217 protein-coding genes, 1 tRNA gene, 1 other RNA gene, 5 pseudogenes and 1 riboswitch (1 of these 225 only partly in view) are annotated in these 230686 nt (G+C 56.3%); of the genes and pseudogenes, 128 read left to right on the forward strand and 96 right to left on the reverse strand.

Annotated features, from left to right (window positions below):
• Positions 1-19: 19 nt before the first annotated feature.
• Positions 20-925: an EamA family transporter RarD gene (gene rarD / locus SJY13_RS17060; protein WP_377192565.1), complete on the forward strand. Its 906-nt coding sequence runs from the start codon at positions 20-22 to the stop codon at positions 923-925.
• On the opposite strand, the gene SJY13_RS17065 is transcribed toward rarD, so the two are convergent.
• Together SJY13_RS17065 and SJY13_RS17070 are read right to left on the reverse strand one after the other, a co-directional pair.
• Entirely contained in the window at positions 916-1620 is a 705-nt protein-coding gene (locus SJY13_RS17065) for an SGNH/GDSL hydrolase family protein (RefSeq protein WP_377192567.1), read from the reverse strand. The genes rarD and SJY13_RS17065 overlap by 10 nt on opposite strands.
• Positions 1621-1622: 2 nt before the next feature.
• Positions 1623-2033, reverse strand: coding sequence for a nuclear transport factor 2 family protein (locus SJY13_RS17070; RefSeq protein ID WP_377192569.1), 411 nt, complete (start codon positions 2031-2033; stop codon positions 1623-1625).
• A 98-nt stretch (positions 2034-2131) separates the two neighbouring features.
• On the opposite strand from SJY13_RS17070, the gene SJY13_RS17075 reads away from it, so the two are divergent.
• Entirely contained in the window at positions 2132-2779 is a 648-nt protein-coding gene (locus tag SJY13_RS17075; RefSeq protein WP_377192571.1) for an RluA family pseudouridine synthase, read from the forward strand.
• Positions 2780-2781: 2 nt separating this feature from the next.
• Here SJY13_RS17075 and SJY13_RS17080 read toward each other — a convergent pair whose 3' ends face one another.
• Positions 2782-2967 (reverse strand): hypothetical protein, encoded by a 186-nt coding sequence (locus SJY13_RS17080; RefSeq protein ID WP_085823484.1) that lies wholly within the window; start codon positions 2965-2967, stop codon positions 2782-2784.
• A gap of 104 nt (positions 2968-3071) precedes the next feature.
• Between SJY13_RS17080 and SJY13_RS17085 the strand changes: the two genes are divergently transcribed.
• The 4 genes from SJY13_RS17085 to SJY13_RS17100 all read left to right on the forward strand — a co-directional run bounded on the left by SJY13_RS17085 (position 3072) and on the right by SJY13_RS17100 (position 6065).
• Positions 3072-3776: a helix-turn-helix transcriptional regulator gene (locus SJY13_RS17085; RefSeq protein WP_377192573.1), complete on the forward strand. Its 705-nt coding sequence runs from the start codon at positions 3072-3074 to the stop codon at positions 3774-3776.
• A gap of 107 nt (positions 3777-3883) precedes the next feature.
• Entirely contained in the window at positions 3884-4549 is a 666-nt protein-coding gene (locus SJY13_RS17090) for an OmpA family protein (RefSeq protein WP_377192575.1), read from the forward strand.
• Between the two features lie 123 nt (positions 4550-4672).
• Positions 4673-5215, forward strand: coding sequence for an NADPH-dependent FMN reductase (locus tag SJY13_RS17095; RefSeq protein WP_377192577.1), 543 nt, complete (start codon positions 4673-4675; stop codon positions 5213-5215).
• A gap of 49 nt (positions 5216-5264) precedes the next feature.
• Positions 5265-6065: an FAS1-like dehydratase domain-containing protein gene (locus SJY13_RS17100; RefSeq protein ID WP_377192579.1), complete on the forward strand. Its 801-nt coding sequence runs from the start codon at positions 5265-5267 to the stop codon at positions 6063-6065.
• Here the strand turns inward: SJY13_RS17100 and SJY13_RS17105 are convergent.
• Positions 6057-7097 (reverse strand): NAD(P)/FAD-dependent oxidoreductase, encoded by a 1041-nt coding sequence (locus SJY13_RS17105; protein ID WP_377192581.1) that lies wholly within the window; start codon positions 7095-7097, stop codon positions 6057-6059. The genes SJY13_RS17100 and SJY13_RS17105 overlap by 9 nt on opposite strands.
• Before the next feature lie 49 nt (positions 7098-7146).
• On the opposite strand from SJY13_RS17105, the gene mnmD reads away from it, so the two are divergent.
• On the forward strand, positions 7147-7812 hold the full coding sequence (gene mnmD / locus SJY13_RS17110; RefSeq protein WP_377192583.1) for a tRNA (5-methylaminomethyl-2-thiouridine)(34)-methyltransferase MnmD: 666 nt from the start codon (positions 7147-7149) through the stop codon (positions 7810-7812).
• Positions 7809-8678 carry a DMT family transporter gene (locus SJY13_RS17115; RefSeq protein ID WP_377192585.1) on the forward strand — a complete coding sequence of 290 codons (870 nt, stop codon included), beginning with the start codon at positions 7809-7811 and terminating at the stop codon, positions 8676-8678. Before mnmD ends, SJY13_RS17115 begins: the two co-directional genes overlap by 4 nt.
• On the opposite strand, the gene SJY13_RS17120 is transcribed toward SJY13_RS17115, so the two are convergent.
• Positions 8652-10616: a lytic transglycosylase domain-containing protein gene (locus SJY13_RS17120; protein WP_377193692.1), complete on the reverse strand. Its 1965-nt coding sequence runs from the start codon at positions 10614-10616 to the stop codon at positions 8652-8654. The genes SJY13_RS17115 and SJY13_RS17120 overlap by 27 nt on opposite strands.
• Before the next feature lie 133 nt (positions 10617-10749).
• Between SJY13_RS17120 and dapA the strand changes: the two genes are divergently transcribed.
• The gene (dapA, locus tag SJY13_RS17125) at positions 10750-11622 is read left to right on the forward strand and encodes a 4-hydroxy-tetrahydrodipicolinate synthase (protein ID WP_377192587.1); all 873 of its coding nucleotides are present in this window, start codon (positions 10750-10752) and stop codon (positions 11620-11622) included.
• A 39-nt stretch (positions 11623-11661) separates the two neighbouring features.
• On the opposite strand, the gene SJY13_RS17130 is transcribed toward dapA, so the two are convergent.
• From SJY13_RS17130 to pdxR, 8 genes are all read right to left on the reverse strand, one after another.
• Positions 11662-12543, reverse strand: coding sequence for a sigma-70 family RNA polymerase sigma factor (locus tag SJY13_RS17130; protein ID WP_377192589.1), 882 nt, complete (start codon positions 12541-12543; stop codon positions 11662-11664).
• On the reverse strand, positions 12540-13001 hold the full coding sequence (locus tag SJY13_RS17135; RefSeq protein ID WP_377192591.1) for a carboxymuconolactone decarboxylase family protein: 462 nt from the start codon (positions 12999-13001) through the stop codon (positions 12540-12542). The genes SJY13_RS17130 and SJY13_RS17135 overlap by 4 nt, the downstream gene beginning before the upstream one ends.
• A gap of 105 nt (positions 13002-13106) precedes the next feature.
• Positions 13107-13979: a dimethyl sulfoxide reductase anchor subunit family protein gene (locus tag SJY13_RS17140; RefSeq protein WP_377192593.1), complete on the reverse strand. Its 873-nt coding sequence runs from the start codon at positions 13977-13979 to the stop codon at positions 13107-13109.
• The gene (locus SJY13_RS17145; RefSeq protein ID WP_377192595.1) at positions 13979-14746 is read right to left on the reverse strand and encodes a 4Fe-4S dicluster domain-containing protein; all 768 of its coding nucleotides are present in this window, start codon (positions 14744-14746) and stop codon (positions 13979-13981) included. The genes SJY13_RS17140 and SJY13_RS17145 overlap by 1 nt, the downstream gene beginning before the upstream one ends.
• A gap of 109 nt (positions 14747-14855) precedes the next feature.
• A complete protein-coding gene (locus SJY13_RS17150; RefSeq protein WP_377192597.1) occupies positions 14856-17669 on the reverse strand; it encodes a molybdopterin oxidoreductase family protein in 2814 nt (937 codons plus the stop codon).
• Positions 17670-17751: 82 nt separating this feature from the next.
• Complete coding sequence (pta, locus tag SJY13_RS17155) at positions 17752-18771, reverse strand: phosphate acetyltransferase (RefSeq protein WP_377192599.1); 1020 nt, start codon at positions 18769-18771, stop codon at positions 17752-17754.
• Between the two features lie 5 nt (positions 18772-18776).
• Positions 18777-20555, reverse strand: coding sequence for a sulfoacetaldehyde acetyltransferase (xsc, locus tag SJY13_RS17160; protein WP_377192601.1), 1779 nt, complete (start codon positions 20553-20555; stop codon positions 18777-18779).
• 126 nt (positions 20556-20681) lie between these two features.
• Entirely contained in the window at positions 20682-22142 is a 1461-nt protein-coding gene (gene pdxR / locus SJY13_RS17165; protein ID WP_377192603.1) for a MocR-like pyridoxine biosynthesis transcription factor PdxR, read from the reverse strand.
• A gap of 134 nt (positions 22143-22276) precedes the next feature.
• Between pdxR and SJY13_RS17170 the strand changes: the two genes are divergently transcribed.
• Positions 22277-22585, forward strand: coding sequence for an ArsR/SmtB family transcription factor (locus SJY13_RS17170; RefSeq protein WP_377192605.1), 309 nt, complete (start codon positions 22277-22279; stop codon positions 22583-22585).
• Entirely contained in the window at positions 22578-23609 is a 1032-nt protein-coding gene (locus SJY13_RS17175) for a permease (RefSeq protein WP_377192607.1), read from the forward strand. Before SJY13_RS17170 ends, SJY13_RS17175 begins: the two co-directional genes overlap by 8 nt.
• Before the next feature lie 43 nt (positions 23610-23652).
• Here the strand turns inward: SJY13_RS17175 and SJY13_RS17180 are convergent, their stop codons facing one another.
• Together SJY13_RS17180 and SJY13_RS17185 are read right to left on the reverse strand one after the other, a co-directional pair.
• Positions 23653-24042 (reverse strand): hypothetical protein, encoded by a 390-nt coding sequence (locus tag SJY13_RS17180; RefSeq protein WP_377192609.1) that lies wholly within the window; start codon positions 24040-24042, stop codon positions 23653-23655.
• 52 nt (positions 24043-24094) lie between these two features.
• Positions 24095-24853 carry a DUF1013 domain-containing protein gene (locus SJY13_RS17185; RefSeq protein WP_377192611.1) on the reverse strand — a complete coding sequence of 253 codons (759 nt, stop codon included), beginning with the start codon at positions 24851-24853 and terminating at the stop codon, positions 24095-24097.
• Positions 24854-24980: 127 nt separating this feature from the next.
• Between SJY13_RS17185 and SJY13_RS17190 the strand changes: the two genes are divergently transcribed.
• Positions 24981-25622: a ribonuclease T2 family protein gene (locus SJY13_RS17190; RefSeq protein ID WP_377192613.1), complete on the forward strand. Its 642-nt coding sequence runs from the start codon at positions 24981-24983 to the stop codon at positions 25620-25622.
• Here the strand turns inward: SJY13_RS17190 and SJY13_RS17195 are convergent.
• Positions 25619-26107, reverse strand: coding sequence for a hypothetical protein (locus SJY13_RS17195; protein WP_377192615.1), 489 nt, complete (start codon positions 26105-26107; stop codon positions 25619-25621). The two genes, SJY13_RS17190 and SJY13_RS17195, sit on opposite strands and share 4 nt — an antisense overlap.
• Positions 26108-26299: 192 nt before the next feature.
• Between SJY13_RS17195 and SJY13_RS17200 the strand changes: the two genes are divergently transcribed.
• Positions 26300-26758: a hypothetical protein gene (locus tag SJY13_RS17200; RefSeq protein WP_377192617.1), complete on the forward strand. Its 459-nt coding sequence runs from the start codon at positions 26300-26302 to the stop codon at positions 26756-26758.
• Between the two features lie 76 nt (positions 26759-26834).
• On the opposite strand, the gene recR is transcribed toward SJY13_RS17200, so the two are convergent.
• From recR to SJY13_RS17215, 3 genes are all read right to left on the reverse strand, one after another.
• Positions 26835-27428: a recombination mediator RecR gene (recR, locus tag SJY13_RS17205; RefSeq protein WP_377192619.1), complete on the reverse strand. Its 594-nt coding sequence runs from the start codon at positions 27426-27428 to the stop codon at positions 26835-26837.
• A 63-nt stretch (positions 27429-27491) separates the two neighbouring features.
• Complete coding sequence (locus tag SJY13_RS17210) at positions 27492-27836, reverse strand: YbaB/EbfC family nucleoid-associated protein (RefSeq protein ID WP_377192621.1); 345 nt, start codon at positions 27834-27836, stop codon at positions 27492-27494.
• 234 nt (positions 27837-28070) lie between these two features.
• The gene (locus tag SJY13_RS17215; RefSeq protein ID WP_377192623.1) at positions 28071-29822 is read right to left on the reverse strand and encodes a DNA polymerase III subunit gamma/tau; all 1752 of its coding nucleotides are present in this window, start codon (positions 29820-29822) and stop codon (positions 28071-28073) included.
• Positions 29823-29981: 159 nt separating this feature from the next.
• On the opposite strand from SJY13_RS17215, the gene SJY13_RS17220 reads away from it, so the two are divergent.
• Positions 29982-30500 (forward strand): protein-tyrosine phosphatase family protein, encoded by a 519-nt coding sequence (locus SJY13_RS17220; protein WP_377192625.1) that lies wholly within the window; start codon positions 29982-29984, stop codon positions 30498-30500.
• Here the strand turns inward: SJY13_RS17220 and SJY13_RS17225 are convergent.
• Positions 30485-31018 carry a hypothetical protein gene (locus SJY13_RS17225; protein ID WP_377192627.1) on the reverse strand — a complete coding sequence of 178 codons (534 nt, stop codon included), beginning with the start codon at positions 31016-31018 and terminating at the stop codon, positions 30485-30487. The genes SJY13_RS17220 and SJY13_RS17225 overlap by 16 nt on opposite strands.
• Positions 30976-31197: riboswitch (cobalamin riboswitch) on the reverse strand. Its footprint overlaps the gene before it by 43 nt.
• Before the next feature lie 141 nt (positions 31198-31338).
• Between SJY13_RS17225 and SJY13_RS17230 the strand changes: the two genes are divergently transcribed.
• Positions 31339-32196 (forward strand): alpha/beta hydrolase family protein, encoded by an 858-nt coding sequence (locus SJY13_RS17230; protein WP_377192629.1) that lies wholly within the window; start codon positions 31339-31341, stop codon positions 32194-32196.
• A gap of 24 nt (positions 32197-32220) precedes the next feature.
• Here the strand turns inward: SJY13_RS17230 and rsgA are convergent, their stop codons facing one another.
• From rsgA to SJY13_RS17245, 3 genes are all read right to left on the reverse strand, one after another.
• Positions 32221-33249, reverse strand: coding sequence for a ribosome small subunit-dependent GTPase A (rsgA, locus tag SJY13_RS17235; protein WP_377192631.1), 1029 nt, complete (start codon positions 33247-33249; stop codon positions 32221-32223).
• Positions 33250-33407: 158 nt separating this feature from the next.
• An RNA gene (gene ffs / locus SJY13_RS17240) (signal recognition particle sRNA small type) lies at positions 33408-33506 on the reverse strand.
• 39 nt (positions 33507-33545) lie between these two features.
• Positions 33546-35387, reverse strand: coding sequence for a bifunctional 2',3'-cyclic-nucleotide 2'-phosphodiesterase/3'-nucleotidase (locus SJY13_RS17245; RefSeq protein ID WP_377192633.1), 1842 nt, complete (start codon positions 35385-35387; stop codon positions 33546-33548).
• Positions 35388-35592: 205 nt separating this feature from the next.
• Here SJY13_RS17245 and nudC point away from each other — a divergent pair, with 205 nt between their 5' ends.
• From nudC to SJY13_RS17260, 3 genes are read left to right on the forward strand one after another with little or no spacing between them, the layout of a single operon-like run.
• Positions 35593-36573 carry an NAD(+) diphosphatase gene (gene nudC, locus SJY13_RS17250; protein ID WP_377192635.1) on the forward strand — a complete coding sequence of 327 codons (981 nt, stop codon included), beginning with the start codon at positions 35593-35595 and terminating at the stop codon, positions 36571-36573.
• Positions 36574-36612: 39 nt separating this feature from the next.
• Entirely contained in the window at positions 36613-37080 is a 468-nt protein-coding gene (locus SJY13_RS17255; RefSeq protein WP_377192637.1) for an SRPBCC family protein, read from the forward strand.
• Between the two features lie 17 nt (positions 37081-37097).
• Positions 37098-37568, forward strand: a complete 471-nt coding sequence (locus tag SJY13_RS17260; protein ID WP_377192639.1) for a GNAT family N-acetyltransferase — start codon at positions 37098-37100, stop codon at positions 37566-37568.
• Position 37569: 1 nt separating this feature from the next.
• Here the strand turns inward: SJY13_RS17260 and SJY13_RS17265 are convergent, their stop codons facing one another.
• A complete protein-coding gene (locus SJY13_RS17265) occupies positions 37570-38403 on the reverse strand; it encodes a prephenate dehydratase (protein ID WP_085823327.1) in 834 nt (277 codons plus the stop codon).
• 119 nt (positions 38404-38522) lie between these two features.
• Between SJY13_RS17265 and SJY13_RS17270 the strand changes: the two genes are divergently transcribed.
• The 5 genes from SJY13_RS17270 (at position 38523) to SJY13_RS17290 (ending at position 44931) form a co-directional block, all read left to right on the forward strand.
• Positions 38523-39032, forward strand: a complete 510-nt coding sequence (locus SJY13_RS17270; RefSeq protein WP_085823481.1) for a c-type cytochrome — start codon at positions 38523-38525, stop codon at positions 39030-39032.
• Between the two features lie 178 nt (positions 39033-39210).
• Positions 39211-41157: an extracellular solute-binding protein gene (locus SJY13_RS17275; protein WP_377192641.1), complete on the forward strand. Its 1947-nt coding sequence runs from the start codon at positions 39211-39213 to the stop codon at positions 41155-41157.
• Positions 41158-41163: 6 nt separating this feature from the next.
• The gene (locus SJY13_RS17280) at positions 41164-42249 is read left to right on the forward strand and encodes a microcin C ABC transporter permease YejB (RefSeq protein WP_085823325.1); all 1086 of its coding nucleotides are present in this window, start codon (positions 41164-41166) and stop codon (positions 42247-42249) included.
• A 1-nt stretch (position 42250) separates the two neighbouring features.
• Positions 42251-43357 carry an ABC transporter permease gene (locus SJY13_RS17285; protein ID WP_085823324.1) on the forward strand — a complete coding sequence of 369 codons (1107 nt, stop codon included), beginning with the start codon at positions 42251-42253 and terminating at the stop codon, positions 43355-43357.
• Entirely contained in the window at positions 43354-44931 is a 1578-nt protein-coding gene (locus tag SJY13_RS17290; RefSeq protein WP_377192643.1) for an ABC transporter ATP-binding protein, read from the forward strand. Before SJY13_RS17285 ends, SJY13_RS17290 begins: the two co-directional genes overlap by 4 nt.
• A gap of 20 nt (positions 44932-44951) precedes the next feature.
• Here the strand turns inward: SJY13_RS17290 and SJY13_RS17295 are convergent, their stop codons facing one another.
• Together SJY13_RS17295 and hemN are read right to left on the reverse strand one after the other, a co-directional pair.
• Positions 44952-46880 carry an elongation factor G gene (locus tag SJY13_RS17295; protein ID WP_377192645.1) on the reverse strand — a complete coding sequence of 643 codons (1929 nt, stop codon included), beginning with the start codon at positions 46878-46880 and terminating at the stop codon, positions 44952-44954.
• 176 nt (positions 46881-47056) lie between these two features.
• Positions 47057-48412 (reverse strand): oxygen-independent coproporphyrinogen III oxidase, encoded by a 1356-nt coding sequence (gene hemN, locus SJY13_RS17300; protein WP_377192647.1) that lies wholly within the window; start codon positions 48410-48412, stop codon positions 47057-47059.
• Between the two features lie 61 nt (positions 48413-48473).
• On the opposite strand from hemN, the gene fnrL reads away from it, so the two are divergent.
• Together fnrL and SJY13_RS17310 are read left to right on the forward strand one after the other, a co-directional pair.
• Positions 48474-49217: a transcriptional regulator FnrL gene (gene fnrL, locus SJY13_RS17305; protein ID WP_377192649.1), complete on the forward strand. Its 744-nt coding sequence runs from the start codon at positions 48474-48476 to the stop codon at positions 49215-49217.
• A gap of 75 nt (positions 49218-49292) precedes the next feature.
• On the forward strand, positions 49293-49544 hold the full coding sequence (locus SJY13_RS17310) for a GlsB/YeaQ/YmgE family stress response membrane protein (RefSeq protein WP_085823319.1): 252 nt from the start codon (positions 49293-49295) through the stop codon (positions 49542-49544).
• Positions 49545-49589: 45 nt separating this feature from the next.
• Here the strand turns inward: SJY13_RS17310 and SJY13_RS17315 are convergent, their stop codons facing one another.
• Positions 49590-50429 (reverse strand): universal stress protein, encoded by an 840-nt coding sequence (locus tag SJY13_RS17315; protein WP_377192651.1) that lies wholly within the window; start codon positions 50427-50429, stop codon positions 49590-49592.
• 196 nt (positions 50430-50625) lie between these two features.
• On the opposite strand from SJY13_RS17315, the gene ccoN reads away from it, so the two are divergent.
• Genes ccoN through ccoP form a run of 4 tightly spaced genes read left to right on the forward strand, consistent with a single transcriptional unit; the run spans position 50626 to position 54033 of the window.
• Positions 50626-52233, forward strand: a complete 1608-nt coding sequence (ccoN, locus tag SJY13_RS17320; protein WP_085823480.1) for a cytochrome-c oxidase, cbb3-type subunit I — start codon at positions 50626-50628, stop codon at positions 52231-52233.
• A 14-nt stretch (positions 52234-52247) separates the two neighbouring features.
• Complete coding sequence (gene ccoO / locus SJY13_RS17325) at positions 52248-52976, forward strand: cytochrome-c oxidase, cbb3-type subunit II (protein ID WP_377192653.1); 729 nt, start codon at positions 52248-52250, stop codon at positions 52974-52976.
• Between the two features lie 11 nt (positions 52977-52987).
• Positions 52988-53173, forward strand: a complete 186-nt coding sequence (locus tag SJY13_RS17330; RefSeq protein ID WP_085823316.1) for a cbb3-type cytochrome oxidase subunit 3 — start codon at positions 52988-52990, stop codon at positions 53171-53173.
• Positions 53170-54033, forward strand: a complete 864-nt coding sequence (ccoP, locus tag SJY13_RS17335; protein WP_377192655.1) for a cytochrome-c oxidase, cbb3-type subunit III — start codon at positions 53170-53172, stop codon at positions 54031-54033. The genes SJY13_RS17330 and ccoP overlap by 4 nt, the downstream gene beginning before the upstream one ends.
• A gap of 104 nt (positions 54034-54137) precedes the next feature.
• On the opposite strand, the gene SJY13_RS17340 is transcribed toward ccoP, so the two are convergent.
• Complete coding sequence (locus SJY13_RS17340; protein ID WP_377192657.1) at positions 54138-54308, reverse strand: hypothetical protein; 171 nt, start codon at positions 54306-54308, stop codon at positions 54138-54140.
• 100 nt (positions 54309-54408) lie between these two features.
• Between SJY13_RS17340 and SJY13_RS17345 the strand changes: the two genes are divergently transcribed.
• From SJY13_RS17345 to nusG, 7 genes are all read left to right on the forward strand, one after another.
• Positions 54409-55284, forward strand: a complete 876-nt coding sequence (locus tag SJY13_RS17345; protein WP_377192659.1) for a LysR family transcriptional regulator — start codon at positions 54409-54411, stop codon at positions 55282-55284.
• A 101-nt stretch (positions 55285-55385) separates the two neighbouring features.
• The gene (ccoG, locus tag SJY13_RS17350; RefSeq protein WP_377192661.1) at positions 55386-56813 is read left to right on the forward strand and encodes a cytochrome c oxidase accessory protein CcoG; all 1428 of its coding nucleotides are present in this window, start codon (positions 55386-55388) and stop codon (positions 56811-56813) included.
• Position 56814: 1 nt separating this feature from the next.
• Positions 56815-57273 (forward strand): FixH family protein, encoded by a 459-nt coding sequence (locus tag SJY13_RS17355; RefSeq protein ID WP_377192663.1) that lies wholly within the window; start codon positions 56815-56817, stop codon positions 57271-57273.
• A gap of 3 nt (positions 57274-57276) precedes the next feature.
• Entirely contained in the window at positions 57277-59454 is a 2178-nt protein-coding gene (locus SJY13_RS17360) for a heavy metal translocating P-type ATPase (RefSeq protein ID WP_377192665.1), read from the forward strand.
• Between the two features lie 5 nt (positions 59455-59459).
• Positions 59460-59618: a cbb3-type cytochrome oxidase assembly protein CcoS gene (ccoS, locus tag SJY13_RS17365; protein ID WP_085823310.1), complete on the forward strand. Its 159-nt coding sequence runs from the start codon at positions 59460-59462 to the stop codon at positions 59616-59618.
• An 81-nt stretch (positions 59619-59699) separates the two neighbouring features.
• Positions 59700-59897, forward strand: coding sequence for a preprotein translocase subunit SecE (secE, locus tag SJY13_RS17370; protein ID WP_085823309.1), 198 nt, complete (start codon positions 59700-59702; stop codon positions 59895-59897).
• A gap of 201 nt (positions 59898-60098) precedes the next feature.
• Positions 60099-60632 (forward strand): transcription termination/antitermination protein NusG, encoded by a 534-nt coding sequence (gene nusG / locus SJY13_RS17375; RefSeq protein WP_085823479.1) that lies wholly within the window; start codon positions 60099-60101, stop codon positions 60630-60632.
• A 100-nt stretch (positions 60633-60732) separates the two neighbouring features.
• On the opposite strand, the gene SJY13_RS17380 is transcribed toward nusG, so the two are convergent.
• On the reverse strand, positions 60733-61980 hold the full coding sequence (locus SJY13_RS17380) for a peptidoglycan-binding domain-containing protein (protein ID WP_377192667.1): 1248 nt from the start codon (positions 61978-61980) through the stop codon (positions 60733-60735).
• Positions 61981-62371: 391 nt separating this feature from the next.
• Here SJY13_RS17380 and rplK point away from each other — a divergent pair, with 391 nt between their 5' ends.
• Together rplK and rplA are read left to right on the forward strand one after the other, a co-directional pair.
• Positions 62372-62821 carry a 50S ribosomal protein L11 gene (gene rplK, locus SJY13_RS17385; RefSeq protein WP_085823307.1) on the forward strand — a complete coding sequence of 150 codons (450 nt, stop codon included), beginning with the start codon at positions 62372-62374 and terminating at the stop codon, positions 62819-62821.
• A gap of 1 nt (position 62822) precedes the next feature.
• A complete protein-coding gene (gene rplA / locus SJY13_RS17390) occupies positions 62823-63521 on the forward strand; it encodes a 50S ribosomal protein L1 (protein ID WP_085823306.1) in 699 nt (232 codons plus the stop codon).
• 175 nt (positions 63522-63696) lie between these two features.
• Here rplA and SJY13_RS17395 read toward each other — a convergent pair whose 3' ends face one another.
• Positions 63697-64722, reverse strand: coding sequence for a Hint domain-containing protein (locus SJY13_RS17395; RefSeq protein ID WP_377192669.1), 1026 nt, complete (start codon positions 64720-64722; stop codon positions 63697-63699).
• Positions 64723-64887: 165 nt separating this feature from the next.
• Complete coding sequence (locus SJY13_RS17400; protein ID WP_377192671.1) at positions 64888-65853, reverse strand: phosphotransferase; 966 nt, start codon at positions 65851-65853, stop codon at positions 64888-64890.
• Positions 65854-66255: 402 nt separating this feature from the next.
• On the opposite strand from SJY13_RS17400, the gene rplJ reads away from it, so the two are divergent.
• The 7 genes from rplJ (at position 66256) to SJY13_RS17435 (ending at position 80687) form a co-directional block, all read left to right on the forward strand.
• Positions 66256-66774, forward strand: a complete 519-nt coding sequence (gene rplJ / locus SJY13_RS17405) for a 50S ribosomal protein L10 (protein ID WP_085823303.1) — start codon at positions 66256-66258, stop codon at positions 66772-66774.
• 79 nt (positions 66775-66853) lie between these two features.
• The gene (rplL, locus tag SJY13_RS17410) at positions 66854-67228 is read left to right on the forward strand and encodes a 50S ribosomal protein L7/L12 (protein WP_037314964.1); all 375 of its coding nucleotides are present in this window, start codon (positions 66854-66856) and stop codon (positions 67226-67228) included.
• A gap of 251 nt (positions 67229-67479) precedes the next feature.
• A complete protein-coding gene (gene rpoB, locus SJY13_RS17415) occupies positions 67480-71619 on the forward strand; it encodes a DNA-directed RNA polymerase subunit beta (protein WP_377192673.1) in 4140 nt (1379 codons plus the stop codon).
• 155 nt (positions 71620-71774) lie between these two features.
• A complete protein-coding gene (locus tag SJY13_RS17420) occupies positions 71775-74342 on the forward strand; it encodes a hypothetical protein (RefSeq protein WP_377192675.1) in 2568 nt (855 codons plus the stop codon).
• Positions 74342-78589 carry a DNA-directed RNA polymerase subunit beta' gene (rpoC, locus tag SJY13_RS17425; RefSeq protein WP_377192677.1) on the forward strand — a complete coding sequence of 1416 codons (4248 nt, stop codon included), beginning with the start codon at positions 74342-74344 and terminating at the stop codon, positions 78587-78589. The genes SJY13_RS17420 and rpoC overlap by 1 nt, the downstream gene beginning before the upstream one ends.
• Positions 78590-78752: 163 nt before the next feature.
• Positions 78753-79283 (forward strand): hypothetical protein, encoded by a 531-nt coding sequence (locus SJY13_RS17430; protein ID WP_377192679.1) that lies wholly within the window; start codon positions 78753-78755, stop codon positions 79281-79283.
• A 534-nt stretch (positions 79284-79817) separates the two neighbouring features.
• Positions 79818-80687: a DMT family transporter gene (locus SJY13_RS17435; RefSeq protein WP_377193694.1), complete on the forward strand. Its 870-nt coding sequence runs from the start codon at positions 79818-79820 to the stop codon at positions 80685-80687.
• Here SJY13_RS17435 and SJY13_RS17440 read toward each other — a convergent pair.
• Positions 80672-81478, reverse strand: coding sequence for a putative rhamnosyl transferase (locus tag SJY13_RS17440; protein WP_377192681.1), 807 nt, complete (start codon positions 81476-81478; stop codon positions 80672-80674). The two genes, SJY13_RS17435 and SJY13_RS17440, sit on opposite strands and share 16 nt — an antisense overlap.
• A 394-nt stretch (positions 81479-81872) precedes the next feature.
• On the opposite strand from SJY13_RS17440, the gene rpsL reads away from it, so the two are divergent.
• From rpsL to SJY13_RS17490, 10 genes and pseudogenes are all read left to right on the forward strand, one after another.
• Positions 81873-82244, forward strand: coding sequence for a 30S ribosomal protein S12 (gene rpsL, locus SJY13_RS17445; RefSeq protein WP_005621086.1), 372 nt, complete (start codon positions 81873-81875; stop codon positions 82242-82244).
• A 15-nt stretch (positions 82245-82259) separates the two neighbouring features.
• Positions 82260-82730 carry a 30S ribosomal protein S7 gene (rpsG, locus tag SJY13_RS17450; protein WP_008756926.1) on the forward strand — a complete coding sequence of 157 codons (471 nt, stop codon included), beginning with the start codon at positions 82260-82262 and terminating at the stop codon, positions 82728-82730.
• A gap of 18 nt (positions 82731-82748) precedes the next feature.
• On the forward strand, positions 82749-84866 hold the full coding sequence (fusA, locus tag SJY13_RS17455; protein WP_377192684.1) for an elongation factor G: 2118 nt from the start codon (positions 82749-82751) through the stop codon (positions 84864-84866).
• Positions 84867-84926: 60 nt separating this feature from the next.
• Complete coding sequence (gene tuf, locus SJY13_RS17460) at positions 84927-86102, forward strand: elongation factor Tu (RefSeq protein ID WP_377192686.1); 1176 nt, start codon at positions 84927-84929, stop codon at positions 86100-86102.
• A 629-nt stretch (positions 86103-86731) separates the two neighbouring features.
• A pseudogene (locus tag SJY13_RS17465) lies at positions 86732-87310 on the forward strand (FkbM family methyltransferase); the annotation flags it as partial.
• A gap of 301 nt (positions 87311-87611) precedes the next feature.
• Positions 87612-87926 carry a 30S ribosomal protein S10 gene (gene rpsJ, locus SJY13_RS17470; RefSeq protein ID WP_008756422.1) on the forward strand — a complete coding sequence of 105 codons (315 nt, stop codon included), beginning with the start codon at positions 87612-87614 and terminating at the stop codon, positions 87924-87926.
• A gap of 18 nt (positions 87927-87944) precedes the next feature.
• Complete coding sequence (rplC, locus tag SJY13_RS17475; protein ID WP_085823277.1) at positions 87945-88670, forward strand: 50S ribosomal protein L3; 726 nt, start codon at positions 87945-87947, stop codon at positions 88668-88670.
• Positions 88667-89284, forward strand: a complete 618-nt coding sequence (gene rplD, locus SJY13_RS17480) for a 50S ribosomal protein L4 (protein WP_377192688.1) — start codon at positions 88667-88669, stop codon at positions 89282-89284. The genes rplC and rplD overlap by 4 nt, the downstream gene beginning before the upstream one ends.
• Positions 89281-89577, forward strand: a complete 297-nt coding sequence (locus tag SJY13_RS17485) for a 50S ribosomal protein L23 (RefSeq protein WP_377192690.1) — start codon at positions 89281-89283, stop codon at positions 89575-89577. The genes rplD and SJY13_RS17485 overlap by 4 nt, the downstream gene beginning before the upstream one ends.
• Before the next feature lie 170 nt (positions 89578-89747).
• The gene (locus SJY13_RS17490; RefSeq protein ID WP_377192692.1) at positions 89748-90782 is read left to right on the forward strand and encodes a fatty acid desaturase; all 1035 of its coding nucleotides are present in this window, start codon (positions 89748-89750) and stop codon (positions 90780-90782) included.
• Between the two features lie 119 nt (positions 90783-90901).
• Here SJY13_RS17490 and SJY13_RS17495 read toward each other — a convergent pair whose 3' ends face one another.
• Positions 90902-91591, reverse strand: a complete 690-nt coding sequence (locus tag SJY13_RS17495) for a hypothetical protein (RefSeq protein WP_377192694.1) — start codon at positions 91589-91591, stop codon at positions 90902-90904.
• 224 nt (positions 91592-91815) lie between these two features.
• Here SJY13_RS17495 and SJY13_RS17500 point away from each other — a divergent pair, with 224 nt between their 5' ends.
• From SJY13_RS17500 to rplQ, 9 genes are all read left to right on the forward strand, one after another.
• Positions 91816-92031: a DUF1127 domain-containing protein gene (locus tag SJY13_RS17500; protein WP_377192696.1), complete on the forward strand. Its 216-nt coding sequence runs from the start codon at positions 91816-91818 to the stop codon at positions 92029-92031.
• A gap of 169 nt (positions 92032-92200) precedes the next feature.
• Positions 92201-93061: a hypothetical protein gene (locus SJY13_RS17505; RefSeq protein WP_377192698.1), complete on the forward strand. Its 861-nt coding sequence runs from the start codon at positions 92201-92203 to the stop codon at positions 93059-93061.
• Positions 93062-93194: 133 nt separating this feature from the next.
• Positions 93195-93668 carry a 50S ribosomal protein L15 gene (gene rplO, locus SJY13_RS17510; RefSeq protein ID WP_377192700.1) on the forward strand — a complete coding sequence of 158 codons (474 nt, stop codon included), beginning with the start codon at positions 93195-93197 and terminating at the stop codon, positions 93666-93668.
• Positions 93669-93777: 109 nt separating this feature from the next.
• Entirely contained in the window at positions 93778-95142 is a 1365-nt protein-coding gene (gene secY / locus SJY13_RS17515) for a preprotein translocase subunit SecY (RefSeq protein ID WP_085823270.1), read from the forward strand.
• Positions 95139-95783 (forward strand): adenylate kinase, encoded by a 645-nt coding sequence (locus SJY13_RS17520; protein WP_377192702.1) that lies wholly within the window; start codon positions 95139-95141, stop codon positions 95781-95783. Before secY ends, SJY13_RS17520 begins: the two co-directional genes overlap by 4 nt.
• A 202-nt stretch (positions 95784-95985) precedes the next feature.
• On the forward strand, positions 95986-96354 hold the full coding sequence (rpsM, locus tag SJY13_RS17525; RefSeq protein WP_037311700.1) for a 30S ribosomal protein S13: 369 nt from the start codon (positions 95986-95988) through the stop codon (positions 96352-96354).
• Between the two features lie 14 nt (positions 96355-96368).
• Entirely contained in the window at positions 96369-96758 is a 390-nt protein-coding gene (gene rpsK, locus SJY13_RS17530; protein ID WP_037311698.1) for a 30S ribosomal protein S11, read from the forward strand.
• A gap of 115 nt (positions 96759-96873) precedes the next feature.
• Positions 96874-97890: a DNA-directed RNA polymerase subunit alpha gene (locus tag SJY13_RS17535; RefSeq protein WP_377192704.1), complete on the forward strand. Its 1017-nt coding sequence runs from the start codon at positions 96874-96876 to the stop codon at positions 97888-97890.
• Positions 97891-98007: 117 nt separating this feature from the next.
• A complete protein-coding gene (gene rplQ, locus SJY13_RS17540; RefSeq protein WP_377192706.1) occupies positions 98008-98430 on the forward strand; it encodes a 50S ribosomal protein L17 in 423 nt (140 codons plus the stop codon).
• A gap of 76 nt (positions 98431-98506) precedes the next feature.
• Here the strand turns inward: rplQ and SJY13_RS17545 are convergent, their stop codons facing one another.
• Positions 98507-99490, reverse strand: a complete 984-nt coding sequence (locus SJY13_RS17545; protein WP_377192708.1) for a TAXI family TRAP transporter solute-binding subunit — start codon at positions 99488-99490, stop codon at positions 98507-98509.
• 138 nt (positions 99491-99628) lie between these two features.
• On the opposite strand from SJY13_RS17545, the gene SJY13_RS17550 reads away from it, so the two are divergent.
• From SJY13_RS17550 to SJY13_RS17590, 9 genes are all read left to right on the forward strand, one after another.
• The gene (locus SJY13_RS17550) at positions 99629-101017 is read left to right on the forward strand and encodes a trypsin-like peptidase domain-containing protein (protein WP_377193696.1); all 1389 of its coding nucleotides are present in this window, start codon (positions 99629-99631) and stop codon (positions 101015-101017) included.
• A 4-nt stretch (positions 101018-101021) separates the two neighbouring features.
• On the forward strand, positions 101022-102335 hold the full coding sequence (locus SJY13_RS17555; protein ID WP_377192710.1) for a replication-associated recombination protein A: 1314 nt from the start codon (positions 101022-101024) through the stop codon (positions 102333-102335).
• Between the two features lie 109 nt (positions 102336-102444).
• Positions 102445-103488 carry an RluA family pseudouridine synthase gene (locus SJY13_RS17560; RefSeq protein ID WP_377193698.1) on the forward strand — a complete coding sequence of 348 codons (1044 nt, stop codon included), beginning with the start codon at positions 102445-102447 and terminating at the stop codon, positions 103486-103488.
• On the forward strand, positions 103485-104156 hold the full coding sequence (locus SJY13_RS17565; RefSeq protein WP_377192712.1) for an HAD-IA family hydrolase: 672 nt from the start codon (positions 103485-103487) through the stop codon (positions 104154-104156). Before SJY13_RS17560 ends, SJY13_RS17565 begins: the two co-directional genes overlap by 4 nt.
• A gap of 4 nt (positions 104157-104160) precedes the next feature.
• Complete coding sequence (locus SJY13_RS17570; RefSeq protein ID WP_377192714.1) at positions 104161-104868, forward strand: ATP12 family chaperone protein; 708 nt, start codon at positions 104161-104163, stop codon at positions 104866-104868.
• Positions 104869-105077: 209 nt separating this feature from the next.
• A complete protein-coding gene (locus SJY13_RS17575) occupies positions 105078-106094 on the forward strand; it encodes an amino acid ABC transporter substrate-binding protein (protein WP_085823261.1) in 1017 nt (338 codons plus the stop codon).
• A 130-nt stretch (positions 106095-106224) separates the two neighbouring features.
• Complete coding sequence (locus SJY13_RS17580; protein WP_377192716.1) at positions 106225-107493, forward strand: amino acid ABC transporter permease; 1269 nt, start codon at positions 106225-106227, stop codon at positions 107491-107493.
• Between the two features lies 1 nt (position 107494).
• Positions 107495-108799 (forward strand): amino acid ABC transporter permease, encoded by a 1305-nt coding sequence (locus tag SJY13_RS17585; protein WP_377192718.1) that lies wholly within the window; start codon positions 107495-107497, stop codon positions 108797-108799.
• Between the two features lie 12 nt (positions 108800-108811).
• On the forward strand, positions 108812-109603 hold the full coding sequence (locus SJY13_RS17590) for an amino acid ABC transporter ATP-binding protein (RefSeq protein ID WP_085823258.1): 792 nt from the start codon (positions 108812-108814) through the stop codon (positions 109601-109603).
• 46 nt (positions 109604-109649) lie between these two features.
• Here the strand turns inward: SJY13_RS17590 and SJY13_RS17595 are convergent, their stop codons facing one another.
• The 14 genes from SJY13_RS17595 to rpmH all read right to left on the reverse strand — a co-directional run bounded on the left by SJY13_RS17595 (position 109650) and on the right by rpmH (position 122056).
• A complete protein-coding gene (locus SJY13_RS17595) occupies positions 109650-110147 on the reverse strand; it encodes a SixA phosphatase family protein (RefSeq protein WP_377192720.1) in 498 nt (165 codons plus the stop codon).
• Positions 110144-110830, reverse strand: a complete 687-nt coding sequence (locus tag SJY13_RS17600) for a ferredoxin (RefSeq protein ID WP_377192722.1) — start codon at positions 110828-110830, stop codon at positions 110144-110146. The genes SJY13_RS17595 and SJY13_RS17600 overlap by 4 nt, the downstream gene beginning before the upstream one ends.
• A gap of 19 nt (positions 110831-110849) precedes the next feature.
• Entirely contained in the window at positions 110850-111713 is an 864-nt protein-coding gene (gene argB / locus SJY13_RS17605) for an acetylglutamate kinase (RefSeq protein ID WP_085823256.1), read from the reverse strand.
• 104 nt (positions 111714-111817) lie between these two features.
• The gene (locus SJY13_RS17610; protein WP_377192724.1) at positions 111818-113221 is read right to left on the reverse strand and encodes a PepSY-associated TM helix domain-containing protein; all 1404 of its coding nucleotides are present in this window, start codon (positions 113219-113221) and stop codon (positions 111818-111820) included.
• Between the two features lie 68 nt (positions 113222-113289).
• Entirely contained in the window at positions 113290-113658 is a 369-nt protein-coding gene (locus SJY13_RS17615) for a DUF2946 family protein (protein WP_085823254.1), read from the reverse strand.
• Entirely contained in the window at positions 113655-114308 is a 654-nt protein-coding gene (gene yihA, locus SJY13_RS17620; RefSeq protein ID WP_085823253.1) for a ribosome biogenesis GTP-binding protein YihA/YsxC, read from the reverse strand. Before yihA ends, SJY13_RS17615 begins: the two co-directional genes overlap by 4 nt.
• Positions 114305-115042, reverse strand: a complete 738-nt coding sequence (locus SJY13_RS17625; RefSeq protein ID WP_377192726.1) for an MOSC domain-containing protein — start codon at positions 115040-115042, stop codon at positions 114305-114307. The genes yihA and SJY13_RS17625 overlap by 4 nt, the downstream gene beginning before the upstream one ends.
• Positions 115039-116868 (reverse strand): membrane protein insertase YidC, encoded by a 1830-nt coding sequence (gene yidC / locus SJY13_RS17630; protein ID WP_377192728.1) that lies wholly within the window; start codon positions 116866-116868, stop codon positions 115039-115041. The genes SJY13_RS17625 and yidC overlap by 4 nt, the downstream gene beginning before the upstream one ends.
• Positions 116869-116991: 123 nt before the next feature.
• Positions 116992-118536, reverse strand: a complete 1545-nt coding sequence (locus SJY13_RS17635; RefSeq protein WP_377193700.1) for a putative bifunctional diguanylate cyclase/phosphodiesterase — start codon at positions 118534-118536, stop codon at positions 116992-116994.
• Between the two features lie 70 nt (positions 118537-118606).
• Positions 118607-119500 carry a tRNA 2-thiocytidine(32) synthetase TtcA gene (gene ttcA, locus SJY13_RS17640; RefSeq protein ID WP_377192730.1) on the reverse strand — a complete coding sequence of 298 codons (894 nt, stop codon included), beginning with the start codon at positions 119498-119500 and terminating at the stop codon, positions 118607-118609.
• A gap of 44 nt (positions 119501-119544) precedes the next feature.
• Positions 119545-121161, reverse strand: coding sequence for an acyl-CoA dehydrogenase family protein (locus tag SJY13_RS17645; RefSeq protein WP_377192732.1), 1617 nt, complete (start codon positions 121159-121161; stop codon positions 119545-119547).
• A gap of 67 nt (positions 121162-121228) precedes the next feature.
• On the reverse strand, positions 121229-121474 hold the full coding sequence (gene yidD / locus SJY13_RS17650) for a membrane protein insertion efficiency factor YidD (RefSeq protein WP_377192734.1): 246 nt from the start codon (positions 121472-121474) through the stop codon (positions 121229-121231).
• Positions 121471-121896 carry a ribonuclease P protein component gene (gene rnpA, locus SJY13_RS17655; protein WP_377192736.1) on the reverse strand — a complete coding sequence of 142 codons (426 nt, stop codon included), beginning with the start codon at positions 121894-121896 and terminating at the stop codon, positions 121471-121473. Before rnpA ends, yidD begins: the two co-directional genes overlap by 4 nt.
• A 25-nt stretch (positions 121897-121921) precedes the next feature.
• Positions 121922-122056 carry a 50S ribosomal protein L34 gene (rpmH, locus tag SJY13_RS17660; RefSeq protein WP_005632162.1) on the reverse strand — a complete coding sequence of 45 codons (135 nt, stop codon included), beginning with the start codon at positions 122054-122056 and terminating at the stop codon, positions 121922-121924.
• Positions 122057-122351: 295 nt separating this feature from the next.
• On the opposite strand from rpmH, the gene SJY13_RS17665 reads away from it, so the two are divergent.
• The 4 genes from SJY13_RS17665 to SJY13_RS17680 all read left to right on the forward strand — a co-directional run bounded on the left by SJY13_RS17665 (position 122352) and on the right by SJY13_RS17680 (position 126048).
• Positions 122352-123083: a TVP38/TMEM64 family protein gene (locus SJY13_RS17665; protein WP_377192738.1), complete on the forward strand. Its 732-nt coding sequence runs from the start codon at positions 122352-122354 to the stop codon at positions 123081-123083.
• Positions 123084-123086: 3 nt separating this feature from the next.
• Positions 123087-124505, forward strand: coding sequence for a dihydrolipoyl dehydrogenase family protein (locus SJY13_RS17670; protein WP_377192740.1), 1419 nt, complete (start codon positions 123087-123089; stop codon positions 124503-124505).
• Between the two features lie 18 nt (positions 124506-124523).
• Positions 124524-125906, forward strand: a complete 1383-nt coding sequence (locus SJY13_RS17675; protein WP_377192742.1) for a sensor histidine kinase — start codon at positions 124524-124526, stop codon at positions 125904-125906.
• Positions 125907-125971: 65 nt separating this feature from the next.
• Positions 125972-126048: transfer RNA gene (locus SJY13_RS17680), tRNA-Arg, on the forward strand.
• 654 nt (positions 126049-126702) lie between these two features.
• Here the strand turns inward: SJY13_RS17680 and SJY13_RS17685 are convergent.
• The 9 genes from SJY13_RS17685 to SJY13_RS17725 all read right to left on the reverse strand — a co-directional run bounded on the left by SJY13_RS17685 (position 126703) and on the right by SJY13_RS17725 (position 135292).
• Complete coding sequence (locus SJY13_RS17685) at positions 126703-127689, reverse strand: type II secretion system F family protein (RefSeq protein WP_037308812.1); 987 nt, start codon at positions 127687-127689, stop codon at positions 126703-126705.
• 14 nt (positions 127690-127703) lie between these two features.
• A complete protein-coding gene (locus tag SJY13_RS17690; protein ID WP_377192744.1) occupies positions 127704-128537 on the reverse strand; it encodes a type II secretion system F family protein in 834 nt (277 codons plus the stop codon).
• A 131-nt stretch (positions 128538-128668) separates the two neighbouring features.
• Positions 128669-130060: a CpaF family protein gene (locus SJY13_RS17695; protein ID WP_377192746.1), complete on the reverse strand. Its 1392-nt coding sequence runs from the start codon at positions 130058-130060 to the stop codon at positions 128669-128671.
• 12 nt (positions 130061-130072) lie between these two features.
• On the reverse strand, positions 130073-131260 hold the full coding sequence (locus SJY13_RS17700) for an AAA family ATPase (protein ID WP_377192748.1): 1188 nt from the start codon (positions 131258-131260) through the stop codon (positions 130073-130075).
• 38 nt (positions 131261-131298) lie between these two features.
• Positions 131299-131955 (reverse strand): TadE/TadG family type IV pilus assembly protein, encoded by a 657-nt coding sequence (locus SJY13_RS17705; RefSeq protein WP_377192750.1) that lies wholly within the window; start codon positions 131953-131955, stop codon positions 131299-131301.
• The gene (locus tag SJY13_RS17710) at positions 131952-132449 is read right to left on the reverse strand and encodes a TadE/TadG family type IV pilus assembly protein (RefSeq protein WP_377192752.1); all 498 of its coding nucleotides are present in this window, start codon (positions 132447-132449) and stop codon (positions 131952-131954) included. Before SJY13_RS17710 ends, SJY13_RS17705 begins: the two co-directional genes overlap by 4 nt.
• Before the next feature lie 14 nt (positions 132450-132463).
• Positions 132464-134002 (reverse strand): pilus assembly protein TadG-related protein, encoded by a 1539-nt coding sequence (locus SJY13_RS17715; RefSeq protein WP_377192754.1) that lies wholly within the window; start codon positions 134000-134002, stop codon positions 132464-132466.
• Between the two features lie 9 nt (positions 134003-134011).
• The gene (cpaB, locus tag SJY13_RS17720; protein ID WP_377192756.1) at positions 134012-134971 is read right to left on the reverse strand and encodes a Flp pilus assembly protein CpaB; all 960 of its coding nucleotides are present in this window, start codon (positions 134969-134971) and stop codon (positions 134012-134014) included.
• 144 nt (positions 134972-135115) lie between these two features.
• Complete coding sequence (locus SJY13_RS17725; protein ID WP_081894601.1) at positions 135116-135292, reverse strand: Flp family type IVb pilin; 177 nt, start codon at positions 135290-135292, stop codon at positions 135116-135118.
• Between the two features lie 240 nt (positions 135293-135532).
• On the opposite strand from SJY13_RS17725, the gene SJY13_RS17730 reads away from it, so the two are divergent.
• Together SJY13_RS17730 and SJY13_RS17735 are read left to right on the forward strand one after the other, a co-directional pair.
• Positions 135533-135739 carry a hypothetical protein gene (locus tag SJY13_RS17730; RefSeq protein WP_377192758.1) on the forward strand — a complete coding sequence of 69 codons (207 nt, stop codon included), beginning with the start codon at positions 135533-135535 and terminating at the stop codon, positions 135737-135739.
• An 82-nt stretch (positions 135740-135821) separates the two neighbouring features.
• Positions 135822-136664, forward strand: a complete 843-nt coding sequence (locus SJY13_RS17735; RefSeq protein ID WP_377192760.1) for a helix-turn-helix transcriptional regulator — start codon at positions 135822-135824, stop codon at positions 136662-136664.
• 674 nt (positions 136665-137338) lie between these two features.
• On the opposite strand, the gene SJY13_RS17740 is transcribed toward SJY13_RS17735, so the two are convergent.
• Positions 137339-138556 (reverse strand): hypothetical protein, encoded by a 1218-nt coding sequence (locus SJY13_RS17740; protein ID WP_377192762.1) that lies wholly within the window; start codon positions 138554-138556, stop codon positions 137339-137341.
• Between the two features lie 206 nt (positions 138557-138762).
• Between SJY13_RS17740 and SJY13_RS17745 the strand changes: the two genes are divergently transcribed.
• From SJY13_RS17745 to SJY13_RS17775, 7 genes are all read left to right on the forward strand, one after another.
• Positions 138763-139434, forward strand: a complete 672-nt coding sequence (locus tag SJY13_RS17745; protein WP_377192764.1) for a PepSY domain-containing protein — start codon at positions 138763-138765, stop codon at positions 139432-139434.
• 38 nt (positions 139435-139472) lie between these two features.
• Complete coding sequence (locus SJY13_RS17750) at positions 139473-140132, forward strand: response regulator transcription factor (protein WP_377192766.1); 660 nt, start codon at positions 139473-139475, stop codon at positions 140130-140132.
• Positions 140132-141490, forward strand: coding sequence for an ATP-binding protein (locus SJY13_RS17755; protein ID WP_377192768.1), 1359 nt, complete (start codon positions 140132-140134; stop codon positions 141488-141490). Before SJY13_RS17750 ends, SJY13_RS17755 begins: the two co-directional genes overlap by 1 nt.
• Before the next feature lie 162 nt (positions 141491-141652).
• The gene (locus SJY13_RS17760; protein ID WP_377192770.1) at positions 141653-143476 is read left to right on the forward strand and encodes an ATP-binding protein; all 1824 of its coding nucleotides are present in this window, start codon (positions 141653-141655) and stop codon (positions 143474-143476) included.
• A complete protein-coding gene (locus SJY13_RS17765) occupies positions 143470-143859 on the forward strand; it encodes a response regulator (protein ID WP_377192772.1) in 390 nt (129 codons plus the stop codon). Before SJY13_RS17760 ends, SJY13_RS17765 begins: the two co-directional genes overlap by 7 nt.
• Positions 143859-145118 carry an adenylate/guanylate cyclase domain-containing protein gene (locus SJY13_RS17770; RefSeq protein WP_377192774.1) on the forward strand — a complete coding sequence of 420 codons (1260 nt, stop codon included), beginning with the start codon at positions 143859-143861 and terminating at the stop codon, positions 145116-145118. Before SJY13_RS17765 ends, SJY13_RS17770 begins: the two co-directional genes overlap by 1 nt.
• A 553-nt stretch (positions 145119-145671) precedes the next feature.
• On the forward strand, positions 145672-146595 hold the full coding sequence (locus SJY13_RS17775) for a tripartite tricarboxylate transporter substrate binding protein (RefSeq protein WP_377192776.1): 924 nt from the start codon (positions 145672-145674) through the stop codon (positions 146593-146595).
• Positions 146596-146648: 53 nt separating this feature from the next.
• On the opposite strand, the gene SJY13_RS17780 is transcribed toward SJY13_RS17775, so the two are convergent.
• Positions 146649-147551: a LysR family transcriptional regulator gene (locus tag SJY13_RS17780; RefSeq protein ID WP_377192778.1), complete on the reverse strand. Its 903-nt coding sequence runs from the start codon at positions 147549-147551 to the stop codon at positions 146649-146651.
• A gap of 102 nt (positions 147552-147653) precedes the next feature.
• On the opposite strand from SJY13_RS17780, the gene speB reads away from it, so the two are divergent.
• A complete protein-coding gene (gene speB / locus SJY13_RS17785) occupies positions 147654-148685 on the forward strand; it encodes an agmatinase (protein ID WP_377192780.1) in 1032 nt (343 codons plus the stop codon).
• Positions 148686-148887: 202 nt separating this feature from the next.
• Here speB and SJY13_RS17790 read toward each other — a convergent pair whose 3' ends face one another.
• On the reverse strand, positions 148888-149787 hold the full coding sequence (locus SJY13_RS17790; protein WP_377192782.1) for a LysR family transcriptional regulator: 900 nt from the start codon (positions 149785-149787) through the stop codon (positions 148888-148890).
• Positions 149788-149912: 125 nt separating this feature from the next.
• On the opposite strand from SJY13_RS17790, the gene SJY13_RS17795 reads away from it, so the two are divergent.
• Complete coding sequence (locus tag SJY13_RS17795) at positions 149913-150443, forward strand: cytochrome b (RefSeq protein ID WP_377192784.1); 531 nt, start codon at positions 149913-149915, stop codon at positions 150441-150443.
• A 390-nt stretch (positions 150444-150833) separates the two neighbouring features.
• On the opposite strand, the gene SJY13_RS17800 is transcribed toward SJY13_RS17795, so the two are convergent.
• The 5 genes from SJY13_RS17800 to SJY13_RS17820 are packed head-to-tail and all read right to left on the reverse strand — an operon-like array spanning position 150834 to position 154474.
• Positions 150834-151403: a TetR/AcrR family transcriptional regulator gene (locus tag SJY13_RS17800; RefSeq protein WP_142640372.1), complete on the reverse strand. Its 570-nt coding sequence runs from the start codon at positions 151401-151403 to the stop codon at positions 150834-150836.
• A 3-nt stretch (positions 151404-151406) separates the two neighbouring features.
• Positions 151407-152465: a flavin monoamine oxidase family protein gene (locus SJY13_RS17805; protein WP_377192786.1), complete on the reverse strand. Its 1059-nt coding sequence runs from the start codon at positions 152463-152465 to the stop codon at positions 151407-151409.
• A 3-nt stretch (positions 152466-152468) separates the two neighbouring features.
• Complete coding sequence (locus SJY13_RS17810) at positions 152469-153152, reverse strand: SDR family NAD(P)-dependent oxidoreductase (protein ID WP_377192788.1); 684 nt, start codon at positions 153150-153152, stop codon at positions 152469-152471.
• Positions 153152-153820: a cupin domain-containing protein gene (locus SJY13_RS17815; RefSeq protein WP_271952720.1), complete on the reverse strand. Its 669-nt coding sequence runs from the start codon at positions 153818-153820 to the stop codon at positions 153152-153154. Before SJY13_RS17815 ends, SJY13_RS17810 begins: the two co-directional genes overlap by 1 nt.
• Positions 153821-153853: 33 nt before the next feature.
• Positions 153854-154474, reverse strand: coding sequence for a glutathione S-transferase family protein (locus SJY13_RS17820; RefSeq protein WP_377192790.1), 621 nt, complete (start codon positions 154472-154474; stop codon positions 153854-153856).
• 706 nt (positions 154475-155180) lie between these two features.
• On the opposite strand from SJY13_RS17820, the gene SJY13_RS17825 reads away from it, so the two are divergent.
• Positions 155181-156428, forward strand: a complete 1248-nt coding sequence (locus SJY13_RS17825; RefSeq protein ID WP_377192792.1) for a hypothetical protein — start codon at positions 155181-155183, stop codon at positions 156426-156428.
• A gap of 431 nt (positions 156429-156859) precedes the next feature.
• Positions 156860-157033, forward strand: a pseudogene (locus tag SJY13_RS17830) (integrase core domain-containing protein); the annotation flags it as partial.
• A gap of 255 nt (positions 157034-157288) precedes the next feature.
• Here the strand turns inward: SJY13_RS17830 and SJY13_RS17835 are convergent.
• Positions 157289-158851: a peroxidase family protein gene (locus SJY13_RS17835; protein WP_377192794.1), complete on the reverse strand. Its 1563-nt coding sequence runs from the start codon at positions 158849-158851 to the stop codon at positions 157289-157291.
• Between the two features lie 697 nt (positions 158852-159548).
• Between SJY13_RS17835 and SJY13_RS17840 the strand changes: the two are divergent.
• Positions 159549-160511, forward strand: a pseudogene (locus SJY13_RS17840) (IS1595 family transposase).
• On the opposite strand, the gene SJY13_RS17845 reads toward SJY13_RS17840, so the two are convergent.
• The 3 genes from SJY13_RS17845 to SJY13_RS17855 all read right to left on the reverse strand — a co-directional run bounded on the left by SJY13_RS17845 (position 160468) and on the right by SJY13_RS17855 (position 164009).
• Positions 160468-160935 (reverse strand): hypothetical protein, encoded by a 468-nt coding sequence (locus SJY13_RS17845; protein ID WP_377192796.1) that lies wholly within the window; start codon positions 160933-160935, stop codon positions 160468-160470. The pseudogene SJY13_RS17840 and the gene SJY13_RS17845 sit on opposite strands and share 44 nt — an antisense overlap.
• 159 nt (positions 160936-161094) lie before the next feature.
• The gene (locus SJY13_RS17850; protein WP_377192798.1) at positions 161095-162114 is read right to left on the reverse strand and encodes a hypothetical protein; all 1020 of its coding nucleotides are present in this window, start codon (positions 162112-162114) and stop codon (positions 161095-161097) included.
• Positions 162115-162548: 434 nt separating this feature from the next.
• Positions 162549-164009 carry a hypothetical protein gene (locus SJY13_RS17855; RefSeq protein WP_377192800.1) on the reverse strand — a complete coding sequence of 487 codons (1461 nt, stop codon included), beginning with the start codon at positions 164007-164009 and terminating at the stop codon, positions 162549-162551.
• Between the two features lie 513 nt (positions 164010-164522).
• Between SJY13_RS17855 and SJY13_RS17860 the strand changes: the two genes are divergently transcribed.
• Positions 164523-164795, forward strand: coding sequence for a hypothetical protein (locus SJY13_RS17860; RefSeq protein ID WP_377192802.1), 273 nt, complete (start codon positions 164523-164525; stop codon positions 164793-164795).
• A gap of 4 nt (positions 164796-164799) precedes the next feature.
• On the opposite strand, the gene SJY13_RS17865 is transcribed toward SJY13_RS17860, so the two are convergent.
• Together SJY13_RS17865 and SJY13_RS17870 are read right to left on the reverse strand one after the other, a co-directional pair.
• The gene (locus SJY13_RS17865) at positions 164800-165351 is read right to left on the reverse strand and encodes a 2OG-Fe(II) oxygenase (RefSeq protein ID WP_377192804.1); all 552 of its coding nucleotides are present in this window, start codon (positions 165349-165351) and stop codon (positions 164800-164802) included.
• Positions 165352-165382: 31 nt separating this feature from the next.
• A complete protein-coding gene (locus SJY13_RS17870; RefSeq protein WP_377192806.1) occupies positions 165383-165811 on the reverse strand; it encodes an adenylyltransferase/cytidyltransferase family protein in 429 nt (142 codons plus the stop codon).
• 238 nt (positions 165812-166049) lie between these two features.
• Between SJY13_RS17870 and SJY13_RS17875 the strand changes: the two genes are divergently transcribed.
• Positions 166050-166703: a CDP-alcohol phosphatidyltransferase family protein gene (locus SJY13_RS17875; protein ID WP_377192808.1), complete on the forward strand. Its 654-nt coding sequence runs from the start codon at positions 166050-166052 to the stop codon at positions 166701-166703.
• 364 nt (positions 166704-167067) lie between these two features.
• Here the strand turns inward: SJY13_RS17875 and SJY13_RS17880 are convergent, their stop codons facing one another.
• Positions 167068-168255 carry a class I SAM-dependent methyltransferase gene (locus SJY13_RS17880; RefSeq protein WP_377192810.1) on the reverse strand — a complete coding sequence of 396 codons (1188 nt, stop codon included), beginning with the start codon at positions 168253-168255 and terminating at the stop codon, positions 167068-167070.
• Between the two features lie 248 nt (positions 168256-168503).
• On the opposite strand from SJY13_RS17880, the gene SJY13_RS17885 reads away from it, so the two are divergent.
• From SJY13_RS17885 to SJY13_RS17900, 4 genes are all read left to right on the forward strand, one after another.
• Positions 168504-168971, forward strand: coding sequence for a DDE-type integrase/transposase/recombinase (locus SJY13_RS17885; protein ID WP_377193702.1), 468 nt, complete (start codon positions 168504-168506; stop codon positions 168969-168971).
• Between the two features lie 280 nt (positions 168972-169251).
• Positions 169252-169461, forward strand: coding sequence for a hypothetical protein (locus tag SJY13_RS17890; protein ID WP_377192812.1), 210 nt, complete (start codon positions 169252-169254; stop codon positions 169459-169461).
• A gap of 261 nt (positions 169462-169722) precedes the next feature.
• Positions 169723-171345 (forward strand): chaperonin GroEL, encoded by a 1623-nt coding sequence (gene groL / locus SJY13_RS17895; RefSeq protein WP_377192814.1) that lies wholly within the window; start codon positions 169723-169725, stop codon positions 171343-171345.
• Positions 171346-171443: 98 nt separating this feature from the next.
• The gene (locus SJY13_RS17900; RefSeq protein ID WP_268952749.1) at positions 171444-171575 is read left to right on the forward strand and encodes a hypothetical protein; all 132 of its coding nucleotides are present in this window, start codon (positions 171444-171446) and stop codon (positions 171573-171575) included.
• 209 nt (positions 171576-171784) lie between these two features.
• Here SJY13_RS17900 and SJY13_RS17905 read toward each other — a convergent pair whose 3' ends face one another.
• Positions 171785-172135, reverse strand: coding sequence for a fatty acid desaturase (locus SJY13_RS17905; RefSeq protein WP_377192816.1), 351 nt, complete (start codon positions 172133-172135; stop codon positions 171785-171787).
• A 17-nt stretch (positions 172136-172152) separates the two neighbouring features.
• Positions 172153-172389 (reverse strand): hypothetical protein, encoded by a 237-nt coding sequence (locus tag SJY13_RS17910; RefSeq protein WP_377192818.1) that lies wholly within the window; start codon positions 172387-172389, stop codon positions 172153-172155.
• Positions 172390-172544: 155 nt separating this feature from the next.
• Between SJY13_RS17910 and SJY13_RS17915 the strand changes: the two genes are divergently transcribed.
• Positions 172545-173276: a Crp/Fnr family transcriptional regulator gene (locus SJY13_RS17915; RefSeq protein WP_377192820.1), complete on the forward strand. Its 732-nt coding sequence runs from the start codon at positions 172545-172547 to the stop codon at positions 173274-173276.
• Between the two features lie 54 nt (positions 173277-173330).
• Here the strand turns inward: SJY13_RS17915 and SJY13_RS17920 are convergent, their stop codons facing one another.
• A complete protein-coding gene (locus tag SJY13_RS17920) occupies positions 173331-173531 on the reverse strand; it encodes a hypothetical protein (RefSeq protein WP_113789405.1) in 201 nt (66 codons plus the stop codon).
• Between the two features lie 172 nt (positions 173532-173703).
• Entirely contained in the window at positions 173704-174207 is a 504-nt protein-coding gene (locus SJY13_RS17925) for a hypothetical protein (RefSeq protein WP_377192822.1), read from the reverse strand.
• A 258-nt stretch (positions 174208-174465) separates the two neighbouring features.
• On the opposite strand from SJY13_RS17925, the gene SJY13_RS17930 reads away from it, so the two are divergent.
• The 4 genes from SJY13_RS17930 to SJY13_RS17945 all read left to right on the forward strand — a co-directional run bounded on the left by SJY13_RS17930 (position 174466) and on the right by SJY13_RS17945 (position 176617).
• Positions 174466-174717, forward strand: coding sequence for a hypothetical protein (locus SJY13_RS17930; protein WP_282121187.1), 252 nt, complete (start codon positions 174466-174468; stop codon positions 174715-174717).
• 59 nt (positions 174718-174776) lie between these two features.
• Positions 174777-175130: a hypothetical protein gene (locus tag SJY13_RS17935; protein WP_176865328.1), complete on the forward strand. Its 354-nt coding sequence runs from the start codon at positions 174777-174779 to the stop codon at positions 175128-175130.
• A 705-nt stretch (positions 175131-175835) separates the two neighbouring features.
• Positions 175836-176357: a hypothetical protein gene (locus SJY13_RS17940; RefSeq protein ID WP_377192824.1), complete on the forward strand. Its 522-nt coding sequence runs from the start codon at positions 175836-175838 to the stop codon at positions 176355-176357.
• A 14-nt stretch (positions 176358-176371) separates the two neighbouring features.
• Positions 176372-176617, forward strand: coding sequence for a hypothetical protein (locus SJY13_RS17945; protein WP_377192826.1), 246 nt, complete (start codon positions 176372-176374; stop codon positions 176615-176617).
• A gap of 213 nt (positions 176618-176830) precedes the next feature.
• Here SJY13_RS17945 and SJY13_RS17950 read toward each other — a convergent pair whose 3' ends face one another.
• A complete protein-coding gene (locus SJY13_RS17950) occupies positions 176831-177880 on the reverse strand; it encodes a LacI family DNA-binding transcriptional regulator (RefSeq protein ID WP_377192828.1) in 1050 nt (349 codons plus the stop codon).
• 127 nt (positions 177881-178007) lie between these two features.
• On the opposite strand from SJY13_RS17950, the gene SJY13_RS17955 reads away from it, so the two are divergent.
• The 12 genes from SJY13_RS17955 (at position 178008) to SJY13_RS18010 (ending at position 191504) form a co-directional block, all read left to right on the forward strand.
• The gene (locus SJY13_RS17955) at positions 178008-179513 is read left to right on the forward strand and encodes a sugar ABC transporter ATP-binding protein (RefSeq protein ID WP_377192830.1); all 1506 of its coding nucleotides are present in this window, start codon (positions 178008-178010) and stop codon (positions 179511-179513) included.
• A 10-nt stretch (positions 179514-179523) separates the two neighbouring features.
• A complete protein-coding gene (locus tag SJY13_RS17960) occupies positions 179524-180543 on the forward strand; it encodes an ABC transporter permease (protein ID WP_377192832.1) in 1020 nt (339 codons plus the stop codon).
• A 19-nt stretch (positions 180544-180562) separates the two neighbouring features.
• Entirely contained in the window at positions 180563-181609 is a 1047-nt protein-coding gene (locus SJY13_RS17965) for a substrate-binding domain-containing protein (RefSeq protein WP_377192834.1), read from the forward strand.
• Between the two features lie 120 nt (positions 181610-181729).
• On the forward strand, positions 181730-182491 hold the full coding sequence (locus SJY13_RS17970) for an ATP-binding cassette domain-containing protein (protein ID WP_377192836.1): 762 nt from the start codon (positions 181730-181732) through the stop codon (positions 182489-182491).
• Positions 182492-182502: 11 nt separating this feature from the next.
• Positions 182503-183630, forward strand: coding sequence for an ABC transporter permease (locus SJY13_RS17975; RefSeq protein WP_377192838.1), 1128 nt, complete (start codon positions 182503-182505; stop codon positions 183628-183630).
• Positions 183631-183715: 85 nt separating this feature from the next.
• Entirely contained in the window at positions 183716-184861 is a 1146-nt protein-coding gene (locus SJY13_RS17980; RefSeq protein WP_377192840.1) for a substrate-binding domain-containing protein, read from the forward strand.
• 74 nt (positions 184862-184935) lie between these two features.
• Positions 184936-185898 (forward strand): YncE family protein, encoded by a 963-nt coding sequence (locus tag SJY13_RS17985; RefSeq protein ID WP_377192842.1) that lies wholly within the window; start codon positions 184936-184938, stop codon positions 185896-185898.
• Complete coding sequence (locus SJY13_RS17990) at positions 185895-186899, forward strand: 4-hydroxythreonine-4-phosphate dehydrogenase PdxA (protein ID WP_377192844.1); 1005 nt, start codon at positions 185895-185897, stop codon at positions 186897-186899. Before SJY13_RS17985 ends, SJY13_RS17990 begins: the two co-directional genes overlap by 4 nt.
• Before the next feature lie 10 nt (positions 186900-186909).
• Positions 186910-188085 carry an L-rhamnonate dehydratase gene (locus SJY13_RS17995; RefSeq protein ID WP_377192846.1) on the forward strand — a complete coding sequence of 392 codons (1176 nt, stop codon included), beginning with the start codon at positions 186910-186912 and terminating at the stop codon, positions 188083-188085.
• A 3-nt stretch (positions 188086-188088) separates the two neighbouring features.
• Positions 188089-188997: a dihydrodipicolinate synthase family protein gene (locus SJY13_RS18000; RefSeq protein ID WP_377192848.1), complete on the forward strand. Its 909-nt coding sequence runs from the start codon at positions 188089-188091 to the stop codon at positions 188995-188997.
• 1 nt (position 188998) lies between these two features.
• Positions 188999-190501, forward strand: coding sequence for an aldehyde dehydrogenase (NADP(+)) (locus SJY13_RS18005; protein WP_377192850.1), 1503 nt, complete (start codon positions 188999-189001; stop codon positions 190499-190501).
• Positions 190502-190583: 82 nt separating this feature from the next.
• Entirely contained in the window at positions 190584-191504 is a 921-nt protein-coding gene (locus SJY13_RS18010) for an SMP-30/gluconolactonase/LRE family protein (RefSeq protein ID WP_377192852.1), read from the forward strand.
• Between the two features lie 235 nt (positions 191505-191739).
• On the opposite strand, the pseudogene SJY13_RS18015 reads toward SJY13_RS18010, so the two are convergent.
• The 5 genes and pseudogenes from SJY13_RS18015 to SJY13_RS18035 all read right to left on the reverse strand — a co-directional run.
• Positions 191740-191910: pseudogene (locus SJY13_RS18015) on the reverse strand (integrase); the annotation flags it as partial.
• A 153-nt stretch (positions 191911-192063) separates the two neighbouring features.
• Positions 192064-192693: an AbiV family abortive infection protein gene (locus SJY13_RS18020; RefSeq protein ID WP_377192854.1), complete on the reverse strand. Its 630-nt coding sequence runs from the start codon at positions 192691-192693 to the stop codon at positions 192064-192066.
• Between the two features lie 209 nt (positions 192694-192902).
• Positions 192903-193391 carry a hypothetical protein gene (locus SJY13_RS18025; protein ID WP_377192856.1) on the reverse strand — a complete coding sequence of 163 codons (489 nt, stop codon included), beginning with the start codon at positions 193389-193391 and terminating at the stop codon, positions 192903-192905.
• Between the two features lie 255 nt (positions 193392-193646).
• A complete protein-coding gene (locus SJY13_RS18030) occupies positions 193647-195524 on the reverse strand; it encodes an adenylate/guanylate cyclase domain-containing protein (RefSeq protein WP_377192858.1) in 1878 nt (625 codons plus the stop codon).
• Positions 195525-195980: 456 nt separating this feature from the next.
• Positions 195981-197000, reverse strand: coding sequence for an IS110 family transposase (locus SJY13_RS18035; protein ID WP_377192860.1), 1020 nt, complete (start codon positions 196998-197000; stop codon positions 195981-195983).
• A gap of 361 nt (positions 197001-197361) precedes the next feature.
• Here SJY13_RS18035 and SJY13_RS18040 point away from each other — a divergent pair, with 361 nt between their 5' ends.
• Positions 197362-198240 carry an ankyrin repeat domain-containing protein gene (locus tag SJY13_RS18040; RefSeq protein WP_377192862.1) on the forward strand — a complete coding sequence of 293 codons (879 nt, stop codon included), beginning with the start codon at positions 197362-197364 and terminating at the stop codon, positions 198238-198240.
• A 523-nt stretch (positions 198241-198763) separates the two neighbouring features.
• Here the strand turns inward: SJY13_RS18040 and SJY13_RS18045 are convergent.
• The 4 genes from SJY13_RS18045 to SJY13_RS18060 form a co-directional block, all read right to left on the reverse strand.
• Positions 198764-198964, reverse strand: a complete 201-nt coding sequence (locus SJY13_RS18045) for a hypothetical protein (protein ID WP_377192864.1) — start codon at positions 198962-198964, stop codon at positions 198764-198766.
• Between the two features lie 75 nt (positions 198965-199039).
• Positions 199040-200281, reverse strand: a complete 1242-nt coding sequence (locus tag SJY13_RS18050; protein ID WP_377192866.1) for a sensor histidine kinase — start codon at positions 200279-200281, stop codon at positions 199040-199042.
• Positions 200282-200318: 37 nt separating this feature from the next.
• Entirely contained in the window at positions 200319-201002 is a 684-nt protein-coding gene (locus SJY13_RS18055) for a winged helix-turn-helix domain-containing protein (protein ID WP_377192868.1), read from the reverse strand.
• Between the two features lie 75 nt (positions 201003-201077).
• A complete protein-coding gene (locus tag SJY13_RS18060) occupies positions 201078-201398 on the reverse strand; it encodes a PepSY domain-containing protein (protein ID WP_377192870.1) in 321 nt (106 codons plus the stop codon).
• A 502-nt stretch (positions 201399-201900) separates the two neighbouring features.
• Between SJY13_RS18060 and SJY13_RS18065 the strand changes: the two genes are divergently transcribed.
• The gene (locus SJY13_RS18065; protein WP_377192872.1) at positions 201901-202557 is read left to right on the forward strand and encodes a DUF924 family protein; all 657 of its coding nucleotides are present in this window, start codon (positions 201901-201903) and stop codon (positions 202555-202557) included.
• 135 nt (positions 202558-202692) lie between these two features.
• On the opposite strand, the gene SJY13_RS18070 is transcribed toward SJY13_RS18065, so the two are convergent.
• Positions 202693-203640, reverse strand: coding sequence for an ornithine cyclodeaminase family protein (locus SJY13_RS18070; protein WP_377192874.1), 948 nt, complete (start codon positions 203638-203640; stop codon positions 202693-202695).
• A gap of 291 nt (positions 203641-203931) precedes the next feature.
• Positions 203932-207132 carry an ATP-binding protein gene (locus tag SJY13_RS18075; RefSeq protein WP_377192876.1) on the reverse strand — a complete coding sequence of 1067 codons (3201 nt, stop codon included), beginning with the start codon at positions 207130-207132 and terminating at the stop codon, positions 203932-203934.
• A 187-nt stretch (positions 207133-207319) separates the two neighbouring features.
• Between SJY13_RS18075 and SJY13_RS18080 the strand changes: the two genes are divergently transcribed.
• Positions 207320-207712: an SgcJ/EcaC family oxidoreductase gene (locus SJY13_RS18080; RefSeq protein WP_377192878.1), complete on the forward strand. Its 393-nt coding sequence runs from the start codon at positions 207320-207322 to the stop codon at positions 207710-207712.
• 340 nt (positions 207713-208052) lie between these two features.
• On the opposite strand, the gene SJY13_RS18085 is transcribed toward SJY13_RS18080, so the two are convergent.
• Positions 208053-209477, reverse strand: a complete 1425-nt coding sequence (locus tag SJY13_RS18085) for an adenylate/guanylate cyclase domain-containing protein (protein ID WP_377192880.1) — start codon at positions 209475-209477, stop codon at positions 208053-208055.
• 414 nt (positions 209478-209891) lie between these two features.
• Between SJY13_RS18085 and SJY13_RS18090 the strand changes: the two genes are divergently transcribed.
• Positions 209892-210971, forward strand: coding sequence for a DUF2652 domain-containing protein (locus SJY13_RS18090; protein WP_377192882.1), 1080 nt, complete (start codon positions 209892-209894; stop codon positions 210969-210971).
• 207 nt (positions 210972-211178) lie between these two features.
• Here SJY13_RS18090 and SJY13_RS18095 read toward each other — a convergent pair whose 3' ends face one another.
• Positions 211179-211541: a YybH family protein gene (locus SJY13_RS18095; RefSeq protein WP_377192884.1), complete on the reverse strand. Its 363-nt coding sequence runs from the start codon at positions 211539-211541 to the stop codon at positions 211179-211181.
• Positions 211542-212026: 485 nt separating this feature from the next.
• On the opposite strand from SJY13_RS18095, the gene SJY13_RS18100 reads away from it, so the two are divergent.
• Positions 212027-213115 carry a DUF2652 domain-containing protein gene (locus SJY13_RS18100; protein ID WP_377192886.1) on the forward strand — a complete coding sequence of 363 codons (1089 nt, stop codon included), beginning with the start codon at positions 212027-212029 and terminating at the stop codon, positions 213113-213115.
• Positions 213116-213480: 365 nt separating this feature from the next.
• Here the strand turns inward: SJY13_RS18100 and SJY13_RS18105 are convergent, their stop codons facing one another.
• Positions 213481-213771, reverse strand: a complete 291-nt coding sequence (locus SJY13_RS18105) for a hypothetical protein (RefSeq protein WP_377192888.1) — start codon at positions 213769-213771, stop codon at positions 213481-213483.
• Between the two features lie 325 nt (positions 213772-214096).
• Positions 214097-214854: pseudogene (locus SJY13_RS18110) on the reverse strand (IS5 family transposase).
• A 102-nt stretch (positions 214855-214956) separates the two neighbouring features.
• On the opposite strand from SJY13_RS18110, the gene SJY13_RS18115 reads away from it, so the two are divergent.
• A complete protein-coding gene (locus SJY13_RS18115) occupies positions 214957-216834 on the forward strand; it encodes an adenylate/guanylate cyclase domain-containing protein (protein ID WP_377192890.1) in 1878 nt (625 codons plus the stop codon).
• Between the two features lie 535 nt (positions 216835-217369).
• Here the strand turns inward: SJY13_RS18115 and SJY13_RS18120 are convergent.
• The 3 genes from SJY13_RS18120 to SJY13_RS18130 form a co-directional block, all read right to left on the reverse strand.
• The gene (locus SJY13_RS18120; RefSeq protein ID WP_377192892.1) at positions 217370-218389 is read right to left on the reverse strand and encodes an IS110 family transposase; all 1020 of its coding nucleotides are present in this window, start codon (positions 218387-218389) and stop codon (positions 217370-217372) included.
• 98 nt (positions 218390-218487) lie between these two features.
• The gene (locus tag SJY13_RS18125; RefSeq protein WP_377192894.1) at positions 218488-220317 is read right to left on the reverse strand and encodes a tetratricopeptide repeat protein; all 1830 of its coding nucleotides are present in this window, start codon (positions 220315-220317) and stop codon (positions 218488-218490) included.
• Positions 220317-220799: a DUF6714 family protein gene (locus SJY13_RS18130; RefSeq protein ID WP_377192896.1), complete on the reverse strand. Its 483-nt coding sequence runs from the start codon at positions 220797-220799 to the stop codon at positions 220317-220319. The genes SJY13_RS18125 and SJY13_RS18130 overlap by 1 nt, the downstream gene beginning before the upstream one ends.
• 62 nt (positions 220800-220861) lie before the next feature.
• On the opposite strand from SJY13_RS18130, the gene SJY13_RS18135 reads away from it, so the two are divergent.
• Both SJY13_RS18135 and SJY13_RS18140 read left to right on the forward strand, forming a co-directional pair.
• The gene (locus tag SJY13_RS18135) at positions 220862-221338 is read left to right on the forward strand and encodes a hypothetical protein (protein WP_377192898.1); all 477 of its coding nucleotides are present in this window, start codon (positions 220862-220864) and stop codon (positions 221336-221338) included.
• A gap of 162 nt (positions 221339-221500) precedes the next feature.
• On the forward strand, positions 221501-222322 hold the full coding sequence (locus SJY13_RS18140; protein ID WP_377192900.1) for a hypothetical protein: 822 nt from the start codon (positions 221501-221503) through the stop codon (positions 222320-222322).
• A gap of 469 nt (positions 222323-222791) precedes the next feature.
• On the opposite strand, the gene SJY13_RS18145 is transcribed toward SJY13_RS18140, so the two are convergent.
• On the reverse strand, positions 222792-224417 hold the full coding sequence (locus SJY13_RS18145; RefSeq protein WP_377192902.1) for a hypothetical protein: 1626 nt from the start codon (positions 224415-224417) through the stop codon (positions 222792-222794).
• Positions 224418-224897: 480 nt separating this feature from the next.
• On the opposite strand from SJY13_RS18145, the gene nhaC reads away from it, so the two are divergent.
• The 6 genes from nhaC to SJY13_RS18175 all read left to right on the forward strand — a co-directional run.
• Entirely contained in the window at positions 224898-226370 is a 1473-nt protein-coding gene (gene nhaC / locus SJY13_RS18150; protein ID WP_377192904.1) for a Na+/H+ antiporter NhaC, read from the forward strand.
• 71 nt (positions 226371-226441) lie between these two features.
• Positions 226442-227458: a GlxA family transcriptional regulator gene (locus tag SJY13_RS18155; protein ID WP_377192906.1), complete on the forward strand. Its 1017-nt coding sequence runs from the start codon at positions 226442-226444 to the stop codon at positions 227456-227458.
• Between the two features lie 402 nt (positions 227459-227860).
• Entirely contained in the window at positions 227861-228202 is a 342-nt protein-coding gene (locus SJY13_RS18160) for a zinc ribbon domain-containing protein YjdM (RefSeq protein WP_377192908.1), read from the forward strand.
• 588 nt (positions 228203-228790) lie between these two features.
• Positions 228791-229144 carry a hypothetical protein gene (locus SJY13_RS18165; RefSeq protein ID WP_377192910.1) on the forward strand — a complete coding sequence of 118 codons (354 nt, stop codon included), beginning with the start codon at positions 228791-228793 and terminating at the stop codon, positions 229142-229144.
• Positions 229134-229973: a hypothetical protein gene (locus tag SJY13_RS18170; protein WP_377192912.1), complete on the forward strand. Its 840-nt coding sequence runs from the start codon at positions 229134-229136 to the stop codon at positions 229971-229973. Before SJY13_RS18165 ends, SJY13_RS18170 begins: the two co-directional genes overlap by 11 nt.
• Before the next feature lie 83 nt (positions 229974-230056).
• On the forward strand, positions 230057-230686 hold the 5' portion of the coding sequence (locus SJY13_RS18175) for a DUF1611 domain-containing protein (RefSeq protein ID WP_377192914.1). 570 nt of this gene lie beyond the right edge of the window; 630 of the gene's 1200 nt are visible here — the first part of the coding sequence; it begins with the start codon at positions 230057-230059; its stop codon lies off the right edge, out of view.

The raw sequence follows: 230686 nt of genomic DNA on the forward strand, positions 1-230686 counted from the left end.
AACAAGCCGGAGGCCTGCCATGGCAGACGCATCAACACCCGCCCAATCCTCCGATACGCCAAAAGGGTTGGCCTTGGCGGTCACCGCCTATGTCCTGTGGGGATTCCTGCCGCTTTATATGAAGGCCATGGCGCATATCGGCCCGGTTGAGATTGTGGCGCATCGGATCATCTGGTCCGTGCCTTTGGCGGGGCTTTTGTTGATTGCGCTGGGGCGGACACGGGACCTGAGGGCTGCTTTACGTGATCCCAAGATGTTGGGGATGGCCTGCCTGACGGCGGCGCTGATTTCGGTGAACTGGGCTATTTATGTCTGGGCGATTGCCAGTGGCAATGCTTTGGATGCAGCGCTGGGCTATTACATCAATCCGTTGTTTAGTATTGCGCTTGGATCACTCCTGCTACGCGAGCCGTTGAACAAAACGCAGATGGTTGCGGTCGGGCTGGCTGCGATGGGTGTGCTGGTTCTTGTGGTGCAGGCCGGAAGCCTGCCATGGGCAGCGCTTGGGTTGATGCTCAGCTGGGGTTTCTATGCGTTTTTCAAGCGGTCGCTTCCCATCGGCCCCAACCAGGGGTTTCTGTTGGAGGTGCTGATCCTGCTGATCCCGGCGTTGGCCTATGTGACATGGCTGGGGGCGCAGGGGTCAGGGCATTTTGGACTGGTTGCCGAGGACACCCTGTTGCTGGCAGGGGCAGGCATCGTGACGGCAGTACCGTTGCTGGTCTATGCCAACGGTGCCAAACTGGTGCGCCTTTCGACCATGGGTATTCTGCAGTACATTGCCCCAACTATGATCTTCATCACCGCCATTGCTGTCTTTGGAGAGCAGATCGACCGGGGTCGCATGATTGCATTCCCGCTGATTTGGGCGGCTTTGGTCGTGTATTCAATCCCGATGATCCGGCAGATGCGGGCTCAGGCCTGACGCATCAGGCGCGCGGCTTCATCGGCCCAGATGGCATAGGTTCTTGGACTGGGATGATACCCGTCTGGTGCGGCAAGTGCCGGGTCGTCCGGCAGGTCCAGCGACAGGTGTCGGGCCTGAGGGAACCCGGCTACGACTTGCATTAGCCCCTGATCCAATCGCGCGGCCTGTCGTCCCAGAACCCAGGCAAGCGGATGCGGTAAAGCGGGAAAGCGGTTCATTTGAGGCACCGCGGTGACAACAACCCGCCGCACACCCAATTGCGTGGTCAAAAGACCCAGCAATCGAGTCTGACGGGCGACAAAGCGCGCATGTGTCACGCCCCGGGTCACGTCATTCACGCCAAGGGCCGTAAGGGCCATATCGAACTGTCCGGTCAAGCCGTGCAAGCGGTCAATCGTGTCCTGCGTGGTGTGCCCCGTCGTGGCCTCAAGCTGCCATTCGACAGTGTAGTGCTTCGCCAACCGGGCAACCAAATGGCCCGACAGCGCCTGCGCTTGTGTACCAGCACCAACGCCGGCGGCCGAACTGTCACCGGCAATCAGCAGGCGCAGCCGGGGTCCGCGCCCGACGCGCCCTTCGCGCGGACCAATGGGTTCAGGCAGCAACTGGGCCTTGCGGCGCACCGACAGGCCCTGTGCCGCCAGAACCGGCAGCAGCGGCACGCGCAACAGCTGATCGGCGGCAACAGGCATGGTCAGCTCAGCGCATCTTTGAACTTGAGGAACCGCGCGTCGGTTGTGACCCGAGCCATCATCGCATCGCGTAGCGCGCCGATGGATTTGTACGGACGCATGGCCACTTCAAACTCTTGAATCAGGCCGTCGTCGTTCAGAGTGATCAGGTCGACCCCGACAGCGTCCAGATCCCCGATCTTGCATTGAAACTCCAGCGCCCAATCGTTGCCCTCGCCCATAATGCGGCGATAGCGGAAATCGGAAAACACCTGTCCCACATGGCCCAGAACAGCTGCGACCGGTGCGCGGCCTGTCCAGGTGCTGTAATAGGTCGGCGGGGAAAACCGCACATCTTCCGCCAGTAGGTCATGGATCAGGTTTTCATCGCCTTTTGCGACAACTTCCTGCATGCGTTCGATTGTGGGGTGCATGGTCTTTCCTTCCGCTTTGGGTTTGAGCTTTGCCGACCAGATACGCGCAGGCAAGCCCGACGTTGCGGGAGGCAGCGCGCTGCGATAGGCAGGCGCGCATGAGCGAGACCTATGATCCCCCGAAAACACCCTTGGACGTGTTGCACGAAGATGCGAGCCTGATCGTGGTGAACAAGCCCTCGGGGCTGCTGTCTGTGCCGGGGCGCGGAGAGCATCTGGCCGATTGCCTGCTGAACCGTGTACAGGCGGCCTTTCCGCAGGCGCTGCTGGTGCACCGACTGGATCGGGACACGTCCGGCGTCATAGTCTTTGCCCAAACGCCGCATGCACAGCGACATCTGGGTCTACAATTCGAAAAGCGCCAGACCCGCAAAACCTACGTTGCCCGGGTCTTGGGGCGGGTTGCGGAAAAAACCGGAACTGTGGATTTGCCCCTGATCGTTGATTGGCCCAACCGCCCGCGTCAGATGGTATGCCATGAAACGGGGAAGTCCGCGGTCACAGATTGGCGGGTGGTAAAACTTGAGAGTGAGACAACGCGCCTGCGACTGTTTCCAAAGACAGGCCGGTCGCACCAGCTGCGCGTACATATGCTGGCGCTGGGCCACCCGATCCTGGGTGACCCGTTTTATGCCGAGGGCGCGGCGCGTGACTATCCCCGCCTAATGCTGCATTCCGAGGAACTGCGCCTGAAGAACCCCGAAGGCGGCGTTTCGATGAAGTTCCGCGCCACACCTGATTTCTGATCTTAGGTCGCGCTGGTCCACAACATCTTCAGATTGCCCAATGAAAAACGCTTCCTTCGGGTCCTGGGGGCGCAGGGTTGACGGCTCGCCATGATCTCGCGTTCGATCTCAAATGCGCGCAAGCTGTGGTCCTGTGCCCAGCGGCCTAGTTTCAGGGTCATCATCACGTGATTGTCGAGGCTAGGCATGGTGTTCTCCTTTTGCGTTATAGACCCAGTCTCAACCATCACTGCTGACACCCCCTTGTCAGGGGGGGTGTGCTAAAGTGTCAGCAGATAACCCGGAGAAACTTATGCGTCGTTCGACCCGCCTGTTTGAAATCATTCAGATTTTGCGTGCAACTGATGCCCCTGTGACGGCTGAAGCGCTGGCAGAAAAGCTCGAAGTGTCCGTGCGCACGGTCTATCGGGATATCGCCGCGCTACAGGCGCAACGCACCCCGATCGAAGGCGAGGCCGGGGTCGGGTACCTGATGCGGCGCGGCTATGACCTGCCACCGCTGAACTTTGACGCAGAAGAGGTCGAGGCGCTTTGGGTCGGCCTGTCGATGCTGGCGCGCACCGGCGACAGCACGTTGCAACAGGCGGCGGATCGGGTGTGCCGCAAGATCGAAGCCCTGCGCGCGCCTGCGGATTGGTTGCAGGTGGCGCCATGGGGGGCACCGATGGATGACCCGGAAAAGGGTTGCATCCCCGTGGTGAATTATCGCGAGGCCATCCGGCAGGAGCGCAAGATTCGCATCACCTATGTCAATTCAGCGGACCTGCAGAGCGAAAGGATCGTCCGTCCTGTTGCGCTGATCTATCACATCGAATGCACCATGCTGGCTGCCTGGTGCGAGCTGCGAAACGGATTTCGGCATTTTCGGACCGACCGGATCTGGGCCTGCGAGCTGATCGACGATCATTTTTGCGGGCAGGGCAAACCCCTGCGGGCGATCTGGCAAGAGCAAAATCGCTGGGATGACACCGCCCAGAGCGCAATAAGTGGCAGGTAATTGCCGATCTCACCGGATTGTTGCTTGAGACCTAGATCAACCCCCGTGATATACTGCCCCAAACAAAAACTACCCGGTAAACGGGTCACGGAGCAGAAGGTGATTCCATGACGATTTCCAAGTTTTTCCTTTCCGCCGGGCTTTGCTCGGCCATGATTCTGGGGGCTTGCACAGACCCCGGCACGCTGAACCTGCCGTCCGATCCCAACCAGAATGCCAAACAAGGCGCGCTTCTGGGTGGTCTGGTCGGGGCGGGTGTTGGCGCGATTGCCAATGATTCGAACCCCGGTCTGGGCGCGCTGGCTGGGGCCGCCATCGGGGCCGCGGGTGGTGGTCTGATCGGCAACCAGCTGGACCGTCAGGCGACCGAGCTGCGCCAGCAGTTGGCCAATGATGGTATCACCATCGTCAATGCAGGCGACCGTCTGATCGTTACCGTGCCCAATGACATCACCTTTGACACCGACAGCTCGACCGTGCGTCCGCCGCTGCGGGCAGATTTGGTGCGCGTTGGGCAAAACCTGGTGAGGTATCCCAATTCAAGCGTTCAGGTCATCGGCCATACCGACAGCGATGGCGAGGCCTCGTACAATCAAGGCTTGTCTGAACGCCGCGCCCGATCTGTTGCCGATATCCTGCAGGCCAACGGTGTGAACGGCGCCCGTATTTCAACAATCGGTCTGGGTGAAAACCGTCCTGCCGCCTCGAACCTGACGGCTGAGGGCAAGGCCCGGAACCGCCGGGTCGATATCGAGATCATCCCCATCGGGTGAACATAAAATGGAGGGGCACCGATGAAGGTACCCCTTCTATGCACATTGACTGCGCGTCATGTGGTATTTGGCGTGGGCCCGTTACGGTCTAAATACGGGAAAACACCTTGACGGAGTTCCCTCATGTCCGAACCGATCCTGCTTGGCCTGTCCGGCTCATTGCGCGAAAGCGCCACCAATCGCAAATTGCTACGCGAGGCGGCCCGGTTATTCGCGCCCGGCACCTATATCGAGGCCGATCTGAACTTGCCGCTTTATGATGGAGATCTAGAAGACGGTGAAGGCATTCCCGCGCCAGTGCAAGTGCTGGCCGATCAGATCGCGCAGGCCCATGCGGTCATCGTTTCCACGCCGGAATACAACAAGGGGCCATCGGGCGTTCTGAAAAACGCACTGGACTGGGTCAGCCGAACAGCGGGACGCCCTTGGGCCGACAAACCTGTTGCGGTGATGTCTGCGGCTGCCGGGCGTGCGGGTGGCGAGCGGGCACAGATGGTGTTGCGTGGTTATATGGTGCCGTTCCAGCCGCGTATTCTGCAGGGTCCGGAAATTCATTTGGCCAGCAGTTCGAACGAGTTTGATGCGCAGGGAAAGCTAACCAGCGACCGTTATGAAAGTGCACTGCAAACCCTGATGCAGAAGTTGCGGGTTGAGGCTGGTTTTTAGCCTGATCCTGCCACTTGTTCCTCAGACGGGGTCTGCCTAGTCTGCCGCCATGACCGAACAAACACAGACCGACGCAATTGATCCGGCCCGCGCCGCTGCGCTGCAAGTGGCGTTGGGGTATCAGGTCTCTGTTGCGACGGGGACTGCGCTGCCTCCGTTCTTTCACCAGCTGTATTTTTGGTCACCGCAGCCGCCGCAGGCGCTGGGTCGGGATGGGCATCCAAAGGTTGGTGGCGACTTGATCCCCGACACGGGTCTGCCGCGCCGGATGTGGGCCGGAGGACGGTTGAGGTTTCACGCACCGTTGATTGCTGGCACTAAAGCGCAGCGGCGCTCGGTCTGCGAAAGCGCGACGGCCAAGACAGGCCGCAGCGGACCGTTGGGCTTTGTCACTCTGCGTCATGAGATATGGCAAGGCGACGTCCGATGCCTGACAGAGTGGCAGGATCTGGTCTATCGGCAGGACCCCTCAGTGTCTGAGGTTAAACCCACCCCGCCGGATGCCCGCACCGATGAAACCGACCACAGAGAGTTGTGCTTCGATTCAACCCTGCTGTTTCGCTATTCGGCGCTGACCTTTAATGGGCATCGCATTCACTACGATCTGGATTATGCGCGTGAGGTCGAAGGCTATGAGGGGCTGGTCGTGCATGGCCCGTTGCTGGCGCAATTTTTGATGCTGCTTGCCGAAGATGCCATGGGTCCCTTGGCGCAATTCTCATTCCGCGCGTATTCACCCGTGATGCATTTTGAATCGGTGAGCTTGTGCCGCAATGGGTCAGTCCTGTGGGTACGTGGCCCCGACGGGCGGCAGTGCATGACGGCCGAGGCTGTGCCGCGGTCAAAGTGAGGCTTCGGGGCGAAAATCCTCAGGTATGGTGTCGCGACCATCCAGCACCAGATCAGCGATAACCTTGGCCACTTTCGGGGCCATGCCAAAACCGATCTTGAAGCCGCCATTGGCGATGAACTGGCCCTGATGCAGCGGGTGTGCGCCCAGCATCGGCGCGCGGCTTTTGCTGCGCGGACGGACACCGGCCCAACGCTCGATAACCTCGGCACCGTGCAGAACAGGCACAGCCCGCGTGGCGCGTTCCAGTACGTCATCCAACGCGGCATCGGTGCTGGTCGGGTCGTCATAGTCGCGCTCGGACGTGGACCCAATCGCCAGCGTCCCGTCGGCATGTGGTACAAAATGTACGGCATCCGCGAACAACTGCGGTGCGTCGCCTGCATCGAACCGCAGCAACGCGGCCTGACCTTTGACGCCATTGCCCACAGTCTTGCCGAAAGCCTGGTTGAGCTCTTGCAGGCCCGCCAGCCCGGTGGCGTGGACGACCTGCCCCTGATCACGCGCGTCTGTCTGAACCTCGACCCCCATCACCGCCAGCGCTGCCACAAGCGCGGCACAGGCACGGCGGGGGTGCATGCGGGCGCTCAGCGTGTCATGGATCACAAATCCGGTCGGGCTGGGCGGGCACCATGCGCCGGCTTCAGCCGTTTCAACCACGCGCCAGTCGGCCTGCCCTTGCCACAGCGTGGCGGCGCTCACCGCGCGCGCATGGGCCAGCTCCAGCGTGCGGGCGTCGGCAATGGGTTGCAGCCGACCCAGCCGTGCATAGCCAGACGAGACGCCGCCGGTTGCCTCAATCTGTGTCCAGAACGGTTTTGCCATGATCAGGCTGTCGAACTGAAAGGCCTTTTTGGCGTTCCAGTTCTCGGGCACATGCGGGGCCAGTGCGCCCACAAGTCCACCGCTGGAGCCCGCACCGGGGCCAAAAGGGTCAACAACCTGCACCTTTGCGCCGCGCCGCGCGCAGGTCCAGGCGATGGACAGGCCAAAGATGCCCGCGCCGCGCACCGTCACATCGACCATTGCCATTCCCCTTATCCTTGTTCAGTGTCGCGCCGCTTAGCTACAGGATTCCCCGATGGCAGACCAGCATGCCAATCTGACGTGGAGAGACGGGCAGATTCCCGTCTCGGACCGGTTCGATGATCCCTATTTCTCGTTGCAAAACGGGTTGGAAGAGACGCGTTATGTGTTTCTGGCAGGAAATGATCTGCCCGCGCGATTTGCGTCGGGGTTTCACATTGCCGAGCTAGGATTTGGCACCGGTCTGAACATGCTGACCGCTTGGTTCGAATGGGAGGCATCCGGCCAGACCACACCGCTGTCCTTCACCAGTTTTGAGGCCTATCCGATGGAGCCCAGCGATATGGCCCGCGCGCTGCAGGCCTTCCCCGAGCTTGCGCCCTGGGCTGACCGGTTTCTTGACCAGTGGCAAGGGGGGCAGTGCGACCTGGGGACCTTGCACCTTGAGGTTATCGAAGGCGATGCGCGGCAGACCCTGCCGGGCTGGGCCGCTAACGCCGATGCGTGGTTCCTGGACGGGTTCTCACCTGCCAAGAACCCGGAATTGTGGGGGTCTGACCTGATGCAACAGGTTGCCGATCACACCGCCATTGGTGGCACGGCGGCGACCTACACGGCGGCCGGGTTCGTGCGGCGGGGATTAGTCGATGCGGGGTTCACCGTTACCCGCACACCGGGCTATGGTCGCAAGCGCCACATGACCTGCGCGGTCAAACCATGACGCAACAAAACAACAGCCGCGCCGGCATCCTGCTGATGATCGCGGCCACAGTGGTGTTTGCACTGCAGGACGGGATCTCGCGCCATCTGGCCGGAACCTATAACACCTACATGGTCGTGATGATCCGCTACTGGTTTTTTGCGGCCTTTGTTATCGCGCTGGCCGCACGGGCACCCGGAGGGTTAAGGGCCGCTGCACAAACCAGCCAGATCGGGCTGCAGGTGTTTCGTGGCGTGTTGTTGGTGGCTGAAATCTGTGTTGCCGTTTTTGCTTTCACGGTTCTTGGGCTGATCGACACGATGGCGGTGTTTATCTGTTATCCGCTGCTGGTGGCCGCGCTCAGCGGGCCAGTGCTGGGCGAGACTGTCGGGTGGCGACGCTGGTCCGCAATCGGTGTTGGATGCGCTGGGGTTCTGATCATCCTGCAACCGGGCGTCGGGGTATTTAATCCTTGGGCCATCGTGCCCCTGATCTCAGCGTTGATGTTTGCGCTGTACGGGTTGCTGACGCGCTATGCCGCCCGCAAGGACAGCGCCGCCACCAGCTTTTTCTGGACCGGGGTGTCGGGTGCTGTGGCGATTACGCTGGTCGGCATGTGGTACTGGGAGCCGATGGCCAGCAGCGATTGGATTTGGATGGCGGTGCTGAGTGTCTGCGGTGTTCTCGGTCACTGGCTGCTGATCAAATGCTATGAAATGGCCGAGGCCAGCGCCGTCCAGCCTTTTGCCTATTTTCACCTGGTCTGGACTTCGATTTTGGGCATCTCGATTTTTGGAGAATCCCTGCGGCCAGCGGTAGTGGTTGGTGCCGCTCTGGTGGTTTCGGCGGGCTTGTTTACCCTATGGCGCGAAAGACGCCAGAGTTGAGCCGATAAGCTCCTGTGAAAACGGGACCGGCAGTGCAGGCTGGCCCAAACGGGCACGATAGACCGGCAGGCTTTCCGACACGCGCATTACATAGTTGCGGGTTTCGCTAAAGGGGATGGTCTCAATCCAGTCGACCACTTCAATCTCGCCTGCGCGGGGATCGCCATAACGTTTCATCCACGAGATCGGTCTGCGCGGTCCGGCGTTATAGCCGGCGGACATCATCACCACATTGCCGTTGAAATCCGCAGCCAGACCGGACAAATAGTTCGCTCCCAGCTTGGCGTTGTACTGCCAGTCCGAAGTAAGTTTGCCTGTCTTGTGGCCACCGAGAATACCCAGCTCTTTGGCCACCAGTTTGGCTGTGGCGGGCATCACCTGCATCAGGCCACGCGCGCCCGCGCCGCTGACCACCACCGGATCAAACTCGCTTTCGCGGCGGGCAATGGCCAGCGTCATTTCCTTGGCCATGGGCAGGCCGATATCGGCCACCGGGTGCACCGGGTAATAGGCCGCAGGCAGAACAACCCCTGTCTTGGCCGCGCGTTTGGCAATCATCACGGCCAGATGCGGTTCTTTCAGTTCGATCGCCAGATCACCCAGCTGGCCGGCCTGTACCGGGTCCAGCCCCTCGACCAGATGAGTCAGAAACCGTTCCGAGAGGTTGTCTTCGCCCGCGGCAAGCAACAGCAGACCAGCGTCCAACACGCTGGAATCGGCAAACTCGGCCTGTTTCCAATGCGGGGCCCGACGGGGATTGGCCAGTTCACTGTCAAAGGGTCGTCCGATCCGTTCGGCGGCCAGAAGGCCATAAAAAGAGGTCTGATAATCGGCGCCTTTGGAATAGGCTTCATAGGCTTTGTCGGCATCACCTTTCGCTGCATAGGCACGGCCCAGCCAATACCCGCCGCGCCCTTTTGAGATCGGCGATTGCACCGCACCCGAGAAATTCTGGAAATGCCGAACGGCTGTGTCGGGGTCGTTCAGTTTGCGCAGGGCCAGAAACCCGGCCAGCCATTCCAGATCGGCATAGCCATAGCCCATTTCAGGGGTCATATGATGGTTGGCAGCAATCGCATAGGCACGACTTGTGTTACCCTGACGCATCTCAAGCCGGGCCAGACGGCGGCGTCCTTCGGCCCATTGATCTGGCTCACCCAATGCGTCAGGCCCGGTCGATTGCGCCAGCATCAGGTCGATTGCGCTGTCATCCAGCTCTTTCTTGTCGCGCCAGACAAAGCGGTCAAACGCCAGCCCCGGCGATCCGGCCAGAGATTCCGGAACCGCAGACACTTTCCCGTCCACGCCCGGTTGACGTTTCTGCAGGGCAATACGCGCCTCGGCCAGCTTGCGGTCATCAGTGCTGACCAGCGATAGCATCTGCCCGGCACTGACCAGATGATTGTCCCACAGCATCCGGTCCAGACGGGCGGCGTGGTGGGATTTCAGAAGGGGGCCGAAATTCTCAAGATAGTCTGTTTGCAACCCAGACCCCATGGGCATGGTCCGCCAGGCAGCGACAATATCGGCCTCGGCTTCGCCTGGGCGTCCCTTGGCCTTCAGCGCGACGGCATAGTTCAGCGCCCCTTCGGCGGTTTGCGGGGGATTGTCGGCGTAGAATTTCAACACCCGGTCGGGATCTGCCCCGGTAAAGGCAGGCTCGCTTTTGCGCCGCAGCCACGCCAACCCGGGCCAGTCCGGGCGACGGTCCAGAAACACAAGCACGTCGCCTGATCCGCCAAAGCCTTCGCGCATCCAATGCCAGACGATGATGTCGCGCGAAACCGACCCCCGTGCGCCCGACTCGCGCAGCGCGGCGTTCCAATCGCCTTTTCGCATTTCATAAAGACCGGCCCGCAGATCACCCGCCGCATCGGCCCGTGCCTGTCCCAATGACCCCAGAATCATCGCCATCATAAGCGCCAGAACGCGTGTCATGCCTTGCATTTCCCAACCAACCAAGGATAGAGCCATTCAGGATAAACCTTGCGCCGCCGGGATCAACACACATCGCTAAGATTGTGATGGACCAAAGCGCAAAAAACACAAACTGCACTCTAAGGAGCGTGTCATGTTCAAAGGCTCAATGCCAGCCCTCGTCACCCCGTTCAATAACGGCGAGTTGGACCTGAAGACGCTCAAACATCTGGTGGAGTGGCAGATTCAGCAAGGCTCGACCGGGCTAGTGCCCGTGGGGACCACTGGTGAAAGCCCCACGCTCAGCCACGAAGAACACGAGACCGTGGTCGAAGAGGTTGTCAAAGCTTCGGCTGGACGTGTGCCAGTGATCGCAGGTGCCGGGTCGAACAATACGGTCGAGGCGATGCGGTTCGTCCGATTCGCGCAAAATATCGGTGCGGATGCAGCGCTGGTTGTGACTCCGTATTATAACAAGCCCACGCAAAAGGGCCTGCTGGCCCATTTCCGCGCGCTGCATGATTGCGCCGATATTCCGATCATCATCTACAACATCCCCGGCCGGTCCATCGTCGACATGACGCCAGATACCATGGCTGAGCTAGCAGAGTTGCCGCGCATTGTTGGCGTCAAGGATGCCACTGGCGATCTGGCACGTGTCAGCCAGCAGCGCGCCGCCTGTGGGCCTGACTTCTGCCAATTGTCGGGTGAAGACGCGACCGCGTTGGGCTTTAACGCTCATGGTGGTGTGGGCTGTATTTCGGTCACTGCCAATGTCGCGCCCAAACTGTGCGCCGAATTCCAGCAGGCCACTTTGGCTGGCGACTATGCCAAAGCGCTGGATTATCAGGACCGTCTGATGCCTCTGCATGAGGCAATCTTTATCGAGCCGGGTCTGGTCGGAGCAAAATACGCGCTCAGCAAGCTGGGGCTGTGCAGCGAAGAAGTTCGCTCGCCGCTGACTCCGCTGGAAAGCAGTACCAAATCGGCCATCGATGCGGCGATGGCCCATGCGGGTCTTGTGTAAGCTCTGATGTTTGGGCCTGCCTCTGTTCTGCAGGCCCGCTCAGCTTAAAAGCGCCTCAAGATGCCGGGTTTTATCGGGATTTCGCACCATGTAGATGGCTACGATCCTGCCATCCTCGATCTTTAGGGACGTGGCCTGCACGGACCCGCCAGGTTCGCGATTTATGACCGCGGGCAAACCGTTCAGCCAGCAAATGACCCTAGTAAAAGTCTGCGGGGCAGACGGTTTTCGCGCCAGCCCGGTGAAAAACCGGGTGACTTTGTCCCGACCATAGATCGGATTCAGGGTTGCGATGATTTTGCCCCCGCCATCCGAATGCAGCTGAACATCCCGCGCCAGTAGGGTTGTCAGATGCTGCGTGTCCCCACTTTTGGCGGCGTTGAAAAACGCTTTGGCCAGTTCTTCGCCATGCGCGCGGTCAACACTGACGCGCGGTTTGACCTGCTCAACATGTTTGCGGGCGCGGCTGACCAGCTGACGACAGCTGCTCTGACTGCGTTGCAGCGTCTGGGAAAGCTCGTCATAGGAATGTTCGAACACGTCATGCAGAAGGAAAGCAGCGCGTTCCAGCGGCGACAGCCGCTCCAGCGCCATCAAAAGCGCGACGGATACGTCCCGGTCCAATCGCTCGGTCGCGTCCGGGGTAATCAGAGGTTCCGGCAGCCACTCTCCGGGATAGGCCTCGCGCATGGTCCGGGCGGCGCGCAGGTGATCCAGGCAGAGCCTGGTCACGACACGTATGAGATAGCCAGTCTTGTCGCGCACCTGTTCGAGATCGACGCACTGCCACCGCAGGTAAGCATCCTGCACAATATCCTCGGCATCGCTGACCGATCCGAGCATGCGGTATGCAACCGCAAACAGGCGCGGTTGCAGGTCGACAAAGGCCCGGTCCTTGGGCTGGTCCCCGGACTGGGTCACGCGGCCGTGGCTTTTCTGGTTTCCGCGTGAGGCATCGCAAACCCAATGGCCAGGCGGTTCCATGCATTGATGGTGGTGATCACCAGGGTCAGCGCCACCTGGTCCGGCTGCGAAAACTGTACCGCCATGGCGTTATAGACGTCGTCCGGCGCGCGGCTGGTTTCGATGCGGGTCAGGGATTCCGCCCAGGTCAGCGCTGCCCGTTCGCGTTCCGAATACAGCGACGATTCATGCCAGGCGTTCAACAAATGCAACCGATCTTCGGTTTCGCCGTTGTTGCGGGCGTCATGCGTGTGCATGTGAATGCAATAGGCGCAGCCATTTATCTGCGACACCCTGAGTTTGACCAGCTCGATCAGGCTATGTTCCAGATCGGAGGCGCGCAGGCGTTCCTCCATATCGAGCATGGGCTGAAGCAAAGTGGGTGCGACGGCAAAGTGATTGATCCGGGGGGACATCGTATTCTCCTGTTTTGGGATTGAACAAAAACAGGACGGATGAGTCACTGGGTTTGTGACATGGGGTTGCAAAAAAAGAGCCTCGAATCTGAGGCTCTTTTTCAGTCAGCGTTTGCCGTAATACAACCCGACCACATGTTCAGCCTGCGCAAAAAACAACCAGCGAGAGACGGCGACCCCCGCCAGATGCGACAGAACGGCGAGCAGGGCAAAAAAGTGGTTGAACGGCAGCAACAGCAGCATAACGGGTACAAAGAAGGCCAGCAGGAACGAGATGATCCGCAGTTTTTCTGCATGTTTGCGCCCAACCACATGGACGAATTCGTGCAGCAGGTAGTTGGTGCCGGTATGTGGGGGCTCAAAGGCTGTGACCGCGCCACGCTGGCCCAGCCCTGTGGCTGTGCCCATATTGGTTCCGGATTGCGCAAAAGCCTTGTCGCCCAGCCACCAGTACAGCGCCTGTATCATTGCGGCGATCACCAGCAAGGGCACAGCAACTCCTGTCTGCCCTGCAAGCAGCGCACCGCCGGCAAGGCTGAAACTGAGGAACATGGCGGGTGTCAATTTCATGTTCCAGCGCGGGATGGTCTTGAGCTGCGTATAGATCATCGATGTCGTGAAAACCGTCGCCAGTGAAAACAGTGTGCCGAGGATACCCAGCGCCCCCCAGCGTTGACCGAAGAATACCGCGCCGATGGCAAACAGGCCCATAAAGATCAGAGCGATGACTGCGCACCAGCCCTCGCGACTAAGCCAGCTGGATTTCCACTGGGTAAAGGCCTTCAATGCCCGTTCCGGGTGACCCAGGTGAAAGGTCGAAGCCATCAATCCACCTACTGACAGACCAAAAGCGATGGCATAGAACGCAAACGCCACCCAGCCGCTGACGTCCGGCATTCCGAGACCCAGAAAGAACAACAGACCAAAACCCAGACCCGACAGGGTGGTGAATAGAATGACAGAAGGGGCCGGATGCATCAGAGCTTCTCCAGAGTCTTATCGAGCCAGCTGAGGAAACCCTTGGGTTCTTCGGCAATGGGGGCCAGAAGCGGGGCCAGAATGTCGATCTGGTCTTCAATCTGATCCTTGGGCCGTGGTGGCAGATATTTATTGACGGGTTTGGTGCCCATTTCGGGCATCAGGTCCATGCCCTCACGCTGGGCGACCAGTTTGCTGACATCGCTGTCGGGATCGCCGAGATCACCGAAATGCCGTGCACCTGCTGGACAGGTACGTACGCACGATGGGACGCGGTCCACCTCGGGCAGGTTCTCATTGTAGATCCGGTCGACGCAGAGGGTGCATTTCTTCATCACACCCTCAGCTGCGTCCAGTTCTCGCGCGCCGTAGGGGCAGGCCCAGGCGCATAATCCGCAACCGATGCAGTCGCTTTCATTGACCAGAACGATGCCATCCTCGACCCGCTTATAGCTGGCGCCTGTTGGACAAACGGTGACGCAGGGCGCGTCCTCGCAATGCAAGCAGGACTTTGGGAAGTGGATCAACTGGGCGGCTGGCGCGGGGAGGGCGTCGGTCGGAGCGGGTTGTACCTCGTAGGAATGGACCCTGTTCAGGAAGGTGCCCGACGGGTTGGCGCCATAGGCGTCCTGATCCGACAGGGGCGCACCGTAGTTTTCAGTGTTCCAACCCTTGCAGGAAATCACACAGGCATGGCAGCCGACACAGGTGTCCAGGTCGATGACCAGGCCCATTTTACGCTCGGTGGATTGCGGTAGCTGGGTCATTTCAGGAAACCTCGGCTTTGGGGCGCGGTGGAGGGGGCCAGCCCCCTCTTGAGCCTGCGGCTCAATTCACCCCTGGGATGTTTTTGGCCAGATGAAGAGCGAATCCGGGTCATTTGCCGACCTTCCACGCCAGATCTCTCGGGCCAGTGCCAACAGGTGATTCAAGCGCGTTGAACTCCGGCTGGCTTTCGGCATCTGAGGGCGGTGCAGCTTTTTCAAGTTTCACTTTCAGGTCGAACCACGCAGCTTGTCCGGTCACAGGGTCGGAATTGGCCCAGCGCATGCCGTCCCCTTTGGGGGGAAGCAATTCGTGGATCAGGTGGTTCAGCAGGAAGCCTTTGGTGGCCTCGGGCGCATCATTCTGCAGGGCCCATGCGCCTTTGCGTTTGCCGATGGCGTTCCAGGTCCAGACGGTGTTGTCGTTCAACGCGGCCATTTCCATCACTGGCACGGTGATCTCGCCGTGCGGCGAGCTGACTTTGGCCCAGTCGCCGTCTTGCAGATCGTGTTCGCGCATCAGCTTGGTCGGCACGTAGAGAGGATTGCGTCCATGCAGTTGCCGCAGCCAGGCGTTCTGAGTGCCCCAGCTGTGATACATCGCCATCGGGCGCTGAGTCAGGGCGTTGATGGTGAAGCCCTCGTTGCCCTGCTGATCGGTTTCGTACCAGATCGGCAGCGGGTCCATCGTGTCTTTGATCCGCTGGCGCAGGTTCTCGGGCGGCTGGCGGTCTCCGTGGCCTTCGGCGGCCAGTTGGAACTTGCGCATCGGTTCCGAATAGAGCTGGAACAGGTAAGGCTGCGGGCTGTCATAGATGCCCATCCCCACGGCCCAGTCCTGATAGGCGGTATTCCACGGTTTGTAGTAATCGGCCCCGTCGGGGATGTGGGCGACGTAGAAACCGCCATTTTCGATATAGCGGTTCAACTGGTCCGGATTGACCTCGCCGCGGCCTTCCTTGTCGCCGTTTTCTCCGCGAAACCCGGCCAGAGGGCCAATGCCCGGCTTGCGCTGGTGATTGACGATGTAATCGGCGTAGTCTTTCCACTTGGGGCTACCGTCTTCGTTGGTAAAGCCCGGCAAGCTCATGCGGTTGGCCAATTCAACCAACACCGACTGGAATCCACGTACGTCCCGGTCGGGCTCAATCACGGGCCAACGGATCGCGTCGGCGGCAGCGTCCGCCTCGCAAATCGGACGATCCAGCAACGAGATGCAGTCATGCCGTTCCAGATAGGTGGTATCGGGCAGGATCAGGTCGGCATAGGCAACCATTTCCGAGGAATAGGCATCCGAGTAGATGATATTCGGGATGACATATTTGCCATCTTCGGTTTTGGCGGTCAGCATCTCCATCACACCTTTGGTGTTCATGGACGAGTTCCACGACATGTTCGCCATATACATGAACAGCGTGTCGATCTTGTAGGGATCGCCTGCAGCGGCGTTCGAGATCACCATATGCATCAGCCCATGGGCCGACATCGGGTTTTCCCAGGTGAAGGCTTTGTCGATGCGCTGTGCGTTGCCGTTTTCGTCCAGCAACAGGTCTGCGGGACCACGCGGGAAGCCAAGATGCGGGCCTTCCAGCGGGCGGCCGGGGCGGCGGTCGCCATGGGGCGTCGGATGCGCCTCGACTGGTTTGGGGTAGGGTGGTTTGAAGCGGAAACCACCGGGCACCTCGACCGTGCCGAGGATGATTTGCAGCACATGAAGGGCGCGGCAGGTGTGGAACCCGTTGGCATGGGCCGAAATCCCGCGCATGGCGTGGAAACTGACCGGGCGACCGATCATCTTGGAGTGGGTCTCACCCCGGAAGTCGGTCCATTCCTGATCCAGTTCGATTGCCTCGTCAAAGGCGACACGGGCAATTTCCGCCGCGATGGCGCGGATGCGCTTGGCCGGGATGCCGCAGCGTTCGGCTACGGCCTCGGGCGCGTGTTCGTCGTTAAGGTACTTGTCGGCCATCAGGTGGAACACCGGGCGGTGGGTGACGCCGCCCTTTTCATAGGTGGCCGACAGATCCGGGCGCACACCGGGCTTGTCGAAGGCCGTGGGTTCGCCAGTCACTCGGTCGATCACCAGCGGCTTGCCATCACTGTCGCGCAGGAACAGACCCTTTTCTGGGCCATCTGACGCATTCACCAGAACCGGCGCGTTGGTATAGCGGCTGAGGTAATCCAGATCGATCTTGCCCGCCTTCATCAGCACATGGATCAGCGACAGGATGAACAACCCGTCCGTGCCGGGCGTGATCCCGACCCAATCATCGGCCACGGCGTTATAGCCGGACCGGATCGGGTTGACGCCGATCACCCGCGCGCCGCGCGCCTTGATCTTGCCTAGCCCCATCTTGATCGGGTTGCTGTCATGGTCCTCGGCCACACCGAACAACATGAACAGCTTGGTGTGATCCCAGTCGGGCTGGCCGAATTCCCAGAACGCGCCGCCCATCGTGTAGATGCCGCCTGCCGCCATGTTGACGGAGCAGAAACCGCCATGCGCGGCGTAGTTGGGTGTACCGAAATTCTGAGCCCAGAACGACGTAAAGCTTTGGCTCTGATCGCGGCCGGTGAAGAAGGCCAACTTTTGTGGCGCGGTTTCGTGCAATTCGTTCAGCCAGCCGACGGCGGTGCTGATCGCTTCGTCCCATTCTATCTCGCGGAATTCACCCGATCCGCGTGGGCCGACACGGCGCAGCGGTTTGCGCAGCCGGGACGGCGCATTGACCTGCATGATCCCGGCGCTGCCCTTGGCGCAGAGCACGCCCTTGTTGACCGGATGGTCGCGGTTGCCTTCGATATAGGCGACCTTGCCGTCCTTCATATGCACATTGATGCCACAGCGACAGGCGCACATGTAACAGGTGGTTTTGCGGACTTCGTCCGAGACCTTGGGCGACGTGTCAATTTTTGGCTGGTTCATCTTTTCCTCTGTCGGCCTTTGGTTCGATCATTTCCACATCTGGGCGCAAATCGGAACATTTTTTCGCGATACCCTGGCTCTTCTAGCTTTTTGTTCCGGTTTCGTGCGTTTGTGCCTGCACTGCAGTGACGGCGATCATGTGCAGGATATCTTCGGACGTACACCCGCGAGACAAATCATTGGCGGGTTTGGCCAAACCCTGCAGAACCGGCCCGATAGCTTCGACGCCGCCGATGCGCTGGGCGATTTTGTAACCCAGATTGCCGGCGTTCAGGCTTGGGAACACAAAGACATTCGCCTGCCCTTCAAGCGGTGAACCGACGGCTTTTTTAGCCGCGACCTCGGGTACAAATGCCGCGTCGAACTGCAATTCGCCATCTATCAACAAATCTGGGTCTGACGCGCGGGCAATCTGCGTGGCCTCTACAACCTTGGATACCTTTGGGTGCTCGGCGCTGCCCGAGGTCGAGAAAGACAGCATGGCGACACGCGCCGTGTCTCCGGTCAGCGCGGTATAAGACGCGGCAGAGGCACGGGCAATTTCGGCCATTTCCTGTGCATTCGGGTCAACCACAAGGCCGCAATCCGCAAAGACGCGTACACCTTTGACGTCGTGGTGATCCTGACAAAACAACATCAGAAAGAAACTGGACACCATTGCGGCATCCGGTGCTGTCCCAATGATCTGCAGCGCGGCACGCACCGTGTCCGACGTGGTCTCGACTGCGCCACCAACTGTACCATCGGCGATGCCTTCTTCGACCAGCAAGGCGGCATAGAACAGGCGGTTTTTGACTTGCTCCTGCGCCATCTCAATTGTCATGCCCTTGTGCTTGCGGCGTTCAAGCAAGGCTGCTGCAAACTGAGGCAGCAAAGGAGAGGAATCGGGGTCGTGGATTTCAATCCGGCTCGGGTCGAAACCCGAATGCGCCGCAAGAAGTGCCGAAACCTTGTCGTAGTTGCCCACAAGAACGATCTGCGCGACACCCTCTTTCACGGCCATGACCGCGCCTTCGACAATACGTGGATCATCGCCCTCGGACAGGGCGATGATTTTGTCAGATGCGGAGGCCGTGCCAAGAATGGCGCGCAGAGGTTTCACGCGGGTTATGCCCCAGCCTGCGGGGTCATGTCGTCGGTCGAGATACCAGCGACCGCAACCGGCTTTTTCATCGCATCGCGACGGAAGGGTTCGCCCAGTTCCTGGTTGATCATGGCTTCGATCAGAGTGGTGATACCGTTTTTCTGATCTTCAATGGCCTGATTCAGGGCTGCAGTCAGTTCGTCTTGCGTGCGTGCGACCACACCTTTCAAACCACAGGCCTGCGCGATACCAGCGTAAGATACCTGAGTGTCCAGCTCGGTTCCGACGAAGTTGTCGTCAAACCACAGGGTCGAGTTCCGCTTTTCCGCACCCCACTGGTAGTTACGGAAAACGATCTGAGTCACAGCGGGCCATTCGTCACGTCCGATGGCGGTCAGTTCGGTTACGGCAATACCAAAGGCGCCGTCACCCGAGAACCCGACAACCGGAACGTCCGGACAACCGATTTTGGCACCAATCACCGATGGCAGGCCATAACCACAGGGGCCGAACAGACCGGGGGCCAGGTATTTGCGGCCTTCTTCGAAGGACGGGTACGCGTTGCCAATGGCGCAGTTGTTGCCAATGTCAGACGAGATGATCGCTTCTTTCGGCAGGGCCTGCTGGATCGCACGCCACGCCATGCGGGGGCTCATCCAATCAGGTTTGGCGGAACGGGCGCGTTCATTCCAGGTGGTGCCCGGATCGTCCTGCTCGTGGTCCATCGACGTCAGTTCCTGCGCCCAGCGCGACTTGGTTTCCGCGATCTTCGCTTTGCGTGCATCGCGTCCTTCGTCACCTGCGGTGTCCGACAGCTGTGCCAGGATATTGGTTGCAACGGTGGCTGCGTCGCCAACGATCCCGACAGATACCTTCTTGGTCAGGCCAATGCGATCGGGGTTAATATCAACCTGAATGATCTTTGCATTCGCCGGCCAATATTCCATGCCATAGCCAGGAAGGGTCGAAAACGGGTTCAGGCGGGTGCCGAGACACAAAACCACGTCTGCTTCTTTGATCAGCTCCATACCGGCTTTCGAGCCGTTGTAACCCAACGGGCCAGCAAACAGCGGGTGCGAGCCCGGGAAGGCATCGTTATGCTGGTAGCCAACACAAACCGGGGCGTCCAGACGCTCGGCCAGTGCTTTCGAGGCTTCGATGCCGCCAGCGGACAGAACCGTGCCCGCGCCGTTCAGGATGACAGGGTTCTTGGCATCCGACAGCAGCGCGGCGGCTTCGGTAACGGCTGATGTACCGCCGGAAGGCAGTTCAAATTCAACCACGGCAGGCAATTCGATATCGACAACCTGAGTGAAGAAATCACGTGGCACGTTAATCTGTGCCGGTGCCGAGGCGCGCTTGGCCTTGGTGATAACGCGGCTCAGAACTTCGGCCATCCGCGAGGGGTCGCGCACTTCTTCCTGATAGCAGACACAGTCTGCAAACATGCGCATCTGTTCCATTTCCTGGAAACCGCCCTGACCCATGGTCTTGTTTGCGGCCTGCGGGGTTACCAGCAGCAGCGGGGTGTGGTTCCAGTAGGCGGTTTTGACGGCAGTGACAAAGTTGGTGATCCCGGGGCCGTTCTGCGCGATCATCATCGACATTTTGCCGGTGGCGCGTGTGTACCCGTCGGCCATCATCCCGCCCGAGCCTTCATGCGCGCAATCCCAGAAAGTAATGCCAGCTTTTCCAAAAATATCCGAGATCGGCATCATCGCCGAACCGATGATCCCGAATGCATGTTCGATCCCGTGCGATTGCAGAACCTTAACAAAGGCCTCTTCAGTGGTCATTTTCATCTGAGTATTCTCCGCGCAAAAGGGGTTGCAGCCGGATAATCAGTCCAGCCCTTGGATATGGTTTTGACCCATGGGGCAGGGCGGCGTTAGGGCCAGAACGTGCGGCGGTTTAGGTCCAGTGTCGCGCTAAGAGGTGCGAATGGCGTCCGCAATTAACTTCACACCTGGTGCAATCCGCTCAGCTGCGATGGACGAATAGCCGAGACGATAGAAATTCTGCGGTTTTGCAGGCCCGGAAAAGAACGGAGCACCGGGTTCGATATGCACGCTTTGACTTTGCAGTTTGTGCGCAAGCCGTGTCATGTCGACATGGTCAGGAGCGGACATCCACATGGATGAGCCGCCCAGTACACCACGCCCCGCAACGGTCAGCCCATGTTCTGCAATGGCGGTGTCCATCGCATCGCGGCGCTTTGCCAGTGTTTTGGACATCCGCCGGATTTGCGCGTCGTAATGGCCCAAGGACAGGAAATAGGCCGCGGTGCGCTGAATGTGCCCCGGCGGGTGGCGCAGCACCAGCGATCGCAGCGCCCGCGCCTCGCGGATAAAGGGTTCGGACCCGACCATGTAGCCAAGGCGCAATCCGGGAAACAGCGATTTCGAGAAGCTACCGACATAGACGACGCGCCCATCCCGGTCCATGGATTTCAGCGCGGGGGATGGCGCACCCAGAAACGCCATTTCAAATTCATAGTCATCCTCGACCACCATGGCGTCCAACTCTTTGGCGCGCTCCAGCAGGTGGGAGCGGCGATTGACGGGCATGGTTGCGGTCGTCGGGCTTTGGTGGCTGGGGGTGGTGAAAATGACGTCGGTCTGATCCGGCAGCGCTTCGGGCGGCAAACCGTCCCGATCCACGCTGAGCGGGGTTACAGTGCAGTCCCAGTGGTCCAGAAGGCTCCGCAATGCATAGTAACAAGGGTCCTCGATCACGGCATTGCGGTTGTGGGTCAGTAAAATACGTGAGGCCAGCCAAAGCGCATTTTGTGCTCCCAGCGTGATCAGAATCTCTTCGGGGCGGGCGGCGATGCCACGGCGGGGCAGGGTATGCCGGGCGATGAACTCGATCAGCAGGGGATCGTCCTGATCCACGTAATCGGCGGTCAGGGATTCGAAATCCTTGTGCCCCAGCGCGCGCACTGCGCACAGCCGCCAATTGGCATGATCGAACAGGGTCCGGTCGGCCTGGCCATAGATGAACGGGTAACGATAGTCCCGCCAGTTGCTGGGTTTGGGCAGAACGTCCCCGTCCGAGAAACGGCGCGCCAGTGTTTTGTCCCAATCCACGGTTTCTGTGCCGCGCGGAACCGGCGAGTATTTCGGCGGGACCGGCGCATTTTGCGATACGTAATAGCCGGACCGGCCCTTTGCGGTCAGGTAATCATTGGCCAGCAGTTCGGTATAGGCCAGCGTGACGGTGATCCGACTGACCCCCAGATGTGCGGCCAGTTTCCGCGACGAGGGCAGTTTTTCCCCGACGTGGAATCGGCCGGACAGAATGCCCTCTGCAATCATCTGCTGGATCTGCGCCTGCAGCGTGCCCTGACCGTTAAGTTCCAGAAAGAAGGTGTCGACCGATATTCCCATAGGGCCTTATAGAGTGGACTTATAGGTTGAGCAATCTGGACTTACACTTTCGCCAAAAATATACGCCCTGCCGGTTGACGGAAGAATTTTATAAAACTAAATAACTATAAATCTAGTTTAATGGAGTAAGCAAGATGTGGGAAACAGCAGCAGCTGGATTCTCGGCCATGGGTTCTGAGGCGCGGCTGAAGGTTCTGAAGACACTGGTCCGCGCCGGTGAGGGCGGTCTGACCGTTGGTGACATCCAAGAGCGGACGGGCATCGCCCCGTCGACCCTGGCCCATCACCTGCGATTTCTGGCGGCAGGTGGCGTGGTCGTGCAAGAGAAAATCGGGCGCAACACAATCAATCGCGCCAGCTACGGCGAATTGCGGGCCCTGGCAGAGTTCATCCTCAGCGAATGTTGCGCGGATGAGGTTGGAAAGGCGGCAAACGATGGCTGATCTGACGCAAAACCCGAAAGTTTCGGCCAAAGCCGCGCTTGACCTGATCAAGACACCTTGGGCGGTGATCGTGGCTATGCTGGTCGCCGTTGCCATTCTGGATCCCGGAAACTGGGGCGAGGTGGTGATCTTTGCTGGCAAAGCATTGGCTCATACCGGGCAGTACATCCTGTTTGCCGTTCTTCTGTTGTCCTACCTCAAGGCCACCGGGGCCGAGGTCATGGTGGCCCGCGCCTTTGAGGGGCGCGAAACGCGGATGATCCTGCTGGCGGCACTGTTTGGCGGGTTGGCTCCATTCTGTTCCTGCGAAGTCATTCCGTTCATCGCAGGATTGCTGGCGCTGGGCGCACCACTGTCCGCGGTAATGGCGTTTTGGCTGAGCTCGCCTTTGATCGATCCGCCGACCTTGCTGATCACAGCGGGCGCGTTGGGCTGGCCCTTTGCCATCGGCAAGGCGATTGCGGCCGTAGCTTTGGGCCTGTTCGGCGGGTTCACCGTGCGGGCCTTGATGCGCGGCGGCGCCTTTGCGCAGCCGCTGCGCGAATACAAGCCCGCCAGCTGCTGCGGCTGTGGCCCTAAGCAGGACGACAAACCCGTTTGGAAGTTCTGGCAAGAGCCGGAGCGCCGCACTCGGTTCCGGGCCGAATTCGTCCAGAACGGTCTGTTTCTGCTGAAATGGTTGGCACTGGCCTATGTGCTTGAGGCGCTGTTGGTCAGCTATGTCCCGGCTGATCTGATTGCCCGCGTGGTCGGAGGCGAAGGTATTGTGCCCATCGTGATCGCTGCACTGGTTGGAATGCCTGCATACCTGAACTCGTACGTCGCGCCACCGCTGCTGGCTGGATTGACCGAACAAGGGATGAGCGCCGGGGCTGCGATGTCATTCATGATCGCAGGGGCCGTCAGTTCCATCCCGGCCATGGCGGCGGTTTGGTCGCTGGTCAAGCCACGGGTCTTTGCGACCTATCTGGGGCTGGGGATCACAGGTGCCATCATTTCAGGCATCCTTTTTCAAATGATCTGAATGAAAAACCGCCCGGTGTGTCCACCGGGCGGTGTTTTGCTTGTTAGCTTGCTTCGCAATGGCGCGGCAGTTTGAAGCGATACCTGGCTTCGCCACTTTCCACAAAAACGCGTTTTTCGATACAGGCGCTGGTGCCGACGGTTTGCGAAACGGTGGCCTCGGTCGAAGTGATCGACGTGGCCGAACCATCTGGCAGCCGCACCGACGCGATGACGCCATTCTTAAGGTCACCGTTGATTGCGGTCGACGACAGGACCGCAACGGTCATGAACGAGTCGTGCTCGTGCTCGCCACTGTCGTTGAGCAGCAGCAAAGCGGCCGCAACCACGATCACCCCAACGCCGCCCACCACGGGCAGGCCCCAGGTTTTCACAAAGGCATAGATCGAAACGGCGCGGTGCGGACCAAAGATTTTGGACAGAACGTTCAGCATAGGTGTCTCATAGAAAAGGCCCCGGCCTGATCAGACCGAGGCAATGCCAGCGTTATGGGCGCGTTTCGTCTTCGTCTTCATCCTCGGCTCCGCCTTTGGGCAGGTTGAAGAAGCTGTCGGCGTCCACGATGGGCTCTTCTTTCTCTTCGCTGGGCTCATCAGACAGCGAGAAGGTCTCCAGGCCCTCAATCGCGGTCGGGATCTTGGGCGCGGCGTCCATTTCCAGCGACTGCTCGGTCGAGACCAGTTTGCGGCGTTCGTCGTCGGACATCACACCACCTTCGGCAGCTTTCTTGGCAGCGGCCTTCTGTACGATCGCGTCCAGTTCGGACTGTTTACACAGGCCCAACGCGACCGGATCGATCGGCTGCATGTTGGAAATGTTCCAATGCGTCCGCTCGCGGATCGACTGGATGGTCGGCTTGGTGGTGCCGACCAGCTTGGCAATCTGACCGTCGCTGAGTTCGGGGTGGAACTTGACCAGCCACAGGATCGAGTTCGGACGGTCCTGACGCTTGGACAGTGGCGTGTACCGCGGGCCGCGGCGCTTTTCCTCGCCCGAGGCGGCCGGGTTGAACTTGAGCTTTAGCTTGTACAGTGGGTTGTTCTGAGCAGTGTTGATTTCGTCCTGGGTCAGCTGGTTGTTGGCGATCGGGTCGAACCCTTTGACGCCAGCGGCCACATCGCCATCTGCGATGCCCTGCACTTCCAATTCGTGCATCCCCACGAAGTCCGCGATCTGCTTGAAGCTGATCGTGGTGTTGTCCACCAGCCATACGGCTGTCGCCTTGGCCATAAGCGGTTTTGCCATCAGCCCGTCTCCTATAAATACATCTTTCCCGTCGCCGGAATTCGGCGGCCCCGGCTTGGGGCAGGTTTCCGTTGTCGGGGAACTTGGGGCGTATATAGTCGCGCAAAGGCAAGAAGGGAAGAGGTGAATGCGCCAGGTGAAGTTGGGGCTGATATTGTGGATGGTCACCGCCATGGCGGCGTTGGGGGATGGCGAAAAGGCGGGTGAGTTCGACTACTACGTGCTGGCGCTCAGCTGGTCGCCGAACTGGTGCGCGCGCGAAGGCGATGCGCGCGCTTCAGATCAATGCGACGCGCGCCATGACCACGGATGGATCCTGCACGGGCTCTGGCCGCAATACCATCAGGGTTGGCCTGCTTTTTGCCGCACGTCCGAGGCCCCGCCGACCCGTCGCATGACCCGGGAAATGACGGATATTCAGGGCACATCCGGGCTGGCCTGGCATCAGTGGAAGAAGCATGGCACCTGTTCGGGCCTCAGCGCGCCTGACTATTATGCATTGTCCCGCCAAGCCTATGGTCAGGTCCGGCGGCCCGATGTGTTCCGTAAACTGGAAGCCTCTGTCAAACTGCCTGCCTCGGTCGTTGAAGACGCGTTCCTCAAGGCCAATCCGTCGTTGGAGCCGGACATGATCACCATCACCTGCAAGCAGGGCTATATCGAAGAAATGCGGCTGTGCCTGTCCCGCGAGTTAGAGCCGGTACCTTGCGGTCGAGACGTGATCCGCGACTGCGCGGCCAAGGACGCGCTGTTTGATCCGATTCGTTAAAGCTCTTTGTTCTGGCATTCTCGGGCGTAGTCCAGTGCCTTGGCGGTGCCCTTCAGATCAATTGCCATGACAACCTCTCCGGCGGGATTGTACACCGTCATGGTCTTGTTCTGCGCGATGGCGTTGACGAAACTCCGGTCAGTGAAAAACACTGTCGCCCCCGGTACGTCGCGCTGATTGAACCCTATAGCGGTGGCGTCAAAGCTCTTGCCGTCCAGTTCGAACCGGATGGGATAGCTTTTACCCTGTTCGATCTCGCCCCACGCCTTGTTGTAGACGGCGAAATACCCGCGATTATCCAGTGCGTCATAACCGATGCGCACCACCGAGAGGTCCTGATAGATCGTTTGGATCAGACATCCGTTGCCAAGGGCCGGGTCCATCATGATGTTCCAGCCTTCGACAAAGCCTTTGTCTATCAGTTCTTGCGACCACGCGGTGGTTGCGGTGAAGGCGGCGAAGGTGAGGGCGAGAAGGCGGGTCATGGGAGGCTCCGGTAATGTGTTCGGTTTCGTGAATAGTATATTTAAGAAAGAAGTAAGTTGAACCGGTTCCAACCGTCCGAGTGATTTATCTTGGATCTTTTAGGGATGGTAGATCATTTTGAATGTGGATGCCTAAATTGGGCCATAGTTTCTCGTTCTTTGTCGTGGTAAATCTCTGGAGAAACAGCACTAATGCATTCAAGAAATTCATTCATTGCCGCACTAATTGCGTTACTGGTATGTGCAGTTCCTGGGGTTGCTGCAAGCAACAATGGATCCGGTTTAAGGGCAACGCCCATCGGCATTCCATGGTATGTGTCCAATCGCACTTCAAACTACCCTGGCGCGGAAGCGGCCATGCGTATCGCGTCATCAAAATGGCGTGCGCCATGGGCTATGAAAATCAAATCGGGGAAAGTTAGTGGAAAATTCCGATTGGTTTCAGTGAATGGCTCAACATACGTGGTGTTGGCCAAGATGAAAGGACCCTTTACCCTAAATTTTGAGGCAATTAAGGATGCCAGAATGGACTTGTTGCGCAAAGCCGCAGCTCAGTCTGGATGCACAACGCAGGGCCGCACACTCGCAAAATACAATTCGCAAAAGGTCATCGAGAAACTGTCCGCTCAGGTTCAATGCAATTTCCTGTGAGTAATGGTTGGCAGTAGCGACAGGGTGTCGTCTTGGAATTTGGGGCGCGAAGAATGCGATTGCCCAAAGACTGGCGTTACAATTCCTTCCGCGCCCTCAACGCCGCCGTAATCGTCCCGTCATCCAGATAATCCAGCTCGCCGCCAATCGGAACACCTTGCGCCAGTGAAGTCAGGCGGACCTGCCCTTCTAACTGATCGGCGATGTAATGGGCTGTGGTTTGGCCGTCGACAGTGGCGTTCAGCGCCAGAATGACCTCAGTGATCCCCTCGGCTGTCACCCGGTCCTTGAGGCGGGGAATGCGCAGCTCGTCCGGGCCGACGCCGTCCAAGGCAGACAGCGTGCCGCCCAGAACGTGATAGCGACCCTTGAAAACTGCAGCGCGTTCCATCGCCCAGAGGTCGGCGACGTCTTCGACCACGCACAGCTCTCCGGTCGCGCGAACCTCGCTGTCGCAGATGTCACAGATATCGGTGGTGCCGACATTGCCGCAATTCAGGCACTCGCGGGCAGTTGCGGCCACCTGCTGCATTACGTCCGACAGGGGCGTCAGCAGCAGGGCGCGTTTGCGGATCAGGTGCAATACAGCGCGACGGGCCGAGCGCGGGCCGAGGCCCGGCAACTTGGCCATCAGGTCAATCAGATTGTCGATATCGCTGTTCGAACTCAACGCGTACGCTCCTGCAAAAGGGCCGGGCAATGCGCCCGGCCGAAGTGTCGTCAGGAGTGTCTATCAGAAGGGCAGCTTGATGTCTGCGGGCAGACCCATGCTTTCGGTCAAGCGGGCCATTTCTTCCTGCGAACATTCCGCTGCCTTGGTTTGCGCGTCTTTGATCGCGGCCAGGATCAGGTCCTCGACCACTTCCTTATCGTCGCCGTTAAAGATCGACGGATCGATATCCAGACCTTTCAACTCACCCTTGGCGGTGGCAGTTGCCTTGACCAGACCAGCACCGGATTCGCCGACGACCATGATGGTGTTCAGCTCTTCCTGCATATCAGTCATCTTGGTCTGTAAATCCTGGGCGGATTTCATCATCTTGGCCATGTCGCCAAGACCGCCTAAACCTTTGAGCATCGTTTTTCTCCTATGAACCGGTATGAGGCCTAAATACGGGCGCGGTTGGCGCGGCACAAGTGCAGAGCGCCCTCCCGCTCGTCGTCAAGGTCTTTGGCAAGACCTTTCCTCCCGTTGGGCCCGGCAGCGCGGGCCTTGCCCGCGCTGCAGGGCCCAAGGTCGCTCAGGGAAATCGGCGTCAACCGATGGCCCGTGGCGGGCGCGGGAGGGGTTCGAATTGAGCGGTTTGAGGCTTCAATCTTCCTCGAACGGGTCCCATTCGTCTTCAACCTCAGGCAGGGCTTCGGTTTCAACCTTGGCCGCGCGTTGTTCAGGAGTTTCGATCCGCTTGATACGGGCATTGGGAAATTGCATCAGCACAGCCTGAACCAGCGGGTGCTGTTCGGCCTCGGCCTTGAGCGCCAGATCGGCAGCGTCCCTGACCTCGGCAATTGTGGCTGCGTTGCCATCTGCCACGATCGACACAGCCCATCGGTTGCCGGTCCAGCGCTGCAGCGCCGAGCCCAGCCTTTGGGCCAGATCTGTCGGGGCATTGTCCGACGGAGTGAACTCGATCCGACCGGGCTGGTATGAGATCAGGCGTACCCCGTTTTCGACCTCGACCAGCAGTTTCACGTCGCGGTTCGTTCGGATCAGTTCGACCACATGTTCGAATGTCGGATAGCGTGCAAGCGCCGTTTGGGTGTCCTGTGCCAGAGCAGCCGTTGGGGCGCCGGCGGGGCCGCGTGGCGCAGCGGCATAGGCGGACGACGCGGCCTGAACAGGCGCATGCGGCGGCACGGGTACACCGCCTCCGGGCTCACCATTTGGTGGCGGTGAAGGTGCGTCCTGCAGGCGCTTGATCAGTTCCGCAGGGCTGGGCAGGTCGGCCACATGGGTCAGGCGAATGACAGCCATTTCAGCAGCCATCATCGCGTTTGGCGCGGCCGCCACCTCTTCGAGTGCTTTCAACAGCATCTGCCACATCCGCGTCAGAACCCGCATGGGCAGGGCGTCGGCCATCTGCAGGCCACGAGCGCGCTCGTCCGGGGAAACAGTTGGGTCATCGGCGGCATCTGGTGTGATTTTGACGACAGATACCCAATGGGTGATTTCAGCCAGATCACGCAGCACGGCCAGCGGGTCTGCGCCTTCGGCATATTGGGCGCTCAGTTCAGTCAAGGCGCCCGCAGCATCTCCGCGCAGAATCATATCGATGAGGTCAAGCACACGCCCGCGGTCGGCCAGACCCAGCATGGCGCGGACCTGATCGACGTTGGTCTCACCCGCCCCGTGCGAGATAGCCTGATCCAGCAGCGATGTGGCGTCGCGGGCTGAGCCTTCGGCCGCGCGGGTGATCAGCGCCAGCGCGTCATCCGCGATCTGGGCGTTCTCTGCCGCTGCGATCTTGTTCAGCAACCCGATCATGTCTTCGGGTTCGATCCGACGCAGGTCGAATCGCTGGCAGCGCGACAGGACCGTGACCGGAACCTTGCGAATCTCAGTGGTCGCAAAGATGAATTTCACGTGTTCCGGCGGCTCTTCCAGCGTTTTGAGCAGCGCGTTGAATGCGCTGGTCGACAGCATGTGAACTTCGTCGATGATATAGATCTTGTAGCGCGCGCTGGCGGCGCGATAGCGGACGCTGTCGATGATTTCGCGAATATCGTTCACGCCGGTGCGACTGGCGGCGTCCATCTCCATTACGTCGACATGGCGGCCTTCCATGATAGCGACACAATGCTCGCACTGCCCGCAGGGCTCGGTCGTGGGCTTGCCGTCCCCGTCAGGGCCAATGCAGTTCATGCCTTTGGCGATGATCCGTGCCGTGGTTGTTTTCCCGGTACCGCGGATGCCCGTCATAATGAAGGCCTGCGCGATGCGGTCCGCCTCGAACGCGTTTTTCAGCGTGCGCACCATGGCGTCCTGACCCACAAGATCAGCAAAGGTTTCAGGGCGGTACTTGCGGGCGAGAACCTGATAGGCGGGGCTTGGCGTGTCGTTCATATCTGCTCTGTCGGATTCGGGTCAGGGATGCAGCGTAGTGACCCCCGGCGTCCGCGTCCACAGCAGGCTTGGGCGAATTTTGGTTTGCAAAGCCTTTTGCGGATCATAGAAACAGAAGATGGCCCTGTGGCGGCCGGAATTTGGATAAGGACGCGCCTTGTGACTGACTTCGCGATCCACGCCTTGGCAGTTGGAAACGGCACCATTGCCTTGTCGCCGATGCCGGGGCGCGGTGGCGCGTATTCGCATGATCTGGCTGTAGTCCACGACTGGCAACCGGATCTGGTGATCTCGATGACAACCACGCCCGAGATGGCCCAGAACGGGGCCGAAGGGCTTGGCTGCGATCTGGCGGATCACAATATTGCATGGGCGCATCTGCCTGTTCAGGATTTTGGTGCTCCGTCGCCGGAAATTGATGCCTTGTGGGCAGAGCTTAGCACGCAAGTGGAACAGATACTGTCACGCAGAGGCAAGGTGCTGGTGCATTGTCGGGGCGGCTGTGGCCGTTCGGGAATGGTCGTGCTGCGCATTATGGTAGCACATGGCGAGGCACCCGCCGCCGCGCTGGCGCGTTTGCGCGCGGTGCGGCCTTGTGCGGTTGAAACCGAGGATCAGGCGGCCTGGGCTGCGCAAGCAGCCCGCCTTGATCACATCTCAGGTCAAAGCGCGACTTGATTGTCGACCCGTGCGACCGGACGGGGTGCCAGTGCGTCGACTTCAAGCATCGCACAGGGCGGGTTCGACATCAGACCGGCAGGCATTGCGTTGATTGTGGCGCCAAACATCATGTCCGCATAACTGTCCAGAGTGTCAGCCAGAGTATCGTCAGGAGTGTCGCAGAACACCCGGATCCGTTCTTTTTGCGCTTTGAAACGGGCGGTACAGCCAGGCGCGCAATGGGTTAGTTCGCTGCTACCTTCGACCTGAAACTCTGGCCTTGTGACCGGAGTTGCGGTATTCATCGCGTCGACAATTGCACGGGCCATCTGTGCCAGGGCCGGACAGGTTTTACCGGTGCGCTGGCACACAGTTGCTTTGAATTCGTGGGTCTTTGTCTTCCAGATCATACTGCGCCCTCCGCGCGTGGAACGAGGGGCATGGATCAGGTGTGACAGCGCGCTGACAACCTGCCCGGACACCCCGCCCGAGTTTCGGTTTCGTTTGGATGGCAGGTCTCCTGACTTGCGGATCATCGCTTTGCCGACCTTCCCAGCCTTGGGGCCAGTGGTGTTTCGGCATTGCTCACCGCTTACAGTTGCGGGGGCAGTCGCGGCTTTGATCCGTTCCGGCATTGCCGGTGTGGACCGCACCGTGTTCCCTTTTCATCCCGCCCCGGGGACCGGGGACGAGAACCATCCCCCAATCGCTAGCGGCTGTGTGTGGCCTGAGTCAAGCAGGGTTTTTCGGTCGCAAGCGGACGTGTGGTCATGTTGGGCCGGTCTTGACTCGGGGGTTCAAAACATGCGGACTCACTTAGGTGAACCGAACAGTTCAGAATTGGAGCATGGACGCCATGTTGGACAACACACACGCGGTAACCACCGAGGATTTTCTGTTCCCCTCGGGCCCGGCCAGCCTGTCGGCGCGGCTGTACCTGCCGGCGACGCCTCCCATGGTCGCGGTTGTTGTGCATAGTGCGACAGGTGTGCCCCGGGATTACTACAAGCATTTCGCCCGCTGGCTGGCCGCCGAGCGGGGCATGGCCTGCCTGACTTATGACTACCGCGACTTTGGACATTCGTTGATCGGGTCGATGAAGGCGTCCAAGGCCACGATGGCCGAATGGGCGCTGGTCGACATGCCGTCTGCAAGGGCAGAGATGCGCCGGCGGTTTCCCGATGCCCAGCAGTGGAGCATTGGTCATTCAGTCGGCGGCTTGCTGGGTCCGATACAGCCGGATATTGATCAGATCGACAGGATGATTTGTGTCTGCTCAGGGCTTGTTACTCTGACTGACCACCCCTGGCCATACCGGGCGCTGGCGTGGATGTTCTGGAATGGGCATGCGCCGCTGGCGGTGAAGGCCATGGGGTATCTACCGGGCAAAGCGCTGGGATTTGGCGCAAACCTGCCCGCATCGGTGTATTGGCAGTGGCGCAAATGGTGCACCGCGCCGCTGAACTACGTACCAGAGATCGGGGATACCCTGCCTAATGCGCGCTGGGCGGGGTCGAATACACCGGTGGATCTGTTCGCCTTCAAGGACGACCAGATGGTGCCGCCAGACGCGGTCTGGCGGCTTGCTGATTTATATGGGCCAAAGGCACGTCGACACGAGCTGTCTCCGAGTGAGTTCGGCTTGCCCGAGATTGGCCATATCGGGGCCTTTGCGCGCCGGAACGCGGCGATTTGGCCTCAGTTGACTGCCTGATTGACGGGGTTGCTCACCGGGTGCCTACGGCCTTTTACGGGATTTCTTTTCCTGCATCACGGATCGCACCATTTTGCCAAAGGCCTTATCGCGGGCCCGCGATTGCGCCACGGATTCAGAGTTCCTCTGGTCTTCGCGCCGCAATTTTCGCCAGCGCTCCAGCCTGTCCGCATCAAGCACCCCGTCCGCAATCGCGTTCTGCACTGCACAACCAGGTTCGGCCTGATGCTGGCAATCGGAAAACCGACAGCCTTCGGCCAAGTCCAGAATGTCTGAAAAGACCTCATCCACGCCGTCCTGAGCATCCAGCAGCCGCAAGGCGCGCATTCCGGGCGTGTCGACCAGCCATCCCCGATTCATCATCTGGTGCAGCGCTCGCGCCGTCGTTGTGTGCCGACCGCGGGCATCGTCCTCGCGGATACCTGCGGTGTCTTCGCTGAGCCCCGTCATGGCGTTGGCCAATGTTGTCTTTCCAACCCCTGATGAGCCAACCAAAGCGGCGGTTTGTCCGGCAGGACACCAGGACAGGATTTGTTGCACGTCCGAGCGGTCCAACGCGTTGACAGTCAAAACGGTCAGGAACGGTGCCAGCGATTGCGCGCGTCCTGCGTAGGTCTGCGGGTCAGCGCAGGTATCAGCCTTGGTCAGGACAACAACCGGATAGCACCCGGCCTGATGCGCCATCGCCAGATAGCGTTCGAGCCGGGCCAGATTGAAATCGGCGTTACACGAGCTGACGATGAACAGCACATCGACATTGGCCGCGATCAATTGAACTTCGGCGCTGGTGCCTGCGGCGCGACGTTGCAGCAGGCTGCGGCGGTCCAAAAGGTGCTGGACCCGGTTTTGGCTGTCGGCCAGCACCCAGTCGCCGACCGTGAAATCACCGGTGGGCCGGCCCGGGGTCAACAGGGGAAAGTCGCCCTGTGTGTTCACACCGATCAGGCGATCGCGGTGAACGGCGTGAACGCGAAAGGGATCGCATGAAGGATTGGCCGCATGCTGCGCGGCAAAGTGAGAGGACCATCCCAGGTCCGATAGAGTAAGGGTCATTGGTCTGCCTGTGTTCAGGTACAGCGAACCGGCGGGATGGCGGTCGCGCATCCGTCGGTGATGTGTTCAGGCAGGTGTAGGAACAGGGTTCAGAGACGCTCTGCCTGAAGGGGTTTTGCTACAATCATAAAAGCCCTCCTGCGGCTGATGGTCTGTTTAAGTGAGAGGTTGGACATCGACCCAAGCGGGGCTCGTTGTGGCTGCTTCCTTCCGGATCTGACCAGGTTGGCGAGGCGCTCGCCCGCGCCAACCTCTCAGGGGTGGATATAGGCAACAGATGGCGGAAAGACAACCCGTCAGAGTGTCAATCGGATCAATAGAAAGCCCTCTTCATCCGAGCCAACTATATGTGGTTCGAATTCTGCAATCTCTGCCAGATGTTGACGGGCGGCCTGACCGGTTCTTAGGATTGTTTGACACGCGTTCATAGGCGCGAACCTAAACGGGTGTGGGGTCTGTTCCAGCAGGTCGGGGGGCAATTGTCCTGACAGGTAATCCTGTAGCAATCGCTGAATGGACAAAACCGGCAGGGTGATGCGATCGACATGATCGACAAAGGGGAAAAGCCCCCCGCCGATAGCCCGGTAATTGTTCAACGCAACAACAAAGCGCTGATCGTTCATCAACGGGCGACCGTCATGGCGGATGTCCTGAACCCGCCGATGGCCCGGGTCGATTAATCCTCCGTCAGCGCCAAAACGTGGCGGCTGGGACAGGTCGATTTGATAGGTCAGCCCTTGCAGGATATCGAAGTTGTGCCCGGCCCGGTTCGGATCGACCAGAGCGGTTTGATGATCCGGTGAAAGCTGATTGAAAACTCCAACGGACATGTCCAGCCAGTCCTGGATCTGTTCGCCTGTAACCACCACGGCCTGCAACTCGTTAGGGAAAACATACAGGTCATTCACGTGGCGCAGGCAGATTTCACCGGGTGGTACATTGGTAAAAAACCTAGGGCCCGCACGGCCGCCGAATTTGGAGGGAGAGACCGCCGACAGGACGGGCAAATCTCTGAACTGCGTGTCTACAAGATAGGGGCGCAAACCAGCCGCCTGTGCCGCCGCAACCAAAGAAAGCCCGCGATCCTGGGCGCAAAAGCTGAAGAAACTGTGCAAATGCCTGTCAGAGCGGCCCACGGGTTCTGCCGCGCGTTTGCGGGTCTCGGCATGGCCGTTGGCGAAAATACCAAGCAAGCGCGGGTCTTCGACAACCGGGTCTGGCGATCCCTTGGAATGTGCGGGGCACACGGGCCGCAGTTCTGCCCGCCGGTCCCGCACGGACCATCCGCCCGCTTCTGTCGCAACAAGTTTCAGATCGATCAGCCCAAGATAGGACCCAGTCGATCCCGGCATGACCACCGGTTTTCCATGCACCAGACCCCGGGCAGCATCGACATGTTCAATCCCGTCATGCGCGGCACCGGGCAGCGTCAGATGGGAATGCCCAGCGATCAGCGCATCAATGCCGTCAATGGCCGCCAGAGGAACAATGGCATTTTCCAAACCGGGTGTCGCGTCCGCGGATCCCAATCCGGTATGGGCAAGGGCAAGGATCAGATCACAGCCCTGCGTTTGCAGGGCCTGCACCTTATCCCGCGCGCAAGTCAGGATATCGTCCATGACAACCTTGTCTCGCAAGTGGTGCGCTTCCCATTTGGCAGTCTGCGGTGGGAGAACCGAAAAAACGCCGATTTTAAGCGGTATCTTCTGGCCCTGAACCTGTGCCGTACGGTGCAAGATCACATGATCCTGCCAGACTGAGGCCATATCTGTACGGTGTGCATTGCTGCAGATCACCGGACAAGGAGCGTCCGCCAGAACCCGATCCAGCACATCCAGGCCAAATCCGAAATCGTGATTGCCCAGCCCAATCGCGTCATACCCCAGATCGCCGAACGCCTGCATCAGGATATGCGGCGCTTTTGCTGGTCCCATGGCCCAATCGCCGATCGGCGTCCCTTGCAGCGAGTCTCCGTTGTCGAACAGCAGCACCAGATCACCCTCGGCCTCGTGCCGGGCAGCGCGGATCAGGCTGGCCGTACGTGTGAACCCGATCGTCGGTTCCGGGGCATCGGTATAATAATCGAAGCCATTCAGGTTCATATGCAAATCGGATGTCGCAAGAATGCGTAGTTTCAAGACGGCGTGCAACAGAGGAGGGGAACGTGTCAAATTTCTACTACAGGCAGTTATTCCTTAGTCATTTTCAACAAAAGGTATAATGAATGCAACTTGTAAGGCGCACATGCGGTGATATTGCGCCAAAAGATCCCGGGGCGAGAATTGCCATTGCAACACAGGTGCAGCCATGGCAGCCCTGTGCCGACGACCCGAAGGATAATCTATGAAACACGCAGAACTTGTGACGTTTGGGGGCTCGGGGTTGGATCGGGCGGCACATATGCGGGGCGACGCCGATCAGATGGCGCAGGCGCGGGCGCATCCTCGGGCGGCATGTCTGTTGTTCTGGCGCGGCAAACCGCTGGTGCAGGGAGAGGCGCTGGATCAATTGGGCCTCATACCCATGACGCACGGGTTGGTCGAAAACGGGCCAGGCGGCCAAGTGGAGCAACCCATCTTTCTGGGCCTGTCGGACGGGGCACCGGTCTTTGCCCTCGATATCTCGGACTGGACGGCCGAGGGGTTGGACTTGTCCGATGTCGGGGCCTTTCTTGACCGGTCAGAACAACAGCACCCGGATCTGCCCCAGGGCCATGTGTTTGCCGAATTGCGTCGGATTATGACCCGCCTGTCCGCCCGTGACGCCGAATTGGCTGCAGCCACCAAAGCCGTGATCAGCTGGCATGAGACGCATCGGTTTTGCGCCCGGTGCGGGGCGGCCAGCGACCTTGTGCAGGCCGGGTGGCAGCGCAGTTGCCCGTCTTGCGGCGGTCAGCATTTCCCGCGCACCGACCCGGTGGTGATCATGTTGATCACATATGGCGATTCGGTGCTGATGGGGCGGTCTCCGGGCTGGCCCGAGGGGATGTACTCGCTGCTGGCCGGATTTGTTGAGCCCGGCGAGACGCTTGAGGCCGCGGTCCGGCGCGAAGTCATGGAAGAGGCCGGCGTGCCTGTTGGGGTGGTCAGCTATCTGTCCAGCCAGCCTTGGCCCTTTCCGGCCTCGCTGATGTTCGGTTGTGCCGGTGAGGCGCTGTCGCGTGAAATCACCATAGACCCGGTCGAAATCGAAGACGCGATCTGGGTCACCAAGTCCGAGATGATGCAGGCCTTTGCTGGCGAACACCCTACGATACTGCCAGCCCGAAAAGGGGCCATCGCACATTTTCTGCTGCAAAACTGGCTTGCGGATACGCTTGACTGACAAAATACTGGGCCAAAAGGTAAGAGACCAAGAACCACTATGCAGTTTTCAGCGCGCGAAGATATCGAAGCCCCCGTAAATGCGGTGTTCGAGATGGTTGCCGACTTTGAACGGTTTGAACGCATGGCAATGAGACGTGGGATTGAGGTACGGCGTATGTCGGACCATATGGGCGTTGTGCCCGGTACCAGTTGGCAAACCGAATTCCGACTGCGCGGCAAACCGCGTCACGTTGATATTCAAATGGCCGAGTGTGAGCCCCCGTCACACATGCGATTTGAGGCTTCGAGCAAAGGCATGAACGGATTCACGCTGATCGAATTTCTGGCCCTGTCGCAGCGCAGAACGCGGCTGAGTGTGGATATGACGCTTGCGGCCAAATCCTTGCCTGCGCGGCTTTTGCTGCAATCCTTCCGGCTGGGGCAATCCCGGTTTCGGCGGCGTTTCCAGCTGCGTCTGAAAGAATTTGCCAGAGAAATTGAAGAGCGGCACCTGCATGGGACCTAGTTCAACCGGACATTGGCATGGATAAGCTGATCATTCGCGACGCCACTACAAACGATGCTGAAGGCATTTCTGCTGTATTGCAGGATCTTGTGGTTGCAGGGAAACGCAGAAAGGACAGCGATGCGGGGTTTGCTCTGGCGCACTACATCGCGCATCCCGATCAGCTGTGTTGTAACTTGGCTTTGGATGCACAGGGTCAAGCCTTGGGGTTTCAAGCGGTGAAACACGCGATCGAGGGCAATCCTTACGGCGCCCCCGAAGGCTGGGGTGTGATCGGGACACATATACGCCCATCCGCTGCCCGCCGCGGCGTGGGGCGCGCTTTGTTTCACGCGACGCTGAGGGCTGTGCAGGCCTCCGGAATTACGGTAATCGACGCGACGATTTCCTCCCGGAATGACGAAGGTTTGGCCTATTACAGCGCAATGGGGTTTGTCGATTACCGGCAAGGTACCGGCACCGTGTCCAAACGATACACGGCGGCCTGATCTATCCGCGCGGTTGCGCTGCCGGATAGACACCCAGAATTTCCACATTGGTGGTGAAATGCTGCAGCTCATCCATGGCCAGCTGCACGTTCCGGTCGTCCGGGTGACCGACGATGTCCGCATAAAACAGGGTCGCGGTAAACGAGCCATCGACCATGTAGCTTTCCAGCTTGGTCATGTTGATCCCATTGGTCGCGAACCCGCCCATCGCCTTGTACAGCGCCGCCGGAATGTTGCGCACCTGAAACACAAAGCTGGTGATCATGCCGTGATCACCGCGCCGTGACATGTCTGTTTGCCGTGACATCACCAGAAACCGGGTCGTGTTGTTGTCGCGGTCCTCGATATGGCGCGCCAGCACGTTGAGGCCATAGATTTCGCCGGCCAGTTCGCTGGCCAGCGCCGCCGAATGCAAATCGCCCTGTTCCGAAACCTCGCGCGCGGCGCGGGCGTTGTCGGGGCTCACCCGACCCCGGATGTTGTGTTCCTTCAGAAAACCCGCGCATTGCGGCAGCAAAACCAGATGCGAATGCGCCTCGGTCACGTCAGACAACGTTGCACCTGGGACTGCCAGCAGGTTGATGTGCACGCGGACAAAAGCTTCGTCGATGATATGCAGCCCACTATGGGGCAGAAGGCGGTGAATATCAGCGACCCGGCCATAGGTGGTGTTTTCGACCGGCAGCATGGCCAGATCGGCGTCACCGGCCCGAACCGATTCGATAACATCCTCGAACGTGCGGCAGGGCAGGGCCTCCATATCGGGGCGGGCATTGCGGCAGGCCTCGTGGCTATAGGCGCCGGGTTCACCCTGAAATGCGATACGTTTGGTCATTTGGTCGATTCCGTGCAACAAGTTCTTGAATTGGGCGTTTAGTCGCGGTGTCTATACCTTGCCTCTTGCAAGGGGAAGCCTTAGACACCCCGCAGACAGCTGAAATGGACACGCGATCAATGTTCGACACGATGACAGTTACCAAGGCCGCGGCAGGCCTGTTTGGCACCTTCCTGGTGCTGCTTCTCGCCAAATGGGGCGCCGAAATGCTTTACCACGCCGACGGGCATGGAGAGACAGCTTCTTACATCATCGAGACCGAAAGCGCCGGTGAAAGCGCTGACGGTGAAGAGGTGGTGTTTGAGGAAATGCTGGCCGCCGCCGATCCGGAAAAGGGCGCCAGAGTGTTCCGCAAATGTACCGCGTGTCACAAGCTGGAAGATGGCGCAAACGGCACTGGACCCTACTTGTTTGGCGTCGTCGACCGCCCGGTTGCGTCGGCCAAAGGCTTCACCGGCTATTCGGCCTCAATGCAGGCCCATGGCGGCAACTGGACACCCGAAGCCCTGGATGCGTTCATAACGCGCCCAAGCGCATATATTTCGGGCACCTCCATGAGCTTTGCAGGCCTGAAAAAGCCACAGGACCGCGCAGACCTGATTGCTTACCTGCAGACCATCGGCAACTGATCCTGCGACCTGCAACGATGAATATCAAAGCCGCTGCCTTGTGCAGCGGCTTTATTTTTTTGTCTAAGAAGAACTTCACAAAGCGTTCACGCATTCTAAACTTGAAACTGACAGTGCTGGCCTTTTAGCAAGGTTTAGGCGCATTAAGACGTCCAATAGGGTTGTAGGAGAGGCGAGCATGACAAAGATTCGCAACAGATCGACGCAGACCACTACCATAAAACGGCGGACTGCCCTACAGCTGTTGGGCGGGAGCGCGGTGGCCGCGATGACGCCGGGTATCAATGGGGTGTTTGCCGCAGGTGAGGGCAGCGAAAAAATCATCAAAGCGCACGGATATTCTTACTTTGGTGATCTTAAATACCCCCCGGATTTCAAGCATTTTGACTATGTGAATCCAGATGCGCCGATTGGCGGCGAGATTTCGGTTTCAACCCGCGGCACGTTTGATGGCATGAATCGCTTTAACTGGCAGGGCAAAGCCGGTCGCTATTCCGGGTTGATCGCAGAAAGCATGTTTGGAGACAGCCCGTTCGGGTCAGCCTCACCGGCGGATTCCATTACCGAGGCCTATGGTCTGCTCGCTGAAGCCGTAGAATACCCAAGCACCAAGGAATGGTGCATCTTTTACATGCGGCCCGAGGCCCGGTTCGCCGACGGCACGCCTTTGACGGCCCATGACGCGGCGTTCACTCATGACCTTTTCCTGGAGCAGGGTATTCGCAGTTATGCGCGTGCAGTTAAGCAGCGCATCGAAGGGTATGAGATCATTGATGACCATACAATCAAATTCAATTTTGTCGACGGGATATCACGGCGGTCTCTGATCTCGCAAGTCGGTGGAACGCCTGTGTTTTCAAAAGCCTGGTATGAAGAAACAGGCGAGCGGTTGGACAAGCAAAGTCTGCTGACACCGATGGGCAGCGGTCCATATGTGGTCGATGATTTTGAACTGAACCGGTACATCCTTTATCGGCGTAATCCGGACTACTGGGGCTGGAAATTGCCCATCAATGTCGGTCGGCACAATTTCGAAACCGTGCGGGTCGAGTATTTCGCAGATGACGCTGCGGAATTTGAGGCGTTCAAAGCTGGCGTTTATAATTTCCGGGCCGAAGGCAGTACAAAGAAATGGGCGACTGGCTATGATTTTCCGGCGGTCGACAAGGGGTACGTAAAGCGCGAGAGCATTCCCGTCATGACGCCGCCCTCGCCCACGGGCTTCATCTTCAACATGCAGCGTGCGCCTTTTGACAATATCAAAGTGCGCGAGGCGCTTGGGCTGGCTTTCAATTTTGAATGGACGTCCGAGTCGCTGCAATATGGCCTAACGGAACAGCGCCATTCCTTTGCAGAGAATTCCGAAGTCGCGGCTGATGGGCTACCCACCGGTGCTGAAAAAGCCTTCCTGGAATCGTTGGGCGATCTTGTTCCCGCAGAGATATTCTCTGAAGAGGCCGTGCGCGCGCACAGTTCAAACGCCTCTCGCACCGTGGATCGCCGCAACAAGAGAACGGCATTGAAGCTGTTTGAAGAGGCGGGATGGTCAGTTTCTGGTGACGGGAAGCTGCGGGATTCCGATGGCAATCCGCTGAATGTTACAATCATGCTGAATGCCTCTTCGTCGGACACGGCTGAGGCCATCGTTACAACCTATGCCGGTAGCCTCGAAAGCTTTGGCGTTGGCGTGACGGTTGAAAAGGCCGATAGCGCGCAGTGGATACAGCGGTATTACGACAAAGATTTCGACATGATCTTTTTCCGCAATCAAACGTTTCTGGAGGCGGGTACGGGGCTGAAGCAATCCTATGGCTCGGAAACGGCGGTTGTGTCGTCCTACAATCCTCAATCACTGCAAAGCCCGCTTGTGGATGCCATAATCGACGCGTCGCTCGAAACCAAATCGCGCGAAGAGGAAATTGCTGCGTTAAAGGCGTTGGACCGTGTCTTACGGCATATGCGAATTCAGGTTCCTACTGGATATGTGTCGGATACCTGGGTTGCCTATTACGACATGTTTGAGCACCCTGAGGTTCTTCCGCCTCTGGCCGTTGGGCAGTTTGACTTCTGGTGGTTCAATGAAGAGAAGTATCAGAAACTCAAAGCCGCAGGCGCGGTGAGGTAAAGAACTTTGGGCGCGTATATTCTTCGCCGGCTGTTGCTGGTTATTCCGACGTTGCTGGGCATCATGATCGTGAACTTCACCCTGGTGCAATTTGTTCCAGGCGGTCCGATCGAGCAAATTCTTGCCCAAATGCAGGGTGAGGGAGATGTTTTTGCCGGTTTTGCAGGCGGTGAAGGTGCCCCTGCCGAAGAAACCTTTGGCTCTGACAGCGAATATATAGGCGCGCGCGGTCTGCCGAAGGAATTCATCGAAGATCTGGAGAAGGAGTTTGGGTTCGACAAACCGCCGCTAGAACGGTTCCTGACGATGATGGGCAATTACATGACGCTGGATTTTGGCCAAAGCTATTTCCGGTCGATCAGCGTGATTGATCTGGTGTTGGAAAAAATGCCCGTTTCGATCTCGCTGGGCCTGTGGTCCACCCTGATCGCCTATCTGGTGTCGATCCCGCTGGGCATTCGCAAGGCGATCAAGGACGGTTCGACCTTTGATACCTGGACCAGCGGGGCCATCATTGTTGCCTATGCGATTCCAGGCTTTTTGTTCGCGATCCTGTTGTTGGTGCTGTTTGCTGGCGGGTCGTACTGGCAGATCTTCCCCCTGCGCGGGCTGACGTCGGATAATTGGGACAGCCTAAGCCTGTTCGGCAAAATCGCAGATTACGCGTGGCATATCGCATTGCCGATTATTGCACTTACGATTTCAGCCTTTGCGACGCTGACGCTACTAACCAAGAATTCGTTTCTGGACGAGATCAAAAAACAATACGTGATGACCGCACGTGCCAAAGGCCTGAGCGAAAGCAAGGTGCTGTACGGGCATGTGTTCCGCAACGCGATGCTGATCGTGATTGCGGGTTTCCCTGCCGTGTTCATCGGGGTGTTTTTTGGCGGCTCGATCATCATCGAAACCATCTTCTCGCTGGACGGTCTGGGACGTCTGGGCTTTGAGGCCGCTGTCGCTCGGGATTACCCGGTGATCTTTGGCACACTGTTTATCTTTGGCCTGATGGGGCTGGTTGTCGGCATCATCAGTGACCTGATGTATGTGGTGGTCGACCCCCGTATCGATTTCGAAAAGCGGGAGGGGTAACATGGCACTGTCTCCCCTGAACCAGCGCCGCTGGCGTAATTTCCGACGCAATGGTCGGGCTTTCTGGTCGTTATTGATTTTCTCGGTGCTGTTCGGCCTGTCCCTGTTTGCTGAGTTTATCGCAAACGACAAACCTATCCTGGTTAAATACCGGGGTGAGTTCTATACGCCGGTTTTCAACTTCTATGCCGAAACCGATTTTGGCGGCGACTTTCAGACCGAAGCCATCTACCGCGACCCCGAGGTGCAATGCCTGATCGACAGCGGTGGGCTTGAAGCCTGTTTCGACGACCCGGACGGCATCATTGACCAGATCCAGGCCGGCACGTTCCAGGCCGACGGGTTCGAACGTGGTTGGGCCATCTGGCCGTTGATTCCCTACTCCTACACCACCAGCGTGGATCGCCCGGGCGCGGCCCCTTTGCCGCCCAATGGTCAAAACCTGCTGGGAACAGATGACACCAAGCGTGACGTGCTGGCGCGGGTGATTTACGGCTTCCGCCTATCGATCCTGTTTACGTTGATGGTAACCGGTGTCGCCAGCTTGATCGGTATTTTTGCCGGGGCCATTCAAGGCTTTTTTGGCGGCTGGCTGGACCTGATCTTCCAGCGGGTTATCGAGATCTGGTCGGCTACACCGTCACTTTATGTTATCATCATCATGTTCGCCATTTTGGGGCGCAGTTTCTGGTTATTGGTCGCACTGATGATCCTCTTCAGTTGGACAGGGCTGGTCGGCGTTGTGCGCGCCGAATTCCTGCGGGCGCGAAATCTGGAATATGTGCGCGCCGCGCGAGCGCTGGGCGTGGGGAACGGCACCATTATGTTCCGGCATATGCTACCCAACGCCATGGTGGCGACGTTAACCTTTATGCCGTTCATTGTGACGGGCACGATCGGGGGCTTGGCCTCGCTGGATTTCCTTGGCTTTGGCTTGCCTTCCTCGGCCCCATCTCTGGGTGAGCTGACCTTGCAGGCCAAGCAGAACCTGCAGGCACCCTGGCTGGCCTTCACCGCCTTTTTTACCTTTGCCATTATGCTGTCGCTGCTGGTCTTCATCTTTGAAGGCGTCCGCGATGCGTTTGATCCCAGAAAGACCTTTTCATGAGCTTGCTGGACGTACAAAACCTCAAAGTTTCGTTTCGGCAGGACGGGCAGTTGAGCGCGGCGGTCAAGGGTGTGTCCTTCACCGTGGACCGGGGCGAGACAGTTGCGCTTGTGGGTGAATCCGGCTCGGGAAAATCTGTTACTGCGTTGTCGACCGTATCCCTGCTGGGCGACAGCGCGGTGGTCGAAGGCTCGGTCCGGTATGACGGGAAGGAAATGATCGGCGCGTCTGAGGACAGTCTGATGGACGTGCGCGGCAACGATATCAGCTTTATCTTTCAAGAGCCGATGACCTCGCTGAACCCGCTTCACACGATCCAGAAGCAGATGGCCGAGTCTCTGGCCTTGCATCAGGGGCTGACGGGCGACATAGCCCGCGACCGGATTGTCGAGCTGTTGACTAAGGTTGGTATCCGCGACCCCCGCGAGCGGCTGGACAGCTATCCGCACCAGCTGTCCGGCGGGCAGCGGCAGCGTGTCATGATCGCCATGGCGCTGGCCAACAAGCCGGACGTTCTGATCGCGGACGAGCCGACAACCGCGCTGGACGTGACCATTCAGGCACAGATTCTGGAACTGCTGGCCGACCTTCAGAAGACCGAGAATATGGGGATGTTGTTCATCACCCACGACCTGGGCATCGTACGCCGCATTGCCGACCGGGTCTGCGTGATGAAAGATGGTGAGATCGTGGAAACCGGTGCCACGACCGAGATATTCGACAACCCTCAGCACCCTTACACACGCAAACTGCTGGCGGCAGAGCCTGCGGGCCAGCCTGATCCGGTGGCACAGGATGCGGAAGAGGTTGCGCGGACAGATCACCTGAAAGTGTGGTTCCCGATCCAGCGCGGTTTTCTAAAGCGCACCGTCGGTCACGTGAAGGCCGTCAACGACGCCACGCTCAGCGTGCGCGCGGGTGAAACGCTGGGCATCGTGGGGGAAAGCGGGTCGGGCAAGACGACCCTGGCGCTGGCAATCATGCGCCTGATCGCATCCGAGGGCAGCATCACTTTCCGCGATCAGGACGTGCGCCGCTGGTCCACGCGTGAGCTGCGGCGGCTGCGCAAGGACATGCAAATCGTCTTTCAGGACCCGTTCGGCAGCCTCAGCCCGCGGATGACCTGCCAGCAGATCATTGCCGAGGGTCTGGCGATCCACAAGGTCGATCCCCACCGTGCTCCGCGCGATTTGGTGGCCGAAGTGATGACCGAAGTTGGTTTGGACCCGGCTGCGATGGATCGGTATCCGCACGAGTTTTCAGGCGGGCAGCGTCAGCGCATCGCCATTGCGCGCGCCATGGTGCTGCGACCCAAACTGTTGGTGCTGGATGAACCCACCAGTGCGCTGGACATGACTGTGCAGGTTCAGATCGTTGACCTGCTGCGTAACCTGCAGCGCAAATACGGGCTGGCCTATCTGTTCATCAGCCACGACCTCAAGGTCGTGCGTGCCATGTCGCATAACGTGATCGTCATGCGGAACGGTGACGTCATCGAGATGGGCTCGGCAGAGGCGCTATTCGAGAACGCTCAAACCGACTATACCCGTGAACTGATCGCGGCGGCGGGCTGAAAACGGCCCGCCATTGGTATTCAGGCGCTTGCCGTTTCGCGTGAGGCGGAATTTGGAACCGGACCGCGCAGTTCTTCGTAGTGATCGAACTGCAGCTTGACCCAGCCGGTGCCCCGCGTGGCGCTGGCAAGGGTGCGGTGCAGCTCGTCCTCGGCCACGGCGGGCAGTTGGGCGTTGAAAATTTCCCAGCCCGAGGCGTTTGGGTTGCCTTCAAATCCCAGAACCTGACCCTGGAGCGAACTGATGGTTGGAACCAGATCGCCCACAAAATCTGACGGCAGATGAATTTCGGCGTTCAGGATGGGTTGCAGGACCACCGGTTTCGCCTGTGGCAGCGCCTCGCGGACCGCATTCTTGCCGGCCATGCGAAAGGCGTAATCCGAGCTGTCCACGTTGTGGTGCTTGCCGTCGCTCAGCGTGACTTTGACGTCAACAACTGGAAAACCTTCAGGCCCCTGCGCCAGCGCTTCCTTGGCGCCGTGTTCGACCGAGGGGATATAGTTCTTGGGCACCGACCCGCCTTTGACGATTTCCTCAAACTGGAACCCGGATCCGCGTGGCATCGGCGCGACCGAGATCACCACATCGGCAAACTGCCCCGCACCGCCGGATTGCTTGCGGTGACGATGGCGATATTCGACCGGGGTGCGAATGGTTTCGCGATAGGCGGTCTCGACATGGTCGGTGGCAATCTCGATCCCGAAATCCTCGGCCAGTTTGGCGGTGACGCGCCGCATATGTTGCGGGCCTTGCGAGCCCAGAATGGCGTGACCAGTCAGTTCGTCCTGTTCCTGATGCAGGCCCGGGTCGATCTCAACCAGACGAGACAGCGCGTTGGACAGACGCACATCGTCGCGCTCATGCGCCGGAGACACAATTTGCCGGTAGGCCGCCGGATGAGACGCCGCCCATTCCGGCAATGGGGTCGCCACGCCGCTGTCATACAGGTTGCCGGGATTCAGGTGATCGGATTTCACAGCCAGGCCGATTTGCCCAGCAGGAAGCTCTGCAATTTGCGTCTTGGCATCCAAAGCCGTCAGGTTCCCGACCGTGTCACCGCCCAGGTTTTCATGTGCTTTGACGCCGTCCCCCAGTCCGCGCAGCACAACGATCTTGCCGATATGTTTCTTCACATCTGCAAATCCGGCGATGGCCCTGGCGTTGTCTTCCGCCTCGTCGCGACCGGCGGCGATATCAAACTCCGGTGCCTCATGCCGCAGGGCTTTCATCAACCGGGTCAGGCCGTTGCCGTGGCTGGCTGCGCCCAGACAGGCCGGGATCAGCTGATGGTGTTGCAGCACCTGCGCGGCTAGATCATAGACCTCGGCACTGGGGGGCTGTTTATCTTCAATCAACTGTTCCAGAAGGTGGTCGTCGAAATCCGATAGGGTTTCCAGCAATTCGGTACGGGCTTCCTGTTCCCGGTCTTCAACCGATTGCGGCAGTTCAATCAGGGCCGAGGGTTGCCCTTCCCGATACTTCCACGCCCGTTCCGAGATCAGATCGACCGCTCCAACAATTGTTTCCCCATCGCGGATCGGCACCTGCCGCAAGGCGATGTGTTGTGTGCAATAGGTCTGCAGGGCCGAGATGATGTCGCGGATGCGACCATTGGGGTTGTCCATCCGGTTTATGAACAAAAAGCAGGGGATGCCCGCTTCTTCGACCAGCCGCAGATAGGGCGCGCACAGGACGGCCGCGTTTGGATCGGGCGGCACGACCACCACGGCGGCGTCCGAGATTGCCATGGCCGGGCCGACATAGGCCAGATTGTCGCTGCCGCCATCCACGTCTATGGCGCACCATGGTTCGTCCAGGTAAGAAAAACCGTGCAAATGCACGGTTCCGGATACGTCGAAGGTGGTGGGGCGGCCATCGAGGCGACTGATGGCCTCGACCAGAGTGGTCTTGCCCGATTGGCTGGGGCCAAGGACGGTAAAAACGCGCATAGGTGCAGTCCCTCTTTCAAATTGCAGTTCAGCTGCACGAAAGGGGTTGCCCAACGCGGGTACGTCGGCGCGGATTGTCTGTTTTTAGCCTGCCTCGGACGCGGGGCGGGGTGTCGCCCGTCCTGTGAGTGTGGGGAAAACCGACCCTCGGCGTCAAGTCTTGTGCTGCTGTTGTGTCAGATCGCCGAACTGTGGCCGGCTTTGCTCAGGTCATAGGCGTCAAAACTGCGGGCGATCATCCGGGTCAGGGCGCGGGCCTCGGGTGGGATGTATAGCCCTTCCTCGGTGATGCGCAGCAGGCCGTCAAAAGTGGTATTGGCTGTCTGATACATGCTGGTCAGTTCCACCGCAGTGATGTCATGATCGCGCAGAATTTCGGCGCTGTTGATCTGGAAATCGCACATCAATGCTTCGATCAGTCTTGAGCGCAGGATGTCCTGTCCCTTGAACAGATGTCCACGCGAGGTTGAGAACCGACCCTCGCGGATCGCTTTGGTATAGGCCGATGTCGCGGGCGCGTTCTGCGCATAGCCTTGCGGAAACCGCGAGATCGAGCTGGCGCCAACACCGATCAGAACTTCGGCCTGATCATCGGTGTACCCTTGGAAGTTCCGCTTGAGCCGCCCAGCCTTCAGGGCATGGGTCAAACCATCATCCTGCGTGGCAAAGTGGTCGATACCAATCTCGGCGTAATTGTCCCACAGAAACAGGCGACGGGCGGTGTCGAACAGGTCAAGTCGCTGTTCCGGTGTGGGAAGGGCATCTGATGGAATCAGCTGCTGTCGCTTGGCCATCCACGGCACATGGGCATACCCATACAGCGCCACGCGATCCGGAGTGAGAGACAACAGTTTCTGCACGCTTTCCGTCATCCGCGTTTTGGTCTGATGCGGCAGGCCATACAGAATATCGGCGTTCAGGCTTGCAATCCCGCGGGCGCGGATCATGTCCACCGCCTTGCGCGTGGTATCATAGCTTTGGATACGTCCAATGGTTTTCTGAATCTCATCGTCGAAATCCTGAACACCGATCGAGGCGCGGTTCATGCCAGCCTCGGCCAGCGCATCCAAGCGGTCTTCGTCGATCTCGTTGGGGTCAATCTCGACCGAGAACTCAGCGTTCGGGCCCAGCGGCACTACGTCCAGAATACGCGATGCAAGATCACGCATCAGGTCAGGATTTAGCAAAGTAGGTGTGCCCCCGCCCCAGTGCAGGCGCGACATGGTTACACCTTCGGGCAGGCGCGCGGCCAACAAATCCAACTCGGCCTTGAGCACGTCCACATAGGCGATCACCGGATTGTCAGTTTGGGTGCCTTGCGTGCGACAAGCGCAGAACCAGCACAGCCTGCGGCAAAATGGAACATGGATGTACAGAGACACGGCGCTGCCGGGTTTGAGCCCGGAAATCCAGTCATCATAAAGACTTGCCCCCACGTCATTACTGAAGTGAGGCGCGGTGGGATAGCTTGTGTAACGCGGGACTTTCGCGTCAAATAGTCCAAGCTGTGCCAATTGTGGTTTCACTATCATAGCGATACCTTTATGGGACGGTCCGGAAAGGCACCTTGACAGAGATCAAGTGGAAACGTGCATGACACCAAATTTTAAGATCGACCACACGAACTGTGCTGACTGCCCGATCCGCCATCGGGCCGTGTGCGCGCATTGCGAGGTAGATGAGCTGGAAGAGCTTGAGGGCATCAAGTATTACCGCAGCTTTGAAGCTGGCCAGACGATCATCTGGTCCGGGGATCAGATGAACTTTGTAGGCTCTGTCGTGTCCGGCATCGCGTCGCTGACCCAGACCATGGAAGATGGCCGCACACAGATGGTCGGTCTTTTACTGCCCAGCGACTTTGTCGGGCGACCGGGGCGGGATTCGGCACCCTATGATGTGCTGGCCACAACCGATCTGGTCATGTGCTGTTTTCGCAAGAAACCGTTCGAAGAGTTGATGAATAAAACGCCGCACATCGCGCACCGGCTGTTGCAGATGACCCTGGACGAACTTGACGCCGCACGGGAATGGATGCTGGTGCTGGGTCGGAAAACCGCGCGGGAAAAGATTGCCAGCCTTTTGTCAATTATTGCCCGAAGGGATGCATCAGTAGGTCCGAAGACCAGCACGGAGCCAATCGTCTTTGATTTGCCCCTGACGCGTGAGGCTATGGCGGACTACCTTGGACTGACGCTTGAGACAGTCAGCCGGCAGATTTCAGCGCTGAAGAAAGACAAAGTCATCGAGCTGGAAGGCAAGCGCCACGTCACCATCCCGGATATGGGGCGCCTGATGGACGAGGCAGGCGACGATTCGGATGGCGGTTTCCTGGTCTGATCCTTTTACAGCGTGACTGGCAGGGTCTGCTGTGTTTAGGTGTGGCTGAACGACGCGAACTTCAGGAGCAACCCTATGGAATTCAGTAGTATTCTGGCGATGCTGTTCATCGGTGCAATCGCCGGATGGCTGTCGGGCAAGATCATGGAAGGCCGCGGATTTGGTCTGATCGGCAATATCATCGTTGGCATTGTGGGTGCGTTTCTTGCCGGTACGATTTTCCCTGCTCTGGGATTTGTCGTGGGCGGTGGCGTGTTCTCATCGATCCTGTTCGCGACAATTGGGGCGGTGATCCTGCTATTTCTGATCGGGTTGGTCAGAAAATAAGAGACCGCCCCTAAGGGCGGTTTTTGAGCTGCGGTTTCTTGGTATTCAGTGGGTCAGGAATACTGGCACCGAGGCCTGTTCCAGCATGTTGCGCGTGGCACCGCCCAGAATGGCTTCGCGGAACCGAGAGTGACCGTACGCACCCATGACAATCATATCCGCTTCGGTATCCAGGGCATGGCGATTCAGGATGTCTGACACGCGCGTCATGGTTTTGCTCAGCACGTCGATTTCGCACTTTACTCCGTGACGTGCCAGCATTTGCGACAGCATCCCGCCGGGGTCAGAACGGTCAGGGCCGTGGCGCGGCGGGTCGATTACGACGATCCGCACCAGATCAGCCTGTAACAGGAACGGCAGCGCGCGGCGAATGGCCCGCATGGCCTCGACGCTTTCATTCCATCCGATGGTGATTGTGCGAGGGCGATCAAAGGGTGTTGCTTCGTCTGGTGTGATCAAAACCGGAGCGTGGCCATCAAACATGGCAGCCTCGACAATGGGTTCCGCCTCAGCCCCGCAATCAGGACCGTAGGGGCGCGGCAGGATGACAAGATCCGAAAACCGGGCGCGGTGGGCAATATGACGTCCGATATCGGCAATCTGGGCCACGCCGCTTTCGGCGGACCAGCGCGTTCCGGTCTTGACCAGGTAATCCTTGGCATAGGCCATGACCTCTTCGGCCTCGGCATTGGCGCGATTCAGCGTTTCCTGCAGGATCAGGGCATTTGCACCTGCGTAGTAATAGCCGGTCTGGCTGCGGTCTACACCCAGACACAGGGCTTCGGCGTGCCCGTCCTGCGCGCTTGCCAGTGCTGCCATCTGTGCCAGCGCGGACTCACTCTGTTTGGTGTCCGTCAACACAGTAAGAAGAGATTTGTAAGCCATTTTGACCTCTTGCTTTCAAAACGCGTCAGACTGCGACCGGTTGGCCCAGTTGTTCAAATAGGATTGTCACAGAAATCAGGGTATTGTCTTGACACAGATCAAAGCAGCACTGGTCTCTGTCGGACAAAACAGCAGCCAGTCAAACAGGTCCTGCGACACAAAAAGAATCGCGTAGGGCATGGCAAAGGGACGCAATATGTCAAATTACATCAAGCTGATCGTGCTTGGGCTGGTCGTGGTGTTTGCCGCGATCGGGACCAATTATGCACGGGATTTGGCGTATCAGGTGCATGCAATTCTGGTGATGCTGATCGCCGGTGGATTGTTCATCTGGACGCTTCGAAACACAGATGAGCCAGATATCCTTGCGGATCGTTCAGGCGAGTATATGGATGGCGTGATACGCTATGGCGTGATCGCAACCGCCTTTTGGGGAGTCGTCGGATTCCTGGCGGGGACCTTCATCGCGTTTCAGCTGGCTTTTCCGGTACTGAACTTTGAATGGGCGCAGGGATACCTGAACTTTGGCCGCTTGCGCCCGCTACACACCTCGGCGGTGATTTTCGCATTTGGCGGCAACGCGTTGATCGCGACCTCGTTCTACGTGGTGCAGCGGACTAGCGCTGCGCGTCTTTGGGGCGGCAACTTGGCGTGGTTCGTGTTCTGGGGATACCAGCTGTTCATCGTTCTGGCTGCGACCGGCTATGTTCTGGGCGGAACACAGTCCAAGGAATACGCCGAGCCTGAGTGGTATGTTGATCTGTGGCTGACAGTTGTCTGGGTGGCCTATCTGGCTGTGTATCTGGGCACCATCGTCAGACGGAAAGAACCCCACATCTATGTGGCCAACTGGTTCTATCTGGCGTTCATCGTCACCGTCGCCATGCTGCACCTGGTCAACAACATGACCGTCCCCGTCAGCATCTGGGGCTCGAAATCGGTCATCGTCTGGTCGGGTGTTCAAGACGCCATGATCCAGTGGTGGTACGGCCACAATGCTGTGGGCTTTTTCCTGACCGCCGGTTTCCTGGGTATGATGTACTATTTCATCCCGAAACAGGCCGAACGTCCGGTGTTCAGCTACAAGCTGTCGATCATCCACTTCTGGGCGCTGATCTTCCTGTATATCTGGGCTGGTCCGCACCATCTGCACTATACCGCGTTGCCTGACTGGGCATCGACGCTGGGCATGGTGTTCTCGATCGTGCTGTGGATGCCGTCCTGGGGCGGTATGATCAACGGTCTGATGACCCTGTCGGGCGCGTGGGACAAGCTGCGCACAGACCCGGTGATCCGGATGATGGTGATCTCGGTCGGCTTCTACGGCATGTCTACGTTCGAAGGCCCGATGATGTCGATCCGCGCAGTCAACAGCCTTAGCCACTACACCGACTGGACCATCGGGCACGTGCATTCGGGTGCGCTGGGCTGGAATGGCATGATCACCTTTGGTGCGCTGTACTTCCTGGTGCCTGTCCTGTGGAAGCGTGAGCGTCTGTATTCGTTGCAGATGGTCAGCTGGCACTTCTGGCTCGCCACCATCGGCATCGTGCTCTACGCCGCGTCGATGTGGGTCACCGGTATCATGGAAGGCCTGATGTGGCGCGAAGTGGATGCCAACGGTTTCCTGGTGAACTCGTTCGCTGACACCGTAGCTGCCAAGTTCCCGATGTATGTGGTGCGTGCTTTGGGTGGCGTGATGTTCGTCGCTGGTGCATTGATCATGTGCTACAACCTGTGGATGACTGTGCGGAAAGCGCCGGCCAAAGAGGCCAGCCTGACCGTCGCGGTCCCGGCTGAATAAGGAGGGCCGGCGCAATGGCAATGCTCGACAAACATAAAATCCTCGAGACCAACGCGACCCTCTTGCTGGTATTCAGCTTCCTGGTCGTAACCATCGGTGGCATCGTACAGATCACCCCACTGTTCTATCTTGAGAACACGATCGAAAAGGTGGAGGGTATGCGCCCTTACACCCCCTTGGAAATGGCTGGGCGTGATATCTATATCCGCGAAGGTTGCTATGTCTGCCACAGCCAGATGATCCGGCCCATGCGGGATGAGGTCGAACGGTATGGCCATTATTCCCTGGCGGCCGAGTCAATGTATGACCACCCGTTCCAGTGGGGGTCAAAGCGGACCGGGCCTGACCTGGCGCGTGTCGGTGGCCGGTATTCGGACCAGTGGCATGTGGACCATCTGCGGGATCCTCAGTCGGTTGTGCCGGAATCGGTGATGCCGAAATATGGCTTCCTCGAACACCGCATCATCGACGGCAAGTATATCGGTGATGTTTTGGCCGCAAACGCACTTGTTGGCACGCCCTACACCGATGAGATGCTGGAGAACGCCCAGGCGGATTTCCGGGCTCAGGCGGATCCGGACAGCGACTATGACGGTTTGCTGGAACGTTATGGTGAAAAGGTCAGCATTCGTAACTTCGATGGTCAGTCTGAACTGACCGAAGCCGATGCGCTGGTCGCTTATCTGCAGATGCTGGGAACGCTGGTCGACTTTTCGACCTTCACCCCGGATGCAAACCGCTAAAGGAGGGTGTGATGGAAGACTATACTCTCTTACGGCAGTTCGCGGATAGCTGGATGCTGCTGGTCCTGTTTGTCTTCTTTGTCGGCATCGTTGTGTGGGTCTTCCGCCCCGGCGCCAGCAAGGAATACAAGGACACCGCCAACATCCCGTTCCGTCATCAAGACAAACCCGCCACATCCGAGGAGGCGAGGAAATGAGCAAGACACCTGAAAAGCAGCCGGGTGATCCGAACACCACTGGCCACACCTGGGACGGAATCGAAGAGTTCGACAATCCGATGCCACGCTGGTGGCTGTGGACGTTCTACGCCACGATCTTCTGGGCTGTGATCTACACGATCATGTACCCCGCATGGCCTCTGGTTCAGTCGGCAACGGCTGGTGTGACCGGCTGGTCCTCGCGCGGGGAAGCGCAGCAAGAACTGGTTGCATTCCAGGAGGCCAACGCTCCGTGGAATGCCCGTCTGGTGGAAACACCGCTGGAAGACATCTCGAAGGACCCGGAGCTGCAGCAATACGCGGTAAACGCTGGCGGTGCTGTGTTCCGCACATGGTGCGCGCAGTGTCACGGTTCTGGTGCGCAAGGTGCGCCGGGCTTCCCGAACCTGCTGGATGACGCCTGGCTCTGGGGCGGTTCGCTCGAGGATATCGAGACCACCGTTGCCTATGGTATCCGCAACGAGGAAAGCGACGATGCGCGTTACTCCGAGATGCCAGCCTTTGGTGAGATCCTTGAACGTGAAGAGATTACGCAGGTGGTTCAGTACGTCATGTCACTGACCAATGCGCAAACCGACGATGCGGCGGCACAAGCTGGAAAGGTTGTCTTCGAAGACAATTGCGCCGCTTGTCACGGCGAAGACGGGACTGGCGATGTCTTCCAGGGCGCACCGAATCTGACTGATGCCATCTGGCTGTATGGAGGCAGCCAAGAAGCCGTAACTCAGACAGTTTTAAATAGTCGTTTTGGTGTGATGCCAGCGTGGGAAAACCGCCTGAGCGATGCGCAAATCCGCGCTGTCACTGCTTACGTCCACCAGCTGGGTGGCGGCCAGTAGCAGCGAAAAAGAATACCTTCGGACGGTTTGCCGCCCGAAGGTTGAGGCACCGGCTGTTCGATCTGTTCGCGCGTTTCCTGAACAGCCGGTGCTGTTTTCTCAGACTACTGATCCGATCCGACCCGGTCCAGAGGACCTTTGCTTTCGGATAGATACGACGTGCGTTTGCTTTCCTTCCACCAGTGATCTTCGGGCAACCATTCCCGTTTCCTTGTGCCACTACCTGTTTGGGTTTGGGTGGCGACCATGAATGTTCTTGCAAGGATTGAGAGCATCTGACCTCTCCTCAGTTGGGTTCTACTGAGTTTCAAGATTGATCTTCGGACGGAAAAATGCGACTCAATTGACATTTACTTATGTAACTAAGGCTTACATATGGACTGGATGAAGATGCCGCCACTGGCCGCGCTCAAGGCCTTTTCTGCCTTTGCAGAGGCAAGAAACGTCGTGCAGGCTGGTGCATCCCTTAATGTCAGCCATGCTGCCATCAGCCAACAATTGCGCGCTCTTGAAAAACATCTGAACGTCGCTCTGCTGGACCGATCCGGAAAATCCATGACCCTGACACCTGAGGGCGAGGTGCTGGCGCGGGCTTTGCACCTTGGGTTCGGGGCAATTGGCGCGGCGGTGAGCGATCTGATGCACGCAACCGAGGATCGCCCAGTTCATATCTCGCTGACGGCGTCGTTCGCGGCCTCGTGGCTGATGCCGCGCCTGCCAGCGTTTCAGGCGCAACACCCGAATGTTCACCTGGCGCTGGACCCCTCACCTAATCTGGTCAGTTTGGGCCCGGGTGGCGTGGATGTGGCGATCCGTTACGGGGCGGGGCACTGGCCGGGCGTGGATTCCGAGCTGCTGTTGCAAAGCCCGATTGTGATCGTCGCAGCGCCCGCGTTGTTGGGCGGCAAGACCAAGATGACACCGGACGAACTGAGCCAACTGCCCTGGCTTGAGGAATTTGGTACGACCGAGGCCACCACCTGGCTGGCTGAACACGGGGTCGAGCACGGCCCCCGGGCCGGACGCATCGCATTGCCGGGAAACCTGTTGCTGGAAGGCGTGCGCGCCGGGCAGGGCGTGACCGTCACGGCGCGACATTTTGTCGAGGCCGATATCAAAGCAGGTCGCATCATCGAATTGTTTTGCGAACCGGGCATGCGCGGATATTATACAGTTATTGGTGCCGCGCCCATGCGCCCTGCGGTCAAAACCTTTGTGGGCTGGCTCAGGCGACAGGTCGGTCAGATGTGACAAAAGGTGTCTGTGCGATGCTCTTTTGACCCATGTCAAAGAGACTACCTGTGTGATCTGGGACAAGACGCTAAAAAAACAGCCATATCTGGAGCCAGCCCGTGAGCGATTCCGACCCCGCCCCCAGCCTTTACGCTGCAAGGGAGCCCATCTTTCCCCGGCGTGTTTCCGGCCCTTTCCGAAATCTGAAATGGATCATTCTCGCGGTCACGTTGGGCATCTACTATGTGACGCCATGGTTCCGGTGGGATCGCGGGCCAAGCTTGCCTGATCAGGCTGTGCTGCTGGATCTTGCAAACCGGCGGTTCTATTTCCTCTGGATCGAGATCTGGCCGCATGAGTTCTATTTTGTGGCGGGCCTTTTGATCATGGCGGGTCTGGGGCTGTTTCTGTTTACCTCGGCGCTGGGGCGTGTGTGGTGCGGCTATGCCTGTCCGCAGACGGTCTGGACGGACCTGTTCATTCTGGTTGAACGTTGGATCGAAGGCGATCGCAATGCCCGCCTGCGGCTGCACCGTCAGGAAAAGCTGGATTTCCGCAAGGCGCGGATGCGGGTCACCAAATGGATAACCTGGCTATTGATCGGTCTGGCAACCGGCGGGGCTTGGGTGTTTTACTTTGCTGATGCACCGACCCTTGCCCGGGACCTGGTCACTGGAAATGCCCATCCTGTGGCTTACACGACAGTGCTGATCCTGACAGGCACGACTTTCCTGTTCGGCGGGTTCGCGCGCGAGCAGATTTGCATTTACGCCTGCCCCTGGCCCCGTATTCAGGCGGCGATGATGGACGAGGACACTTTGGTCGTTGGCTACCGCGAATGGCGGGGTGAGCCACGCGGTAAAGGGAAACGCACAGCAGAGTCTGAGTTGGGCGATTGCATCGACTGCATGGCCTGCGTGAACGTTTGCCCCGTGGGCATCGACATTCGCGATGGTCAGCAACTTGAATGCATCACCTGCGCGCTGTGCATTGACGCCTGCGATGACATGATGGCCAAGATTGGCAAGCCCCGTGGCCTAATCGACTATATGGCGCTGAGTGATGAGGCCAGTGAACGGGCAGGGAACCCGCCCAAGAATATCTGGAAACACATTCTGCGGCCCCGGACGATCATGTACACAGCGATGTGGGCGGCGGTTGGCTTTGCCCTGCTGTTTGCGCTGTTCATCCGTTCGGATATCGACCTGACGGTGGCGCCTGTGCGCAACCCGACCTTTGTTACCCTTTCCGATGGCACAATCCGCAACACCTATGATGTGCGTCTGCGCAACAAACACGGAGAGGACCGGCTGTTCAAACTGACCCTGACCGGCGATCCGTCGATGCAGGTGATGATCGAGGGGACGAACATTGATACTGTGAATGTCACGGCTGACACGACGCAATTGCAGCGTGTTTACATCGTCGCGTTGAAAGATACCGGCCCGGCGGCCGCGGACACAACGCCGGTTCGCATCTGGGTGGAAGACCTGCAAAGTGGTGAGCGTGCCTATAAGGACACCACGTTTAACGGACGAGGAAACTAAGATGGCTCAGCGTCAATTTACCGGAAAGCACGCCTTGGCGGTCTTTGTCGCGGCCTTCGGCGTGATCATTACTGTGAATTTGGTGCTGGCCTATAGTGCGGTCAAAACCTTTCCGGGGCTTGAGGTCAAAAACTCTTACGTCGCCAGTCAGGAGTTCAACGACCGCCTGCAGGAACATCAGGCCCTGGGGTGGGAAATTCAGGCCGAGGTATCGGGCGGGCTGTTGATCCTGCATATCACCGACAGGACCGGCGCCCCGGTCCAGGTGGCCGAATTGAAGGCCGTTGTGGGGCGGGCCACGCATGTAAAGGATGACTTCTCGCCCGATTTCACCTTTGACGGTCAGGCCTATGCCACGCCTGCGGTGCTGGGCAAGGGCAATTGGAACATCCGTCTGGTGGCCAAAGACAGCGAGGGCGCAGAGTTCGCCCAGCGTGTGCCATTGTACGTAAAGGGATAGCGGATGACGACGCAGCTTTCATCCGGTACGGCGGCGTGCCCGGGGTGCATTGCCAGCCCAGCGGAACCGGCGCGACCTGTTCCGCAGGATGTTCAGATTGCCCTGTCCCTGCCGGGCATCCATTGTTCGGCCTGTATCGCTACTGTCGAGCGAGAGCTGAACGCACAGCCCGGTGTGGAAGAGGCTCGGGTGAACCTGACCCTCAAACGCGCGATGATAAAGGCCGCGCCAGAGCTGACCGCTGCCGACCTGATCCCAGTGATGGAGCAGGCGGGCTTTGAAGCGCATGAGCTGGACCCCGGCGCGCTGTCGGCCACGCAGGCAAACAAGGCCGGGCGCGATCTGTTGATGCGGCTGGCAGTAGCCGGGTTCGCTTCGATGAACGTGATGTTGCTGTCGGTCTCGGTCTGGTCGGGCGCGGCGGATGCCACGCGTGACATGTTCCACTGGATCTCGGCAGCCATTGCGCTGCCTGCAATTGCCTTTTCCGCCCAGCCTTTCTTTGCCAACGCCTGGAGCGCCTTGCGCGTGCGTCGACTGAACATGGATGTGCCGATTGTTCTGGCGATCCTGCTGGCACTGATCACTTCGCTTTGGGAAACCGCCCTTGGCGGAGAACATGCCTATTTCGATGCGGCCCTGACGCTGACCTTCTTCCTGCTGGCCGGGCGTTATCTGGATTACCGCACCCGTGCCGCCGCCCGATCCGCCGCCGAAGAGCTGTCCGCACTTGAGGTGCCTCGGGCCGTCATGCTGCGCGACGGCGCGGAAAAGAACGTCGCCGTGTCGGCGCTTTCCGTTGGCGATCTGGTTCTTGTTCGTCCCGGCGGCCGCATGCCGGTGGACGGCGAGGTCGTCTCGGGCCAGTCGGAGCTGGATCGGTCCCTGTTGACCGGGGAAACCCTGCCGGTCTTTGCGCAGGCGGGCCTGACTGTCAGCGCCGGCGAGGTTAATCTGACTGGCCCCCTGACAATCCGCGCAACCGCAGTGGGCGAGGACACGTCGCTGCACCGGATGGCAGATCTGGTGGCCATAGCTGAATCGGGGCGGTCTCGCTATACCTCGCTGGCGGACAAGGCGGCCAAGCTTTACGCACCGGGTGTCCATATACTGGCGGCGCTCAGCTTTCTGGGCTGGTTGATTTACTCCGGTGATATCCGCACCGCACTGAACATAGCGGCGGCGGTTCTGATCATCACCTGTCCCTGTGCGTTGGGTCTGGCCGTGCCTGCGGTCACCACAGCTGCCTCGGGTCGTTTGTTCCGCAAGGGGATGCTGATCAAACACGCCACCGCGCTGGAACGTCTGGCCGAGGTGGACACGGTCGTGTTCGACAAAACCGGCACGCTTACTTCCGGCACGCCCGCACTGACTAATCTTGGCGATCACGCCCGCACTGATCTTGAGGTCGCGCTGGCGCTGGCCGAGGCTTCGTCACATCCGTTATCCGTTGCTCTCGCAAAATCAGCGCGCGCGGCCGGGATCAAGCCTGCCAAAGTGCAGGACGTCGCCGAGGTGCCGGGATACGGCACCGAGGGCACCTATCATGGCCTGCGCGCGCGTTTGGGCCGCGCTGCCTGGACTGGGGGCACCGAAGGCGATCAGACCGCCGCCTGGTTGTCCGTAGAAGGGCAGGCGCCAGTTCCCTTTGTGTTCACTGACACGCTGCGCGCGGGCGCGGTCGAGGCCGTTCAGGCGTTCCGCCAAGCGGACAAAAAGGTCATCCTAATTTCGGGTGACACCCGCGGAGCGGTCAAGGCGCTGGCAGGGACGTTGGGGATTGAAACCTGGATCGCGCAAGCCCTGCCGCAGGACAAGGCCGACCATGTACAGGACCTGCGGGATCAGGGACATCATGTTCTTATGGTGGGTGACGGGTTGAATGACACCGCCGCGCTGGCGGCGGCTCATGTGTCGATCTCTCCGGCCTCGGCGCTGGACGCGGCACGGGTGGCGTCGGATATCGTTCTGCTGGGCAACGATCTGGCACCGATTGCGGACGCCTGCGATACGGCTGTAAAAGCCACCAAACGGATTCGCGAGAACTTCCGCATTGCGACCATCTATAATATCATCGCGGTGCCGCTGGCTGTTATTGGATTGGCCACACCGCTGATTGCTGCCTTGGCAATGTCGACGTCGTCTATCACCGTGTCCTTGAATGCTCTGCGCCTGAGGTAGTTGATATGGAAGTTCTGGCTTATCTGATACCGATTTCCCTGTTTCTGGGCGGGGTTGGCCTGGTGGCGTTTGTCTACACGGTACGCTCTAACCAGTATGACGATCCCGAGGGTGACGCCCGGCGCATCCTGAGCGATGAATGGGACGACAATCCCAAGCCCTGAGACGTGGCGCTGAGCGCTCTTGAAATTGCCGCAATGCCCGGTTATGTCCGGCCCATCCGCTAGCAGAGAGAACCAAGCCAAATGGCAACTATGAATCCGATCCAGTTCATTCAGCAAGTCCGCGCCGAAGTTGCGAAGGTCGTTTGGCCGACGCGTCGCGAGGTGCTGCTGACCACGGTCATGGTGTTCATCATGGCGGCGCTGACAGCTGTTTTCTTTGCGCTGGTTGATCTGGGCATTCGCTGGGGTCTGCAATTCGTGCTGAGCGCCTTCGGATAAGCCCGAACCGAGCGCGCGGAAACGCCTCTGCCCCCTTGCACAGCGCGCAATGTCAGAGTAGGTGACGCGGAACTATTCGGAATGGGCGTGCGGCGATTCGGGCTGCGCGCCGCTTTTTATTCCGGGTGACGTGACAGAATTTCAATGACGGCGCGTCCGGCACTCTGGATGCGGCCTAAGGCAAACAAGGACGACAGGTTCATGGCGAAACGGTGGTACTCGGTCAGCGTTCTTTCGAATTTCGAAAAGAAGATCGCAGAGCAGATCCGCACGTCGGTGGCCGAGCAGGGTCTTGAGGACGATATCGACGAGGTTCTGGTGCCCACCGAAGAGGTGATTGAAGTGCGCCGGGGCAAGAAGGTCACGACCGAACGCCGCTTTATGCCCGGTTATGTGCTGGTGCATATGGAAATGTCAGATCAGGGCTATCACCTCGTCAACTCGATCAACCGGGTCACCGGTTTTCTGGGCCCCCAGGGCCGCCCGATGCCGATGCGCGATGCCGAGGTCAACCAGATCCTCAACCGTGTTCAGGAAGGCGAAGAAGCGCCCAAGCTGATGATCAGCTTTGAGATCGGAGAAAAGGTCAAGGTCAACGACGGCCCGTTCGAGGATTTCGACGGCATGGTCGAAGGCGTGGACGACGACAACCAGAAACTGAAAGTTTCGGTTTCGATCTTTGGCCGGGAAACCCCGGTCGAGCTGGACTTCATGCAGGTTACCAAGCAGAGCTGAGGAAGCTTTCAGTGAAATTAGAAGCGCCGCGATGCCATTGGCACCGCGGCGTTTTTTTTGTTTCAGCCGCTTAAGGACCGGCACTGCGTCGCGTATCGACTTATTGCGCCTGTATCATAGCAGCTCGCAAGAGTTGCGGGCGGTCGGATTGGGACGGCAAGAAGACAGCCTGTGATCCGGCGTCCAGTGCCGAAAGGCTCGCGTCATACCACTGCATCGAAAGATCGCGGCGCTCCTGGACGCCAAAGCCTTCACGAAGGTGATGTCCAATTAGCTCTCCATAGGCAGGTTCGCCCATTGCGACCAACATCAGAGCGGAGCCAACCGCAGTATTCATATTGTCCTGACGGTAGCCGAACGCCAGGCAAACCTTGCTTGTCGCGGCAAGATCTTCGGGGCTAAGTCCAGTATCCAACGCGTATTTGCGCATCTGAGTTTCAGCGTCTGCTTTAGAGCTTAGGGAAAGCGCAATGACCTGCGGCGCCAAGGTTTCGCCATAAGAATTGCACTGGGCGCTTACCTGATCCGGCGTCAATCCTTGGATGTTCTGCATCAGATCCTCGCCACGCGCCATCGCGTAGCTACGGGCGAGGCAAAACTGTTCACTGAGTGCGAAATCAGGATCGGACATATTTGCCAGTGTCGTATACCCGCCATTGGTTGAGGTTTGGAGCATGACCGCACTGCAGCGATTGGCGAGCGACGGGCGCGCAGTCCCGCCGGAAAAAAGCGTTGGCAAGCTGTTAGATGCAGTTTCGGTCGTGCTGGTCGCAGGAGCGGCTTCCGACTGGGGCGCAACAACCGGCTGCTGCGGTGTCACAACCGGGGTGGCTGGCGCCGCTACCTGAGGGGTCGCAGCCAGAGTAGTCCCGGTTTGAATCTGTCGGCGGTACGCCATCAGAAGAGGTTGGCCCGAGAGTTGGGTCGCGGCCTGTCCGCCGCTGGTCGCCCAGTAATATGCCTGATTCAGGAAGTCATACTGATAAGGCTGGAAGTCATAACCATTTACAGGATAACCCATTGAAGCCTGGTAGCGTTCGATCGCTGTGCGGGTACCGCGACCGACTTGACCATCGACCCTTCCGGCATTGTAGCCAAAATAGTTGAGTGCCGTTTGGGTCTGAGCGCCTTGTGAGGTCGACGGGATGCCCGGCCGGTAGGTCCGGGTAGTTCTTGTCGTCGTCCGGGCCTGTTGTTTCCTCTGTTGGTCTTTGCCAATCGCGTAGCCTATGACTCCGCCGACGACCGCGCCGCCCAAAATTTCGCCAGCATCGGCGCGCGCAGTCTGCGGTGCGGTCGCTGATAAAGAGAACGCGATGCCAAGCGTTGCAATAAAACGAATGATCATAATCAACCTCCACTAAAAACAAGTATTTTTTCAGAGTATAGCACAGCCGCGAGTATTTTTGATACAAGCGCCAAAATCCTAACCGACGGGCTTCCTTGTTCAAGTTTTCGCTGTATTTTCGCGTTCTTAGTATTCTTGGTAACTGACAGCACTGCCACACCTCCGACAGGCCGCATTCCTTTACAGGGGGAAGCCTATTAGGTTCGATTCGATGTTCCCGATCGGGGCGGGATAGGTCACTTGCCAACCCTACAATTCCCCTGTAAGTGCCGCCTCTATCGTCTTCGGGCGAGATTCTCTCGTGGGAGGTTACTGGGATCGCGATCCCGGATCGGACCACGCAACATAAACAGGGTGAGACGCGTTTCACCTAGGTTGAAAGGAAAACCAAATGGCCAAGAAGCTTGCTGGTACAATGAAACTGCAGGTTCCTGCAGGTCAGGCGAACCCGTCGCCGCCAGTTGGTCCGGCGCTGGGTCAGCGCGGCATCAACATCATGGAATTCTGCAAGGCGTTCAACGCCAAGACCGCAGACATGGAGCAAGGCGCGCCTTGCCCGACCGTGATCACCTATTATCAGGACAAGTCCTTTACAATGGACATCAAGACGCCGCCTGCGTCTTATTACCTGAAAAAAGCAGCTGGCCTGAAGCCGGTTGGCAAGCGTAACCGCCCTCGTGGCGCGGAAAACCCAGGTCGTGAGACCGTGGCATCCGTGACCTCGAAGCAGGTGCGTGAAATTGCCGAAGCCAAAATGAAAGATCTCAACGCCAACGACGTCGAAGGCGCAATGCAGATCATCCTGGGCTCGGCCCGCTCTATGGGCATCGAGGTGAAGTAAGATGGCAAAACTCGGTAAACGTACGCGCACTGCGCGCGAAGCTTTCGCTGGCAAGACAGAACTGTCGGTGGAAGAAGCGGTTGCACTGGTCAAAGCCCACGCAACATCGAAATTCGACGAAACCGTCGAGATCGCTCTGAACCTGGGCGTTGACACCCGTCACGCAGACCAGATGGTTCGTGGCGTTGTTGGTCTGCCGAATGGCACCGGCAAGTCGATGCGCGTTGCTGTTTTCGCTCGTGGCCCCAAGGCGGACGAGGCGAAAGAGGCCGGTGCGGATATCATTGGCGCAGAGGACCTGATGGAAACCATCCAGGGCGGCACCATTGAATTTGATCGCTGCATTGCAACCCCGGACATGATGCCGATCGTTGGTCGTCTGGGTAAGGTTCTGGGTCCGCGCAACCTGATGCCGAACCCCAAAGTTGGCACCGTGACCATGGACGTGAAAGCGGCCGTGGAAGCAGCCAAAGGTGGCGAAGTTCAGTTCAAGGCGGAAAAAGGCGGCGTTGTGCACGCCGGTGTCGGCAAAGCGTCGTTCGACGAAGCCAAGCTGGTTGAAAACGTCCGTGCTTTCATCTCGGCCGTTGCCAAAGCCAAGCCGACAGGCGCCAAAGGCACCTACATGAAGAAAATCGCGCTGAGCTCGACCATGGGCCCCGGCGTGACTTTGGACGTGGCGACCGCCTCGGGCGAATAAGCCTTAACGCGGATTTGCGAAGATTTGGTCCCGGGTGGTGCGAACCATCCGGGATTTTTTTTGTTGAAGAGTTTGAATATGGCGGCCGGACAATCCAAATGCTGTGCGTACATTGAACAGACCTTTGATGGCAAATGTCACGGTATCACCTGAAACACCGGGTCTATCGCCCAAGTCAGAGATAAGCGCGCATTACACTGGCTTCACGCGCCCCGATTGTCGCCGCCGCCGTATGCCTGAACGCGTCTCTGGCATGATCTACCGACGGGAACAGCGACAAGATTTCAGCACGTTGAGGTGACGAGCGCGCGTTCTTCGCGGTGTCGCCGTAATAATAGCTTTCCGTCAACGCGCCGTTCGAGCGGACGATGTGGTGACGGTCGAACATGAAATGCGTATAGGCGACGCGCTCGGTTTCCTGGATCGAAATACCGGGAAGACCGGCGAGATGCTTGGCCGCGACAAATACCTCGGGCGCTGCAAACAGCATGTCGATGGCCGGGGATGTGATCAACACCCGGTGTTGCTGCGACACAACCAGTTCTTGTGTGTTTCCGATTGCCTCTGCCTCGATCACGACAGGCGCATAAGGGCCGCGTCCGTGAACCTCGGTGGTTGCGATCCAGAGTATGGGTTGCAACCCGCCATCCCGGGTCCAGACGCGCTGGCCCTGCCTCAGATCCTGAACCTGAACCTCGCCGTCTGCGGTTTCGATCAAGGTGCCCAAGCCGAAACAGGTGATATAGTCAGTATAATCTGACGTACCGATGTTCGAGCCCGTCGTTTTGACATAAGACGTGCCTGGCGTCAGCGGCGCCGAGGTCGCAAAGCCCCAGACATCTGACGTTACTCCGTTCTGAGAAAACACATAGACATCGATCTCGGGCCCGATTGGGTTCCCGTTCGTGTCCAGGGCACGCACAGTGATGATCGATTCCGCTTCGACAGGTGTGCCGTCGGCCACGATTCCGCCGCCGTCGGTGATGACATGGCCAAATGTCTGGTCATCATTAAATGTATTAGTCCCGCCACTGGTGTCATTAAGCGTCACGGTTGTCCCAAAGCCACCGGAATAGGTAAAGATGGTGCCGTTCGGCGTGTCCGAGTTGTTGATGATCGGATCGCCTGGGGTGCCCGAGGGCGAGCCTGACGCAATGACAAGGCCATCACTGTCCTGCGCAAAAAAACTACGGAGTACCATCTGTTCGATCAGTCCCTTCGAAACTTTTTAACTCTGGCGAATCTTGTTGAAAGCCAGTCACGATTTTTGCGCGATATAAGTGATCTAACTGGGGTATAGTCAACCGGCAGCCCGCCTAAATTGGGCTACACTTTTATGTCATCTAAACAATGCGTTCCAAATCAGTCACCAGTGCTGAAATGCGGCTTGCAGTCGAATGCCCAGGCGGTGTCGCCTGTCTTCTTCATAGGGGCTGCAGATGTGACCGATCTGCCAGAGCGCCAACCAGTCTTTCAGCAATCGGGCACACATGCAGAAATCCAGGATGTCCAGGTGAATTGGATGCCTGTATTTGCGCATGAACATCGCCTTGTTGGCTTTGATGATCCCGCTTCGATCGATTTCCGAGGCCGGTGCATCCCGAAAAACATCGGATTTCAGGAAATCGACAATGTCGTAAACGGCCAGTTTTTCACTTGCTTCGGTGAAATCAAGGCCAATCATCTCGCCTTGACCGACAATCAGGTTCTGGCCGTGAAAATCCCCATGCGAAAACACCCGCGCTTCGACAATGCCTTTCAGATGCTGGGCGGTTTCGGTCAGCACGTCGGCCATGGCCTGGGATTGTGCCACAATCTCCTGCGGCACGGCGTTCAGAAGCTCGTGAATGCTGAGGGTCATCCAGCGCGGGCGAAACGCGTATTCTATGGCGGGCTGAAAGCCGTGAAGGTCATGTAGCCACGCCCCGGCACGGCGATATATCTGGGCAACCTGATCGTCGTCCTGACTGTTATGAATAAACTCAGCTGCAGTTGGGCGGCTGATGAACTCGGTGACAAAGAAATTGTGCCCCGGCGACAGGTAAATTGGCTGTATCACCCGCCCGGATTCGTTTTGTTCAAAATAGCGCGACAGAGTGGTCAACAGCGCGAACTCTTTCTGCAACCTGCCCGAGGTCGGGGACATCGTGTCGATCTTCAGCGCATAATCCTGTACTGCCCCCGTAAGCTTTAGGACCATGCGCGTGTCGGGAAAATCATGTGACCGGTAGATGCATGTAAACCCCAGCGACCGCCCGGATAGGGTGTGGTCTGAGAATTCCTGCACAAACTCGGTTGCGCGGTTGTGTTCATCGTCAGTCAGGGTCAGCATTCGGGCAGGATTTTTTTGGCTCAGGGCGGGCGTTGCTTGACAGGACCTCAGCACAGGAAGCATGTCAATCTCGGACGTTGAACAGGGGGTCTTGGCGCCGTTTGGCTCAATCCGATATTGCAGGCCATTTTGCCCTTGGAAACCCCTCGCAACTGCCCTAAAGAGAACTGCGGAGTAAAGCGTGCGATTCGTCGTGCGCTTTATTTTGTTTCGTCCAAGACGGTGGGTGGTGCCATTTGGCCCCTTAATTCCCTGCCTGAGACGGGTAAGACCAAAGATTTCTGAGGGTCCCACCCTCGGGCGCATTTTGGGCAATCCCGTAACAACGGACCTGAACGCCGGAGCGAAAGCTGCGGCAAATATGAGCCGGGGTGAGATATCGCCCCTAACTTGGAGAAAACTGTGGATAGAGCCCAGAAAGAGAAAGTGGTCGACGAGCTCGGCCAAATCTTCGAAAGCTCTGGCGTCGTAGTGGTTGCTCACTACGCCGGTCTGACAGTTGCCGAGATGCAGGACCTTCGCGCACGTGCTCGTGACGCGGGTGGCTCCGTGCGTGTTGCCAAAAACAGGCTCGCCAAAATCGCCCTTGAGGGTAAGCCGTGTGAAAGCATAGCTGACCTGCTGACAGGGATGACCGTTCTGACCTATTCCGAGGACCCTGTGGCAGCAGCCAAAGTGGCCCAGGATTACGCCAAAGAGAACCAAAAGTTCGAAATTCTTGGCGGTGCAATGGGTGAGAACGCTCTGGATCGTGCCGGTGTCGAAACCGTGTCCAAAATGCCTTCGCGCGAGGAGCTTATTGCTACTATCGCGGGCATGCTGGGCGCACCTGCTTCGAACATCGCTGGCGCAATTGGCGCACCTGCAAGCAACATCGCAAGCATCCTTTCCACCATCGAAGAGAAGGCGGAAGCTGCGTAAGCGGTTGGCACTGACTGATCTGCGTAGGGTGAATACCCTGACGTTGGAACACACACTGTAAACGGAAAGAGCTGATAAAATGGCTGATCTGAAAGCACTCGCAGAAAGCATCGTGGGTCTGACCCTGCTGGAAGCACAAGAACTGAAAACCATCCTCAAAGACGAATATGGCATCGAGCCCGCAGCCGGCGGCGCAGTTGTCATGGCAGCTGGCGGCGACGCCGGTGGCGCAGCTGAGGAAGAAAAAACCGAATTCGACGTCGTTCTGAAGAACGCCGGCGCTTCGAAAATCAACGTGATCAAAGAAGTTCGCGGCATCACCGGTCTGGGCCTGAAAGAAGCCAAAGAACTGGTCGAAGCTGGCGGCAAGATCAAAGAAGGCGTGTCGAAAGACGAAGCCGAAGAAGTCAAAGGCAAGCTGGAAGCAGCTGGCGCCGAAGTCGAGCTGGCCTAAGCCATTCGACAGGTGCATCACTGATGCGCCGCAAGATTTGGCTGGATCCGGAGAAATCCGGGTCCAGCCGAACCTGTCTTAGAAAGGGCCTCAGGGGTTGGGGCGTTTTCTAAGACGCGGTTCGCGGATCGGGAGGCCACCATTCGGGACGGTGGCCACGAATTGATCCGGACGTGTCGTCTCTAATGTGCAAGGCGCCGGGGCCCGACGGTGTCTTTGCCCGCTGAGAACATCGAAAGGTGACATCTGACATGGCTCAAACGTTCCTTGGCCAGAAACGTCTTCGTAAATATTACGGCAAAATCCGCGAAGTGCTGGAGATGCCGAACCTCATTGAGGTACAGAAATCTTCTTATGATCTATTCCTGCGCTCCGGCGATGCAGATGTGCCCACAGACGGCGAAGGCATCAAAGGCGTGTTCCAATCGGTTTTCCCGATCAAGGATTTCAACGAAACCTCCGTTCTGGAGTTCGTGAAATACGATCTGGAAAAACCCAAATATGACGTCGAAGAGTGCATGCAGCGCGACATGACCTACAGCGCACCGCTGAAGGTAACTCTGCGTTTGATCGTGTTTGATGTCGATGAGGACACAGGCGCCAAGTCGGTCAAAGACATCAAGGAACAGGACGTGTTCATGGGCGATATGCCCCTGATGACACCGAACGGGACGTTCATCGTGAACGGCACCGAGCGTGTGATCGTGTCCCAGATGCACCGGTCGCCCGGTGTGTTCTTTGACCATGACAAGGGCAAGACGCATTCCTCGGGCAAGCTGCTGTTTGCCTGCCGCATCATCCCGTATCGCGGCAGCTGGCTGGACTTCGAGTTCGACGCCAAGGACATCGTGTTCGCCCGTATCGATCGCCGCCGTAAACTGCCTGTGACAACCCTGCTGTATGCGCTGGGTCTGGATCAGGAAGCGATCATGGACGCCTATTACAACACGGTGTCCTATAAGCTGGACAAGAAGAAGGGCTGGGTCACACCGTTCTTCCCGCAGCGTGTTCGCGGCACCCGTCCGACTTATGATCTGGTTGACGCGAAATCCGGTGAAGTGATTGCCGAGGCTGGCAAGAAGGTCACTCCGCGCGCAGTCAAAAAACTGATCGACGAGGGTGTGGTCACCGACCTGCTGGTTCCATTTGAACACATCGTTGGCAAATTCGTCGCCAAAGACATGATCAACGAAGAAACTGGTGCGATCTATGTCGAAGCCGGTGACGAGTTGACGCTGGAATACGACAAAGACGGTGAACTGATCGGCGGAACAGCGAAAGAGCTGATCGACGCAGGCATCACCGAAATCCCGGTTCTGGACATCGACAACATCAATGTCGGCCCCTACATGCGCAACACTATGGCGCAGGACAAGAACATGGGCCGCGACACGGCTCTGATGGACATCTACCGGGTCATGCGCCCGGGCGAGCCGCCCACCGTCGAAGCGGCCTCGGCCCTGTTCGACACGCTGTTCTTCGACAGTGAGCGTTATGATCTGTCGGCTGTTGGTCGTGTGAAGATGAACATGCGCCTGGCCCTGGATGCACCCGATACGCTGCGCACTCTGCGTCGCGAAGATATCGTGGCCTGCATCAAGGCCCTGGTTGAGCTGCGCGACGGCAAAGGTGATATCGACGATATCGACCACCTGGGCAACCGTCGTGTGCGTTCCGTCGGCGAGCTGATGGAAAACCAGTACCGCGTCGGCCTGCTGCGCATGGAGCGCGCGATTAAAGAGCGTATGTCCTCGGTCGAGATCGACACGGTAATGCCGCAGGATCTGATCAACGCGAAACCGGCTGCGGCTGCTGTCCGCGAATTCTTCGGCTCGTCGCAGCTGTCACAGTTCATGGACCAGACCAACCCGCTGTCGGAGGTCACCCACAAACGCCGCCTTTCGGCGCTTGGCCCCGGTGGTCTGACGCGCGAACGTGCGGGCTTTGAGGTGCGCGACGTACACCCGACCCACTATGGCCGGATGTGTCCGATTGAAACGCCGGAAGGTCCGAATATTGGTCTGATCAACTCGCTGGCTACTTTTGCTCGCGTGAACAAGTATGGCTTCATCGAAACACCTTATCGCGTTGTCAAAGAGCGCCAGGTTACCGACGAAGTCCACTATATGTCCGCGACCGAGGAAATGCGCCACACTGTTGCGCAGGCGAATGCTCAGCTTGACGAAGGTGGCAAGTTCAAGAACGACCTGGTGTCGACCCGCCAGTCGGGTGACTATACGCTAGCGCCGTCCGAGAATGTGGACCTGATCGACGTATCGCCGAAACAGTTGGTATCGGTCGCTGCTTCGCTTATCCCGTTCCTTGAAAACGACGACGCCAACCGCGCCCTGATGGGTTCGAACATGCAACGTCAGGCGGTTCCGCTGTTGCGGGCCGAGGCGCCGCTGGTCGGCACCGGTATCGAGGAAAAGGTTGCCATCGACTCGGGTGCTGCGATCCAGGCGAAACGTGCCGGTATCATCGACCAGGTTGATGCTCAGCGTATCGTTATTCGTGCGACTGAGGATCTGGAACTGGGCGACGCTGGTGTGGATATCTACCGTCTGCGCAAATTCCAGCGGTCGAACCAGAACACCTGCATCAACCAGCGTCCGCTGATCAAAGTGGGTGACACCGTCCAGAAGGGTGAGGTTGTCGCCGATGGTCCATCGACCGATATCGGTGAGCTGGCCCTGGGTAAGAACGTGGTTGTCGCGTTCATGCCGTGGAATGGCTACAATTACGAAGACTCGATCCTGATCTCGGAACGTATCGCGCGTGATGACGTCTTTACCTCGGTCCATATCGAGGAATTCGAAGTCGCCGCCCGTGACACGAAACTGGGTCCGGAAGAAATCACTCGCGACATTCCGAACGTCGGTGAAGAAGCGCTGCGCAACCTCGACGAGGCTGGCATCGTTTACATCGGCGCGGATGTTGAGCCGGGCGATATTCTGGTCGGCAAGATCACTCCGAAGGGCGAAAGCCCGATGACCCCGGAAGAAAAGCTGCTGCGCGCCATCTTTGGCGAAAAAGCATCTGATGTGCGCGATACTTCGCTGCGCGTGAAGCCGGGTGATTACGGGACAGTTGTCGAAGTGCGTGTCTTCAACCGTCACGGCGTCGAAAAAGACGAACGTGCGTTGCAGATCGAGCGGGAAGAAGTCGAACGTCTGGCCCGTGACCGGGACGACGAGCTGGCCATTCTTGACCGCAACATCTATGCGCGTCTGCAAGGTCTGATCATGGGTAAAACCGCGGTCAAAGGCCCCAAAGGTGTCAAGCCGGGTTCGGTGATCACCGAGGACCTGCTGGAAATGCTGACCCGCGGTCAGTGGTGGCAGCTGGCGCTGGAAGACGAGAAGGACGCGCAGATCGTAGAGGCTCTGAACGAGCAGTACGAAGTGCAAAAGCGTGCTCTGGACGCCCGTTTTGAGGACAAGGTCGAGAAAGTCCGCCGTGGCGACGACCTGCCGCCGGGTGTGATGAAGATGGTCAAAGTCTTCATCGCTGTGAAGCGCAAGCTTCAGCCGGGTGACAAGATGGCTGGCCGTCACGGGAACAAAGGTGTGATCTCTAAGGTTGTTCCGATGGAAGACATGCCGTTCTTGGCTGATGGTACACCGGTTGACTTCTGTCTGAACCCGCTGGGTGTTCCGTCGCGTATGAACGTTGGTCAGATCCTTGAAACCCACATGGGTTGGGCCGCACGTGGTCTGGGTCTGAACATCGATGACGCTCTGGGTGAATACCGCCGGTCCGGCGACCTGACCCCGGTTCGTGAAGCCATGAAGCTGGCCTATGGCGATAATGTCTATGAAGAAGGCATTGCCGGCATGGACGAAGGTCACCTGATCGAAGCGGCGGGTAACGTAACCCGCGGTGTTCCGATCGCGACCCCGGTCTTTGACGGTGCCAAAGAGGCTGACGTCAACGATGCGCTGGTGCGTGCGGGCTTCTCGGAAAGTGGTCAGTCGGTTCTGTTCGACGGTCGTACGGGTGAGCAGTTTGCGCGTCCGGTGACCGTAGGCATCAAGTACCTGCTGAAACTGCACCACCTTGTGGATGACAAGATCCACGCGCGTTCGACCGGGCCGTACAGCCTGGTTACCCAGCAGCCGCTGGGTGGTAAGGCGCAGTTCGGTGGTCAGCGCTTTGGTGAGATGGAAGTCTGGGCTCTGGAAGCTTACGGCGCCGCCTACACCCTGCAGGAGATGCTCACCGTCAAATCGGATGACGTCGCCGGCCGGACCAAAGTGTACGAGTCTATCGTCAAGGGCGAGGACAACTTTGAAGCAGGTGTACCGGAATCGTTCAACGTTCTGGTCAAAGAAGTCCGTGGCCTCGGCCTGAACATGGAACTGCTGGATGCAGTTGAGGACGAAGGTTAAGGGTCTTCCCTTTTCCGTATGCGTTCTACGGGATGGGCCAATGGCCCATCCCCTGTCTCTAGATCATGAGGGTTCTGAATGAGCCATGACATGTTCATAAACCAGTTCGGGACACGTGCTGTCCCGTGCGCCCGCCCCAGTGGGGAGGTCGCTTGATGACGGAGTCCGTGCATATGACCGGTTCCAAGCTCTCTGAGTTCAGAGCAGCCACCGTATTCAAAGATACGGTGCTTCTGGTCGTGACCGAAGCTGAGACCGAGGCATACATCCCTGAGATTCGCGAAAACTTGGACCTGCTGTGGCCGGGGCATCCGGACTGTGTCGTTGCAACCGACGGTGCGCTTAAGGATGATGCGACGCTGACTTTCCAGAACGTGACTTTCCTGCAGAAACTGGACAAAGCGGTGCGCCAGATACAGAAGGATCGTCCCGAAACGCGCCATATCTTTTTGATGCGCGACGTGTTTTGTCCGCTGGGACCGGTAGACACCCGGATGCTGGAAACGGCGATGGGTGAGGTTCAGGCGCAAGATTTGGAATTTGTCCTGTTCCAGTGGCCTGGGAATTTTGAAAGCTATTTGGATTCCGATGTCGCGCCACCTGTGGTTGCTGATGGCGTGGACCTGCAGGCGATGCAGCAGAACCGGGACGGCATCAACTCACTCGCTCCAGCGATTTGGGACATAAATCACCTGTTGTCGGTGATTGACGCCAAAATGGGCGCATGGATTCATGACGCCGACCGGTTCCCGAATCCGGTGCCGGTCGCTGCTGTGCATTACATGCAGCAAGATGGCTGGCCGACCCTGGATGGTGGGTTCTTGATCGACGGGGTGGCAAACCCCAAGGCGATTACCAGAAGCTACTTCCCTGCTTCTCCGCTGGTGTCGAAGCTGCGCGTTGAATATTGCGGACAGGATGATCTGAACAAAGCCCGCAAGAAATACGGGCTGGCCAAGGCAACGCGCGGCCTAAGCAAAAAAGCAAAGCACAGCAAGGCGCTAAAAGACGCTCCGCAGTGGACGCCCGAAGACGGTGCCGCCGAAGTTTTCAAGAGCACTGTCCTGCTGGTCCTTTCACAAGCCGACAACGAGAAATACATCCCGGCAATCCGTGAAACGTTGGATCGGTTGTGGCCGGGCCACCCCAATTGTGTTTTTGCGCACGGTGGGGAGAGTGAAGGCGCCGGGGTGCCGGATGATTTGGAAGAAACGTTCCTGCAAAGGCTGGACGGTGCTGTACAACGGATCCGTAAAGAGCACCCCGATACGCGCCACGTCTTTTTGTTGCCAAATGAGTTCTGCCCCCTGGGTCAGGTCGACACGTTGATGTTGCAAACTGCGATGACCAAGGTCCTCGACCAGGATTTGCAGTTCGTGCTGTTTCAGTGGCCCGGAGACTTCCGGATCGCCCTGGATTCCGAAGTTGCCCCTTCTGTGGTGGCAGGGAACCTAGAGCTTACGGCGATGCGGCCCTACTGGGAAACTATCAACGCGGTCGCACCTGCGATCTGGGGCATCGACCACCTTCAGTGGGTGATCGATACCAAGAAAGAGGCTTGGATTCATGACATCCGCCGGTTCCAACATCCTTTGCCGGAAAGCCCGGCCGTTCACTACATGCAGCTTAACGGCTGGCCCACATTGGACGGCGGGTTCCTGATTGACGGTGAGGTCAATCCAAAAGCCGTGACCCGGACCTATTTCCCGCAGTCTTCTTTGATGACACAACTGCGCGAGGACTATTGCGGCGCGGATGACTTGCGCAAAGCTCGTAAAAAATATGGGCTGGCCAAGGTGACCCGGCGATTCTCCAAGGCTGCAGAACGTCGGAAGATGATGAAGCAGATCACAAATCGTGCGCCGGTGGACGGCCCCGCCGAGGCGTTCAAGGACACTGTTCTTCTGGTATCGACCTATTCGCGTAATGAGCACTATATCCCGGCAATTCTGAAGACGTTGGACATGTTCTGGCCCGGGCACCCCGAATGTGTCGTGGCCACGGACGGGGATCTGGATGTGCCCGGAGTCATCCGGTTCAAGGACAAGACCTTTGTCGAGCTTCTGTTGGCCACTGCACGCAAGATCAAAGAAGATCGCCCGTCCACCCGGCATATCTTTTTGATGCTCGAGGATCTGTGCCCTCTGGCCCCGGTTGATACCGAGGTTGTCGAGACCGCCATGAAGAAAGTGCGCGAGCATGATCTGAAATATGCCCTGTTCCCATGGCCGGGCGATTTCAGCTGGACTTTTGACCGCACCTCGGCGCCGACCATCATCGGACCCGATGTCGAGCTGGCACCGATGCAAAAGGACTGGGACGCTCCCAATTCCCTGGTGACCGCCATCTGGAACATAGATCACCTGATCTGGATGGCTGAACGAAAGCTAGAGGCCGGAGTCAACGACCCTTGGGGTTTTGAGCACCAACTGGAAGAAAACCCACACACGCACTATATGCAACTTAACGGTTGGCCCACGGTTCAGGACGGCTTTTTTGTCCGTGGCAAACTGAACCATCTGGCCGTGACCCAAACCGGCTTTCCGCCTTCGCCGATCGCTTCGCAACTTCGAAAGGAATATTGCGGGGTCGACAACTTACAAATTGCCCGATTGAAATATGGCCTGACGGCATTTTCAGGACACGTCAAAGCGCGTAAAGAGCGCAAGCGTGGGCTGAATGCCAAAGCACCCGAGACGGCCAAACCTGCTGGAGACCTGTGATGAACCAGGAATTGACTCAAGGAAATAATCCTTTCAACCCGCTGACCCCGCCGAAGGTTTTCGACGAGATCAAGGTCTCATTGGCCAGCCCGGAACGGATTCTGTCTTGGTCTTATGGTGAGATCAAGAAACCCGAGACCATCAACTACCGGACGTTCAAACCTGAACGTGACGGCCTGTTCTGTGCGCGTATCTTTGGCCCGATCAAGGATTACGAATGTCTGTGCGGCAAATATAAGCGGATGAAGTATCGCGGCGTTGTCTGCGAGAAATGCGGTGTTGAAGTCACCCTTCAGAAAGTCCGCCGTGAACGTATGGGCCATATCGAACTGGCAGCACCCGTTGCGCATATCTGGTTCCTGAAATCGTTGCCGTCCCGCATCGGTTTGATGCTGGACATGACATTGCGTGATCTGGAACGCGTTCTGTACTTTGAAAACTATGTCGTCATCGAGCCCGGTCTGACCGACTTGTCATACGGCCAGATGCTGACCGAAGAAGAGTACATGGACGCGCAGGATGCCTTTGGCATGGATGCGTTCACCGCCAATATCGGTGCCGAAGCCATTCGTGAGATGCTGGCCCAGATTGATCTGGAAGCCGAAGCCGAGCAGCTGCGTGCTGATCTGGCCGAAGCTACCGGTGAATTGAAGCCCAAGAAGATCATCAAACGTCTGAAAGTTGTTGAATCCTTCCTTGAGTTGGGCAACCGGCCTGAGTGGATGGTGATGACTGTTATTCCGGTCATTCCGCCGGAACTGCGTCCGCTGGTGCCGCTGGATGGTGGCCGTTTTGCGACCTCGGATCTGAACGATCTGTATCGCCGCGTCATCAACCGGAACAACCGTCTGAAGCGTCTGATCGAACTGCGCGCGCCTGACATCATCGTCCGTAACGAAAAGCGGATGCTGCAGGAATCCGTGGACGCTCTGTTCGACAATGGCCGTCGTGGCCGTGTGATCACCGGCGCCAACAAGCGCCCGCTGAAATCGCTGTCGGACATGCTGAAAGGTAAGCAGGGTCGTTTCCGCCAGAACCTTCTGGGGAAACGCGTCGACTTCTCGGGTCGTTCGGTCATTGTGACCGGCCCGGAACTCAAGCTGCACCAGTGTGGTCTGCCAAAGAAGATGGCGCTGGAACTGTTCAAGCCGTTCATCTACTCGCGCCTTGAAGCCAAAGGTCTGTCTTCGACCGTCAAACAGGCGAAGAAACTGGTCGAGAAAGAGCGTCCCGAAGTATGGGATATCCTCGACGAGGTGATCCGCGAACACCCTGTCATGCTGAACCGTGCGCCGACGCTGCACCGTCTTGGCATTCAGGCGTTTGAACCGGTTCTGATCGAAGGGAAAGCCATCCAGCTGCACCCGCTGGTCTGTTCGGCCTTTAACGCCGACTTTGACGGTGACCAGATGGCTGTACACGTTCCGCTGAGCCTTGAGGCCCAGCTGGAAGCGCGTGTTCTGATGATGTCGACAAACAACGTTCTGTCGCCTGCAAACGGCGCGCCGATCATCGTTCCGTCGCAGGATATGATCTTGGGTCTGTACTATGTGACCCTGGAACGTGAAGGCATGATCGGCGAAGGCAAAGTGTTCGGATCGATCGACGAAGTTCAGCACGCGCTGGATTCCGGCGAGGTGCATCTGCACACCAAGATCACTGCGCGGATCGCTCAGATCGACGAAGAGGGCAACGAAGTTCTTCAGCGTTTTGAGACCACGCCGGGCCGTCTGCGTCTGGGTGCCTTGCTGCCGATGAACAACAAAGCACCGTTCGAGCTGGTCAACCGTCTGCTGCGGAAGAAAGAAGTGCAGCAGGTGATCGATACCGTTTACCGGTATTGCGGCCAGAAAGAGAGCGTTATCTTCTGTGACCAGATCATGTCGATGGGCTTCAAAGAAGCGTTCAAGGCCGGTATCTCGTTCGGCAAGGACGACATGGTTATTCCGGACGACAAGTGGGGCATCGTTGATGAAACCCGCAGTCAGGTGAAAGACTTTGAACAGCAGTACATGGACGGCCTGATCACTCAGGGCGAAAAGTACAACAAAGTTGTCGATGCGTGGTCGAAGTGTAACGACCGTGTCACCGAGGCGATGATGAGCACGATCTCATCGTCCGAGCGGGCAGAGGATGGATCCGAGCAGGAACCGAACTCGGTCTACATGATGGCCCACTCCGGTGCGCGTGGCTCGGTCACTCAGATGAAACAGCTGGGCGGTATGCGTGGCCTGATGGCCAAGCCAAACGGTGACATCATCGAGACGCCGATCATCTCGAACTTTAAAGAAGGCCTGACCGTTCTCGAGTATTTCAACTCGACCCACGGTGCCCGTAAGGGTCTGTCGGATACCGCTTTGAAGACGGCGAACTCGGGTTACCTGACCCGCCGTCTGGTGGATGTCGCGCAGGATTGCATCGTGCGCGAGATCGACTGCGGAACCGAGCGCGCGATCACGGCCGAAGCTGCGGTCAACGACGGTGAAGTTGTTGCTTCGCTGGCCGAACGTGTGCTGGGCCGTGTCTCTGCCGATGACGTTCTGCGCCCGGGTACGGACGAGGTGCTGGTGGCCGCGGGTCAGTTGATCGACGAACGTATGGCCGACATCATTGACGAGGCTGCCGTTGCATCGATGCGCATCCGTTCACCTCTGACCTGTGAGTCCGAGGAAGGCGTTTGTGCGACCTGCTACGGTCGTGACCTTGCACGTGGTACGCGGGTCAACACAGGCGAAGCTGTCGGCATCATCGCCGCCCAGTCCATCGGTGAACCCGGGACTCAGCTGACGATGCGGACCTTCCACATCGGCGGTGTTGCGCAGGGTGGTCAGCAGTCGTTCCAGGAGGCCAGCCAAGACGGTGTGGTTTCGTTCGAGAACCCGCAGGTTCTGGCTAATTCCGCAGGTGAAATCCTGGTCATGGGCCGGAACATGAAACTGGTGATCAAAGACGAACACGGCGAGGAACGTGCCAGCCACAAGCTGGGCTATGGTTCCAAGCTGTTCGTCAAGGACGGTGCCAAGGTTGCCCGTGGTGACAAGCTGTACGAATGGGATCCCTACACCCTGCCGATCATCGCCGAAAAATCTGGTACTGCAAAGTATGTCGACCTTGTTTCGGGCATTGCTGTCCGCGATGAGACTGACGATGCAACCGGCATGACCCAGAAGATCGTGATCGACTGGCGCGCGGCCCCCAAAGGCAGCGACCTGAAGCCCGAAATCATTCTGGTCGGCGAAGATGGCGAGCCGGTCCGCAACGACGCGGGCAACCCGGTTCACTATCCGATGTCGGTGGATGCGATCCTGTCGATCGAAGATGGTCAGCAGATCGAAGCCGGTGAAGTCGTCGCGCGTATCCCGCGCGAAGGTGCCAAGACCAAGGACATCACCGGTGGTCTGCCGCGTGTGGCCGAACTGTTCGAAGCCCGTCGTCCCAAGGATCACGCGATCATCGCAGAAGCCGATGGTTACGTGCGCTTTGGCCGCGACTACAAGAACAAGCGCCGCATTAGCATCGAACCAGGCGATGAGTTGATGGAAACGATCGAGTATATGGTGCCCAAGGGCAAACATATCCCGGTTGCGGAAGGCGACTTCATCCAGAAGGGTGAATACCTGATGGACGGTAACCCGGCCCCGCATGACATCCTGTCCATCATGGGTGTCGAAGCGCTGGCGGATTACATGATCGACGAAGTGCAGGATGTCTACCGTCTGCAGGGCGTGAAGATCAACGACAAGCACATCGAGGTCATTGTGCGCCAGATGCTGCAGAAGTGGGAGATCCTGGATTCAGGTGACACCACCCTGCTGAAAGGCGAACATGTCGACAAGCAAGAGTTCGACGCTGCCAACGAGAAGACTCTCTCGCGTGGTGGACGTCCGGCTCAGGGCGAACCGATCCTTTTGGGGATCACCAAAGCCTCGCTGCAGACGCGTTCGTTCATCTCGGCGGCGTCGTTCCAGGAAACCACCCGCGTTCTGACCGAGGCTTCGGTTCAGGGCAAGAAGGACAAGCTGGTTGGCCTGAAAGAGAACGTCATCGTCGGCCGTCTGATCCCGGCCGGCACCGGTGGCGCGACACAGGCTGTGCGTCAGGTTGCCCAGGGCCGCGACAACGTCGTGATCGAAGCCCGTCGGGAAGAGGCCGAAGCGGCCGCTGCCCTAGCTGCGCCGATGATGGACGACGACATGGTCGGAGACGAGCTGGACGTTCTGGTGGAAACCCCGGAAAGCCGCGAGTAAACGGTCTGTCATACCCAATTAGAGGCCCCGCGACTTCGCGGGGCCTTTTCTTTTGTCGACGACTGTCACCAGAGGTTTTTCTGTAAGTGCTTCCTTCGCTTCGAACGGCAGCTGCGAGCCCTTCTTGTCATGATAACAGGATACAGCAGGTCCACCCTGAACATTGAAAATTCTTGTTGAAGGGAGTACTTCTACCCGGATGCTTGCCACCCCAAAATCATCAACGTTCAAGAGTACTCTTTGGAGCAAATTCTGGAGTTGCATAGGTATCATATTCTTTTTGTTGGGCTTGGCCTCTGGAACCTTTACGCTCTACTTCTTAGCAACGTCTACCGCTGCCCAAGTAACCGTTGCGAAAGTGATTGATCACCAAGAATCATCTACAAAACCCGGCTATAGTTTTGTTTTCGAGGCTGAAAATCCTAACGGGGTCGTTCTGTCTTACCAACCGAAGATGCGAGTTGGTCGGGCATTGCATCAGGAGGGCCAAGTTATCGCGGGCCGGATTGCTCCTTCATCAGGTAGGATTATGAGTGAGGCAATTCTGACGAGTTTCAAGTGGTATGCGCTAGTGACTTTTTTGTTTGGGCTCTACGCAGGAAGACGCGTTATTTTTGGCCCATTTGCCTATTGGCTCGGTCGCCTCATCGGATTGGTCGGTTCGTTTTTTACAAAGCCCGAGAAAACCAAGTAAGCGTAACTTTGTCCCGCAAAGCCGACCTTAAGTAGGTGCCTATATATCCTACACTGTGCGAGTCATCTTGTCGGGTATGTGCCATTCCAACGGTGTTTACCGAACTGCGTAAGCCATTTCTTTTCTGTGCCTGTCAGGGAACAGGATCACCAAGCGCCGTTTTCAGCGTGCCAGTAGATGAAGGCGTCGAATTTTTGTTGTCGGTTATGCTCAATTCGATTGTCGAGGGCGGGGCAGGAGGGTCGAATACGATGCTATCCCGGTGTGTTTTGAGGCGGTCGCGCGGGATTTTCCGTCAACTCGGATCGGGTACCCGCTGATTGGCGCTGGTCTTGAACGCGGTGAGTAGTCCGAGAATGCGCCGCGAATTGATGCGGCTTTGTCGGGCCTTGATCACATGTTGGCTATTTTCTCTGGCTGACGCCTGACTGGACGACGGTGATCAGCTAGTCCTGATCAGAGGTGTCGTTGTTGTTGACAACAAGGCACCGTTTCCGGCCAATGGCCGAGATTTTAGCTTTGGACTTTGACTTTATGACCCCGAATGTGAAAGGCGCGCTGCTTATGATGGGCAGTATGGCGGCCTTTACTGTTAACGATGCGTTGATAAAAGTTGCCGGTGGAGAGGTGCCTCTGTTCCAGATGGTCGCCATGCGTGGTGCCTTGGCGACCGTTCTGATTTTCCTGCTGGCGCGGCAACAGGGTGCTCTGCATCTAAACTTTCCGCGTCACGACAAATGGCTGGTTGCGTTCCGGTGCCTGGCCGAGCTTGCGGCGACGTTTTTCTTTCTGACCGCCTTGCTGCACATGCCGTTGGCCAATGTGACGGCGGTTCTACAAGCCTTGCCCTTGACGGTCACCTTGGGCGCGGCGCTGTTTTTCTCGGAATATATCGGCTGGCGTCGCATTCTGGCGATTGGGTTGGGATTTGCCGGGATGCTGCTGATTGTGCGACCGGGTCCCGACGGGTTCAGCATCTATTCACTCTATGCGCTGGTTGCCGTGGTCTCGGTCACGGCCAGGGATTTGATCACACGGCGCATGTCAGCCCGTATCCCCTCGCTGGTTGTTACTTTGGCGACGTCCTTGTCGATCACATTGGCGGCGGGCATTGCGACAACCGCTAGGGGATGGCAGGTGGTGCCATCCGGGGCGGGGGCAATGGTGGCTTGTGCGGCAGTGTTCGTTTTGACCGGGTATCTGTGCAGCGTTCTGGTCATGCGCGAAGGCGATGTCGGGTTCATTGCACCGTTTCGGTACTCCAGCCTGATCTGGGCGCTGACCCTGGGCTGGATCGTGTTTGGGGATTGGCCGGACGCGGTGACGATGTGCGGCGTTGTTTTGGTGGTTGGTGCGGGCCTGTTTACACTGTTTCGCGAACGCGCGGCTCATTCAACCGAGTGAACTCGCCGGACGGCATCGTGATCAATGGCAAATCGCGCGATGAATTCACCCTGTTGTTCGGGCGTCAGCGCGGACAGTTGGGTGGTGCTGTTGCGGGCATGCGGAGAGTCATTAAACTGGTTCAGGGTCCGCACCCACATCGGCGCGTCCGGGTAGCTGATCACCGGTATAAAATTCCCGATCCGGTGATGGGCGAAATTCATGATTGTCTGCTCGCACCCGCCACGCACGTGCATGGCAAAGCCCACGCCAAGCAAGGGGCGAAACACTTGTGCCGCTTGAATGCCACCGGCGCCAAATCGGGCCAGAAATCCTTGATTGTAGTCGATGGCGACGGTCTTGCTCCTTTCCATCAACCCCTTGCCGTCCTCGGCTGCGAGGCGCAGCCGTTCGACGAAATCCACAGATACCGCGTCGTCATCATCATGGCGGAATTGCAGGCAGGGTTTGGCAGCGTCCGTGCGGGCGTCATTCAGGATCTGTTTCATCACCCTGCGGTGCCGGGCCGGTTCGCGCGCAATGATCTGTACCTGCTTTATCCCGGCGGTCAGATCGTGCAATCGATCCAGCGCGGGTTTGGGCAGGCATTCTCCGATGACGATGAGAAACTGATAGTCCTGATCCGTCTGTTCTTTGAAGCAGGGCAAGGTGGTGGTTTCGAACAGGCGAAACCGCTCGTCCAGCCGGGCCGGGTCGTACAGGTATCGGCGGCGGTCTTCGATCGTTTCATGTTCGACCTGAAACCCACCAACAGCAGGGTAAGAAAAGCGGCACAGGCCGATGACTTGCATGATTCATCCATGGCTTGAACTGGTGATCGGACTATGCCCGCGCGGCCAGATACCCGCAATGTCCGCTGCACTGGAAATCGAGATCAGGCCCTGATAATTCAACGCATCCGGCTTTGCCGGGCACTTGTCGCGGTGTGCTGTTGACACTTGGTGCGACTCCGCCTAGAACGCGCGTCATCTCGGTGCCGGGGGCCGCCCCACAACCGATTCCAGTAATGAACTGGTCAAGGCCCGGACAATTTTTTCGTTCGCGCCCTCTGATAACAAACCGTGACGTTCACCTCGGAATGGGAACGCTCGCGGGTTTTGCGCTTGTGGACGCACGAGTGCAGCGAATTTAACCGCACGCATCGCGCGTGCATGTCATGTGTTGCAAAACGGGGATATAACCGGAATGCCAACGATCCAACAGCTGATCCGCAAGCCGCGGCAGCCGAAAGTAAAACGCTCGAAGTCCATGCACCTGGAGCAGTGCCCGCAGAAACGCGGCGTCTGCACACGTGTTTACACAACCACACCGAAAAAGCCGAACTCGGCGATGCGTAAGGTTGCCAAGGTACGCTTGACCAACGGGTTCGAGGTTATCTCGTACATCCCCGGTGAAAGCCACAACCTGCAGGAACACTCGGTTGTTCTGATCCGTGGCGGTCGTGTAAAAGACCTTCCTGGTGTCCGGTACCACATCCTGCGCGGTGTTCTGGATACCCAAGGCGTCAAAGACCGTAAACAACGTCGTTCGAAATACGGCGCCAAGCGTCCCAAATAAGAAGGAGAGGCTGATATGTCACGTCGTCACGCCGCCGAAAAACGCGAAGTCCTGCCTGACGCCAAATTTGGCGACAAGGTTCTGACAAAATTCATGAACAACCTGATGATCGACGGTAAAAAGTCGGTTGCAGAGCGCATCGTCTACAACGCTTTTGATCGCGTTGAAGGCAAGATCAAGCGCGCACCCGTCGAAGTGTTCCACGAAGCGCTCGACAACATCAAACCGTCGGTCGAGGTTCGCTCGCGCCGGGTTGGTGGTGCAACCTATCAGGTTCCGGTCGAAGTGCGCCCCGAGCGCCGCGAAGCACTGGCCATCCGCTGGCTGATCACTGCTGCGCGTGGCCGCAACGAAAACACCATGGAAGAACGCCTCGCCGGTGAACTGCTGGACGCTGTACAGTCCCGCGGTACCGCTGTGAAGAAGCGTGAAGACACCCACAAGATGGCCGAGGCGAACAAAGCCTTCAGCCACTACCGTTGGTAATTCCAGAGGCTTATTGAAATGGCACGCGAATATACACTCGATCATTACCGTAACTTCGGTATCATGGCGCATATCGATGCGGGTAAGACGACCTGCTCGGAACGCATCCTGTACTACACCGGCAAATCCCACAACATCGGTGAGGTGCACGACGGTGCCGCCACCATGGACTGGATGGAGCAGGAACAGGAACGCGGCATCACCATCACCTCGGCTGCGACCACCACCTTCTGGGAACGCACTGAAGACGGTGAAACGGCTGACTCGCCCAAGCACCGCCTGAACATCATTGACACCCCCGGCCACGTTGACTTCACCATCGAAGTCGAACGCTCGCTGGCGGTTCTCGACGGAGCTGTCTGCGTTCTTGACGCAAACGCCGGTGTTGAGCCCCAGACCGAAACCGTGTGGCGTCAGGCTGACCGCTACAAGGTTCCGCGGATGGTGTTCGTCAACAAGATGGACAAGATCGGCGCGGACTTCTTCAACTGCGTTGCAATGATCGAAGACCGTACCGGCGCACGTGCTGTTCCGGTTGGTATTCCGATCGGCGCAGAGACCGAGTTGGAAGGTCTGATCGATCTGGTCACCATGGAAGAATGGCTGTGGCAGGGCGAAGACCTGGGCGCAAGCTGGGTCAAGGCACCGATCCGCGACAGCCTGAAGGACATGGCTGACGAATGGCGCGGTAAAATGGTCGAAGCGGCCGTCGAAATGGACGACGACGCGATGATGGAATACCTGGAAGGCAACGAGCCCGACGTTCCGACCCTGCGCGCCCTGCTTCGCAAAGGCACGCTGGAAATCGCGTTCGTTCCGGTTCTGGGTGGTTCTGCGTTCAAGAACAAAGGTGTTCAGCCGCTGCTGAACGCTGTGATCGACTATTTGCCCAGCCCGCTGGACGTTGTCGATTACATGGGCTTCAAACCCGGTGACGAAGAAGAAACCCGTAACATTGCCCGCCGTGCGGATGATGACATGGCGTTCTCGGGCCTGGCGTTCAAAATCATGAACGACCCCTTTGTTGGTTCGCTGACCTTTACCCGCATCTACTCGGGTACTCTGGCCAAGGGCGACACGCTTCTGAACTCGACCAAGGGTAAGAAAGAGCGTATCGGCCGGATGATGATGATGCACTCGAATGACCGTGAAGAAATCACAGAAGCATTCGCGGGCGACATTATCGCGCTGGCAGGCCTGAAAGACACCACCACGGGCGACACCCTGTGTTCGACCGGTGATCCGGTGGTTCTGGAAACCATGACCTTCCCTGATCCGGTGATCGAGATCGCGGTTGAGCCGAAAACCAAGGCTGACCAGGAAAAAATGAGCCAGGGTCTGGGCCGTTTGGCCGCCGAAGACCCGTCGTTCCGCGTGGAGACTGATCTGGAATCGGGTCAGACCATCATGAAGGGCATGGGCGAACTTCACCTGGACATCCTGATTGACCGTCTCAAGCGTGAATTCAAGGTTGAAGCGAACATTGGTGCACCGCAGGTGGCCTATCGTGAGACCATCGGTCACGAAGCCGAGATCGTTTACACCCACAAGAAACAGTCGGGTGGTTCGGGTCAGTTCGCTGAGGTGAAGATGATCATCACACCGACAGAGCCGGGCGAAGGCTATTCGTTCGAATCTCGTGTTGTTGGTGGTTCGGTGCCCAAGGAATACATCCCGGGCGTTGAAAAAGGCATCAGATCCGTCATGGATAGCGGCCCGCTGGCTGGCTTCCCTGTGATCGACTTCAAGGTTGCCCTGATCGAAGGTAAATACCACGACGTGGACTCTTCGGTACTGGCCTTTGAAATCGCCGCTCGTATGGGTATGCGTGAAGGCATGCGCAAAGCGGGTGCGAAACTGCTTGAGCCGATCATGAAGGTCGAAGTGATCACCCCGGAAGAATACACCGGCGGTATCATTGGTGACCTGACATCGCGTCGGGGACAGGTTTCGGGACAGGAAAACCGTGGCAACGCAATCGCGATCGACGCGTTTGTGCCGCTGGCCAACATGTTCGGCTACATCAACACTCTGCGTTCGATGTCGTCCGGCCGTGCCCAGTTCACCATGCAGTTCGACCACTACGATCCCGTTCCGCAGAACATCTCGGACGAGATCCAGGCGAAATACGCGTAAGCGAAGATTTGAGGGAGCTCGACTAGCGGGCTCCCTTCATTACCGACAAAGGAGGCCATCATGGCAAAGGAAAAGTTTGAGCGTAACAAGCCGCACGTGAACATTGGCACGATTGGCCACGTTGACCACGGCAAGACGACGCTGACCGCAGCGATCACCAAGTATTTTGGTGACTTCCAAGCGTATGATCAGATTGACGGCGCGCCGGAAGAAAAAGCGCGTGGCATCACCATCTCGACCGCCCACGTGGAATACGAGACGGAAAACCGTCACTATGCCCACGTTGACTGCCCCGGCCACGCCGACTACGTCAAGAACATGATCACCGGTGCTGCCCAGATGGACGGCGCGATTCTGGTTGTGAACGCCGCTGACGGCCCGATGCCGCAGACACGTGAACACATCCTGCTGGGCCGCCAGGTTGGCATCCCGACAATGGTCGTGTTCATGAACAAAGTGGATCAGGTTGACGACGAAGAGCTGCTGGAACTGGTGGAAATGGAAATCCGCGAGCTTCTGTCTTCGTATGAATACCCTGGCGACGACATTCCGATCATTGCCGGTTCGGCTTTGGCCGCGATGGAAGGCAACAACCCGGAGATCGGCGAGGAATCCATCCGCAAGCTGATGGCGGCCGTGGACGAATACATCCCGACGCCTGAGCGTGCGATTGACCAGCCGTTCCTGATGCCGGTCGAAGACGTGTTCTCGATCTCGGGTCGTGGTACAGTTGTGACCGGTCGTGTTGAGCGTGGCGTGATCAATGTTGGCGACGAGATCGAAATCGTCGGCATCCGCGACACCAAGAAAACCACCTGCACGGGCGTTGAAATGTTCCGCAAGCTGCTGGACCGCGGAGAAGCGGGCGACAACATCGGCGCGCTGCTGCGCGGTGTGGACCGTGAAGGTGTTGAGCGTGGCCAGGTTCTGTGTAAGCCGGGCTCGGTGACACCGCACACCAAGTTCGAAGCCGAAGCCTATATCCTGACCAAGGATGAAGGTGGCCGTCACACGCCGTTCTTTGCGAACTACCGTCCTCAGTTCTACTTCCGGACCACTGACGTGACCGGCACCGTGACCCTGGCGTCCGGCACCGAGATGGTCATGCCCGGCGACAACGTGTCGTTCGAGGTTGAGCTGATCGCGCCGATCGCGATGGAAAACGGCCTGCGTTTCGCCATCCGCGAAGGCGGCCGCACTGTCGGCGCCGGCGTCGTGTCGAAAATCGTCGAGTAATCGCTCTCGCGATATCAAACGGAAAGGGCGTCCCTTGGGACGCCCTTTTTTTGTTTGGGACCGATGATCCTGAGATACACCAGAATAATCGAACGAAAATCATTGAGTAATCACAACCTGCTATGATGGTGGGCGGCCCCTGCTCTGAAAGAGCAATGAGAGCCCACACCGTCGAGTTAAGGAAAGCCATGCCACAAATGGACGACTTTCTTCGTGTCTTGGTGGCTGAACTAAGTGAGACCACGTCGCTGGCTGGCTGAATACTGGCGCTTTCCTCGCTGATCTGTGCAGTGCTCGGGTCATTACTCGGAACGGACGGTCCGGTGAAATACCCTGTGGGTCAGACGCCAACCCAAAACCAGCCGTTCAATCCGAGTTGTAGTTTTTCCAAAGAAGTGCTTTTAGAATGTCGCCGTCAATCAAAACTGACGTAAGTGCACAAGGAGTACTTCGAGATGGACGAAACAGTACAAAGGCTGTCCAGACGTTTGAAGCGACGCGGTTACCAAGTCCTGCCAAACAAGGAAACGGGCGAGTACATCCGCAGTCTCGGTTTCCAAGTGCAAACGGTGTTTGACGTTGGGGTTGCCGGGGGCACCGCGCATTAATACGCGGCTTTTCCTGATTTAAAATTTGTTTTGATCGAGCCAATTGCAGACTACGAAGCAAAGCTGCGAAGAAAATGGGCGGTCAAAATCAATATTGATTTTCATGCCTGCGGTGTTGGGGCAGAAAACGGCGAGACAACGCTGCGTATTACAACGGTCGGTGCCAGATCGATGGGAACACGCGCGACAATGCTCGAATTTGACGATGCCGCCACGGCGCAAATGTCGAAAATCGAAGAAAGACATGTACCCGTGAAGACTCTTGACGAGATCGCGTCGAGCTACAAAGGACCATTCGGCCTGAAGATTGATACCGAAGGTTTGGAAATCGAAGTTGTTCGGGGTGCATCGGAAATGTTGAAAAACTGCGCCTTCGTTCTGGCCGAAGTTTCAACACGCCGTCGCTATCAAGGCGGATACAAGTTCAGTGATTTTGTTTCGGTCATGGCGGAACATGGGTTTAAACTGCACGATTTCATAAGACCTCCGTCGCTACAGGCAACCGACTGCGATGCGATTTTTGCACCTTTCAACATCTCTTTGTTCGACTATCGGGAACTGAAGCTGTCGCGGGTCGCATCGAAAGACACAAAATCGTAGGAAGAAGTCACTCCTTTTCTTTCTTGGATACGTGTGCCCATGAGGCACGAGTAATTCTGGTTTCGTCGCGATGATGCTTAGTTAATACTGCGCGGCGGGTTTGAGAAATTTGACGGCGGTCAAATCTGGAATCGGATAGCCGGAAAAACCCCTTGCCAAACACCTCACACCCCTGTAGATCGCGCGAGTTCTCACTAAGAACATCAAGGCGGGATGATTCCCGCCTTTTGGGTTCGACGAGGGTTGGCGATGCGCGCTTGTCCTCCTCTCAACCTCAACGCCTGATAAAAGGCTGTTATTTATGCAAAGCCAAAACATCCGTATTCGGCTGAAGGCATTTGACTATCGCGTTCTGGATGCCAGCACGCAAGAGATCGTCAACACTGCCAAGCGGACCGGCGCGAACGTGCGCGGCCCGATCCCGCTGCCGAACAAGATTGAGAAGTTCACGGTTCTCCGTGGCCCTCACGTTGACAAGAAATCCCGTGACCAGTTCGAGATCCGCACGCACAAGCGTCTGCTCGACATCGTTGATCCGACCCCCCAGACCGTTGACGCGCTGATGAAGCTCGACCTCGCCGCTGGTGTGGACGTCGAGATCAAGCTGCAGTCATAAGATCGGAGGGTATTGATTATGCGCTCTGGTATTATCGCAAAAAAAGTCGGCATGACCCGCCTGTTCATGGAAGACGGCAAGCAGATTCCTGTGACCGTTCTTCACCTGGACAACCTGCAGGTTGTTGCACAGCGTACCGATGAGCAGGACGGCTATACCGCTGTTCAGCTGGGTGCCGGTGCCGCCAAGGCAAAACGCACCTCGAAGGCGATGCGCGGCCACTATGCCGCCGCCAAGGTCGAGCCCAAGCGTAAGCTGGCCGAGTTCCGCGTCTCGACAGACGGCCTGATCGAAGTGGGTGCCGAGATTTCGGCCGAACACTTCCTGGAAGGTCAGAAGGTTGACGTTTCGGGCACCTCGATCGGTAAAGGCTTTGCCGGTGCAATGAAGCGCCACAACTTTGGTGGCCTTCGCGCTACGCACGGTGTTTCGATCAGCCACCGTTCGCACGGTTCAACTGGCCAGTGTCAGGACCCGGGCAAGGTTTTCAAAGGCAAGAAGATGGCCGGTCACATGGGTGCTGCCCGTGTAACCACCCAGAATCTGGAAGTTGTCAAAACTGACGCCGACCGGAACCTGGTCTTCATCAAAGGCGCCGTTCCCGGACCGAAATCGGGCTGGGTCACCGTCAAGGACGCCGTCAAGAAGAAAGCACCGGAAGGCCTGCCTTTCCCGGCTGCTGTGAAATCGGCTGCAACCGAAGCACCTGCGGAAGAAGTTCCCGCGGAAGGTGGTGAAGCATGAAACTTGATGTAATCAAACTGGACGGCGGCAAAGCCGGCAACATCGAGCTGGACGCAGACCTGTTCGGCCTCGAGCCGCGCGCGGACATCCTGCACCGTGTGGTCCGTTGGCAGCGCAACAACGCGCAGGCTGGCACTCACAAGGTCAAGACCCGCTCGGAAGTGAACTACTCGACCAAGAAGATCTATCGCCAAAAAGGCACCGGTGGCGCACGCCACGGCGCACGCTCGGCACCGATCTTCCGTGGTGGTGGTGTTTACAAAGGTCCGGTCGTGCGTTCGCATGGTCACGACCTGCCGAAAAAGTTCCGCAAGCTTGGTCTGCGCCACGCACTGTCTGCCAAAATGGCAGCTGGTGAGCTGGTTGTGATCGAAGACGCAGCATCAGAGGGCAAGACTGCCGCTCTGGCCAAGCAGGTTGCAAACCTGGGCTGGAAACGCGCTCTGGTCATCGACGGTGCCACCGTGAACGAGGGCTTTGCCCGTGCCGCCGCAAACATCGAAGGTCTGGATATCCTGCCGACGATGGGCGCAAACGTCTATGACATCCTCAAGCGTGACACTCTGGTGATCACCAAAGCGGGTGTCGAAGCACTGGAGGCTCGACTGAAATGAGCGCGAAGGCAGAACACTACGACGTGATCCGCAAGCCGATCATTACTGAAAAGTCGACCATGGCGTCTGAGAACGGCGCGATTGTCTTTGAAGTGGCGATCGACAGCAACAAACCGCAGATCAAAGAAGCGGTTGAATCGCTGTTTGGTGTCAAGGTGAAGGCGGTCAACACCACCATCACCAAAGGCAAGGTCAAGCGGTTCCGCGGCCAGTTGGGCAAGCGGAAAGACGTCAAAAAGGCTTATGTGACCCTGGAAGAGGGTAACACCATCGACATCTCTACCGGTCTTTGATCGGATCTGTCTTTGGACAAACCATTAAGACCCCCGCGAGAGCGGGGGTTTTTCTTTAGGTGGTGACACCAAAAATTGAGCGCCAATCCCAGCGTCTCGACCAGAAATTGATTGCTATACCGGTGGGGTCGTCTATCCGGTATGCAACAAGCAAAAGATATGGCAGGCGCATGACCCAATCCTCTCTCTCGACCCGGGACAACCCGGATGTGACCGTCGCGCGGGATTGGGTGTCGACGCTGGCCAAATATCGGGAACCAAACCAGCCGCGCAGCTGGTTCGAGCTGGGGGCCACCATTGTTCCCTTCATCGCGCTTTGGGCGCTGGCCTGGATGTCTTTGTCGGTCAGCTATTGGCTGGCCTTTGCCGTTTCGGTTCTGAATGCGGCTTTCCTGCTGCGCCTGTTTGCCATTCAGCATGATTGCGGTCATGGGGCGTTTTTTACGAACCGGACGGTCAGTGATTGGGTCGGACGGGGGCTCGGGGTGCTGACACTGACGCCCTATGACGTTTGGCGCCGCACGCATTCCTCGCATCACAACTCTTCGGGCAATCTGGACAAGCGTGGGATGGGTGACATCCACACGTTGACCGTGGCAGAATACCGCGCGCTGACGCCGAAGAACCGTCTGTTGTACCGCCTATATCGCCACCCGATCACCCTGTTTGGATTTGGCCCCGGCTATTTGTTCCTGTTTCAGAACCGGCTGCCGCTTGGCCTAACACATATTCCAAAATTCTGGGTCAGTGCGATGGTGACAAACCTGGCTATTCTGGCCGCGCTGGGGGCCGTCTATTACTTTGGTGGGCTGATGCCGGTGCTGCTGATTTTCCTGCCCTCGACCCTGATTGCCGCCGCGGCCGGTGTCTGGCTGTTCTATGTGCAGCATCAATTCGAAGAGACGCAGTGGGATCCCGATCAGGATTGGCAGCTGCACGAGGCTGCCCTGCACGGCAGTTCGCATTACATCCTGCCCTCAGTATTGCAGTGGTTCACGGCCAATATCGGCATCCACCACGTGCACCATCTGTACAGCCGCATTCCATTCTACCGTCTGACCGAAGTGCTGCGTGACCATGATGAGCTGGCCAACAGCAATCAGATGACCATCCGTGAAAGCCTCGCCAACGCGCGGCTGCACCTATGGGACGAGAACCACCGCCGCCTTTTGTCGTTTGCCGAGGCGCGGGCGCTGTATGGGTGAGGGGGTCGCTCAGAAGGTTTGAGCGTCAGCAGGAAGACTTCGAGACAGCGGTTTTCTAAGTGGTTGAGCCTCTGCTTCGAGCCCAGACTAGCCGCCTTGGCAAGTACATCAAAGCCTGCTTATCCATCCGAGCGAGCATCAACTGCAGCTTGGCATCTACCCGGTAAAGCTCTCATTACACTGAATCGGAAAAACACTCGTGGGCTGAGAGGCGGGTCCAACTTTGGAAGGGCTTGTCGGACTGCTCCAGCTACGGCGGGCTGGTTTGCAAGGACGATACCGTTTTCACGCACGTCGCATCTAGCTAACACAAACCCCGGCTGCTGAGTATCTGTCAAATCAACGCTTCCTGGTACGGCCAAGCTTCCTTCGTACCAGACCTGCGCCGCTTCTTCGACTTCGTCCCATTCGACCCAGTCCTGCCACGCGTTCGCGATTTTCGCTTCAAGGACGGGATTGCGACCCCACAGTATGCAACCAAGAACATTATCGAACGGAGGCGGAAAAACGCTGGCAATAATTATTCCATTATCGGTGTTTAAGCGGATACGTTGCCCACGTTCATTTTGATCAATGACTGTGCCTAGGTTGAGTAATGGGGCATTTGTGTTCTGGACAACACTTGCCTCACAAGCTGCAAACGCATCGCTCAAGGACACGTCGGCGTCGGCCTTGGCAGGCAGCAAATTCAAAACCGATAAGCCAACCAAAACAACAAACACCCGGCACATAGCGAACTCTCCTTCAAAAAGTGCGATTGCCGACCCTGCGACGGAAAAATAACTGAAAGCTGTGAATATAGGTATCATACTTCAGAGACAACGTCCGAACACGTCGGCTTTTTCCGCTAAGTGGACGAAATCACTTTACGCATCATGCATCTCGCGTGAGCTGTCATTCCCAAAACGCATATCGGCTAGACCAAAATCTCCGTTGTTAGCGTTATTCATCACCCCTATCTGAACCCTGTCCCAAACAGGAACAATCAAAGCAACGTTGGGGAATACGCCCTGATCAAGATAGGAATTCAGAAATGGCACATACAGCAACAGCACCTCATGGCGGCATCAACCTGGTCGCACGTCTTGCAGAGTTCGTCACCAAGGCGAAAGAAACCTACGCACTGCGCGCCGAGTTCAACCGCACCTATTCGGAACTGCAAGGTCTGTCCGACCGTGAACTGCACGACATCGGCGTGCGCCGCTGCGATATCAGCGACATCGCCCGCGATCACGTTTACTGCTCGTAACTCGTTATACACACCACTCACCCAGAGGCGCCTTTTGGCGCCTCTTTTGGTTTGGAATGTGTACAAGCGACACAAACGGATCAAATCTCAGCCGAGTTTGTTGAAGATACCGATGTTATCCTTCAAGTGAGGTCAGGTCGTCGGGTAGAGACAGGAAGGGCTGGACCACGTGCGAGACTATCAAATCGGTATGTTGTGGGTCGATGGCCCTCTGAGTTTTCTGGAACAACTCTGCATCAAGTCATTTCTGGATATGGGGCAACATGTATGCCTCTATACCTACGGAGATGTGACGAACATCCCTGAGGGGACGGAACAGCGGGACGCCCGCAAGGTTCTGTCGGGTGAAAATATCATCACCCATAAACGAACAGGCAGCCCTGCCGTTCACGCCGATAAGTTTCGATATCGGATGCTGGCACAGGAACCCGATATGATCTGGGCGGACACGGACGCCTACTGTGTCCAACCCTTCACAACAGATAACGGCCATTTCCACGGTCATCTCGCGCCCAATGAAATCAACAACGGTGTTCTGCGACTGCCGCCCGACAGCGCGACATTGTACGATTTAATTGACTACACTGAGAACCCGTATCGCATTCCGCCGTGGCTGCCGACTGCGTTCCGAAAGGGTCTGATCACTGACGCCCTCGCCGGTACGCCAAGACATGCCGGAGAGATGTTGTGGGGGGTTTGGGGCCCGCGTGCACTGACATGGTTGTTGCGGCAAAATGATGAGGCACGGTTTTCATTTCCTGCAGAAGTCCTCTATCCGATTTCCTTCAAGCATCGGCGGGTCCTGGGTCGCCCGTCTGCCGGAGCAGAGCGATTTATTACCGAAGACACCAAGTCCATTCATTTCTACGGGCGGCGCATGCGGTCGTTTATTCTGAACAAGTTTGGTGGCGTCCCTCACCCCGACAGTCTGGTTGGAACATTGGCGAAAAAGCATGGTATCGACCCCCACGCCGCGCCAGTCCTCCCGAAGGTTCAAGCCGATGAAGAGGCGCCCCAGGACGACGGATAACGCCGTGACTTGCCAAGCGAGGGGAACGGGATTATACGCCTCCGGTGGACCTGTGTCCGCAAGAATCAAAACCAAGAAATGCCGTGTCTGACCCATCACGCTTCGGGGTCATTTCCGGCGAAGGAGAAGCGAAATGAAACTGAACGAATTGCGCGACAACCCAGGCGCCACCCCGAAACGGACCCGCGTTGGCCGTGGTCCCGGCTCTGGCAAGGGTAAAATGGGTGGCCGTGGTATCAAAGGTCAGAAATCCCGTTCGGGTGTGGCCATCAACGGTTACGAAGGCGGCCAGATGCCGCTGTACCAACGTCTGCCCAAGCGTGGCTTCAACAAGCCGAATCGCAAGGCATTCTCCGTTATCAACCTGGGCCTGATCCAGAAATTCGTCGACGCCGGCAAGCTGGACACCAAGGCAGCGATCACCGAAGATGCGCTGATCGCATCGGGTCTGGTGCGTCGCAAGCTGGACGGTGTCCGCGTTCTGGCTAAAGGCGAAATCAGCGTCAAGGTGAACCTGGAAGTGACCGGAGCATCGAAAGCTGCCGTTGAGGCAGTTGAGAAAGCGGGCGGTTCACTGACGGTCACAAAAGCCGCTGCGACAGAGTAAGCGCTTGTGAGCGGGCAAAGTCCCGCTTACATAGACCCCAGAGTTTTCCAAGACGCCGCCCGAGCCGGAAAACGGTTCCGGGCGGTGTTTTCATAAGAGAGACCGATTTATGGTATCAGCAGCAGAACAAATGGCAGCCAACACAAGCTGGTCTGCCCTTGGTAAAGCCACCGATCTGCGCAACCGCATCCTGTTCACGCTTGCATTGCTGATCGTCTATCGTCTGGGCACTTTCATTCCCGTGCCCGGGATAGACGGTGCAGCCCTGCGCGAGTTCATGGAACAGGCGGGGCAGGGCATCGGCGGCATGATTTCGATGTTCACCGGCGGGGCGCTGGGGCGGATGGGTATCTTTGCCCTCGGTATTATGCCCTATATCTCGGCCTCGATCATCGTGCAGCTGCTGACATCCATGGTTCCCGCCCTCGAACAGCTCAAGAAAGAGGGCGAGCAGGGCCGCAAGAAGATCAACCAATACACCCGTTTCGGCACCGTCGCGCTGGCCACCGTTCAGGCCTATGGCCTGGCTGTTTCGCTGGAATCGGGCGATCTGGCAACAGATCCGGGCCTGTATTTCCGTATGTCGACCATGATTACGCTGGTCGGCGGCACCATGTTCCTGATGTGGCTGGGTGAACAAATCACCGCGCGCGGCATCGGCAACGGTATCTCTTTGATCATCTTCGTGGGCATCATCGCCGAAGTGCCGGCGGCGATGGCACAGTTCTTTGCCAGCGGACGCAGCGGTGCAATCAGTCCCGCCGTGATCATCGGTGTGATTGTGATGGTGATCGCCGTGATAACCTTTGTGGTGTTCATGGAGCGCGCATTGCGCAAGATCCACATTCAGTATCCGCGCCGTCAGGCCGGTATGAAGATCTATGAGGGCGGTTCCAGCCACCTGCCGGTCAAAGTAAACCCTGCGGGCGTTATTCCGGCGATCTTCGCCAGCTCGCTGCTGCTGCTGCCGGTGACGATCTCGACCTTCTCGTCGGGCGCCACCAACGGGCCGGTCATGTCCTGGCTGTTGGCCAACTTCGGCCCCGGACAGCCGCTGTACCTGCTGTTCTTTGCGTCGATGATCGTGTTCTTCGCTTATTTCTACACATTCAACGTATCGTTCAAACCGGACGATGTGGCAGATAACCTGAAAAAGCAGAACGGTTTTGTGCCGGGAATCCGTCCGGGCAAGAAAACCGCCGAATATCTGGAATACGTGGTCAATCGCGTGCTGGTTCTGGGCTCGGCTTATCTGGCGGCGGTGTGTTTGCTGCCTGAAATTCTGCGGGGCCAGTTTGCCATTCCGTTCTATTTCGGTGGCACCTCGGTTCTGATTATCGTCTCTGTGACCATGGACACGATCCAACAAGTTCAGAGTCATTTGCTTGCGCATCAATACGAAGGCCTTATCGAAAAGTCCCAACTGCGCGGTAAAAGCAAGAAACGCGGCAGGAAGGGACCCTCTCGTCGATGAACATCATACTTTTGGGCCCCCCGGGGGCAGGCAAGGGGACGCAGGCGCGTCATCTGGTTGAAACACGCGACATGGTGCAGTTGAGCACCGGAGACATGTTGCGAGAGGCCAAGGACAGCGGCACCGAAATGGGCAACCGTGTGGCCGAGGTGATGGCCAAGGGTCAGCTTGTGACCGATGAGATCGTGATCGGCCTTATCGAAGAAAAGCTGACCACGGAAACCGGCGCTGGTTTCATCTTTGACGGCTTTCCGCGCACGCTCGCTCAGGCGGACGCTTTGTCGGCGCTGTTGACGAAGCTGGGCCAGTCGCTGCACACCGTGATCGAGATGCGCGTGGACGACGAGGCGCTGGTAGACCGCATCACCGCGCGTTCGACCTGTGGTGGGTGTGGTGAGGTCTACAATGATAACACCAAGCCAATTCCTGCAGACGGCAAATGCACAAATTGCGGCAAGGAGAACGACTTCCAGCGCCGCGCCGATGACAACGAAGACAGCCTGCGCACGCGTCTGATGGAGTATTACAAGAAGACCTCGCCGCTGATTGGTTATTACTACGCCAAGGGCGATCTGCGTCCGGTCAACGGACTGGCTGATATCAAGGAAGTCACCGCGTCGATTGAGGCAATCTTGGGCTGACTTTGGGTTGGGGCTTGACGGCCCCTTCAAAAGCCCATATCGACCCACATCCCTATGGGAATCACTACCGCGTGCGGGATTCGTTCCGGGCGCACCGACCACCTCGTACAAATGCTGGATCCTCTGGCGTCACTGCCAAGATCAAGTGTTGTGAAAAAAGGTTCCGGAGTTACGGAACCGCAACAAAAAAGGAAAGTGACACGTGGCACGTATTGCCGGCGTAAACATCCCGACTGCAAAGCGGGTACCTATCGCCCTCACATATATCACCGGAATCGGCAACACCTCGGCGCAGGCCATCTGCGAAGCCGTAGGCATCGATGCGACCCGTCGCGTCAATGAACTGTCCGACGCCGAAGTTCTGGCCATCCGCGAGCACATCGACGCCAACTTCACCGTTGAAGGTGACCTGCGTCGTGAAGTTCAGATGAACGTCAAGCGCCTGATGGACCTGGGTTGCTACCGCGGCCTGCGCCATCGTCGTAACCTGCCCGTTCGCGGTCAGCGTACTCATACAAATGCTCGTACTCGCAAAGGCCCCGCAAAGGCCATTGCCGGTAAGAAGAAATAAGGGGGGTCTGACAGATGGCACGCGAGAAGACTCGTACCAAGAAAAAAGAGCGCAAGAATATCGCATCGGGCGTCGCCCATGTGAATTCGACCTTCAACAACACCAAGATCCTGATTTCGGACGTGCAGGGCAACGCCATTGCATGGTCGTCGGCCGGGACCATGGGGTTCAAAGGGTCGCGTAAATCTACCCCCTACGCCGCACAGATGGCTGCAGAAGATGCAGGCAAGAAGGCGCAGGATCATGGTGTCAAAACGCTGGAAGTCGAAGTTCAGGGTCCCGGTTCGGGTCGTGAATCGGCTCTGCGTGCGCTGGCTGCCGTGGGCTTCAACATCACGTCGATCCGCGACGTGACGCCGATCGCTCACAATGGTTGCCGCCCGCCGAAGCGTCGCCGCGTCTAAGCGATTTAGAATTGAGCTGGGGCCCGCGTTTTCGCACGGCCCCAGCACGTCATTTTGAACCTCGGGCGTCTGCACCTTGTTGGTCATGGGGCGCGGACAGGAATGGAGGGATTACATGATCCACAAGAATTGGGCTGAATTGATCAAGCCGACACAGCTGGACGGCAAGCCGGGCAACGACCCTGCACGTCAAGCAACCCTGGCAGCCGAGCCGCTGGAGCGTGGCTTTGGTCTGACTTTGGGCAACGCGCTGCGTCGCGTTCTGATGAGCTCGCTGCAAGGCGCGGCCATCACTAGCGTCCAGATCGACAACGTCCTGCACGAGTTCTCCTCGGTCGCAGGTGTTCGCGAAGATGTCACCGACATCATCCTGAACCTCAAGCAGGTTGCCCTGCGCATGGAAGTCGAAGGGCCCAAGCGCCTGTCGATCAATGCCAAGGGCCCCGCCGTTGTCACCGCCGGTGACATTAGCGAAAGCGCCGGCATCGAGGTTCTGAACCGCGATCACGTCATTTGCCACCTGGACGATGGCGCCGATCTGTTCATGGAACTGACCGTCAACACTGGCAAAGGCTATGTCTCGGCTGAAAAGAACAAGCCCGAGGATGCGCCTATTGGCCTGATCCCGATCGACGCGATCTATTCGCCGGTCAAAAAGGTTGCCTATGACGTTCAGCCGACCCGTGAAGGTCAGGTTCTGGACTATGACAAGCTGACCCTGAAGATCGAAACCGACGGGTCGATCACTCCCGAGGACGCGCTGGCTTTTGCTGCACGCATCCTGCAGGATCAGCTGTCGATCTTCGTCAACTTCGACGAGCCGGAATTGGCTGGCCGCCAGGACGAAGACGATGGTCTGGAGTTCAACCCGCTGCTGCTGAAGAAAGTAGACGAGTTGGAGCTGTCGGTTCGTTCGGCAAACTGCCTGAAGAACGACAACATCGTTTATATTGGCGATCTGATCCAGAAGACCGAAGCCGAGATGCTGCGCACCCCGAACTTCGGCCGCAAGTCGCTGAACGAGATCAAAGAAGTGCTGTCCGGCATGGGCCTGCACCTCGGCATGGATGTCGAGGATTGGCCGCCTGACAACATCGAAGATCTGGCGAAGAAATTCGAAGACGCGTTTTAAGCGCGTCTTCCCAATGCCCGCGCTTGCGGGGAATGCACGGGCAATCATGCCCCAAGGAGAGCCGGTGACACGCATCGCCGGCCAGACAAAGCAAAACGCTGAAGAAGGAACTAGAAAATGCGTCACGCACGTGGTTACCGCCGCCTGAACCGTACTCATGAGCACCGTAAGGCTCTGTTTGCGAACATGGCTGGCTCACTCATTGAACATGAGCAGATCAAGACAACTCTGCCCAAGGCAAAAGAACTGCGCCCGATCGTTGAAAAACTGATCACTCTGGGCAAACGCGGAGACCTGCACGCCCGCCGTCAGGCCGCATCGCAGCTGAAAGAAGACCAATACGTCGCAAAGCTGTTCGAAATCCTTGGCCCCCGCTACGCCGAGCGTCAGGGCGGTTATGTCCGCATCCTGAAAGCCGGCTTCCGCTATGGCGACATGGCCCCGATGGCGATCATCGAATTCGTTGACCGTGATCTGGACGCCAAAGGCGCGGCTGACAAAGCCCGCGTTGCCGCCGAAGAAGCCGCAGACGAAGATTAAGAAAGCCCCGCTTTCATGTAAAAACCCCCGCGTCCCGGACGCGGGGGTTTTTCTATTTTTGCGCACCACAGGGCTGTTACTTGATCCAACCCCGTTCCCGATAATACCGGACCGCCCCTGGATGCAGGGGTGCGGTTAGGCCCTCGCGGATCATGATTGACGGTTGCAACCCACTCAGCGCCGGATGGTTGCGGGCCAACTGAGGCAGATTTTCAAACGTGGACTTAACGAAGGCATAGACATCGTCCTCGGGCACTTTGGCGCTGCTCAGCAAGGTAGCCCTGAAGCCAAAGGTTTTGGTAGGTGACGCCACCCCTTTATACGTGTTCGCTGGGATCGTATCTTTGCTGAGGGCATCTGACCGGGAAACCAAGCGATCAATCTGACGACCAGACGCCGAAACCAATTGGATCGGACAGGTCCGTGCCGTTTTCTGAATCCAACTGGCCGGGTAGCTGACGACAATTGCAACGGCGTCAATGTCACCCAAACACAATTGTTTTCGCAATGGGTTCTTTTCGTTGGGCTTATAGGTGTCAAAGGCAGAGGTATCCCAGTTCGCCGCCCGGGGAAGTTGTTGCACCAAGTGCGTGGCTGAACCATCCAGATTGACACGCTTCCCGTTCAGATCATCAACAGACCTGATGTCGGACCCAGCGCGCGCAATGACGGTCAAAGGTGCGCTGTTAATTGAGAACAAAGAGTGCAGAGATGTGTCCGCCCCCTTGTTTTTGAAAAAGTGTGCGCCCTTCAGCGCGTCTTGCGCCCAATCCGACCGCGCCACCACGAGGTTGAATTTACCCCGGCGCAGCTTTGGTAAATTCTCCCGTGGGCCATCCGTGGCTTTGGCGATGCATTTGTACCCAACAGTACCTTGGGCAAACGATGTGCACAGCAGGCTGCCAACCGCAAAGTAATATCCGCTTTTCGCCCCTGTCCCCATGGTTAGTTTGGTATCCGCAGCCTGCGCGGTATGTGCGGACAACCCAAGGGCGGCAGTCAGGAACAAAGAGGATGGTCGCAGGTGCTTTTGCCCCGCGGCAAGTATTCTACTAAGCACAATTCGTCCGTTTCGTTTGATTAATTCGGGCGAACGTTTTCACCGCCACCACCCCAAGTCAATGCGCCAGAGACAGCATCACGCTTGCAATCTTGTCACATGCCTCGCATATCCGATGGACAAGTCATCGACGGGAAGATCATGCGGAAAATTCTGTGCTCGCTGCTGTTGGCCTCATTCGCGGTTTCGGCCCAGGCCGAAACCAAAGTACCGACATCACAGGCCGAGATCAGCCTTGGGTTTGCGCCTGTGGTGAAACAAGCCTCGCCTGCGGTGGTGAACATCTATGCCAAGATCGTGCGGCAGGGGCGGGCGAATCCGTTTTTCTCGGACCCGTTTTTTCAGGATTTCTTTGGTCGGGGCTTTGATGAGCCGCGCCAACGGGTGCAGAACTCGCTGGGTTCGGGCGTGATCCTGTCGGATGACGGGTTTGTGGTGTCTAATTACCACGTCGTCGGCACGGCCACTGAAATCCGGGTGGTGACGACCGACCGGCGCGAGTTTTCGGCTCAGGTGGTGCTAGGTGACGAGGAAAGTGACATTGCGATTCTTCGGCTGCAAGAGGCAGACGGCCTGCCGTATCTGCAGATGCGCGATTCCGATCAGGTTGAAGTAGGCGAACTGGCGCTGGCCATCGGTAATCCGTTTGGCGTGGGGCAGACTGTGTCGTCGGGCATCATCTCGGGGCTTGCGCGGACCGGGACGGCCACGGGCAATGCGCGGGGGTATTTCATTCAGACCGATGCGGCGATCAACCCCGGCAATTCCGGCGGGGCGTTGATCGATGTGAATGGCGACCTGATCGGGATCAACACCTCGATCCTGACACGTTCGGGTGGGTCGAACGGTATCGGGTTTGCGATTCCGGCCAATCTGGTGGCTGAGTTCCTGCGCCAGGCACAGGACGGCAATGACAGTTTCGTCAGCCCTTGGGCCGGGATGGCGGGTCAGCACATGAGCGCAGATATTGCCGAGTCGCTGGGACTGGCCATACCGCTGGGTGTCGTGATCTCCGACCTGCACCCCCTCAGCCCGCTGGCCGATGCCGGGTTGCGGGTGGGCGACGTTGTGACCCATGTGGACGGTGATGAAGTGAACTCTCCGGCTGAAATGAAGTTCCGTATGTCCATTGCGGGTGTGGGCGGCACATCACTGGTGACCCGCCTGCGGGGGGAAGAGCAAACCGAGGTTGAGATTGATCTGATCAAAGCGCCCGAAACCCCGGCAGCTGAAGAAACGACGCTGGATGATCACACTGTAATGCCGGGGCTGACCGTGTCGCGGGTGAATCCGGCGGTGATTGCCCGGATGGGGCTATTGCTGGCCCAGACTGGTGTGGTCGTGGTGGATGCCGGCCCTTATGGCGGCCGATCCGGGCTGCGTCCCGGCGATGTGGTCAGCGGCATCAATAGTGCGCAAATTGAACATCCCGCCGATGTGGTCAGGGCGCTGACCGATCCGGGCCGTCGGGTCAATCTTGATATTCTACGCGGTGGTCGATCGGTCTCGCTGCGGTTCCGGTTGTAACCGTGTGAGCGACCTGTTCGATACCGGGGCGTCCGAGCCCGCACTGCCCGCACATCGCCCGCTGGCGGATCGGTTGCGACCGCAAACGCTGGCCGAGGTGATCGGGCAGGAACAGATGCTGGGCCCTGAGGCACCGTTGGGCGTCATGCTGGCCTCAGGCAGCCTGTCCAGTCTGGTGTTCTGGGGGCCGCCGGGCGTCGGTAAAACCACTATCGCACGGTTGCTGGCGCAAGAGACCGATCTGCATTTCGTTCAGATCAGCGCGATTTTCACCGGTGTCCCCGACCTGAAGAAAGTGTTCGAGGCTGCGAAGATCCGGCGCCAGAACGGGCAGGGGACGCTGCTGTTTGTTGATGAGGTCCATCGCTTTAACAAAGCGCAGCAGGATGGGTTTCTGCCCCATATGGAGGACGGGACAATCCTGCTGGTCGGGGCCACGACCGAGAATCCGTCCTTTGAACTGAACGCCGCTGTGCTCAGTCGGGCGCAGGTGCTGGTTCTGGAACGGCTTAGCCTGGCTGATCTGGAGCGATTAACCCAACGCGCTGAGAAAGAGCTGGACCGCGCCCTGCCGCTAACCGGCCCCGCCCGGGACGCGCTGCACGAGATGGCGGATGGTGACGGGCGTGCGCTTTTGAACCTGATCGAACAAGTTGCGGCATGGAAGGTCGATGCGCCCCTGGACCCCGACGCGCTGTCGACCCGGCTGATGCGCCGGGCGGCGAAATATGACAAATCCGGCGAAGAGCATTACAACCTGATCTCGGCCCTGCACAAATCGGTGCGCGGTTCAGACCCGGATGCCGCGCTGTACTGGTTCGCGCGGATGCTGACCGGGGGCGAAGACCCGCGCTTTCTGGCGCGTCGGATCACCCGGATGGCGGTGGAAGACATTGGTCTGGCTGATCCACAGGCACAGTCGATCTGTCTGCATGCGTGGGAAACCTATGAACGACTGGGCAGTCCCGAAGGGGAGCTGGCGCTTGCGCAGGCGCTGGTCTATCTGGCGCTGGCCCCCAAATCGAACGGAACTTATGTGGGCTATAAGGCAGCGATGCGTCTGGCCAAGCAATCGGGCAGCGCGCCGCCGCCCAAACATATCCTGAATGCGCCGACCTCAATGATGAAGGATCAGGGCTATGGCAAGGGCTATTCTTATGACCACGATGCCGAGGACGGGTTTTCCGGCCAGAACTACTTTCCGGACGGGATGGACCGGCCCGCACTGTACCAGCCGGTTGAACGTGGGTTCGAGCGTGAGTTGAAAAAACGGCTGGAGTATTTCGCCAAGTTGCGGGCGCAACGGAGCCCGCACTAGCCTTGGCTTGACTCTTGGGTCTTGGCGCGCCACAGACGCGCATGTTTTCTTGGGCACGACCAAACAGGCAAACCGCGCAGTGTTTCTGCGCGACGCAGAGGATATCGGCATGAGCGGCGTACAGATGATCACCGTGGAAGAGGGCGACGGAGACCAACGTCTGGATCGCTGGCTGCGCCGGCTGTTTCCCCATGTCAGCCAGGGTCGCATTGAAAAGATGTGCCGCAAGGGTGAGCTGCGTATTGAAGGCGGGCGGGTCAAAGCCTCGACCCGGCTTGAGGTCGGGCAGGCTGTGCGGGTTCCGCCTCTGCCGGATGCAGATCACAAACCGGTCGAGGTCAAACTACGGATCACCGATGCGGATGCCAAGATGATGCAATCCTGCGTGATCTACCGCGACGATCACGTGCTGGCGTTGAACAAACCTCAAGGGTTGCCGGCACAGGGTGGCAGTGGCCAGACCCGCCACGTGGACGGCCTGTCCGAGGCACTGCGGTTTGGTTATGACGAAAACCCCCGTCTGGTGCATCGACTGGACAAGGACACCTCGGGCGTTCTGCTGATGGCGCGCACACGCGAGGCGGCTAAAGGGTTGACAGCAGCGTTCAGGCATCGCGATACCCGCAAGATCTATTGGGCATTGGTGGCCGGGGTGCCGACCCCGTATCTGGGTGAAATCAAGACCGGGCTAGTCAAAGCGCCAGGTCACGGCAAACAGGGTGAGGGCGAAAAGATGATCGCCGTTCACCTGAACGAAATCGATGACACACCGGGTGCCAAGCGGGCGCATACGCTCTATGCCACGCTGTATCGGGTGGCCGGACGTGCCGCCTGGGTGGCGATGGAGCCAATCACCGGGCGCACGCATCAGTTGCGGGCGCATATGGCGGCGATTGGTCACCCGATCATCGGGGATGGTAAATACGGCGGCTCTGGGCAGGAAAACCTGGGCGACGGCTGGGGCGCACAACTGGGCGGGATCATCAGCAAAAAGCTGCACCTGCATGCCCGTCAGGCCTCGTTCCGGCATCCTGTGACCCGAAAGCTGATCACCGTCACCGCACCGCTGCCGGAGCATATGGAGCGCAGCTGGGACACGTTTGGCTGGTCCGAGGATCTGGCCGCAGGCGATCCGTTTGAGGCCTTGCAATGAGCGCACCGCTGCGTTTGGTGCTGTTCGATGTCGACGGAACTCTGGTTGACAGTCAGGGCAGTATCGTTGCGGCCATGACTGCTAGTTTCGATGCGCAGGCCTTGCCGGTGCCAGATCGGCAGGCGATCCTGTCCATTGTGGGCCTGTCCTTGCCCAACGCGATGGCGCAGCTGGCGCCCCAGCATTCGGCTGCGGATCAGCATCGTCTGGTCGAAGGGTACAAGGATGCCTATCATGCCCATCGGCTGGAACAGGGGGCGGCCAGCTCTCCGCTATATCCCGGTGCACGTCAGGTCATCGAAGCGCTTCATGCAGTCCCCGAAGTTTTGCTGGGGGTCGCCACGGGCAAATCACAGCGTGGGTTGGATGCACTGATCGAAGCACATGAGCTGGAGCGATACTTCGTCACCCGGCAGGTTGCAGATCATCACCCGTCAAAACCGCACCCGTCGATGATTGATACCGCGCGGGCGGAAACCGGTGTGGATGCCACGGCGACCGCCATGATCGGCGATACTCGGTTTGATATGGATATGGCCAAAGCCGCTGGCGTGGTCGGCATTGGCGTGGCCTGGGGCTATCATGACCGGTCCGCTCTGACCGCTGCTGCCCGTGTTATTGAAACCTTTGATCAGTTGCCGCAGGCGCTGGACGACATCTGGATCTGACACCATGAGTGATTTGAAGCCAAAGCGGTTCTGGACCGAAAGTGCCGTGGTCGAAACGGGCGGCGGATACACCATCGAACTGGACGGCCGCCGGGTAAAGACTCCGGCCAAAGCCGCCCTGGTTCTGCCGACGCGTGCTATGGCCCAGGAGGTCGCTGCAGAATGGGACGCGCAGGAGAAAGAGGTCGACCCGACTTCGATGCCGTTCACACGCTCGGCAAATGCATCTTTGGACAAGGTTCATCACCAACATGCCGAAGTGGCAGATATGCTCGCCGACTATGGTGATTCGGATTTGTTGTGCTATCGGGCGACGCACCCGCAAGAGTTGCAGCACCGTCAGGCCGAACAATGGGACCCGGCGCTGGATTGGGCCGCTGATACATTGTCCGCACGGTTGCTGCCTGTAGCCGGAGTTTTGCACCAGCCGCAGCCCGAGGCATCGCTGACCACCCTCCGGCAGCGTGTTCATGGATTAAGTGATTTTCAGCTCGCCGCCTTCCACGATCTGGTCAGTCTTTCGGGCTCGCTCGTCCTCGGGTTTGCCGCAGCAGAAAACTGGCGCCCGGCAGAAGAAATCTGGTCCATTTCCAGGTTGGATGAGCTTTGGCAGATCGAACAATGGGGCCACGATGACGAGGCCCATGCACTGGCTGAAAACAAGAAAGCGGCCTTCCTGCATGCCAAAAGGTTCTTTGATATCTCGGTTTGATCCTAGTTGGCCTGAATTTCGAACGCTAGGCTATCCAAGTCCGAGTTGACTCATCGATTTCCCTGATCCGACCCTTGACGTTTGTTTATGAATGCGACCAAACTCATGCCCACTAAAGGGGAGAACACCTTTGGGGAAACCTTTCTGGTACCAAAGGTGCCGGACGGAACCGTCCCAAGTCCGGGGCGGACAATCAGGAAGAGGTAAAAATGAAAAAATCCGTAATCTTGGGCGCGGCCACAATTGCCGGTCTGGCAGCGGGCGCAGCCATGGCGGGAACCGTGGACGACGTCAAAGCCCGCGGTAAGCTGAACTGCGGTGTGACCACCGGTCTGGTTGGTTTTGCTGCACCTGACGCGAATGGCGAATGGAAAGGCTTTGACGTGGCGGTATGCCGTGCCGTTGCCGCCGCTGTTCTGGGTGACGCAAGCGCTGTTGAATTCGTTCCAACCACCGGTAAGACACGCTTTACCGCGCTGGCTTCGGGTGAGATCGACATGTTGGCCCGTAACACAACCTGGACTTTCAGCCGCGATGTCGACCTGAAGTTCGAATTCGTTGGTGTGAACTACTATGACGGTCAGGGCTTTATGGTTCCTAAGGCACTGGGCGTCAGCTCGGCCAAGGAACTGGACGGCGCAACTGTCTGCATCCAGACCGGCACCACAACCGAGCTGAACCTGGCGGATTTCTTCCGCTCGAACAACATCAGCTATGAGCCGGTTCCGATCGAAACCAATGCCGAAGCGCAGCAGCAGTATCTGGCTGGTGCATGTGACGTCTACACCACCGACGCATCGGGCCTGGCCGCAACACGTGCCACGTTCGAAAACCCCGGTGACCACGTTCTGCTGCCCGAGATTATCTCGAAAGAGCCGCTGGGCCCGCTGGTTCGCCACGGTGACCACGAGTGGGGCGACGTAGTACGCTGGACTTTGAATGCGATGGTCTCGGCTGAAGAGCTGGGCGTGACTTCGGCCAACATCGATGAGATGTCGGCTGGCACAGACAACCCCGAAGTGAACCGTCTGCTGGGCAGCGAAGGCACTCTGGGTGAGATGCTGGGCCTGGACGCACAGTGGGCCATGCGCGCAATCAAAGCGGGTGGTAACTATGGCGAAGTGTTCGCGCAGAACATCGGTGAGGAAACTCCGATCGGTCTGGCACGCGGCCTGAACGCACAGTGGACCGATGGCGGCCTGCTGTACTCGCCGCCGTTCCGTTAAAAAGCCTACGAAAAAGGGCGCAGGGCAACCTGCGCCCTTTTTTCATCAATAAGAAACACGCCCGCATAGACCTGAGCGGAGACCAACTCTGCCGGTAAAAAAACGGGATGCACGGGGATATACATAGGTCATGACGACTCTCACTGACCCGCCGAAGGAGGAGTTCCGGCTGTCCATGCTCCTCTATGACACGCGGTACCGATCTGCGACGATACAAGTTATCGCTCTGTTCGGTTTCATGCTTTTGGCAGCTTGGATCATTTCGAATACTATTCAAAACCTTGAAGCGCTCGGGAAACCCGTTGAATTCGGCTTTTTCGGAGAACCTGCAAGCTATGACATCAACCAGCGTCTGCTGGAGTACAGCTCGCGCGATAGCCATTTACGCGCAGCCTTTATCGGGTTGCTGAATACATTGGTTGTTGCTGTTCTGGGCTGTATCACAGCCACGATTATTGGTGTTTTCGTAGGCGTTCTGCGCCTGTCCAACAACTGGCTGATTGCGCGGATCATGACTGTTTACGTCGAGATGTTCCGCAATGTGCCTGTTTTGCTTTGGATCGTGTTGGCCATGGCCATCCTGATCGAAGGCCTGCCCGCACCAAATGCGTTCCGAGGTGAAAACCCGACAGCAACGATGGATTTGTTCAACTCAGTTGCTGTGACCAACCGCGGTGTCTACATCCCGGAATTCCTGTTTACCCGGAGCCTCGGCGACATCCATTTTTTTGGTGCGTCGAGCATTCGGTTTGACGTATCTCTGGATTTGCTTGCGTTCTTGATCGTGTTGGGAGGCAGCATTTTTGCGATGCGCAAAGTTTCTGCCAATGCCGCAGCAAAGCAAGAGGCAACCGGTGATCGCCCAACCATCTGGTATATCCAGTTGGGCATTTTGTTTGTCCCTATGATTGTCCTGATGACGGCACTTGGATTGCATCTTGGGTATCCCGAACTGAAAGGGTTTAACTTCAAGGGCGGCACCCATATGCGCAACTCGCTGATCGCGTTGTGGCTGGCTTTGTCGCTGTACACTGCAGCATTTATCGCTGAGATCGTACGCGCTGGTATTCTGGCCATTTCCAAAGGCCAGACCGAGGCGGCATCTGCACTTGGGTTACGTTCTGGTCGGACCATGCGACTGGTAATCCTGCCGCAGGCGCTGCGGGTAATCATTCCGCCGATGATCTCAAACTATCTGAACCTGACCAAAAACTCATCGCTGGCAATCGCGGTGGGGTATATGGATATCACGGGTACGTTGGGTGGCATCACTATGAACCAGACCGGGCGAGAGTTGGAATGCGTTCTGCTGCTGATGCTGGTCTATCTGGCCATCTCTCTGAGCATTTCAGGTGTGATGAATTGGTACAACAATAGCGTCAAACTGGTGGAGCGGTAATATGAGTGATGTTTCATTTGTCCGCACTGAGATGTTGCCGGAGCAAGCTCCGCCCGCATCCGAAGTTGGTGTGATCGGTTGGGTCAAGCACAACCTGTTTTCTGGCTGGTTCAACTCGATCCTGACGCTGGTTTCGCTGTATGCGATCTACTACGTGTTGTCGGGTGTTCTGCCATGGACGTTCCAATCCGTTTGGAACGCTAATTCACTGACAGAGTGTCGTGAGATCATGATGGCGACCTGGGGCTCTACCCATGGTCATGCTTGCTGGGCCGTCATCAACGACCGCTGGCTGCAGCTGCTGTTCGGCTTCTACCCAAGCCATCTGTACTGGCGCCCGATTCTGTCGCTTGTTCTGTTGCTGGTTGCGCTGGCGCCGGTTCTGTATTCGGATCGCGTGCCGAGCAAGTTGCTGATCTTCAGCGCGATCTACCCGTTCCTGATGCCGTTCCTGATGTGGGGTGGCACCATTTGGGGCCCAATCTCAGCCGCGCTTGGATTTGTCGTCGCTTGGGGCGTCTACAGCGTCCTCAGCAAACAACTGAGTGAGTTGATCGGGATGATCGGTGCAGTCGTGGCTGCGGTGATCTGGTGGTTGGTTCTGTCGGGTTACTTCACAGGCGCGATGGACTCCATCTTGCCGGTAGGCATCGAGGCTGTACAAAGCCGCCAGTTCGGCGGCTTCATGTTGGCGATCCTGCTGGGCGTTGTAGCCATCGGTGTCTCGCTGCCAATCGGCATCGTTTTGGCGCTGGGCCGCCAGTCCGACTTGCTGATCGTCAAATACATGTGCGTGGGCTTTATCGAGTTCATTCGTGGCGTGCCGCTGATCACCCTGTTGTTTGTGGCGTCGCTGCTGCTGAACCTGTTCCTGCCACCGGGTACCAACTTTGACATCATCCTGCGGGTGATGATTATGATGACCCTGTTCTCGGCTGCCTATATGGCCGAGGTGATCCGGGGTGGTTTGGCTGCTCTGCCACGGGGTCAGTATGAAGGGGCCGACAGTTTGGGCCTGAACTATTGGCAAGCTCAGCGACTGATCATCATGCCGCAGGCCCTGAAAATCTCAATTCCGGGCATCGTGAGCACATTCATCGGGATCTTCAAGGATACGGTTCTGGTGTCGATCATCGGGCTGTTCGACGTGCTTGGCCTAGCCAACGCGATCCGCGCCGATACCGCGTGGAATGGCATCTACTGGGAATTGTTCGCCTTCATTGGCGCGTTGTTCTTCGTCGTCTGCTTCTCCATGTCCCGTTATTCCATGTATCTGGAGCGCAAGCTTCAGACTGGCCACCGATAAGGAGTTCAACATATGTCTGAACTTGCAATTGAACGCGAAATCGACCGATCCAAGATGCAGGTGAGCGACGAGGTCGCCATCGAAATCAACAACATGAACAAGTGGTACGGGTCCTTCCATGTGCTGCGCGACATCAATCTGACCGTCAATCAGGGCGAGCGGATCGTGATCGCGGGCCCGTCAGGGTCGGGCAAGTCCACCCTGATCCGCTGCCTGAACGCGCTGGAGGAACACCAGCAGGGCACGATCATGGTGGATGGGACCGAGCTGTCGAATGACCTCAAGAACATCGACAAGATCCGGTCCGAGGTTGGCATGGTGTTCCAGCACTTCAACCTGTTCCCGCATTTGACCATTCTGGAAAACTGCACACTGGCCCCGATCTGGGTGCGCAAGACGCCCAAGAAAGAGGCGGAAGAGCGTGCTATGCACTTCTTGGAAAAGGTTAAGATCCCCGAGCAGGCCGACAAATACCCCGGCCAGCTTTCGGGTGGTCAGCAGCAGCGTGTGGCGATTGCCCGCTCGCTCTGTATGATGCCGCGGATCATGTTGTTCGATGAGCCGACATCGGCCCTTGACCCAGAGATGATCAAAGAGGTGCTCGACACTATGATCGAGCTGGCCGAAGAAGGCATGACCATGCTTTGTGTGACCCACGAGATGGGCTTTGCCCGCCAGGTCGCCAACCGCGTGATCTTTATGGATGCCGGTCAGATTGTGGAACAGAACGAACCGGAAGAGTTCTTCAACAACCCACAAAGCGAGCGGACCAAGCTGTTCCTGAGCCAGATTCTGGGCCACTGAAGGCCGAGAAAATGTGGATTGGGCGGGGCCTTGGCCTCGCCCCTTTCTATTCCAACAACTCGCGTGGTATGACGAAATCCAGCACCTCGCCCGTGTTCCACTGAATATCCGCCCAATCGTCGAATGGAAACTTGATCACGGTGGTGGCGCAGGTCGGATAGTCATGAAAACGGGGGTGTGGTGGGGGCTGCTGAACGATCCGGCTGGCGAATTCCGCGATGCCTGGGTTATGGCCCAGCATCAGCACGGTCTGTTCCGTGGCACCCGTCAGTTCAACAAGAATGTCCCGAGGGGCGGCGTGATAGAGCGCGGGGTGGAAACGGATTTTGTCCGCCCTTAGCCCCATCCGATCCCAGGTTTCGCGGGTGCGGGCCGAGGTTGAACTGATCACCTCATCCGGCAGCCAGCCGTGGCCCTGCAACCAGCCTGCAATCGCCTTGGCCGATCTGCGTCCGCGCTTGGTCAGCAGGCGGTCGTGATCCGCAAGCGTGGGGCTGTCCCAACTGGATTTCGCATGGCGGGTCAGGATCAGTATCCGGCTCATGACGGGTGAAACGCCTTCATATGGTGCGCGGATTGCTCCGGGTCCCGCCCGGCCCCCGCGCTGAGAGGGCAGGCCAGCCGCGCCAGGCAGCCACCGGTCATGCAGGTCTGCCCCTGGGCAGTCGAAAGATGCCCGTGGCAGGCCTCAACGTCATAGAAGCTGTGGGTATTCAGGGCACCGACCGGGCAGGTGCGCGTGCAGGGGGCGTCGCAGGTCACGCAGAGCGATGGGCCGGTTGCGATGGGGATTTCAAGCTCCTTGGCAAAATGCAGCGCCCCACGGTATGAGATCATCATGCCCACCGTATCGTGCACCAGCGCGCCCACCGGGCTGCTGAAGGTGCGTCCCGATTTCAGCGCCCAGTCGATGAAAGGGGTGTAAGGCGGACCGCCAAAAGGGAAATAGGCATCGGCCCCCAGATCCTGCGCCATTTGTCCAATGACGCGCGCCGACCACCGGTCCACAGGATTGGGGCCTTGCCATTCTGGCGAGGCTTTCAGCACCGGCCAGAACGCAGATCCCGCGCCCAGCAGGATTAGAGTGCCATTGTCCAGACCCTTGGCCCCGCTGATGCGCGGATGGGTCGCGCCCATGACGATCAGGCCTGCCTGGTGCGCAACACGCCCTACCCAGCCATAGCTGATTGATGCGCGGTAAGAGGATGTTGAGGGCAGTCCGGTCATCTCTCCTCCGCTGTGCGCATTAGTCGGGACGGATCAGCGATCCGGCGCCGTGTTCTGTGAACAGCTCCAACAGCACCGCATTGGGCGCGCGGCCGTCCAGAATGACCACCGCCCGCACACCGCTGTGCAGCGCGTCCAGCGCGGTTTCCGTCTTGGGGATCATTCCGCCTGCGATTGTGCCGTCCAGTGTCATCTCGCGGATCTGACCGGCTTTCAGCTCGGTCACGACCTCTCCGGCGGCATTTTTGACGCCCGAGACATCGGTCAGCAACAACAACCGGTCCGCCTTGAGCGCCGAGGCGATGGCCCCGGCTGCGGTGTCGCCATTGACATTGAACGTCTCGCCCGCGCGCCCGGCACCCAGCGGTGCGATCACCGGGATCACGTCATGGGCAAACAGATCGTGCAGGATTTTCGGGTTCATCTCGGCGGGCGAACCGACAAACCCGAGCGAGGCATCGGTCTGATCGCAGGTCATCAGGTTGGCGTCCTTGCCTGACAGGCCCACAGCCGTGCCGCCCTGACCGTTGATGGCCTGAACGATGCGTTTGTTAACGAGGCCGGACAACACCATCTCAACCACTTCGACGGTGGCTTTGTCGGTCACGCGCTTGCCGTTGACGAATTCCGATTGGATATCCAGCTTGTCCAGCATCGCGTTGATCATGGGGCCGCCGCCATGCACGACAACCGGGTTTACCCCCACCTGACGCATAAGAACGACGTCGCGAGCAAAGCTCTCCATCGCTTCGTCGCTGCCCATGGCGTGCCCGCCCAGCTTGATGACGACAACTGCGCCGTCATAGCGCTGCAGGTACGGCAATGCGCTGTTCAAAGTGGCGGCGGTGGCGATCCAGTCCCGGTTCATATCACGTGTCTTCATGGCTGCTGTTCCTCTGGAATCCTGTGTTAGGACCTTTGGAACGTGCTGCCAAGACCGGATCGCTGAAGCGGCCGCACCGATTGCCCGTTGCGACCGCCTGAGCGTCAACTGATGGCGCGCCTCATGGCTGGAATATTGCTGACCAGAAGCAGATCAATGACCAGCACGGCCAGCAATGTAAGGCCCACCAGCGGAAAGGCCATCGCTGTGAACAGCCCGATCAGAACCGCCCCTTTCCACAGCGGCAATTCTGCCGGCATCGGCGGCGCGGCCAGCCGCCCCGCGCCGTGGGGCCTGCGTTTGAGCCACATGATCACGCCCGAGACACAGACAAAGATGACCGACAGGCAGAACAGCACGTTCAGAACAAAGTTCCACGTGCCCATCAGACCCATATGAAAGGGAATGCCAACAGCCATGGATTTTCCCATCAGCGAGTAATCCTGATACCGCACATCCGCCAGTATCTTGCCGGTGAACTGGTCCACATGAACGGTACGGTCATTGACCGGATCGGTTGAATCACTGCTCATGCTGTCGCGGTTCAGGGTCCAGACCCCTGTTTCATCTCCGGGATAGGCCACACGGAAACGCCCGGTCATGTCCAATGTGGTTCCAAGGGCCACAAGCGCGTCGATATTCACCGTTGTGCCCTGCGGTAGCCCGTCTATCCCGAAGTCTGACCCGGAGGCAGGCATCGGTGTTTGCTCCAGCGCCCAGGGGACGTCGTTCTGGTGACCGTGGTTCATGCTGGCGTGGGTTTCGTCAGACAGGGGGACATTATCCCATTTTTCGGCGGGAAAGCTGCTCCAGGCCTGCACGAACATGCCACCCCAGACGCCTGCCCAGGCCAAGCCCGAGATTAAGAAAACCACCAGTAACAGCGAGACCCAGAACCCGACCACAGCGTGCAAGGACTTCCACAAGGCGCGGCCCTGCGCCCGCAGGTTGGGTACAATTGCGGCCCACCCGGTTCCGCGCGGCCACCACATGTACAGGCCGGTGAACACCAGCAGCAGGCTCAGCCCGGCGGCGATCTCAAGAATGCGGTCTCCGGTGGTGCCAATCATCAGGGTCGAGTGGATGTTGTCGGCCAGATCATACCACCCGGCGCGGCGATCCCAGATCTCCAGAACCTCTCCGGCATAGGGGTCGACGGCCACAAGGCGCTGACCGTCCTCGGTTTTGATGCGGAACACGGTGGCCAGATCGGCGGCCTTGGGTCCGATCCATTCGACAACAGTCCCGGGGACCTCTGTCAGGGCCACGTCAGCCTGTTGCGAAACGGGCAGGGCAGTGCCTTGAACCGCGACTGCGATTTTCTCGCCATCCCGTCCGTCAAACTGCGTGATGAACATCATCATCAGCCCGGTTGTGGCAAGTGTGATCAGAAAGGGAATGACGAATATTCCCGCAAAGAAATGCCACCGCCAGGCAGCGAAGTAGAATTTTTGCGCAACAGTGTTTTGCGTCGGGGTGTCCCCCACGGTTTGGCTGTCTAATGCCATAGTGCTCTCCAGAGTCGGAAATTGCCCCGCGCAGCATCTGCGCAGGCTCAAAGTTGGGTTGAGGTGACTCAGGAGAAGAGGGGTGGCGCCCGCGCATCATAGCGCGCATGGAACCCAGCGCTGCGATGGGTGAATTCAAGGTGGGTCCAGCGCGGCTGGATCGTGGCGGTAAACGGCGTGATTGCGCCGACCGACGGAAAATCAACATCCGCGGTCAGGCCCGCAAAGGGGCACATGGCACGCTCGTCAGTGTTGTCATGAATAGGATCGTCGGGGTCCAGATCGACCCATTGTTCAACAGTACCTTCGCCGGTGCACAGAACCAGCAGGACTTTGCCGTCATCCCCCATGGTCGGCATCCAACCCTGCGGTATTGCGCCAGTCAGCAACAGGGCCAGCACGGTCAGCAGAGTTAGAAGGCGGAGCGACAGGGTCATTCCAGATGCGTGATGATCGAGCGAAGTGTTGGAATGCCGTCACCCTTCTCGGACGAGGTCAGCACGATTTCAGGGAAAGCCGCCGGATGTTTCGACAGCGCCGCGCGGACTTGATCCAGAATCTTCGCACGGTCATTGGCCTTGACCTTGTCGGCCTTGGTCAGAACGCATTGAAAGGTCACGGCGCTGGTGTCCAGCAGCTTCATGATCTCGGCATCGACCGGTTTGACGCCGTGGCGTGCGTCGATCAGGACAAAGGCACGGCGCAGGGTCTGACGGCCGCTGAGGTACTTCTTCAGCAGTCGCTGCCATTTCTCAACCACCTTAAGCGGCGCGTTGGCATAACCATAGCCGGGCAAGTCCACCAAATAGAGCTCGGGGCCTTGGGTGAAAAAGTTGATCTCTTGCGTGCGGCCCGGCGTATTAGACGCGCGTGCCAGCCCCTTGGTGCCGGTCAGCGCGTTGATCAGGCTGGATTTTCCAACGTTGGAGCGGCCTGCAAAGCATACCTCAAGCCGGTCGGGGTCGGGCAGACCATCCATGGCGACGACGCCTTTGACGAACTCGGACGGGCCCGCAAACAGCTTGCGACCGCGCTCCATCGCGAATTCGTCTGGGGTTTCGGCAATTGGGAAGGGAAGGGTGCTCATATCACATGTACCTTGTCACCGATCGAGATCGCGCCACCGCGGATCACCTCGGCATAGATCCCGAATTCCTGATGACCCCAGGTTTTCAGTGCGCCAAGGGTGTCCGCGTCGCGCGCGCCGGTTTCGGGGTTGGCGGTTGTCGCCAGACAGCGCGTGATGCGTTCGCGTATATGGAACACCGCCTCGCCGACCTGCACCTCGCGGTCCAACCAGTCGAATTCTTCCCACAGGGGCATGCCGTCGAACCAAATGTTGCCGCGCCAGCGCAGCGGCGACAGATCCTGACCCAGTTTTTGGGCGACAGCCCGGTGCGAGGCCATATTGCACAAGCTGATTGACGGGAAATCACTGTCAGTCATTCCACGCCCGGGGACGCGGATGATCCGCGCGGACGCGGCCCGGTTCGCAGGCATCAGCGGGCTGACCCAGTCCAGAAAAACCTGCTGCTCGCTATCCGGGTTGAAGGTCAGATCCGGGCGCTCAGGATGGGTCAGGGTCAGCATTTCCCCATCCAATTTGGCTGAAATCGCCATCAATTGCGGTGCTTTCGAGCCGCGACTGAAATTGGCGCAGGGCACCCATTCGGATCCATCTGCTTTGGATTCAGTATGCGCAACCGCCCAAACGCGATCCCCAGGCATGGTCTGCCCGGGGTTCACGGTTACGGTCTGGACGGCTTCGCGACCATGGCTTTTGATCGGATGCCGCCAAATCTGGGTTACCTCAGCGGTCATTTGTCGTCCGTCTTGGCCGCACGCTTAAAGCCGGATTTAATGTTGCCGAAGACGTCCGGCTTATATCCCTGGCTGCGCATGATCAGGTATTGCTGGGTGAAGGTGATCGTGTTGTTCGCGATCCAGTAGACCACCAACCCGCTGGCAAAGCTGCCTAGCATGAACATGAACACCCAAGGCATCCAGGCAAAGATCATCGCCTGTGTCGCGTCCGTTGGTGCCGGGTTCAGTTTCTGCTGCAGCCACATCGAGATACCCAGCAACAGCGGCAGAATACCGATGAAGATCAGCGCCATGAGCGTATCAGGCTGCGGTCCGGCAAATGGTAGCAGACCGAACAAGTTCATGATCGAGGTCGGATCCGGCGCGCTTAGGTCCTGGAACGGACCAAACCAAGGCGCTTGACGCAGTTCGATGGTGACGAAAATCACCTTGTACAGTGAGAAGAAGATCGGGATCTGCATCAGGATCGGCAAACAGCCCGCTGCGGGGTTCACCTTTTCCTTCTTATACAGCTCCATCATGCCCTGCTGCATCTTCTGGCGGTCATCGCCAGCAGCCTCCTTCAGGGCCTCCATCTGCGGCTGCAATTCCTTCATCTTCGCCATCGAGACGTAGGACTTGAACGCCAACGGGAACAGGATTGCCTTGATGATCAGCGTCAGGCCGATGATCGACCAACCCATGTTGCCGATCAGGGCGTTGATGTTGTGCAGCAGCCAGAAGATCGGCTTGGTCAGGAAATAGAACCAGCCCCAGTCGATGCTGTCGATGAATTTCTGGACGCCTTCGGCCTGATACTCACGAATGGTTTCCCATTCCTTGGCACCGGCAAACAACCGGGTCGTGACCTCTTCGGTTGCGCCGGGGGCTACGGTCAGTGTCGGCAGCACCGTTTCGGTCTGGTAAATCTTGCGGCGGGCATCGTATTTTGCGGCCGCTTTGAAGGTTGCACCCTCTTCTGGGATCAGCGTGGTCATCCAGTAGTGATCGGTAAAGCCGACCCAGCCACCCTCAGAGACCTGAAACACCTCAGCCTGGGCACGTTCGTTTGGATCAATGTCGAAATCACGGACATCGCCGTAATCGATCTCGTCCAGCACGCCGTCGGCCATGACCATCACGCCTTCGTGCAGGATGAAGAAGTTCTTCAGGCCTGGCAGATCACCATCCTCGCCGATGCCGTGGCGGGCAAGGATACCATAAGGGGCCATGCCAACCTCGGCCTGCGTGTTGTTTTCAACCGACTGGGTGACGCTGAACATGTAATTTTCGTCGACCGAAATCATCCGGCGGAAGGTCAGGCCGTTTTCGTTGTCCCATTTCAGGGTAATCGGTGTGTCGACGCCCAATACCTCACCCTGCTCAACAGACCAAGGCGTGTTGGGGCCGGGAACGTCTGCGCCTGCGACCCCTGTGCCTGGGGCCCAACCATACAGGGCGTAATAGGCCGAGTCTGAGCCGACAGGAGACAACAGTTCCACGATCGGCGCACCTTCATCGATCGAGACCTTGTAGTCTTTCAGGAACAGCTCATCGATCCGGCCCCCCGACAGCGACAGGCTGCCTGTCAGGCGCGGGGTGTCGATCTGAACCCGCGGGGCCGCTGCCTCGGGCTGGGTCTCTTCAGCTGCGGCGGTCGCCTCACCCACGGACCCGGTGTCCTGGGCGTTGGGGGTCTGGATCTCGCCGCCTTCTGTGGCAGTGATTTCAGCCTGATCAGGTGTGGTCGCAGGTTCCGGTGGCGGGAATAGCACGAACCAGACAAGGATCACGAGAAAGCTGAGCGCGGTTGCGAGGATTAGATTCTTGTTCTGATCGTCCATCAGGGACAGCCACCTTAAGCAGTGAAACACACCCGGTGGGTTCAACAGAGTGCAGGCCCAAAGGTCAAGCGGATTCGCCTGTCATTTCGTCACGTATAGCGTTTCTTTGGCGGGAATCTGTGATTACGAGCCGGTTTGGCGCCCAATCTTCGGCACGTCGTTCACCTTGTTCTGATGCCCCGCAATCCAGTCCAATGTCTTTTCAAACGGTATCGGCTTGCCGATGCCAAAGCCCTGAACGTGGTCGCATCCCAATTGGGCCATTAAAGCGTGTTCGCCCTTAGTTTCCACGCCTTCGGCCAAGGTCTCGAGATTTAAACGTTCAGCCATCGTCAAAATGGCGCTGACCAGTTGTTGCTGGCTGGCGTCGCGGTCGGTTTTGGCCACAAAAGATCGGTCAATCTTGATCCGAGAGACGTCAAACCGTTTGATAGAGGCAATTGACGCATGACCTGTTCCAAAATCGTCCAGATCAATGCAGCAGCCAAGTTTGGACAAGCTGGTCACGTTCCGGGTGATGACATCGTCGGGGCGGCGCGAAAATACGGTTTCCAACACCTCGACGGCCAGCCTGTCCGGGGTCAGGTCATTTTGGTCCAGCTCCCATTTCAGGCGATCGATCAGGGTAGGGTCGCGCAGCTCGTCCGAGGAGAAATTCACCCCGATCCTTGGCACCACAACCCCGGCCCGATCCCAGTCGCGCATGGCTGCAAAGGCGTGATGGCGCATCGCTTGTCCAAGCCGCTCCATCAGTTCGGCCTGCTCGGCAAAGGGCAGAAACACCTGTGGACTCAGCACGCCTTTTTGCGGATGTTCCCAACGGGCCAGAGCCTCGAACCCGGTGACACGTCCGGTATCCGTTGAGATCTGAGGTTGAAACCAGGGGCGGATTTCGCCACTGTCCAGGGCTGCGTCAAACTCCTTGCGCAGGTTTGCCTGAATACGAGACCTGCGGCGGGTGTCACTGGAAAATGCGCGAATGGTCGACGGTCCGTTCCTTTGCGCTTCGCTTAACGCGGCTGAGGCGGCGTCGATCCATTCCTCATACGCACCCTCAGCCATGTTGGACAAAAGGCTAAAGCCGATTGAGCAGGATACATAGATTCCGGCCCCGTTCAGCGTAATGGGGTCTTCGACAACCGACTGAATCCTGCCGGACATCTGAATACAGGCTTCCAGATCCAGTTGTTGCGCCGGGTTCAGGCCAATGGCGATTTTGTTCTGATCCAGCCGGGTCACGATATCCTGCGTTCGGATGACCGAAAGAACCCGCTTGCTGAACTGCGCTGTAAGATGATTGGCGGCAGAATTGCCGTGAAGATCCAGGAAATCCGAGTAATCGTCGAGCGCAACAATCATGCAGGCCGAGTTTTCGACATTCGCGTCCGTCTGGTTAAACATCTCCTCCATCCTGGAGGCAAAAGCATCGAGGGTCAGCAGGCCGTCAGACGGGCCATGAGGGCCGGTTTGCAGGTGTGTACGGACCACGATCGCGGCGGCACCGGCAATCACAACAGGCAACCCGAGGGCTACGGCCACCAACGCCCCTTCGCCGCCCAGCCAGAACGCACCCAGGCTGATCGCAGGGGCAAAGGCCAGTGCAGGCGGGCCGCTCAGCCCCGAGGCAACGGAATCGAGTAGGCGGTTCAGTGAGATATGTTTCCACATCGGTTTCTGGGCCTTTACGTTGGGCATCGCACGCTAAAGGCAACCGTAGAAAACCAATCTGAGTCAGACGTTAACGCAGTCGCGGAATTTCATCTGAATTTTCAGTACTTTTGTCAGAACCTAGGGCAAGGTTCTGGAAATCGAACAGTTTCGGGTCCAGCAGATGCGACGGCCGCGCATTTGTCAGCGCCCGGAACATCACCTGACGCCGTCCGGGACTGTTTTTCTCCCACTGGTCCAGAATCTGTTTTACCTGCTGGCGTTGCAGCCCGTCCTGACTGCCGCACAGATCGCAGGGGATGATCGGATAATTCATCGCGGTGGCGAATTTGGCGCAATCGGCCTCGGCCACATGGGCAAGGGGGCGGAATACAAACAGATCGCCTTCTTCATTCACCAGTTTCGGGGGCATCGTCGCCAGACGCCCGCCGTGGAACAGGTTCATGAAAAACGTCTCAAGGACATCGTCGCGGTGGTGGCCCAGTACCACGGCGGAACACCCCTCTTCGCGCGCGACGCGGTACAGGTTGCCCCGGCGCAAGCGTGAACACAGGGCGCAAAACGTGCGGCCCTGGGGCACCTTCTCCATCACAACCGAATAGGTGTCTTGATATTCGATCCGATGCGGAATCCCCATCCGTTCCAGAAACTCGGGTAACACAGTCGCAGGAAAACCAGGTTGCCCCTGATCCAGATTGCAGGCCAGCAGGTCGACCGGCAGCAGGCCACGCCATTTCAGCTCGTACAGAACGGCCAGCAGGGTGTAGCTGTCTTTGCCCCCCGACAGACAGACCAACCAGCGGGGCGGGTTACCGTCCTTGTTATGCGCCGTCGGGTCCACCATTCCGTATTGCACGATGGCTTCACGGGTCTGGCGCACGATGCGTTTGCGCAGCTTTTTGAACTCGGTGGTCGAGGGCGCGCCAGCAAAGAGCGGGTGGATATCATCTGCTTCGTCAAACATGATCAGCCCCTACCGCAGTTGGCGCAACCGGGCAAGGGTGTGGGTCAGCCTAGCCGCCCGAGTAAGGCGTTTGCGTCCAGCCCGGACACCGATCCAGGAATACGACCGCTGTCACCGGTCAACCGCGTGGCAATAAACCCGTCGGCGACCGCCTCAGGCGCATGGCGTAACAGTTGGGACGCTGTCAGCAACAAGGCCGTGCGTTCGGCGAACCAGCGTGCTTCGGCCTCGGGCGGGGGGCTAGGCCAGCGATTATTATGCGCCTTTAGGGCGGCGTCATAGCCCCTGTCCACGCCTGTCGCCGCGTCTAGCTCTGCCGCCAAAACTTGGGCGGCCAGCGGTTCACGGGCTAAAGTGCGCAGGATATCCAAGCATATTACGTTGCCCGAGCCTTCCCAGATTCCGTTCAGCGGGGCCTCGCGGTAGAGCAGGGGCAGAGCGGTGTCTTCAACGTAGCCCATGCCGCCCAGCACCTCCATCCCTTCGACTACCACCGTGGGGCAACGCTTGTTGTTCAGGAACTTGGCCAACGCCACTGCGATCCGGGCAAAGGCCTTGTCTTCCGGCGATTGGCCGTCAAAAGCCTGCGCCACGCGCATCCCCAGCGATAGCGCGCCTTCCCAGTCCAACACCAGATCGGCCAGAACCGTGCGCATCAGGGGCTGGTCGATCAACCGGCGTTGAAAGGCGCTGCGGTGGCTGACCCAGTGGTGTGCCTCAGACAGCGCCGCACGCATCAGGCCCGCCGGGGCCATCGCGGTATCCAGCCGTGTGTGATGCACCATTTCGAGGATAGTGCGCACGCCTGCGCCTTCGTCTCCCAGCTTATAGGCCAGCGCGTCGTGATATTCGATCTCGGCGGAGGCGTTGGATTTATTGCCCAGCTTATCCTTCAGCCGCATCAGATGGATCGCGTTGCGTTCGCCCTCCAGCCAGCGGGGGACGAGGAAACAGGTCAGCCCACCCGGCGCTTGCGCCAGCGTCAGGAAACCGTCTGACATCGGAGCGGAGCAGAACCATTTATGCCCGCGCAGCCGCCAGTGATCGCCGTCACGGGTGGCCACGGTGGTATTGGCCCGCACGTCCGAGCCGCCCTGCTTTTCAGTCATTGCCATGCCCAGCGTGGCGCTTTTCTTTGCAGCGATCGGTAACGTGGATGGATCATAGCCGCGTTCCGTCAGCCGAGGTGTCCAGACAGACGCGATCCCCTCGTTTGCCGCAAGGGCGGGGACGGCGGCATAGGTCATGGTAAGCGGGCAGCAATGGCCGGGCTCAACCTGGCTGGCCATATAGATCATTGCCGCATGGGTGGCATGGCCGCCGGGTTGGCCGTCCCACGCCAGCGCGGTATAGCCAGCGGTCTGACTGATCTGCATCATCTGATGGTAGGCGGGATGAAACCGAACTTCGTCCAGACGCCGCCCTCCGGGATCGAAAAAAACCAGCTCGGGCGTATGGCGATTGGCTTCGCGTGCCAGCGCACGTGTCTGGGTGCGCCCAAGCGTCGCTCCGTAAGCCTGCAATGGTTGGGTGCGTCCCCCGGCAAAGCGGATGCAGTTTTGCAGCACGGGATCAGCCCCCCACAAATCGGCATCGCCGCGCAGGGGCGGTTGGTTCAGGACGTCATGGGTGGGCAGGCTGTGGCGGGCGTCGGATTTCATCTGAACCTCGGGCTGTGCCGGTCCGAGTGTTTAACGCGGCAAGACGTCGGTCAAGTCTAACGGCGGGTTAGGAGGCGTGGTCGTCAGCCTTGCACTTTGGAACCGGGTCATAGCCATCACCGCCCCACGGGTGGCAGCGTCCGATCCGACGTGCAGCCAACCACGCGCCTTTGATCGAGCCGTGTTTTTCCAGCGCCTCCAGCGCATAAGCCGAACACGTCGGCTGATAGCGGCAGTTGAAACCGACCCAGGGGCTGAAGATCAACCGATAGGCACGGACGGGCAGGGCGAAGATATGAGACAACAGCGTCATTTCCGGGGACCGTGTACCTTGCGCACCGCATAGCGCAGATCGTCCAGCAAGCCTTCAAACGGGCGTACGGCCGTCGCCTCGGCACGGCCGATGAGCACGTAATCCCAGCCATCTTTTCCCTGACTGGGCAGCACAGCACGCGCGGCCTCGCGCAGTCGGCGCTTGGCGCGGTTGCGGGCCACAGCATTGCCGACCTTCTTGGAACAGGTGAAACCGACGCGAATACCCGCACCCTCATCAGGTGCGCGTTTGCGGGCCTGCACCATCATAGACGACGTTCCTTGCCGACGCGCGCGCGCGGCCTTCAGGAAGTCGGATCTTTTTTTCAGAATGGTCAAAGTATCAGGCGCGCAAACGGACGCCGCCGGGGGCATATCCCCGGGGTGGTTCTTACCATCCTCAGGGGCCTCCGGCGGCGTCATGTTCATAACCTGATCGGTGAGCGGTTTACGCGCTCAGCGACTTGCGACCGCGGGCGCGGCGCGAGTTCAGGATTTTGCGGCCGGCCTTGGTGGCCATGCGCGCGCGGAAACCGTGGCGGCGTTTGCGAACCAGGTTCGAAGGCTGATAGGTGCGTTTCATCGCTCCGTCTCCAATTTATGCGGTCGGGTGCGGCGCGGATTCGCCTGCCCGGTTGTTCGAAGCCCGTCCTCTACTGGGTAGTGGGGGCTAAGTCAAACCCCTAGGTGGAGGTTTTGACGCCTATTGCAACAATTCTGTAACCGCGTTGGGTAAAAGGTTTCAAAAAGTCGGTTTTACGTCCCGAAACCCTCACATTCCCTGCCGTAAAGATCAACGCAGCGTGAGCCCCCTGTTGCAGAGACGGCAGGCGGCGCATGTTGGTGACAGAATGAAACGCACAAAACCGGACACTCACATGAGCGATACAACTCAGGCACCGCGCAGCGGGCTTGCGCGGCACATACCTTTGCTGGTGATTCTTACCGTTGCCGCGGTGGGGTTCTTTACACTGGGTGATTACCTGACATTTGAAACGCTGCGCGACAATCGCGAGGCGCTGTTGGCCTGGCGGGATGCGAATTACTGGGCGATGGTCGCCACCTTTGTGACGATCTATATCGTGATTGTCGGCTTTTCGCTGCCTGGCGCTGCAGTCGCCTCGATGACCGGAGGGTTCCTGTTCGGCCTGTTCGCAGGCACCATCTTCAACGTCTTTGCAGCAACGATCGGCGCATCGGCAATCTTTCTGGCTGCGCGCTGGGGGTTGGGCGCATCGCTGACGGCGCGGCTTGAGGCGTCCGAAGGCACGGTCAAAAAACTGAAAGACGGCCTGCGTGAGAATGAGATCTCGGTCCTGTTTCTGCTGCGTCTTGTACCTGTGGTGCCGTTCTTTGTGGCCAATCTTGTGCCTGCACTGGTTGGCGTAAAGTTTCGCAACTTTCTGATCACCACGGCGTTAGGCATTATTCCAGGCGGTATCGTCTACACCTGGATCGGTGTCGGGCTGGGCGGCGTGTTCGACCGCGGCGAGACGCCGGATGTCTCGTTGCTGTGGGAACCCTTTGTCATGGGCCCGATCATAGGCTTGTGCATGCTGGCCACATTGCCGATTGTCGTCAAAGCCCTGCGTGGCCGAAAGGACGCCTGAGACATGCAAGAACTGAAAACCGATATCCTGGTGATCGGAGCCGGGTCGGGCGGGCTGTCCGTTGCTGCCGGTGCCAGCCAGATGGGGGCCGACGTTATCCTGCTGGAAGGCCACAAGATGGGCGGCGACTGCCTGAATTTCGGCTGTGTGCCCTCTAAGGCCCTGATCGCCAGCGGCAAGGCGGCCTATGGGCAGGCGCATGCGTCGGCGCTGGGCGTGGCGGATGTTGTCCCTCAGGTGGATTATGCCGCCGCCAAGGACCACGTGCATGATGTAATCGCGCAGATCGAACCGATGGACAGCCAAGAGCGGTTCGAAGGCTTCGGAGTAAAGGTGATCCGCGAGTTTGGCAGCTTTGTCTCTCCGACCCAGGTGCAGGCGGGTGATTACATGATTACAGCGCGGCGTGTGGTGATTGCGACAGGGTCTTCTCCGCTGGTTCCGCCAATTCCGGGTCTGGATCAGGTACATTTTTTCACCAACGAGACGATATTTGACCTGCGCGACAAGCCTGAACATCTGCTGATCATCGGCGGTGGCCCGATTGGGATTGAGATGGCACAGGCCCATATCCGACTGGGCTGCAAGGTCACGGTGATCGAAGGCATGCAGGCGCTGGGCAAAGACGACCCTGAGGCTGCCGAGATCGTGCTGGACACGTTGCGCGCCGAAGGCGTTGCCATTCACGAACAGGCCATGGTGGCGCAAATCCGCGGCAGGGACGGCGTTGTCGAGGTGGTAACCGAGACGGGAGAGATCTTCTCGGGCTCGCATCTGCTGATGGCGGCTGGGCGCAAGGCCAACACTGACCGACTGAACCTTGAGGCCGCGGGGATTGAGCCGACACGGACCGGGATCAAGGTCGACGAAGCACTGCGTACGACAAACCGCAAGGTCTATGCCATCGGCGACGTTGCCGGCGGGATGCAATTCACCCATGTCGCTGGGTATCATGCGGGTATCATCATCCGCTCGGCGCTGTTTGGTCTGCCATCCAAGGCGAAGACCGCCCATATCCCCTGGGCCACCTATACTGACCCCGAATTGGCGCAGGTGGGTCTGACCGAGGCGCAGGCCCGCGCCCTGCATGGTGACAAGGTCGAAGTTGCGCGCTTTGACTATCACCATAATGACCGCGCCATATCCGAGCGCAAAACGACCGGCTTCATAAAGGTCATGGTGGTGAAAGGCCGACCCGTCGGCTCAACAATCGTGGGTCATCAGGCGGGTGAACTGATCAACTTGTGGTCGCTGGCCCTGGCAAATAACCTGAAGATGGGGCAGATCGCTGCGATGGTTTCGCCCTATCCGACGATCGGAGAGCTTAACAAACGGGTGGCGGGTGCCTATTTCTCGCCAAGGCTGTTTGAGAATCAGATGGTTAAACGTGTTGTCGGGTTCGTCCAGCGCTGGATACCCTGACCTGGAAGGGAGAGCAGATTGAACTCGCTGTCGGGCCGATTTCTGATCCTGACGACGGTCTTCGTGATGTTGGCCGAGATTTTGATCTTTGTTCCTTCCATTGCGCGGTTTCGCGAGGATTTCCTGCTGAACCGGCTTGAGCGTGCGCAGATCGCCTCATTGGCGTTGCTGGCCGATGACATGCTGGCCGAGGAACTTGAGGCCGAGCTGCTGGCCAATGCGGGTGTCTACAACGTTGTCCTGCGGCGGGATGAGGTGCGTCAGCTGATGTTGTCCTCGCCCATCCCGGAACCGATCACCAAGACTTACGATTTGCGAGACGCGGGGCCGATGGTTCTGATCGGCGATGCCGTCGCGCGCCTGTTCACGCCGGAAAACGAAATCATTCGCGTGATCGGCGAGCCGGTCAAAGGGGCTGGACTTTTGATCGAGGTGACAACCGACAGCATGCCGCTGCGTATGGCGATGACTGATTACGGTTTGCGAATTCTGGGCCTTTCCTTCGTGATTTCGATTATCACGGCCTTCTTTTTGTTTCTGGCTGTGCGGGTTGTGTTGGTTAAACCCATCAAAAGCGTGGTTGGGTATATGCAGCGCTACGCCAGCGCGCCAGAAGATGCGCGCGGTATCATTTCTCCCGGGTCCAAGGTGACAGAACTGCGCGAGGCGGAAGAGGCCCTGCAGCAGTTGCAGACCGAACTGACGCAGGCCCTGAAACAGCGAGAACGTTTGGCGCAGCTGGGTGGGGCCGTCGCAAAAGTCAGCCATGATCTGCGCAACATCCTGACCTCGGCCCAGCTGTTCACTGATCGTATCGAGGCCAGTGACGACCCGCTGGTGCGGCGAATGGCACCTAAGCTGGTTAACTCGATCACCCGCGCGGTGTCCTTGTGCGAAAGCACACTTGCGTTCGGGAAAGCAGAGGAACCTGCACCGACCCTGACAATGGTCCCCCTGCGAAACGTGGCCGAGGATGTTGTCGCCAGCGAGCAGCTTGCTGTCGCGGATTCCTGCGTAGAGATCATCAACAACGTACCCCAGGATCTGATCGCACGGGCCGATCCCGAACAAATGTTCCGGGTCCTAATGAACCTAGTGCGAAATGCCAGACAAGCGCTTGTGGCTTCCGGGAACCCCGGCAGGATCACGATTTCTGGCTGCACGCAAGATACCAACTGGTGTGTTGAGGTTCGAGACACAGGCCCCGGTTTGCCACCGAAGGCCCGCGAAAACCTGTTCACGCCTTTTCAGGGGGGTGTGCGCAAAGGCGGCTCGGGTCTTGGGCTTGCCATTTCCCAGGAACTTGTGCGCGGCCATGGCGGAGATCTGGTCCTTACCGAGACGGGACCGCAAGGCACAACCTTTGAAATCAGGCTTCCGCGGGGCGAGGGGGCTTTTTAGAATATTTTTTGCAGAATTGGCTTGCACGTCCTGAATGCCGGGTCTACATAGCGCCTCACCAACGCGGACCGATAGCTCAGCTGGATAGAGTACTTGACTACGAATCAAGGGGTCGGGGGTTCGAATCCTCCTCGGTCCGCCACTTTCCCCCTTGTCAGGCGACACATAGTTCTGCCACCAGCGACAGAACCTTGCCATTTTCGCCTCACTTCCTTCATCCAGCACCTAGACCGATTTCAATGATCCTGACTTCCCTTTTGGGAAAATCAGGGCTGATTTGCAGATCAGACGCCGAAGGCGCCTGTTCCTGCTGATCTGCCACGTGGCGAACGCGGATGGGGGCGAGGCAATGCCATTCGACAATAGTGGTGCGGCCCGCAGGCGCAGCCGAGGACACGGTTTTGTCTAATAGGGTTGCCCGAGGGGGAAGGCAGTGTCTTACCCCTGATGGCCAGAGGCGTTTGGCTTGTCCAAATCCCGCTGGCCCTAAAACAAGTGTGGCGGAGCAGGCTGCGGCGTTACTTTTTGCGCCAGAACACGTTGCTTTTCTAAAGAAGGGGCGGATTCCGGTCATTCGCTGCATGGGCCCACGGCTTTTGTCCTTGTAGCAAAGCAGACATTCAGAACTGATCAGATGGTGGAACTCACGCGGCTAGACTTGCCGAATCTTGAGCAATGCGCTGGCTATTCCAAACCCCCTTTGACGCACTCCGTGAGCGCCACTTTCGAATTCAAAGTCCATCACCGCCTTCCACCAAGAACCGCAACCCTACTATTTTTAGATTTACGATAACGGTCACCCAATCATATTCATCCAGCGGATCAACATTGGTGCCAAGCAAATCAGCAGCAATACAGGCATCATGCACAGGGCCATCACCGCAGACATTTGCACCGGAAGACGGTTGGCTTTCTCTTGCGCACGAAGTTCGCGGTCCAGGCGCATATCGGTTGCAAACCTGCGCAGAGATGCCGAAATGCTGGTGCCGTATTGATTAGACTGCAGGAACGCGTTTGCAAATGAATTCACCTCATCAATGCCGACACGATCCGCCATATCCCAAAAGGCGGCCTGCCGCTCTTTGCCAGCTTGCAGTTCCAATTGAAGAATTGTGAATTCTTGCGAAATTTCTGGCGCAGCGTGGGACATCTCGTGCGAGACCCGGACCATAGCCGCATCAAAGCCCAACCCGGCTTCAATCGCCACTTGCAGCAGGTCGAGCGCATTCGGAAGGCTGTGTTCAATGGCTTGACGGCGTTTCTTGATGCGAATTCGCAACCAGAGAGCCGGACCATAGAACCCAGCCACCATCAACGCGGTCACGATCTGCAACGCGTTCACCCATGTGATGCCCTGCAAGAGGTTGGCGATGTGGAGTTGAACCTGAGTTTCAATTGGCAGCGCCATGGCCACAACGAAAACTGCCGGCAATACGAACCCCAAGACCACGCGGAACAAATAGAAGGTCTGGATGGCGTGCTTACGCTGAATACCAGCCTGTTTCAAAAGCTTGCCGATTCTGGACCGCTCACGTTTGGACGACGGCACAAAGGCTTTGAGCAGCCCGTGCGGGTCGCTGTTATCCCCTTGAAGCAGGTCAAAATCTGCACCGTGTCCACGCGAAATTGATCCGACACGCATACGACGCGCGGCCGTGTCATCGCTTGTAGCCATGCCGGAAACACCCAGCACCACAAAGAATACGCTTAGGGCAATACCAGCCAGCAAAAGATACTGCATGGGGAGTTGTTGATCGCCGAGAATGTCTTGAATAACGTCCATGTCACTGCTCCTGGTTAGAACTTGAACTTGACGAGCTGTCTCAGGATAAGACCCTGGGCAACCATCAGGCCAATGATCACATATGCAAAAAAGGGAAACAGCGGATCACTTCGAACATCGCCATAGAACGATGGCGTGGATATCTCGATTGAAAGGCCGATAATAATTGGCAGTATCGTGAGAATGCTGCCGCTCAAACGACCCTCGGCAGAGATGGCTTTGATCTTCTTCTGCATGATTTGACGGTCTCTTATGACCTGAGACAGAATGCCCAGAACACGGGCAAGGTTACCGCCGGTTCCGTGCTGAATGCCGATACTAACCGCGAGGTAATTGGCATCCTCGGTCCCGACACGTTTCGCAAAATCCTGAAAAGCCGTCGCGACATCATCGCCATAGTTGATCTGGTCCTGGATTATGCCAAATTCCGAACCGATCGGATCTGGAAGATCCGTTGCCACGTTCCCAACCGTTACGGCCACTGGGTGACCGACTTTCAGGCCACGTGCCATCAGATCCAAAGCATCCGGAAGCTGTTTAGTCAGCTTATTGGATCTGGCTGCCTTCATAGCAATCAGAACCATCAGCGGCAGAACTATGGCGAGAACGGCACTAAGTACCAGCGCAAGTTCCGGGGCGAGGACACGTGATACGGCAACAAACATCACGGCGGCAAGTAAAGCGGCAGCAAAAACGACCCAGATCGGATTGATCGTAAACCCGGCCTGAACAAGCAGACGGCGAAAACGATCAACCAACCCCGGTTTTTCACCGGCAGCCAGCATTGCCGGATCACGCAATAGTTGCAACACTGTGTCCGTCGAGGCCCCTTCCTGGATCATTTTCATGCGGCGATTGCGCGTTTCGCCATGGGTTTCCCTACGCAAAAAAAGTTGCTGCAGACCTTCGTAAGCCAGCAAAATTCCAATGAAAATAGAAATGTATATCAGGATGTTAAGTGTATTTGGCTGTAAGTCGATCATGATGAGGCAGCCCCGCGGATAAACATGTTGGTGTCAACGTCAACGCCAGCAGCAACCAATTGGTCGAAGCATTTGGGACGTATGCCCGTGGGCAGGAACTCTCCCAGGATCTCTCCGCTCTCGGACTTCCCGCGGCGTTTGAATACGAAGATGTCCTGCATGGTGATTGTGTCATCCTCCATGCCTGTCACTTCTGAAATGCTGACAACACGGCGGGTGCCGTCGCTGAGACGCGTAAGTTGAAGTACAATCTGAATGGCCGAAGCGATTTGTGACCGGATGGTTCTGACCGGCAAGTCGGCACCCAGCATTGTGACCATCTGTTCGACCCGGCTCAGCGCATCACGCGCCGAGTTTGCGTGAACAGTCGTCATAGACCCGTCGTGTCCGGTATTCATGGCCTGCAGCATATCAAAGCACTCCGACCCGCGAACCTCGCCCACGATTATACGATCGGGACGCATCCTGAGAGCGTTGCGAACCAGCTCACGCTGGGTGATCACCCCTTGCCCTTCCGCGTTGGGGGGACGGGTTTCCAGTCGTACCACGTGGCTTTGCTGAAGCTGAAGTTCGGCCGCGTCCTCAATTGTCACTATGCGCTGCTTACCGTCGATAAACGATGAAACTGCGTTCAGCATGGTCGTTTTACCGGTGCCGGTGCCGCCCGAAATCAGGATGTTCAACCTTGCCTCAACCAGCGCTGCAAGAAGCTTCGCCGCCTGTTCGTTCATGCTGTCCTGATGAACCAGCTTATCGATTGTCAACGGGTTTCGGGAAAACTTGCGGATCGACAAGGCTGGTCCGTCGACTGAACACGGCCGGATAATCGCATTGACGCGGCTGCCATCCTCTAGGCGTGCGTCGACCCAGGGTTGCGACTCGTCGATGCGCCGCCCGACATTGCTTACAATCTTGTCAATTATCCGGAGCAGATGACGCTCGTCGCGAAACCGCACGGTGGATTCTTCCAGAAGGCCAAAGCGTTCAACATAGACTTTGTCATATGAGTTCACGAGAATATCGTTGATGGTCGGGTCTTCCAATAGTGGCTCCAAAGGCCCCAGCCCCATGACCTCATGAATAAGTTCATCAATCAGTGCTGTAAAATCCTCTGACCGCATATGCAGGTTTTCAGCCTCGACCATACCGGTCACCAAAGACGCGATCTGGCGCCTCAGTTCCGATCGTTCGACCTTGTCGATGACGGACAGGTTGAGCCGGTCAAGAAGTTCGCTGTGCAAGCGGCTTTTGAGTTCCAGATGCGCTTGCAGGTCAGTGTCTATCGGGTCAGGAGTCACCTTGGTTTTGACTGACGTTTCGACGGGCCGTTCCAATGTCAGGACATTCGATGTTGAAGCCGCCTTGCGTGATCTGAATTCGTTGAACACGGTAATCTCCTCTTATGTATTCTTTGTTGCCACGGGCTGTACGTCAGCCGTCACGGCGGTAGCCAGTTTTGTCAGGGCCTTCCCCAGGTCAGATTGCGGCTTCATCTCGACAACCGGCCGTCCCAGATCTACGGAATTGCGGGCGACTTTCGGATTGTCCGGCAGCCAATGCTTTAGCTTTGTCTCCAAAACCTTCTCGGCCTCGCGGACATGCGATGGCCGGACCAGCTTGTTCCGCTCGCGGTTCACGACGATCTCTACCGGCAGGGCCATATTGGCTTCGCGATAAAAGTCGATCAAACGCCGTGCCTGGCGCACGCATGGCACCGTGGTGTCTGTGACAAGGGCAAGCTGGGTCGCCCGTTTGAAAATGGGTTCAACCCACTCAACGATAGCACAGGGAAGATCGACCACGATGTAATCGTAACGCCGTTGCAGAAGGTCGAAAATGCCCTCAACCAGGTCTGGCCGCATCGACTGCAGCGGCACCATCGGCGCCGGTGCGCACAATACATCTACGCCAAGTGTATGCTGCTGGAGGATCGAGGACAAAAAGTGATCATCAGGTTTTTCGTCGCTTTCAATGAGCTGGAGAAACCCTCCGTTGTCTTCAAGGTCCAGAAAGACATTCGAATTTCCAAACTGCAGATCGAAATCCAATAGCGCGACCCGGCTTCTTGCGGATTTACGAAAGAAATTCCCCTTTCCGCCTACAAGTGCGCAAGCAAGGTTCGCCGCAACAGTCGATGCACCAACCCCGCCGCGAGATTTCGCAACCGGTATTACTTTGCCCAAAGCGGATGCGTCGCCCAAGACCAATGGCTGCGCCAACGTGCGTGCATTGATTTTCTCGCTAAGAGCAGCTTTCAGCTCCTCGCCATCGATTGACAGGGGCAATACGTCGTCGACGCCGATCCGCCGCAACTCGCGTGCCTTGGTGATCGACAGGTCATTCTGCGTCAGTGCAATAAACAAGGTATCGTCATCACGGCGCGCTAACACGTCTTCGATGGCCTGCACCTCATCCGCATCGACCGGGTCGATCTCAAAGATCACCACGTCATGGTCGGACGCAAGCTGAATGGCCGCACCGTTCAAGGCCTGAAACGACGTCGCGTTGGAGGTGACTTTGTTATCCTCGTCTGCCGGAAAGACATCCGCTACAACCCGGGCGATGACATCGCTTTCAGAAACAAGCATCACAGAATGTGACTTTAGATTTGAAATGCTATTTTCCATTATCCTGACTCTCCTTGTGCAAGGTCTTCAGCAGGCAGCGAAACGCTGAAATTGGAGTAACCGGCTGTTGATGAAAGTGTGCTGTTCGTGGCCCCCGCAGCGTTTGCCAATGCGGCCAGCGGTGACACGAACTGAAAATCATTCAGGTTCAGATTGACCGTGACCATGGGTGTGTACGGGCCGCCCAGGAAACCCAGATTGGGGTTGAAGTCATAGTGGAACTCCAAGTCATCAATTGAGGCGCTCGGCGGCAGAAGCGGGCTGATACGGCCCCAGATTTCCGACGCGGTTACATTGGTAGCGTCACCAGCGCAGGAGGCGTAATTCGGATCTTCACATACTCCAACCGAGTCACTGCAGGCTGTGCCAAAACGAGGTGACAACGGGGACGTTCCGCGTTGATGTTGCGTTGGGAGCGGTGGGCTGTAATTGCAAGCGGGTGGCCGAACAATGGCGATACGCGCCGCCATTTGCGCAGCTTTCTGGGCGTTTACACTGCTGTAAGACAGGCGTCCGAAATCCAACAATGACAAGAACAAGAAGAAAAACAGAGAAACAACCACTGCGAATTCGACAAGAACACCACCGCTCTGATCATCAAGGAAACTCTGACCTTTACCGCGCAAATACGCGTGGATATGTACCAGGCGGATCACTGTCCGAAGATCCGTGTTGTATCAGAGACGTCCGTCGTCACCGATGACAAGCCGCTGCCAAAAAGCGACAACAGGCCCCCCATCGGAAATTGGATCGTGATATTTGCGCTGACTGTCCCAACCGGGGCCGGGCTCACCCTATAGGTTCCGGAGACGCAGGTCAGGCTGGGAGTCACCGAATTGACTGTAATGCTCGGCGGAAACAAGCCGTTGTCATCCTTGTCGTCCTCGACGATCCCCTTCAGGGTTGTAGTAAGTCCCGCGACGGAACCACCAGAAGAACAGATATCCGCCGGCGTGACACGAGACAGATAACGGCTGGCATCCCGGACACCTGCGATGACAGACTGGTATGACCACATCAGACGCGCCGATTCCAACGTGACCGCCAAGAGCAGCAGCATGACAGGCAGAACGAGGCCGAATTCCACGAGGATCGCACCATCATCCTTCTGTGCGAAGCGTTTGAACGGGGCCGTCAGGCGTTTTTTCATGATCCTTCGCCCCCTTACCGATACAGTTGCACGAGATCGCGAAAGATACCGCCAAACCCGTTGCCACCATTGCCGGTCCCAGTGACATCCGGAAAGCCTACGACCTCACCATGGATGTCAAAGCTGGGTGGCGATCCACCATCGTCACCCACTGGTTCGGTCAGGAAAACGGCTACAAATTTTGTAACGGGCACGCCAGTGGTCGAACCTGAAACCGGGTTCTGCGCACAATCGATGCCAGCCGCAGTCACAACACGCCGTGCCGGGTCATCTGACATTTTGCTCGAGCACATCGGACGGCCGGTTTCGGCGAGCAAAGGATTCAGGATTGCGTTCGCATTTGGCGCCGAATGCGGATTGGAGTTTCCGTAAGCGATTTCTCTCAGGTACATCCCGTACCGCGTACCAGCAAAGACACTATCCGATCCGCTCAGTGCAGGCAGGTGAGAGTCGCCGCCAGTTCCGTCTGCGACCCCGTCAGCAAGATCATGATTTTGATTGAGATATCCAGCGCGGTCCCAAACGCCGTCTCCGAACCGGTTGCTCCCGCCGCAGGTACCCGCGGCCATGCAAGTGTCGCGACCAAGGGCGGTTGTGTCTGGAGTGATCTCTTCATTGCCTTGAATGCACGAACCACCACCTTTTTTCTGAATTCCCTTGATGACATTCGGAGCAGGCGCAAAGTCGACGTTGTTTTTCTCACCGTTGAGCACGCTGCGATAGATATCAAATCGAACGTTGAACGCCGCGTTGGTGATACCGACCTTCTGCCCGGGTTCTGTAGTCAGGCCATTGGTCAGGACGCATTGTGTGATTTGATTTTGCGCCGCGATCAGGCAGGCCAGCTTGTTGCCGCCTTCATCCGCACAGACACCCGACGTGTCTTCAAATGAATCCAGATCAATAAAGCCGAAGTTTCCAGGTCCCCAGGCCGTATTGTTCCCACCACTGCGCAATAAAATCTGATCACCCACTGTCAACGTAGATTCCCAGTTCGGAGGCAGGCAAAACATCAGGGGCGAAATATCGCAGGCCGCTTGCGAGTATCCGGCCACTGCCTCAGCTGAGACGCTGGCCGTTGAAATGCCGTTTCCACCAAGCAACTTGTCCAGAGCGGATGCAAGGTTCATGCTCAGCGCCTTCGGTGTCAAAGCTACCTGTGCAAATTTGGCAGTCCGTGGGTCTGTAGTAGTGTCCGCACCAAGCGGCGCTACATCCGAAACCGGTAGAGCAGAATGGAAGGTAAGCGTATAGTCTGACGTACCGGATAGGGCTGCTGGTCCAGTGGCAAAAGTCTGGCTATCGCTGATCAGGTTGGCGGCAGCATTTGTTGCGCGGGTTATTGCGTCGGGTTGCCCGTCCAGTTCGCCCGCGGCCGCCAAAGCCACGTTATCCGCAAAGGACTGCAGTTCTGCATGGGTCGCGTTTAACCGGCCAACATCCAGGGTGATCGCAAAGAAGCCAAGAAACGCAACCAGTGCTGTGCCCCAAAGGATCGCAACAGTTCCGTCTTCGTCCTTGGCCATGGGTGATATGATCGATTTCAGCGGCATGGTTCTGCCTCACTGTCCAGAGTTTTGGCTGACTTCGATTTCGCGGATTTTGGGTCTTACCCCAGGCACTGCGTCTGCAGGCGAATCTTTTGCATCCGTCTGATTGTCGGGCACCACCTCAGAGACCGGGTCGGCGGCGGTCGCACCTTCGGCGTCCCGAGGGGTTCTCTGGATCGTTACCACTTCGGATTCAGTGCCCCGGTTCACCCTGACAGTGGGTTGAACTTCTGCTTTTTCCGCGGGGCCTTCTTCTTGTAACAGATCACGCAGGCGCACCATTTCCATTGGCGCGTCTTCGACCCCGTCCAACGTTCTGAGGGTCAGGCTCAGCGTTCCGGCCTTTTGGGCCAAAGCAAGACGCTGGCCTTGTTGTGGCGTCACTTCTACGGTGATCGTGCGGGCGACTTCGGGTTGATCGCTTAGTTCTTCAGACTGTTGATCTACACCAATCACACGGATGTTCTGAAGTATCGTCACAGCGCGCAACTCCATTCTCGCGCCCTGTGTCAATACAATATCGACCCAGTCACCGGGAGTAACAAACCCACCCACCGCAGTGACCGCGTCAACTTTTATCGACATAGCACGCGTGTTTTCACCAAGTTTCTGGACCAAAGTGACCTTTTCACCAAAATTCGAAACCTTCGATAACAGCATCACTTCGCCAGGGTAAAACCGCCCCTTGGCGCGGCGCAGCTGACGTCTGCTTTCGGGAACAAGCACGTCTATGTCCGTAAACACACCGGCAGGCAGCGCGTCGCGGGGCCACGAATGAACAGCGACGTCGTGTTTTTCAATCGTCTGACCAAATGCGATTTCCGACCGGGCGACGTAAATTTCCACCAGATCGGCATTTGATGACGGTCCGGTGGCGCTTGTTTTAAACTGAATGTGATCTTTCGCCAGGTACACGGAACCGGAGGCAATCGCGATCCCGAAGAGCGTGGTGATAAATGGTCTGATACGCATCTCTGTCTCCAAAAGTTACGCTCAAAAAATTCGAAACATCTGTAGTTGTCGGCTTTCGAAAATCCCGGCGGTAAATTCTGCGCCTCTGCAAAAACGCTAGGCGCAGAATTATGTCGTTTTGTGCGAACGCAAGCTCGCCAGCTGTCAGCAGGTAGCGCTGCCCAGGGCGGTGCAGGCGGCAGTCACGTTGTTGTTGGTTTCCGTGCCAAGATACGTGAAAGCACCAACCGCAATCGAAGCGACGACCAAAAGGGCGAGGCCATATTCAACAATTGCCGCACCGCTTTCTTCTTTTACAAACTTGTTCATGAATTTAGTCATGTTTCCCCCGAAAGGTTAAATTGAGATCGACGTTGCGCAGTATTGCAACGCAAGCCAGGCATTCGTGCAGTAGCTCTCCAATTACGGTAATTGCGCTAAAGCCCCGTTCCTTCCGTCAAGAATGGTAATTATACTACTTTATGATGTTTTTACGAATTATAACTCCGCCTTTAGGAGAATCTTTTTAACCACAGATTAACGGGTCATTCACAAACAAACGAATCATCGATTCCGGAAACAATGGGCCAGAATTTGGAGAAAATGTGGAGGAAACATGAGGAGATTTCGGCGCAAGAAAATCGCAAATCGGAAGAAGGAAATTCAAATTTATTCCGAAATTCAAAAATTTTACTGTTTAAAAACATTGAATTGAAAGATGCTTCTCGCAAAAATTTCAAACGTGCGCCTATAGCGGCGGTCACAAAACCAGTTGTCGGTCGAACCTAAGCAGAACAAGTTTGAATGGACGGTGGGGGCCGTGTCGGGAGCCTGACTGAGCTGGCTTTTTGTTAGGTGGATTGTAAAAGTAATGAGTAACAGTTTTTCGAAAAGCGTTCGCGCGCAGGACAGTTTGAATTTTGTAATGGAGTGGGCACAGGCATTGAATGGCAGAAAGTCCATTTCAAACGTTCTGAATCAATTAATGCGGTTGGCAAGTGCAGATGCCGCACTAATTTCACGATTACCGATACCAAGCGGAAAAATTAAATACGTTGCACGTCACTGCATTCAAGAAGGGAAAATATGGCCTTATCAACCACAAGCACAGGCAGAGTTGATTTTGGGCGCGTGTTTAAAAACAGCGAAAACTGGATCGATATGGAAATTATCAGATCTGACAGACGCTGAAGGCGTACCGTCGCTTTTGTGTCGAGATCAGATCCCAAGCGAGTTGGGTGAAGCCATTGTGGTTCCACTTGAGGTATCGGCGGGCCACTGTGATCATCTGGAGTTACACTACCAGCACCGGCCTGCGCGTCATAACTTGGATCTGGTGACAGTTTTGGCGTCAACACTTGCATCTGGTTGGGGACATCGCCCCCCGGGCTCAATCTCGGCAAAACTCAATCAATTCCGAGGCCACGGCGTCAGGGCAATCGGGGACGCCGAACTCACACCCATTCTGGATCCTGAAAATCCAGCGGCGCTCAGTCGGAGCGAATTTCGGGTTTGCGCAATGATGAAAGAAGGAATGACAGTCAAAGTGATTTCAAGCACCCTTTCGGTCTGTCCTGCCACAGTTCGCTCGCACCTGAGCTCGATTTTTTCCAAGACGGGTGCATCCAATCAGGTCGAACTGCTGCACCTGTTGAACCGAAAGGCAGATAGCACCAACAATGCCAGGACCTTTGGGACCGCGCGCTTTGGCTGATTTCGCGTGATGCTTTGATACGGCAATACAAATCGACAGTGATGGCTACGCACTTATTGTCTACGCATCGGCAACAACATTAACAGAACGTGAATAGTGTATTCTTTCAGTGTTCAACCTCTATCAGGCATACTCTTTTACTCGGGCCAACCGCGAAACTATATGCTTGGTCCTTTGTTAGGGGAAAAGCTGATGAAGTCTGCCACTGAAGTTGCTGCTGTGAATCAAGTCCTCCAAGGCATGAGATCTACTGGTTCCACCGTGCGAATAGAGCTCTCAAACACCGCGAAGTCGAACACAGGTCGATTCCCTCCTATCGAAAGTGCTTTGATGGACATTATTAACAACAAGCGTCTTGATGGGGCGAAGAAGACCGCCTGATCTCCTGTCACGACATCTGCAGTTTTACCGGGACACGTCCTACCCGGAAAAACTTAAAAGCAGAGGCCCGCTCCTGCCGGAGCGGGTTTTTTGATTGGTAAAGTAGGATATCGGTGCTTCGAACTCTGCAAGTGGCCAAACTGTGGGCGGCCAGCAAGAACCACTTTGGTTGTCGCGTTCGTGCTGGACGCAACCTTCTAACCGCCGCTCGTGGCAAAGAATTGGGAAAAGAAGTCGCCCAAAGCAGCGACAGCTGCCTCTGCGACTTCGTCACCCGCTTGTTGGCGCAGGGATTAACCGTTGTTTGCCAACTCTTCTTCTGGTTTCTCGTCAGAGGTTTCGTCTTCTGCCACCGGATCGGTGCTAACGTCGTCATCGTATTCTTCATCCGGAACACCAAGTGCGCTTTTGACCGCTTTGTCATCTGGATTTGAGGCCCGTACGGCGTCCAGGACGCGATCTTGCTGTTGCATTGCTTTGGTTTCGTCGTCAGAAAAATCGCCCTTGTAATGGCCCAGAAGGCTGTCCTCTGCTTCATGCACTGCCTCTGCAGAAGCCTGTTGATCCTCAGTTGGACGATCAATCGGGTTTCCGTCGTCATCGGTGGTTATGTCGTGTGCATCTTTAACATTCTGTGCGTCATCCAAGACATCAGGATCAGTTGTTCCTGGATTCGCTGCTTCGTCAGCCAGAACATCCTCGGCCTCTTGCAGGGACATGGGGGCATCGTCCAAATACCCAAATGCCGCTGAGATTTCTTTTATATCCTCAGGGCTGTATGGATTGTCTTCCCCCATGGCATGATTGAATTTAGCGTCCGCTACGGCGAGACCGGCGGCAAGACTGACCGGCCCGGTACCCTTCGTAAACTGACCATTGGCAATATGCGCAAGCTTTGCATTGACGCTGGAGTTGATAGCACCATTCAGCTTGCCAAGGTTGCGCGGTTCAAGCGTACCATCCTCAAGATACTTTGCTTTGCGACTAGCGGGTCTCAGAGATTTCTTAACTGTCGTTCTTTTTGTTTGCGCTTTGGTGCTTAGCGTCTTGTTGCCTTTGAACAAGCTCTTGATGCCGCCTTGTCGCTTGTTGTTGGCTTTGCCTTTGCTCCCGGTCATCAGGCCCTTCAGAGAGAATTTTCCGCCCTTCGAAGATTTCGACTTGGAAGCCCCTGATCCAGAAGTGTTTCGGCCTGACTTTCCAGCAGCTTTACTTGTGTCACCCTTAGACGCGGCAGATCCGCCACCCTTGCTGTGGCCTTTTCCATGGCCGCCACCATCGCCTTGGCTGTTCCCGCCGCCATTTCCGTTGCCGCCGCCGTTGCCGCCACCTTTTCCGCCAGAATTGCCATTTCCATTTCCGCCGCCGTTTCCTTTACCACCGCCGTTTCCCTTGCCTTCCTTTGCGAAGGCAACATCCGGCGTTACGATCGCTCCAACAATCGCTGTGGACCCCAGTAAGGAAATTGCCATAGCGGAAACCTTCATTAGGCTGGTCAAACTGGTTTTCATGACAATCCTCGTTTGTTGAATGCAAATCTCGCCTAACAGCGCGTATCGATACGCTCCGAAAACGCTGGGGTTTGTGTCGGAATCAGGAACCAACGCCCAGATTAAAGCCCATTATTGTTGAACCCGCGACTAACTGTCCGTTCACCGCCAGTTCACCTTAAAACCAGTAGATTTTGGGGGTGCATGCGCGATAATGAGTATTGAAGATGAAGAGGCTTCTGATCATCGCTTATCTGTTCGCCTTTCTCCAGGCTGGAGAGGGGCATGCTGCTGCGCGTGAATTGAAACAGTCTGAATTGCGCAAAGCGACAACATCCGGCAGCGCCATTCGGCTGAAAAGAGTCATCAAAGGTGTGGAAAGGGTCTTTGGCGGGACCCCGGTGGACGCCCGCGCCTTTCAGGCTGACAAGGTCTACTACCGCATTCTGGTCAAAAAACCCGACGGAAAAATTATCAGCGTCATCGTCAATGCTCAAACGGGCGTTGTCGTGCCCAATCGTTCTACTGTTGGACGCCAGATCTCCGACGCGGCTCGATCCACAACGGGTAACTCTGCCAACGCTAATTCCCAGGCGAAATCCAACAACGGCCAGGCGAACAGCGGGAACGGGAACGGAAACTCCGGCGGGAACGGGAACGGCAACTCCGGTGGAAACGGGAACGGCAACTCCGGTGGGAACGGCAATGGCAACTCCGGTGGGAACGGCAATGGCAACTCCGGTGGGAATGGGAACTCCGGTGGGAACGGGAATGGCAACTCCGGTGGGAACGGGAACTCCGGAGGAAACGGGAACGGAAACTCCGGCGGGAATGGGAACTCCGGTGGGAACGGGAACGGGAACGGAAACTCTGGCGGGAACGGTGGTGGTAAAAAATAGTGTTTAAACTATTGATCACCCACCTGTAGATTCGAGAAATGAGAATTTTAGTCGCCGAAGACGAACCGCACCTTTGCGATCAAGTCAAAAAACTGCTGAACGCAGAGGGTCGAGTGGTCGACATTGCCAATAATGGCGTTGATGCCCTGCATTTGGGCTCAACCGAACCGTATGACATGATCATCCTCGACATCGGTTTGCCGCAGCGCGATGGTATCTCTGTTTTGCGTGAATGGCGGGGAGCCGGCATCAAGACACCGGTTTTAATACTAACGGCCCGCGATGGCTGGAGCGAACGGGTCGATGGTTTGGATGCGGGTGCAGATGACTATATGACCAAGCCGTTCCATTTGCCGGAACTGGCTGCGCGGGTCCGCGCCATTCTGCGTCGTCAAAGCGGACAGCTGAACCCTGTAATCGAGATGGGGAATGTCATTCTCGATACTCGCTATGGTCGGGTGACCGCCGACGGAATTCCGGTTGACTTGACCGCACAGGAAATCGCGGTGCTAACCTACCTGGCTCATAACGCGGGTCGTATGGTCCCAAGAACTGAGCTTTCGGAGCATATCTACGAATATGATGGCGATCGGGACTCAAACACCATTGCTGTTTTCATCAATCGCCTACGCAAGAAGTTGGGACCTAACTTGATCACAACGGTTCGGGGTCGTGGATATATGGTCGATTCTGACTGATGTTATCACTGCGTCAACGGGCTTTGTTTGGAGGGGTCGCATCCGGGGCTTTATCCGTTGGTGTGGGCACGCTGGCTGTTTTCTCTTATATTGATTCCCGCGTTTCAAGTCAGTTCGACGCCGCGCTTCTTGACCGGCACACGCAACTTGTCGTCGGGCTGAGTGTGACAACACAGAACCCCGATGCATTGCGCGATATCATGTTCGATCCGGCCTATAGCACGCCATATTCAGGCCGATACTGGCAAATCTCAAACGCGGGCGGAGAGGTTTTCACGTCCGCTTCGCTGTTTGACGAAACCATTGCGGAACCGTCCGGTTCTCGTGAAAACGCCACACTTTGGAACACTTCTGGGCCTGAAGGCGAAGTGCTTCGTAGCGCCTATCAAACAATTTCATACGAGGATGGAACCATTTGGGGCATCAGCGTTGCCGAAAGCCAGTCCCAACTGCTCAATGAACGTAGGGCAGCTCAGCGCAGTTTGCTGCCCGTATTTGGGCTTGTTGGCCTTATTGGTGTTGCGGGTTCTTTGCTGCTTATGACGTTTATTCTGGGGCCACTGCAAAAACTGCGAACGGATGTGTCTCACCGATGGGACTTTGATGACGACCTCGACCCGGCGGATTATCCCGAAGAGGTGGCCCCTCTGGTCGAGGACCTCAACCAGCTCTTACGTCGCAATCGGGACATCGTTTCCGGCTCTCGCAGGCACGCTGCCGATCTCGCTCATGCTCTGAAAACACCAGCGGCCATTCTGCGAAACGAACTGCAAGGCATGACCGAGAGCGATATCAGCACTGGAATCGCTCAGGAGGCTTTGGATCGGATTGATGCTCAACTCGGTCGGTCGCTTGCGCGGCTGCGGGCGATGAACACAGCAGAGCTGACGCATTCTCGCACAGATGTTTCAAATTCGGTCAACCGGCTAATACGGCTTTTCTCAACAATGGCTGAGAGAGATGGGAAAACCCTTGAAATCAATAATGATCCTGAACTCTGGGTCCGCATGGACACTCAGGATATAGAAGAGGTTCTAGGAAATTTGTTAGACAACGCGGTCAAATGGTGTCGCAGCACCGTAAGACTGACAGCACAGCGCCGGGCAGGAAGTATCGAAGTTTGCATCGAAGATGACGGCCCCGGAATTCCAGAAGATGCACGGCCCGAAGCGCTGCGATCCGGGGGGCGTCTTGATACCTCGTTCAAAGGCAGCGGGCTAGGATTGGCAATTGCAGTTGATTTGCTGAACGCTTACGGTGCCCGGCTCGAATTGGGGAAATCGGACTCCCTGGGTGGATTGAATAGTCGGGTGGTGATCCCGACCAACATAAAACCAACGCCGGCGCAAATGAGTTAATACGATACCCTACCATCCCTGGCCTTGAAAAAGAGCGTTGCCTGAAGTGGTGTTACGCCTCTGCGATCGTCACTTCATTGCAAGTAGCAAGCTTTGGCGCTTTCCAAGTCATTATGACGTCTCTAGGTTTGGCGGAGTAACTAATTATAGGCTGGTACTCGTTTGACGGACCTCAATGATCAGGAATTCGAAAGCGAGTTGCGTATCCACGAAGCGTTGGATGTTGCTTCTACAACGCCTATCTTTTCGTTTTACACACTCCTAGCCTATTCGGTGATAATCACTCAGATTGGTTTCGCAAATCTGACACCACCCGCGATTGCAGCGGTGGCGATATTACTGATCATGAATCTGTTGGGGTTGAAAAGCTATTACAAGCTACGCAACAAGCCGCGTCCGAAATCAATTTCCCCACGTCGGTTGCGCGTGTTTCTAATCACGTCGTTAATCCTTGGCACGAGCTGGGGCAGTTTTAATTTCTTCATGATTCCAACCTTGGAACCACATGAACAAATGTTGCTGTACCTTTTTACATTCATTGGTGGATTTGGCGGGGCCACAACAGTTTCACTCAGGGTTTCATGGGGGTTTTCTGGCCCGATCATGGGTTTGACGTGGTTGGCAATGCTACTTTGGGGCTCGCTTGATTGGTATATCAACACAATCACGGTTCTGGGGTCCGTATTCGCAATCACACAGCTTACGCTTCTGACTCGGAAAAGTGCGATCAAAGGCATCGAATTGACGCTGGCTAACACAAAGGCGCTGGACGAGCAGCTTAAGGCCGAAAATCAGATGCGTGAACTGGCGCGCATTCCCGAAGAAAACCCAAACCCGGTCTTGCGTATCACGGAACAGGGTGAATTAACTTATGCAAATAAGGCGAGCGCTCCATTGATCGAAGCACTGCAGCTGAGGGTTGGTGACAGAGTAGGAACGGGATGGCGCAAGCGCGTCGCCAAAGGTTTGAGTGGGGATCAACGGCAAGATTTCGAGTACGAAGCCGGTGGTCAGATCTATACCCTTTTGCTTTGGCCTGTTCCGGAAGGCGGGTACGTGAACATTTACGGCCGGGATATTACCACCCAAAAACGTGCTGAAAGTGAGCTGCGTGTAGCAAAGAATTCTGCTGAAGCGGCCATGGAGGAAGCAGAGAAAACTCTCGCCGATCTTAAAAAGACGCAAAACTCACTTATCCATGCCGAGAAAATGGCAAGTCTGGGTCAGTTGACGGCGGGTATTGCTCATGAAATCAAAAACCCGCTGAATTTTGTCAACAACTTCTCCAAGCTTTCAGCAGAGATGATGGACGAACTGATCGCAGTCTTAAAGGCGCCCATCGCAACGCTGGAAGAAGAAGACCGGGAGGATGCCCAAGATCTGATGCAGACGGTCACAGAAAACCTGACAAAAATCGAAGAGCACGGGCGCCGGGCGGACAGCATCGTCAAAAACATGCTGATGCACTCGCATGAGGGGGGGGCAGAAAAGCAGCTAATCGATCTGAACGCGCTGGTTTTGGAGGCAGTGAACCTTGCATACCATGGCGCGCGCGCTGCGAATAAGTCGTTCAATGTGGATCTACAAACCGATTTGTCTGATGATGTCGGTCAGATTGAATGCCTGCCGCAAGAACTGCAGCGGGTGGTCTTGAATATCTGTTCTAATGGCATGTACGAAGCAGCCAAGTATGCGCGCGTATCCGACCGCGAGCCGCAACTGAAAGTAGCGACGCGCGTAAATTCTGGTCGCTATGAAGTGCTTATCTCAGACAACGGAGGCGGCATCCCGAATGACATGCGAGAGAAGATTTTTGACCCGTTTTTTACGACCAAACCCACCGGCGAAGGCACCGGGCTGGGCTTGTCGATGAGCTTCGACATCATAAAACAGCACGGTGGGTTATTGACGTTTGACTCCGAGGTAGGTGTTGGCACGACTTTTTGTTTTGAATTGCCCGCTCCAGGCGGTGACGACCTATGCTGACAATCCTGCTTGTGGATGATGAACCTGACGCGGAGGCTCTGTTCCAGCAGAATTTCCGGCGGGAAATCCGCAAAAAGCAATATGATTTTCTGTTTGCCCAATCTGGTGAGGAAGCCCTGAGTAAATTCGTCGAACCGGTTGCGCCCGATGTGCTAGTGTTGCTGTCGGACATTAACATGCCGGGTATGACCGGCATGGAATTGCTCGATCAGGTCATGGCACGGGTGCCGGACCTACCCGTCATTATGGTGACAGCCTATGGCGACAAAAATACTGAAAATGACGCGTTGATCCGCGGGGCACGCAGTCTGGTTTCTAAACCCGTCGACTTCGGGCTCTTGAAAGAGATGCTGTCCAGTATAATCGGCGAGACGGAGCGGTGATGGAAAAAGCGCGTATTCTTGTCGTTGATGATGAGCCTGATGTAGAGGCGCTTGTCACGCAGAAATTTCGGCGTGAAATTCGCAAAGGTCAGATGGAGTTTGTCTTCGCGCAGAACGGACAGGAGGCGCTGGATCATCTTGCGTCGGACCCGGATGTGCTGATGGTCTTGTCGGATATCAACATGCCAAAGATGGACGGACTTACATTGCTGAGCCGTCTCGGCGAAGATCACCAGGACCTCAAAACGGTTGTCATCTCGGCCTATGGCGATCTTGACAACATCCGCACTGCTATGAACCGCGGCGCTTTTGACTTTCTGACCAAGCCGATTGAATTCGAAGACCTCGAAACAACTATTCAGAAGACGCTGACCCATCTGCGGATGTTCCGACGTCTGCAGCGCGAAAAGGCCGAGGCAGAGCTCGCCCGCGCGACTCTGTCGAGATATTTCTCGCCGAGTGTTGTGCGTTCTCTATCGGAATGTCCCGGCGACGTTCAGAAAGGGGGAGAGCGTTGTGTCGCGACGTTTATGTTCACCGATATGGCAGGGTTCACTCCCCTGGTCGAAACCCTGGACTCTGAAACCATTGTGGCTCTGTTAAGCGACTATATTGACGGCATAGCAAAGATCGTTTTTGACAATGACGGAACGGTTATGAAAATCAATGGGGACGCCGTGAATGCAGTGTTCGGAGCACCCGTACAACAGCCTGATCACGCAACTCGCGCCGTGCAGACGGCGTTGGAAATTGATGTATTTGCAGAAAAGTTCCGGCAAGACTGGAATGACCGTGGCGTGGATCTGGGGGTCACACGCATCGGCGTAAATACCGGGCAGGCCATTGTCGGAAACTTTGGTGGAAAATCATTTTTTGATTACACAGCCTACGGCGACAGTGTGAATGTCGCGGCGCGGCTTGAAGCAGCGAACAAGGATCTTGGCACCCGGATTTGTGTAAGTGGCGCAACGCGCGATCAGATAGAAGATTTTTCCGGACGCCCGGCGGGCGACTTGTTACTGCCCGGGAAATCTACGGCGCTGGCTGCTTTTGAGCCGTTGCCCACTGACCAGAGCGCGCATCCTGCGATTAAAAAGTACTGCGAGGCATATGGAAAGCTGGCCGAAGACGCGGCAGACGCACGTCAGTCTTTTGCGGCCCTTGTTGCGGACCTGCCGAATGATCCGCTTACCCTTCTGCACCTGCAACGCACACTTTCGGGCGCTCGGAACGTAGAGATTAAGATCAGTCAGAAGTAGCATTAGATGCGGATTAGCTTTTCGACCACTGATCCGCACAATTGGGGTGGTGTGCCGACAACACTAGTTATTTCTTGATTTTCCGCTTCGGCTTTCCAGATTGCAGACGTTGGCGCAAACGTAGCGAAAGCTCCGCACGTCAGCCATCCATTGTGTAGATGATCGTGCGATCGCAGCGAATGTCGGCAATGTGGAAAGCGGACGCAGCATTGGGCGGTACTGGCTAACGGCTGGTATGGGCCGCTGACTGCCTATTTTTCAAAGGATGCAGCGCTGCCTCCGCTGTCTGCGACGGATGCTATCACTCGATACCATAGCCGCAACAAATGCCTGGTTGGTTCGGCTCTAGGGTGAGGGTTTGTGAATGCCTTTAGGATGTGGATTAGTTTTTCATTTGTGCTCCACATTGCCTACGAGAATTCTAAAATAAAGTTTCTAAATTTCAGATTTTTCGACAGCAGGCGCTGTGCCAGCCTGACAGCACAATAAAGCCCGCGCTTAAGTTACGAGCCGGACACTTTGACAACGACGTGCCAAATGGGAGATCAGGAAGATGCAATTGAAACCTATAGCCGCAGCCGTAATCTTAGGCGCTGCGACGGGTGCATTGGCCGACTATCCAGAGAAACCGGTACAGTTCATTGTACCTTGGCCGCCAGGCGGTGCCGAAGACATACTGACTCGCTTCATAGCGGATGAGTTCCAAGAAATGTATGGTGTTCCGGCCGCCGTTGTGAACAAGCCAGGGGGCGGGGGCGGTCCGTTCCCCGGAGCAATTGAAGTATCAACCGCGGCGCCTGACGGTTACACGATAGGCTCCTTTGTCATTGATGTACCTGTGGTTGGTCCAGATCTTGGCATACCCGAGCTTCAACCAAACCCGTTCGATGCGGTCGGCACCTTCATGACCTATCCCTTTCTGATCGTTGCAGCCGAGGACGCGCCGTATGACACAATGCAGGAACTGGCGGCGCATGCGCAGCAAAACGAGGTTGTTCTGGGCCATTTTGGCTCGGCCCTTATCCCGACGCGAGTGACGGTCGAGCTGGCCGATACTATGGGGTTCGAGTTTGGAGCTGATGCGGCCTTCGACAATGTGGACTGCAACGTTCTGGCCTCGGGTGATGTCGAAGTGATGAACTCGATTGTCTCGCTCGTGTTGCCCTGCCTGGACGAACTTAAGGTGCTGGCAACGCTCACTGAAGAACGCTTACCGATCCTGCCCGACGTTCCGACAGTGAAAGAACTGGCGCCGGAGTTGGATATCGTTTTATGGAATGGATTGTTCGTTCCCAAAGACACACCGGACGAGGTTGTCACCAAAATCGAAGCCGCAGTGCAATCAGCGTTAGAGAAACAAGAGCTGATAGATTACGTAGCAGAAAATGGCACCCCAGTTTACTGGCGGGATCGAAGCGCCACCGATGCACGCATAACTAAAGACAGCAAAACCTACGCTGACATTGCAATCGAATAACTTACATCTCCCCCTTCAGCCTGGTGGGTACTGCATCTGCCGGGCTGAATTCGTCAAGATCTATGGGCTGCCAGCAATTCGCTGACAAAGGCATCTACTACGTTTTTGTCGCGGGCACCTCGGCGCGTGATCAGTTTGAAATCAACATCAGTGCCAAATTGGTCCGGTAGAACCGCATGCAGCCGTCCCCGACTCTGCCAGAAACTGGCAAAATGATCCGGCAAGAACCCCACATACTGCCCTGAGCGGATCAGCATCACTGCCGCATCCATATTTTCTGCAATTGCGCTTGGTTCAGGCAATCCCAAATTTTGTTTCATCAGCTGGTGCTGCCCAGGGCCGGCAGAAACAAATGCTGATGACGCCAGCAACTCCCGCATCTGTGCGGGTGCTCCCGTGCGGGCAAGGGGATGGTCCGGAGCGCAATAAAGAGCCACTCGTTCGGAGAACAGCGGTTCATAGACGAGCCCGGGCAATTGGTTCGGAAACAAACCAATGGACAGATCGAACCGACCATCCAGCGTATAGGCTTCCTGATCTGCGGATCGGGCTTCCTCCAACCTGAAAGTCACCTTGTTCGGCCTTTCATGGAACTGCCGCATCGCCTGTGGCAGATGAAATTCTGGATTGGTGGCAATATTGGCCTGCAGTCCGATTTTCACTTCCCCGATCAACGTGTCGCGGATCGATGCAACGGTGAGATTGAAGTTTCCAAAAGCTCCGAACATGTCACGGGCCGCGTCATAGACCGCGCGGCCCCGATCTGTCAGGCGAAACCCGCCGCGGCCACGCTGGCACAGGACCATTCCGAGTTGCTCTTCAAGTTCTTTCATCTGCACGCTGATCGTGGCTGCTGATGTGCCAAGCGCGCTTTGCGCCGCTGAAAAGCCACCGCAATCGACCACGGTCGTAAAAACCTTGAGTTTGCGGATCGAGGCTTCGTGAAAATTCAACATGTAATACCCAATCGTTTTCCAAAGTATAGTTTCATTGTTTTGGATTTTTCAATTGATGGGTGCAGCTATTTTGTAGGGCGACACGGATCTTGGATTTGACGGATGGACGCTGACAAACTCTCTCGATTGCACCGCCTCGCGGAAAAGACCGACCTGAATGATCGTGCATTGAACGAATTTCTAGCAGCCAATCCCGATTTTGGAGGCGACAAGCCCGATCATGTAACGCCCTATGCTGGTCATTCGTCTTTTCTGCGGACTGGGGTCTGTGACTTATCGGACCTGGATATCGCGCTGATCGGAGTACCCTTCGACCTTGGCGTGACGAACCGCCCGGGTACCCGTTTCGGCCCGTCTCAAGTTCGGGAGCAATCCGTGCTGACATCGGGGCCGAAAAACCACGCGACGGGTGTTATTCCGGCCTTGTTGGCGCGCTACGGCGATGTTGGCGATGTACCGATCAAGCACACCTATGATCTGGAAAAGGCCACCGCCGAGATCGCGGCCTATTTCTACTCTGTGATCGATGCTGGTGTCATTCCTCTTTCAGTTGGAGGCGACCACTCGATCAGTTACCCAATACTGCAGGCCGTCGGACGTGATAGCCCGGTCGGGCTGATTCATATCGACGCCCATGCGGACACAGGCGGGCCATTCAACGGATCACGCTTTCATCACGGCGGCCCTTTCCGAAACGCGGTTTTAGACGGTGTTCTGGATCCCGAGCGCACAGTGCAGATTGGAATACGAGGCCGCGCCGAACCACATTGGGATTTTTCGTATGACTCAGGGATGCGAGTGATTCATATCGAGGAAGCTTTTGAGATTGGACTTGAGGCCGTGATCCAGGAAGTCCGAGACCTTGTTGAGGATGGGCCGACTTATGTTTCTTTCGATGTCGATAGCATCGACCCAGCCTTCGCTCCGGGAACAGGGACACCTGAGGTTGGTGGATTCCAGCCTCGGGAAGTGCAAACCCTGATCCGAGGGTTTCAAGGCCTGAATCTTGTGGGGGCGGACGTAGTAGAAGTTTCCCCGCCTTACGACCCGACGGGCAATACGGCGCTGGTTGGTGCAACGATGATGTGGGAACTCCTATGCATACTTGCGGACAGTTTCTCCGGTAAGGTTTGAAACCGGATCAAAGAACATTGTGTCCAAGCCCCAGAACGTGAACTCCTAAAACCAACCACCAAACATGACCAAGGCTTCGCACTACCGCATGGCTTGACCAATCAAAGGTCTCTTGTAGGCCGTTCAGCCCAGGAGATATGAGCTGAATAACGGCGCTGCAACAGGTTCTGCAAGAATGGTGCCTTAACTGTTTATGCATCCGTTAGGTCGAACGGGAGTGTTTTCCCGTCCTGTGCAATGCACGCAATTCTTCCGTCAGAAAATCGACAAACCGCCGGACGCGCACTGTTCTTCTGAGGTCAGAGTGTAAGAGCACCCAAAGCCATGGACCGGGAGAAATGTCCGTTTCCGGCATCCTGCGTATGTTGGGGAAAGCGGGCTCGATAAGAGTTGGCAAATGGGACATGCCGACAGACAGGTTAACGAGGTGCACTCTCATTTGTCCGTCAGTGACTTCGTGGCGCAGCGTCGCGTTCGGAAATGGCGAGGGTCGGGCCCAGCTTTGGGGCGCGCGGTTGGTCGGGGGCCCAATCCAGGTGAGGCCAACGCCGTCGGCGCTCGCATTTGGGACTATATTTTTGAGATAATCCTTACTGGCATAGACGCCAATCTCCAGCTGAAAAAGCTTACGTGCCACCACGTCGTCAGTCACGTCCTGCGCGACACGTAGCGATATGTCGGTCTCGTCCTTGGTGATAGATTCCACCTCTGATGTCAGCCGCATCTCGATGTCAATCTCTGGATATTGCTCACTAAATCGCGCGACAATCGGTGCCACAATGTCATAGGCAAGGGTCGGCGTCAGCGAGAACCGGATTTTGCCCGCCTCGCTACGATCAAGCCCTTCGACCCGTTTGCGTGCCGCAAAGATTTTCTGTTCTGCGTCTTCTGCCATTGGCAAAAGCGCTTCTCCGAATTCGGTGAGCGAAAAGCCCTGTCTGGACCGGTGAAACAATCGCACTCCATAGCTGGTCTCCAGTGCCTGGATGTTACGATTTACAGTGCCGTAGCTGGTTCCGACCATTTCTGCGGCTGACCGCAGACTGCCTGTCCGCGCCACGGCAAGGAAATGAGGCAAGAGCTCCCAATCAAACGTACGCATGTTCCACTCATGTAACAATATGTTCAGTTTGTTTCGTTTTATACTGTCCGACGTATCGATACAAGGAACTGAACCTAACCTTCTTCATCCGCGCTGCTGCGTGTCTCAAAGACTGGACTTTCACTATGAAACGATACCATCCCTTTTTCGTTGGCCTGCACTGGCTCATTGCTGTGATGATCCTTGTTGCGTTAATTCTTGGCGGCCCCAGCCTGGCAGAGATTCCAAATGATAGCCCGGACAAGATGTTTGGACTGACCGGTCATATGATCTGGGGTCTGACAATTGGGGTGCTTATGACCCTGCGACTGGCGATGCGCATCTTTGCCAAGGTTCCACCTCATGCGGATGCGGGCCGTTCAGCACTGAATTCGGGTGCGAAATTTGCGCATTTAGGGCTGTATGCGCTTGTCTTTTTGATGGTTGGCAGCGGCATTGCTCTTGCCTATTCAGCGGGGCTTTTCGCGATCATTTTTGGAGGGTCCGGGGCCGCCTTACCTCCAGCTTTCAGTGTTTTTCCAGCGCGTGTGGTACACGGCATTATTGGGACCGTCCTTCTTGTTTTGATCGGGCTGCACGTTGCGGGATGGGCTTATCACCAGTTCTACGTGCGAGACTGGCTGATCAGCCGCATGTGGTTTGGTAAGCGCAGCTAACACGCCGATGAACCGTTACGACGTTATGGGGGACGTGCGATGCTGCATACGACTTGGGGCTATGCTGGCCTGAGCGAGGGCACTGAACAGACACCATCCGTTCCAAGCTAAAAAAGAAACGATATCCTCGGTTAGCCTCAAATGTAGCGGTACCAGTCAATGACTGCTTTGTAGAAGCTGCACCGCAGCGTCTTGAGGCGCGATGGATGGCCGCTTTGGGCCGACTGCGATCGGGAACTGAAGCGACCCTGAGCAGATGCTGCACTGCCTCCGATATCCACAACGAGCCCAAAACGACCAATGCTGCAGAGCGCAGCAATGTTTGTTTTTGAACGTGCTCAAGTCCTAACGGATAAAAGCCAGCGTCGGGACGAAGGGTTGCGCATTGGTTTATTGAACCAATCGCTTGGACAAAATCTGGACTGCCGCTTCAAACCTTTGCGGGTCCTGTGCCACTCGGGCTGCCAGTTGTGCGCCCTCGAGCAAAGGCAGTGTTGCGGCGGCTTCTGCTGCCGGATCGGCAACATGCAGGATCGTTCCATCGCCCTGACCCAGTGAAAATACCCTCGCAAGCCATTCGGTCATCATTGTGCGAAAACGGTTCATCTCGGCAATCGTGTCTGCTGACAGATTTTCTGTACTGGTCGAAAAAGACACGCACAGGCACAAGCTTTGACCACCTTCAAGTGCGCCACGATACCGCTTGATCAAAGCGGCTAAGCGCGTCGCCCCTGTTGCATGGTCTTGATCAATCTCGCCACAGGCGGTTTCCAAATCTGAATAATACCGCTGCATCAGCGCGACGGCCAAAGCTGCCTTGCTGGCGAAATGATGGTGAATGCTGGCCTTTGTGATTCCGACGTCGGCGGCCAGGTCGGCATAGCTGAACCCATCAAAGCCACGCCTGCGCGCGGCCCGTTCAGCCGAATTGAGCAGAGTTGTCTTGGTGTCGGTCGCCATGTGTTATCCAAGATTTTGGGCGTTTAGGCTGTGTAGGACATTCTCTGCCGCTTCCAAAGCACCTTCGATATAGCCGCCGAAAACCGGGGCGACCTCTGTTCCTGCGAAATGCAGCTTTCCGTTCCACAGATTGCTCATCGCCTTCGGTAGATCGTATGTCGGATGGGCATATAGCGGTGCCTTATCCGCCTCAGTTGCAGTGTAGGGATCAATGGCCCAGTCTTTCAAGTAGAGCTTTTGGGGCTCGGCGGCTTCAGGCCCGAACAACCGTGTTAATTGTGCGTGCAGGTGCTGACGCAGCAGCTGTTCGTCCGCGCGACCTTGGGGCGGTACACCGATGAAGCCAAAGAGCGCGTATGGTCCGCCTTCATGGGGGGATGCATCATGGATTTCGACCATCGGTCCTTTCCGGCTCATTGCATCACCGGACAGTCCTTGTTTGCGCCAGAATGGTTTGTCGTACAGCGCAACAGCCTTGGCCTGACCTGCCATCCATGTCGCGATGCCTTTCATGGTTTGGGTGGCTTCGGCAGACAATGCGGGCGAAAATGCGATTTCGGCCGCAACACGTGGGGGCACAGCGAGGATAGCTTGATCCGCGTGGATCTGTTCGCCCTTTGCCGTTGTTGCAATGCATTGATCGCCGGACATGTCAAGTTTAACAACCGGCGCGTTTAGCTGTTTGCTATGATCCGGCAGGCGGTTGGCCAATGCGTCTGTCAGAGCAGCCAACCCTCCCTTTAGCCGCCATGACCCTTCCATTGATGAAAAACCCTGCCCGCGTTGCACGTTGCCATGTTCATCCTCAAAGGTCTGAGCGCCATCGGCGAATTGGTCGAACTTTGTCAGACCAAACCGATCAATCAGAGCTGCAATACGTGGCTGGCCCGGCCAGAACCAGGCAGGCCCCATGTCAAAGTAGCCTGCCTCCAGATGCTGCGTCATGATTCGCCCGCCAAACCGCGGGCGGGCCTCAATCAGCATATAGTCGCGCCCTTGCGCCTCAAGACGTTCGGCTAAGACAAGCCCTGACAACCCGCCGCCGACAATCAGCGTTTGCATGCGCTAGAACCCTTCGGATGCCGGGCGCAGATCTAGCTCGTGCGTCCATGTGGATTTGGGTTGGTGGGCGAGGCTACAGTAGGCCTCTGCGATGTCCTCGGGCTTCATCATCTTGCCCGGATCAAGGTTGTGCAGGTCCCGAGATCGCGCTGTATCAATGATACCGTCCAGAATCGCGTGGCAGACATGAACACCTGCTGGTTGATACTCCCGTGCAAGCGATTGCGTCAGGCCGCGCAAGGCGAATTTTGCGCTGGCAAAGGCCGAGAATCTTGTACCACCCCGCAAAGACGCTGTGGCGCCAGATACAATGAACGTACCACCGCCAGCGCGGACCATCGGTTGCAGTGTCGATTGGGCAAGCAAAATGGCAGACTGCACCATGGATCCCCACGTGCGTTGATAATCAGCAAGCCGGGTTTCTGCGAAAGGCGCGATGATCAGTTCGCTCGTGTTGTGGATCACAACCTTGGGCGGGCCATGTTCTGCGATAACCTGCGCCAGGATGCTGGGAACGGCACTCTCGTCCGTCAGGTCCATCTCAAAGAACTGGCCAATCACCGTTTCAGGTTGCGTGCGTCCCAAGCCAACGGCAGCAAAGCCATCTTTTGTGAAACGGGACAACAGGGACTGACCAAGGCCAGCCCCCGCGCCGGCCACAAGGACCAAAGGTTTTTCAACACTCATCAGACGGCAGGCGGTTTGGCGTGGGGCAAATGACCCGTCTTGATCCACAGCTTTGCCCCATCAGGGCCAGCCGTTGCAGACAGTTGATCGCCTTCCGGCAGTCGCAGCCATGCTCCTTTTTCAAGCGTATCGCTGCCTTCGGTGACGGAACCGGCAATCACCAGCATTTCGATCCCACCCACATCGGTATTTTCCAGTGTCGCGCCTGCATCAAGGTGGCTGTAGGTAACTGTTTCACGCGCATCACGGTGTAGTTCAGCCGTTGCGACACCATCCACAGGATCGGTCAGTTCTTCGGCCATGGTTTTGCGAAACTGATTGCGGTCGGCCATGTCGAACTGCCACAGCTTTACAAAGATCGTGCAGCCCGGCTCTGACCCCGGCGTATGTGCAGTGGTGGGAGGATTGCGCACATATGTCCCTTCGGGGAAGTCGCCATGTTCGTCCTGAAATACACCATCAAGCACGATGAATTCTTCGCCACCTGTATGGGTGTGTTCCGAAAATTTGCTGCCCGGCGCATAGCGCACAATCGTCGTGGCACGGGCAACTTCGCCGCCGATGCGGTCCAGCATACGCCGATCCACACCGGGCATAGGCGAAGCGTTCCACTCAAGCTGTTCAGAGTGAACAACCACGCGTGTTTTAAAGTCTGCGTTCAGTTCCATGTTTTTCCTTTCGGCTTGAGTGGTATCGCGTCCTTAACCTGCGATGCTGGGCCGTGCCGAGACCTTTGCCCGCCATGCCGTCAGATTGGAGAGTGTTTCTGGAATGTCGACCTTGGCAAAGTCCGCAAAGGCAAGACCGGCAAACGCCGTGATATCAGCAACCGAAAACTCAGAACCAGCCAGATATTCATTGTCAGCCAGAACTTCATCCAAGTAAGCCATTGTCTGACCAGCAACTTGCTTTTGCTTGTTGCCCCATTCAGCACATTGATAGGTCTCAAGGTCTGGCCCAAGACCTGGTGTGGCATGGTGAAAGTAGGTTCCCACAGCATTCAGCAGACCATTTTCTGCGCGCAGGTTCATCATCGAAATTTGCGCACGTTGTTTTGGTGTCTCTCCGGTCAGCGACGGGCCTTCGAATTGGTTGTCGATATATTCTGTAATCGCATTGCACTGCGAAATATGTGTACCGTCCGCCAACTCAAGGCAGGGCACAACGGCATCGGGGTTCTTGGCCTTGAAGGCCTCGGTGCGATGTTCGCCACCCATCACGTCAACCGGAACGAATTGGACCTGGTCTGTTGCGCCTTTTTCAGCAAGCGCAATGCGCACACGTGCGGGGTTTGGGAAACCCTCAGTATCATAGATTTTCATGTTGTCTCTCCTTGCGAACAAATATCAACCTACTAGTTGGTAGATGCCTTGAACAAGATGTACTTTGGTCATTGCGATCACAAGGTTGTTACGATGATAAGTTTAGCAGCGTCTGGGTTTGATGCCAGCTTCCTTCGAAGCGGTCATTTGTGTCGTCCTAAAGAATGACAATAAAGTCCCGCAGACTGTGGGTTAGAAGGTACCTAAATCATGCACCTGCAGCGAAAGTCCGGTCTGGTGTAGCTGCAGCGCGGCCCTTTACTACCTCGCCAAGGTCCGGAATGAGCCGTCCTCACCTTAGCTGCGCGAGCCCAGAAATGGGATTCTGCACTTGCTCCGAGGTCGGCTGTAAGCCCAAAGTGACCAATGCTGCAAAGGGCTTGAATGGCGGATGTCCACAAATGGCAAAACCGTTCAGCCTAAAGCTCTAAATTGGGACAACGTGGCTTGTGATCTAGTTCCTGGCGCAAACGCTTCAGCGATGGAAGCACGCTGAGTGCCTAATGCGGTTGAGATTGATTGATCCGCAAAATTACAAAGCGCACTTTCACCGCAAAAGCTGCGAGATCAGTCTAAATCGGAGGTCCATTTCCAGCTGGAACCTGCGAAAGTAGAATTTTCAGCGGTGATCACCTATTGTACCGGCAGCCAGCGATTGTCGGCTGCTTTATTTCTGAAAAATTCATTTGCATATTTGGAGATTAACATGGCTCAAGCCTCAAACTCATCCTCAACTAATTTCGAATGCATTCCTGACGAAGAGGGCGCGTGGCGCAATGAGATTGCGGCACTCACCGTCAAGCTGCAGGAGAAGCGAAAATCTCTTCAAAATGGCCAGGTGCTGCGCGGGGTGCACCCTAAATCACATGGCTGCCTGGATGCCGAATTCGTTGTAAACTCGGATGTACCGGAGAACCTGCAGGTGGGGCTTTTTGCCCACCCGCGTCGTCGCTACGGTGCCAAAATCCGTTATTCCAATGCGGATGTTTTGAAACGCGCCGATATCGAAAAGAAGAAAAATTCAGACGGCACTAAAGTCATGAACCACGGCAGCCGTGGCATGGCCATCAAGGTTCTACATGTGGATGGGGACACTCTGCTGGCCGATGGTGAGATGCACAATCAGGATTTTTTGATGGTAAACACGCCCGAGTTCGCGTTTCGCAATGTCAGCGATTATCGACGGCTGACGGCGGCCCTTGTTGCCTCAGAGGACGGGGCAACGCCCGATCTGTTCTTTTTGCCTGGCGTAATGCTCAAGTTGGGTATGATAGATATGTCCGGCAACCTTGCACCGACTTCTGCGTCAGATACGGAGCAGATGATGAGCTTGCGCGCGGCCTTTACACAATTCCACGAGGTCTTTGCGGACTATACAGCTGCCGATTTGCAAGGCGTGATCACTGCGAGCAAGGTGGTCGAGAAAATCCAGAAGACCGCAGCCCGTAGCCCGCATGAAGCCACTTATTTCAGCGCGGCACCATTCCAGTTTGGCGCTGACCGAGTGATGAGATATTCTGTAGCGCCTCTGGAAGGGGATTTGTCCGATGCAGAGTTTACCCAAGATCAAATGGCCGAGCTGCACGAGGACTACCTCGCGCAGGCTCTTGAAGATGCATTAGATTCCAAAACACAAATCAAGCTGAGCTTTCGAATACAGGTTGCCACTGCCGATGACATCGCGGGCAAAGAACAGGAGATGATCGAAAATGCCGCCCTCCCATGGGACGAGACCAACTTTCAGTTTGTCGAGGTCGCCCAGCTTGTCATCCCGTGTCAGTTGGAACCTAATTTGGTTGATGCCTGCAAGCCTCTTTTATTCACACCGTGGCATAGTCTCGCTGAGCATAAACCCCTGGGGGGCATCAACAGGTTGCGCAAGCCCGTCTACAGTGCTTCTGCTGATTTCAGACGCAGCTCTGGCCAATTCGGTACGCTAAAGTTGGAAAAATAACACCCTCTGACCACCGAACCAAAGCTCCGATGCGACACATGTTGACCTATTGGGCCCCTCAAGCGGTTATGGCCGCTGACGCCTTCCGCGCGAGTGACTTGTCGCAATGTCCGAAGCTTGGCGAAGGTGCATTGTCCACTGGCGCCGTTCTGCGGCTGAGAAACTGCGGACTGGCCAGAACGCGATTTGAACAGCCGATTTCTGTAGCTACAAAGCAATAGGATCGCTCAATAGAACCGCCGAGTGTCCGCAGAAAATCAGTTGAGGATGACTTAACGCTGATGTGGTTCGTCTGGGAAAACGCGGACCTCTTTGAAGCACTGAAAGATGTGCTTGAACACAAGCCCAGCCTGGCCTCGACGGGTACCAAAACGGAAATAGGTGTGTCCTGTAGGCGGGTCATATCACGTGTTCAAATCGTCGCAATCGACCTGAAATACGAATGCGTTTATCTGCGGGCCTACGAAACTGGCTCTGAAGACAAGGCAGGGATCGGCCATTGGATGACCTATTACAACGCCGAGCGCCCTCATTCCACGCATGGAATATTGACGCCGGATAAGGCTTATGAAAGCAAAACAGAACCCGAGAGACTGGCAGCCTGAATGAAACTCTGATCCACCTTAACAAGGCTGCTAACTGGTTGAAAGCCAAGGACCACGTCTTTGCTTGAAAGCTGGCTCGAACCTGATTGCTGGCCGCGCGTCAGCTCGAGTTTTTCCCAGTTTTTATCGGCGGCGAAAGACCGGTCTGGTGAAGCAGGGTCGCGGCGCATGCTTGCGCCATGAAGTTCTGGACTGGTCAGTTGCGCATGTGCTGCATTAATGGCGTCTTACATCGCTTGGCCCTGCTGTACCGGTTTATTCAGGAACCCAATCTTGTCGCGTCAAGGAAATGAATGTGTCACCTGCGCCACCTGCTACGTTGCGGTCTACGATATCTCGGAGGTTGTTTGTTCTTTGAATGGCGCGCCATCCGGGCTCAGAGAATGTTGACGGTTTGAACACATGTTCGGACAAGAGCGGGTTGGTAAGTGCTTGACTAAATGCATCAAGGGCGACGAAGGACAAAATTAGGCTGGGCAGGGGGCTGTTTGGGACTTTGTCTTCGCAGAATAATCCAACATGAAAATCTACATCGTCGGGATGTTCATATAGCTTAGAAAGCTTTGCTGCGACGTCGGCGTCGGTCGAAATGCTGGACCAATGAGGCGGGCGCGATTGGCCAAGGTAATTGCGATAGTCTGAATAGCTGGCCAATTGGCAAAAGCGGTCTTGCTCAATCGAAGACTTTTCCACATGCAAGAGCGGTTTCGCCGTGTTTCTAGGACCGACTTCGCCTGCTGGCGTGGCGCTAACCAATTTAAAGGATTGAAGTAGCCCGGCATTGAGTAGCAGGGCATTGTTCATGAACGTGGACGACACGGGTTGCGTTGTCGCGTCCCATTGAAGGGTGTCGGGGATCAAAGCGTGCCACCGATAGAGCAAACTGAATTCGACGGTGATCCAATTTGGTTTGTTCCAAGGCGCACGCCAAGCCACACTCGGATCCGCCTTGAGTTTGAAAGGCAGCGGCGCAATGTGGTTGATGTAGTCTTCGATCACCATTTTAATGAAAATAACGATAACGGTATTGCGGGCCGTCTCAAAGATCCGCCCATCGCTCCAGTCGGGGTGGGCCGTTTCTATCTCACCAGCCAGGCGGTTGTGCTCACGTAAAAACAGGGTGTTTAGCATCGCAACCTGAGGGACAGAGTTTACCCTATCACCGCCCACCGCGAAGAGATTGGCACGCAATTCGTCAGTGAGGTCGCTTTCGCCAAGGGGGCGATCCAGGACAGCAAAATCGGGATCAACTTGCCCATCGCAATAAAGAAAGGGGGAATACTCTTCTTCGTTGAGCTTTTGGCTACGCAGGCGGCCTTTTTTACCCCTTGTTTCGGAGTTGAGGCGCAGCGCATCGGTCTGTGCCTGAGTGCGACCGTAGAGCGTGCACATATCAATTTCATGATTGGAGGTATTGCGCCGCAAGCGCGTGTCGGCGGTTTCACCCTCCGCGATGAGATTCTCGGTTTCTGTTCGCAGAAAGCCGTCGGTCAGGTATTGGGCGAACGCAGGAAAGAGGCAGGTTGACTTGGGGCATAGTCGTTGGGAGCTATCACGACGCTCAAAGAGATCCAGCAGATCGTCGACGACGGGCATATTCTTGCGAACCCGGGGTGGCAGGTGACGCCCGCTCCATCGGCGATCGGTTAGCCCTTTCCAGGAGACAAAGTCGTGGGCCGTGCTCAAGGGGTGCGGTCGCGATCGGGCGCGTTTGACAATGCGGTTGATAAGCAGGCGATTGACCCATTTCGCGAGCGGTGGGATCGCTTCGATTGCAGCAAATATCTTTTTCTGAACCGGATAGGAAAACAGTGGCATGGGACATCTAATACTAGTGTTGTGAAATGAGGCTATGGTGCCCCAATTTCAGTCCCCTGGCTAGACGAAGGCGTGGGGTTCCGGTTTGATTGGCTAAAGCTAAAGTTAGGTTTGTAAGTATCCGACTCATTCAACTGACGGTCGTGTGACGCTGACGACTATGGCGCATTGTAATGTGGGTGGAGCAGGAGCCATCCACCCCATCCGGAAAAACAGAGGACATCGTCCTGCAATATCTCGAAAATCACGTCGCCGATGACCTGCCCCCGTATGGCTCCCTCATTCACAACGAGAGTTTGCGGGTCTGGTTCTCACATTCTTCGTCGTAGGTTTGGGCAAGCACGTCGGGCGCGGAGGCTCACATTGTTCAAGCGTCAGGCGCGTTTCTGAGAGTGTTTGGGTGCGGTTTGACCTAGTTGTAGAGCCCAAAGCGCAGGGCCTACCGTGCAGTGACCAAGACGGTAGGTGTTCAGTCCCGGTAATTGGTGGATCGGTGCGATGTTGGAGCGCGAAGGAATGATCATGAACCGCAGGAAGCAGTGTCGGCTGTAAGCCCCAGCAGAATACCTTCGTAGAGTCATTTAACGACAGCCTGCGAAATGAGCTGCTGCGGTCTTAGGTAGCAAATGCACCAAATGATTGACTGGGGGGACTAACGAAAACAATATGTGAACATTCGTGGTTTTTGGAGGTTCATATGGCGCAGCATTTTCTCCTGTCGGCCGCCGCGCGGACCCTGTCTCTCAAGGCGATCTTTTCTGAAGGGGAAGAAGCGGCTTACCATCGATTTTGCCGACTGCGCTGGCCGGAAACCGATGGTGAACCGATCTGCCCTGTATGCGGGTGTGTTGATGTTTACGATCTGACGACCAGACGCCGATTCAAATGCGCGGCATGTCATCGCCAATTCAGCGTGACGTCGGGCACGATCTTCGCCTCTCGGAAGCTTGCCTTTGTCGATCTCCTGGGCGCAATCTGTCTATTCGTGAACGCGGCGAAGGGATTGTCCGCGGTTCAGATGTCACGTGACCTGGATGTGCAGCACAAGACGGCGTTTGTGCTCATGCACAAGCTCAGGGAAGCTATGAAGGCAGAGACCCGGGGCGTCCTTCTGGACGGCTAGGTCGAGGTTGATGGTGCCGCATTCGGTGGCCATGTCCGGCCTGCCAATCTGCAAGAGGAGCGTGTCGACCGGCGGCGGCGCGCCAATCGGAGCGGGAAGCGCCGGGTGGTTGTCGTGCTCCGCCAGCGGGGCGGCCGAACGGTGACGAGAACCTCTCTTCGGGAGGCGCAGGGCGTCGAGTTCGCCAGGGAAAGGATCGCTCCAGATACCGTTGTCTCGGCTGATGAAGTCGCGCATTGGGATCTTCTGGAAACAGACTTTGACATGCAAAGAATCAATCATTCAGAGGGTTACAGCGTCAGCGGAGTTAATACCAACCTTGCCGAGAGCTTCTTCTCGCGGCTTAGACGGATGATTGGCGGACAGCACCTGAAAGTTGAAGGAAGGTATCTCGATGCATACGCGGCCCATGCAGCCTGGCTCGAGGATCATCGGGAGGAGAGCAATGGCCGCCTGGCGGATTGTTTGATCGGCGGTGCGCTCGCGTCCCCGGTCAGCCGGTCGTGGAAAGGGTATTGGCAACGGCGCGCAGCGTGACGGCGTCACCGGCACCCCAGACACACATGCCTTTCTTCTTCTCGATCATCCTGACGAGCTTTCGTCGCTTGGCATGTCGCAGCGCCTGGACGACCTTGAAGACCACCGAGTTCCTAAGCGCAGTATCTGAGATGTCCAGGTTGCGCTCCGCCATTACGCGCTCGGCAAGTTCTCTCGTGGTCAGCTCAACATCGACCCCGAGATGGTGGGCGCAGATATCCGCGATCTCGCCCTTCTTGAAGAACCCATGGCTCACAATGTACCGGGCACGCTGCCGTTCAGGTGCGGCGAACAGTTCAATCGTCGCGTTCACATGCGCCAGATCGTGCTTCGCATGTGCGATCTGCGCCTCGTATGCTTTAATCTGGCCCAGTATCTCGGCCCGCTTCTCCGTCAGCGTGTGAACAATCAATGATTTCGACATGCCGCCATTCGACACGAGATCTCGCCAGCCATCCAGATGGCAATTTGGTGCATTTGCTACCTAAGACCGAGCTGCTGAATTCCGAGTTGTTAGATAGCCTGGATGACGCCCGCTGTAAGCTGGCCCTAGCCTCTGGCAAAAGGACGTTGGCTATGGCAGCTAAAGCGTAAAGGGTGTGATGCCCCCAGCGAAAGATGCAAGTATGGGGGCGGTAAGTGCAAAGCCTGTGCGCAACACCTCTCCAATACCTTCTTTTAACCCGTGCGATGCCTTCCAGTCTTCGACATCAAAGCCGTCTTTTGTCGTTTCATTCAGGCGGGCCTTGCGGGAAAGGTCTTTGATGCGACTGTCCAGTATCAACGCCACTGGAAGATAGTAACTCAGCATCAGCAAGCAAAAGTAGGTTCCGGTGAACAATGCTGACGCGGTTACCAGTGAGCTATAGGCGGCCTGTCGTGTTTCCTCGATCACAGGCAGGGGCCAATACATCCAGCTGGATGCGAAAAACATGCCAAATGTCAGGATAAGGCTGGACAGATACAGTTGCTGCCGCATCTGATGCATGTTTTTTCGCAGTTCCTCTGCGGTTTCTTCAATATTTTTGCTGGAACCGGATGCCAGGCACAGGATCATACCAGCGATCAATGCGCCGACCGCCAGCCCGGCAAGGGCGTTGATGATGTCCAGCACCTTTCTGAACATCGAAAACACCGGTATGTCGCCACATCGACCCAACAGCCAATAATCATCAGGTTGCAGACATCCGGGTAGCGTGCCCCGCGACAACGCAGTCTCAAAAACGGCCCGACCAACCTGATGATAAATTCGCGGAGTGGTCGACGTCATATATTGCTGAACAGTTGGGGCAATCGCCAGTATGAATATGGCCAAGGTCGTGAGGGAAGCGGCAATTCTTGTTTCCTGCGTCATTGGAAGCGCAAGATTTCGGATCTGTAAAGTCACGGCCAGAACGGCAAGAGAAGCAAAGAACCACGATGCGGCAAGGAACCGAAAACGGCCCACCGATTCCAACCAAGTGTTGTCATCACTCAGAATTTCGACAGGCACGTCCAAATCCGTTGCGATCAGATGGTGGTGGATGAGCTCATGCAGCCCGAAAATGAAAATTGGCAGCAACACGATCGCAAAGTAACGCAGTTCTACTCGACGGTTAGACACGTCCGGCCTCTCGCGCTGCTGAAATACATAAGGGAATTCATAACACAAATTGAAGTTGCCGGCATCGTACAGCACCCCGTTCGTTTATGTAGGTTCCCATTTGAAACTTAGCACGCAAGCAACGTTCAGGCTTTTCGTCTTCCTATAAGTCTGTCACCATGAATCTGAAACACATTCTTCGCCAGATCCAAGCCAATCATGCTAATCTCTTCCATAGACGCCTACATTCAGGTTGTTTGCAAACCCACAATGGCACACCGAGGCCAGCGGAGGCGTTTACATCATCAGATCCAATTGTGAAGCTGTGCTTGTCGGTTAGAGACTGCTTTGGCGAAACTGCGACGCGGCCCCGATAGCCACGATGAATGTTTCCTAGTCGCATTCTTGGAGTGGATGGAGGTCAAGACCCTGCCCGGCGTCGCCGCGCTGGGGAATTAACGCTCTAGCCGTTGAGTTTCGGTCACGAACTGGTACGGCACCTCCAAAATACCGCCGCCGCTATCCCGCCGGATCACTATGTCTACGGCGTTTCCGACAACGATGATTGGCCCCAGCACATCTTGAAGCGCGTAAAGACCTGCATCCGCAGAGCCGTCAAAACTTCGCCCTCGATAGAGCCGCCTTCGCCCGCCTGGTAACAAGACGTACAATTCAATGCTAACCCGTTGCCCGTCGATCAGGTCATTTAAGTCCACCCATCCCGCGAGATCGAAGGCACCACTGCGCACTTCGATAAGCTTCTCATCGGAGCCCGGTACGGCCCGAAACACACCCTCTTCGTAGACCAAGATGCGCTTGAGGTCAGAAAGGATCACTGGGTTTTCGGGCGGTACCTCCGGCGGAGGTGGCCAACCGGGGGGCCACTCAGGCGGCTCGGTCACAGGGCCCAATATCCAGATCAGATACCAGATCAGCCCCTCAATATTATGAATTTCGTCCTTGATCGGGATCGGGGGAACGGCCCGCGGATGGCGCAGCCCGTCGGGCTGAATTGGGTGCAATCCCCCGTCAGGTGGCACTGCCGGGTCAGGGGGAATGGACCCTAGGCACTTCCACTCGACACCATAAAGCGTGCGGCCGATCATTTTGCCCAGGCATTCGATCAAGATGCGCAACTCGTCGATTTCGCGTCCGATTGGGTGGCCCCGATCGATCGGGACGCCCTGCGGATCGGTGACCAGCTCGTCTGGCCCGGGTCGAGGATACGCTCCTCCGTTCACTCTTTCCCAAAGGTGTTCAAGCTTGCGCTCGATGTCCCAAAGGTACCACAGCAGCGAGCCGTGCAGTTCCGGTTCTTCTACTGGCCCGTCGACCGGTGGTATCTTTCCCGCGCCTTTCTTGTCCTCGTTCTTCACCAGTGGCTTGCCCAGTACCTGGTGCAGGAATCTCTCAACCTTGGCCTCAAGCTCCGCGACATCGAGCGTCAACTCATCCACCTTATCGGGGCCGATATCGATTAGCGTTTTCAGTTGCGGGAGGAGGATTGTGAGGTCCTTCAGGATCGTCTTGAGCTTCCCATCGCCAAGGAATTCGATCACTTTCTTCAATCCGGTGATGATCCATTCCAGCGCGGTAGAAAGCGCCTTGGACCAATCGATGTCTTTTGTCGCTTGGGCGATCACACTTGACTGGGATGTCAACAAAGGATTGGTTCCGGATAGCAGTAGGCCGGCGACCATTGCTTGGCCGGCTTCACTATCTTGCGCGAGCTCGGTGACCGCTTCCTCGACTTCTCCTCGGATCGCGGTGATCACACCTTCAGCCGGAGATCGTAACACCTCTAAGACCGGGCCAGTCTCGGCCTCTGCAAAGTACCTCTCACACTCACTCAAGATCCCCAAAACATGTTCGAAGAACAGCTCCGGCTCGCTGTCAGCATCGCCTAGTTTGGCCATCTCGCCCTCCGTTTTGTATTTTCTTTAGCCAGTCTTTCCAAGTGTACCCCGTTAAAGGTTTATGCTGCCGTCTACAGCAGACACTAGCAACGTTTTTTTGAGCCAACGCGCCCTTCGCTGGCCCGCCTCTGCGCGACGCACCTTAGTGTGAGTGTCGGTCAGGCAAAGCGCGGGAGCGGTACACTCCATCATACAACAAAACAGGCGCTTTCGGCGCAGAAGAGGGCAATCAGATCGAGGTTTAGCCCCGGAATTCGCATTTGCAGCGAACGGCAGGTTCGACGGGCCGCGTTGCAGCATACCGGATGAGTGGTGGATGTCGCCTTTGGGCCGTGGCGGTTAGGAACCCAATCTGCTGGTTTGTTGACGCCCCTGACGGTGGCCTAGTATTGAACTTCTCCAGAGATACTTTAAGGCACATCAGATAGTTGAATTCCTATCAGGAACGTTTTGTGCCTTTTGAAGCACCTTCTGTTACCTGATCCTGCACTTTCTCTTCAAGGATCACACACAATGTCAGACGATACGTCGAAGACCCACTACATTTGTCAGACCTACATCGAGAAAAAGCGCACAAAGGGTGCTCCGGCTGGCGTCAAAATTGACAAACAGTTCCAGTATACAACGGCGGAAGAGGCCAAGAGCCGCGCGGAACGTGCGAGTCAGTCACCTGATTGCGCAGGCGCGGATGCTTATATGATTGTCGAGGACCCAAGTTCTGGCGAGATAAGCCCGCCAACGTTTTTGGTTCGGATCGGCAATGTTCCAGAATTCGATGATTTTTGATCGGTTATCTGAAAGCCGGCCCATGCGCCCATAGTGTTAGCGAGTGGCGCAGGCCGCATTGCACAGGTACCACCTGATGCAAGGTATAGCTGGGGAAGATGCTGACACAGCCTTGAGCGCGGTTAGCCGACAGAATTTGGGCGCTTGGCATCACCTCGAGGTCGCCCCCTTTGTAAGAATTTGGCAGGCTGAGTTGTAGCACCAGCGTGAGCTTGCGTTTGCGCGCTATAGGGCCTTCGCCGATGTCAGAGTGCCACGTGAAATGGCCGCCGTCAGAGGCGTTATAGCTTGCGACCTGCGGGCTTTCGGCAAATTCGCGCAGGTCGAAGCCAAACTGATCGACATTGGATTTGCGGACAATTTCGACCAGGCGATCCATGACCCATCCAGGCCTGTCGACGTCATCAAGCCAGACCAAATGTGCCTTGCGGAGGGAAGGGTTGCGCGTTTGGCCTACCAGTCGCGCATCTTTGGACGGGGCCGCCGTGATGGCCGCAATGATGCGGTCACAGTCACCTGCGCTGAACGCATCTGGCAGGGAATAGAGTGCCGTCATCTAAGGCGTCTTTATAAGAATAGACTGGTTTTCATTCGGCTGCCCTCGCATGACTTTGTGCCATGACCATCTGTTTGATTTTGGTGGATGATGTTCGCGGATTGTAACGCACCTGAGCGATCTCTTTGCCCATTTCTTTCAGGTAGGCATCAACATCGAGGTTGTGGCGTTTACTGCCCCAATCCTCGCCGATCACAAAGATATCCGCACCTACCGCCTTGCAGCCTGAAACGTATTCGAGCGCATGATAGGGACGTACAATATCCACACAACTGAGCGCCTCAAGCATCTCAACCCGTTGTTGCAATGGGATAACCGGAACGTTCGGCTTATACAGGTTCACGACCTCATCAGAGGCGACGCCAACGGCTAGGATGTCGCCCAATGATTTGCAGTGATTTAACAAGGCCAGATGGCCAACATGAAGCAGGTCGAAGGTGCCAACGGTATAGACGATCATTTTCGCTTTATCCTTTTGCCCACCCGTCATCGGTGGTAGCACGAGGCATCTGAATGCGCGTGTGCGTATTTGTTCAGTTTTTTTCAAATAATTAAGCTGAGATACCTCCAGGCGTTCAGACGTCTGGAGTCGGTTAATGACTTGAAACCGCGCGTTTCAAATGCACTCAGAATGGATAGCAGAGATTACCTGTCAAACGTTGACGAGGAGTCACTCCAACTAACTCAAAGGATGTCGCATGACAATCGAAAACGCTGCCACGCCCAAGCCACCGATCTTGTCATACATCAAAGATCTTCCAAACATCTGCTCGCTCGCGGGACTGGGATGTTCTTTGCTGGCGATTTATTTTGCGATAATAGAGCTTTATCCTGCGGCGATGATTGGCATGATTTGGGCTGTTGGGTTTGATTGGGCGGATGGGTTGATTGCCCGTCGGATGAAAGGTCGCACGGGCGATGATCGCGCGTTTGGTGGCACGCTTGATTTGTTGATCGACATTGTCAGCTACGGCGTAACACCTGCCGTATTGATCCTAAGTTACGGCGAGTTCAGTCCTTGGTTCCTGCCCGTCGTGTTTGTCACTTTGGTCTTTGGTGCGATCCGTTTGAGTTATTTCAGCACTTTCGGGTTGTCGGGCGATGCAAAATACACGGGGCTCGCAATTGATAACAACAGCATCAGTCTTGTCTTTATTGTTATGTTTGCAGGCTACTTTGAGCGCCCGACATTTGCGATTATTCTAGCGATGAGCGCCCTGTGTCTCGCGGTGTTGAACGTCTCACAAATCAAGACGCCCAAACTGTCCGGAAACCCAGTCAATGTTGCCATTCTGGCGCTGTACACGCTCTTGGCGACCCTGTTTTACAGCTGGTCCTTGCTGCAATCATAGGAAGAACCAACCTGATCGACGTTGCCAACTTGAACAACGCGTTGCCACAGAAAGAGAATTGAACGGCCGCGGCTTTAGTTCATTGGCTGCGAGTTTGAGTATTGCGGGACTTTGCTCATGCGGCGAATATCGGCAATGCTGGCTGCGATTGCAGCATGGCCGAAGGTGGGTGAAGGTCCGGAAAGGGCCGCAGCGCGACAGTCAGGGTTTGTCTGAAAAAGTGAAATTGTACAGCCTGTCGATGACCGCTCTAAAGCCCAAAGCGGAACCCTTTTTTCTCGATGTTTTCACTTTAAGTTCTATTGTTCTCGATGCCCGCACAGGCTCCTCCGCCGTATCTTAGAACCGCTGACTCCCACGACCCTCAACCCGAGTGATTAGACGTTTTGCTCAGATAATCCCTGGTTACAGGTACAACCATCTGACCTCGGCTTAACTGAAACTGAAATACAACCAAGCCCTGTTCCGAAAAGGCCATCTCGGATACGATCAGATAGTATCGCCACATTCGCAGAAACCGATCATCGTAGAGGTCGCGGATCGATTCCAGATTGGCCTCGAACTTTTCCTGCCAACATTGAAGCGTTCGCGCGTAGTGGCCGCGCCAGACTTCAACATCTGTGGTCACCAAGTCCTGCTTTTCAATCTCCTTCATGGCTTCGGACATTGATGGTGCATATCCGCCGGGAAAAATGTATTTGTGAATCCATGGTGACGTTCGACCGGGTGGGGTGGATCGACCGATTGTATGCACCAATGCGACGCCGTCCGGTTTCAGATTCTCACGCAGCTTGCGAAAGAAAGTTGGATATTGGGGCCGACCAACGTGCTCCATCATTCCGACCACAACGATACGATCAAATTCTTCGTTGACGTCCCGATAGTCGATCAGGCGGAATTCGACCATATTCCCGACACCTGCCGCTTCGGCTCTTCTTTTTGCATATTCCAACTGCACTTTGGACAAGGTCACGCCAACCACCTTCGCTCCATAGTCTCGCGCCAAGGTAATTGACATGCCGCCCCAACCACAGCCGATATCCATCACTGTCATTCCTGGTTCGATTAAGAGCTTCTTGGCTATGTGCACCTTCTTTGCTACCTGGGCCTCTTCGATGCTTTGCCCCGGGTCTGAGAAAAAGGCGCAGGTATATTGAAGGTCCTGGTCGAGAAAAAGTTCATAGAGATCAGCGGAAAGGTCATAATGATGTTCGACATTTCTGCGCGCGATATGAACGGGATTATACTGTGCGATACGTCTAAGTGACTTGCGCAGCCCTGTAACCGACGTGCCGTAACGCCCACCACCATAGTTGTTTGCATTGCGCACAATTAGCGAAACAAAGCCGCGTAAATCGTTTTGCGAAATTGTTAGAGTCTCATCCATATAGGCTTCGCCCAAGGCGAGATCGCCGTTCATTACCAATTTGCGCGGAAGCGCTTTGTCGTGGAGGGTTATGGCTGAACTGGGCCCTTTTCCGCAGCCATAGGTGCTACAACGCCCATCCGGCCAAGTCACCGCAAGCTCACCTTCCTGGATGATCTTGGTCAAAAGGCGGTCAAGCAACGACACCCACAATGTGACATCCTCCAATGCTCCCAAGATTAGACTACACTCCATGGCGATGGCACAAGTTGAAGGAGCATATTATGTCCGCTTAGCCCGCAGAGCGGTCGGTCATGCGCGTAGATCATGCCACATTGATTAGGTAGGTTCCCAAATACTCGCCGATGATCGCCGCGCGAGCATAATCGAAAAAGCGCCCTGCGCTGAATTCCTGCCGCATGGACTAGACATAACTGCGTGTTCGCGGCAATTGGGTGCGCCTTTATCGAACTGTCGACAAAGTAGGGAACACCCATGACTTCATGCTGCCTGAGCGATGGAACGGTCCCGCAGCAACCAAGTTCTTTGCCAAAGCTTTGTCGTCAAACGGAAGCCCTGGCAAAATCGTAATCGAAAAGTGCGAAGCCAACGCAGCAGGTATTCAAGAAGTGAACAGGATCCTGAAGCGATTTGGTTGTCCGGCTAAAGTACAGACAATAAGGTCGAAACTCCTGAATAACCTGATCGAGCAAGAACATCAGTTCACAAATCAGCGTGTTCGACGCATGTGTGTGTTCAAATCTTTCGCATCCGCGTCCGCTAACTTGGATGGCATCGAAGTCGTCTATATGATCCGAATACAGCAGTTCTCTAGCGCTACAACTTCGGGCTTTCGGTTGTTTGCTGAGATCGCAGGACAGATGTGTCCAGCATGTCGCTAACTCTGGCCGTTCTAAAAGTTAGCAACACAACCGTTCAGCACCCGAAAGAGCGACGAATACAGATAGTTTTCGAGTGAGAGGACTGTTTTCGCTTGTTTTTATTGGGTACTCCAAGCGTGGCGAGAATTCATGAGAAAATTCTACACGGAGCTGCTTTCAATCAGTCCAGCATGCAGCAAATTCTGCAATGATGATTGAATTCATCGGGCCCACTTCGGGTCCTGATGAATTCTGGCAATAGGAACGGCCCATGATGTCTGGCCCAACGGAGTTTGCAGGAATGGCGGCAATCTCGATCTGTGAGGCACCATCGCTCTCCTTGAATGATCAAAAGTTGCTTCTGGAACGCCAAGTTGCGAGGGTATTGCGCGCCGCGGCGGCGGCTCACGAAAACACTCCAGGAACAGAATTGGAAACAATGAACTATCTGGCCGTTGCTGACTCGATTAGCGCAATCATGGTCATCGGGAACGCGTTTCGGCGATTGTGACGCAGCGCTGTAGTGGTTTGACTCCTTGACCTTTGAAGTGGACCCTAAAATGAAACCGCCACCGCGCCCGCACGAATGAAACTCGCCCGATCAGCACGCCTTCGGCCAGTGCTGTTCTGCTCGACAAACCTTAACAAGGAGCGCTTCGATGCCAGTCACTCTACTTAGCCTTTTCGATGAAGACGAAAAGACCAAGGGCCTGTTGTTTTTTTTTAGACGCGGCAGACCATTACCCAGTCCTTGTCTCAGGGAGTTCCCGACATGTCCGCCAAAGACGTCAAATTCAGTGCTGATGCGCGCAACCGAATGCTAACAGGGATCAACATGCTGGCGAACACTGTCAGGATCACTCTTGGTCCCAAAGGTCGTAACGTCATTTTGGACAGATCCTACGGTGCCCCGCGTATCACCAAGGACGGCGTTACTGTTGCCAAAGAATTCGAGCTTCCGGATCACTTTGAAAACATGGGAGCCCAGATGGCGAAGGAAGTCGCGTCCCGCACCAACGAAGAGGCTGGCGATGGCACAACCACTGCTACCGTTCTGGCTCAGGCGATCGTCAAGGAAGGGATGAAGGCCGTTTCCGCTGGCATGAATCCGATGGATCTGAAGCGAGGTATTGAACAAGCCGTCCGGGTCGTCGTCGCAAAGATCAAGGACCTGTCCCGACCGGTTGGCGACAGTGCTGAAATTGCGAAGGTAGGGGCTATCTCCGCCAACGGAGATGTAGCGATTGGTCGTCAGATCGCCCATGCGATGGCTGCGGTCGGCACTGAAGGCGTAATCACGGTTGAAGAGAGCAAGGGATTGGAGATCGAAACCGATGTGGTCGAAGGTATGAATTTCGATCGCGGTTACCTTAGCCCATATTTCATAACAAATGTGGTCAAGATGAGCGTAGAGCTGGAAGACTGCGTTATCCTGTTCCACGAGAGCAAGTTGTCGTCTCTTGCCGACATGGTGCCGTTGCTCGAAGCAGTCATGGAAGCCGAAAAGCAGCTTCTGGTTGTTGCCGAGGACGTGGAGGGCGATGCGCTGGCCATGCTTGTGGTCAACAAGCTTCGTGGTGGATTGAAAGTTGCCGCCGTGAAGGCGCCTGGGTTTGGGGATAGCCGCAGGGAGATGCTGGAGGATCTCGCGATCCTGACAAGCGGTCAAGTGATCTCGACCGATTTGGGGACCAAACTTGAAACCGTCACGCTGGACATGCTCGGTGCCGCAAAGAAAGTCGTCATCTCCAAGGATGATACGACTGTCATTGATGGCGCGGGCGACAAATCAGCAATCACTTCACGGGTCGCCCAGATTCGCTCCCAAATCGAAGATACGACGTCCGACTACGAACGGGAAAAGCTGCAGGGTCGTCTTGCTAAACTGACAGGCGGGGTCGCCATCATCCGGGTCGGAGGGGCCACGGAGATTGAGGTAACGGAACGCAAAGACCGGGTTGACGACGCGTTGAACGCCACTCGCGCGGCGGTTCAGGAAGGTGTTGTTCCAGGCGGTGGTGTTGCGCTGCTCCATTCAGACAAAGCGCTTGCGACCCTTAAAGGTGCCAACTCCGACCAGGATGCCGGCATCAGGATCGTCCGGCGATCAATCCAGGCACCGCTGCGCCAGATTGTCGAAAATGCCGGCGTGGACGGATCGGTCGTCGCGGCAAAGATCATCGAAAGCGAAAACCCATCCTTCGGGTTCGACGCTCAAACGGAAACTTATGTCGACATGTTGAAAGCGGGGATCATTGACCCCACCAAAGTTGTCCGGGTTGCTCTGGAAGATGCGGCGTCGATTGCAAGCCTTCTGATCACAACCGAGGCGATGGTCGCACAAAAACCCTACAGGTCTGGAACTGCGTCAGATTTGGGATCCTTGAGGGCGTGACGCAGGTCTTTTGACCCAACTACGGGACCACCACAATGCAGTCGGTTGGTCTGTGACATGCAAACGTATTGAGAGAATCCAACCTGCAAGGAACTCAGATGTCAAAAGGTGACAAGAGGCGCGGCAACCGCGAAGTTAAAAAACCAAAGAAAGCAAAGGAAAAAATCGTGGCGACGGCCGATTTCTCAAAGGGTCAGAAGCCGGTCAAGATAGGGAGTAAGAAAAAGTAATTTCCATTGTCGCAAGACGAAGATTGCAACCAAGGCGGTGCGTGCAGGATTCCCGTCGTCAGGAAGGGATGTAGACATGGGCAATAGCCGCAACTCCGGCCCATGGTGTCCGAAGGCCATTGGAGCGCCGCTTTGGCATGCTTCGCAATTTGGTTTCCGAAGTTTCTGATCTATACCCGGATTGATTCATAACTCACTATAACGATGCGTTAGGATTCCTCCCAGAGCGCGAGGCTTGTGAAGCGCAAGCTATCGCGGAGAGTGTTGCGCCGGGTGTTGGCAAGGACGTCATGACCTCGAGGGACCTCGGGAAGACGATAGAACGGGATACGGCTGGCCAGATGATGAACATGGTGAACTCCGACTTTCCCGGCGTTCCAACTCAGCATTCCGGGCAGTGCGAAGTGTGAACCGACTTCAAGCGCCGCATCCTGAATGCTCCAATCATTTTGCCGCTGCCAACTGGTTTCCTCGAACTGGTGCTGCACGTAGAAGAACCACGTGCCAGCAATTGCAGCGCGGAACATCGTCGGCAGAAACACGAACAACAGGACGTTCAAGTATCCGGCCGCGTGATCTAAGACCGGCGCGAGAAGTTACCGCTGACAATAATCTCGTTGATCAATTTGGCGACTGCCGAATGGGTTTCTAGCTCTAATTCCGAACCTTTGGCACACTCGTGAGTCACGGCAGCATCGCGCAAAACCCCGACGATCTCACGTTCCTGAAGAAGATTGAGATCGTTTAAGGCAAGTAGAAGAGCCTCGCAGATCGAGAGTGCAGCCATGCCTGCGGGATCTTGGTGGTCTGACATTGGGGTCATTCCTTTTAAAGTCATTGGAGTCGTGACCAGGCGAGGTGGTGATGGTTTTTCTATTGTCACATGAGTTTTGGTATTTTGGACTGATCGAAAGTAGCCTCAATACCAAATTCTTCGTAGAGTCTTTGCAGGCTCGGGGAAATCCAACGATGAACACCAACACTAGCCCGCTAACACAGAAACTCTCGGCATTTGTTGCCTTGGCAGAGGCGGAACTGGCCGTTTTGGCACAATTGCACCAGCGGAGGAGAACCTTTGAGGCTGGCCGAGATCTTGTTCATCAGGGACAATCGGAACAGGCTGCCTATATCCTCGCCGCAGGCTGGGTTGTTTCATATAAGATTCAGCCTGACGGATCACGCCAAATCGTCGATTTCCAGATTCCAGGGGATTTCCTTGGACTGCGCAGCGTTTTGCTGCACACGTCAGACCATGGCATTGAGCCGATTGTTGAAATCGAAGCCGCCGAGGTTCTGGTGAGTGATCTTTTGCAAGCCTTCGCAGAGACACCTCGGCTTGCCACTGCAATTTTATGGGCCGTGTCACGCGACGAAGCGATGGTTGTCGAACATCTTGTCGGGCTTGGGCGGCGTGATGCGGATGCGCGCATGGCACATTTCCTACTGGAACTTGGAGTCAGGCTGTCGCTTGTGGGGATGGGCAGCAAGAAAGGCTATGCCTGCCCGCTCACACAGTACCATCTTGCCGATGCACTGGGATTGAGCGCCATTCACGTCAACCGCGTCCTGCGCAAACTCAGGGAGGACGAGTTGGTTACATTTCAGGATGGGTTTGTGACTTTCAATAACTATGAGGGTCTGGTTAAACTGGCGGATTTCGATCCAGCGTATCTGGATCAGAAGCGGCCGCTTCTGGCCTGATTGGGCCCACAATCTGGTTTTGGACGATCCTGCTTACATCTCCAACGCGTGACGTTACATCAGCGCCCGACTGGCTTCCTTGAGTTCCTTGTGAGCCTCTTCATCATTTTCTGCTTCATGGGCACTTTCAGCGGCCTGATAGTGTTTCAATGCCGTCGCCTTTTTGGGGCCTTCAGGCGCTTTGTCCCAGGCGGCCTTGACGGAGGCCATGTGCTTGACGGTGTGGTTTTCCTGACTCTGGTCTTCATCATTCATTGGAATGTCCTTTCCTAGACGGTCCGAGAATAAGAAGCGCGAGACTCATACAGCTCTTTTGGGGAGCTCCATGTTCCCCGCGCCCCTCAGATACTCAAAAAAAATGCCAACCAAATATACAGCGGACACATGTTACCTAACGGGTTTCAGAGCGCATTCGTACTGACGCAGGTTAGCCCGCTTGAGCCAGATAAAAGATCCGCGCAAGTATCAGAGCGCCCATGAGTGAAATCAGCATCCAATAGATCGGGATCCGGGGGCCGGAATACTTTATTGTCTCAGGCAATTTCGAAACGCGATGCGACACGCGCTTAGGTAACAATGCCACCAACTTTGTCGCCACACTGCCGCTCGTATGATCAAGCGTGGGTACATCTCTGACTGTTGAAAGATGTGCTTTCAGCCGGGCATGCGCTGCAACTCGGCCCAGAAGTGTAAGCTCACGAGCCTCGGTCCAAGGCTCGAGCCCGAGACGCGCAAGGGCTGACAAAACCGTGACTGTTGCACCGGTTTTGTCTTCACCCACTTCTGCAAGCAGGAAAGGGTCGTAGTCGGAGCCATCCGGGCGAAGAACATCTGATACTGACATGATTTTTCCTTTCGGACTGGGGGAGCGGCGCTCAACAAAAGTCGTTGGGACAAAGATACCGACCAACGCGTTGGATACCGCATTCAATATTGCTTGATTGCTGCAAGGCGCAAAGACTTGCATCCGCCTGGATGCGCCACCTTCTAGCCCCGATTACCGGGAGTGAGGCTGTTGCACACATCCTGACAGTAAAGAACCTGATGGGTACTAACTTCGATCAGCATAAAGCCCGTGAGTTGGGAATAATATAGCCCTAAGTGCTGTGACTTGACGGGGCATCTGGACTGATGCGGCCGACCATGGTCGGTACCGGAAATCCAGCGATCAATTCAACGGAGGTATGGGATGCTCACGCGTTCGATCAGGTCAAAGGTGACGTTCACCAATGCCTTCAGGTTGGGAAACAGCGATATCGTGTTTCCGGCTGGCGCGTATGAAATTCTCTTCGAGGAGGAGTTGCTGCAAGGCGTCAGCTTTGAGGCTTACCGACGCACCGCGACCTACCTGATGGTCAGGGGTCGAGGGAGTCATGTCGGTCAAACAACGATGCATATGACAACACAAAAGGATCTGGAGCACGCCATTGCCTGCGACTAGGCCCGTTGTGAAACAATTCAACATAGCGAAGCGGCGCTTTCTCCGCTGGAGGACTTGATATGACCAATCCTGAATGGCTGAAACCTGGTATGTATGGCGCGCTGCTCGGCGCGGTGTTTGTCGGCGTCGTTGGATTTTCTTGGGGCGGCTGGATGACCGGCGGAAGCGCGAACAAGTTGGCAAGCGAAATGGCGCGGGACCAGGTGATCGCGGCGCTCGTGCCAATTTGCCACGACATGTCCCGCACGGATAATCAGCGTTTAGCAAAGCTCGCGACGATCCAGGCTGCCACGTCGTACAAGCGACGCGACGCCGTGATGGATGCGGGTTGGGCGACCATGCCTGGTTCCGATTCCCCGAACCGCGATCTCGCCAAAGCGTGCATTGAAGGACTGAACCTTGATGCATCTTAATATGATTGCGTTAATGCCGCCCTCATCAATTTACACTGGTTTGCTACGGTCAGTGGGATGCTTAGATTGCAACTGGAAAGTGACCATGGAACCTGTTCGACCCTTGATGTTAGAAAGCGGGATATCGATGCAAGCTGTCTGAAATTTCCCTCAGGTACAATCTATCGCAGCGCAACAAGCGATCACACCGGCTCAGCCAAACCAACCGGGCCCGTCAGGTCCGAATTGAAAATAGGCATGAACTACAGCGCTCTTATTGGGGAAACAAACGCGCCGGATGTCGCGAGAATTCGATTATGCAAGGAAAACTTGCCAAAACTAACGGGGATAGCGAAGCCTTCCTAAATTTGAAGTTGTTGTAACTTCTCAAATAGCGCTCCTTGGTCCGATACCGAGCCTCATGTGCTGATTTGCTTAGCAACGCGCCGTAGTAAATCGGCACTTCAAACCCCATATACTGATAGGCTACGTGCGAATTTTCGGGTCTGACCGACGCACCGAGGTCTCAGTGGAAAATCCGAAATCGATTGGGATCAGGTCTTTCAATGACCTGTTATTAGGTCTGCCGTCCTGCTGAACCGTCGAATAAGGAAACCGACAATCAGGGCGGCAAAGGCCGGTTCAGCCAATCTCGAAAAATCCTGAGAGTCGCGCCGGAGCGGGCTGGCGAAGCCTACCTGGCCCTTAATCGAAAGGACCACCGCAATGGATGACCAATTCAGCAAGACCATCGCAGTTTTCGACTGGCCATTCACAGTGCCCGGTTTCGCAGAAACGCTCCCCGCCGGTGAGTATGAAATCGAAACCGAACTCGCCTCGCCTCCGGATCAACAAGACCCTGAAGCTTGGAAGGCCTCGGTTGTTGTCCACCTGCATCCACGCATTTCCCATCCGGGATTAACCCGGAGCCTAACCGTTTCATTGATTGATCTCGACAATGCCCGCGCGAAGGACAAGCTTTCAGGAAGAGAGCTGTCTGATGTTTTTCTGGAAGAAATGCTGGCAGACCCAATGGTGCAGCTTGTGATGCAGGCCGACGGGGTATCCGAGGCCCAATTGCGCCATCTTTACTCGGGATCGCGGACAACGCGGGAGAATATCGATCTCGTTGACCAAAGTCCCAAAGACGATACCCCGCAAGTTTTTTCGCAGGACAGCTCTGAAATTCAGAACGCCGAAAATGAAGGGATGCCATGCCAACAGGCCACTTCGCTTGTACCTGAATGAAGGGGAAGAAGCGAATGCCTGAGTCAATGGAAAGCGAGGAACTGATGCAAAAGAAGAAGGAATTCATCGTCTCGGACCCGCCAAAGCGTGCGCTTGCCGATGCGCCCAAGGAACGGTTCTGCTTGCGCTGCAAAACCTCTTTCTGGAGCGAAGGTTTTGGCGAACGCATCTGTTCCCGCTGTAAGGGCACCTCAGCTTGGCGCGCGGCTGTGCCGGAAGGCGCCGGTCAAGGTCGCCGCCGCTCTGGCGGCCGGTCGTGACAGATCCCTTGATTGTTTTTAGGGCTGCCTGGCGTCGTTGTCCGAGATAATGCGAAAGCCCCCTTCGTCCGCAGTGCCTACCTATCACAACGCACGGATCTCGCCCGCGCAGCGAATGGCCGGTTTGATGAAGCTGCGTTGCGGCGTGGCCTGACCCGATGAATGGCAGCTTTGGGCCGTATATGTATCTCAAGCTAACGACTGAAAAAAGCGCTACGCGTTGGTTCTAGGGTTTTTGACTGTGCTGCCGGGAATGAGCCTGAACCCTACGTCTTTAGCGGATTTCACGGGCTCTCCATTTATCTGCGCCAAAACCATTTCTGCAGCGATTTGACCGATTTTCAGATGTGGTACTGCGATGGAAGTCAAGCGATATGGCTGAATAGCTGAAATAGGCAGGTCTCCCCATCCTGCGATACCGATATCCTCTGGTACACGAAGGCCGATCTTTTGCGCGTATTGCAGGCCGCCAATGGCCATGTTGTCGTTTTGATAGAAAATGGTTTCAATATCTCGGTGGGCAGCCAAAAGCTGCTCGGTTCCATAAAACCCAGTATAGAATCCGGGGGTGTCTTTGAGCAGAAGTTGCTTTTCCAGACGACCATTGGCATCATCGATGGACTTGGAAAAGCCGTTTAGTCGAGCCGTTGCCGCATTGGCAACGTCGTGCGACGTGCCAACGTATCCAAACTTTCGGTACTCCATCCCTGCAAGATAGCGGCCCATGCTGTAGCCGCTGTCAAAGTGGTTCAGGCCAACGCACATGTCCAGCGGGCTGGAATTGAAGTCCCAGATCTCAACCAAAGGGATGCCTGCGCTGCGCAGCATTTGTATAGCCTTCGGGCTGTGTGAACGACCCGTGACAATCAGTCCGGCCGGCTGCCAGGACAGAACCGTTTCAATCCATTTTTCTTCGTGGTCGATTTCGTGCTCGGTCAGACCCAATACCGTCTGGTGGCCAAACGCACCTAACTTGCGATCAATGCCTTCAAGCACCTGAGCAAAGATTTCATTGCCCAATTCCGGGATACTGACGCCGACAAATGTAGACTTTTTGTCGCCCGCAAACACAGTCGCCAAACGATTCGGCAGATACCCCAGGCGATCAACCTCGGCCATGACCTTGGCCCGCGTCTTTTCCGAAAAACCGCCTCCATCCCGTAAGACTCGGCTGGCGGTCATCTTGGAAACACCCGCAGCCTTGGCCACTTCGGCCAAGCTTATTTTGTTGTTTCTATTAGATTTATCCGGATCGCTGCTCATTTACGTTACGGGTAACTCTTTTTTATTGACATCTGTGTGGCCTGCGAGAATGCTAGCGTAACGTTACGGGTAACTCAATACGTTGTTGAGGATCAGCAGGGTTACCGCGATCTGGGAGGAGGCCACAGTGCCCGGCACTGCACAAAACAATCTGTTCTTTGACGGGATAAAGAAGCATTTCGGTGGCACCTATGCCCTGCGCGATGTGTCCCTGAATATTGAGCGAGGCGAAATCGTTGCTTTGTTAGGTGAAAACGGCGCGGGTAAATCCACCCTTATCAAGATACTCGGCGGCATCCACAAAGCGGACGAGGGTCGGGTCCTAATCGATGGCGAATCGTACGAACACCGCCCGGGCGGTTTTGGTGAGCGCCAGTCAGTTGCCTTTATCCACCAGGATCTGGGGATGATCGAATGGATGACAGTGGCTGAAAACATTGCTTTAGCCTTGGGGTATTCGCGCAAAAACGGGCTGATCAACTGGACGACAGTAGATGAATTTGCGCAACAAGCGCTGGACAAAGTCGGTTGCGAGTTCGACCCGACAACCCGCGTTCAGGATCTTTCGCGTACCGAAAAATCGCTTGTCGCCATTGCGCGGGCGTTGGCTGTGGATTGCGATTACCTGGTTTTAGACGAACCTACCGCTTCGCTGCCTGCCGATGAGGTTGAGCGTTTGTTCGAAGCCCTGCGTCCGCTGAAGGAGCAGGGCGTCGGCATGATTTATGTCTCGCACCGGTTGGATGAGATCTTTCAGATTGCAGATCGTGTAGCCGTATTGCGCGATGGGGAGCTGGTCGGTTTGCGCAGCATTGATCACACAACACCAGAAGAGCTTGTGTACATGATCGTCGGGCGGAAAACCCGGCAGGTGATTAAACCGGATACCCCGCCAGGAGAGACCGTTCTTCAGGTCACCGATCTGAACATGGATGCGGCGCATAATGTCAGTTTCCAGCTGCAATCCAACGAGATTGTGGGTCTGGTCGGCCTGCGCGGCGCGGGGCACGAAAATGTCTCGCGCGCATTGTTCGGCGCCGAAGTGTTTGACGGGCAGATCGCCCTGCGCGGCGAGGCACCGGATTTGTCGTCGCCGCAAGCGGCCATGGCGTCCGGTGTCGGGCTGGTTGCCCGGGACAGAACTGAGGAGTCTGTGGCAATGTCGCTGACGATCCGGGAAAACACGTTCCTGAATCCTGCGGCCATCGGGCGGACACTGTTGTCTTTCATGAGCCACCGTTCAGAGGCTGAAAGCGCCGCCCGCATCGGTGCGGATGTAGCGTTGTCGCCGAATGATCAAAGTATGACAATTGAAAGCCTTTCCGGTGGAAACCAGCAGAAAGTGGTGATCGGGCGGTGGTTGGAAACAAAGCGCAAGTTGTTGATCTGTGAAGATCCGACTGCGGGCGTTGATGTCGGTGCCAAGGCGGAAATCTATGCTTTGCTGAACCGGGCAATGGAAGACGGTGTGGGCATCATCGTAGTTTCAACCGATTTCGAAGAAGTTGCCGCCATTTGCCACCGCGCCATTGTCTTCAGTCAGGGCCAGATCGTGCAGGAACTGACAGGTACCGAATTGACGACTGAGAACCTCATACAGGCAGCCTCGGCGTCGAACGCAGTTGCGAGTTAGGGAATACAAAATGCAATCGCTTGAATCCAGCGCACTGGAACCCACAAAGGCTGAGCTGAAAAATGCTTCGCTCAAAACCCGAATTCTGCGCTTTCTTCCGGTTTATGGGCTCGTGCTGTTGACCGTATTTCTGATCGTTCTGTTTTCGATCCTGTTGCCGAATACTTTTCCGACGCTTTTGAATTTGCGAGCAATCATTTCGGACAAGGCAATCATTGCACTGCTGTCGCTAGGGGCCATGATCCCGATGGCGGCCGGTCGGATCGATCTGACAGTTGGGTACGGGATCGTGCTGTGGCACATATTGGCGATCTCATTGCAGACGACGTTCGGTATTCCCTGGCCAATTGCAGTCGCGATTGTTCTTTCACTGGGCTTGTTGACCGGTTTCCTGAACGGTTTGCTTGTCGAAGTCGCAAAGATCGACAGCTTTATTGCCACTCTGGGCACCGGAACAGTACTGTACGCGCTGGCTCTGTGGCACACGGGCGGTCGCCAGATGGTCGGTGCGTTGCCGGACAGTTTCTATGCCATCAACGGCACCTTTATATTCGGCCTGCCGATCACCGGGTTTTATGTGTTGGGCATTACCGTCGCGATGTGGCTGATCTTGGAATATACACCCATTGGCCGTTACCTGTACGCAATCGGTGCCAATCAGCGCGCCGCGCAGCTGAACGGTATACCAACGCGAAAGTTCGTCATTGGAGCGTTTATGTCATCGGGCCTAATCACCGCTTTCGCAGGGGTGTTGCTGGCGTCGAAACTGCGGATCGGGCAAGCCTCGGTCGGCCTTGAATTCCTGTTACCTGCTTTGGTTGGGGCCTTTCTGGGGTCCACCACCATCAAGCCGGGACGCGTGAATGTCTGGGGAACAGTTGTGGGTGTCGCGATCCTGGCTGTTGGTATCTCGGGCATTCAGCAATTCGGTGGATCCTTCTGGGTCGAGCCGATGTTCAACGGTGTCACGTTGCTGATCGCAATCGGTATTGCCGGTTACGCTCAGCGTCGCAAAGGCGCCAACAAGTAAAAGCATAAGGGAGGAGATTATGCTGAAACGGACTTTTATGGCGGTATCCGCCGCTGCCCTGCTAACGGGCCAGGGTGTGCCGGTCATGGCCGAGACAGCCTTTGACGGACCAACAAGCGGACCCACAGCCGCCGAGGGCAAGTCGATTGTCGTCGTGGCGGGTGATCTGAAAAACGGCGGTATTCTTGGCGTCACCAATGGTGTCGAAGAGGCCGTCGGAACTATCGGCTGGGAGGTTCGCGTGCTGGACGGCGCCGGTTCCATTCAGGGCCGCACAGGCGCTATCGGTCAGGCAATGGCCCTGCAGCCGGACGGGATCATCATCAACGGTTTTGACGCAGTCGAACAGCAAGCGGCACTCGAAGGCGTTGTGAACGCTGGTATTCCAATGGTCGCATGGCATTCAGGTCCCAAGATCGGCTGCGATGCGCCGGGCGGGATATTTGCCAATGTATCGACCGATGCCATGACCGTGTCCGAAGTGGCTGCGGAATGGGCGTTGGATGATGGTGGCGACAATGTCGGTGCAGTTATTTTCACGGATTCGACGTATCAGATTGCCATTGATAAGGCGGACCGCATCAAGGAAACGATCGAAGCCGCAGGCGGCACTGTTTTGGAATACGTGGACACTCCGATTGCCGATACTTCGGCGCGGATGGGTCCCCTGACCACGAGCCTGTTGCAGAAATATGGCGATCAGTGGACGCACGCTTTGGCGATCAATGATCTTTATTTCGACTTCATGGGTCCCGCGCTGGCCGCTGCTGGTATCTCGTCCGATGATGGCCCTCAGGCCGGATCTGCCGGGGATGGATCCGAGGCCGCGTTTCAGCGTATCCGCGGCGGCAGTTATCAGACCATTACCGTGGCCGAACCGCTGAACCTTCAAGGCTGGCAACTGGTGGATGAGCTGAATCGTGCCATCCAGGGTGAGCCGTGCTCGGGCTATGTGACATCGCCCGCGTTGGTGAACGAGGACGGTCTGGCCAAACTGGGCGACAGCAACCAGTTTGACCCCGACAGTCCCTACCGCAAAGCCTACGCAGAAATCTGGGGCAAATAAAAACACCGGCGGTTCCAATCTACTGCGATAGGAACCGCCGTCGACAAGGATAACACAGCGCAATGCCAATTTAGCGGTCAATTGATCGCCATGGCGGAGCTTTGCGCAGAGGAGGAAACCATGAGCGACCAGCCATTGGTTCAAATGCAAGGAATTACTAAGCGCTTCGGCGGTGTAACCGCACTGCAAGATGTTGATCTGACCGCATACGCGGGTGAGGTTCTGGCCATCGTTGGTGACAACGGTGCGGGAAAATCCACGTTGATCAAAATTCTGACCGGAGTGCACCAACCCACCGAAGGACGGATATTGATGGACGGCAAACCGCTGGAAATGTCCAGCCACTCGGACGCGATTGCGCACGGGATTGACGCGGTGTATCAGACGCTTGCTTTGGCGGACCATCTGTCGCCTGCGGCCAACATGTTTTTGGGAAACGAATTGACCAAGAACTTTTTTGGCATGGCTTTCTTGGACAACAAGCGCATGAAATTCGAGGCCGCGCGCGTTTTGGAGGAACGGTTGGGCGTTCGTCTGCGGTCAATGGACGTAATGACCGAAAGCCTGTCTGGCGGGCAGCGGCAGGCCGTCGCGATTTCGCGCGCGGTTTACCACGAAGACCTGCGTCTACTGGTGATGGATGAACCCACTGCAGCCTTGGGTCCGCAGGAAACGGCCCGCACACTGAAGCTGATCAAATCGCTGCGCGAGCAGGGGTTGGCGGTCATTCTGATTTCGCACTCGTTGGATGATGTGTTCGAGGTCTCGGACCGCATTCATGTGCAACGCCGCGGCCGTGCCGTTGGTGTTGTCAAAACTGCGGAAAGTTCCGTTCAAGACGTTCTGGGCCTGATTGTAGGTGCCCAGGATGCGGCCGCGTGAAGGAGAACGAGATGTCCGCGACCACGACAAACCCTGAACAAAAAACTCTCATGGACCGGTTGGAGCCCTATCTGGCCTTTATCGGCCCCATGGTCATGATCCTTGCGATCCTCATCTTCATGGGCATCGCCGAACCTGCGCGGTATTTCCGCCTGAGCAACCTAAACCTGATCTTGCTGGATGCGGCGCTATACATGCCAATGGCGATGGCGATGACCTTTGTCATAACGCAGCGCGGGATTGACCTGTCGATTGGCTCAATCGCGGCATTTTCTGCCATCATGATGGCCTTTCTGATCAAGCAATACGGCTTCCCTGCATGGGTGGCGGTACCGCTGGCCATTCTGATGGGGGCCATCATGGGCCTGATCAATGGTTTGGTCATAACCCGGTTCAAGGTTCCTGACCTGATCGGTACACTGGCGATGGACCTGGTCTATCGCGGCCTTGCCCTGGTAATTGCCAAGGGTCTGGTGCTGGCGCGTTTCCCCGACCTGATTACGGATATCGGGCGCGGGCAGATTCCCGGCTTTATCCCGATCCCGGTTGTCTTGGGGCTGCTCACCATGGCCGTAGGCTATGTGGTGCTGACCCGCACCTATTTCGGGCGTTACACCATTGCTATCGGGTCCAATCCCGAAGCCAGTGAAATGACCGGCGTCGCTGTCGATCGTAACAAGATTTATGCCTATGTGCTGATGGGTGCTGCGGCCGCGATGGCGGGTGTCATGTTGACGGGCAAGCTGAACGCTATCCAGGCGACTTCGGCCCCGTATTTCAATCTGCACGTCATTGCGGCGGTTGTTGTTGGTGGAACATCCCTGTTTGGGGGAAGGGCGTCGATACTGGGTTCGCTGGCAGGCGTGTTGCTGCTGTCGATGATGATCAACGCATTGGTGACCTTGCGGATCGAGTTTTTCTGGCAATCCGTCGCCTCGGGCGTGGTGATTGTCAGCTCCGTGGCGCTGTACACCTGGATGCAAAAGAAAGACCGGGACGGTGCGCATGGCCTGATGGCCGCGCTGCGCAGCAAAGAGGCGCAGAAACTGCTGCGGTTCTCGACCGTGCTGATCGGCGCACTGATCCTGTTGCTAGCCCTTGGGGCGGGTCTGGCAACCGAGCCTACGCCAAGCGGCTAAGGCAGACAAAAAGTGGTGCGCCGGGAGGTAGGAGTCCCGACGCACCTGCAAGACCCCACAATGTTCGCGAAAGGGAGGACTTACCGTGAAACAATTGAACAAAGCCTTACTGACGACAAGCGCATTTTGCCTGTGTGCTGCTGCCGCCTTGGCGGAAGGCAATCTGCCATTGAAAGAGCTGCCAGGTATCGCAGACCGCGACTACTGGGTACCGGGCGAGGTGAATGCCGACGGCAAGCTGGAAGCGTTGCAAGCCATGACCGGTGCCGAGGCGGTAAAATATTCGGGCGCGCAGGACGGGCCGGTGCAAATTGCGCTGATCTATCCGTCTGCGGATACGTCGGATTTCTGGGCACGTAACTATTTGGCGATGACCAAACGCTTGGACGAGTTGGGGATCGAATTCGAGACAACAGAATTTGCCAGCCGTCAGATCGAACATAGCCTGCAGTCGACCTATGCCAATCAGGTGGTTCAGGACGCGGATTTGTATGACTTCGTGATCTTTGGCCCATCGGAACTCGCCATTCAGGCAGACAACATCGACAAGATGTCAGGCAGCGATGGTTTTTCTACTTTCGTCTGGGCGTTTCACACGCCGCCCAAGGCTTTGGAAAACCAGCCGGATGCATGGTTCGACTTCAGCTCGGCCGCAGGTGCGCTGACCATGTGCGACTACATGCTGGAACGTCTGGGCAAGGATGTGACTATGGCGATGAATCGCGGTATTCCGGGCATCACTGATGATCAGCGCTCGGGCGATTTCAAAGCCTGTGTAGAAGAGAAAGGCAACTGGAACACCGTTTATGAACATTACGGTGAATACCAGCGCGAAGGTGGGTTTGAGGGCACTAGCCTGATCCTACAGGCGTATCCAGAGGCCACGATCATCCACAACGCCAACACAGCGATGGCGATGGGTTCGGTCGAAGCGCAGGTTTCGGTCGGTAAAGAGAAAGAGGTCTTCTCGACCGGCTGGGGCGGTACAGGTCTTGAGCTGGACGCCATCCGCCGCGGCGAGCTGGACGCCACGCCAATGCGTATGGGGGACGATGTAGGCGCCGCCACGGCCGAGGCGATCAAGGCGCATATGGAAGACCGCCAGGACGAGCTGCCGTTTGTCTTCCTTGGCCGGATCACTGTGGCGCATGACCAGATGAGTGCCGAAGAGCTTGACGCACTAGAGCAAGAAGCTTTCCGCTTCTCAGGCGTTGGTGCGTTGGAACGCTAAGGAAACCGTTTGTGGCCGGTTGCGAATAGCTGGCCACAAACACCCCTAAAAGATTAAAGAAGGAGGGAAATCGAATGGCGCAATCCATGATGTTGATCGAAAAATGCAGCCATTGCATAAGCTGGTATGACATTGACACGGGTGCCTTGCAGGGGCGTTTGGATTTGCCACATTTCCCGCATGAATTCGTGGTCGATGAAGAGTTTCACTACGCCTATGTCGGTCACTACGGTGTGCAGAACTCGGGCATTGACGGCACCGATGGCCGGTCGGTTATCGTGATCGATATCCGCAAGCAAGAGATCGTGCACACCTATGATCTGGGCGAACACGCCCGCCCACACGGGATTGGGCTAGACGGGCAGGGGCGGCTGTACGTTCTATCTGAATGGACCGGGCATCTGCTGGTCAAGGAAAACCCGCGCGCCTTCGATCAGGGATGGGATCACATCACGTCGACCGGGGGCACCAAGTGCCATCTATTCGCGCTGACCAAGGACGGACGCACCGCCTATTCAATGAACCTGACCTCGGGCGATGTGACGGTATTCAACCCGTATGACGCATCTGTTGTGCCGATCTCTATCAAGACCGGGCAAAAACCAGAAGGGCGGTGCCTGCACAAAGATGTTCATACGCTTTATACCTCGCAACGGATTTCCAATACGGTTGCGGTGATCAACACCGACACGCTTGAGATTGAGCGGACCTTTCCAACCCCGGATGACCCTTGCCGCATCTACTATGACGAAAAGCGTAATCGTCTGGTGACGATGAACCATCTCGGCGGGTCGTTTTCTGTTTTTGACGAAGCGACAGGTGAGATGCTGCACGAACAGAAAACACCCGCGAACCCGCTGGCGCTGTGCATCGATGACGATGCAGCATTCGCCTATATCGCGATCGATTGCGAGCAGGTACAGCGGTTCAACCTCGACACGTTCGAGGTGGTTCAAACCTTTGACACGGGCAAGGAGCCAGACGTGATGGTCATCCTGCCCGATGGATTCTCAAAACACTGGAAGGGTGCGGCGTGACCAAACCTCGTATCGCAATTGTTCCCGGCGATCCGGCCGGGATCGGGCCGGAGCTGATCGCCAAACTGCTGCGACAGGAGGGCGTACAGGAGGCTGCCGACATCGTATTGGTCGGTGACGGCCACCTGTGGCAACGCGGTGGGGAGCAGGCCGGTCTGGACGTGCCACTGAACACGGTGACCGACGTGTCTGGTCAGGGTGGTTTAACCCATCTTGATCTCGATACGATTGCGCCCGAGAATGTGAAGATCGCCGATGTGACCGTCGAAGGCGGAACCACATCCCTGCGCTGTCTAGACAAGGCAATGGATTTGGCCATGGCGGGGCACGTGGACGGCATCCTGTTTGGCCCTTTCAACAAGGCCGCGATGACGGCCGCCGGGCTGAATGCCGAGGACGAGCATCGCTATATGGCGCGGTACATGGGGCATGACGGCTATCACTCGGAGCTTAATGTTCTGGATGAGCTGATGACAACGCGCGTGACATCTCACATCGGGCTTAAGGATGTTGCCGCCAACATCAGCGAAGGGGGGATATTGAAGGCGATCAATCTGGCCAACGACACCTTGCTTAAGGCAGGCAAGGCCAGTCCCAACATCGCCGTTGCAGCGTTAAATCCTCATGCCGGTGACAATGGCAAGTTCGGTCGGGAAGAAATCGACATCCTGGAACCAGCCATCCGCAAGGCACAGCAAAAACAGATGAACGTGACCGGGCCTTGGCCTTCGGACACAGTGTTTTTGAAGGCACAGCGGGGCGAGGTGGACGCGGTCGTCACCATGTATCACGATCAGGGCCAAATCGCGATTAAGCTGATGGGGTTTGAGCGCGGTGTGACCGTAGCCGGAGGGTTGCCCATCCCAGTGGCGACCCCGGCCCATGGTACCGCTTTTGACATTGCCGGACAGAACAAAGCCAACCCAAGCGCCACACGGCAGGCGTTTGATCTGCTGGTGCGGATGGCCAGAACACATCGCGCAAATCGTGGCGTGGTCTGAGGAGATTGAGATGACCAAGATTAAATCCGTGCGCACCCGCGTCTGGAACTGGACTGGGCCCACCGTGCCACCCACGGGCAACTTCTGCACCAATGCGTCGGACTTGTTGTACGATAAGGGCGATGCCATGTCGTCGTTCCGGTTCCATCAATGGCTGACTTGCGAGATTGAAACTGAGGACGGCACCATCGGTATTGGCAACGCGGCTTTGGCGCCATCCGTAGTGAAAGCGGCGATTGACGAGTGGTTCGCCCCTCTGGTGATCGGTGAAGATCCCTTTGATTACGGGTACCTGTGGGAAAAGATGTACCGCCGCAGCCATGCCTGGGGGCGCAAGGGCATCGGGATGATCGCAATTTCAGCCGTAGATCTGGCGATCTGGGACCTGATGGGCAAGCTGGCAGGTAAGCCCGTTTTCAAACTGCTGGGCGGGCGCACCAAAGAGAAAATCCCTGTCTATTATTCCAAGCTCTATTCCGGCCCCATCGACGTGATGCAGGCCGAAGCTGCTGAAGCGCAGAAGAACGGCTACAGCGCCTACAAGATGCGATTTGGCTGGGGGCCCAAGGACGGCATGGTTGGCATGCGCGAGAATCTCAAACGGGTCGAGGCAGTGCGTGAGGTCATCGGCTATGACGTCGATTTGATGGTCGAATGCTATATGGGTTGGAATCTGGACTATGCAAAACGGATGCTGCCCAAGCTGGTCAAATATGAACCCCGCTGGCTGGAAGAACCGGTTATCGCCGACGATGTGGAAGGTTACCGTGAGCTGAATGCGATGAACATCATACCGATCTCGGGGGGCGAGCATGAGTTTTCGATCATCGGGTGCAAGGACCTGATCGAGAAAAAGGCTGTCTCCGTCCTGCAATACGACACCAACCGGGTCGGCGGCATCACGGCTGCGCAAAAGATCAATGCCATCGCCGAGGCCCATCAGGTGCCGGTGATCCCGCATGCTGGTCAGATGCACAATTATCACCTGACCATGGCCAACGCGAATTGCATGATCAGCGAGTATTTCCCGGTCTTCGATGTCGAGGTCGGCAATGAGCTGTTTTATTACATCTTTGAAGGTGACCCTGATGCAGTCGACGGTTTTATCGACCTAGATGACGACAAACCAGGTCTGGGGATCGAGATCTCTAATAAACACCTGAAGCATTTCGAGATAACGGAGTAACCCATGACATATACCGGTATCTGGCCCGTTGCACCGACACCGTTTCTGGAAGATGGCTCGCTTGATCTCGACGGGATGAAACGTGTTTTGGATTGCCTGATCGATCAGGGCGCGGATGGTGTTTGCGTTCTGGCGAATTTCTCTGAACAGTTCCTAATCTCGGACGAAGAGCGCGCAATCCTGACCCGGCTGAGTCTTGAACATGTCGCCGGGCGTTTACCGATGATCGTGACGATCAGCCATTTCGCCACCCAAATCGCAGTTGAGCGTGCCCAGTTCGCCAAAGATCTTGGTGCCGACATCGTGATGATGATGCCGCCCTATCACGGGGCTCTTTTGAAGGGGAACGCGCAGCAGACCTTTGATCAGTTTGCCGCCGTGGGTGAAGTAGGCATCCCGATCATGGTGCAGGACGCGCCATTATCGGGTGTTGATTTGCCCGTGCCGTTGCTGGTGCAGATGGCGCAAGAAATCGACATGGTGAAACTGTTCAAGATCGAATGCCCCCGTGCCGCCAACAAACTGCGGGCGCTGATCGCGGCAGGCGGTGACGCAATTGAAGGGCCGTTTGACGGTGAAGAAGGCATCACTCTGTTGGCTGATCTGGACGCGGGTGCGACCGGTTCGATGACATCGGGCATGATCGTCGATCAGATCAAGCCAGTGATTACCCATCACCACGCTGGCCATATCGGTGAGGCGACAGCAGCCTATGGGCGTGTGGCGATGGTGATCAATCATGAAAACCGTCAATGCGGTTGGCAGTCCTGCAAGGCGGCGATGGTCGAGGGTGGAGTGATCAAATCTGAATTCTGCCGCCATCCGATTGACCCGCTGCAGCCGGCCATTCGCGACCGTTTGATAGACCTTTTGAAACCGCTGGACCCGCTGGTCCTGAAATGGGGAAAATAAGATGATCCTTGGAAAAAACCTGATCGACGGTAACTGGGTCGGGTCTGACAATCTGCGTACCTCGGACGATCTGGGCGGGCAGAGCTTTGCGCAGGCTACAGCGGCGCAAGTTGATGAGGCCTGCCGCGTGGCGCGTCGTGATTTCCGTGCATACTCGGGAAAATCACGCGCTGAACACGCTACGTTCCTGCGGACAATCGCGGACCAGATAGATGTTCTGGGTGATGAGATCACCCAAACTGGCATGGCCGAAACCGGCTTGCCTGAGGCGCGGCTGGTGGGCGAACGTGGCCGCACAACCGGTCAGCTGCGCATGTTTGCAGATTTGATTGAAGAGACAGGATATCTTGATATCCGCAAAGACGGCGCACTTCCTGATCGGACGCCGCTCCCCCGTCCTGATCTGCGCCTGACGCACAAGGCAATCGGCCCCGTGGCCGTCTTTGGTGCGTCGAATTTCCCGCTCGCCTTTTCGACAGCGGGTGGCGACACGGCTTCGGCCCTGGCTGCGGGGTGCCCGGTGATCGTCAAGGGCCACAGTGCCCACGCGGGTACCGCCGAGTTGGTGGCGCAAGCTATCGCCAAGGCGATTGAGATTTGCGAGATGCCCGCGGGCACCTTCCAGATTGTGCAAGGGTCCGGGCGAGAAGTCGGCTCGGCCCTTGTTCAGCACCCCGAGATCACCGCCGTGGGCTTTACCGGATCGCTGGTCGGTGGTCGCGCGCTATACGATCTGTGCCATACGCGCCCTCAGCCGATCCCGTTTTATGGCGAGCTCGGATCTGTCAATCCGATGTTTTGCCTACCCGAGGCGATGGCCGAGCGAGCGGCGGAGATCGGCACAGGTTGGGCGACATCGCTGACGATGGGTGCTGGGCAGTTCTGTACCAATCCAGGTGTGGCGGTTATGCTGAAAGGACCATTTGCCGACGTGTTGGAAACCGCCTGCGTCACATCGCTGAATGAAACGGCAGAGCAAAAGATGCTGACCGATGGCATCCGTGATGCCTATGAGCAGGGCATCCGGGATTTCCGGGAGTTGATGATTGAGGTCACCTCCTGCGGGGCTGCGTCTGGCAAACGCGCGGCCCTGCCAGCGCTGTTCAGAGTCAGCGCGGTTGAATGGATTGCCAACCCCAAGCTGCAGCATGAGGTTTTTGGCGCGGCGGGCATCATCGTTCAATGCGATGACTTGGATCAGATGCGGGCGCTGGCAGAGTGTCTGGAAGGTCAATTAACTATCACCCTCCATATGAATGACGAGGACGCGGTGTTTGGAAGGACGTTGATGCCGATCCTTGAAGAAAAGGCGGGTCGTTTGCTGGCCAATGGCTTCCCTACGGGTGTCGAGGTTTGCTCTGCGATGATGCATGGAGGGCCCTATCCGGCCAGCACCGATGTGCGGGCAACCTCGGTTGGAACATTGGGCATTGTCCGTTGGCTGCGTCCTGTCAGCTATCAGAACATCCCGGATGCACTGTTGCCCGACGATCTGAAGGATTGAGGCGAGTTGGGGATGGGTAACCGGCCAATTCCGGATGGGCCTCGGTCCATCCGGGCGACATGACAATGGAAGGGATTAAGAAATGTATGGCGTTCTGGACGGAACCGGTTTTGAGGTGATCGAAAAAGAGTTCGAAGCCTGTTTCATTGGCCACGCTCGGGTCGAAAGGTTGTGGACCGGCGCACGCTGGTCTGAAGGCCCGGCATGGTTCGCTGCTGGGCGTTATCTGGTCTGGTCAGATATTCCCAACAATCGCCTGTTGCGCTGGGACGATACAGACGGGTCGGTTTCTGTGTTTCGTCAGCCATCAAACAACACCAACGGCAATACGACAGATCGTCAGGGGCGCTTAGTATCCTGTGAACACCTGACCCGGCGGGTAACGCGCACGAACCACGATGGATCGATCACTGAATTGGCAGATTCTTGGCAGGGCAAACGTCTGAACTCGCCAAATGATGTCGTTGTCAAATCGGATGGATCGATCTGGTTCACTGATCCATCCTACGGTATCTTGATGGATTACGAAGGCGAACGCGCCGAAAGTGAAATCGACGGTTGCCATGTGTATCGCATAGATCCAGACACGCGGAAGGTTTCAGCGGTCGCGACCGATTTTGTCAAACCCAATGGATTGGCATTTTCTCCGGATGAGACCGAACTTTTCATCTCGGATACCGGCGTTACACACGACCCGGATGGCCCTGCCCATTTACGTAGATTTTCAGTTTCAACCGATGGAAAAAGCCTGACAGGTGGCGACGTTTTTGCTGCATGCACCAATGGTGTGTTCGACGGCTTCAGGCCGGATCGTGAAGGTCGTATTTGGAGCTCTGCTGCAGACGGAGTGCACTGCCTCAACTCAAATGGAGAGTTGATTGGTAAGGTTCACATTCCCGAGATTGTAGGAAATGTGTGCTTCGGTGGCACCAAGTTAAACCGGCTATTTGCTGCGGGTACCAGTTCGCTATACGCTGTCTATTTGAACGTAAACGGCCTGTAAGAGGGTTCTTTTCAAGACTTGGAAAACAAGGGCATAGCTAAGACTGATATCTGCATTCCGGCGAAAGCAGTGTCGCAGAAGGTCTTGTGAATTCCGGCCGTGGTATCCTGTCACCATTTGGTTCCATCGGATGCTGCGTTATTCGTCAATGCCCGCTCCGGGGAAGTCTCACTGCAGCATATGTTTTTGCGGACTAAAGCAGCTTTGGGCCGTCCCTGAAGACGGCCCTTAAGTCTCAAATTTCAATAGCCTCTGCGATAGCCAAGGCATCTTCCAACTCAACTCCGAGATACTGGACAGTACTATCCATCTTCGTGTGACCGAGCAGCAGTTGAACCGCGCGCAGGTTGCCAGTTTTCTTGTAGATCTGCGTCACTTTGGTTCGTCGCTTCGAATGTGTCCCGTACACGCATCGAAAGCCAGCTTTGTCCGAAAACAGAGAGTTTGGCCTGCTATAGATCGCGCACCTGCAGCGAACGGCTGGTTCGACGGGCCGCACCGCAGCGTCGAGAGCTACTGGTCAATGTCTGCAAAGGGCCGGCATACTGCGGATGCCCGTTTACGCGGTAGGAGAAGGTAATCCGCCGCTGCGAACGCCCTCAAACATCGCATCGAACTCCTTAGACACCTGATAGCTGTGGTTAGTCATTCCGCAAAATGTATCATCAACGGTTTCAATGGCGACCAGCAAAATGACGCGCGCCATCTCAATGTCCACGAAGTCAGTGGGCCGGACGAAGCCTCCATCATCAGCGAAGCAATAGAGACTCTTCTCTCGCACCTCGTTGAGGTACCCATCATTGATCTTCTGATGGAGATCCTTGGCTGCTTCTTCGCCGCCTAGCATCTCGTGTATTCTCTCCCCCATAAACACTACGGTCACTGCAGCTTTCTGCTTGAGATGATGATCGCGAAGCGGATCACGTCCTTTCTTCCGGTCCGCATCCGCATTCCTAAACGCAGTCAGATGCGCGCGACTGGTTTCTTCGATGGCAGTGATTGATGCGAATGCGGCAAGATGGAAATGCCCTGACGCAAAAAGGGTTTCTGCGCCTTTGATGAGCGACATGAGGTAGTCGAGATATCGATTTATGTCATCAGCGGTCCTGATTTCGAAATCTGGCGGACCAAAATTGATCGCCCTATGTGCTGCGTCATGCGAGATGTCTCGTGGATCGCTATCCGCCATCCGTTACCTCCAATTGCGCCCGCCGGACCGTCTTGACGCTGACGCAGGGCGGCAATGTCATCCGTGGTACTTGGTAAGCCAAGCCGCACCACCTGTCGAATTCCCGAGGGGGGGTGCCTTCGAACATTGTCTGTTGTTGCGCGAACGGCGGCAATGTGGGCTGCGACCGCAGCATTTGAAAACCCTGCTTAAGGGCGGCTATGGGGCCGTCATTGAAAAAGGCGCTTGGGAACAGGTAGTTGCGAAGTTAGTTTTGCAAATTGTAGCGATGCACGGTTGGCAGCCGAGAAGTATGCTTCCAGCTCAGCGATTTCAAAGCTTTCGGGTGATGGCGCCGTTTCTTTTAGGCGTTCTAATTGTAATCTTGCCGCGAGTTCAATCCTCTGTATCTCCCTTTGCTCTTCAGAAACGTGTAGTGGATCGCGAAGTTGTGGCCCATTTCGCCATTCGTGGTCACGCCATGAATCCCGAGCGAATTGGCACTTCATTTGTAACTCAGCGAAGCTCTTCTCGACATTTGCTTCAGTCCTTTGACGTTCTGTGCGTAAAGAGTTGATTTCGGTGCCCCGGGTCGCTTCGAGCGCAGCCTTCATAGACCGTCGGTCTAGAAACCAGAAGGCGACCCCTAAAGTCGCAACCACTGCTGTGTAGAACTCCAACGGGTTTGCCAGAAACAAATTTTGCGTAGCCTCAACCACTAAATGCCCCTTATTTTGCTAACGTGCACCACTAAATGTGGGCATTATCTCACTTCCGTTCAACCGTTGGATCGACTTAAACGAAGTAAGTATTTTGATCCAATGATTGTCTGCAATGCGGGCTGCAACCGCAGCGTCGAGGAATTGTGTTGGATGTCAGGTATGGGCCGGAGCTTCGGCCCATTGACCTTTCTGCATGGTCAGTCCCCGGATCTACCTGTTGAGAACGAATTACCGTACGTTGCTTTTGGCAGGTTAGTTTTCGCGGGGAAATTCCGGGACCCCTGCGGCTTTCGCCGCTTCATACAGCCTCGTCCGATTTTCCTCGGATTTCCAGGTTTCAAGATACTGCCATTCAGTTAGATTAAAATCGGGATTAGATTCCAAAAATTGCTCCACGAGCGCAGCGGCTTCTTCTGGTCTGTCAAGCAGCGAATAGGTCGCCGCCAAAAAAACTTTTGCCTGCCCCCTCGGTTTAATAGATGTTTTCGTCCAAAGGCGCACGACCTCTTCGTAGTTTCGGTTCATGAATTGCGCCAGAGCCAGAAACGAGACATCCCGGTATGTCTCCACGGGACTAAGACGTTTGGCGATCAACAGATAGTCCACGGCACTTGCGGCATCCCCCGCAAACTGGAGATAGAAACCCATGAAGAGGTTAGCCTCGTAGCCGTTAGGTTCGAGGATAAGTGCCTGATAAACAGCGTCGACGGCTGCTTCTGCGTCGCCGCTGGCAACATACACGCCTCCCAGAGCAATGTGCCCCCACGCAAAATCCGTGTCGAGTTCGATTGCCTTTCTGGCAAGTTCTAGTGCGCGTGACAGGTGGGTTGATGGCGTGTCTGTGTATTGGAAACGCACCTGCACCGAGAGGTTGAAGGCGAGCCCGGCGTAACCGCCCGCAAAATTCGGGTCCAGCTCTATCACCTGCTCAAAGAGCTTCTCGCCGCGCAGGATATTATCCCTGCTTGGCACATCGACAGTGCGGCGCGCCTGCAAGAAAACATCGTAGGCGTCGATGTTTGTTGTGTACTTCTGGTACAGCCTCTCGTTCTCGTTGGCTTTGAGCGTTACTGACAGGGCTCTTGCCACCTGCCGCGCGACCTCGGACTGAACTGAAAACACGTCTGTGATGTCGCGATCATAGCGCTCGGCCCAAAGGTGCCCTTCGGTGGCCGCGTCTATGAGCTGTGTAGTGATCCGTATCTTCTCGTCGGTCCGCCTGACGCTGCCCTGCAGCACATAGCGCACACCCAGGTCCTCGGCGATCTGACTGACCTTAGCCGCTTGCCCTTTGTAGGTGAATGTCGAATTCTGCGCGATCACCAAAAGCCCGGAAATTTTCGACAGATCGGTAATGATGTCCTCAGTAACACCGTCGGAGAAATACTCCTGCTCCGCGTCAGCAGACAGATTGTCAAAGGGAAGGACAGCGATTGATGGTTTGTCGGACAACGCCAAAATAGCGTCGCTTGGATCGGTCGACCCGGCTTGATACCACCACAATAGGCCACCACCAAAAAGTAGGCCGATAATCACAATGGCGGCTGACACGCGCCAAAGCGACTTCCGACTCGGACGACTGTTTGCTGCCGGTGGGCTGCCGTCTAAGAGCACCTTGAACACCCAAACAGGCCGAGAGATATTTTTGACCTCGACCTCGCCCAGGTCCTGCAGAGGATAGTCAAACTTGTCGCGCACTTGATCGCGAGCCGCTCGTGAAATGCAGACTCCGCCGGGATCGGCCAAAGCCTCAAGTCGTGCCGCGACGTTCACACCGTCGCCGAAGACGTCGTCATCTTGCGCGATCACGTCGCCGAGATTAATGCCAATTCGAAACAGAATCTGCTTGTCCTCGGGCATTTCGGCGTTTCGAGGTCGCATGCCTTCCTGTATCGCGACCGCACACCGCACCGCGTCCACAACGCTCGCGAACTCGACCAACAGTCCATCACCTGTGGTCTTCACCAGGCGACCTCGATGCTCGGCGATGCAGGGGCCGATGAGGTCTTTGTGATGGGCGGTCATCGCAGCGAGCGTACCTTCCTCGTCCTCGCCCATCAACTTGGAGTATCCCTCTACGTCAGCAGCGAGAATGGCGGCAAGGTGGCGTTTGGGCTTTGCGTCGGTCATTCGTGAGGTTCACTTCCCCGGAGCATCCAGGTGGAAGTGTGGAGCAAACGCCGTAAAATGTACATCGGGCCGCAAAATCCCTGTTGAGCGTCATCCGAATGCCGTGGCAGGCGACTAAACTTCTGAAAGTGGCGCATCACCACGCGGTCGCCGAATGACCTCTGTGGGTGGCTCCTGCATTGCAAGCGTTTTCTGTCGATGTTTGCGGTCATTTTCGTCAGTACCGTCGTCTGTCCGGCCTGTTTGTGTTTTGGCATTGCCTCCACTGGCCTTCCCTATCGGGACATTGCTGCGCAATGCCCTGCCGGGCAGTGGATGAATTCCGCGAGCGAGGTTCCAATCGGGTTATCGGCCTCTGAAGAGGGCCGCAGCCATTCCCGGAGTTTCCTTGCTCTTGGTTGACTTAATTCCGCATCATCACTTCAACGTCTTGCATCTCGTAGACAGTCAGCGCAGTTAGAACGCTGGCTGCCGATATTCCTGTTTCTTTGTGAGCATCGCCCAGATGGACCGCGCTGCCTTGTTTGCCATCGCGACTGTTGCCAGCCGGAATGGTTTGTCGGCAATGATCTTGGCTGTCCACAGATCAACCTTTTCTGGCGAACGTTTCGCCATCACAGCGCGAGACGTCATGCCCACGACCAGCAGCTTGCGAATGTAGCGGTCGCCAGCCTTTGTGATCTTGCCCAATCGCTCTTTGCCGCCACTGGATTTGTTGAGCGGGGTCAGCCCCAGCCAAGCCGCCAGATCGCGCCCGGTGCGGAATTGTTTTGCGTCCCCGATCGTCGCGACAATGGCCGATGCCGTTATTGGCCCAATTCCTGGCATGCGCATCAATCTGCGCGCATCAGCATTTATCAGAGCATGTTGTTTGATCATCTTTGAGTAACCTTCGATGCGCTCGTTCAAACCGATAAACTGATAGCACTGGATACCAAGCATTCCGTTCGCGATCTCGGGCATGTCCGGGTGATCACCGTCAAGGTGGCGCTTAGCAAAGGCCGTTACCGCTTCGATCCCGATAGGCAAGATATGCCCGAACTCGCGCAACAGGCTGCGGATCATATTGGCCAGCTGGGTGCGCTGCCGGACTGCCAGATCCCGCGTGCGGTGGATCGATAGAATAGCCTGTTGATCCTCGGTCTTGATCTCGACAAAGCGCATCGTCGGGCGCTTGACGGCTTCGCAAATTGCCTCCGCGTCTACCGCATCTGTCTTTCCGCGTTTGACATAAGGCTTCACATAGTTTGCTGGCATTAGCCTGACGTCATGACCAAACTTGCGCAGCTGACGGCCCCAATGATGGGATGAACCGCAGGCTTCCATGCCGACCGTGCAAGGCGGCAGCATCTCAAAAAACGCTAAAAGCTTCGCACGCTTGATGGCCCTGTTGAAGATCACGCGCCCACTCTCAGAAATACCGTGAACTTGAAAAACGTCCTTGGCCAAATCTAGGCCTACTGTCTTAACTGTCATTGGGTGGCTCCTTTCCTAGCAGTCGGTAACAACTGCACTTTGGCACATTCGATGCCGATGGAGCAGGAGCCACCCACCCCATCCGGTTTCGGGATCAGCCGAGAAGATCGAACCTTTGGCTCAACGGCAGCTTAGGGCCGTCCGCGATCGGGCCCTGAAACGATCCTGAGCAGATGCTGCACTGCCCCCGATGTACACAACGAGCCCATATTGACCATTGCTGCAGGTTTGAGGAATGGCAGCTCATCGACCTAATCTTGGTCGAGCCTTTCAGTCGGAAGCCGCTGAAAACTCGTAAAAGCAGCTCTTTTGGAATATAATGGTGGGGTTAGCTGCAGAGAGGAGGACGATGGCCAAAGCAATGACACTATCTGGATTTCTTGTTGGTTTGTCTTTCTATGCGAACGCCGCCCATGCGGACCCTGATTTGATTGGGGCAGCGACAGAAGGCAATCTGGAGGCCGTTGTCGAAGCCCTCGAAGCAAACTCTGATGGGCCCAAGGCGCTTAGCCGCCCACTATTCTTTGCGGCACAACGCGGACACGCCGAGGTGGTCAAGGTGCTTCTGGAACATGGCGCAGATGCCAATACCAGTTACACCTTTGGCAGTCCAATCCACGCCGCTGCGCGCGCCAATGACACTGCCGTTGTTGCGCTACTGCTTGAAAATGGCACCAATCCGGATCTGATTGCCGGTGATTTCGATCAGTCGCCAATCCATGAAGCCGCCGCCCGCGCAGCCATTGAAGCTGCAGAGCTGTTAATTGAGCATGGAGCGGACGTGAATTTCCGCAACAACAAAGGGCGTCCGCCCATCCATGCTGCAGCTATGTCCGGCAAAAAGGATATGGTTGATTTTCTGCGCATCAATGGCGCGACACCGAATTTACCCGAGCCGATTACGCAGGGCGAACTTGAAAATGCCAATATCGAAGCGGGGCGAAGAGCGCTGCACGGTTGCAATACATGTCACGAGACCGAAGAAGGGAAACCCGCGACAGGTCCGCATGTTGGTCCGACTTTGGTTGGCGTTTTCGGCGCTAAGCAAGCAGCCAGCGAGGACTTCGCCTATTCTAGCTCAATGACCGAACTGGACGGCGTTTGGGGCATAGAAGACCTCAATGCATTCCTGTCTGATCCGACCGGGGTTGTTCCGGGGACAGCGATGCTTCGAGTGCTGGAAATGACGAGGGAGGAGCGGATCGGGCTCATTGCGTTTCTGCGCGGTGCCGCTCGCTAAGGGGTTCAGATGAACATTAAGTGCCTCGTGCGCTAACGAAATGGCGGGACGGTTTGGCAGTGGTTCATCCAACTCATCCAGCAAGTGTCTTGCACCCGAGCGTACATCTGCAAATGGCCATTGGCGCAAATGCAGCGAATGACGGCAGGGTCCCGCGACCCGGCCGTTGCCCGGGGCAGAAATGCTGCGCGGTCGATCAAAGTCCGCTTCAGAGAAAGTGGCCATGCGATCTGACCGATGCATGAATGTCCGGAATGGGCCGAACTCGCAGTGCTAAGTGCTACTCAGGGTTTGGATGCTGAGCCACCTCCGAGGTCTTCTCAGAGCCCGAGGCGGACCTTAAGCGCAACGTTGCGGCCGGTTCTACTGCTTTAACTCATGGAGCGTCACCAAAATGCTTCAGTGCTGCACTTGCGACTTGATAACCCCATTCCTGCACGAAATGCCCAGCCTCTTCTAAAACCAATGGCTCATGCGGTTGCGCAGTCCGCGTCATATCAGATGTCCTTGTGCAGATCTGAGCTTAGGCAGCGGCAGCGTCTTCTGCGGCAGGTTGCGCTGTCGCAAGGAAAGGAGCAGCGAACATCGTCATGCCTATGGCGACCAAAGCGAAGAGGGCCAACAGACCGACCGTTGCCAGCCCAAGACCAGTCATCACCGCGCCAAAGGTGAACAAGGCAGCGGCGGACAGGGCGGATTTCGTTTTAGTGATCAGTGTGTTCATGTCAGTCTCCAGTGTCATTCATGTTTCGATGACACTGATATGGATACCGGGTTTTACGGGTGCCTGACCCGAACCTTACAAATTTGCAAACTTGAGGAGGACCTTGAGGCCGGGCATATTATCACCGGCGTTTTTTGGCCCCAACACCAACTTGGCCCCATGCCGGTCAGCAACCGCGCGGACGAGTGCAAGGCCAAGGCCGCTGCCGTCTGCCCCGCGCGCTCGATCAAGGCGTACCATGGGTTTGATGATCTCATTATAGTGTTCGGGATCAACGCCAGCACCATTGTCAGCGACTCCGATCATGCTGTTCTCAGCAATCAACATGATCTCACCACCACCATGGACAAGCGCGTTCTGGATCAGGTTCGCGAGCGCCTGCACCAACATCTGCTTGTCGGCTTGCACTAGGCCTGCGTTTGAAACAGCAATGCTTAGAACCCTACCCTCATCCTCCACCACCGGTCCGAAAATCTCATCCAGCTCGGCGGCAAGCTTGCCCAAGTGGACCGCCTCAAACCCATCATGCCCATGAGCGGCCTCGATCCGTGCGACACGCATGATCGTGTCGAAGATCTCTGACAAACGTTGTGCTTCCACCAGCGCATCCTCGCGCTCGGCCCCATCCGGCAGCATTTCCAAGCGCGACCGTAAGCGGGCCAAAGGAGTACGCAGATCATGCGCCAGGCTGGCGCTGAGGTTCCGGGTTTGGGCCACCAAATTCTCCAACTCACGGGCCGTGCGATCCAACTGACGTGCGATATCGTCGAGATCATCGCGTGATCGGGCATTCTCCGTGCGGGCAGCCAGATCGCCGGCAGCCAGACGGGTGAGCGTTCCGTCGATCCGCGCCAATCGGCGCTGCGCGAGCACGCCTGCGAACAGTCCAATGGCCAAACTGATCGCGATGACCAACGCCGACGTCATCCATAGAATGCCGGCCAGCAACTCTTGCGCGTCTTCACTTTCCTCAAGGGGTACTGCCACCACCACACTGGTACCTGCGCTGTCCTCCGTCACCAGAATGCGCCAGATATCAGATCCCAGAAAATCCCGCCCTAGCTCGACAGATCCACCGCCGCGATCCGCTGAGCGCTGCAAAGGAGCAGGCAAGTCTCCTAGTCCATCCATCGGCTGCAGTATCATCGATTGGCTGGTACCGCGCGCATCCTCGACCACAGCAGCAGAAGCTAATGATTCAAGTGTGGTATCAACGCGTTGCTCAATTGCGCGTTGCCCCAGCGCCAAAGCCACAAAGATCGCGACAGCCATGCCAACCGCAAAGATCACCGCCAGCAGCAAGGCCAGACGAACCATCGAGGACCTTCGCACCCACCTGATCTGCTGCAATAGCCTATCGACCAAAGACATACCCTTCGCCCCGCCGCGTCCGCAGCAGAGCTTCATCAAACGGTTTGTCGATCTTCGCCCTGAGGCGACTGATGTGAGTCTCGACGACGCTGGTGGTGGGGTCGAAACTCATATCCCAGACCTGCTCCAACAGCATCGTGCGGGTCACAAGACGCCCAGGGCGACGCATGAAGTATTCCAGTAGTTTGAATTCCTTGGCCATCAGCTCAATGACCTGCCCCTGTCGTTCGCACCGTCGCGCCAGCAGATCAAGGCTCAGGTTGGCATAACGTAGGGTTGTTGAAGCGCTTTCGCCAGAGTCTCCACCCTCGCGGCGGCGCCCCAAGGCATTCACGCGGGCAGACAGCTCAACAAAGGCAAATGGCTTTGTCAGATAATCATCACCGCCAGCCTCAAACCCTTCAACGCGCGCATCTACTTCACCCAAGGCGGTCAAGAACAATGTGGGCGTCGTATTCTTCGACGCACGTAGGGATTTCAACACAGCTAAACCATCCAGCCCCGGAACCATGCGATCGAGGATTAACAGGTCATAGTCCTGACCCATCGCTGCAATCAAAGCATCCTTACCGTCATCAAAATGGTCAACGACATGCCCCTCCTCCTGCAACCCCCCGGCAATCCAAGGACCGAGCTGCGTGTCATCTTCCAAAAGCAGAATCCGCATCAGTGCCCCCAACGACATATGAGGCTGCCGGGAAGGGCAGCCTCCTTAAGTCCGGTCGGGAAACCGGAGTGGCGATCAGTCATCATCATCATCGTCGTCGTCATCATCGTCCTCGGCTTCGATCTCGAGAATGTCGCCGGTCTGTGCGTTAATCTCAACCTCCATCTCTGCGCCACTTGCGGCAAGGATTTCGATCTCCCAGACCTGCACGCCGTCTTCGGTCTCCAACTCCATCTCTTTGACCTCACCAGGCACTTCGGTTAGCGCGATTTCAATCACCTGCTCGGCAGTCAAACCGGTCGCGGTGGCGGCGGTTTGAGCAGAAACACTTGCGGCCATCGCACCTGTCATAACCAACCCGGTCAGTAGGCCGCCTGAAATAGTCTTCGTATTCATATCTCATCTCCTTCGTTTGTCGTCCTCAAGGCAGTGTGCCTTGCGATGAGATGAATATGTGAGGTGGGCCTTACGCAGAGATCAGGGCCACTTTACAATATTGTAAGGCAGCTTTGCCCTGAGGTCATTGCGTTCGAAGCACGCTGGAATTTGCTCTTGTAGCGAATGGCCGGTCTGACGGGCCGCTCCGCGGCGCCATGAGGGGCGACCAATGTCAGCAAAGGGCCGTCCCCGTGTCAGTTATTAGCGGGGCAGGGGCCTGTACTGCAACGGCACTGAGGTCCGTAATGAGCCCGCCTTGCGTGATGCTACGCATCGCACGAATGTCTGGATTGCCAGGTTTTGTATTGGGTATCGAATACAGATTCGCGGTTTGGAAAGGAGTCTTGTCCGCCTGATACGGCTGAGGAAAATGCTGGTTTGCGTCCGGTTATCCTGACAGTGTAGAAGCATGTTTCCCCAAGGATTGGCGGAGCAGGGCAGCAACTAGGTGGAATTCATAATGGCCGATCTAGACCCACGTGCAGCCCAAGTGCTGGACTTTTGGTTTCCCGAAACACAGCATTGGAAGAGCCCAGAAGAACACCTGAAGTTCTGGGATGATCGCATGCAGGGCGGAATGGACGGGAAAATTTGTAGCGAGTTTGTCACCCTGTCCGAGGCCGGGGCACGTGGCGAGCTGGATGTGTGGGCAGAGACCGCCAGAGGCAGGATGGCGCTAATCCTGGTGCTAGATCAGTTTCCGCGTTCGCTTTGGCGGGATACGCCCGGCGCTTTCGGTCAGGACATTAAGGCCTGCCGATTGTGTTTGGAGGGTATCGCCAACGGGCACTATGCAACGCTATCGAAGCCATGGGAGCAAATGTTCTATGTCATCGCCATTGGCCATTGCGAAGGGCCTGACCATTTGGAGCGGATGGACTTGTGCATCCGCCTAGTCGATGAAATGAAACCGCTGTGGCCGAAAGCCTTGGCGTCTCTAGCCGACGGTGCCAACGGGCAGAATAGAACCGTCCGGGGAGTTATTGAGCGGTTTGGACGCCATCCGCACCGAAATGCAGTACTCGGTCGAACACCTACCGCCTCGGAGGAGGCTTACATCGCAGCGGGCGATTTCCCCCACCAGCGCAAGGCGTCAGACGTGGCAGCAAACACCTGAACGATCAACCAAAGCAATGTAGCCCAAACGGCAGCCTTGCCCCGCTGAGCAGACACGCGTCAAAATTCAACGAAAGTCTATTCTGCACCCAAAGCGTTTAATGAGCTTTCCGGAGTGGCACCGAATTTCCCAACCTCACTGCCTTCGCATGTCAGCAGCCCGACGAACTGCGAGAACCGAAGCGGCATAATCCCCCAATGAAATCCCTCTGAAAGCAAAAGCCGCCGGTTTATTGCGTGCTCGGACGTCGACTTTGCCAGCGACCAATTCCGTCAAGTCGCCAGCTATTTGTTCGTATGGCAACATCGGCTTGTCGCTTTCCAGTTCCTGCAAACGGTCGTCGACAATTACCGTTTCGAAGGCAGTCATATGCGCCGGCACCCACGGGATGCAGGCATCAGTTATGGTGGCGAAGGCCGCTGGCTTCAGCCATCGGGCATCCAAGAAGGGTTCAATAGAGTAGTCCAAAGTTATCGATGTCACTATCAGTTCGGCATCGCTCAAAGCGCCTTTGGCATTGGCGCATGTTTCGGCATCGAGACCCATGCCCCGAGCATAACGACAAAGCTTATCGGCATTCTCCGTGCCACGCCCGAACACGCGGATTCGTTTCAGGGGAAACAGCTCTGAAAACGCAGCTAAATGGGAGTGAGCCTGCACACCCGCGCCCACAAAAGCCACCGTTTCGGCATGAGGGTCAGCAAACCGACGCGCTGCCACCACTGACAGCGCCGCAGTTCTGACTGCCGTAACCCAATTCGCTCCCAAGACCGCGCGAAGTTGTCCTGTTTGCGCATCCATAACCATGATGGCACCGTTTATCGTGGGAAGACCCCTCGCCGGATTTTCCGGACACACTGTAACCTGCTTGGTCACGATGAATCCATCATCTCCCATTGCCAAAGTAGACATTGCGTAGCGCCCGTCGCCAGGCAAGATGACTGTCTTGGGAGAAGTGTGAAGCTTTCCGTCTGCCTTGGCTATTAGGGCAGCCTCGATGGCATCGGCAACTTCCGAAGGTTGGATGCCTAAACTCCCAAGGTCGTCATCAGACAGGTAAATTAAGGCGTTCTCAGAAGTCACGGCGTCCCTCACTTAAGCAATTTGGCTTTCTGACTGAATACATAATCTTCGGCAGTTCTTCCTATCGGTTTACACTCACAGAAGTATTTAGGCTGTAACTTTCAATCGCCCGATCCAATGCGCAGAAAAGAAATGCGCCTTCATTTTTCTGAAAATGCGAACCTAGCCGAACACCTGATTTGCCCGCCTTGTGTGAATTTGACAGGCCTCCCTTCTCGCTGGTGCAGCGAATGGCGGCAACGTTTGCATAGAAGGGTTATGCTCCAAGATGCTGGCGACGAGCCCGATTGCTCAACCGTTTGCGTCGAGGAGAGCCTGTTTTGAACGAAATGCGCGCTTGATCAACAATTGGGCCTTTTGAGTCTGGGCAACCGAGATAGCCTGGTCAAAGGCGGCATTCGCTGAATCGGTATCTCCTTGTGCTGCTCTGATTTCTCCTTTGATACGCAGCAACTCAGCCTCTGCCCAGTGTTCCCCTGTTGTATCCTGTTCTCGCAATGCGCGGTCCACAGTTTGTTGGGCCGCGCTGGGATCACCGGCCCTGAGTAGGGCTTTCGCGTGTTCAGCCAAATAGAGCGTTACCCAAAGCCAGCATCCTTTTGCGCGATACTCTCCCAAGGCCTTATCCAGTTGATGGACAGCGCCAGGCGCATCCGTCATGCAAGCCAGGACAGCGTCATGAATGGCAACAAAATCCTTCCACAACGTCATGTCGTGCTCGTCAGAGACCTGTCGCATTTCCTCATTGATCTCGGTTGCACTTTCTAAGTCGCCAATCCAGATCGACAAGGTGACAGCGTGCAGACCTGCGTAACAGATTGTGTTTGCATGTTTGAGCTCGCGGGCTCGAGCAAGGGCCTTGTCGCAGGTCTGTTTCGCCGTGTCTTCGTCGCCGCACATCCACTGCGCAAGGAGCATATAGCACCAGATCTGCACTCCCGGATCCTGGGCGAATTTCGTCGAAAAATCTACGATCTCGGCCGACTGATAGAGTTCAAAAGCGGTTTCGAGATCTTGAAGTGCTTCAACAGAGCGGCCCTTGGCGATCAGGGTCGCAGCCCGCATTCGGCGAGAGATCAGCTTCGGGATCGGAGCGGGCTCGTTCGCCATGTCTTCTACAAGTCTCGAAACCAGACCGAACGCTTTATGCAGATCGTTGCCGATATAAGGCGCGATCCACGTCCCATAGTAGATTGCAACCTTGAGTTCTGGGTCCGTGGTTGCCTCTATCCTTTCCAACGCCTGTGAGAAAGCGTTGCTGGCTTCGGCTGAGGCGTAGCCATCCTTGGCGATATGTACCTGAGCGAGTTGCACCAGAAGCGCCAGTTCCCGTTCGCGCCATTCCGGTTGGTCCATCAAGCCTGCAACCAGCGTCAAGGCATTTCGCAGATGATTTCCTGCTTCAACATAAGCCGGCCGGGCCTGAGCTTTTCTGGCAGCGTCGCCCCACAGCGTAATAGCCTTTTCCGTCAACCCAGCCTCAGTTGCATGATGTGCGATCAACTCCGAGGGCGCGTTCGGGTCGGCCTCAAACAGATCCGTGAGCCTGTGGTGAATTTCCAAACGTCGACGTTTCAGCAAGCTTTCATAGGCTACATCCCGAACCAGAGCATGCTTGAAGACATATGTCGCATCCGGAGGTATCCCCCGTCGAAACACGAGCTCGCTGCATTCAAGCTGCCCCAGCGCGTCGTCAAGCGCCAAATCATCGACCCGGGCGATTTTTGTCAACGACGCACGGTCGAAACTTCGCCCGATGCAAGCGGCCATCTGGGCGATTTCCTTCACAGGTTGAAGTCGGTCGATCCGGGCCATTAGGGAATCATGCAGGGTCGCCGGGATAGTCACCCGATCAATAGGACCGGCAAGTTGGAAGCTGTTTTCGGCTTCAATCAGGTCGCCGGATTCCAAGATGGTTTTTGTCAGTTCCTCGACAAACAAGGGAACGCCGTCGGTTCGGTGGACAATTTCTTTAATCAATTCGTCGGGAAGGGTTTTCCCACCTGATATCTTTGCGAGAACAGCCTCGATCTGCTCGGACCCCAAACGGTTTAGGGTAAGCTTGGATACGATTGGATGACCTCCGAACGCGTGCTGGAAAGTCGGTCTACCGGTAATCAGGATCATCACCCGCTCGGTCGCAATTCGATCCAGACACGCCTCGAGCATCGCGAGCGTCGAGGCATCGCACCAATGTGCGTCCTCTACGACAAGGAGAACCGGCTTTTCCCGTGAAAGCGCCTGCAATTCTGCCGAGGTTTCTTCCATGATCCGAACTCTGAGTTGTTGTGGTGTCAGGTCGGAATTTTCGGCAGATGGATCAATTTCTATCTGTAGGAGTTCAGCAATAATATTTGGGTCAGCGGCCTGGAGTTGCTGGCGAAGCTTTGCAATTTTTTTGCTGGCAGAGTCAGTCTCCAGATGGCCCATGGCATGTGAAAGCTGCCGGATAACAGGAAAGAAACTCGAATCCGTGTGGTAGGGCGAGCAGTGATAGTTCATCCGGAAGTGATCCTGCGTCGAGACCGCATCAATGACGGCACGCGTCAGTCTGGACTTGCCGATGCCTGCCTCACCGATCAGAACAGCGACTTGGCCTTCCCCGGAAATTGCGCGATGCCAGCGTTCCATGATCAGTCCCAGTTCATGGTTACGCCCGATCATCGGCAGAACAGGACTGAGATCTTCGGTCTCGAACTGGCTTTCCAGGCTGCGCGCGGCTCCCACCCTCCACGCCGGTACTGGTGAGTCCAATCCCTTAATGTCGAAACGGCCTAACTCTTCTAACTCGAACAAGTCTTGGATCAATTGCTTCGTCGATTCTGGAACCAGAACCTGCCCCGGTTCAGCCAATGTCTGAAGACGCGCTGCAAGGTTTGGCGTGTCGCCGACAACGGTTTCTTCCCGTGATGCGCCTTCCCCTATGAGGTCGCCGACGACGACCATACCGGTCGCCACCCCGGCCCGAACAGATAGTGCCTGTCCATCAGGCGAACGCAATTCGGCGATCGATCCCATAATTTCCAGCGCAGAGCGCGCAGCACGTTTGGCGTCGTCTTCATGCGCCACCGGCCAACCAAAATAGCACAGGACACCGTCACCCATATATTTGGCTACATTCCCTTCATAGCGAGTGATGATACCGGCAACGGTATTTTGATAGCGCTTGATCACTTCGCTCATGTCTTCGGGATCCAACCGAGCTGACATTGCTGTTGATCCAGCAAGATCTACGAACAGCGTCGTCAAATGGCGACGCTCGGCTTCGCGCTTGATATCCGTTGTACTTGTCGCGTCAGACTGAGATTGATTTGGTTCACTTGCTTCGATAGCCGCCCGTAACCGCTTGCGCGAACCCAGTGAAAGACCGATCTCACGCATGTCTTCATCCGTTAGTTCATATAGGACATCAAGATCGATCTCATTCTCGACCAGAACCGCTTCCAGATTAGGGAGCTTCCTTCGTGTCAGCCATTCAATGAGATTGGACATATGGTAATTGGTCCACTACGAGGGTCTAAGAATTTTAGTGTTCCCGATCAAGACAGTTTGGGCAATGAATAATTCCCAGTCGTCGAGTTTGCTCAAATTGCAACAGAACAACACCTTTTGTGGCCTGTGGACATGAGAGCAGGGAGCTAACTAGGTTGGCTTGGGACTTGGAGATGGGAAAGCTGGTATGCGACTGAACAAAGATGCGTTTGAAAAAATGACCGAGACATACACTACGGCATGGAACTCAGGAAATCCCGAGGCGGTCGCTGATCACTATGCTCCTGACAAGGGCATCACGATCAACCGGGGAGAAAATCAATTCGGGAGCGAAGCCATAATAGCCATGGCCGGTGGGTTCATGGCCTCTTTTCCCGACATGAAACTTACAAGGGACTTTGTTCGATTTGCCGGGGATCACGCCATCTTTGGTTGGACGCTCGAAGGGCATCACTTGGATACGGGTAACCACGTCAAGGCCAGTGGCTGGGAAGAATGGGAACTGGACGAAAACTGTCGTATCACCAATTCATTAGGCTGGTTCGATGCCGTGGATTACGAGCGACAGGTCGCTGGCTAGGTGCAATGATACTTCTCGAGTATTGACCGGTGCGGAGAACTATTCGCGGGTTTCTCAAAACTGCGAATGCAATAAATGTCCGCGGAGTGTCAGTTCACCAAACTCCAGGGCTCTTGCGATTGCAGCGAATGGCCGCAAAGCGGGCTGTGACCGTAGAAATTTAGTTGGGTGGTGAATGTCTATTATGGGCCGTCCAGGACCGGGCGGGTTAGGCATATAGATCAGATATCGCGCTGCATCTGAGGTTGGCACTAACGACTCAAAACTTTCTGCAAAGGCTCAACAATTCGGCGATGCTGTCACGGGAGCAATTGACTACGGCGCCAGGCTCTGTGTCTCGCTAGTGCTCCAGCTCATCTAGAATGCTCTTCAGCGCGACAATCGACTCTGTTCGCTCAATTCTATTGAGGTCGATTGTAACGCTCATCCCTTCGATCTTGCGCTGTAGGACACGATCACCGGTCGCCTTTGGGTCCGAGTCGATCTGAGCCTCGAAGGTTCGGATAGGTTTTGGGAAGCCCTTCATGGAAATCGCGTCGCATTCTTCAGCCTGCAGCCAGCTGCGCACCTGGGCATAGGTTTCAGCGCTCATCAAGATACCGCCCGGAGCGGCATGGGATTGGAGGCGGGCGGCGAGATTAACTTCACTGCCAATAATGGTGTAATCCATCCTGTGTTCGCTGCCAAAATTTCCGACGGTACAGTAGCCGGTGTTGATACCAATGCGTGTTTTGAAAGGCTGGTCGATTAGCCCCTGTTCCAGCCATTCGATCTCGAGTTCGCTCAACCGCTTCTGCATTGAAATCGCCATTTGCACACAAGCTGAGGCATCCTCAGTGACGCCTCTGGTCTCAGGGTCGCCGAAGTAAAACATCATCGCATCCCCGATGAATTTATCGAAATTTGCCTCATGTTCGTTTGCAATGACCGACATGGCGGCCAAGTATCTGTTTAAGAGCCCTGTCATTTCTTCGGGCTCAAGCCGGTCCGTAATTTCGGTAAAGTTCACAATGTCGGAAAAGAAGACTGTCAGCTTTTTTCGTTTTGATTCAATCACCACCCGCTGATCACCCCGAAAGATCGCCTCGTAGAGCTGTGGTGAAATATAGTGGGAAAGTTGATTTGATACACGTTCAAGCGCCGATTTAGCCAAAAGTGTTTCGTGATTTAACCCAACATTACGATTCACATATCGCCAGTTCTGCAAAATCATTCGAGCAAGAATTAGTGCGATCATACTGACCGCGATCACCAGGATGTCTGGGCGAAGAACTTCATTTTCCAGCGAACTCAACAATAATGAAAACAAGGTGACACCACAGTAGAACCCGGCTGCGCGCGGCAGGCTCGGGTTCAAGCCGACGGCCGCGAAACACAAACAGAATATGGTTGCCATGACAAAGGCGTTATTGGTCGGGCTTAAGTCCGCCATGATGAGGTAAACAATGACCGCCCAAACAACGCCCATCAGGTAGGTAAAACGTTCTAGCGCCTTAATACGCCGGACACTGACGCTGGTGGGTCGAGGCTTGCCGCGAAGCCGTAGCCAACTTCTCAACGGAAAAAACAACAACAATATTGATAGCGCCAGCGGATAGATCGCATAGCTTGAGACCGTCGCAGACCAATCCAGGTAAGCGACAATCCCGGAACTCACTGCGAGCCCAAGCATCAGCGCTGGCAAGTTGAGTTGGGCCTGTACGGATTGGACGATCCGGACCTCATTTTGGTGTGTTTCTTCGCGGGTAGCAGTTTTAACAGACATTGCCACTGCCATTTTCGGGTGTCACCATACCGTCAATCCCCAATCGGTAACGCGTTCACGCCGAAATTCCGGCTTCACTGAGCATTGCCAGCGGTCCAGTGTTCAGGAGCGTTGAAAAAGCTAGTTCGCAAATTAACAAGGTGTCAACTGTTTCGAAAATTTGGATGATCACTGTCAGGCTACCGGCGTGCTCGGATTTCAATGGCTCTGTCACATATCAACCACAAACTGGATTAACCCAAACGTTGGTGTAACATCTTGGCTAAAATTTTGCGACAGAGCCGCCCGAAGCGGTCGACTACGACAATCTGAAATTGAGAGCTCCTTGGCTCGTCTAGTCATGACAGAGGCTTATGTGTACCTTTCCAGTACTGGTGCAAAAGTCGTACCAGTCGCTCTTTGGGGAGGGGGACAATGACAGCAACACATACTGGGTATCTGCTGATCGCAGATATTTCGGGTTACACACAATTTTTGACATCCTCGGAAATGGACCATGCCAATCCCATCCTGCAATCTCTTCTGGGAGTTTTGCTTGAGCAAGTTGGTGACCCGCTGCACTTTTGGAAAACTGAAGGAGATGCTGTTTTGGCATATTCCACACGTCAGGATTTCCCATCAGGAGAGACGTTTCTGACCATCTGCGAAAACCTGTACAACGCATTTACCCTTAGGCGGCAGGACATAATTGCTAATACGACATGCCCATGCCGAGCTTGCGCCAATGTTGGCAATCTGGACCTCAAAATCATCGCCCATCACGGCCAATTTGACGAGATGCAGCTTGGTCCGACAAAAGACATTTCGGGAGCCGATGTCATACTGGTTCACCGGATGACCAAGACAGATGTTGCTGAGAACACCAGTATTCGAAGCTATGCCCTGTTCAGCGAAGCGGCCGCAGACGCCATGGACATCGGTGATATAATGGAGCCTTTTTCGCAGGACATCGAACATTTTGGCGAAGTCCGCATGAAGGTCTACGATTTGGCCAAATCATGGGAAAAAATGCGCGCTGATCGCCAACGCGATTTCCTCGAAGAACAGGATGGCGTGTGGACTATGCGATATCATTTCGACGCTCCCATTGGGGTCGTTTGGGAGGCTCTCGTCGCTCCCGAACACAAACTGAAGTGGATGAATAGCGTCAGCGATATCAAGATGGAGAATCCCCTAGGACGCCTTGGCCCGGGGTCGGGCTATCATTGCGCACACGAAATGGCCCAATTTTTCTATCGTGTCACAGATTGGGAACCCTTTGATTATTTTTCGACGCGCATTCTGGACCCTGCGCGACCGGACATCAGCTTCCCTGAGACCTACCATCTGACAGAAACAAATACGGGCACCGAGCTGCGCTACACAATGGGTATGGCAACTGATGCCGATGGCGCGCGTTCGGAAATTTCCGAACAGGAATGTTCTGCATTCCTGTTAGAATTCTGGGCCGTGTCCTTTGCCGACATGAATGAGCAACTCAACCAATCCAAATAGAACTACTCCACCCAATGGTCAGATGGAGGCCCCAACACTGGATAATGTAAGGTCAGCGTTGTCCTTGAAATAGGTGTAGCAAGAAACGACCCGGCGGCTGGACTGCGCAGATAGTGATCATGTCGCCTCGCTGCACAGGCGACTTTCGATAGGCACAACCTGTCAACACAAAGCGGTTGATATTACCGCTTGGCCGTTTCGTAGACTTTATGCGTCGAAGTTCCAGATGTCGCACTGAACCTTCCAATCATCGTCGCCTTTGCGGAAATAGAGTATGTACTTTCCAGCGAGTTTTTGTCCGCCCATGGAGCCCGTCAATGTTCCCGTAGTAACCGCAAAGTCTCCGCTGACATGTGCCTCGGTCAGGTTGGCCACGACGTCACTCAGGCCGCCGTCAATTGCTGCCTGCCAATACTCTCGAATGGCAACATGACCTGACATTATCGGCGCTCCCGGCGGCATGGCCGCGCCATCTTCGGCGTAGGGTGCTGTTGCCTTACTTGCGTCCTTTGCGTTGATCCCATCAATTATGGCCGCGTCGAGTGCCTTTACTGTATCAACATCCGACATCTTTCCCTCCCAAGTTTCTCGCTGATGTCCTCAGACTACCACAGGAGCTTGAGTCTCTGCTCATCTAAGGTGCCCTATCTGAGTTGGCCCAGCCAAATACTTGAGAAACGGGATACGATTTGGGTTGGCTTTGGCCGCGTTGCCACAGCTCGTCAGCCACCCGGTGAATGCGGGTTAGTTCGCTCGTACCTGAAGTTCGAAGATACAGCGAATGGCCCGTCTGGTGAAGCTGCGGCACGGCGCGCAGCTGATCAACGAATGTCGACTGTGGGCCGTCAACGAGGCCTATCAATTGAAGGGCAGGGGATTTTCTGCGTCGCCTCCGAGTCCGGCTTTGAGCCCGTAGGAGGCGATCAATTATCAACAACTAACGTCAGCCTGGTGCCATTTCCGGGCATTCAGTTTTTGTTCCTGAACTACATTGCCCGAAATAAATTCGCTGTCTACCATATGTTTTGACGTTCGAATTTGGGATTTTTGTGATTATGTCTATTCAGTCAGGTTATCTGCTCATCGCCGATATTACCGGTTACACTGGATACTTGACCCGGTCGGAGTTGGAACACGCCAACCCAATCATCCATTCTTTGCTTGAGGCAATTGTGATGGAACTGAAGGACCCGATGAAGTTGCGGGGCCTCGAAGGTGACGCTGTTCTCGCTTATTCGAGTGGGCCATTCCCTTCCGGCGAAACTTTCCTCAATATATGTGAAAGCCTATATCGGGCGTTCGCTGAACGCCGTCGGAACATTGTGCAAAACACGACTTGCCCCTGCAACGCATGTCGCAACGTAGCCGATCTCGATCTGAAGATTCTTGCGCATCACGGGAAATTTGAAGAACTGTCGATCGGACCGATGAAAGATATTTCCGGTGCTGACGTCATACTCGTGCATCGCATGGCGAAGACCAATGTGAAGGAGGATACAGGTATCCGCAGCTACGCCCTATTCTCGGAAGACGCGTATCAGGCAATGGGCATCAAATCTGAACTCATGCAATACAGCGCTCAGTTCGAGCACTTTGGTGACGTACCCATGCGGGTCTATGACCTTGCTGCTGCTTGGCAACGATACCGGGAGATCGCCGGACCCGTCCGCGTTACCGACGAGGATGCCGTGTTCACAACCCGGCACATACTAAACGCACCACCGGTAGTGGCTTGGGAAATGCTCACAGATCCCCACCTCAAGATGCGCTGGATGATGTTGAAAGACGCCTATCGGGAAGGGGATGCATCGCGCACTTCGGCCGGCATTCGTTTGCACTGCATTCATGAAGCCGCTCACTTTCAGATGCTGATCGTTGACTGGCATCCATTCGATTATGTGACTGATATTCTACACAATTCGTCTATTGAGGGTCTTACTAATTTGGAGACCTATGAGTTAGTCCCTGTAGATGAAGGCACCGAGATCGTGTTTCGAATGGGGCGGCTTACTGATGCCGAGGGAATACATCATCCCGAGGAGGAAGCTGCGGTGATCGAACTATTCGAGAATTTTTATCCTGTGGCTTTCGGTATTCTCGACGAGATGGCATTGGAGGCTCGTCAAAAGAAACAAGTGCAGTAAAGATGGGTCGTAGGCGGGGACAACAATGCCAAATGGGCTGAGAGCTTAAAACGATGCATCGAAGAAAGTGGGTTCTTTGCGATCGGTTTATTCGCTGCAAACCAGGGTTGGCTAGGATCCTATTAGATGGCCGCAACGGGTTACATGCGGACCTCGCGGCAAAGAGCAGGCACGTCTGCCTTGTCCGTGACCTGTGAGTTTGCGCTGACCAAGATTTCGCAGCAGCGGCGAATGTCCGGATAGCGGGCTTCGACCGCAGCATCTTGAAGGTAGGGCGAAGGTCAGGATTGGGCCGTCCTTGACAAATAGTTTATGTTTCAACGCCGTATGCTATAACGGGCGTATTCTCCAACTCGGCACGCAGACTAACGCAAGGGGACAGAGAATAGTATGTAACCGTCTTTGCGACCTACTTCGACAGCTCCAGTGTCGATGACAAAAACACCCAGATTCTCCATGTCTTCAGGGCAACCGACCAAGTCGGCAGCGTCATCGAGTAACTGATTGGTAAAATCATCCTCACCGATCCGGCGACATTGATCGCCCTCGGCGCGATAGCCGTCGCCAAAGAACGGCAGGTCGGTATTCGAGACCGTGTGGTTTGACACACAGGCGGATAGTAAGAGGGTGGCTATGGTGAGGACAACAGAGCGCACAAGAAAACTCCTTTGATTGCAATGCGAGGACTGTAGCATTTCTTTCGACGCGTCAGAATAGTCCAATCAGCGGCTTGGTTGTCCGTGGGCAAGGAGGCTCCGCACACAGTTCTCAGGGCCCGCTTTAGGCAATTACACCTCTGCATGAACTCAACTACTGAACGGCAAGTTTGGGCCGTCCGCAAGGTCTGTGTGGTGTGGGGAAAGGGACAATGCTGCACCGGCTTACGCCGTACTCATTTTATTGATTGCCCTTCGGGCTAAAAGGAATTCGGCCCCTTTGGCCTCATAAGTATTTTTGTTTTCTCCGCCCTAGGGTCGGGATTCATAACCAATAGATGACGGTTGCTGCGAGGGCGATTGCGGACAGGAAGATTTTGGGACAGTGATCATAACGTATCGCTACGCGCCTCCAGTCCTTGAGCCTACCAAACATGATCTCAATACGGTTGCGTCGTTCGTATCGGCGCTTGTCATACTTCACGGTTGTCTTGCGTTGCTTTCGACCTGGGATGCAGGCGCTTATTCCTTTGTCTTTCAACGCGTCTCGGAATCAATCTGCATCATAGCCGCGATCCCCGAGCAGCCAGTCGACTTCTGGTATACTGCTCAGTAGCGCTCGCGCACCGATGTAGTCACTGACTTGGCCAGCGGTGACAAAAAGGCTGATCGGTCGCCCTTGGCTGTCACAGATAGCATGCAGTTTGGTATTCATGCCGCCCTTGGTTCGGCCAATCAGGCGGCCGCGCCTCCCTTTTTCGCGGCCATGCTGGTCGCGATACGATGTGCTTTCAGATAGGTTGCGTCGATCATCACGGTCTTTTCCTCGCCGTGTTCGGCTGCCAAGCCGACCATCATCCGAGCGAAGATACCTTTCTCACTCCAACGCTTCCACCGGCTATAAAGCGTCTTGTGCGGCCCGTATTCTTTGGGAGCGTCCCGCCACCGCAACCCATTGCGATTGATGAAGATAATCCCGCTCAGCACCCTCTTGTCATCGAGCTGTGGCTTGCCATGCGACCGCGGGAAGAAAGGGGAAAGTTTGGCCATCTGCTCGTCAGTCAGCCAGAAAAGGTCGCTCATATCACCGCTCCGTTTTTCGAACCGTGAATCATGCAGCGCTTTGAAAATCAATGCATCCTGACCCTAGGTGTGAAATCATTGCCATAGGCAGAGGAGATTTCAATGTCGGACAATGCTGTACAGCGACGGCTCGCGGCTATTCTTGCCGCAGATGTAGTGGGCTACAGCCGGCTGATGGGGGAGGATGAAACGGGTACGCTGACCCGGCTGCGGCAACTCCGAACTGAGTTGATAGAACCTTTGCTGGCCGAGCATAGCGGTCGTCTGTTCAAGTTGATGGGTGACGGGTTTTTGGTCGAATTCCCTTCGGTTGTCGCCGCCGTCAGCTGCGCCGTTTCGATCCAAAGACACGTGGCCGAACGGACGCTCGACAGTGACGATGGTGAGCGCCTGCAGCTTCGCATCGGCATCAATGTCGGCGATATCATCATCGAAGGCGACGATATCTACGGTGATGGTGTCAACATCGCCTCGCGCCTTGAAGGCTTGGCCGAACCCGGCGGCATCTGCGTGAGCCAGAACGTATACGAACAGATTCGCGACAAGCTGTCGTTCCACTTCAGCGACCTCGGCGAGCGCGAAGTCAAGAATATCGCTCGTCCGGTGCGTGTATTTCAGGTCTTATCGAGCAAAGACGGCGCCCCAGCAGTCTCAGCCGAGCACCGGCGCCCGCCGCGCTGGGTGCTTATCGCCGCCACGCTGGTGCTGCTCCTCGCCCTTGGCGTCGGTGGCGCTTGGTGGTGGCTGCAGGGACTAGCCGGCGGTGGGGGCGGGAAGGAGCCGTCGGTTGCGGACGCACCGGTGATCGCCGTGCTGCCTTTTGACAACCTCTCGGACAATTCTGCCCAGGACTATTTCGCCAATGGCCTGAGCGAGGATCTGATTACCGATCTGTCCAAGCTGCGCGGGCTCACCGTCATCGCCCGCAACTCGAGCTTCGCTTTCAAAGGAAAGCAACTCGATGTGCGGGAAATCGGCGAAAAACTGGGAGTTCGATTTCTGATTGAAGGTAGTGTACGTAAGGCGGGTGATAGGTTGAGGGTAAACGCACAGTTGATTGACGCGGTTTCAGGTAATCATCTCTGGGCCGAGCGCTGGGATCGACCCAATGGCGATATATTTGCGGTTCAGGATGAACTGACAAGCAAGATCGTCGAGACTCTGGACGTCAAACTATCCGAGGGCGAGCAGGCCCGTCGCTGGCGTGGTCAAACAAAGGATACACGGGCGTATGATCTCTACCTGCAGGGCCGCGCATTGAGATTAACTTTCAGTGAGCAGGATGTTGTTAGCGCACTGCCATTGATCGAGGAAGCCTTGACCCGAGATCCGGGTTTTGCCGCTGCCTGGGTAGAACTCGGATGGCTTTACTGGTCTCACGTGTGGCTTGGCATGACCGATGATATCGAAAGCTACAAACAAAAGTCCCTGGATGCCACGAACAGGGCCATCGCTGCCGACCCCGATTTCGGGGATCCACATATGTTGTTAGCCGAGATTGCCTTGTACGAAGAAGATTTCGGAAAGGCCTCTCAACAAGCGGAAATTGCTGTCGAACTGTACCCTGGAAATGCCGACAATCTGATAATTCTGGCGTATTATACCTCTGAATCATCTCGTATCGAGGAAGCGTTGAAGCTGACGCAACGCGCATTTCGTCTCAATCCACTGCCACCCCCGTACTATTACAGTATTCACGGAATCGTTTTAACTAACTTAGACCGATTTGACGAAGCCGACGAGGCATTCGGGCATTGTCTCGAACTGGCGCCTGAATACGTTTCCTGTTACCGATATCGTACAGTGATGCATCTCGAAGCCAACGATATCGAAGCAGCCAGACAAGCGGCGAGCGAGGTGCTTCGAGTATTTCCGAACTACAGCATCTCCAAACACGAGTTCTGGCACAAGCAAACCACTGACCCGGCCGAACGGCAACGCCGGATAGATCTTTTGAAATCGGCGGGCCTACCGGAATAAGAGCTCGAGCTGCGCGCACGGATAAATCGTTACAGCAGCTCGCGTTGTTACATAATGTGAGCTGAAACTGGCTATGTTTGCACGCTCTTCAATCAAAATAATTCTGGCCGTGGCTGAGCGCAGCGAATTGGTGCTTCGTCCACAGAGCGTGAGTTCAACTACCTTTGGATTTTGCGCCCGCAGCGAATGCCCGGTTCGGTGAAGCTGCATTGCGGCGTGAGCTTACCCGATAAATGACCTCTGTGGGTGGCTCCTGCATTGCAAGCGTTTTCTGTCGATGTTTGCGGTCATTTTCGTCAGTACCGTCGTCTGTCCGGCCTGTTTGTGTTTTGGCATTGCCTCCACTGGCCTTCCCTATCGGGACATTGCTGCGCAATGCCCTGCCGGGCAGTGGATGAATTCCGCGAGCGAGGTTCCAATCGGGTTATCGGCCTCTGAAGAGGGCCGCAGCCATTCCCGGAGTTTCCTTGCTCTTGGTTGACTTAATTCCGCATCATCACTTCAACGTCTTGCATCTCGTAGACAGTCAGCGCAGTTAGAACGCTGGCTGCCGATATTCCTGTTTCTTTGTGAGCATCGCCCAGATGGACCGCGCTGCCTTGTTTGCCATCGCGACTGTTGCCAGCCGGAATGGTTTGTCGGCAATGATCTTGGCTGTCCACAGATCAACCTTTTCTGGCGAACGTTTCGCCATCACAGCGCGAGACGTCATGCCCACGACCAGCAGCTTGCGAATGTAGCGGTCGCCAGCCTTTGTGATCTTGCCCAATCGCTCTTTGCCGCCACTGGATTTGTTGAGCGGGGTCAGCCCCAGCCAAGCCGCCAGATCGCGCCCGGTGCGGAATTGTTTTGCGTCCCCGATCGTCGCGACAATGGCCGATGCCGTTATTGGCCCAATTCCTGGCATGCGCATCAATCTGCGCGCATCAGCATTTATCAGAGCATGTTGTTTGATCATCTTTGAGTAACCTTCGATGCGCTCGTTCAAACCGATAAACTGATAGCACTGGATACCAAGCATTCCGTTCGCGATCTCGGGCATGTCCGGGTGATCACCGTCAAGGTGGCGCTTAGCAAAGGCCGTTACCGCTTCGATCCCGATAGGCAAGATATGCCCGAACTCGCGCAACAGGCTGCGGATCATATTGGCCAGCTGGGTGCGCTGCCGGACTGCCAGATCCCGCGTGCGGTGGATCGATAGAATAGCCTGTTGATCCTCGGTCTTGATCTCGACAAAGCGCATCGTCGGGCGCTTGACGGCTTCGCAAATTGCCTCCGCGTCTACCGCATCTGTCTTTCCGCGTTTGACATAAGGCTTCACATAGTTTGCTGGCATTAGCTTTACGTCATGGCCAAGCTTGCGCAGCTGGCGGCCCCAATGGTGGGACGACCCGCAGGCTTCCATCCCGACCCTGCAGGGTGGAAGCGTCTCAAAGAAGCGGAGCAGCTTTGCGCGTTTGATGGCTCTGTTGAAAATCACTCGACCGTTCTCCGAAATGCCGTGCACTTGAAAAACATCCTTGGCCAAATCCAGGCCTACGGTTTTAACTGTCATTGGGTGGCTCCTTTCCTAGCAGTCGATGATAACTGCATTTTGGCACATTCGATGCCGGTGGAGCAGGAGCCACCCACCTCATCCGATTAGGGCCGCACTTACCTACTCAAACCCGCTGCGCGCAAACCCTTTTGATAGCGCGTGCGGTCTTCCGATCGCGCGAAGGGATGCGTGCGCTCTGCCAAATGGAGTGAGGTGTCAGGGTCAAGGCGTTTCAGGTCGAAAACGGCTTGCCTAGCGTCATCCAACTTGCCGCATAGGGCATTGTTCACAGCAATATCCAGATAAGAGCTGCTACGATTGGGCTGGATGCGGACTGACGCTTCGGCCCAATCAATGGCTTCTTCGTGTTGGCCTGCTATGAAACAACATAGTGAGCGAATGGAGTACCACAAAGCTATTAAAGGATCGCGTGGGCTGAGCCTGATCGCGGTCTTGATGTTACTGAGGGCTTCTTTACCGTCGCCCAAATAAACCTGAGATCTGGCAAACAAAGCGTAGGCATGGGGGTCGTTGGGGTTGAGGACTATGGCATCCTGCAACTTCTTTACAGCGTCCCGATGATGACCTGAAAACAAATCCGCCGCACCAAGCAGGGCCATCGCATACGCGTCGCGGCCGTTCATCGAAACCGCCCGTTGCGCCAAGCTTATTGCCTCGGCCTTCGAGGCGTCAGGATCGTCACTCCAGCCGTTCACGCTATTCATCAGATGGGTGAAAGATAAGTCTGCCAGCCCGAATGAGCTTTGCGAATCCAACTCGACAGCTTTCAGCAACAGGTTCTGGGCTTCGGCTATGTCGGCTTTTGTGAATTGTGAAATATGCCAATGCGCGCGCGCGGTCAGTTCCCAGGCGTCCATCCGTGGTACCACCTTGCGCCGTGCCCGTTGCATTTCTGCAGATAGATATTCAGGTGCGACTGCGCCTACAATTTTTTGCGTGATCTCGTCCTGCAGGTCGAAGATGTCTTCAATTACACTGTCAAATCGCTCGGTCCAGACGTAGTGGTTTGCAACGGCGTCGATCAGTTGTGCTGAGACGCGAACCTTGTTGCCGGCCCTTCGAACGCTACCCTCCAGAACGTATTGAACTCCCAGATCACGGGCGACTTGCTCTGCCCCGACAGTGCGACCCTGGTAGGAAAAGCTTGTATTTCGAGAGATTACGAAGAACCAGTGAAACCTGGACAGTGCAGAGATGACATCTTCTGCCATACCTTCGGCAAAAAAGCTCTGATCCGCATCGTCGGATAAATTGTCGAATACCAAAACCGCAATCGAAGGTCGTTCCGGCAATTCAAAATGGTACCTCTGGATAGCCGATGCTGACATTCCCCAACCATAAGCGACCAAAGGCTCTGTGATGTTTTTGAGTTTCTGAGAACCAAGACAGGTGAATTGGTCTGAAAGCTTAGCATCTATGCTACGCCGGGCAGTTTCTGAAATCACGAGTGAGCCAGGCTCAGCCAAGTTCTGAAGACGTGCGGCCACGTTTACACCGTCGCCATAGACGTCTTCATCGGCAAAACTTACATCGCCGCTGTGCATTCCCATCCTCAATCTGAACTGAGGATCATTGGCCAGTTTGTTTTGGACAACTATTGCGCACTTGATGCCATTGACCACGCTGGGAAATTCGACCAGCCAGCCGTCTCCCATGCTTTTAATCACTCTACCGTCATGCTCATCAACTATTGGAGTAAGAATGTCGCTTCGAAAGCGGCGCAGCGCGGTCAATGTGGCGGTTTCATCCTCCCCCATGAGTTTGGAATAGTTTGCCACATCCGCAGCCAGAATAGCGGCCAGTCTTCGGTCGGAGAGGTTTGACATGGATGAAGCATAGCCGACAGCAGGCGAATAAGAAACTTCAGTGGTGTTGGCAGCTGAGCACCAAAAAATATGAGCGCTTTGTTGAACGTAGTCGCGCATCATTGTCTTTCAATTGACCAGTAATTTAACAATGCCCTTTCTGCATCTTCACCAAGATCAGGATGGTTGGCGAAATGGCACAAAAACCTCCGAACTGCTTCCTTCTGTTCCAGTGATAGGAGGCTGAACTTTGACTTCCTGAAATCGTGCAGCATTTCTTTCGATGTGCCGGGGTCAAGCGCCTGAATAATGCTTTCACTGGCGTATTCCGGGCTGTCTGGATTGCGCAGCGTCCAAATCAGATAAGCAGGCAAATAATACTGAAATGCTTTTGGGCTGAAAGCTGTTGGGGCAGCGTACCCGTATACGATCATCCGATCGGTCATCTCTTGCCATTTGACGCCACCGTAAAACTCAAGAATATCCACGTCATCCATACAATCGGGATGTAGAAGCTCATCATCTGAGGGTGGTTCGAGACAATCAAATGCAGCTTTGATCAGAGTTGTAAGAGTTTCTGCTGTTGTCGTTTGTTCTGGCATGTTGGCATCTTAGTATGGCTGAAACCCTGAAATCGAGTGTGTCAGCTACAAGTCGGATTTGAGTGATCGCCATGGATGAAAATCGGAAGCTCTTTAAGGATGTCACCCATGAGTTCCACGATGACTCCATCTACGCCTTTAGGCTGGTTACGCCCGACCCGGACAACGACGATTGGGCCAGCGAACTACACCTCGATATTGACCATATTGAGGAGTGGATCCGGCAAGACGACGGACATTTCCGATTTTCCCTTTGCCAGGTTGCTCTGTGTTTCGAGGGTGTATCTGATGTATCCGTTTCATTCGCCTTTCCGCAGTCGACTATTACTCCGCTGCCGATTGACCGGATAACCCGATCCAAAGAACCGGTTCGGACTCATAGTTTGGATTGCGCCGAATTTGCATGGGAAATCCTGCTGAATGACCGCAAGAATGGTCGCATTTGCTTCCACGCTTTGGGGTATCGCTTTGAAAGAGTTGGCAAGCCTGTCCTTTGTACGGAACAGGTCATCTCCAAACAGATGCGCCTTCCAGGATAAGTCGAGGTTTTTCGAGTGTGCGACTTTGCGTCGCCTCGGATAGCTGGTTCAATATGCCTGGGAACTTCCGCCACTTGATTGGCTCACGGGAACGTGACGCCTCGGATTTGGCGGTTTGCCGCATACTTCTTCTATTTCACTCTTTGATTTCGGGAGGGCACGATGAAAATACTTATAGGCTTTTTGTTGGCTGTTTTGGCTACTCCGACATTTGCGCAAGACGTGAAGCGCAGCATCGAACCAGTCGCAGGCGACGTCTATTTGATGAGAAACAACTTTCACAACTCACTTCTTGTGGCGACAGATGAAGGAATTATTCGGGTTGATCCTATCAATGCTGAAGCCGGGATTTGGCTGAATTCTAACCTCGATCAGATCGGTGGGGATCGGATCAGCCATCTGATATATTCCCACAGTCATGGTGACCACGCCTCCGGCGGCGGCGCCCATGACGGCGCCACGGTGATCGCGCATAAGGATGCCCCCGAAACGATCGACGGTGTTACTCCAGATCTGCGCGTGGGCGATATGCATACGCTGGAGATCGGCGGCAAGACAATAGAGTTGGCCAACCTTGGCGCTGGTCACGACAACCACATGCTGGTCACCATTGTTCGTCCCGAAAACGTCGCCTTCATCGTTGATGTTGCGGCTCCCAAACGGCTTCCGTTCCGCGATTTTGCCCGCTTTGATATCGGCGGGTGGTTCAAGCAGCTTGAAACCGCCCAGACGCTGGATTTCGAGATCTTTGCACCCGGGCACGGGGCTGTGGGAACGAAAGCCGATCTTGATGACGCGCATACCTACATGGTCGAGTTGCAGGCAGCAGTGCTTGACGGTCTGAAGGCGGGCAAATCCGTTGAGCAACTGAAAGCCGAAGTTGTGATGGAGGACTATAAGCACTGGGGGCAGTATGCTGCGTGGCGTGAGGAAAACATCGAGGGAATGGCGCGCTACCTCAAGGCATCGGGACAAGCGGACTGACCCTGTCCCGGCACTAAAAAGGAAGTTGCTGGATGCCAAACGCGCCGTTGAATTATTGGTGGGTGAGAATGAACTATAAGTATAAGTAACCCGCCAGTCTCGACCGCCTGATAGACCATCTGCGCGTAGCCGGTCTACCTGAATGACTAGTTTGGAAAACAGAAAAATCTGAATCGATTCTGTCAGATAAATGGGCTGTCCCACGCATTGCGAGCTCGTATGCGCCCCAATTATTCAGTCTTGGTGAACGGTAGGCCCGATGAAGCTGAATTGCAGCGCTTGATGACGTGGCAATGGCCCGCCGTGGGTCGAGCCGCGTTGCCGCGTAGATTTGCGTTGGCAATGCCGGCAATGGGTCGTCCTCGAGATTTGTCAGTGGAGGGGCAGGGGGCTATTCTGCACTGCCTCTGAGATCAGCTCAGAGCCCAAAGCGGCTCTAAACCTTCGCACTCGTATACCATTTGGACCTCTATGCTTGGATCGGATCGCCCGGCAACCCAATCGCCTCTCTGATGGGGTCAGGCAGATGAAGGTTCTGTGCTAGGATGTCCGCTTTTTCCAACAGTACTTCCGCCCGCTCTGCGGCAGTTTCCGCGTCAGAATGCATTCCTGACTTCCTTAGTATCCACGCCTTCACCAACCAGAAGTGTCGACAGTAGGGACGCATTTCAGTCGCGTCCGAAATTGCTTCAAGCGCGAGTTGCTGATCACCTGCCATCATGTGGGCAATCGAAAGTGGATAAAGCCGGTACGGCAGAAACGGATCCTCGGCGGAACGATCGACAGCTTCTGCCAAACTCTTCCGAGCAGCCTCCCAGTTGCCGGCAATTAGTTCGGTGTAACCGCTCGCCTCCATGCCCAAAACGTAGCTGGGATTCAGTCGGAAAATTCTACTGATGTCTTTCCGTGCACCATGCAGATCGCCCGCGAGGCGCGCGCGCACCTGCGCCCGCGTGTACCAGCAATAGTCGGAGCGTGGCGCAGCCTGAACAGCCTTGTTCGACAACTCGATGATCCGCGTGCGCAAATCAGGACCGGCCTCGCGATAGCACGCTTCCAAAGGGTACAGCTTGGCTTCACACCACATCGCAAGCCCGGACCCATTCGCGGGATCAAGTCGAAGTGCTCGCTCCAGCAATTTACCTGCATGATTATAGTCCTCGACGGTGGCACGATAAAACAGCATAGCCGCTCGGGATCTCAACTCACTGGGGCTCAATTGATCGTCTGGAATGTCGCTAAGTCGGTCACCGTCAAACGCGTTGATCTGTAGACGCAATTCGTCCGAGAGCTGTTCTGCGGCCCGGTCGGTCAATTCAAACAGGTTCTCTGCATCTCCGTTTAAAAAGCGCGACCAAGTCACCTGCCCATCTCCTAACCGGATAAGGCTGGACGAAATTCTTGCTTCTGTCTCCCGGCAGCGCAACCTGCACCTTAGGCTATACGTTGCTTCGGTCTCGAACGTTGAATCTGTTGCGATCACACGCACACCAGTACGGCGCGAAAGACTGTGAACCAATTGCTCCTGCAGATCGGCACAAACCTCAAGCGTTTCTCTCGTTTCGGGAGCACTTGTGACCGGCTCCACTGCAATGGAAGGCAAATCGGTGTGCTCAACTTCACGCTGCGTTGCGGGCCGCCATTGAAACCCGTTCACCGGATTGGCAAGGTTCTTTAAATCGAATGTACCCGCATCGCTGAAACCCTCTGACAGCTTTTCGTCCAACTGCCGCTTGAGGTCTTCGGAGATCATCACTCCGCCGGGTGGCGCCTCGGTTTGCAGGCGCGCGGTGATGTTGATGCCGGCGCCATAAATGTCAGTCTCGTCTTGAACGATCTCCCCGAGATGTGCGGCCATCCTCAGCCTGATTTTCTCATTGTTGACCAATGCCAATTGTACAAATTGAGCGGTTTCGATTGCCGCTGAAACCGATGGAAAGGCAATGATCCATCCATCACCCATCCGTTTCAGTATCTCGCCGCCTCTTCGTACGGCCTCGGGCTCTAGACGTTTATCACGAAGTTCGCGGACCAACTCGATTGCGAGCGACTGATCCGCCTCCATTGCGGACGTATAGCCGACCAGGTCGGCCATCAAGATCACAGCAAGGCGAGCTCTCATACAGCGAAGTTAGGACAACGTTCTAGTTTTGTCATCTTTTGAAAGCAGACGATGCGACCTCGGAACATCACTACGGCGATGCAGCGAAAGACTTCTAGGTCCCGCTCACCAGTTCGCCAGCGGCTTGATTTCGCACCCGCAGCGAATGGCCGGAACGCGGACTGCGACCGCAGCATCGCGGCAGGTCGGTGAATGTCTCTTAAGGGCCGGTTTCCAATTTTCGTCGCATAGTCCGTTGGTTTGCGCAGTTTAGGCGGGCGCAGTACACGGGGCAATTTGCCGGGTTCTATCGCATTGGTCGGTCTTCAATTCATTCGAAGAAGCCGAAACCCGATGCACCTATGTCGCAAATTCTAACAGGATGTGCGCACAGGCCGACGGTCCCATACCGGCATATTTGGTTTCTTTCGCAGATCATAACGGTTTTGGATCATTCCAATGGAGGAGACCAATATGTCTGCGAATGAAGACAATATACGGCAACCCGGCTTGGTGCTGGCGCTTGTGCCAATAGTACTCACCCTGTGTGTACTTGGGCTGCAGCTATTCTATTTCGGTGACTTTACACCGCACATCCCTCTCGCATTCGGGATCGCTATTACTGGCATCGTTGGCCTCATGTTGGGTCACAAATGGCCCAGCATTGAAGAAGGCGTGTTCCACGTCATCAATATCTCTCTGCCTTCGGTCTCGATACTGATCACAGTTGGCATGATCATCGGTGTATGGATCGCAAGCGGCACCGTCCCGACGCTGATCTATTACGGTCTCAAGATCTTGTCGCCCGAGCTTTTCCTTGCCGCAGGAATGATCCTTTGCTCTATAGTCTCTGTTTCATTGGGCACCTCGTGGGGAACAACTGGCACGGTCGGCCTGGCGCTGATGGGGATCGGTGCCGGGTTTGGTATCCCAATGTATTGGACGGCGGGGGCGGTGGTCTCTGGCGCATTTTTCGGAGACAAAATCTCGCCTTTGTCGGACACGACAAACCTGGCCCCAGCAGTGACAGGGACCAATCTGTTCGACCACATTCGCAATATGCTCCCAACGACAGTTCCTTCGATGCTGATCGCGCTGGTGATCTACTTTGTCGTCGGGTTCACTCTGATTGACACGTCTCAGGTTTCGTTTGACCGCATTCACGCAATTACGACTGCATTGGATGATGCGTTCTGGATTTCGCCAATCATGCTGTTTCCGGCTGTCCTGGTCATCGTATTGGCCGTCATGAAACAACCTCCGATCCCATCGTTGTTTGCAGGGGCCGTTGCGGGCGGCATCATGGCTATCTTCTGTCAGGGGGCCGGGCTACATGAGACGTTCACCTTCGCCAACAGCGGATACTCGATTGATACTGGTGTTCCGGAGATCGATCCCCTGCTGAACCGCGGAGGCATTCAGTCGATGATGTGGACGATTTCACTGGTGCTGCTGGCCCTGGGTTTTGGCGGAGCGCTTGAGCGCGTGGGCTGTCTTCAGGCCATCATCAAAGTTGTCATCTCGAAAGTGAAGACGTTCGCTGGAATACAGATCTCGGCTATCATGACATCTGTCGCCACCAATACCGTTGCGGGCGACCCATACCTGTCCATCGCACTGCCGGGCCGAATGTATGCGCCCGTCTATCGCGCGATGGGCTATTCACCGCTGAACCTGTCCCGGGCAGTCGAGGAAGGCGGAACGCTGGTGTCCCCTCTGATCCCGTGGAATGCAGGTGGTGCTTTTGTAATCACTGCACTTGGTTTGGGTATTGCGGACGGGAACTTCGAAAACCTGCTGTATATACCGCTCGCGTTTGCTTGCTGGCTGTCACCGGTCATCGGTATCATCTATGCCATGACCGGGCTCTTCTCACCAAAGGCGAGCGAAGATGAGATCCGTTCGTGGGAAGAAAGCGGTGAGCCTGTTGCGCAGATGACCACCTGACCGTTCTGCACCAACACCGCAACAGGTGTTGGTGCCCTTCATCCGTCTTGGTCGATACTGGGAGGAGAGATATGGACCCGAGAAACTTTGTCCCTAAAGGCGCGGCCAGCTATCGAATAGACTATGATGGATCAGCCAGGGAAATCTACTTCCTGCTGTTGCCAAAGCTGACCATGCTGGCCTTTAGCGCCGCGGTGGAACCTCTGAGGATTGCCAATCAGGTCACAAACAAAGAACTGTACAAGTGGTTTCTGATCACCGAAGACGGAACTCCGGTTTCTTGTTCGAACGGGATTGAAATAACGCCGGATTTTGCATTGCGCAATCTTCCGCGATCCTCGCGGCTATTTGTTTGCTCAGGCATTGAACCGGCGGAGAGTACAAACCCCAAAGTCCTGTCGTGGATCAGTCGACAGAGAACCTTTGGCTGTAATCTGGGTGGTATTTGCACGGGCGCTTTTGCCCTTGCGAAGGCCGGGGTGCTGTCAGGGAAAAGGTTCACATTGCACTGGGAAAACCACCCGGCTTTCGTCGAAAATTTTGTCGATCTGGAGCCATCGGCAAACCTGTATGAAATCGACAACGAGCTCATGACATGTGGCGGTGGAAGTGCCGCAACTGACATGATGTTGGACATGATCGAATCCGACTTCGGAAACGATCTGGCGGTCATCGTATCGGACATGTGCATCCACTTCCGATCCAACAACAGCAAAACGCTTCAGAAATCAGCCTTCTCGGTGGCCCTGGGCAGCCGCAACCAATACCTGATCAACGCCATGCAGATCATGCACGAAAACCTGGAAGAGCCGTTGGATATCTCTGAAATAGCAGAAGCCGTACAGATATCGCGTCGTCAGTTGGAGCGTCTCTTCCAAAAGTATGTCGAAATTTCACCTGTGCAATTTTACATCGAACTGCGCGTCGCGAGGGCTTACGCATTGCTCAGCGAGACCGAGATGGCGGTTGCCGAAATTGCGGCAGCTACAGGCTTCAGCAGCGCTACCCAACTTACGGTACAATTCAAGAAACGCTACGGCGAAGCGCCAACTTCTTTCAGGAGGGGATGGTCTGAAAGACGCGAATGACTTGCGCCTGACCAGTGTCAGAATTCGAAACTTCAGAACAGCTGATTAAAGTTCGGTGCAGTTAACAAAAGTCCGCTTTGGCAACGCTGCAATGCGGTATCTTTGGTTTGGTGAAAGTCAGCAAAGGGCCGAAATCGAGATCCATCAGCAAAGGGGCAGGGGGCTATGCTGCGCCATCTCCGAGGTCTCTTGTGAGCCCCTACCGGACCTTCACTGCCATTTGAGACTTCGCTTGTGCAGCAAGTCACAAACCTCGCCAAGCGGACGTTCAGCTCAAATTAGTAAAAGGCGGCATCGCGGGCAGCGACCGCAGCATCCGAGATGGGCGCTGAATGTATCTTATGGGGCCTCTCTTCTTGAAGAGGTGTGGCTAGCCGTCGATAGGGACGCTATAGCTTTGCTATGGCCGATACATTACCACCTTGTCCTGAATGTTCTTCTGCGTTCTCCTATCAGGTAGATGCTTTGTTAAATTGCCCAGAGTGTGGGCATGAATGGGAGCCGGGGTTGCCATCGGATGCGGTGCAAGAGGTGCGCGACAGCGTTGGCAATGTGCTTCATGACGGTGACGCAGTAACAGTGATCAAGGATTTAAAGGTTAAGGGATCTTCTTCCGTCGTCAAAGTGGGGACCAAAGTTCGAAGCATTCGACTTGTGTATGGGGATCACGACATTGACTGCAAAGTGCCGGGAATTGGCCAGATGGGACTGAAGTCTAAGTACGTAAAGAAGATATCCGGTTGAGAGTTGCCAGTATTTTTCGCGCGGAGCTAATGTCCGCTTCAAGGAAGTTCCATTGCAAAGTTGAAGGTGAAGTTGGATGGCGGTTTTGGGCCGTCCGAGTCATCAGTATTTGGCGGGGAAGGGAACCTTTCTGCGACGTCACCGAAGTCCGGAATGAGCCCTTAGATGCCTTTGGTGTTGATGCAGTGAATTTCGGCTTCAGAGTAGCATACCAAAGAGATCACATAAGTGGCTACGGATTTGCCGATATACTAGGTGAACGCTGGCTTGCGCCCATTTCTTTCATCGGCATTGGGGGCCTTGGAAACAGTGGTAGGTCGACGAACGTTGCAATTCAGCCGCTGTGGGGCTATGTAGAGTGTACTAAAGTTCTGGTTTTCTGCGGCCTGGGCAATTTGCCTGCCAGAGTGAACTACGTTCTTCCATCATGAAAATTCAGCTGTCACGCCCTCTAGTTGGGGTCTGATGTTTGGGAAGGTTGCCGATGACATCGCGCACGACCGCATCGCTTGTGACGCGAGTTGATCCGTTTGTAGTGGAAAGAGACAAAACAGCGAGGCGGCGCTTTCTCCGCCAAAGGATCTAAAAATGACATTTCCGGAATGGACGAAACCAGGCATCTACGGTGCTTTGTGTGGTGCGATTGCGGTCTCAATCCTTGGCTTTACTTGGGGAGGCTGGACAACCAGTGGCAGCGCTCAAGAATTGGCTAAGGATCATGCAAGCGAAGAAGTGACGCTCGCGATGGTGCCGGTTTGCCTGAACAGGTCAGCTGCTGACCCCAAGCGAGAAGAAATCATCTTAACCCTCCAAGAGGCCTCTGGCTTCAATCGCCGCAAGGCTATGATGGATACGGGTTGGGCTACGCTGCCGGGGTCGGAAACGCCAAGCCGCGACCTTGCAGATGCCTGTATTGCGAGGCTTGAGCTGGATGGATCATAACTCAAAGGCAATGCCGCAACTCTGTCAGGCGATCTGGGGAGCGCATCTGTCACTAGGTATTCAGATGATTGCGGCTCTGATTGTGCTCCCAATCGGTGCTCTGCTTCTGTCTTCAACGCCTGCATATGCTCAATCCACATCGCAACCTGTGCCTGAAAATGCCACTGCAGAGAGCTACGGTGACGGCTGGAAATGTAACGCCGGGTACAGGCTGAGTGGCGATGGCTGCGCCATTGTTATAGTACCAGAAAATGCGTATCCGACCAACCGCACCTATGGCTCTGGTTGGGAATGTCTTCGTGGTTTTCGCAAGAACGATGATACGGCCTGTGTTGCGGTGATTGTACCTGAAGGCGGATTTCTTGGTCCATCAGGTGAGCGTTGGCAATGCTCTCGTGGTTTTCTCAAAATCGACGACACGTGCCAAGAAATTGTGGTGCCGGCTAACGCATATCTGGCAGCCACGACCTATGGGCCCGCGTGGGAATGCAAACGTGGGTTTGAAGCATTGGACAACCTTTGCGTCGCCATTGTAGTCCCAGCCAACGGGTATCTGAATTCATCAAGATACGGCCAACCCTGGACATGCGAACGCGGGTTCATTGAACAGGATGGCTTGTGCACGGCCATTGTGATCCCTGAACATGCTTACTTGGACGATGCAACCTACGGCACGGGATGGAAGTGCGAGCGGGGATACGCAACCTCAGGTGTGAGCTGTGAAATAATAGACCTTCCTGCGAATGCCCATCTCGACAGGTCCGGAAACCGTTGGGACTGCAACAAGAATTTCCAGTTATCTAAGGGTCTATGCATTCTCGATAACTGAGCGCGCGGCACGATTATTTCGACCTCATTACCCGATGGTGACGACAACGTTGCCTTCGGCGACGACCACAAAAAGGAAACATCATGAAAACCGACTTTAGCGCGGTAAACACGATCCGTCGTCACGTCAGTGGTGCACAAGCGCCGCCATTGACCAACGATAAATCCCTAAGATCCACCTCGGCCACTCAGATCGTCTTGCCACCAACTGCGATTGTCTATTGCCAGGGTAACTTCGCAAAAATTGACGGCAAAACTGCAAATGGCCTTGTTCGTCATTCAGAGGCCTACAGGATCCTGTCTGTCATCGATAGAGATCACGACGGCGAAGACAGCGGACTGGTTCTTGATGATGCAGTAAACCACATTCCTGTATTCAGAAGTCTGGATGCTGCTGTCGTCCATGAAGCCATCATCCCAGATACCCTCATTTACGGAATGGCGCCTTCTACGGGGAGACTCTCATCGACAGATCGCGACGTTGTTCTCGACGCGATATCACTAGGTATGAACATCGTCAGTGGATTGCATGAGTATTTGAGCGATGATCCGGAAATTGCGTCTTTTGCGGCCGAACGCAAAGTCACCATCCGAGACATTCGAAAACCTAAACCCAGCAAGGATATGCGCCTGTTCGACGGAAGTATTGCAGGTGTGAAGGCACTGCGCATAGCGGTTCTTGGAACCGATTGCGCCATTGGAAAACGGACAACA

The sequence above is a fragment of the Ruegeria meonggei genome (genome assembly GCF_042768335.1).
Lineage (GTDB): Bacteria > Pseudomonadota > Alphaproteobacteria > Rhodobacterales > Rhodobacteraceae > Ruegeria > Ruegeria meonggei.

What these genes read in the sequence shown, in the direction of transcription:
- SJY13_RS17735 (WP_377192760.1), top strand. Translation starts at nt 135,822, where the DNA reads ATGAGTAACAGTTTTTCGAAAAGCGTTCGCGCGCAGGACAGTTTGAAT.
- ccoN (WP_085823480.1), top strand. Translation starts at nt 50,626, where the DNA reads ATGTCAAATTACATCAAGCTGATCGTGCTTGGGCTGGTCGTGGTGTTT.
- SJY13_RS17090 (WP_377192575.1), top strand. Translation starts at nt 3,884, where the DNA reads ATGACGATTTCCAAGTTTTTCCTTTCCGCCGGGCTTTGCTCGGCCATG.
- SJY13_RS17730 (WP_377192758.1), top strand. Translation starts at nt 135,533, where the DNA reads ATGGGCCAGAATTTGGAGAAAATGTGGAGGAAACATGAGGAGATTTCG.
- SJY13_RS17910 (WP_377192818.1), bottom strand. Translation starts at nt 172,389, where the DNA reads ATGTCAGACCACCAAGATCCCGCAGGCATGGCTGCACTCTCGATCTGC.
- SJY13_RS18170 (WP_377192912.1), top strand. Translation starts at nt 229,134, where the DNA reads ATGGATCATAACTCAAAGGCAATGCCGCAACTCTGTCAGGCGATCTGG.
- SJY13_RS18145 (WP_377192902.1), bottom strand. Translation starts at nt 224,417, where the DNA reads ATGGCCGACCTGGTCGGCTATACGTCCGCAATGGAGGCGGATCAGTCG.
- SJY13_RS18140 (WP_377192900.1), top strand. Translation starts at nt 221,501, where the DNA reads ATGAAAATACTTATAGGCTTTTTGTTGGCTGTTTTGGCTACTCCGACA.
- SJY13_RS17645 (WP_377192732.1), bottom strand. Translation starts at nt 121,161, where the DNA reads ATGAAATCCGACGCCCGCCACAGCCTGCCCACCCATGACGTCCTGAAC.
- SJY13_RS17860 (WP_377192802.1), top strand. Translation starts at nt 164,523, where the DNA reads ATGTCAGACGATACGTCGAAGACCCACTACATTTGTCAGACCTACATC.
- SJY13_RS17835 (WP_377192794.1), bottom strand. Translation starts at nt 158,851, where the DNA reads ATGCCACTGTTTTCCTATCCGGTTCAGAAAAAGATATTTGCTGCAATC.
- rplC (WP_085823277.1), top strand. Translation starts at nt 87,945, where the DNA reads ATGCGCTCTGGTATTATCGCAAAAAAAGTCGGCATGACCCGCCTGTTC.
- SJY13_RS17685 (WP_037308812.1), bottom strand. Translation starts at nt 127,689, where the DNA reads ATGGACGTTATTCAAGACATTCTCGGCGATCAACAACTCCCCATGCAG.
- SJY13_RS17490 (WP_377192692.1), top strand. Translation starts at nt 89,748, where the DNA reads ATGACCCAATCCTCTCTCTCGACCCGGGACAACCCGGATGTGACCGTC.
- SJY13_RS17865 (WP_377192804.1), bottom strand. Translation starts at nt 165,351, where the DNA reads ATGACGGCACTCTATTCCCTGCCAGATGCGTTCAGCGCAGGTGACTGT.
- SJY13_RS18060 (WP_377192870.1), bottom strand. Translation starts at nt 201,398, where the DNA reads ATGAATACGAAGACTATTTCAGGCGGCCTACTGACCGGGTTGGTTATG.
- SJY13_RS17700 (WP_377192748.1), bottom strand. Translation starts at nt 131,260, where the DNA reads ATGCTTGTTTCTGAAAGCGATGTCATCGCCCGGGTTGTAGCGGATGTC.
- rplO (WP_377192700.1), top strand. Translation starts at nt 93,195, where the DNA reads ATGAAACTGAACGAATTGCGCGACAACCCAGGCGCCACCCCGAAACGG.
- SJY13_RS17560 (WP_377193698.1), top strand. Translation starts at nt 102,445, where the DNA reads ATGAGCGGCGTACAGATGATCACCGTGGAAGAGGGCGACGGAGACCAA.
- SJY13_RS17485 (WP_377192690.1), top strand. Translation starts at nt 89,281, where the DNA reads ATGAGCGCGAAGGCAGAACACTACGACGTGATCCGCAAGCCGATCATT.
- SJY13_RS17255 (WP_377192637.1), top strand. Translation starts at nt 36,613, where the DNA reads ATGCAGTTTTCAGCGCGCGAAGATATCGAAGCCCCCGTAAATGCGGTG.
- rpsK (WP_037311698.1), top strand. Translation starts at nt 96,369, where the DNA reads ATGGCACGCGAGAAGACTCGTACCAAGAAAAAAGAGCGCAAGAATATC.
- SJY13_RS17330 (WP_085823316.1), top strand. Translation starts at nt 52,988, where the DNA reads ATGGAAGACTATACTCTCTTACGGCAGTTCGCGGATAGCTGGATGCTG.
- SJY13_RS17590 (WP_085823258.1), top strand. Translation starts at nt 108,812, where the DNA reads ATGTCTGAACTTGCAATTGAACGCGAAATCGACCGATCCAAGATGCAG.
- SJY13_RS17920 (WP_113789405.1), bottom strand. Translation starts at nt 173,531, where the DNA reads ATGAATGATGAAGACCAGAGTCAGGAAAACCACACCGTCAAGCACATG.
- SJY13_RS17765 (WP_377192772.1), top strand. Translation starts at nt 143,470, where the DNA reads ATGCTGACAATCCTGCTTGTGGATGATGAACCTGACGCGGAGGCTCTG.
- SJY13_RS17780 (WP_377192778.1), bottom strand. Translation starts at nt 147,551, where the DNA reads ATGTTGAATTTTCACGAAGCCTCGATCCGCAAACTCAAGGTTTTTACG.
- SJY13_RS17770 (WP_377192774.1), top strand. Translation starts at nt 143,859, where the DNA reads ATGGAAAAAGCGCGTATTCTTGTCGTTGATGATGAGCCTGATGTAGAG.
- SJY13_RS17395 (WP_377192669.1), bottom strand. Translation starts at nt 64,722, where the DNA reads ATGGTACTCCGTAGTTTTTTTGCGCAGGACAGTGATGGCCTTGTCATT.
- speB (WP_377192780.1), top strand. Translation starts at nt 147,654, where the DNA reads ATGGACGCTGACAAACTCTCTCGATTGCACCGCCTCGCGGAAAAGACC.
- SJY13_RS17080 (WP_085823484.1), bottom strand. Translation starts at nt 2,967, where the DNA reads ATGCCTAGCCTCGACAATCACGTGATGATGACCCTGAAACTAGGCCGC.
- SJY13_RS18080 (WP_377192878.1), top strand. Translation starts at nt 207,320, where the DNA reads ATGCGACTGAACAAAGATGCGTTTGAAAAAATGACCGAGACATACACT.
- SJY13_RS17890 (WP_377192812.1), top strand. Translation starts at nt 169,252, where the DNA reads ATGGCGGCAATCTCGATCTGTGAGGCACCATCGCTCTCCTTGAATGAT.
- nhaC (WP_377192904.1), top strand. Translation starts at nt 224,898, where the DNA reads ATGTCTGCGAATGAAGACAATATACGGCAACCCGGCTTGGTGCTGGCG.
- SJY13_RS17985 (WP_377192842.1), top strand. Translation starts at nt 184,936, where the DNA reads ATGGCGCAATCCATGATGTTGATCGAAAAATGCAGCCATTGCATAAGC.
- ccoS (WP_085823310.1), top strand. Translation starts at nt 59,460, where the DNA reads ATGGAAGTTCTGGCTTATCTGATACCGATTTCCCTGTTTCTGGGCGGG.
- SJY13_RS17085 (WP_377192573.1), top strand. Translation starts at nt 3,072, where the DNA reads ATGCGTCGTTCGACCCGCCTGTTTGAAATCATTCAGATTTTGCGTGCA.
- ttcA (WP_377192730.1), bottom strand. Translation starts at nt 119,500, where the DNA reads ATGTTTGACGAAGCAGATGATATCCACCCGCTCTTTGCTGGCGCGCCC.
- SJY13_RS17755 (WP_377192768.1), top strand. Translation starts at nt 140,132, where the DNA reads ATGTTATCACTGCGTCAACGGGCTTTGTTTGGAGGGGTCGCATCCGGG.
- SJY13_RS18040 (WP_377192862.1), top strand. Translation starts at nt 197,362, where the DNA reads ATGACACTATCTGGATTTCTTGTTGGTTTGTCTTTCTATGCGAACGCC.
- SJY13_RS17710 (WP_377192752.1), bottom strand. Translation starts at nt 132,449, where the DNA reads ATGAAAAAACGCCTGACGGCCCCGTTCAAACGCTTCGCACAGAAGGAT.
- SJY13_RS17100 (WP_377192579.1), top strand. Translation starts at nt 5,265, where the DNA reads ATGACCGAACAAACACAGACCGACGCAATTGATCCGGCCCGCGCCGCT.
- fusA (WP_377192684.1), top strand. Translation starts at nt 82,749, where the DNA reads ATGGCACGCGAATATACACTCGATCATTACCGTAACTTCGGTATCATG.
- SJY13_RS17800 (WP_142640372.1), bottom strand. Translation starts at nt 151,403, where the DNA reads ATGGCGACCGACACCAAGACAACTCTGCTCAATTCGGCTGAACGGGCC.
- SJY13_RS18065 (WP_377192872.1), top strand. Translation starts at nt 201,901, where the DNA reads ATGGCCGATCTAGACCCACGTGCAGCCCAAGTGCTGGACTTTTGGTTT.
- SJY13_RS17820 (WP_377192790.1), bottom strand. Translation starts at nt 154,474, where the DNA reads ATGAAAATCTATGATACTGAGGGTTTCCCAAACCCCGCACGTGTGCGC.
- mnmD (WP_377192583.1), top strand. Translation starts at nt 7,147, where the DNA reads ATGGCAGACCAGCATGCCAATCTGACGTGGAGAGACGGGCAGATTCCC.
- SJY13_RS17535 (WP_377192704.1), top strand. Translation starts at nt 96,874, where the DNA reads ATGATCCACAAGAATTGGGCTGAATTGATCAAGCCGACACAGCTGGAC.
- SJY13_RS17965 (WP_377192834.1), top strand. Translation starts at nt 180,563, where the DNA reads ATGCTGAAACGGACTTTTATGGCGGTATCCGCCGCTGCCCTGCTAACG.
- SJY13_RS17175 (WP_377192607.1), top strand. Translation starts at nt 22,578, where the DNA reads ATGGCTGATCTGACGCAAAACCCGAAAGTTTCGGCCAAAGCCGCGCTT.
- SJY13_RS17615 (WP_085823254.1), bottom strand. Translation starts at nt 113,658, where the DNA reads ATGACCCTGTCGCTCCGCCTTCTAACTCTGCTGACCGTGCTGGCCCTG.
- SJY13_RS17200 (WP_377192617.1), top strand. Translation starts at nt 26,300, where the DNA reads ATGCATTCAAGAAATTCATTCATTGCCGCACTAATTGCGTTACTGGTA.
- SJY13_RS17140 (WP_377192593.1), bottom strand. Translation starts at nt 13,979, where the DNA reads ATGCATCCGGCCCCTTCTGTCATTCTATTCACCACCCTGTCGGGTCTG.
- SJY13_RS17970 (WP_377192836.1), top strand. Translation starts at nt 181,730, where the DNA reads ATGAGCGACCAGCCATTGGTTCAAATGCAAGGAATTACTAAGCGCTTC.
- SJY13_RS17585 (WP_377192718.1), top strand. Translation starts at nt 107,495, where the DNA reads ATGAGTGATGTTTCATTTGTCCGCACTGAGATGTTGCCGGAGCAAGCT.
- SJY13_RS18050 (WP_377192866.1), bottom strand. Translation starts at nt 200,281, where the DNA reads ATGGTTCGTCTGGCCTTGCTGCTGGCGGTGATCTTTGCGGTTGGCATG.
- SJY13_RS17185 (WP_377192611.1), bottom strand. Translation starts at nt 24,853, where the DNA reads ATGGCAAAACCGCTTATGGCCAAGGCGACAGCCGTATGGCTGGTGGAC.
- fnrL (WP_377192649.1), top strand. Translation starts at nt 48,474, where the DNA reads ATGACACCAAATTTTAAGATCGACCACACGAACTGTGCTGACTGCCCG.
- SJY13_RS17105 (WP_377192581.1), bottom strand. Translation starts at nt 7,097, where the DNA reads ATGGCAATGGTCGATGTGACGGTGCGCGGCGCGGGCATCTTTGGCCTG.
- rplK (WP_085823307.1), top strand. Translation starts at nt 62,372, where the DNA reads ATGGCCAAGAAGCTTGCTGGTACAATGAAACTGCAGGTTCCTGCAGGT.
- SJY13_RS17935 (WP_176865328.1), top strand. Translation starts at nt 174,777, where the DNA reads ATGACCAATCCTGAATGGCTGAAACCTGGTATGTATGGCGCGCTGCTC.
- rpsL (WP_005621086.1), top strand. Translation starts at nt 81,873, where the DNA reads ATGCCAACGATCCAACAGCTGATCCGCAAGCCGCGGCAGCCGAAAGTA.
- hemN (WP_377192647.1), bottom strand. Translation starts at nt 48,412, where the DNA reads ATGATAGTGAAACCACAATTGGCACAGCTTGGACTATTTGACGCGAAA.
- SJY13_RS17750 (WP_377192766.1), top strand. Translation starts at nt 139,473, where the DNA reads ATGAGAATTTTAGTCGCCGAAGACGAACCGCACCTTTGCGATCAAGTC.
- SJY13_RS17635 (WP_377193700.1), bottom strand. Translation starts at nt 118,536, where the DNA reads ATGTGGAAACATATCTCACTGAACCGCCTACTCGATTCCGTTGCCTCG.
- SJY13_RS17575 (WP_085823261.1), top strand. Translation starts at nt 105,078, where the DNA reads ATGAAAAAATCCGTAATCTTGGGCGCGGCCACAATTGCCGGTCTGGCA.
- SJY13_RS17775 (WP_377192776.1), top strand. Translation starts at nt 145,672, where the DNA reads ATGCAATTGAAACCTATAGCCGCAGCCGTAATCTTAGGCGCTGCGACG.
- SJY13_RS17340 (WP_377192657.1), bottom strand. Translation starts at nt 54,308, where the DNA reads ATGCTCTCAATCCTTGCAAGAACATTCATGGTCGCCACCCAAACCCAA.
- rplQ (WP_377192706.1), top strand. Translation starts at nt 98,008, where the DNA reads ATGCGTCACGCACGTGGTTACCGCCGCCTGAACCGTACTCATGAGCAC.
- SJY13_RS17070 (WP_377192569.1), bottom strand. Translation starts at nt 2,033, where the DNA reads ATGCACCCCACAATCGAACGCATGCAGGAAGTTGTCGCAAAAGGCGAT.
- SJY13_RS17670 (WP_377192740.1), top strand. Translation starts at nt 123,087, where the DNA reads ATGCAAGAACTGAAAACCGATATCCTGGTGATCGGAGCCGGGTCGGGC.
- SJY13_RS17495 (WP_377192694.1), bottom strand. Translation starts at nt 91,591, where the DNA reads ATGATACCTATATTCACAGCTTTCAGTTATTTTTCCGTCGCAGGGTCG.
- SJY13_RS17190 (WP_377192613.1), top strand. Translation starts at nt 24,981, where the DNA reads ATGCGCCAGGTGAAGTTGGGGCTGATATTGTGGATGGTCACCGCCATG.
- rplA (WP_085823306.1), top strand. Translation starts at nt 62,823, where the DNA reads ATGGCAAAACTCGGTAAACGTACGCGCACTGCGCGCGAAGCTTTCGCT.
- SJY13_RS18010 (WP_377192852.1), top strand. Translation starts at nt 190,584, where the DNA reads ATGTATGGCGTTCTGGACGGAACCGGTTTTGAGGTGATCGAAAAAGAG.
- SJY13_RS17380 (WP_377192667.1), bottom strand. Translation starts at nt 61,980, where the DNA reads ATGATCATTCGTTTTATTGCAACGCTTGGCATCGCGTTCTCTTTATCA.
- SJY13_RS17855 (WP_377192800.1), bottom strand. Translation starts at nt 164,009, where the DNA reads ATGGCCAAACTAGGCGATGCTGACAGCGAGCCGGAGCTGTTCTTCGAA.
- SJY13_RS17960 (WP_377192832.1), top strand. Translation starts at nt 179,524, where the DNA reads ATGCAATCGCTTGAATCCAGCGCACTGGAACCCACAAAGGCTGAGCTG.
- SJY13_RS17940 (WP_377192824.1), top strand. Translation starts at nt 175,836, where the DNA reads ATGGATGACCAATTCAGCAAGACCATCGCAGTTTTCGACTGGCCATTC.
- SJY13_RS17995 (WP_377192846.1), top strand. Translation starts at nt 186,910, where the DNA reads ATGACCAAGATTAAATCCGTGCGCACCCGCGTCTGGAACTGGACTGGG.
- SJY13_RS17065 (WP_377192567.1), bottom strand. Translation starts at nt 1,620, where the DNA reads ATGCCTGTTGCCGCCGATCAGCTGTTGCGCGTGCCGCTGCTGCCGGTT.
- yidD (WP_377192734.1), bottom strand. Translation starts at nt 121,474, where the DNA reads ATGACGCTGTTGTCTCATATCTTCGCCCTGCCCGTCCGTGCCTATCGG.
- cpaB (WP_377192756.1), bottom strand. Translation starts at nt 134,971, where the DNA reads ATGCGTATCAGACCATTTATCACCACGCTCTTCGGGATCGCGATTGCC.
- rplL (WP_037314964.1), top strand. Translation starts at nt 66,854, where the DNA reads ATGGCTGATCTGAAAGCACTCGCAGAAAGCATCGTGGGTCTGACCCTG.
- SJY13_RS17870 (WP_377192806.1), bottom strand. Translation starts at nt 165,811, where the DNA reads ATGATCGTCTATACCGTTGGCACCTTCGACCTGCTTCATGTTGGCCAT.
- SJY13_RS17810 (WP_377192788.1), bottom strand. Translation starts at nt 153,152, where the DNA reads ATGAGTGTTGAAAAACCTTTGGTCCTTGTGGCCGGCGCGGGGGCTGGC.
- SJY13_RS17290 (WP_377192643.1), top strand. Translation starts at nt 43,354, where the DNA reads ATGAGCTTGCTGGACGTACAAAACCTCAAAGTTTCGTTTCGGCAGGAC.
- SJY13_RS18100 (WP_377192886.1), top strand. Translation starts at nt 212,027, where the DNA reads ATGTCTATTCAGTCAGGTTATCTGCTCATCGCCGATATTACCGGTTAC.
- rpoC (WP_377192677.1), top strand. Translation starts at nt 74,342, where the DNA reads ATGAACCAGGAATTGACTCAAGGAAATAATCCTTTCAACCCGCTGACC.
- SJY13_RS17900 (WP_268952749.1), top strand. Translation starts at nt 171,444, where the DNA reads ATGTCAAAAGGTGACAAGAGGCGCGGCAACCGCGAAGTTAAAAAACCA.
- nusG (WP_085823479.1), top strand. Translation starts at nt 60,099, where the DNA reads ATGGCGAAACGGTGGTACTCGGTCAGCGTTCTTTCGAATTTCGAAAAG.
- SJY13_RS18035 (WP_377192860.1), bottom strand. Translation starts at nt 197,000, where the DNA reads ATGACAGTTAAGACAGTAGGCCTAGATTTGGCCAAGGACGTTTTTCAA.
- yihA (WP_085823253.1), bottom strand. Translation starts at nt 114,308, where the DNA reads ATGAGCACCCTTCCCTTCCCAATTGCCGAAACCCCAGACGAATTCGCG.
- SJY13_RS18045 (WP_377192864.1), bottom strand. Translation starts at nt 198,964, where the DNA reads ATGAACACACTGATCACTAAAACGAAATCCGCCCTGTCCGCCGCTGCC.
- SJY13_RS17500 (WP_377192696.1), top strand. Translation starts at nt 91,816, where the DNA reads ATGGCACATACAGCAACAGCACCTCATGGCGGCATCAACCTGGTCGCA.
- SJY13_RS17270 (WP_085823481.1), top strand. Translation starts at nt 38,523, where the DNA reads ATGTTCGACACGATGACAGTTACCAAGGCCGCGGCAGGCCTGTTTGGC.
- SJY13_RS17825 (WP_377192792.1), top strand. Translation starts at nt 155,181, where the DNA reads ATGGCTCAAGCCTCAAACTCATCCTCAACTAATTTCGAATGCATTCCT.
- SJY13_RS17600 (WP_377192722.1), bottom strand. Translation starts at nt 110,830, where the DNA reads ATGACCGGACTGCCCTCAACATCCTCTTACCGCGCATCAATCAGCTAT.
- tuf (WP_377192686.1), top strand. Translation starts at nt 84,927, where the DNA reads ATGGCAAAGGAAAAGTTTGAGCGTAACAAGCCGCACGTGAACATTGGC.
- SJY13_RS17805 (WP_377192786.1), bottom strand. Translation starts at nt 152,465, where the DNA reads ATGCAAACGCTGATTGTCGGCGGCGGGTTGTCAGGGCTTGTCTTAGCC.
- rpsJ (WP_008756422.1), top strand. Translation starts at nt 87,612, where the DNA reads ATGCAAAGCCAAAACATCCGTATTCGGCTGAAGGCATTTGACTATCGC.
- SJY13_RS17115 (WP_377192585.1), top strand. Translation starts at nt 7,809, where the DNA reads ATGACGCAACAAAACAACAGCCGCGCCGGCATCCTGCTGATGATCGCG.
- SJY13_RS17260 (WP_377192639.1), top strand. Translation starts at nt 37,098, where the DNA reads ATGGATAAGCTGATCATTCGCGACGCCACTACAAACGATGCTGAAGGC.
- SJY13_RS17095 (WP_377192577.1), top strand. Translation starts at nt 4,673, where the DNA reads ATGTCCGAACCGATCCTGCTTGGCCTGTCCGGCTCATTGCGCGAAAGC.
- yidC (WP_377192728.1), bottom strand. Translation starts at nt 116,868, where the DNA reads ATGGACGATCAGAACAAGAATCTAATCCTCGCAACCGCGCTCAGCTTT.
- SJY13_RS17265 (WP_085823327.1), bottom strand. Translation starts at nt 38,403, where the DNA reads ATGACCAAACGTATCGCATTTCAGGGTGAACCCGGCGCCTATAGCCAC.
- SJY13_RS17795 (WP_377192784.1), top strand. Translation starts at nt 149,913, where the DNA reads ATGAAACGATACCATCCCTTTTTCGTTGGCCTGCACTGGCTCATTGCT.
- SJY13_RS17345 (WP_377192659.1), top strand. Translation starts at nt 54,409, where the DNA reads ATGGACTGGATGAAGATGCCGCCACTGGCCGCGCTCAAGGCCTTTTCT.
- pdxR (WP_377192603.1), bottom strand. Translation starts at nt 22,142, where the DNA reads ATGGGAATATCGGTCGACACCTTCTTTCTGGAACTTAACGGTCAGGGC.
- SJY13_RS17145 (WP_377192595.1), bottom strand. Translation starts at nt 14,746, where the DNA reads ATGACCCAGCTACCGCAATCCACCGAGCGTAAAATGGGCCTGGTCATC.
- SJY13_RS17435 (WP_377193694.1), top strand. Translation starts at nt 79,818, where the DNA reads ATGACCCCGAATGTGAAAGGCGCGCTGCTTATGATGGGCAGTATGGCG.
- SJY13_RS17745 (WP_377192764.1), top strand. Translation starts at nt 138,763, where the DNA reads ATGAAGAGGCTTCTGATCATCGCTTATCTGTTCGCCTTTCTCCAGGCT.
- SJY13_RS18030 (WP_377192858.1), bottom strand. Translation starts at nt 195,524, where the DNA reads ATGACCGACGCAAAGCCCAAACGCCACCTTGCCGCCATTCTCGCTGCT.
- rsgA (WP_377192631.1), bottom strand. Translation starts at nt 33,249, where the DNA reads ATGACCCTTACTCTATCGGACCTGGGATGGTCCTCTCACTTTGCCGCG.
- nudC (WP_377192635.1), top strand. Translation starts at nt 35,593, where the DNA reads ATGAAACACGCAGAACTTGTGACGTTTGGGGGCTCGGGGTTGGATCGG.
- ccoO (WP_377192653.1), top strand. Translation starts at nt 52,248, where the DNA reads ATGGCAATGCTCGACAAACATAAAATCCTCGAGACCAACGCGACCCTC.
- SJY13_RS18000 (WP_377192848.1), top strand. Translation starts at nt 188,089, where the DNA reads ATGACATATACCGGTATCTGGCCCGTTGCACCGACACCGTTTCTGGAA.
- groL (WP_377192814.1), top strand. Translation starts at nt 169,723, where the DNA reads ATGTCCGCCAAAGACGTCAAATTCAGTGCTGATGCGCGCAACCGAATG.
- SJY13_RS18120 (WP_377192892.1), bottom strand. Translation starts at nt 218,389, where the DNA reads ATGACAGTTAAAACCGTAGGCCTGGATTTGGCCAAGGATGTTTTTCAA.
- SJY13_RS17275 (WP_377192641.1), top strand. Translation starts at nt 39,211, where the DNA reads ATGACAAAGATTCGCAACAGATCGACGCAGACCACTACCATAAAACGG.
- SJY13_RS17360 (WP_377192665.1), top strand. Translation starts at nt 57,277, where the DNA reads ATGACGACGCAGCTTTCATCCGGTACGGCGGCGTGCCCGGGGTGCATT.
- SJY13_RS17975 (WP_377192838.1), top strand. Translation starts at nt 182,503, where the DNA reads ATGTCCGCGACCACGACAAACCCTGAACAAAAAACTCTCATGGACCGG.
- SJY13_RS18020 (WP_377192854.1), bottom strand. Translation starts at nt 192,693, where the DNA reads ATGGCGGATAGCGATCCACGAGACATCTCGCATGACGCAGCACATAGG.
- SJY13_RS17610 (WP_377192724.1), bottom strand. Translation starts at nt 113,221, where the DNA reads ATGGCATTAGACAGCCAAACCGTGGGGGACACCCCGACGCAAAACACT.
- SJY13_RS17740 (WP_377192762.1), bottom strand. Translation starts at nt 138,556, where the DNA reads ATGAAAACCAGTTTGACCAGCCTAATGAAGGTTTCCGCTATGGCAATT.
- SJY13_RS18125 (WP_377192894.1), bottom strand. Translation starts at nt 220,317, where the DNA reads ATGCGCGACTACGTTCAACAAAGCGCTCATATTTTTTGGTGCTCAGCT.
- SJY13_RS17230 (WP_377192629.1), top strand. Translation starts at nt 31,339, where the DNA reads ATGTTGGACAACACACACGCGGTAACCACCGAGGATTTTCTGTTCCCC.
- SJY13_RS17915 (WP_377192820.1), top strand. Translation starts at nt 172,545, where the DNA reads ATGAACACCAACACTAGCCCGCTAACACAGAAACTCTCGGCATTTGTT.
- secE (WP_085823309.1), top strand. Translation starts at nt 59,700, where the DNA reads ATGGCAACTATGAATCCGATCCAGTTCATTCAGCAAGTCCGCGCCGAA.
- SJY13_RS17570 (WP_377192714.1), top strand. Translation starts at nt 104,161, where the DNA reads ATGAGTGATTTGAAGCCAAAGCGGTTCTGGACCGAAAGTGCCGTGGTC.
- SJY13_RS17715 (WP_377192754.1), bottom strand. Translation starts at nt 134,002, where the DNA reads ATGCCGCTGAAATCGATCATATCACCCATGGCCAAGGACGAAGACGGA.
- SJY13_RS17930 (WP_282121187.1), top strand. Translation starts at nt 174,466, where the DNA reads ATGCTCACGCGTTCGATCAGGTCAAAGGTGACGTTCACCAATGCCTTC.
- rarD (WP_377192565.1), top strand. Translation starts at nt 20, where the DNA reads ATGGCAGACGCATCAACACCCGCCCAATCCTCCGATACGCCAAAAGGG.
- SJY13_RS17945 (WP_377192826.1), top strand. Translation starts at nt 176,372, where the DNA reads ATGCCTGAGTCAATGGAAAGCGAGGAACTGATGCAAAAGAAGAAGGAA.
- SJY13_RS17950 (WP_377192828.1), bottom strand. Translation starts at nt 177,880, where the DNA reads ATGAGCAGCGATCCGGATAAATCTAATAGAAACAACAAAATAAGCTTG.
- SJY13_RS17225 (WP_377192627.1), bottom strand. Translation starts at nt 31,018, where the DNA reads ATGATCCGCAAGTCAGGAGACCTGCCATCCAAACGAAACCGAAACTCG.
- SJY13_RS17135 (WP_377192591.1), bottom strand. Translation starts at nt 13,001, where the DNA reads ATGTCCCCCCGGATCAATCACTTTGCCGTCGCACCCACTTTGCTTCAG.
- SJY13_RS17355 (WP_377192663.1), top strand. Translation starts at nt 56,815, where the DNA reads ATGGCTCAGCGTCAATTTACCGGAAAGCACGCCTTGGCGGTCTTTGTC.
- SJY13_RS18155 (WP_377192906.1), top strand. Translation starts at nt 226,442, where the DNA reads ATGGACCCGAGAAACTTTGTCCCTAAAGGCGCGGCCAGCTATCGAATA.
- SJY13_RS17195 (WP_377192615.1), bottom strand. Translation starts at nt 26,107, where the DNA reads ATGACCCGCCTTCTCGCCCTCACCTTCGCCGCCTTCACCGCAACCACC.
- xsc (WP_377192601.1), bottom strand. Translation starts at nt 20,555, where the DNA reads ATGAAAATGACCACTGAAGAGGCCTTTGTTAAGGTTCTGCAATCGCAC.
- SJY13_RS17625 (WP_377192726.1), bottom strand. Translation starts at nt 115,042, where the DNA reads ATGACCGCTGAGGTAACCCAGATTTGGCGGCATCCGATCAAAAGCCAT.
- SJY13_RS17420 (WP_377192675.1), top strand. Translation starts at nt 71,775, where the DNA reads ATGACGGAGTCCGTGCATATGACCGGTTCCAAGCTCTCTGAGTTCAGA.
- SJY13_RS18160 (WP_377192908.1), top strand. Translation starts at nt 227,861, where the DNA reads ATGGCCGATACATTACCACCTTGTCCTGAATGTTCTTCTGCGTTCTCC.
- SJY13_RS17725 (WP_081894601.1), bottom strand. Translation starts at nt 135,292, where the DNA reads ATGACTAAATTCATGAACAAGTTTGTAAAAGAAGAAAGCGGTGCGGCA.
- SJY13_RS17690 (WP_377192744.1), bottom strand. Translation starts at nt 128,537, where the DNA reads ATGAAAATGATCCAGGAAGGGGCCTCGACGGACACAGTGTTGCAACTA.
- SJY13_RS17440 (WP_377192681.1), bottom strand. Translation starts at nt 81,478, where the DNA reads ATGCAAGTCATCGGCCTGTGCCGCTTTTCTTACCCTGCTGTTGGTGGG.
- SJY13_RS18130 (WP_377192896.1), bottom strand. Translation starts at nt 220,799, where the DNA reads ATGCCAGAACAAACGACAACAGCAGAAACTCTTACAACTCTGATCAAA.
- SJY13_RS18090 (WP_377192882.1), top strand. Translation starts at nt 209,892, where the DNA reads ATGACAGCAACACATACTGGGTATCTGCTGATCGCAGATATTTCGGGT.
- secY (WP_085823270.1), top strand. Translation starts at nt 93,778, where the DNA reads ATGGTATCAGCAGCAGAACAAATGGCAGCCAACACAAGCTGGTCTGCC.
- SJY13_RS17580 (WP_377192716.1), top strand. Translation starts at nt 106,225, where the DNA reads ATGACGACTCTCACTGACCCGCCGAAGGAGGAGTTCCGGCTGTCCATG.
- rpsG (WP_008756926.1), top strand. Translation starts at nt 82,260, where the DNA reads ATGTCACGTCGTCACGCCGCCGAAAAACGCGAAGTCCTGCCTGACGCC.
- ccoP (WP_377192655.1), top strand. Translation starts at nt 53,170, where the DNA reads ATGAGCAAGACACCTGAAAAGCAGCCGGGTGATCCGAACACCACTGGC.
- SJY13_RS17075 (WP_377192571.1), top strand. Translation starts at nt 2,132, where the DNA reads ATGAGCGAGACCTATGATCCCCCGAAAACACCCTTGGACGTGTTGCAC.
- SJY13_RS17310 (WP_085823319.1), top strand. Translation starts at nt 49,293, where the DNA reads ATGGAATTCAGTAGTATTCTGGCGATGCTGTTCATCGGTGCAATCGCC.
- SJY13_RS17285 (WP_085823324.1), top strand. Translation starts at nt 42,251, where the DNA reads ATGGCACTGTCTCCCCTGAACCAGCGCCGCTGGCGTAATTTCCGACGC.
- rpoB (WP_377192673.1), top strand. Translation starts at nt 67,480, where the DNA reads ATGGCTCAAACGTTCCTTGGCCAGAAACGTCTTCGTAAATATTACGGC.
- SJY13_RS17400 (WP_377192671.1), bottom strand. Translation starts at nt 65,853, where the DNA reads ATGCTGACCCTGACTGACGATGAACACAACCGCGCAACCGAGTTTGTG.
- SJY13_RS17120 (WP_377193692.1), bottom strand. Translation starts at nt 10,616, where the DNA reads ATGACACGCGTTCTGGCGCTTATGATGGCGATGATTCTGGGGTCATTG.
- SJY13_RS18005 (WP_377192850.1), top strand. Translation starts at nt 188,999, where the DNA reads ATGATCCTTGGAAAAAACCTGATCGACGGTAACTGGGTCGGGTCTGAC.
- SJY13_RS17595 (WP_377192720.1), bottom strand. Translation starts at nt 110,147, where the DNA reads ATGAGCCGGATACTGATCCTGACCCGCCATGCGAAATCCAGTTGGGAC.
- rpmH (WP_005632162.1), bottom strand. Translation starts at nt 122,056, where the DNA reads ATGAAACGCACCTATCAGCCTTCGAACCTGGTTCGCAAACGCCGCCAC.
- SJY13_RS17845 (WP_377192796.1), bottom strand. Translation starts at nt 160,935, where the DNA reads ATGTCGAAATCATTGATTGTTCACACGCTGACGGAGAAGCGGGCCGAG.
- SJY13_RS17170 (WP_377192605.1), top strand. Translation starts at nt 22,277, where the DNA reads ATGTGGGAAACAGCAGCAGCTGGATTCTCGGCCATGGGTTCTGAGGCG.
- SJY13_RS17875 (WP_377192808.1), top strand. Translation starts at nt 166,050, where the DNA reads ATGACAATCGAAAACGCTGCCACGCCCAAGCCACCGATCTTGTCATAC.
- SJY13_RS17315 (WP_377192651.1), bottom strand. Translation starts at nt 50,429, where the DNA reads ATGGCTTACAAATCTCTTCTTACTGTGTTGACGGACACCAAACAGAGT.
- SJY13_RS18165 (WP_377192910.1), top strand. Translation starts at nt 228,791, where the DNA reads ATGACATTTCCGGAATGGACGAAACCAGGCATCTACGGTGCTTTGTGT.
- rnpA (WP_377192736.1), bottom strand. Translation starts at nt 121,896, where the DNA reads ATGACGCCGCCGGAGGCCCCTGAGGATGGTAAGAACCACCCCGGGGAT.
- SJY13_RS17215 (WP_377192623.1), bottom strand. Translation starts at nt 29,822, where the DNA reads ATGAACGACACGCCAAGCCCCGCCTATCAGGTTCTCGCCCGCAAGTAC.
- SJY13_RS17150 (WP_377192597.1), bottom strand. Translation starts at nt 17,669, where the DNA reads ATGAACCAGCCAAAAATTGACACGTCGCCCAAGGTCTCGGACGAAGTC.
- SJY13_RS18075 (WP_377192876.1), bottom strand. Translation starts at nt 207,132, where the DNA reads ATGTCCAATCTCATTGAATGGCTGACACGAAGGAAGCTCCCTAATCTG.
- SJY13_RS18095 (WP_377192884.1), bottom strand. Translation starts at nt 211,541, where the DNA reads ATGTCGGATGTTGATACAGTAAAGGCACTCGACGCGGCCATAATTGAT.
- SJY13_RS17180 (WP_377192609.1), bottom strand. Translation starts at nt 24,042, where the DNA reads ATGCTGAACGTTCTGTCCAAAATCTTTGGTCCGCACCGCGCCGTTTCG.
- SJY13_RS17665 (WP_377192738.1), top strand. Translation starts at nt 122,352, where the DNA reads ATGAGCGATACAACTCAGGCACCGCGCAGCGGGCTTGCGCGGCACATA.
- SJY13_RS17815 (WP_271952720.1), bottom strand. Translation starts at nt 153,820, where the DNA reads ATGGAACTGAACGCAGACTTTAAAACACGCGTGGTTGTTCACTCTGAA.
- SJY13_RS17790 (WP_377192782.1), bottom strand. Translation starts at nt 149,787, where the DNA reads ATGCGTACGTTTGATTGGGAGCTCTTGCCTCATTTCCTTGCCGTGGCG.
- SJY13_RS17295 (WP_377192645.1), bottom strand. Translation starts at nt 46,880, where the DNA reads ATGCGCGTTTTTACCGTCCTTGGCCCCAGCCAATCGGGCAAGACCACT.
- rplD (WP_377192688.1), top strand. Translation starts at nt 88,667, where the DNA reads ATGAAACTTGATGTAATCAAACTGGACGGCGGCAAAGCCGGCAACATC.
- SJY13_RS18055 (WP_377192868.1), bottom strand. Translation starts at nt 201,002, where the DNA reads ATGCGGATTCTGCTTTTGGAAGATGACACGCAGCTCGGTCCTTGGATT.
- SJY13_RS17565 (WP_377192712.1), top strand. Translation starts at nt 103,485, where the DNA reads ATGAGCGCACCGCTGCGTTTGGTGCTGTTCGATGTCGACGGAACTCTG.
- SJY13_RS17210 (WP_377192621.1), bottom strand. Translation starts at nt 27,836, where the DNA reads ATGCTCAAAGGTTTAGGCGGTCTTGGCGACATGGCCAAGATGATGAAA.
- argB (WP_085823256.1), bottom strand. Translation starts at nt 111,713, where the DNA reads ATGAAGACACGTGATATGAACCGGGACTGGATCGCCACCGCCGCCACT.
- SJY13_RS18085 (WP_377192880.1), bottom strand. Translation starts at nt 209,477, where the DNA reads ATGTCTGTTAAAACTGCTACCCGCGAAGAAACACACCAAAATGAGGTC.
- dapA (WP_377192587.1), top strand. Translation starts at nt 10,750, where the DNA reads ATGTTCAAAGGCTCAATGCCAGCCCTCGTCACCCCGTTCAATAACGGC.
- SJY13_RS17520 (WP_377192702.1), top strand. Translation starts at nt 95,139, where the DNA reads ATGAACATCATACTTTTGGGCCCCCCGGGGGCAGGCAAGGGGACGCAG.
- SJY13_RS18115 (WP_377192890.1), top strand. Translation starts at nt 214,957, where the DNA reads ATGTCGGACAATGCTGTACAGCGACGGCTCGCGGCTATTCTTGCCGCA.